Genomic DNA, 212,044 nt, shown 5'->3' with positions numbered 1-212,044 from the left:
GGTCCTACATCAGCCTCATCCACACAACTTGATCAACAACTCATGACACAACTATCGGGACTTCCCCTTGACACATGTCTCGGGACAGCACAGTCCTGTGCGAAACGGAAACTGTCCAAGATCTCCTCTTGCACCCAGCGGCAAGTGACGGTGACCTTGGCGAATACGTCACCGCGGCCTTCGAGGTGATCGGCGCCGCCGGTTTCAGGGGCGTTCGTCGTATCGGGTCCGGGCTTCGAAGACGCGGTCCATGTGCGTCTCGGCCCAGTTCTTGATCGCGATCATGACCGGGAACAGCTCGTGGCCGAGCGGGGTGAGCTCGTAGTCGACGCGGACCGGCACCGAGGCGGTGACCGTGCGCGTGACCAGGCCGTCGCGCTCCAGGGTGCGCAGGGTCTGGGTGAGCATCTTCTGGCTCACACCGGCGATGCGCTGGGCGAGCTCGCCGTGCCGCTGCGGGCCGTTGACGAGCGCTGGGATCACCAGGGCGACCCACTTGTCCGTGAGCCTGCTCAGCAGCTCACGGGTCGGGCACTGTTCCAGGAACGCGTCGTAGTCGCGTTTGGCCTGCTCGCGGCGTTGCGCTGCGGTCGACGTAGCCATTCGTTCCCTCCTTCGGCGCCCTAGGCACTTTGAGGTACCTACTTTCTCACAGTGCCGGGGATTCGTACGGTCGTGGTGATCACGAAGTTCCACGAAGGAGACGGCGATGCGCGCAGTCAGCTATGCAGAGTTCGGTGGGCCGGAGGTCCTGCACGTGGCCGAGGTGCCGGTGCCCGAGCCGGGGCCGGGGCAGGTGCGGGTGCGGGTCGCGGCGTCGGTTGTCCATCCGGTCGATCTGATGGTCCGCTCCGGTCGGTTCCCGGCTCCGTTGCCGAGCGGCCTGCCGTACACGCCCGGTTGGGACGTCGCCGGCAGCGTCGACACGGTCGGCCCCTCGGTTGGGGAGTTCACCATCGGCGACGAGGTCATCGGCTTCTCGCCCTGGCTGCAAACCACTGTCGGCGCCCACGCCGAGTACGTGGTTCTCGACGCCGCCTGGCTGACCTCCGCGCCCGCCGGCGTCCCCGCCACCGAGGCGGCGACCCTGCCGACCAATGGCCTCGCCGCCGCCCAGGCACTCGACCTGCTCGCGCTTCCGACGGGTTCGACAGTGCTCGTCACCGGTGCCGCCGGGCAGGTCGGTGGTTTCGTTTTGGCGCTGGCCCGGGCGGCCGGTCTGCACGCCACGGGACTGGCCGGGGCCGACGACCGCGAGTTCGTCGAGTCGCTGGGCGCGGCGTTCCTGTCGCGCACCGACGAGCCGACGGGGACGTTCGACGCGGTCATCGACCTGGCGGTGATCGGCTCGTCGCTGCTGGACCTCGTTCGGGACGGCGGCGGTTACGTGGCCGCGTCGCCCCCGCTTCGCCCGGAGCCGGTGCGCGGAATCCGGACCGTTGCGCTGGAGGTGCTACCGGACGGAACCCGGCTGGGCGAACTGGTCAAACTCGTCACCAGCGGCGACATCCCGCTCCGGGTCGCTGACGTGTACCCCTTCGCCGACACGGCGGCCGCCCACGAGCGGCTGGCCCAAGGCGGCGTACGCGGCGGCGTGGTGATCGTCCCCTGATCCGCACCTCTTGCATCTCAAGCCGCTTGAGATCGCATAGTGGGCGTCGTGGACAGAAACGAGCTGTACGCCATCGGGGATGTCGCCCGGCGGACCGGCCTGAGCGTCAGCGCCGTCCGGTACTACGCGGACGCCGGTGTCGTCACGCCGGCCACCAGCACCCCGGCCGGCCACCGCCTGTACGACGTGTCGGCCATCGCCCGGCTGGAACTGGTCCGGACGCTACGGGAACTCGACGCCGGCCTGGACGAGATCCGGCGGGTGCTCGCCGGCGAGGCGACGCTGCGCGAGCTGGCCGCCACCCACCTGGCCCTGCTGGCACGTCAGGAGGCACGGCTGCGCAGCCGGCGCGCGGTGCTGTCGGCCGTCCTTCGGCAGAACTCAACGGCCGAGCAGGTCACGCTGATGCACAAACTGGTCGGCATGTCGGACGAGGAACGCGACCGGCTGATCGACGAGTTCTGGACCGAGGTTTCCGCCGGCTGGGAGCCGCCGGAGCGGATGGTCGAGTGGTGGCGGGCGGCCCGACCGGAGCTGCCCGACCATCCCACCGCGGCCCAGTTGGAGGCGTGGATCGAGCTGGCCGAGCTGGTCCGGGACAGCGAGGTCCGGCAGGCCGTACGCCGTGAGCTGCACGAGGCGTGCACCACCGGGGCCGGGCCGCTGATGACCTCTTCGCCGATGCTGGACGCCCTGGAGGAGGGCGCGGCGATCGGCCAGCCGGTGATGGACGCGGCGCGCGAGCAGGTGCCGCCGGACTCGCCCAGGGGCCGGGAGATCGCCGACCAGTGGATCGAGTGGCTGACCGGCATCTTCGCGACACCGGACGGCCCCGGGATCCCGGACACGCCCGAGTTCCGGATCCAGGCTGCCGACCACATGCTGAAGGGCGCGGAGTGGGACCGCACGCCGCCGGAGCAGGAGGGGCCGTTCGACAGGTACATGGAGCTGGTCACCACAGTGAACGACGCACCGCCGGGTGGGTTCCCGTACGAGTGGCTGGCCGACGCACTGCGCGCGTCCGCGCTACCGGCCCGCTGATTGGCGGCACGTACCTCGGCTGGATGGCAAGGTGGACGGCTGGCCGGTGTGCCGAGGCACACCGGCCAGCCTGCTGCACCCGAAGCCGGCAATTGACACCAGGTGATCAAACTTCCGGGCTGATCACGTGTTGCTGGGCGCGGACAGCGGTCAGCCCTTGGGACTGGGGCCGAAACGGTTCGCTCCGGGCGTGCCGTCCTGTACGAAGAACACGATCAGGACGATGGCGCCCACGAGCGGCACCAGGCCGATCAGCACCCACCACCCTGTCCGGTCGGTGTCGTGCAGGCGTCGCACCGCGACAGCCAGCGTCGGCAGCAGCAACGCCAGGGAGACGACAAGGCCGATGAAACCGCTCGACGAACCCTCCACGAAGGTCAATCCCAGCGCGCTGTCCAGGATGGCGGCGGCAATACTGACAAGGACGGTGAACAGGGCGAACCACCAGTACTCAGACCGGCGGGCCCGACCCGAGAAGCCGACGTACTGGCTGAAGACCGACTTGATCGCGGTACCGAAGGACATGACTATCTCCCGTTGTCTGAGGGGTTCTCAAGGTCATCGCGAGGGCAGCCAAGCAGATCGATATCTTGGGGTCAACGGCCGAGCAGCCGAGACTCAGTAGCCGCAACGCCTACCCGCCACGATGCCTTGGCCCGTGCCCGGCTACAGCCAGCCGGCCGAGTAACCCGGAGCGGGTGCCGTGGTCCATATCCTGCTGCTCACAGCACCCCCAGGTTGATGGCCAGTTGGGTGATCGTGGCTGGGGCGGTGGGGTCGCGGGCGACCTGGGCGACCACCTCTCGCGCCGATGGCCGGTGACGGATCTCGGCGGGCGCGACGCTGTCCGCTCGCAACAGGACCCGCGCCGCGTTGGCGGGGTCGTCCGTCAGGAGGTAGGCGCGCGCCGCATCGACCAGGTGCGCGGCGCAGTGCTCGACCGGCAGCCACCGCCACCCGTCCCGCCCGATCGCCTTCTCGTGCCGGGCGACCGCCTGTGGCCCGTCGCCCACATCGACGGCGGCAGCGACCCATGCCAGTTCGACGGCCGTCGGCCCGAACGCCGTCCGGTAATGGTCCTGCCCGTCGCCCACCTGAGCGGCCAGCTCGGCGGCCTCGTCCAACAGCTCACCGACCACCCGATCGTCGCCCGCCCTGGCCGCGATCAGACCGGCCTGCACGAGCAGCGATCCCCGCAACGACATCTCCTCCGGCGTGCCCGGGGCGATCTGGGAAGCGGCGGCGAGCATGACCGGCCCTGCCCGAGCCGATGCCCGCAACACCTGACCAAGCTGCACCGCCGCGCAGGCCAACAAGACCCGGTCACCAGCGGCGGCGGACATCGCCCGATCAGCCGCCAACCAGGCGAGGCTCCCCTCGTCCAGCTTGACCAGGAGCGCCGCCGTCACGCGATACGCCTCCACCACCGCCGCCCGCCCGGCCTGCGGGTCCTGCGCATGGGCGCGATGAACCTCGGTCACCACCGTGGGCAGCAACTCGACCAGACGCGGGTACCGGGCGTGCTGGAAGATCATCCACGCATGCCGCACCTCCCGAGCCAACCGATCGGGCGACATCACCTCCCGGTCCGTCGGGCGACCAAAAGCCATTGGGTACGCCGAAAGCGCCGCCCGAATTTGCGCCACGCCCTCGCGACGCTCGGCCACCCCCGCCGGCTGGACATCACGACCGAGCAAGGCTGCGGCGTCGACCCGCAACACCGCCGCGATCTCCCGGATGGTCGACACCCGTTCCAGGGACCGGACCCCGCGCTCGACCTTGTCCACCCAGCTCTTCGACTTGCCCAACCGATCCGCGAACGACTGCTGCGACAACCTCCGCCGCACCCGCAGGTACGCGACCCGCCGACCGATCGGCACGGGATCACGGCTCACCACGCCACCGCCGATCCGGCACCGCCCGAGTCGTCTCCTGCACCGGTATGCGCTCCGCCTCGGCCTGCGCGAGCAACCGGCGCTTGGCCTCTTCCCGTTCGGCGGCATCGAGCTGCTCGCCCGTGTTGGGCGTACCGGTGTCGTCCTGGCCGCTCATTCCCACCTCCGCTGTCAGGGGCAGGTGTTCTCGCTTTGGCGACCTGTTCGTACTGGCCCCGCCCTCACCCACAGCATCGGGTGAACAGGCGGTAACAGAAAGATAGCGGGTGTCCGCTGGTCCAGCGTGCCGTCCGCTATCGAGTCACGGGCCGGTACGCCTCATACACCTCGCGGAATGCGGCTGCTTCCGCCGTCCCGGTGTGCTCGACCTTTCGGAGCACTTCCCGCGCCCGCCACCAGTTCGAGGACACCACTCGCCCCGAGCGGACCGCATCGGCGGCGACGACGCTGGCCTCGTCCGGCTGGTTGGCCGCCAACAGTGCCATCGCGAGATCCAGGCGGGCGGAAGCGGAGCGCCGTGGCCGCTCACCACCATCGCCGCGCGGATCCAATTCCGCCAAGGCAGTCCGGGCCATCTGCTCGGCGGCCGGGTCACCCACCCACGACAGCGTGGTCGCCGTGTACGCCAACGCCTTCGTCGGGTCGTACCGGTAGTGGTGCTCGGCCCGCTCGGGCACCGGCAGGTTCGCTGTCAACAGTTCCAGACGATCCAGCGCTTCACGCGTCCGCCGCACGTCACCCAAGCGCGCCCACACCCGCGCTTCCTGGGCGGTCGCCTGGATGTACGCCGAACTGCCCTGAGGCGCGACCCGCTGCGCCTGCCGCGAAAGGTCCATCGCCCGCCGGCAGTCACCCCGGGTGAGCCAGTCCCACGCCTGCGTCTCCAGACACCACGCCTGAATCTCCGGATGCTCCGCATGCTCGGCAAGAGCCATGGCCGTGCGCAGATGAGCGCCTGCGGCGGGCTGTTGCAGCAGATCGATGTGCACCGTCGCCCGCAGCACCGTAAGCCAACCACCGGCAATGACGAGCCGCCGGCGCTGCGCCAAAGTGCCACGCCCGTCGAGCAGCCGTTCCACATAAACCAACTGCCGACGCACCCTCGGAAGTAGCTCGACCGGCCGCGAGAGCGCGTACGCGCTCGCCAGGTCGTCTACTCCGGCCTCGATCCCCACGAGCGTCTCGGCGCTGACATCGCTGGCCCGTACCCGAGCCAGCAGCTCACCGGCCTCGGCGTCGTGGTCGACGGGCTGGTCCACCAGACGGACGAGTGCCCCGTCGGCTCGCAACACTTCGTCGAGGTGCCGAGCCGTGTCAGGGGTGGGGGCCTTCGCCCCGGTCTCCAGATCGTGCAGGTGGCTCTTGCCCCGATGAGCGAGCTGACCCAGCGCCCGCAGAGAGAGCCCCTTGCTGCTCCGCAGCGAGCGAAGGTGGGCACCGAAGCGCGGATCGATCTGCGACACGACGACGCCCCCAATCGAGAAGCAGGACAGTCAGACCGGATCGGCGGACCACTGCTACTGACAGTACATCGAGCAACTACGGCTCCCTGCTGATAGGACGCTCTCGTTGCCGCCACCGCAAGGACCATCGTCGGCAAGCTCTGACCAGGCGTGACACCTACGACATACCCAGGGCGACATGGAAATGACACAGCGCTATCGTGGCGTCTATGAACGCCCCAACACCGGCCCTCCGCGCGGTCCGCACGGGGATGCACATGGACCGGGGCGACTTTGCCCGCGCGATCGAAGCCGCCGACCGCCACCTCGGCGCGCCCGATAATCAAGACGGTGGCCACGACCTGACCTCGCCCATGTCCAGCCTGGCCACGCCAACGCCCAAGCCAATCGGGGTCCACGCGTCGTACGAGGGCGTCTGGCTCAGCCGCTACCAGTTCCACTCCAGCGGACGAGAAGGATTCTTCGCCGGCCAGCACTTCGTGGTGGTACTCCAGCACGGCGACCAACTGACAGTGCGCAGCCCGCCCGGCTCGGCGTCATCGTCACTGTCAATGGATCTCACCGTCGACGGCGCCGTGGTCACCGGCACCTGGGTGGAGCAGACCGATCCCGCCGGCTACTACCGAGGTGCCCGGTACCACGGCGCAATCCAGCTACTGGTGGAGCCCACTGGGCGACGGATGGCCGGGAAGTGGGTCGGATTCGGCAAGGACATGGATGTCAACACTGACCCCTGGGAGCTGGCCTTCCGGGACGCTTCCACGTCCAAGGCGACGCTCGACCGGTACAACACGCCGCCCGAATAGGACGCTTCGCCAACTCGTCGCTGGGCGGGTGTGTGGTCGCATCGCGCCATCGGCTGCTGCTCCACCAATCAAAGCGCTACCGCACCGGCACCGCCTGCTGGGCAGGCCGACGCGCGCCCACAAAGCTGGACAGCGATCCTGGACCAAGTCTCAAAGAAGTCGATGAGTGAAGGCCTCATGGATGATCGAATGTGTATCGATTCGATCGCTTTCAGTATCGTGCGGGTGTGCTGCGTAGCGGGTTGAGGTGGGTGCGGCGCCGCTGGTTGGTGCTGCTAGTGCCAACGACGGTCGCGATGGTGGCGGTGTGGGCGCTTGTGGCGGACGACAAGGTGGGGTGGGCGGTAGTCGCGGGCGCAGTCACGGCGGTGGTGGGGGCATTCGCACCGACGCTGGCCGATCGCGGACGTATGGCGCGGGAGCGGCGCGAGCAACGGGGCCGAGTGGTGGCCGGAGCGTTGGTGGCGGAGTTGCCGCAGTCGGTGGCGTGGCTGTTGCATCCGCAGGCGGAGGTAGTTGGGTTTGTCGGCCGCGGGTGGTTGCTGGCTGGGTTGGACAGGTGGTGTGCGGACCAGGATGCAGCAGTGGTGCGTCTGTTGGTGGGTGCGGGGGGAGTGGGCAAGACCCGGCTGGCTCGGCATTTCGCAGGCCGCTTGTCCGGGTGGGTGTGGTGGCCGGTGGCTCCGGGTGGCGAGGCGACAATGGCCGGGGAGCTTGATGCCAGTGAGCGGTCGCGCAAGTTGTTGCTGACTGTGGACTACGCCGAAACCCGCGATCCGGAGGCGCTGGCACATCTGTTGTGTGTGGCGCAGCGGGTCGGCGGAGTACGGGTGTTGTTGTTGGCGCGGTCGGCGGGTTTGTGGTGGTCCTCGCTGTCGGCGGCGTATCCGGCGCAGGCGCATCTGGTGGATGCGTTGACCGTGCCAGGGAATGTGTTGGAGGTGCCCGCCCGAGTCGAGGACCACACGCCGCAGCAGATTGCGACCGAAGCCGCGATCGCGTTCGCCGCGAGGCTGCATCGCCGCCTCCCGGACGAGCTCGCGGTGGGCGAAGTGAGCTCGGATGTTCCGATGCTGCGGTTACACGCGCAGGCGTTGCTAGCGGTACTCGGCGGTCCACGCGGTGATGGCCGGTACGACGTATTGGCCGAGGTGTTGGGACATGAGGCCCGGTACTGGCGGCACCAGGCTCGCCGCGACGGCCTACTTCGCGTGGGCGAACCAGCCGCTGACGGGCTGTTGCGGCAGCTGGTCGGTGTTGCGGCACTCTTGGGTGCCGACGATCGTGGGCAGGCGTCGGATCTCGTCCGCCGGGTGCCGGGCCTGAGCGGTGCGCCGCCCGAGGTGGTGGACGGGTACGTGAGCTGGTTGTATGGCCTGTACCCCGTAGCTGAAGCCGGTAGTGGCTTGGGAATGTTGCAGCCGGACCTGCTCGCCGAGAACCTCGCGGTCGCGGTAATGCATGAACGCGCCCCCGACGACCGAATCACGATTCTGCAAGACTTGGCTCCCAGTCAGGCGGTGCGGGCGCTGACGGTCCTGAGCCGCGCGCGCACCCATCAGCCTGACGCCGCGGAGATGATCGACGTGGCGCTCGCCGCCGACATTCAGGTGATGACCGAGGCGGTGCTCCAGGTCGGCCTCCAGTTTCCCGGAACGCTCGCCCCCCGGATCACATCTCTGCTAACTACGGCCAACCTCGATCCGGACTGGGCCCAGCGGACGGCGCAACGAGTGCCGTACCCCTCGATCGAGTTTGGCCGGATCGCGCTCACGTTAATCACCCGCGCCCTGCGCGCTCCAACTGCGACGGCCACACTAATCGACCGGGCGAGGCTACTGACCAACCACGCGATCCGCTTGGTGGAGGCGGGGCGGCGGGCTGAAGCCCTGATCGCCAGCCAGGAAGCCGTGGATCTCTACCGGGAGCTGGCCGCCATTAATCGCGACGCCCATCTTCCCAACCTCGCCACCTCAGTGAACAACCACGCCAACCAGCTGGCGGAGGCAGGACGGCGGGCTGAAGCCCTGACCACCAGTCAGGAAGCCGTCGACCTGCGCCGAGAGCTGGTAGCCACCAACCGCGACGCCTACCTTCCCAACCTCGCCACCTCAGTGAACAACCATGCCATCCGGTTGGTGGAGGCGGGGCGGCGGGCTGAAGCCCTGACCGCCAGCCAGGAAGCCGTCGACCTGCGCCGAGAGCTGGTAGCCACCAACCGCGACGCCTACCTTCCCAACCTCGCCACCTCAGTGAACAACCACGCCATCCGGTTGGCGGAGGCAGGACGGCGGGCTGAAGCCCTAACCACCAGCCAGGAAGCCGTCGACCTGCGCCGAGAGCTGGTAGCCACCAACCGCGACGCCTACCTTCCCAACCTCGCCACCTCAGTAAGCAACCACGCCATCCGCTTGGCGGAGGCAGGACGGCGGGCTGAAGCCCTGACCACCGGCCAGGAAGCCGTCGACCTGCGCCGAGAGCTGGTAGCCACCAACCGCGACGCCTACCTTCCCGACCTCGCCACGTCGTTGTGGAACCTCGGATTTATAGCGCGCCCTCTCGGAGAATCGTCGAAGCAGATCATGGCAGCTGTCATTGAAGGCGTGCGGTACTTCGACGAACTCGCAGCCAAGGAACCTCAGGCGTTCGCCGAACGCCGCGCGGCAGCAGCATCCACCCTGATCGACCTGCAAAACAGCGCCGTCAGTCAGCACCCCGAGCTGACGCCACCCAGGTCACCCCATGACGATGAGACGGAGGATCGCCTCGGAAGCTAAATAAAAGGGGCTTCCATTCATGTCGCAATGCGCTCTACATCACGTTCCGCCGAGCCGACCCCACTTGCCGCTGAGATGACAAAGATCATCACCGGTCGGCGGTCCGCCCCGCGCAGATCGGACTAACCCTGCACACTTGGCCGCCAACGCGGCCCGAAACAAGGCAAGGGCACAGCTCAACGAACCAGACCTCGCCTCCAACGAGAGGTCCAGAGTATGTGATTGGGCGCTGCCGGAACCGCCCCCGTGGGCTGTCCAGCAGGACCAGAAGGGCCCCCTCCCGACAACGCTGTCGGGAGGGGACCCTTCTGGCCTGCGGTGTGCCTTATGGCTTGACGTGCGCGTTCACGAACGACGGGTAGCCGAAGACGCTGGAGATGAAGATCCCGCCCGCCTTGGACCCGTGCACGTTGTAGGCCACGTCGACGAAGAGCGGCACCACCGGCGCGTGCTCCTTCATGATCCGCTCGTCGAGCTTGGCCCACTCCGGGCCCTGCTCGGCCGCGGGCAGCGCCGAGATGCGGTCCATCTCGGTGTTGATCGCCGGGTCGTTGAAGTAGGCCTGGTTGCTGTTCCCCTCGGCCTTGATGGTGCGGCCGTCGTAGAGCACCGGCAGGATCGAGGCCCCGCTCGGCCAGTCCGCCGCCCAGTTACCGATGTACAGGTCCCAGGGGTTGTCCTTCTTCTTGATCTCGTCGAGCTTTGCGTCGTCGGAGATGTTGCGCAGCGTGATCTTGAAGCCGGCCCGCTCCAGGTTGGCCTTGAGCTGGGCGCCCTGCTGCTGCTCGGTGGAGTTGTCGGCGACGCCGAGAACCAGCTCCGGCGTCTTCCCGCCGAGCAGCTCCTTGGCCTTGTCGAGGTTGCCGTTGGCCCCCGCCGGGTACGCGTCGTACGCCTTGTAGCCGATGGTGGCCGGCGGCATCAGCGTGGTCAGCGGCGCGGCGACGGTCTGCCCGCCCATCGCCTTGATGAAGCCCTCGCGGTCGATGGCGTAGTTGAGCGCCTGACGGACCTTCAGGTCGGTGACCCGCTGGTTGTTGATGACCAACTGGTTGGCGCTCGGCGTCGGGGAGAGGATGCTGCGCGACTTGAGCGTGGCGTCCCCGGCCACCTTGGCGACCAGCGAGGCGGGCACGGTGTTGAAGGCGAGCGCGCTCTGGTCGGCGCCGTTGTCTGCGATCACCCGGTTGTTGGCGGCGTCCGCGGTCGGGCCGAAGCTCCAGACGAACTGGTCCGGGTACTGGTGCCGGACCGGGTCGGTGTTCGGGTCCCAGTTGGGGTTGCGGTCCAGGGTGATCTGCACGCCGACCTGGTTCTTGGCGACCTTGTACGGGCCGGACGAGAACGGCTGCTTGTCCAGGTCGACGCCGGTGTCCTTGTCGGCCGGCAGCGGCGCGGTGGTCGGCAGCGAGACCGCGAACGGCAGGTCACAGCGGGGCTTGGCGAACTCGAAGCGCAGCGTCTTGGCGTCCGGCGTGCTCAGGCCGGGCGGCAGCGACGTCTTGTTCTTCTTGAAGTCCCACTTGGTGTCGAACTGCGGGGTGTCGGCCAGCCACTCCTGGATGTAGGTCGGGCCGCCGGACAGGTCCGGGTCGAAGGACCGGGCAATGCCGTACGCGATCTCCTTGGAGGTGATCGGCCGGCCGTCCTCGAACTTCACCCCGTCCTTGACGGTGAATTCCCAGACCTTGCAGTCGTTGTTGACGTTCTTGCCCGGCGTCTCGGCCAGGTCGCCCACCAGGACCAGGCCGCCCTTGCCGTCGTCCTTCCAGGTGGTCAGGTAGCGGGCGAAGAGCGGGTTGGCCATCAGACCGGCGAACGAGTACGTCCGCTGCGGGTCGAGGTGTGAGATCGGCGACTCCCGGATGATGGTGAAGGTGCCGCCCTTCGCGGCGCCGCTCACCTCGGCCGCTGGCCCCTGCGAGTCCTTGGGGTCGGTCGCGATGACCCCGGTCTGCTGCCGTTCGGTGTCCACAGTGGTGCCCTCGCCCGTGTTCTTCGAGCACGCACCCAATGCCACAACCAGAGCGATCGCGCCGCCTGCGGCAACCGCCACGCGTGGTCGCATGAAGTACCTCCTTCACCCATGTGCCGTGCGATTTCGTCGGGGCGAGAACCGCCGACGTCCCGAGGATCGTAAGGAAGAAAACCTACGAGTTGTGTAACAGTTGTCGATAAATTTCGCCACAGCCCAGCCGTCGGTCACGCGCTGGTCATCGAACAGGTCAGCGCAGCCGCACCCGGGGATCGATGGCCGCGTAGAGCAGGTCCACCAGCACGTTCGCCAACACCACGAAGACCGCGGCGATCAGCACTGTGGCCATGATGGTGGGCAGATCACCCGAGCGCACCGCGTCCACCGCCGTACGCCCCAACCCCTGGATGCCGAACGTCGTCTCGGTGATCACCGTCCCACCCAGCGCCCCGCCCACGTCCAGCCCGGCGATGGTGACCACCGGAGTGATCGCCGCGCGCAGCGCGTGTCGCCCGTACACAGTGGGTTTGGCCAGGCCCTTGGCCCGCGCGGTCCGGACGAAGTCCTCCGACAGCGTCTCCAACATCTGCGCCCGCGACAACCGGGCGTAGATGGCCGAGAAGAGGAAGGCCAGCGCCACCCAGGCCAGCACCAACCCGCTGGCCCACTTCGCCGGGTTGTCGAAGATCGAGGTGTAGCTGGGCACCGGCAACAGCCGCAGGTTGTAGACGAACACCAGCAGCAGCACCGCCCCCACGAAGTACAGCTGCAACGACGCGCCGGTCAGCGAGAAGCCGATGGCCAGCCGGTCCAGCCAGGTGCCCCGACGCAGCGCGGACACCATGCCGAGCCCCACGCCGAGCAGCAACCAGAGGATGGCCGCCGGGATCACGATGCTCAGCGTCACCGGCAGCACCCGGGCGATGGTGTCCGAGACCGCCTCGTTGGTGACGTACGACCAGCCCAGGCAGGGCGCGTCGCACCGGCCGCCCTGGGCGCTGCCCAGGTCCCGACCGGTCACGATGCCCTTCATGTAGCCGGCGTACTGGCTGATCAGCGGGTCGTTCAGGCCCAGGTCGTCGCGGACCCGCTCCAGCCGCTCCGGGTTGCAGTTCTTCGAGCAGATGCTGCTGACCGGGTCGCGCGGCAGGGCGAAGAACATCAGGAAGGTCAACACGCTCACCGCGAAGAGGGTCAGCGTGGCGGAGAAGAGTCGCTTGAGCAGAAATCGCGCCATGATTTTGACCCCTACCGGGACGACTTCGGGTCGAGCGCGTCCCGCAACGCGTCGCCGAAGAGGTTGAAGGCGAACACCAGCGCGAAGATCGTGATGCCCGGGAAGAACACGTACGCCGGGTCGGTCTGGAGGAAGTCCAGACTGCGGTAGATCATTCGGCCGAAGCTCGGCGTCTCGTCGCTGAGGCCGACGCCGATGAACGACAGCGCCGCCTCGCTCGTGATGAACTGCGGCACCGCCAGGGAGAACGACACCAGGATCGGCGCCCAGATGTTCGGCAGCAACTGCCGGAAGAGCATGTGCCCCAGCCCGGCCCCGCTCGCCCGGGCCGCCTCCACGAACTCCCGCTCGCGCAGCGCGATCACCTGCCCGCGCACCAGCCGGGCCGTGCTGGTCCAGCCGAAGATGGCGAAGACGGCGATCAGCACGCCCACCCCGAAGGCGGACGACACCTGCCCCCGCTCACCGTAGAAGCGCAGGGTGATGGTGGGCGTGAGCGCCAACGCGATGATCAGGAAGGGCATGGCCAGGGTCAGGTCGGTAATCCAGTTGATCACCGCGTCGAGCCAGCCGCCGAGGTAGCCGGCGAGCGCGCCCAGCACGATCCCGATCGTCGCGGTGATCAGGGCCGCCGCGAACGCGATGAACAGCGAGGTCCGCAGCCCGTAGATCAGCCGGATGAAGATGTCCCGGCCCAGCCCCGGCTCCAGACCGAACCAGTGCTCGCCGCTGACCCCGCCGGCGTACCCCAGCGGCATGCCGAAGCCGTCCAGCATGTTCTGGAACTGCTCCCGCGGGCCGATCCCGTAGACCATCTCGATCAGCGGGGCGGCCAACCCCAACAGCAGGAAAAAGATCAGGAGTACGCCGCTGACCATCGCGGTCCGCTCGCGGCGCAGCCGCAGCCAGGCGAGCTGACCGGGCGAACGGCCGACGACGCCCTTCGCGGCGGGCCCGCCCGGGTCCGTGCCGGACTCGATCTCGGCCAGCGCCACACCCTCCACCGGGGACAGGCTCACGACGGCACCTCCTCGATGATCGCGTCTGTCGTCCCGGCCTCGACAGCCGCCCCACTTCCTGGGCTCGTGCTGGCCGTATCCCCTTCGGGGAAGTGACACGCGGTGGCCTGGTTGCCGCCGTCGCGCGGGACCAGCGCGGGCTCCTCGGTGGCGCAGATGTCCTGCGCCTTCCAGCACCGGGTACGGAACCGGCAGCCCGACGGCGGGTCCAGCGGGGTGGGCACGTCACCGGTCAGCCGGATCCGACCCGCCGGGCCGAGCTGGGTGACGTCCGGGATCGCCGAGAGCAACGCCCGGGTGTACGGGTGCTGCGGGCGCTCGTAGATGTCCGCCCGGTCGCCGATCTCCACGATCCGCCCCAGGTACATGACCGCGACCCGCTGGCAGAAGTGCCGGACCACGGCCAGGTCGTGCGCGATGAACACGAAGGCCAGGTCAAGCTCGCGTTGCAGGTCGCGCAGCAGGTTGACGACCTGCGCCTGGATCGAGACGTCCAGCGCGCTCACCGGCTCGTCCGCGACGATCAGCTTCGGCCGCAGGGCCAACGCGCGGGCGATCCCGATGCGCTGGCGCTGACCACCGGAGAACTCGTGCGGGTACCGGTTGTAGTGCTCCGGGTTCAGCCCGACCAGCTCCAGCAACTCCTGCACCCGGGCCTTGATCCCACCCGGCGGCTTGATCCCGTTCACCTGTAGCGGCATCGCCACGATCCGGCCCACCGTGTGCCGAGGGTTCAGCGAGGCGTACGGGTCCTGGAAGATGATCTGGAGTTCCTGGCGCAGCGGGCGCAACTCCCGGCGGCCGGCGTGCGTGATGTCCCGCCCGTCGAACTCGATGCTGCCGCTCGTCGGTTCTAGCAGCCGCACCAGCATCCGACCGGTGGTGGTCTTGCCGCAGCCCGACTCCCCCACCAGACCGAGCGTCTCGCCGGGGCGCACGTCGAAGTCGAGCCCGTCCACCGCCCGCACCAGACCGGTGGCGCGCAGCCCCTGGCGTACCGGGAAGTGCTTGCTCAGGCCGCGGACCCGCAGCAGTGGCTCATCGGTCATCTCCACAGTCCTCCGTTCGGGACTGCGGTACTCCGCTGCGCTGCGTTCCTCGCCCTCACACAGCCACCCCCACTCGTGCGATGTCCTCGGCGTAGAACGTGGCCCGCTCCTCGGCGCTGAGGTGACAGGCGACCAGATGGCCATCGGCCCCGGCCGGGCGCAGCTCGGGCACCTCGGTACGGGAGCGGCTGCCGGCGCGGTCCGCGTACCGGCAGCGGGGGTGGAACGCGCAGCCCGTCGGCAGGTTGATCAGGCTGGGCGGGTTGCCGGGGATGGGCACCAGGTCCGCGTCCGCGTCGCCGTGCAGTGACGGCACGCTGGAGAGCAACCCCCAGGTGTACGGATGCTGCGGTGCCCGGAGCACCTGCTCGACGCTGCCCCGCTCGACGGCCCGCCCGCCGTACATGACCAGCACGTCGTCGGCGACCTGGCCGACCACGCCGAGGTCGTGGGTGATCAGGATGATCGCGGAGTGGAACTCGGCCTGGAGGTCGGCGAGCAGGTCCAGGATCTGCGCCTGGACGGTGACGTCCAGCGCGGTGGTCGGCTCGTCGGCGATCAGCAGCGCCGGGTCGTTGACCAGCGACATCGCGATCATCGCCCGTTGGCGCATGCCTCCGGAGAACTCGTGCGGGTACTGGTCGAAGCGGCGCGCCGGCTGCGGGATGCCGACCCGGTCCAACATGTCGACCGCCCGCTGGCGGGCCTCGCGCCGGTTGGCCTTCGGGTGGTGCACCCGGTACGCCTCGGCGATCTGCCGGCCCACCGTGTAGTACGGGTGCAGCGCCGACAGCGGATCCTGGAAGATCATCGCCATGTCCCGGCCGCGCAGCCGGCGTACCTCCTCGTCGGCGAGGCCGACCACCTGCCGGCCACCCACGGAGATCTCACCGGTGATGGTGGTCCGCTTCGGGTCGTGCAGGCCGAGAATCGCCAGCGAGGTGACGCTCTTGCCGGAGCCGGACTCACCCACGATGCCGAGGGTGCGGCCCCGCTCGACGGCGAACGACACCCCGTCGACCGCGCGCACCACGCCGTCCTCGGTGTCGAACCGGACCCGAAGATCTCGCACCCGCAGGTAGGCGTCCTGGTCGGAGCGCTGTGCCGGCACGGCGGGACGGTCGTCCGGGTCCCCGGACGGCGAGGGTTCCGAGCTGTCCACGGCCACCTCCCTCAGTGACGAAGAGAACTTACAGCAAAGTCCCGAGGGTGAAAATAAGCTACAAAGTCGGCACGTGTCAGCGGGCCAGAGCGTAACGAGTCCGCATCGGCCCCGCACCCCCGTCACCTCGCCATCCACGCCCATTCATGGCCGCGCCCCGCGCCCCGCGCCAAGATCTACGCAACTTGCCCGATGTTGCTGCCTCCAACACTCGGGAGACAGCAACATCCCTGAAACTGCGCGGGTCTTGAGGACGAACACTCCGCTCCGCCGATCGCGAGCGGGGTTGGGGCGCCTGCCGCCGTCAAGGTCATGCTCGAACCAGGATGTAGGGGCATCACCGACACGTCGATACCACCACAACAAGGATGTTGCGCGATCTTGCAACCCGCCGAGCGGCACAGATCTACGATCGAGCGCGATCTTGCTGACTCACCCCAGACTGAGTTGCACTGGACGGATGATTCCCGTCGGCATTGTTGGCCATGCGCTGCCGTGGACCGTGTCGGACTACCTCGCCCTCGGCGAGACGACCCAGCGGATCGAACTCCTCGACGGCGGCCTGCTCATCGGAGCATCGCCGCCCGTCCGACACCAGGTGATCCTCGGTGGCCTGGCCACCGCGTTGGAACCAGGCCGCGTAGCGGCGGATTGCACCCTGCTGCCGGTGATCAACCTGCGGCTGAACACCACCCGGATCCTCAACCCCGACCTGGTGGTGACAACCGAGCTGGACCTTACAGCGGCGTGCGTGCCGGCGGACGCTGTCCTGTTGGTCGGCGAGGTCACCGCACCGCATACCGCCGTCATCGATCGAGTGCTGAAGCCGCACCTGTACGCCGAGGCCGGGATCGAGTGGTACCTACTCGTCGAGCAGGAGACCCTGACCATTCATCTTCATCAGCGGCAGGGTGCCCATTACGTTGAGCGCTCGACGACCAGGGCCGGTGAGGTGTTGGAGCTGACGGAGCCGGTGCGGGCCACCATCCGGCCGGAGGCTCTCGTGTCCTGACGGGTGTCGGCCGGTTGGCCTAGGGTCGGTCCATGACCGAGTTCGACGCGGCCAGCGCCGCCGTCCAGGCCGCCCTCGACGCGGGGGCGCGGTACGCCGACGCGCGGGTGATGCACCGCCGCTACGAGTCGATGACCGCGCGCAACGGTGACGTGGAGGAGCTGACCCAGGACGAGAGCATCGGGCTGGGCGTCCGGGCTCTGGTCGGGGCGAGTTGGGGCTTCCACGCCGTACCCGATCTGTCGGACGCCGCCGCCCGCGACGCCGGCCGGCGCGCGACGCTGACCGCCATGGCGAGCGCGCGGGTGCCGGGCCCTCCGGTCGACCTGGTGCCGGTCCAGGCGGTCACCGCGAGCTGGGCCTCCGGTTGCCAGATCGACCCGCTCGGGGTGCCCCTGTCAAACAAGGGCGATCTGCTTGTCGACGCGACCCGCACGATGGCCGAGCACGGCGCGGACCTGGCCGAGGGCCTGTACCAGATCTGGGACACCGCGAAGTGGTTCGTCTCCAGCGAGGGTCACCGGATCGACCAGCGGATCCGCGAGTGCGGTGGTGGCATCTCGGCCACCTCGATCGGTGACGGCGAGACGCAGCGCCGCTCCTGGCCGAGCTACCGCGGCCAGTACGGCACCACCGGGTGGGAGCTGGTCGAGTCGTTGGACCTGGCCGCGCACGCCGCGCAGATCGCCGAGGAGTCCCGGGCGCTGCTCACCGCGCCGCTCTGCCCGGCCGGCGAGACGGATCTGATCCTCGGCGGCGAGCAGTTGGCCCTGCAGATCCACGAGTCGGTCGGGCACGCCATCGAACTGGATCGGATCCTCGGCTGGGAGGCGGCGTTCGCCGGCACGTCCTGGCTGGACCTGGCTCAGCTCGGCTCGCTGCGCTACGGCTCGGAGCTGATGAACATCACCATCGACCCGACGATCCCGGGTGCGCTGGGCAGCTTCGGTTTCGACGACGAGGGCTCCCCGGCGGTCAAGCGGGACGCGGTCCGCGACGGTCGCTGGGTGGGTGTGCTCGCCGGCCGGGATTCCGCCGCAATGGCAAGCCTGGACTACGGCGGCAGCGTACGCGCCGACGGGTGGGCCCGGCTGCCGATGGTCCGGATGACCAACGTCGGCCTGGAGCCCGGCCCACACACGCTGGACGAGATCGTCGCGGCCACCGACGACGGCGTGTTGATGGACCTCAACCGGTCCTGGTCAATCGACGACAAGCGGCTCAACTTCCAGTTCGGCTGTGAGGTCGGCTGGGAGATCAAGAAGGGGCGGCGGGGGCGGATGCTGCGCAACCCCACGTACACCGGAATCGGCCCGCTGTTCTGGCGTTCGATGGACATGCTCTCCAGCGAGACGGTCTCCTGGGGGACGCCCAACTGCGGCAAGGGCCAACCCGGCCAGGTCGGGCACACCGGCCACCCGGCCGCGCCGGCCCGGTTCCGCAACGTCCGGGTGGGGGTCTCGGCATGAGTGGGCAGACGGAGTTGGAGCTGGCGGGGCAGGTCGTGGAGCTGGTTCGGCGTCTTGGCGGGCCGGCCACGCAGGCCGAGGCGGTGGTGACACGGGCGGACCTGGCGTTGACCCGGTTCGCCAACTCGGGCATCCACCAGAACGTCTCCGAGTCCACTGTCGGGGTCCGGCTGCGGGTGCACGTCGACGGTCGGACGGCTGCCGGTGGCGGCAGCGTGGCCACCGCCGACGGGTTGTCCGCCCTGGTGGAGCGCACCCTGGCCGCGGCGCGGCTCTGCCCGCCCGACCCGGGTTGGCCGGGGCTGACCCCGCCCATGCCCACGCCGGACGCCCCGCCCGTCGACGAGGCCACCGCGCACGCCGAGCCGGATCAGCGGGCCGACCGGGTGGGGGCGTTCGTGGCCGCCGCCGGGGGTCTCAGCACCGCCGGTTACTGCCGCACCGCGCACCGCTCGTCGGCGTTCGCCAACTCGGCCGGGCACTCGGCGTACGGCCGCTCGGTGGAGGCGGCGATGGACGGCATTGCCCGCCGCGATGGCGCGGACGGGGTGGCCCGGCGCAGCGCCGATCGGCTGTCCGACCTCGACGGCGCCGAGTTGGGCGCGCAGGCGGCCGCGAAGGCGCAGGCGGCTGCCGACCCGGTCGAGCTTCCGCCGGGGCACTACGAGGTGGTGTTCGAGCCGGCCGCCGTGGCGGACCTGCTGCAGAATCTGTCGTTCTACGGCTTCAACGGCAAGCGCTACGCCGAGCGGCAGTCGTTCGCCGAGCCGGGCGCGGCCCAGTTCGACAGGGCGGTGACACTGGTGGACGACCCGCTGGGCGGGTCCGGGTTGCCGTTCGACGCGGAGGGCACCGGCCGACGGGCGCTGACGCTGGTCGAGGCGGGCACCACCCGGGCGGTGGCGCACGATCGCCGAACCGCCGCCGAGGCGGGCGCGGAGTCCACCGGGCACGCGGTCGCGGGGGGTGCCACCTGGGGCCCGATGCCCCGTAACCTGCGGCTGACCGGCGCGGTGGCGGGTCCGGCGAGTGCGGTGGGCCGGAGCACCACCGGCGCGGCGGCCGGGGCGGTCGTCGACGCGGACACCGCCGCGTTGGTGGCCGACGTACGCCGAGGGCTGCTGGTCACCGACCTCTGGTACACGCGGGTGCTCGACCCGAAGAGCCTCGTCGTCACCGGGTTGACCCGCAACGGCGTCTGGCTGATCGAGAACGGCACTGTCGTCCGGGCGGTCCGTGACCTGCGGTTCACCGAGTCGTACCCGCGGGCACTCGGGCCGGGGGCGGTGCTCGGGCTGGGGGCGCGGGCGGTACGCCAACCGGAGCGGGTGGACGGTGCCTGGTGGGCGGCGCCCTCGCTGCGGCTGGCGTCCTGGCACTTCACCGGAGGCGCCTCCGGCTGACGTTCTCCCCGACGGGCGACAAAACGGCGTGTCGGAGGCATTTCCGCAGGCCAGACACACGGGACACTCCCTTGCGCGGACGGCCCGCAGAGATCGGCGTAACGTGTGTCACTTAGCTGCGTCGGTCGATCCGGCGTGGTCGTTGGTGTGCGCATGACGTGGCAGCGGGTGCGGGTTCGCCGGTCCGCGTGCCGACCGGAGAGAGACCAGCCCGCCCGTACGGGCCCGTCGAGGAGACGACTCGAATGACTTCAACGGCAACGAGGCCGAGGGGGGCGCGGGCGCGCGCCGCCATCGCGGCGAAGACGTTGCGTACCGACCGATGGTGGTTCGCCCCCCTGATCACCGTGATCGGGCTCAGCGCCTGGGTCGCGTACGCGACCGTCCGGGTCTTCCAGCATGACAACTACTGGGTGGACGCGTACCACTACCTGACGCCGTTCTACTCCCCGTGCGTGACCGACCGGTGTGTCGAGGCAGCCTCGCACTTCGGTCGGTTCCTGCCCGGCTGGTGGATCATCCCGGACGCCGCGCTGACCCTGCCGTTCCTGCTGCTGTTCCGGCTCACCTGCTACTACTACCGCAAGGCGTACTACCGGTCGTTCTGGCTGTCGCCGCCGGCCTGCGCTGTCCCGGACGGGCACAAGGAGTACGGCGGTGAGACCCGTTTCCCGCTGCTCGGGCAGAACCTGCACCGCTACTTCTTCTACGCCGCCGCGATCATCTCGCTGATCAACACCTGGGACGCGATCCTCGCCTTCCACTCGCCCAAGGGCTTCGGCTTCGGGCTGGGCAACATCATCCTGGTGCTCAACGTGGTGATGCTCTGGGCGTACACAATCTCCTGCCACTCCTGCCGGCACATCATCGGCGGCCGGCTCAAGCACTTCTCCAAGCACCCGGTGCGGTACAAGGCCTGGACCTTCGTCTCGGCGTTGAACGTCCGGCACATGCAGCTCGCCTGGATCACCCTCGGCACCCTGGCGCTGGCCGACTTCTACATCATGGCGCTCGCGGCTGGCTGGTTCTCCGACCTGCGGTTCATCAACTAAAGGGCCCCTGACATGACCACAACCACTCGCATCGAACGACACCACTACGACGTCGTCGTCATCGGGGCCGGCGGCGCCGGTCTGCGCGCGGCGATCGAGGCCCGGCTGGCCGGCAAGAAGACCGCGATCATCTCCAAGTCGCTGTTCGGCAAGGCGCACACGGTGATGGCCGAGGGCGGCGCGGCCGCCGCGATGGGCAATGTGAACAGCCGGGACAACTGGCAGGTGCACTTCCGGGACACCATGCGCGGCGGCAAGTTCCTCAACAACTTCCGGATGGCCGAGCTGCACGCGAAGGAGTCGCCGCAGCGGATCTGGGAGCTGGAGACGTACGGTGCGCTCTTCGACCGCACCAAGGACGGCAAGATCTCGCAGCGCAACTTCGGTGGCCACGAGTACCCGCGCCTGGCGCACGTGGGCGACCGGACCGGCCTGGAGCTGATCCGCACCCTCCAGCAGAAGATCGTGTCGCTCCAGCAGGAGGACCAGCGGGAGTTCGGCTCGTACGACGCCCGGATCAGGGTGTTCTCCGAGACGACCATCACCGAGCTGCTGCTCGACGGTGACCGGGTGGCCGGCGCGTTCGGCTACTACCGCGAGTCGGGCGAGTTCATCCTCTTCGAGGCGCCGGCGGTCGTGCTGGCCACCGGCGGCGTCGGGCGCTCCTACAAGGTCACCTCGAACTCCTGGGAGTACACCGGGGACGGGCACGCGCTGGCGCTGCGGGCCGGGGCGACGCTGATCAACATGGAGTTCCTCCAGTTCCACCCGACCGGCATGGTCTGGCCGCCCTCGGTGAAGGGCATCCTGGTCACCGAGTCGGTGCGTGGTGACGGCGGCGTCCTGAAGAACTCCGACGGCAAGCGGTTCATGTTCGACTACGTTCCCGACGTCTTCCGCAAGCAGTACGCGGAGACCGAGGAGGAGGCGGACCGCTGGTACACCGACCCGGACAACAACCGGCGTCCACCGGAGCTGCTGCCCCGCGACGAGGTGGCCCGCGCCATCAACAGCGAGGTCAAGGCCGGCCGGGGCTCCCCCGCCGGTGGTGTCTTCCTGGACATCGCGAGCCGCCGTTCGGCCGACGAGATCCGCCGCCGGCTGCCGTCGATGTACCACCAGTTCAAGGAGTTGGCCGACGTCGACATCACGGCCGAGCCGATGGAGGTCGGCCCGACCTGTCACTACGTGATGGGCGGTGTCGAGGTGGACCCGGATTCGGGTGCCGCCTTCGGCCACGTACGCGGGCTGTTCGCCGCCGGTGAGGTCTCCGGTGGCATGCACGGCTCCAACCGACTCGGTGGTAACTCCCTGTCCGACCTGCTGGTCTTCGGCAAGCGGGCGGGCGGGCACGCGGCCAGCTACGCCGACGGGCTGACCGCCCGGCCGAAGGTGGCCGTGCACGAGGTCGAGGCGGCCGTGGAGACCGCCCTCGCGCCGCTGCAACGGGACACCGGCGAGAACCCGTACACCCTTCAGCAGGACCTCCAGGTGGTCATGGGTGACCTGGTGGGCATCATCCGCCGCGAGGGTGAGCTGGCCGACGCGCTGGTCCGGCTCGCCGAGCTGCGTGAGCGGGTGGCCAAGGTGAGCGCGGCCGGCGGCCGACGCTACAACCCGGGCTGGCACCTGGCCCTGGACCTGCGCAACATGCTGGTGGTTTCCGAGTGCACCGCGAAGGCGGCGCTGGAGCGGCAGGAGTCGCGCGGTGGGCACACCCGGGAGGACTACCCGGCGATGGAGCCGAAGTGGCGGCAGGTCAACCTGGTCTGCGCGCTGGACGGTGACATCGTGCAGCTGACCCGCAAGCCGTTGCCGAAGATGCGGCCGGAGCTGATCGGCCTCTTCGACCGGGCCGAGCTGGCCAAGTACCTCACCGACGAGGAGCTCGCCGACTTCGACGCCCTCGTTGCCGACGCTGGAGAGGCGGACAACCGATGAGCGGGAAGCGTCAGTTCCGGATCTGGCGGGGCGACGAGAGCGGCGGTGACCTCCAGGACTACATGGTGGAGGTGAACGAGGGCGAGGTCGTCCTCGATGTCATCCACCGCCTGCAGGCCACCGACGCGCCCGATCTGGCCTGCCGGTGGAACTGCAAGGCCGGCAAGTGCGGCTCCTGCTCCATGGAGATCAACGGCAAGCCGCGGCTGGGTTGCATGACGCGGATGTCGACCTTCGGCGACGACGAGACCGTCACTGTCACCCCGCTGCGCACCTTCCCGGTCATCCGGGACCTGGTCACCGACGTCTCGTTCAACTACGAGAAGGCACGGGAGACCCCGGCGTTCGCCCCTCCGGCGGACGTGGCCCCGGGTGACTACCGGATGCAGCAGGTCGACGTCGAGCGCTCGCAGGAGTTCCGCAAGTGCATCGAGTGCTTCCTGTGCCAGACCGTCTGCCACGTGATCCGCGATCACGAGGAGAACAAGCAGGCGTTCTCCGGCCCGCGGTACTTCATCCGGGCGGCCGAGTTGGACATGCACCCGCTGGACGCCCGGACCGACCGCAAGGAGTACGCGCAGGCCGAACAGGGCCTCGGATTCTGCAACATCACCAAGTGCTGCACCGAGGTCTGCCCCGAGCACATCAAGATCACTGACAACGGGATCATCCCCATGAAGGAACGGGTCGTCGACCGCAGGTACGATCCCCTTGTGTGGCTTGGTAGCAAGATCTTCCGTCGGGGCGAGACGCCCCAGACCAGCGTGACCACCGCCCGTCAGGGCTCGGCGACGCCGGGCTCCGCCCGGGGTGGGGTGCACTCGCACGCGGGTGGCTCCCACGACTCGCGGGCTGAGGCGCAGGCGCAGAGCGGCGTCAACTGGCACCGGGAGGTGCCCCACCCGACCGCTCCGGCGGTCGACGACCGGGGCAAGCTGCCGCTGACCGAGCTCACCTTCGACCGGGCCGCCGCGCCGTCGCCGTTCGGCGACGACGTGACCTTCCCGCTGCCTCCGGAGCACCTCAACTTCGCTCACCCGGAGCAGGACAACAAGCACTGACCACCTGAACAACAACGGGGGTCGTGGCAGTTGCCACGGCCCCCGTCCCACTTCCCACCCCCCACCGCGCGCCCCCACCCCCCCGCCGATCATGAAGTTATTGCCACGACACGCCGTCTGCGGTGGCGATAACTCATGATCAACGCGAACTGAGGAGGAGGGGGCGGAGAGCGGCCACGATGGGGGCGTCGGCGGGGAGCCAGGTGATCGAGTCCAGTTCGTCGGCGGTGAGCCAGCGGAGCGCCTCGTGCTCCAGCGCCTGGGGCTGGTCGCCGCCGAGCAGGCGGGCCGCGTACACCTTGAGCACCGAGCGGCCGTGCGCCATCCGTACGTTGCGGCCGACCCGGGCGCCGATCTCGACGCGTACGGCCAACTCCTCGGCGCACTCCCGGATCAACGCGTCGGTCTCGGCCTCCCCCGGCTCGACCTTTCCGCCCGGAAACTCCCACATGCCCGCTACCTCGGGTGGGGCGGAACGCGCACAGGCGAGCACCCGCCCATCCCGGATGATCGCCGCACCGACGATCACCTTCAGGTCCCGTCGTTCGGCCTGCCCGCCGTCATTCGCCCGTTCGGTCCGCACGGGCGTCCAGGGTGCCAGATCAATCGGCGGTTTGGGTACCGTAGCCGTCCGCTAGGCCAACAAGACACGGAAGTGTGGGCGTGGACACCCCTTCCGAGCAGCGAGAGACTAGGAGACACCGACAAGACACGGGATGGCGACGATTTGGCCACAAGCCGGCAACGGCGCTTGGGGGGTGCGGTGATGCGCGTGCTGTTCAACAGCAGGGCCAAGCACGACTACCTTTCCGACGCGTTGACCTTGCTATCTGGTTGGACGCGCGAGGGCGAGCAGATCCGACGGACGCTCGTGATCGACGATACCCAACACGCCGCACTAACTGAACGGGTCAAGGTCGTCGCGGATGCGCTGCATCTGCGGCCCGAGATCAGCCGCCGGGCCGACAGCACCCAGATCCGGGTCGGGCACGGCAGCGGCGAGCCGCTGACCGAGGGCGAGGTGCTGCTGGCCGCCCGCATCGAGGACGCGTACCGGGCGGTCACCGAGTCCTAAGTGTTCGTTTAATTCTTTGGAGACCTGAGGTTTTCCTGAAAGGCGCTCGGGTACCAGTTCGGTACGAGAGTTGACAAGGCCCTCGGAACGGACCGGACTTCCCAAACAGTGCCTTTCAGGAGCTGAAATGACCACCCCCACGCAGAACCGCGCCAACGACCACGTCGAGCACGCCGGTCAGCACGACGTCCGCCGCGCCAACCGTCGCGGCGACGAGACGAAGCCGTCCTGGAAGACCAGCGAGCTGGCGATCTACGTGCTCGCCGTCATCGGTGTGCTGATCGCCTCGAACGCTGTGGGCGACGGTGCCGCGAACGACGGTGGCGACTACTTCGCCGCCGACAAGGCATGGTGGTTCATCACTCTGCTCACCATCGGCTACCTGGTGAGCCGGGGTCTGGCCAAGGCCGGCAGCCGCAGCACGGACCACGACCCGCGCAGCGACCACTGACGTACCGCCGGAGCCCCGCGACTGCCCACTTTCGATGGGGAGACGCGGGGCTTCCGCATGTCGCCGGACAACTCGGGCTCACCGCTCGGCTTTGGCGTCCTGCGGGTACCAGCGCAGCTCCACCGAGTTGCCGTCCGGGTCCCGTACGTAGATCGAGGTCGCCGAACCGCGGGCGCCGAACCGGCTGACCGGCCCGGTCAGCACCGTGAAGACCCCCGACTCGATCACCTGCGCCCAGTCCAGTGGTGCCACCACCAGGCAGAAGTGGTCCACGTTCGCGCATCTTCGGTGAACGGCACCCCGACTGTCGGGTGGAGGTGCACGAGGCGCAGTTGTCCACCACCCGATCGGGGCTGCTCGACGGCTCGACCGACGTGTTGATCGCCTCGTACCCGTTCGACGGGATGGCCACCGGCCCGGCGCTGCTCTCCGAGGACCGGGTGCTGGCGGTGGCGGCGGGTCACCCGCTCACCCGGGAGCGGTCGGTGTCGTTGGAGGTGCTCGCCGACCACCCGGTGGTGCAGTACCCGACCGTGACCTCGGTGGAGTTCAAGCGCGACCGCACACCGGAGCGCACCCCGTCCGGCCTGGCGGTGCCGAAGGGGCCCGCCGGGAACACCTTTTCCGAGATGCTGTCCCTGGTCGCGCTGGGCCGGGGAGTCCTACCGGTGGGCGAGCACACGCGGCGCTACTACCCGCGCCCCGACGTGGCGTACGTGCCCATCCACGACGCGCCACCGATCGAACGTGGCCCGGTCTGGCTGGCCAGCAACACCACCACCCGGGTACGCGAGTTCGTACGCGCCGCGACCGACGCGAACCCCGATGAGGCACGCGGAGTTCCGCCACCACCGGCTGGTCCAGGTGTACGACGCGGAGTGCGACGGAGTGGTCGACTTCACCCACCACTACCACTTCGACGACGGGGATGGACCGCGTCTACGGGGGCTGGCACGGCGAGCCCGTCGGCCACGGCGACGGCGAGTTCGTGGTCATCGCCCGGGCGGGCACGCTGGCAGCGGTTTTCTAGCCTGGAGCACATGGCGAACATCGCGTACGACCGCAAGGAGCAGGTCCAGCAGATCGAGAGTGGCCTCCTCGAAGGCGAGCAGATCATCGCCGTCTACGACGCCGTCGGCACCGGCACCGGGTTCATCGGGCTGACCGACCGCCGCGTGATCATCCAGGACCGGTCCTTCGTCGGGAAGCGGTTTGCGATCACCAGCATCCCGTACTCGAAGATCACCAGCGTGAGCGTGGTCAGCAACAAGTCGTGGGGTGGTTCGTTCTTCTCCACCGGTGCCATCGCCATCCACGTCGGCACGCACACGTACGAGGTGGAGTTCCGTGGCGCGCAGAAGAGCCACCACGTGCACAACGTGATCCTGCACCACATCTCCTGACCGCACGTCCCGTCGTGGGCCCGGCTGGCGTAATTGCCTTGCCGGGCCCGCGACGTCTCTGGTGTCCTCTGTCGACAGCCGCGCGAAGGGAGCAGCCACAATGCCCAACACAACGAAGTCCGCCGAACCAACCGTCATCCGACCCGAGGAATCGAGACTTCGTGAGCAGGACTGTTCCCCTGGCGCTGCTGGGCGCCACTGACACCAACCCCGGAGGCCGCTGATGTCGGTCTTCGACGATCCCGGCCTCTTCGGCCGGCTCTGGGCCTCCGACTACGACAGCCCAGGCAACCCCGACCCGGCCCCCGCCGTTGACTTCCTGGCGGGGCTGGCCGACGGGGGTCCGGTTCTCGAACTGGCGATCGGCACCGGGCGGGTCGCGCTGCCGCTGGCCGAACGTGGCCTCGCCGTGCACGGCGTCGAGGCGTCCGAGGAGATGCTCGCGCAACTGCGGGCGAAACCCGGCGGCGACCAGATCCCGGTGGTCGTCGCCGACATGGCGGACGTGCCGGTGGCCGGTGAGTTCCGGCTCGCGTACCTGGTCTACAACACCCTGTTCAACCTGGTGGACGCCGAGCGGCAGGCGGACTGCTTCCGCAACGTCGCCCGGGTGCTGTCGCCCGGCGGCGCGTTCGTCATCGAGACGTTCGTGCCCGACCCGCGCAGCTTCGACTCGGACGAGCAGGTGCAGGTACGTGCCGTGACCGAGGACTCCGCGACGATCCGACTGCACCGGTACGACCGGCCGGCGCAGCGGTTCATCCGGCAGACGATCACGTTCGACGCGGACGGTGTGCACCTGAAGCCGTTCGCCATGCGATACGCCTGGCCGCACCAGATCGATGAGATGGCGCAGCAGGCCGGGCTCCGGCTCACCGAGCGGTACGCCGACTGGCACCGGCGACCGTTCCAGGCCGACAGCCCGTCGCACATCTCCGTCTACCGGGCGGAGTAACGGTTTGATCGGCTCGGGTTCCGGAAAGCCAAGGTGTCATCGCCCCGACTAGAAGGAACCCGAGTCGATCTCCCGCCACGCGAAAGTGGGATGCCGCCATGAGTAGACGAGCCATCCATGTAGTCCTGGCGCTGTCGGTCGTCCTGATGGTCAGCGGCATCATCCTCAGGGTGACCGGGGACGGCGGGGCCGACACGGCCGGCACTGTGGCGGTGTCGCTCGCCTCGGTGGGTTCGATCGTGGCGAGCATCGGCTCGTCCTTCGGCGCTGCCCGCGAAAACGACCGCCCGGACCGGTAGTTCGAGCCTTCCGCCCTCGGCTGATTCTGCTGGTGGCAGTAGGTGTTGATCCGCGGGTCCCACGCCGGGTGAGCTGACAGCATGCCGGACGCATTCCGATTCCCGCGCTCCTCGCCGTACTGGCCGGTGGTCAGTCACCCTCAGCTCCGACGGGTCCTACCTGGGCTGGCCGTCTCCGCGTTGGGCGACGGCCTGGCGGTGGTCGCGGTGACCTGGCTCGCCATCCAACTCGCCCCGCACGATCAACGGGGCACCTGGATCGCGCTGGCCATGGCGGCGTACACACTGCCCAGCGCAGCCGGGACTGTCATCTTCGGCCGGCTGCTACGTGGGCGTAGCGGTGCCCAACTCGCCGGGTGGGACGCCATCCTGCGGGCCGGCGCGCTCGCGGCGATCCCCCTCGCGCACCTCACCGGTGTGCTCACCATCTGGCTGTACGTCTTCCTGCTCGCCGCCTCGGCGTTACTGCACTCGTGGGGTGCCGCCGGGCGCTCCACCCTGATCGCCGAGCTGCTGCCGCCACAGCACCACCTGCCGGCGAACGCGCTGCTCACCACCATCGCCGCATTCGCCACCATCGTCGGCCCACCGCTGGCGGGCATCCTGATCGGCTGGGCGAGCCCGGTGTGGGTCATCGCTGTCGACGCCGTCACCTTCGCCGCGCTGGCCCTCACGTACCGCTTCGCCCTTCCCGTCGCCGGCGGCGTCCACCGGTCCGAGCGCGGCGCCTCGCGGACGGCCGGGTTCGCTGTCATCCGCCACGACCCCACCCTGCTGGGCCTGCTGGTGTTGAGCTTCGGGTTCTTCTTCCTCTTCGGACCGGTGTACGTGTCGATGCCCATCCACATCACCGACGACCTGCACGGCTCCGCGACGCTGCTCGGCGTCTACTACACCGCCTTCGGTCTCGGTGGCCTGGTCGGGGGTGTGGTCGCCGGTCACCTTCGCGACTGGCCGCTGCGGGCCACCACCATCGGCATCGTCATCGGGTTCGGGGTGACCATGCTGCCCCTCGGCCTGGGCGCACCGGTCAGCCTGTCGCTGCCGGCCTTCGCGCTCGCGGGCGTGATCTGGGCACCGTACCGGTCCACGTCGATGGCGCTGTTCCAGCGCAGTACGTCGACCGCGCAGCTTCCGACGGTGCTCGCCGCGAACGGCGCCATCCTCGTGCTGGCGGTGCCCCTGGGCACCATGCTGGGCGGGCCGCTGGTGAGCGCCATCGGCGCACGCCCGACGCTGCTGCTCTGTGCGGTGGCGATTGCGGCGCTCGGCCTGGTCGCCGGAGGGTTCGCGCTCGCGCGGCGAAGCGCGGGACCCCCCGGCGATGCACCCGTCACCGAGGTCAGTGCCAGTCGCTGATCCGGACGTCGTCCGGGGCCGGCCGGCCGCGCCCGGTCTCGACCAGCTCCTTGAGGCTCATCAGGAACAGGGCCCACTTGGTGCTGCAGTGGTGCATGAATTCGACCGGCTCGCGCCAGCCCTGGTGCGCGAACTGGACGATCGTGTACTCGCCGCGCTGGTCGAGACGCCAGTCGACCTCGGTGCCGACCCACTCCTCGGGGCCGTCGACGACGCGCCACCGCACCCGCCCGGCGGGGTTCAGCTCCAGGACCTCCATGTCGAAGCCGCCGGCATCGCCGAACCGGAAGGCCAACTGTCCACCGACCTCGCTCTTGCCCACCGTGTCGGTGGTCCACCAGCCTGCGAGCCCTTCTGGAGTTGCCACCGCTCGATAGACGTCGTCGAGCGGAGCGACCACGCCAACCCGGTGCAAGATGTCGACCATTGTCATCCTCCTTCGTTGTTGTGGCGGTTGCGTTCGATCGCCTCGGCGATCCGCTTGATCCGGCGGAGTCGGGCGTCCCAGGTGGAGCCGACCGCCGACAGCTGGGCGACCGCGCGGGCGAGTTGCGCCTCGTCCACCTGGTAATGACGCTCGCGACCGGCCGGCTCGGCGTGAATCAGCCCAACCCGGTCCAGGACCGCCAGGTGCTTCGAGACGGCCTGGCGGGTTACGGGTAGTCGCCTGCTCAGCGAGGTGGCAGTGCCCGGCCCGTCAGAGAGAAGAAGATCGATCATCGTACGCCGAATCGGGTCGCCGATCGCCGACCACAACTCGTCGTCGACCACAGCGTTCACGGTGTCGCGACCAGCCGGGCGACGTACGCGCCCAGGCGGGGCATGTAGTGGTCCCAGCCGTTCTCGTGGTCGCGGTACTGCTCCTCCAGGACGGCGACCTCCCAACCCAGCTCGCGGAAGCCGGTCTCGGTCATCCGGATCAGCGTCCCGGCGCCGCTGGGCAGCAGGTCGAAGGTGACGAACAGTGCCTGCCCGCTCCGGTCCGGCTCGGTGAAGCACCACCGAAAGGAGAACCGCTTCGGCGGGTCGACCTCGACGACGGCGAGCGCGACGGTCTTGGTCTCGCCGGTGTCGGCGTCGCGCCACACCAGCTCGCCGGGCGCGCCGGCGACCGACTCGAACCGCGCGTCGTCGGGCCACCACTCCCGCATGTGCTCGGGTTGGCTGACCACCTCGAAGACGACCTCGGGGGACGCGTTGACGTGGATGTCGCGTTCGATCGTTCCCTGTTCCATGCGCACAACCTTTCGCAACCTTTGGTTGCACTCAACCTACGACAGCCGGCGGCCATTGCGCAACCTTTCGTTGCATGTCGCGATCCCGTCGTACCCCTGGTGCACGATCGGCGTATGTCTGAGACATCGCCACACCGACACCACGCCATCGACTACATCGAGCTCACGGTGACCGACCTCGCCGTGGCCAAGCGCTTCTACGCCGACGCGTTCGGTTGGCAGTTCAACGACTACGGGCCGGAGTACGCCGGCATCCGCAGCCCACACGGCGACCCCGCGCCCGAGGTGGGCGGTCTCCGTCTGGACGGGGAAGTGCGGGCGGGCGGCCCACTCGTGCTGCTCTACTCCACCGACCTGGACCGGTCCGTGCAGGCCGTGAAAGAGGCCGGCGGCCAGGTGGTGAACGGGCCGTACGAGTTTCCCGGTGGCCGGCGGTTCCACTTCACCGACCCCAGTGGCAACGAGCTGGGCGCCTGGGCCGAGCAGTAGGACGCCGAGGTCGCCCGGGCGGGGCTGAACGTCCTCGCCAGCTCCGGCAGAGTGTCGCCATGGCCGGAACAGGACTGGACGTCGAGGGATGGATCGCGCGCGAGGGTGCACTGAGCCGGGTCCCGGCCGCGTTCGCCGGCGTTGTCGACGCGGCCCGCGCCCGGATAGCCGAGTCGTTCGACGGTGGTCGGCTGCACAGCGCCTACATCTACGGCAGCATCCCGCGTGGCACCGCCATCCTCGGCGTCGCCAACCCCGCGCTGCCGGCAGGCATCGGCGGCTTCGCGGGCCCTACCGGGGCTGAGCAGAGTCCGCCGCGAGAACGGGTCGCCCATCTTGCCCGCGCCACCGGAAGAGACTCCCCGCCGTTGCACGTGCCGGCCCACGACCTGGCCACCGTGGGCTTCCACAAGGCTGGCCAGCAGATTGAGCTTGCCTTCGGATTCCTTGTCCTTCGCCGAGAACAGGCCCACCAGCACCACCTCGGCACCTGCCAGCACAGCTTTCAATGCCCCGCCCCGATGTCGGTTCGCCGGCCGTCAGCCTCGCCGGGCGCGCAGCACGCCGGTCAGCATCGGCAGCGTGAACTCACCATGCGCCGTTTCGGGTCGGCTCCCGAGGAAGGCGCGGATCCGGCCGAGGGTGGCCTCTCGCTCCTCTTCCGGCATGACCAGCATCCCGGCCCGCGTCGCGAGCGTCGCGACGAGCGAGTCGGCGGTACGCCGCTGACCGTGCGGGAACTCGATTTGCTCCGCCGACCCGAACCGGGCGACCAGGCCGGTCCTCGGAACGAGCATGTCCGCCGTCGCCGTTCGCCAACTGCTCAGCGTGTCACGCGGGCCGATGGCCGCACTCCCGCTGACACGTTCGAGCCCGGCAACCCAGCCGATCCGGTCGTCCATGATGTTCCACAGACCGGCCAGGACGCCGCTGGGTGCGAGAACCCGGGCGATCTCCGCCCCGGCGACGGCCATGTCGAACCAGTGCAGGGCGTTGCCGGCGAGCACGGCATCGACGGACCCGTCCGGCAACGGGATGGCCTCGGCGCTACCCGGCAGGGCACTGACGGCCGGCAGCGCACGGCGTAGCTCGGCGAGCATCGCCGGATCGGGTTCGACCGCGACGACGTCCGCGCCCAGCGCCGCCAACGTCGAGGACAGCTTGCCGGTGCCGGCACCCAGGTCGAGCACGCGTAGGCCGGGGGCGGGCTCCAGCGCCCACCGCACCGCGGCCTGCGCGTAGTCCGGGCGGTGCTCGGCGTACGCGGTCGCCGCCGCGCCGAACGACGATCGGAGCAGCTGATCCGTCATCCGGTCAACGTACCGCCGCTCGTCGACATCGACTGCGACCATGTCCACCGTGCAGATCCTGCGGAGCTGGTGGCGTGCCCGCTACCCCCTCTACACACTCGGCCTCGCGGTCGGGCTGGTCATGATGTGGCTGCCGTTCAAGACCTTTCAGGACAACGACGCCTGGGGACGTCGGCTGCGGGTCGATGGCGTGCCAGCCCAGGCAGTCGTCGATGAACTCGTGCACAGGCGGCGGAACACGATGCACCTGCGCTACGAGTTCGCCGGCGCTCAGCGGCAGGCCGAGGTTGGTTGTTGGGAGGTCTGCCTGCCGGCCGGCAGCGCGGTGCGGATCTGGGTCAACCCCAACGATCCGGGGGATTTCATCACCGATTTCGACATACTCAGCGGGCATCGGGGCCGGCTGCAAGGGGTGGTCGGAGCGGCAGGCCTGGTTCTGTCCGGGTGGATGGCGCTAGCCGTCATCGCCCGCAGTTATCAGCGACGACGCGACCGCCGGCGGCAGGACTGGCAGCGGCAGCAACGAGACCAGCGCCAACGACAGTTCGTAAACGCCAGGGCCGGGACAAAGCGCAAGCCGAGCAGTCAGCGGAACCAGGACTAGCGCCCACCCCCGCGAAAGAGTCGGACTCAGACGTTGAAGCGGAACTTGGACGGCCACTCCCCATGACCTGCGGCAGCCTGGTCGAATCGGGGTTAGGCGCTGGCGCTCACGTCCGCTGTCGTCCAGGGTGTGCCCTGCCTCGTCCACCCTGCGGGCCGGTGTTGACCCCGGTATCGGGCACGGCGACCGCTTCGGTGTGAACTCTCAGCAAGCAGGTCGCGTCGGGCTTGATGCGAAGTCAGACGACTTTTGGCGCGCCTCTCGGCTCGGTTGGGCTGGCACCGTTGCTGTACTTCGCTGTTGTACTGCTGGCGTCACACGAGGTGCTGGATGCGGACCTTCGGGCGCTCGTTCCTGAGGTGGCCGTGCTTGTGCTGGCGGACCTGTCCGTCCCAGACCTCCTGGTCGTAGTCCGGGTCCGGTGGGATCCACTTGTGAGAGCCGTCGCTGTAGTGGAACTTCTCGTCACCCTGACGCAGGATGCTCATCGGGTCCAGGCGAGGAATCGGTAGTGCAGGTGGCCGGCGGGAACGTGGGCCAAATCCTGGGCTGCATCGACGAGTTGGGCTGCCAGATAGAGGGTGAGTGACACCGGGGCGCGGTCGTACTCGGCTCGCAGCTCTCGGCGCCGGGTCTGGCATGGCCACTCCCCGGCGCAACCGCCGCACGTCCAGGCCGGCTTGATCGGTTGGTGAGTGGTCACTGCGGGCCGTCCTGGTTGGGCCAGTGGCCGCGGTTGATCGGGATGCGGTGGCGGCTTCGGCAGGGCAGATCACCTCCGCAGCGGCAGATGCGCCGCCAGTGCTGCCAAGACCAGACGGGTCGGTGACGGCGAGCGAAAGTCAACGCCACAGCCAGCATGTATTCGTCGTACGAAACTCGCTTCACCGGCTCGCCTCGCCCGCTCGCGCCACGGTCTGCCCTTGTCGAAGGGAGCACTGCCGTCTCCTTGTGCCGGAGCAATCTGGAGGCGTGGATGCCCGAACGCGGGGGACGCGCCGAACATCCACGCCGGCGAGGACGGCCCACAGCGCCAACCGAGGGAATCGACCTCCTCGGCAACCTCCCACAGGTACCGTTGGGTAGTCAAGGGCTGACGTAGGTGGTCTACTCGTGTTGCCAACCGAGGAGAACCACGTGCCACCGCGTTACCGCTACGAGCAGATCGCCGACGACCTCGCCGAACGCATCGCGTCAGGCGAGTTCCAGCCCGGCTCCAAGCTGCCCAGCAGGCGAGAGCTGATCGAGCACTACGGGGTCACCGAGCCGGTGATCGACCGTGCCATGCAGGTACTACGGATCAAAGGGATGACCGAAACGCTCCCCGGCGTTGGCGTCTTCGTCGCCGAGTAGATCCTTCCGCAGAGCCAGCCGCCGCAGCCGCGACCTCACGCCTGCACGTTCTGGGCGCATCGTTCGGGTCAGTCCGCACGTGTCCGTGACCTCGGGCAATGGTCCGCGCTGTCCCACTGAGCCCTCCCCGTCTGGCCCGGTTGCTGTCGACAGCAACCGGGCATGCGTTTCGGCATAGAGGAGGGGCCGGTTAGCCTCCGAGCGTGCGATATCTCAGCAGGTCGTTCCTCCTTGGCGCGCTGCACCGCAAGAAGGAGGCCGAGCAGTTCCTCGGACCCGTCGTGATTGCGGGCGTCGAAGGCATCCGCTGGGTGTCCATCTGGCCCTGGCAAGAGGGCTACAACGTGTCCATCCATGACGTGCAGGACCTGGACGACGAGAACCGCCGGGACCTGTCGGTGTTCCCGTCGCTGGACCCAGAGGGCGAAGACGACCCGGGGCCCGGCCGCGTGATCGGTCACGTTGAAGACCCGGCCGAAGCGTTGGAATTAGCAGAGCGTGCGACCCGGGCGTCGCCGGATCGCTGGGTCAACCACGGGGTTGCCGGGGAGGACTACGCGGACTTCGTGCGAGCCAGGAACTCCTGACTCAGACGTTGAAGCGGAACTCCACCACGTCGCCGTCCTGCATGACGTACTCCTTGCCCTCGATGCGGACCTTGCCCGCAGCCTTGGCCGCCGCCATCGAACCGTGCTCGACCAGGTCGTGGTAGGAGACCACCTCGGCCTTGATGAAGCCGCGCTGGAAGTCGCTGTGGATGACACCCGCGGCCTCCGGCGCGGTGGCGCCGACCGGGACGGTCCAGGCGCGCGCTTCCTTGGGGCCGGCCGTGAGGTACGTCTGGAGGCCGAGGGTGCGGAAACCGACGCGGACGAGCTGGTTGAGGCCGGGCTCGTTCTGCCCGATCGACTCCAGCAGCTCGCGGGCCTCCTCCTCGGGCAGGTCCACCAGCTCAGACTCGATCTTGGCGTCCATGAAGATGGCCTCGGCGGGGGCGACCAGGGCGCGCAACTCGTCGAGGAACGTCTCGTTGGCCAGCTCGGCCTCGTCGACGTTGAAGACGTACAGGAAGGGCTTGGTGGTGAGCAGGTGCAGCTCGCGCAGGTGCTCCAGCTCGATCTTGGCGGCGGCGGCCCCGGAGTAGAGGGTGGTGCCACCGTCGAGCACCTCGATCGCGGCCTTCGCGGCGGCGACGGCGGCGGCCCGGTCCTTGCGGAGCTTGGCCTCCTTCTCCAACCGGGGCAGCGCCTTGTCCAGGGTCTGCAGGTCGGCGAGGATCAGCTCGGTGTTGATCGTCTCGATGTCGTCGGCCGGGGAGATCTTGCCGTCGACGTGCACCACGTTCGGGTCGGAGAAGGCCCGGACGACCTGGCAGATCGCCGAGGCGTCCCGGATGTTGGCCAGGAAGGCGTTACCCCGGCCCTGCCCCTTCGACGCGCCGCGGACCAGGCCGGCGATGTCGACGAACGACACCGGTGCCGGCAGCACCTTCTGCGAGGAGAAGATCTCGGCCAGCTTGCCCAACCGCTCGTCGGGCAGCCCGACCACGCCGACGTTGGGCTCGATGGTGGCGAACGGGTAGTTCGCCGCCAGCACGTCGTTCTTGGTCAACGCGTTGAAAAGCGTGCTCTTGCCGACGTTGGGCAGGCCGACGATGCCGATGGTGAGACTCACGACGGGCCAGCTTACGCCGGTCCCGGCCGGGCCGGTCCAGGCGGCTCCGATTCGGCACCGGGCAGGTGGTCGGTCGTCGCTCCCGCCGGGCCCGATAGACGTTGCTAATCTCCCGGTTCGAGGTTCCGCTGCTGGAGGTGAGATGACCCCGACGTTGCCCGAGCTGTACATCGCCGTCGATGTGGAGGCGGACGGGCCGATCCCCGGGCCGTACAGCATGATCTCGCTGGGCATGGCCGTGGCCGGCCGCCCGGACCTCACCTTCTACACCGAACTGCGTCCCATCTCGGACGAGTTCGTCCCGGCGGCGCTGGCCGTCTCCGGCCTGGACCGGGACCGGCTGCTGCGGGAGGCGCCCACCGCGCAGGAGGCGATGTCCGCCGCGGCGGCCTGGGTCAACGGGCTGCGCCGGGTCGGCCGTCCGGTCTTCCTCGCCGCCCCGGCTGTCTGGGACGGCATGTTCGTGCACTGGTACTTCGTCCGCTTCGTCGGGCACAGCCCGTTCGGTGCCACCGGCTCCGGTGTTGATCTCCGCAGCTACTGGATGGGGTTGACCGGCAGCGAGTGGGTCCAGACCCGCAAGGGCACCATCAAGCACGAGCTGGGCCTGCACGACCTGCCGCACACCCACCACGCCGGGGAGGACGCCGCCGAGCTGGCCCAGGTCTTCGACGCGGTGCTCCGCCGCCGGCAGCGGGACGACGAGGCGTGACGCTCAGCCGAGCCGGCGGGGGGCGATGACCGCCTCCCGGACGCTGCCGTCCGCACCACGGCTGACCTCGTACGCCGAGACGCCCTCGCGGTCCGCGATCGCCTCGACCAGCTGGGTGCCCCGGTAGACCAGGCCGACGCCGTCGTCTGTGCAGTGGCTGGTGGGGAGCCTGCCGTCGCCGACCAGCTCGTGCATCAACGGGCGGCGCTGGCCCTCGCTGTCGTAGTGCACCCCGTTGCCGTACGGCAGCCAGGCCAGGCCGTCGGTGAAGCCGCGCAGCCGGGGGCCGAAGCTGTCGGTGGCACCGCCGACATGCCAGCAGATCGAGCCGGCGGAGACGCCGGCCAGCACCACGCCGGCCTGCCAGCACTCGTGCAGGATCTCGTCGAGCCCGTGCACCCGCCACACGGCGACCAGGTTGGCGACGCTGCCCCCGCCGACCCAGATCACGTCCTGGGCGAGCAGGTGGGCGCGGGCGTCCTCGACGTTCGGCATCGGGAACAGGGCGAGGTGTGACAGCCGGAACCGGGTGTCGGCGAACGCGCCGTAGACGGCGGTCAGCGAGGTGGGCTGGTCGCCGACGGCCTGCCCGAGGTAGCACAGCCGCGGCTGCGGACCCGCCTCGGCCAGCTCGGCCGCCAGCTCGAAGACCGGGCTGGGGCGCAGGTCGTAGGGCCCGCGGTCGCCCCGGAAGAAGCCCATGCTGGTGGCGATGATGGTCGGTTCGCTGGCGGGCATCGAAGCGTCCTTCCGTCGGGGCGGTGCGGCGTCCATCCTGCCGTAGCCGGTCTCGGGTCTGCTCGGTGCGGGGCCCGACCGCCACCCACGGGTGGCGGTCGGGCCCCGACAGCCTCACGATCAACCAGCCTGGTCGGGTCGCCGTTGGCGGGGCACCTCGGCCTCGGGCCAGCGGCCCAGGGCCCGACGGTCGGCTGGCGTCAGTTGCCCGGCGGCGGCGCGGGGCAGGGTGAACCGGTCGGCGGCTGCCGGGCCGGCCGAGACCGACTCGCGCAGCATCCAACGCACCTCGTCGGCCGTCCAGCCCAGCCCCGGCCGCGCGGCGATCTCGCGGATCAACCGCCGGCCGACCCTCGTGTCGTCGTCGTAGAAGCGCATGCACCAGTGGTGCGTCCACATCCCGAGCGCCCGCAGGCCCGCGTCGTCCAGGGAGCCGGCCAACCGGCCGCAGGCCGTGTCGGGGAAGCTCTGCTCGGGGTCGCCGGCCCGGTCCCGTTCGATGGCGCCCACGGCGGCCGGCGCGACGGCCCGCATCCGGCGGTAGAAGGACTGCGCCACCGCGCGGGGCAGCGGCGGGAACGCACCCGGTGTCGACGCCGCCGCCCAACCCGCCACGCTCGTCATCCGCCGCACCCCTTCTTCAGTTGGTGGCCGGACGCTACCCGGCACGACCGACACTTTCGGGCCGAAAACCCCACCGATCGTGGATAGCGACGATGACCTGGGACGTCTGTATCTGTGACAACGAAACGGGGGTGGTGGGTGGACGAGGACGAACGCGCACGGCTGGCCGAGTTCGTCGGCAGCCGGACTCCGGCGCTGATGCGGGTCGCGTACCTGCTGACCGGGGACCGCAACGCCGCCGAGGACCTGTTCCAGTCGGCGTTGGCGCGGACCATCCCGAAATGGGGAACCATTCGGCACGCCGATCCCGAGGGCTACCTGCGCGTGGTGATGTACCGCGAGCAGATCAGCTGGTGGCGGCGACTACGCCGGTGGCGGGAGACACCGCTCAACCCGGCGGACGAACCGGTCGCCGGCGACCCGAGCGGCGGCTCCGACGTGCGGTTGGCGATGCGGGCCGCCCTGCGCCACCTGCCACCGACGCAGCGGGCGGTGGTGGTCCTCCGCTACTACGAGGACCTGCCCGAAGCCCGGGTGGCCGAGTTGCTGGGCTGCTCGGTGGGCACCGTGCGCAGTCGTACCCATCGAGCGGTGAAGCGACTGCGCGACCTGCTGCCGGACGTCGACATGCTGGAGGTACGGCGATGACCGAACCCTTCGAGCACCTCATCCGCTCCACCCTCACCGACCTGGCCGAGGAGGCACCGATCGTGCATGACCAGTTGAGCCGAGCGGAACGGCGGGTGCGCAACAGACGTCGCGCCACGGTGACGGTGGGGGCGGTGAGCGCCCTGGCGGCGATCCTGATCGCCACCCCGATCGCCCTGGCCGCGACCGGCTCGGACGGGCCTCCCCCGGCCGTGCCCAGCCCGGCCGGTCCGGCGGCCGTGCCCAGCCCACCCGTACCCACCCCGTCCGCGCCCACCGCGGTGCCGACGGTCGAGCCGAGCCCCGGGGGCGCGCCCGGGGACCCGTCGATCACGCCGGGCCCGCCCGGCGTGCCGGGCCGGCCGACTGTCACGCCGAGCCCGTCGACTCCGCCGGGCCCGCCCGGTGTGCCGGGCCGGCCGACTGTCTCACCAACCCCGACGACTCCGCCGGGCCCGCCCGGTGTACCGGGCCGGCCGACTGTCACGCCGAGCCCGTCACGGTGAGCATCACCGGTCAGGTCGGTGGTTCCTCCGCCCCGACCTGACCGGTCAACCCAGGAGATTCCGGTCACCTTCGCGCGGCGCTCCCCGTACCGGCGAGCGTCGCGCGCCGCGGCGACCAGCGGGCACCGGTCCATCGAATTTGTCGAGGCCGGCATGCCCGCTCATCCTTGGGCCATGACCGATCCCGGACACCCGAGGCGCCAGCTGCGGGGGCGACGATGAGCACGGCCATGGCCCGGGTGCCCGACTCCCTCCGGGGGCAGATCGTCACCCCCGGCGACCGCCGGTACGCGCACCTGCGCTCGACGTACACCAGGTCGGCGTCTCCGGCCGCCGTCCTGCTGCCGAAGACCACCGCGCAGGTGGTCGACGCGTTGCGCTACGCGCGGGAGCAGCGGCTGCCCATCGCGGTCCGCAGCGGCGGCCACGGCCTCTCCGGAGCCTCGTCCAACAACGGTGGGGTGGTCATCGACCTGTCCATGCTCAACCGGGTGCAGGTGATCGACGAGCGGGCCGGGCTGGTCCGGGTCGAGGCCGGCGCGCGCTGGGCGAACGTGGCGAAGGCGCTGGCCCCGTACGGCCTGGTGATCAGCTCGGGTGACTACGGCGGCGTCGGCGTCGGCGGCCTGGCCACCGGCGGTGGTGTCGGCTGGCTGGTCCGCGCCCACGGCCTCACCATCGACCGGGTCCGCGCCGTCGAGGTGGTGCTGGCGGACGGGACGCTGGTACGCGCCGACGCCGAACACGAGCCGGAGCTGTTCTGGCTGGTCCGCGGGGCCGGGGCCGGGGCGGGGATCGTGGTGGCCTTCGAGATCGAGGCGGCCGAGCAGCGCAACGTCGGTGTCGCGCAGCTGGTCGTCGAGGCGCATCCGGACGGTCGCACCGTCCGGGAGTGGACGAGCTACCTCGCGCAGGCGCCACGGGAGCTGTCCGCGGCCGCCGTGGTGTTCGCGGAGGGTCGGTCGGTGCTCATGTCCATCACCGCCGTGGTGGCTGCCGAGAGCCTGCGCCGGGCCCGACCGGCTGTGGAACCGCTGCTCGCCATCGGCAAGGTGCTCGAACACCGGACCGACCTGCTGCCCTACCCGACGCTGGTACCGACCGCGCACCTCAACCCCAACGTCGGGCAGCAGCGTGGCACGACCACCAACGGTCTGTTCGCCGCGCTGGACGAGGCCGGGGCGCGGGCCGTGACGCGAGCGGTGACCGGACCGGGGCGGGCGGTGATCCAGCTCCGCTCGTTGGGTGGGGCGGTCAACGACGTCGCTTCCGACGCGACCGCGTACCCGCATCGTCACCAGGACACGCTGATCGTGGCCTCGGTGTTTCCGCCGCAGGCCGACGCCGCGTTGAACGCCGCCTGGCGGGCCGCCGGGGCACGCGCCGACGGCGCGTACGTCAACTTCGAGAGCCGGCCGGACCCGGCCGCGTTCGCCCGGATCTACCCGGGCGAGACCGGGGCCCGGGTCCGGCGACTGTGGAAGCGGTACGACCCGGACGGCGTGTTCCGATCGGCCCTGCTGACCGGCCAGGCCAAACGCGCCGGTCAGGGCAACCGGTCCAACGGTGCCGGCCAGGCCGACCGAACCAGTCAGGGCTCCCGGGCCGGCCGGGCCGGTCAGCCGCACCGACGCCGCCGCTGACCGAAAGCTCGACGCGCACACCCAGGTCCGATTCCCGCCAGCCGATGACCGGTCGGGCGAGGCATCATCGGTGACATGGAGATGGACTTCGAGCGGTGTTACCGGGCCGTGGACAGCCGTGACCAGCGGTTCGACGGCTGGTTCTACACCGGTGTGACGTCCACCGGCATCTACTGTCGGCCGTCCTGCCCGGCGATAACACCGAAGCGGCAGAACGTCCGGTTCTTCCCGTCCGCCGCCGCCGCGCAGGGTGCCGGCCTGCGCGCCTGCCGCCGCTGCCGGCCGGACGCCGCGCCCGGCTCCCCGCTCTGGGACGTCCGGGCGGACGTGGTCGGTCGGGCGATGCGGCTGATCGCCGACGGCGTTGTCGACCGGGACGGTGTGCCGGGGCTGGCCTCCCGGCTGGGCTACACCGAGCGGCACCTGCACCGGATGCTGAGCGCCGAGATGGGCGCCGGGCCGCTCGCGCTGGCCCGGGCCCAGCGCGCCCAGACCGCCCGGATCCTGATAGAGACGACCGACCTGGCGATGGCCGAGATCGCGTTCGCCGCCGGCTTCGGCAGCGTGCGGCAGTTCAACGACACGCTTCGCGAGGTGTACGCGAGCGCCCCGTCGGACCTGCGCACGGCCCGTGGCCGCCAGCAGGCGCCGGCCGGGGCGGGGACCATCGCGCTCCGGCTGGCGTACCGCCCGCCGCTGCACGCCCGGGCCCTCCTGGACTTCCTCGCGGTGCGGGCGTTGCCCGGTGTGGAGGCGGTCCGCGACGGGGCGTACCACCGGGGTCTGCGGTTGCCGCACGGCACCGGCCAGGTGGCGCTGACCCCGGCGGACGGGCACGTGACGGCGACGTTGCGGCTCGCTGACCTGCGCGACCTGGCACCGGCGGTGGCCCGCTGCCGCCGGTTGCTCGACCTGGACGCGGACCCGGCGGCCATCGACGTCACGCTGGCCGCCGACCCGGCGCTGGCCCCGGCGGTCACCGCCGAACCCGGCATCCGCGTCCCCCGCGCCGTCGACGGTTTCGAACTTGCCGTCCGCGCCATCATCGGCCAACAGGTATCGGTGACCTCCGCGAGAACAACCCTCACCCGCCTCCTCTCCCACCGAGTTGATCATGAGGTTGACGCGGCCGATGGAGATCAAACCCCAGGTCAACCTCATGATCAACGGGATGAGTCGGGGGGTGAGCTGCGGGGGTTCTTGAGCGCGGAGGAGCTTTTGGCGCTGCCGGACTCGGGGTTTGGGATGCCTGTGGGGCGGCGGGAGGCTCTGCGGGGGTTGGCTCGGGCCGTGCTGGACGGGTCTGTCGACCTCGCCGCTGGGGTGGATCGGGGGGAGGCCGTTCGGCGGCTGCTCGCGCTCCCGGGCATCGGCCCGTGGACCGCCAACTACCTGGCCATGCGCGCCTTCGGCGACCCGGACGTGTTCCTCAGCTCCGACCTCGCGGTCCGGCGCGGCGCCGCCGCACTCGGCCTGCCCGACACCCCACCAACCCTCGACAGGTACGCCGAGCGTTGGCGTCCCTGGCGGTCCTACGCCACGATCAGACTCTGGAGAGCGGCATGAACATCGACAGCACCGTACTGAGCACACCGGCCGGACCACTGAGCATCCTCGCCGGCCCCGACGGTGACGTACGGGCCGCCGGCTTCACCCCGGACCCGGCGGCGCTGCTGCCCCTGGTCCACCCGGCCCTGCGGGGACCGCTACGCGAGCGGGCCGACCTCGGGCCGGTCAACGCGGCCGTCCGCTCCTACCTGGACGGTGACCTCGCCGCCATCGACACCGTGCCGGTGCGTCAACACACCGGTGGAGAGTTCATGGCGCATGCCTGGCAGGTGCTGCGCGAAGTGCCGCCGGGCACCCCGGTCACCTACACCGGGTACGCCGCGCTGGCCGGTCGGCCACCGGCGGTGCGGGCCGCCGCGGCCGCCTGCGCCCGGAACGCGGCAGCCCTCTTCGTGCCCTGCCACCGGGTTCTTCGCACCGACGGCACGCTCGGTGGCTACCGCTGGGGGCTGGACGTGAAGAAGTGGCTTCTCGGTCATGAGCGGCGCTTGACAACAAGCTGACAGCGGCATCGACACTCATTGACGCTACCGTCTGGTAGTGCCTGTGGAGAGCGACGGCGACCCGGCCGCCCGGGCCGCCGCGGGCACCCACCCCGTGCACAACCTCTGGCGGCTTCGCCCCTACCTGCGCCCGTACGCCGCCGAATTCGCCTGGCTGCTCGTCGCGGGGCTGGCCGGCACCGCGGCCGGGATCGCCGTACCGCTGGTCGTGCAGCGGGTCGTGGACGGGCCGGTGGCCCGACACGAACCGGCCGGGCTGCTCCAGCTCGGCGGCCTGGCGCTGCTGCTCGGCGTCGTCGAGGCGGTGCTCATCTTCATCCGTCGGTGGGTGCAGTCGTCCTCGGCGGTGGGCATGGAGGCGGCGCTGCGCGCCGACGTCTACGCCCACCTGCAACGGCTGCCAACGAGCTTCCACGACCGCTGGCAGTCCGGCCAGTTGCTCTCCCGGATCACCAGCGACCTGTCGGTGATCCGCCGGTTCCTCTCGTTCGGCGTGTTCTTCCTGGTGCTCAACGTGACCACGTACGTGGTCGTGGTGGTGCTGCTGATCAACCTTCACCCGGCGCTCGGGGTGCTGGTCGCGGCCAGCGCGGTGCCGCTGCTGCTGATCAGTCGCCGGTTCGGCCGGCACTACCACGCCGCGTCCCGTCGGATGCAGGACCAGCAGGGCGACGTGGCGACGCTGGTCGAGGAGACCGCGCAGGGCCTGCGCACCATGAAGGCGTACGGGCGGGGGCCGGAACTGGCCGCCCGCTTCGCCGGTGCGGCCCGGCGGCTGCACGACACGGGCGTCGGCAAGGGACGGTTGCTGGCCAACACCTCGGCGCTGCTCGACCTGGTCCCCAACGTGACCCTGGGCGTGGTGCTGGCGGCGGGGGCGGTCGCCGCCGCGCAGGGCGCGCTCACCATCGGCGAGCTGGTCGCGTTCGTCAGCCTCCAACTGATGCTCATCTGGCCGGTGCAGTCGCTGGGTTGGATCATCGCCAACGGTCAGGAGGCGGCCACCGCCGCCGATCGGATCCAGGAGGTGCTGGACACTCCACCCCAGATCGTGGACTCCCCCGGCGCTGTCGCGCTGCCGCGCGGCGCGGTGCACGGTCGGCTGCGCTTCGAGCAGGTCGCGTTCAGCTACCCGGGTGCCAGCACGGCGGTGCTGCACGAGATCGACCTGAGCATCGAGCCGGGCGAGACGCTGGCCCTGGTCGGCGCCACCGGCTCCGGCAAGAGCACGCTGCTCTCCCTGGTGCCCCGACTGCACGAGGTGACCGCCGGCCGGATCACCCTGGACGGGCACGACCTGCGCGAGCTGCGGCTCGCCTCGCTGCGCCGACTCGTCGGGGTGGCGTTCGAGGAGCCCACGCTCTTCTCCATGTCGGTACGGGAGAACCTCACCCTGGGCCGCCCGGACGCCGGTGACGACGAGGTCCGCGCGGCGCTCGCGCTGGCCCAGGCCGACTTCGCCTACGACCTGCCCTGGGGATTGGCCACCCGGGTGGGCGAGCAGGGGTTGTCCCTCTCCGGCGGGCAGCGGCAACGGCTCGCGTTGGCGCGGGCCGTGCTCGGCCGACCGGCGGTGCTGGTGCTGGACGACCCGCTCTCCGCCCTCGACGTGCACACCGAGGCCCTGGTCGAAGCGGCGCTGCGGCGGGTTCTGCGCGACAGCACCGCACTGCTCGTGGTGCACCGGCCGTCGACGATCGCGCTGGCCGACCGGGTCGCCCTGCTGGAGGACGGGCGGATCACGGCGACCGGCCGGCACTCCGACCTGCTGGCCACCGTCCCGGCGTACCGGGCGCTGCTCGCCGCCGAGCCGCCTGCCGGGCATCCACCGCCGGCTGGGGCCAGCGGCCCGAGCTCGTCCCCTTCGGACGGGTGGGGGTTGGTGCGTTCGTGAGCGTGCCGGAACAGGCCGACCCACCTCCCGAGGAGGAACCCGAGCTCACCCGCTGGCGGGGCACCGCCACCGACCCGGAGGCCGACCGCAGTCGAGCCGAGGACACCAGCCCCGAGGCGGTGGCCCGGCTGCGCCGGCTCAGCCGCACCCTGCTGGGCGGCCTGCTCCGGCCGCATCGGAGGCGTCTCGCCGCGGCGGTCGCGCTGCTGCTGGCCCAGAACGGCGCCGCGATGGCCGGCCCGTACCTGGTCATGATCGGCATCGACCGGGCCATCCCGCCGTTGCGCTCCGGCGACGCCGGCCCGCTGATCACCGTCGCCGGGGCGTTCGCGGTGGCCTCGGTGACCGAGTACGCGGCCCGCCGCGGCTTCCTCACCCTCTCCGCCCGGATCGGCCAGGCCGTCCTGCTCGACCTGCGGCAGCGGGTGTTCGGGCACTTCCTGCGACTGTCGGTGGGCTTCCACGAGCGGTACACGTCCGGCCGGATGGTCTCCCGGCTCACCAGTGACCTGGACTCGATCGCCGAGCTGGTAGACGGTGGGATCGACAGCCTGGTGCTGGCCGGCCTCTCGATCCTGTCGGTGGCCGCCATCCTGCTCTGGCTGGACCTGCCGCTGGCGGCCGTGACGCTGTCCGCCTTCCCGTTCCTGTTCGGGCTCTCCCGCTGGTTCGCCCGGTCGTCGGCCAGCGCGTACCGGCGGACCCGGGACGCGGTCGCGCTGGTCATCGTGCACTTCGTCGAGTCGATGCGGGGCATCCGGGCGGTGCAGGCGTTCCGCCGGGAGCCCCGCAACCAACGGATCTTCGTGGCGCTCGGCGACGACTACCGACGGACCAGCCTGCACGCGTTCCGGCTGATCGCCACGTACTCGCCCGCGATCAAGCTGATCGGAAACGTCACGGTGGCGGTGGTGCTCTGCTACGGCGGTTGGCGGGTGCTCGGCGGGCAGACCGAGGTCGGCGTGCTCGCCGCGTTCCTGCTCTACCTGCGCCGCTTCTTCGAGCCGATGCAGGAGCTGAGCCAGTTCTACAACTCGTTGCAGTCGGCCACCGCCGCGCTGGAGAAGCTGGCCGGGGTGCTCGACGAACGACCGGCCGTCGCCGAACCGGCCCGGCCCACACCGCTGCCGACCGGTCCCGGCCGTGGTGAGTTGATTTTCCGCTCGGTCGGCTTCGGCTACCGGGCCGACACCCCGATTCTCTGCCGGCTGGAGTTGACAGTGCCGGCCGGGCAGACAGTGGCACTGATCGGCCCCACCGGGGCGGGCAAGTCGACGATCGCCAAGCTGGTCGCCCGGTTCCACGACCCCGACACCGGCACGGTCCGGCTGGACGGGGTCGACCTGCGCGACGTACGCGACGCCGACCTGCGCCGCGCCGTGGTGCTGGTGACGCAGGAGAACCACCTGTTCAGCGGGACCGTCGCGGAGAACATCCGGTTCGGTCGCCCGGGGGCCGACGACGCCGCCGTCCAGGCCGCCGCGCGGGCGATCGGCGCGCACGACTTCATCGCCGCACTACCCGAGGGGTACGCCACTCAGGTGCACCGGCGCGGCGGCCGGCTCTCCGCCGGGCAGCGGCAACTGGTCGCGTTCGCCCGCGCGTTCCTGGCCGACCCGACAGTGCTCATCCTGGACGAGGCGACGTCGTCGCTGGACGTGCCGACGGAACGTCTGGTGCAGCGGGCACTCGGCACCATCCTGCGCGACCGGACCGCACTGGTGATCGCCCATCGACTCTCCACGGTGGAGACCGCTGACCGGGTGCTCGTCCTCGACAGCGGAAGGGTCGTCGAGGACGGCCCACCCGCCGTGCTTGCCGAGGCCGACGGCAGGTACGCCGCCCTGCACCGCCAGTGGCGTGACTCGCTGATCTAGCCGGGCCGGCCCGTCGCGGCCACAACCGCCGGCCGGTGTGTTCGGCCGCAACTACGTCGCCCCGCACCCGGTAGGTGCCTACGATCGCATGATGACCGATACGGCGAGGACGGCCCGCGCCGGCGTTCCCGAGCGTCCCACCCTGGACGGGCTCGAGGAGAGCTGGGCACGCCGCTGGCAGGAGGAAGGCACGTACGCGTTCGACCGCTCGAAGCAGCGGAGCGACGTGTTCTCGATCGACACCCCGCCGCCGACCGTATCGGGCGAGTTGCACATGGGGCACGTCTTCTCGTACACGCACACCGACACCACCGCGCGGTACCAGCGGATGCGCGGCAAGGCCGTCTTCTACCCGATGGGCTGGGACGACAACGGGCTGCCCACCGAGCGTCGGGCGCAGAACGTGTACGGGGTGCGCTGCGATCCGGCACTGCCGTACGACCCGGTGTTGCGGCCACCGGCGGCTCCGGTCGACGAGGCGGCCCGCCGCGACCCCACCCCGATCTCCCGGCGCAACTTCATCGAGCTGTGCGAGCGGTTGACGGTCACCGACGAGCAGGCCTTCGAGGCGCTGTGGCGGCGGCTCGGGCTCTCGGTGGACTGGTCCCTGACGTACACGACGATCGGCCGGATCGCCCGGACCACCAGCCAACGGGCGTTCGTCCGCAACCTGCGCCGCGGCGAGGCGTACCAGTCGGAGGCGCCGACCCTCTGGGACGTCGGCTTCGCCACGGCGGTCGCCCAGGCGGAGTTGGAGGACCGGGAGCGCCCCGGCGCCTACCACCGGCTGCGGTTCGCCGCGGCCCACGGGCGTGAGGTGCTCATCGACACCACCCGGCCCGAACTGTTGCCGGCCTGCGTGGCGCTGGTCTGTCACCCCGACGACGAGCGGTACGCCGACCTGGTGGGCGGCACGGTGCGCAGCCCGCTGTTCGACGTCGAGGTGCCGGTGTACGCCCATCCCCTCGCCGAGCCCGGCAAGGGCACCGGTGTCGCGATGGTCTGCACATTCGGTGACCTGACCGACGTGACCTGGTGGCGTGAGCTGGGGCTGGACACCCGGGTGGTGATCGGCCGGGACGGTCGGCTGCTCCCCGAGCCGCCGGACGGGGTGCCGGCACAGCCGTACGCGGCACTGGCCGGGCAGACCGTCAACGGTGCCCGGCGGGAGATCGTCGGGATGCTCGCCGACGCCGGTGACCTGATCGGCGAGCCGCGCCCGATCACCCACCCGGTCAAGTTCTACGAACGCGGCGACCGGCCACTGGAGATCGTCTCGACTCGACAGTGGTATCTGCGCAACGGCGGCCGGGACGAGGCGCTGCGAGCCACGCTGCTGGCCCGGGGCGAGCAGTTGCACTGGGTGCCGGCGCACATGAAACACCGCTACGACAACTGGGTGGGCGGCCTGAACGGGGACTGGCTGGTCAGCCGCCAACGCTTCTTCGGGGTGCCGGTGCCGGTGTGGTACCGGCTCGACGACAGTGGCGAGCCGGACTGGTCCCACCCTCTCACGCCGGACGAGTCCGCGCTGCCGGTCGATCCATCCAGCGATCCGGCGCCCGGTTACGACGAGTCGCAACGCGGCCGACCGGGCGGCTTCATCGGCGACCCGGACGTGCTGGACACCTGGGCCACGTCCTCGGTGACCCCGCAGATCGTCGGTGGCTGGGAGACCGACCCGGACCTGTTCGCCCGGATCTTCCCGATGGACCTCCGCCCACAGGGGCAGGAGATCATCCGGACCTGGCTCTTCGACAGCGTGGTCCGCTCGCACTTCGAGCACGGGGTGCTGCCCTGGCGGGACACGGTGCTCTCGGGCTGGATCCTCGACCCCGACCACAAGAAGATGGCCAAGTCCAAGGGGAACGTGGTCACCCCGCTGGCCCTGCTGGAGCAGCACGGCTCGGACGCGGTGCGCTACTGGGCGGCCAGCGGCAAGCCCGGCATGGACCTGGCCTTCGACCCGGCGCAGATCAAGGTCGGCCGAAGACTGGCCACCAAACTGCTCAACGCGTCCAGGTTCGCGCTCGGGCTGGGAGCCGCGGACGCGCTGCGCGCCCCGTACGACAACTCCAGCTCGGCGCGTCTGACGCCGCGCCGCGACCTGGAGCTGTCGGCGACCACTCCACTCGACCGGGCCATGCTCGCCGAGCTGGCCACCGTGGTCACCGCCGCGAGCGCCGCCTTCGACTCGTACGACCACACAGCGGCGTTGCAGGTGACCGAGGCGTTCTTCTGGCGGTTCTGCGACGACTACATCGAGCTGGTCAAGGAGCGCGCCTACGGCACCGGCGCGGGCGCCGACTCCGCGCGGGCGGCGTTGGCCTCGGCGCTCTCGGTGCAGCTGCGGTTGTTCGCCCCGGTGCTGCCGTACGTGACCGAGGAGGTCTGGTCGTGGTGGCGGTACGGCTCGGTGCACCAGGCCCCGTGGCCCACCACCTACGAGGTGGCCCGGACGATCGAGGGCTCGGGTGAGCCGGCGCTGCTGCGGCTCGCCGGTGAGGCGTTGAGCCAGGTGCGACGGGCCAAGTCGGAGCGGAAGCTGTCGATGAAGGCGGAGGTGCCGTTGGCCGAGGCGCTTGGCCCGGCGGCGCTGCTGGAGCAGCTCACGCTGGTCGCCGACGACCTACGGGCGGCGGGCCGGATCGGCAAACTCGACCTGCTCCCGGACCGTACCCCGGAGCTGGTCATCGCCTGCGCCTTCTGACCCGGCGGCCCGCCGCCGTCCGCTCGGGCGGCGGCGGGCCGGCGGGTCACCAACCGCGCAGGAAGCGCAGCCCGAGCAGGAACCCGATCACGGCGGGCCCCACCAGCAGGGTGATCGCCTGGAGGCGGTACGGCATCCGGTGCCGGGTCAACTCCCCCGCGTTGCCCAACACGATGGCCCCGGCCAGCATCAGGAACGCGCCCCACCAACCGGTCTCCAGGTGGATCAGCTCCACCCGGATCAGTTGCAGGGTCAGGCCGAGCAGCGCCCCGGTCAGCGCGAGCAGGGCCACCGCCCGGTGCAGGCCGCGGGCCAGCGGGTGTGCCGCCCGCCAGCTGTAGGTGCCGGCGACCGCCAGGCAGGGCAGCACCACCATCAGCGGCCAACCCCGCCCCATAACGCCGAACATCAGCAGCGCGCCCACCGCGAAGACCATCGTGCCGACGCAGGCGAGCATGTACCCGGCGAACGCCCGGCCACCGCGGCGGACCAGCAACGGCCCGCCGCTGGCCGCGATCAACGCGGCCGGGATCAGGATGAACACCGCCCACCAGTGGAACTGGCCGCTGCCCTGAGCCGCCGTGGCGACAGTGGCGCAGGCCAGCCCGGCGACGGCCAGGCTGGTCAGCCACGGCCGGCTGCTCCGGGAGTATGGCTCAGCCAACGACGTTCGCTCCGCTTCGACGCTCACGCCCTTCAGCCTGGCCCGAGGTGGCCCGACCGGTCCATCCGGCCAGCCCTACCGCCGCGCGGGGGCTGGCCGGACCGGCGGCTCGCACCGCTGTCAGCTCGTCTCGCCCGCCACGCTGAACGAGCGCAGGCGGTCGATGGCGAGCACTGTGAAGCCGATGCTGACCAGCGCGGTCATCACCGACGCCACCGGCACCGACACGCTGGTCTCCAGCAGCCCGGTGGGGGCGATCCGGTCGGCGAGGGCGATCACGTACTGCTGGATGGAGAGCACCTTGGTGCCGCTGACGAAGTTGCCCAGCAGCCCCTCCCAGATCAGCACGTAGACCAGCCCGAGCAGCACCGGCCGCCTGGTGACCAGGCTGAGCGCGAGGAACAACGCCGAGTACGCCAGCGCGCCGAGCGCCGCCGCGACCGCCAGCGCCAGTCCCAGGCGTACCGAATTGGCGAGCACGCCCGCGACGTAGAGCGGCACCGCCACGGTGACCGCTGTGATCCCGGCGGCCACCGCGAGCTTCGGCAGCACGATCTGCCAGCGCGGCAGCGGCTTGGTCAGGATGTGCACCACAGTGCCGTCGTCGATCTCGGCGCCCAGCACGCCCGTGCCGATGATCAGTGCAACCACCGGCAGCACCACGGCCAGCCCGAGGCCGACCAGCACCGGCGGCCCCCACTGGCCCGGGTCCACCCCCAGCGACCGGCAGAGCACGGCCAGCCCGAGCAGCACCAACGGCAGCGGTAGCAGCAGCAGGAACCGACGTCGGCCGAACAACCCGCGCGCGGTGATCCAGGTAACTGTCGACATGTCAGGCCTCCACCAGATAGGAGAAGACACTCTCCAGGGACTCGTCGGACGGCACCAGCTGGCGCACCCGGATGCCTTTGTTCAGCGCGATCCGGGGCAGCGCCCGGGTGAACGCGCCGTAGTCACCGGCCCGCACGGTCAAGCCCGTCGGGTCCAGCTCGACCCCACTCACCGACGCCTCGGCGATCAGCGCGACGGCCAGCGCGCGGTCATCGGTGGAGCGCACCGCGAAGACGTGCGGGCGGTTGGTCATCAACCGGCGGATGGTCCGGAAGTCGCCGGAGGCGGCCAACCGGCCGGCCACCATCACCTGCACCGTCCCGGAGACCTGTTCGACCTCCTCCAGGATGTGCGAGCTGAACAGGATCGTCCGGCCGGCGTCACCCAGGGTGTGCAGCAGCTGCATCATGTGCAGCCGCTGGCGCGGGTCCATGCCGTTGAACGGCTCGTCGAGCAGCAGCACCTGCGGGTCGTGCACCAGCGCGGCGGCCACCCGGGCACGCTGGCGCATGCCCTTGGAGTACGTGCCGATCCGGCGGTCCTGCGCCGACTCCAGCTCAACCAGATCAATCGCCCGTCGGGCCGCAGCCGCCGGATGGGGCAGCCGGTGCAGCTTCGCGCTGGCCAGCACGAACTCGTACGCGGTGAGGAAACCCTGCACCGCCTCCCGCTCGCTGACCAGTCCCAGCCGCCGGTAGACGTCGGGATTGCGCCAGGTCGGCTCGTCGTCGAGGGTGACGGTGCCGCGCGACGGGGCGAGGAACCCGGCCATCATGTGCAACAGCGTGGTCTTGCCGGCGCCGTTCGGGCCGAGCAGCCCGGTCACGCCTGGGCCGAGGGCCATGCTGATGTCGTTGACTGCGACCACGTTGCCGTACCACCGGGACACCCCGGTCAGGCTCAGCGTGCTCATCAGGAGGCGACCTTCCGGTAGCGGGCCAGCAGGAGGACTGTCGCGCCGGCGACCAGCAGCACCGCGGCCAGGGCGTAGACCGGGCCGAACCCGCCGATCATCATCTCGCCCGGATCGCCCTCGACCAGCAGGTCACCCAGCGACCAGATGCCCACCCCCTGCACAAGCGTGGAGGGTGAGGCGAGCCCGGCCAGCTCGTTGGCGGCGCGCGACGGCAGGATGCTCAGCACGCCCACGATCGGAGTGGTCATCAGGAAGACCGCGACCACGCCGCCGGCGGCGAAGGCGCGCTTGCCGGTCAGCGACGCGACCAGCAGGCCGACCGAGGCGAAGACCACCGCCCACAGCCCCGCGTAGAGCAGCCCGGGCAGCAGGTCGAGCAGCTCGTTCCACACCCCGCGCATGCCCTGCTTGGTGGTGAACGCGGCACCCAGGAACATCAGTAGCTGCGGCCCGCCGAGCAGCAGCCAGAGCGCGGTGACCAGCGCCAGCAGCTTGGCCAACGCGTAGTCGGTGCGCGGCAGCGGCCGGGAGAAGTACAGCGGCAGCACACCGCTGCGCAGATCCCGGGAGACCAGTTCCGGGGCGACGACCGCGACGAAGAAGATGACCAGCCAGCTCATCGCGTCGGCGAACTGGGCGTACGTGGCGACCGGCTCGCCGATCTGGCTGCGTATCGCGGCCAGGGCCACCGCGACCAGGGCCACGATGCCGACCACCAGCCACGGGAAGATCTTGGCTTTGGCACTGCGCCCGAAACCGAACGCGGTACGCAGACCGTGCAGGTAGAGCGCGCCGAAGACCTGTCGGCGGCCGAGCCTCGGACCCTCGTAGCGTTGGTAGCCGATGTCGTGGATGACGCCGGTCGGCGTGGGGCGCACGGCGGCGGTGGACGGCTCAGGCATGAGTGAGCTCCCTCGTGGCGAAGAGTTCGGCCACCCGGTGCCGGCGCTGGTCCAGTCGGTGCAGTGGCAGGTCCAGTTCGGCGACCGCACCGAGGATCAGGTCGTAGGTGCCGTCGTCGGCGAGCGGCACGAGGAGCAGTCGTCCGTCCCGGGCGACAGGCAGTTTCAGCTCGACGAGTCGGTCGGCGAGTTCCTCGGTGCCCTCGCTGACCTCCACGGCGAGCACGTCGGTGGCCGTGGTCATCGCGGAGATGTTGTCAGCGCGCAGCAACCGACCGCCGTCGATGGCGATCAGCGTGTCGCAGATCCGCTCCACCTCGCCGAGCAGGTGCGAACAGACCAGCACGGAGATGCCGAACTCGGTGCCGATCCGGTGCACCAGGGCCAGCATGGCGTCGCGGCCGGCCGGGTCCAGGCCGTTTGTCGGTTCGTCCAGCAACAGCAGGTCGGGGTCGTGCACCAGCGCCTGGGCCAGCTTGACGCGCTGCTTCATGCCGGTCGAGTAGCCACCGACCGGGCGATAGCGCTCCTCGTAGAGCCCCACGTGCCGCAGTGCCTCCGAGGCCCGCTCGCGAGCCGCGGTGCGGGGAAGGCCGCTCATTCGACCAAGGTGGGTGACCAGTTCGGCGGCGGACAGGTCGGGCGGGAGGCAGTCGTGTTCCGGCATGTAGCCGACCCGGTTGCGGACAGCCGCCGGGTCTGCGGTCGGGTCGATGCCGAGCACCGAGACCTGACCGCTGGATGGTGCGATCAGGCCGAGCAGGATCTTGATCAAGGTGGATTTTCCGGCGCCGTTCGCGCCCACCAGGCCGATGATCCCGGGCTCGACGGCGACGGTGAGGTCGGCCAGCGCGGTGACCCGACCTCCGTACGTCTTGGTGAGCGACTGGGTCGCGATCAGTGTCACGCGCCCAGCGTAGGGAGTCGATGCCCAGCAGGGACACCGGCACGCCCCCGGCACTCCCCTGATCCTTTCCCCGCCGGACCCCTAAGGTCCCCCGCTGAGGCTCCCGCCACGTTTCCGCCGGTCCCGCGTTCGACCCGACCCCGCCTTGGGAAAGACCCGTCCAAGGTGACACCATTCACCTCCCGTTCACCAGGCATCGACCCGCCCGGTGATCGACCGACGACGCGGGAGGGATCCTGATGGCCGAGGTGGGCGTCCCCAAGGTGAGCGTCGTGGTGCCGGCGTACAACTGCGGCCCACACATCGAGAAGCTCGCTGCCTCGTTGCTGCGCCAGTCGCTGCCCGCCGACGAGTTCGAAGCCATCTTCGTCGACGACGGCTCGACCGACGACACCGCGAAGCGGCTGGACCGGCTGGCCGCCGAGCACCCGCACATCAAGGTGCTGCACATCGAGAACTCCGGCTGGCCGTCGCGTCCGCGCAACCTCGGCGTCGACCACGCCCGCGGCGAGTACGTCTTCTTCGCAGACGACGACGACTGGTTCGCCGACGAGGCACTGGAGCGGCTCTACGCCTGCGCGAAGGCGAACGACGCCGACATCGTGGTGGGGAAGATGGCCGGGTACGGACGCCCCGTGCCCCGGGAGCTGTTCCGCAAGAACCGCTTCGACGCCACCCTCGGCAACTCCCCCCTGGTCGACAGCCTGACCTGTCACAAGTTGTTCCGGCGGTCGTTCCTCAACGAGCACGGTCTGCGGTTCCCGGAGGGCGGCAAGCGTCGACTGGAGGACCACTCACTGGTCATCCGGGCCTACTTTCTGTCCCGGCGCACCTCGGTGCTGTCCGACTACGTCTGCTACCACCACGTCCAGCGGGGCGACGCGCGCAACGTCACAGCGAGCGAGCTGGACCCGGCGAGCTACTTCGCCAGCGTGCGGGAGGCGCTGGACGTCGTGGACGCCAACACCGAGCCGGGTCCGCTGCGGGACCGGCTGCACCGGCGCTGGCTGCGCAACGAGATGCTCAGCCGGCTGCGCGGCAAGCGGCTGCTGAACGCCCGCGAGGCGTGGCTGGAGCAGGTCGCGCTGGAGATCCAGAAGATCATCCAGGACCGCTTCGCCCCGGGCGTCGCCGGTGGTCTGCCACCCCTGCTCCGAGCCGTGGCGTACCTGGCGGAACAGGGGCGTGTCGCGGACCTACGCAGGCTTGCCCGCTGGGAGGCGGGCATCGCCGCACACGGCACGGTCGACGAATTCCAACGTGTCGACCACGCCGTCACGGTGACCGTCGCCGCCGAGCTGCGCGCCGCGGACCAGCCGGTCGGGTTCCGTGCCGACGATGGCCGCGACGTGCTGATGCTCCCGATGGAGGAGGTCACCCCCGAGGTCCTCGACGCCACCGCGCAGGTGCGCAAGGCCCGCCTGGACCTGGTGGCCCGCCACCGGGAGACCGGTGCCGAGATCTTTATTCCGAACACCTTCCAGACCGAGCGGATCACCGGTACGACCGGAGCGGACACCGTCCACCTGGTGCACCGGGCCACCGCCACGATCGACTTCGCCGCCCTCAACGGCGGCCGGACCAGGGGCAGCTGGCAGCTCAAGGCCCGGATCACCAACGTGGGCTGGACCGAGGACGCCCGACTGCCGCTGGTGTTCATCTGCCGGGCCGACGGCTCGCGACCCCGGATCCGCGACGAGCGGAAGGTGTGGAACCGGGTGCGGTCGGCGGTAGGCCGGCGGATCAAGCGCTGATCCGCCCGCGGGGGTCTTGGAGTGGCGCCCTCGACCGATGGGCGGTCGGCTGCGAAACTGTGTGCCGGTCAGCGAGTGGGGGGTGTGGATGAGCAACGGCTGGGTGCTGCCCGACGAGGTGCTACGGGACGCACCGGCGTACACGCCACGTCCCGGTGAGCTCGCGGATCTGGAGCTGCTGCTGACCGGCGCGTACGCCCCTCTGACCGGTTTCATGACCCGCGCCGACCTGGTCTCGGTCAGCCGACGCGGCCGGCTGGCCGACGGCACACCGTGGCAGGTCGCTGTCGTTCTCCAGGTGCCGGCCGCCCTGGCGCAGAGCTTCGATCCGCGCGACCCGGCCCGCCGGGCGCTCGTGCTGACCGACGGGGAGGGCGCCCCGGCGGCCGCCCTGGACGTGGCCGACGTCTGGCCGGTCCGCGAGGGCGTGGCGGGAGTGGGCGGCCAGGTTCGGCGGCTGGGCGACGGTGGGCACGGTCCGTTCCAGCGGCTGCGGCGTAACCCGGAGGAGGTCCGTGCGCTGCTGCCCCCGGGCCGGGTGCTCGGGGTGATCGCCGATCGGCCGCTGCATCGTCCACAGCTCGCCCAGATCGCCCACGCCGCCCGCACCCTGGCCGCTCATCTGCTCGTGATGATCCCGGTCGGCGAGGGCGGTGCAGACGGGCTCCCGCCGGAGGCGCTGGTCCGGACGATCTTCGCCGCGCGGGACCGGATGCCACCCGCCACCCTGGTCGCGGTGCCGCTGTCGCACCGACGCGAGGAGATCAGCGACGCGTTGCTGCGCGCCCGCGTCTCGGCCGCGTACGGGGTCACCCACCTGCTCTCCACCGGGGAGATGCTCTCCGGCGCCGGGCTGCGGGTGCTGGTGCCGCGCGAACTCGCCTATGACAACCGGGACGGGCAGTGGCGTTGGCGGGAGGACATCCCACCGCGCAACCGCCGGCTCGCGCTGACCCAGCCGGAGATCGACGACCTGCTGGACCGGGGCTTCCCGCTACCGGAGTGGCACACCCCGCCCGCTGTGGCACGGGAGTTGGCCCGGGCCCGGCCGCCGCGTCGGCAGCGAGGGCTGGTGGTCTTCCTGACCGGGCTCTCCGGCTCCGGCAAGTCGACGATCGCCCGAGGGCTGGCGGACGCGTTACGGGAGAGCGGCGACCGTACGGTGACCCTGCTCGACGGGGACGTGGTACGCCGGGAACTCTCCGCCGGGCTGGGCTTCAGCAAGACCGACCGGGATCTCAACGTCCGGCGGATCGGCTGGGTGGCCGCCGAGATCGCCCGGCACCGTGGGGTGGGCATCTGCTGTCCGATCGCCCCGTACGCGGCGGCCCGAGCCACCGCCCGGGAGATGGCCCTCGCCGCCGGATCGGGTTTTGTGCTGGTGCACGTGGCCACCCCGTTGGAGGTGTGCGAGCGGCGGGACCGCAAGGGCCTGTACGCGCGAGCGCGAGCCGGCCTGCTCACCGGGATGACCGGCATCGACGACCCGTACGAGGAGCCGACCGACGCCGATCTGGTGCTCGACACCACCGACCTGAGCGTGGCGGACGCGGTGCAGGCCGTGCTGCACCATCTGACCGAGACCGGTTGGGTGGAGCTGAAGATCGCCACCGCCTGAGGCGTCGCCGTACCCCGTTCCTTCCACAGCTGAGCGGCACGCGCTAGTGTTCATCTTTGTTGGAACACGTTTGACCGCGTGAGGTACGTGGCGTCGGGGGAGGCACGGCTGATGCTCGCTCAGCAGCGGCAGGCGGCCATCCTGGAGCGGGTCCGCTCCACCGGCGGCGTCCGGGTCAGCGAGTTGGCGGGCGAGTTCGGCGTGTCCGACATGACCATCCGGCGTGACCTGGATGCGCTGCACGAGCGCGGCCTGCTGGCCAAGGTGCACGGCGGTGCCACCACGACCGGGCCGAGCTCGACAGACGAGCCGGGTTTCCACGCCAAGTCGGTCCGCCAACTGCCCGAGAAGGCGGCCATCGCCGACCGGGCGGCCCAGTTGGTCCGGCCGGGAGCGGCGATCGCGCTCTCCGCCGGCACCACCACCGCCGAGCTGGCCCGCCGGCTGGTGGACGTGCCCGAGCTGACCGTTGTCACCAACTCGCTGCCGGTCGCCGAGATCCTGCACGCCGGCGGCCGCCCGGACCAGACGGTGGTGCTCACCGGCGGCGTACGCACACCGTCGGACGCGCTGGTCGGTCCACTCGCGGTCGGGGCCGTCCGGTCACTGCACCTTGATCTGCTCTTCCTGGGCGTCCACGGCATCACCGAGCGGGCCGGCTTCACCACTCCGAACCTGATGGAGGCGGAGACCGATCGGGCGCTCGTGGCCGCGGCGGACCAACTGGTGGTGCTCGCCGACCACACCAAGTGGGGCACTGTGGGCATCTCCTCGATCGTCGCGTTGGCGGCGGCCCACGTACTGGTCAGCGACGACCGGTTGCCTCCACCCGCACGACGGGTACTCGGCGAAGAGGTGGGCGAACTGATCATGGTGAAGGCGAGGGGCGGGCCGCGTGACGCGCACGCCGACAACTGAGGGGACGGCGCCGTGAAGCGCACCGCGATCGACCTGGCCGACGGCCGGGAGCTGATCTACTTCGACGAGCGCGACGACGCGGTCCGCGACCAGCCGGACCGCCGGGACCTGCCGCCGCCTCCCCCCGCGTCGCAGCTGCGCTACGACCCGTTGACCGACGAGTGGGTGGCGGTCGCCGTGCACCGGCAGACCCGCACCTTCCTCCCGCCGGCGAACGAGTGCCCTCTCGACCCGTCGGTGGGCGACCGGCTGACCGAGGTCCCCGCACCCGACTACGACGTGGTGGTCTTCGAGAACCGGTTTCCGTCGCTGAGCGGTCGGGTGGCCGAGGAGCCCGGGGAGATCACCCCGTTCACACCGGTCCGGCCGGGCCTCGGCCGGTGCGAGGTGGTCTGCTTCACGTCGGATCACAACGCCTCCTTCGCCAGCCTGCCGCCGCGCCGGGTCCGCACCGTGCTGGACGCCCTCGCCGACCGCACCGAGGTGCTCGGCGCGCTGCCCGGCGTCGAGCAGATCTTCTGCTTCGAGAACCGGGGCGTTGAGATCGGTGTCACGCTGCACCATCCGCACGGCCAGATCTACGCGTACCCCTTCGTGACGCCGCGCACCCGCGCGCTGCTGGCCGCGGCACGCCGGCACGCCGAGCGGACCGGCGGCGGCAACCTGTACGCGGACGTGCTGGCTGCCGAGCGCGCCGCCGGCGACCGGGTGGTCACGGAGAACGAACACTGGACGGCGTTCGTCCCGGCGGCCGCCCGCTGGCCGTTCGAGGTGCACGTCGCGCCGCACCGCGTGGTGCCGGACATCCCGGCGCTCAGCGACAGCGAGCGGGACGCCTTCGGGCCGCTCTACCTGGATCTGCTGCGCCGCTTCGACGGCCTGTTCGACATGCCGATGCCGTACATCTCGGCCTGGCACCAGGCTCCCGTGCGGGTCGACCGCGAGCTGGGCCACCTGCACCTACAGCTGTTCAGCATCCGGCGGGCCCAGGACAAGCTGAAATACCTGGCCGGCTCCGAGTCCGGGATGGGCGTCTTCATCAACGACATCGCCCCGGAACGCGCCGCCGACCTGCTGCGCGCCGCCTGAGCAGCCCTGCTGTGCGCGGGTCCTGAGATTGCGCGGCATGAGCTTGGCGGGAAACAGGGCGCGGGGGGCCCGGGACAGGGCCCCCCGCAGGGAAGGGACGGCTGGCTGTGCACGGCACAGCCGGGAAGGCTGGCTGATCGGCGCACGGGTGCCGCGGGTCGACCGTGGTCAACCTTCCTTGGACGCGACTGGCATCTCGTCCATCCTGGTCAACGAGGCGCGCCGGCCGCAGTGACGCCGATCGGCGCGGCGGCGCCGGACACGCCGAAGCCCGCCGGCAGGGGTGCCGGCGGGCTTCGTTGACGCGGTACGCCTGGATCAGGCGGCGATCTTGCGGGCCAGGTTCTCGTCGAGCGCGTTCATGAACTCGTCGGTGGTCAGCCACGGGGCGTCGCGCGAAATGAGCAGCGAGAGGTCCTTGGTCATCTGGCCGCCCTCGACGGTGTCGACGATGACCTGCTCCAGGGTGTTGGCGAACTCGGTGACCGCCGGCGTGCCGTCCAGCTTGCCCCGGTGGGCGAGGCCCCGGGTCCAGGCGTAGATCGACGCGATCGGGTTGGTCGAGGTCTTCTCGCCCTTCTGGTACTGCCGGTAGTGCCGGGTGACAGTGCCGTGCGCGGCCTCGGCCTCGACGGTCCGGCCGTCCGGGGAGAGCAGGACAGAGGTCATCAGACCCAGCGAGCCGAAGCCCTGCGCGACGGTGTCGGACTGCACGTCACCGTCGTAGTTCTTGCAGGCCCAGACGTAGCCGCCCTCCCACTTGAGCGCGGCGGCGACCATGTCGTCGATGAGCCGGTGCTCGTAGGTGATGCCGGCGGCGTCGAACTCGGCCTTGAACTCGGCTTCGAACACCTCGGCGAAGAGGTCCTTGAACCGACCGTCGTACGCCTTGAGGATGGTGTTCTTGGTGGACAGATAGACCGGGTAGTTGCGGTCCAGTCCGTACCGGAACGACGCCCGGGCGAAGTCCCGGATCGACTCGTCGTAGTTGTACATGCCCATGGCGATGCCGCCGCCGGGGAAGTTGGCGACCTCCATCTCCATCGGCGCGCCGCCGTCGGCCGGGGTGTAGGTGATGGTCACCGTGCCCGGGCCGGGGACGACGAAGTCGGTGGCCTTGTACTGGTCACCGTGGGCGTGCCGGCCGATGATGATCGGCTTGGTCCAGCCGGGGACCAGCCGCGGCACGTTGGACATGATGATCGGCTCACGGAAGACGACGCCGCCGAGGATGTTACGGATGGTGCCGTTGGGCGACCGCCACATCTTCTTCAGGCCGAACTCCTCGACCCGGGCCTCGTCCGGGGTGATGGTCGCGCACTTGACGCCGACGCCGTGCTCCTTGATGGCGTTGGCGGCGTCGATCGTGACCTGGTCGTCGGTCTCGTCGCGGTGCTGGATCGACAGGTCGTAGTAGTGCAGGTCGACGTCGAGGTAGGGCAGGATCAGCTGCTCCCGGATCTGCTTCCAGATGATCCGGGTCATCTCGTCGCCGTCGAGTTCTACGACCGGGTTGTTTACCTTGATCTTCGCCATCGGCCGGCGCTCCTCTCGGGGGACACGTGCTCAAGCAGTACGAGCGTACTGCAATTGGGCCGGCAGCCCCCAGCCGGCCTCGACCGGCCGGCGGAACCGGGCTGCGCGGAACAGGAATGCCCTGGAATCATCGTCCGATGCCACTGAACCGCACCCTCGGGTCTATCACGGTCACCGCACTCACCGACGGTGAGGGTGCCTTCTTCCAGCCCCGGGCAGAGGCGTTTCCGCAGGCCACAGCGGCACACTGGGCGGAGGCCGACCGGCGCGACCCCGGCTCGGTGACCGCCGACGGGCAGTGGTGGCTGCCGTTCCGCAGCTTCGCGATCCGCGCCGGCGACGGGCCGGTCACGCTGGTCGACGCCGGGATCGGCCCGGCCGACGCACCCGCCGCGAGCTGGGCTCCCGTGCCGGGGCGGCTGCCCGCCGAGTTGGCCGCCGCGGGCATCGACCCCGCCGATGTCGACACTGTCGTCCTGACCCACCTGCACAGCGATCACATCGGCTGGGCGGTCACCGGCACGCCGGGGCAGCCGTACTTCCGGAACGCGAGCTACCTGCTGCAGCGCGCCGAGCTCGACGCGGCGGAGACGCTCAACCCCGGGCTGCCGGCCGGCCTGATCGCGCCGTTGCGCGCCGCCGGCCAGCTCCGGGTGGTCGACGGCGAGACCGCCCTCACCCCAGCGGTACGTCTGCTGCCCACCCCGGGCCACACCCCCGGCCACCAGTCGGTGCTCCTGACCTCGGCCGACGAACGGATGCTGCTCACCGGGGACCTGCTGGTGCACATGGTGCAACTCGTCGACCCCGACCTGGCGTACGCCCACGAGGAGGACCCGGAACTCGCCCGCACCTCCCGGCTGAACGCCCTACGCACCCACTCCCCCACCGTCCTGGCCACCCCCCACCTCCGCACCCCCTTCACCCCCCACCAGCCCACGAGGTCTCGAGACGCAATCTCGATCGAAAATCCGCGCACCCCACCTGGTTGATCACGAGGTTTGCGTCACCGCAGGCGCGATTCCTGACGCAAACCTCTTGATCGAGCGAGTCGGGGCGGGGGCGGGGTGGGGTCGCGCGGCGGGGTGGACGGCAGGTGGAGGGCGGGGTGGACGGCGAAGGGCGCGCCGGGTTTGCCGGCGCGCCCTTCGCTGGTGCTGCGGTTCGGGGGGAACTACATGCTGGAGATGTCACCCTGCTTGGCGCGAACGGCTTCCGCAGCCTCCAGGAGGCTGGCGCGCTCGTCGGCGTCCAGGTCGGTCTCGACGACCCGCTTGACGCCCTCGGCACCGATCTCGGCCTCGACACCCAGGTAGACACCGGAGATGCCGTACTCGCCGTCGACCCAGGCGCAGACCGGCATGACCTCGCCGGAGTCCTCCGCGACGGCCTTCGCCATCCGGGCTGCGGCGGCGGACGGGGCGTAGTAGGCCGAACCGGTCTTGAGCAGCGCGACCACCTCGGCGCCACCGTTGCGGGTCTTGACGACCAGCTCCTCGATCTGCTCGGCCGGCATGGCGTCGCGCAGCGGCTTGCCGTTGACGGTGCTCTTCGAGGGCACCGGGACCATGGTGTCGCCGTGCGAGCCCAGGGTCAGCGTGCGTACCGAGGCCACCGGCACGTTCAGCGCCTCGGCGACGAAGTTGCTGAACCGGGCGGTGTCGAGCATGCCGGCCTGGCCGAGCACCCGGTTCTTCGGGAACTGGGTGGCGAGCTGGGCCAGTGCGGTCATCTCGTCCAGTGGGTTGGAGACCACGATGACGACGGCGTTCGGGGCGTACTTGGCGACGTTCTCGGCGACCTGACGGACGATCTTGGCGTTGGTCTCCAGCAGGTCCATCCGGCTCATGCCGGGCTTGCGCGGCAGACCAGCGGTGATCACGACGACGTCGGAGCCCTCGATGCTCTCGTAGCCCTCACCGTTGGGGCCGGTGGTCACGCCGACCACCTTGGTCTCGAAGCCCTCGATGGCCCGGGACTGGTTGAGGTCGAGCGCGAGACCCGCGGGCTTGCCCTCCACGATGTCGGTGATCACTACGGTGTCGAAGACGTCGTACTCGGCCAGGCGCTGTGCGGTGGTGGAGCCGTAGAAGCCAGCCCCGACGACAGTGACCTTCTTACCCATGGTCGTCCCACTCCCTGATACCAGTCGGTTTTCCGGACCGTATCAGTCATCCTGGCACCGATCAGGCCAGGGGCGGCGGCCATCGCCGGGATGGGGTGAACGTCACCGCCGTCCTGGTTCGACACAACCGAGGTGCGGGTCAGCCGCGCTCGGCACGCTCGACGACGTTGGTGAGCAGCATGGCCCGGGTCATCGGGCCCACGCCGCCGGGCATGGGGACCAGCGCGTCGGCCGTCTCGGCCACCTCCGGGTCCACGTCGCCGGTGTAGCGGCCCTTACCGTCCGCGCCGATCACTCGGGTGATACCGACGTCCACCACCACCGCGCCGGGGTTGATCATGTCGGCGGTGAGCAGACCCGGTACGCCGGCCGCGACGATGACGATGTCCGCGGCCCGGGTGTGCGAGGCGAGGTCGAGGGTGCCGGTGTGGCAGAGGGTGACGGTGGCGTTCTCGCTGCGCCTGGTGAGCAGCAGGCCGAGCGGTCGGCCAACCGTGTTGCCGCGACCGACCACCGCGACGGTGGCCCCGCGCAGCGCCACGTCGTGCCGGCGGAGCAGTTCGACGATGCCGCGCGGGGTGCACGGCAGCGGACCGTCGTAGCCGAGCACGAGCCGACCCAGGTTGACCGGGTGCAGGCCGTCGGCGTCCTTGTCCGGGTCGATCAACTCGAGCACCCGCTGGGTGTCGAGGTGGGCCGGCAGCGGCAGTTGAACGATGTAGCCGTGGCACGCCGGGTCGGCGTTCAGCTCGGCCAGTACGTCGTCGACCTGCTGTTGGGTGGCGTCGGCCGGCAGTTCGCGGCGGATCGAGGCGATGCCCACCTCGGCGCAGTCGCGGTGCTTGCCGTTGACGTACGCCTGGCTGCCCGGGTCCGCACCGACCAGGACCGTACCGAGCCCGGGGGTGATGCCGCGTTCCGCGAGTGCCTTCACCCGGATGCGCAGCTCGTCCTTGATCTCCGCTGCGGTTGCCTTGCCGTCCAGAAGCGTCGCCGTCACGACCAGATCGTCTCACGGCCACCGCCTGCGGATCAGACGACCTCGCTCGGGCCGTCCACCGCCCTGTGCGGTGGGGCGGCCACCGGACGGGCCGGGAACCTGCGACGTGACCGCTACTGGAGTCACCGTGTGTGAGGTGTTGCTAGTCACTTTCGGTGACAATTTGTGGGTTCGATCACGGTCGAACCAGACAGGAAGGGCTAGCTCCACGGAGACCGGACGGCCGCCCCAGGCGGCGTCCAGACGGCCGGGCTAGGGCAAACACGTTGTCAACCATCGCGATTTCCGCAGGCCAATGTCGATAAACCCGATTTGGGGTAGCAGGTTCACTCGCCCCCGACAACTGAGGCAGCCCCGGACCGTTACCCACCCGCAACCGCGTCGTTGTCGAAGGCCCGTCGCCGACCTACCGTTACCGCTTGTTGCGCAGCGTAACCCAGCGTCGGGCCTGACTGCGCAGCGTGAGGAGATGAGGAGGCTCAATGCGAGTTCGTAGACTCGCCGCCTGGACCGCCCTCCCGCTCGCGGTGACGCTGGGCCTCGCGGCCTGCGGCAGCGGCGGAGACGGTGGATCCGGTGGCAGCGACAGTTCGGTGGTCAGCATCCAGATCGCCGAGCCGAAGCACCTGGTTCCCACCAACACCACCGAGACGTCCGGGTCGCAGGTGCTCGCCGGCCTGTTCAGCCCGCTCGTCGACTACGACGCCCAGAACAAGCCGTACGAGGTCGCCGCGCAGTCGATCACCTCGTCCGACAACAAGGTCTGGACGATCAAGCTCAAGGACGGCTTCACCTTCCACAACGGTGAGAAGGTCACGTCCGAGGACTACATCAACGCGTGGAACTACGGCGCGTATGCCCCGAACGGCCAGGACAGCAACTTCTTCTTCGAGAAGATCGCTGGTTACGCCGACCTGCAGGGCAAGGCGCCGAAGGCCAAGGAGATGTCCGGTCTGAAGAAGGTCGACGACCTCACCTTCACCGCGACGCTCTCCGAGCCGTACATCGACTTCAAGACGACGCTGGGCTACAACGCGTTCTACCCGATGCCGGATGCCGCGTTCTCGGCCCCGGGCGTGCTCAAGGACTCCTACGAGCAGGCCCCGATCGGCCAGGGCCCCTTCAAGATGAAGGGCACCTGGCAGCACGACAGCAAGATCGATGTCGAGCGCTACGACGCGTTCCCGGGCGAGAAGCCCAAGGTCAAGAACATTGAGTTCCGGATCTACCAGCAGCTCACCGCGGCCTACGCGGACGTCCTGGCGGACAACCTGGACGTGCTGCCCACGATCCCGACCGAGAGCCTGAGCACCGCGCCGAGCGACCTGGGCGACCGGTACAAGACCAGCCCGATGTCGTCGTTCCAGTTCCTCGCGTTCCCGACGTTCGACAAGGACTACAGCAGCCCGGACGTGCGCAAGGCCATCTCGATGGCGATCGACCGCGACGAGATCACCAAGTCGGTCTTCAAGGGTTCGCAGATGCCGGCTCGTTCCTTCGTCTCGCCGGTCCTGCCGGGCTACCGGGAGAACACCGCGGGCAAGGCCGGCGAGTTCAACCCGACCGAGGCCAAGAAGCTCTACCAGGCTGCCGGCGGTCCGTCGAAGATCGTCATCTCGTACAACGGCGACGGCGGGCACAAGGACTGGGTCGACGCCACGGTCAACCAGCTCAAGGCCAACCTGGGCGTCGACGCGGTCGGCTCGGCCGAGCCGAAGTTCGCCGACCTGCTGACCAAGGTCGAAAAGAAGACGCCGGTGGGTGCGTTCCGGATGGGTTGGGTCATGGACTACCCGACCATGGAGGACTACCTCGGCCCGCTGTACAGCACGAACGGCTCGTCGAACTACTACGGCTACAGCAACCCGGAGTTCGACAAGCTGGTCAAGGAGGGTTCCGCCGCCAAGACGCAGGACGAGGCGATCGCCAAGTACCAGCAGGCGGAGGACATCCTGGCCAAGGACATGCCGGTGATCCCGCTCCGCTTCGGCGAGAACGTGTTCGGCCACTCGTCCAAGGTCAAGAACGTGGAGATGGACCTGTTCCAGCGGGTCAACCTCGTCAAGATCGAAGCAGCCAGCTGAGCTGACCATGGATGCGGGCCACCCGGGCGACGATGCCCGGGTGGCCCCTACCGCGCCACCGGGGCCAGGCCGCAGCAGCGGACCCGGCGTCGGTGGCGCCGGCTCCCCCGGGCCGGACGGCACGTCTCGGATATTTCGGGTACGACCAGAGATGCCGTCCTGCGACCCTTTCGCACATTTCCGGAGAGACTGCTAAGCATGTTCCGCTACATCTTGCGGCGCCTACTGCAGATGGTCCTGGCGTTCTTCGGGACCACCCTGATCGTCTACGCGCTGACATTCGCCGGGCAGGGCGACCCGATCCAGGCGCTCGCCGGTGAGCGGCCGGTGACGCCAGCGCAACGGGCCTACCTGACCGAGAAGTACAACCTGGATCAGACGGGCGTCGGCGGCTTCTTCTACCGCTACTTCGACTACGTGAAGGACCTGCTCCAGGGCAACCTGGGCGAGTCGCTCACCGGTCGGAGCATCGGTGACATCCTCCAGCAGGCCTGGCCGGTAACCGTGCGGCTCGCGCTCATCGCGCTCGCCGTGGCGATCATCTTCGGTGTCACCGCCGGGGTCCTCGCCGGCATCCGCCGGGCCAGCATCTTCGACAACTCGACGCTGGTGCTGACCCTGCTGGTGCTGGGCATCCCGACGATCGTGCTGGCGCCGCTGGCGCAGTACTTCCTGGGCGTCAAGTGGCAGCTCTTCCCACCCACCGCCGGCTCCGACCCGACGTTCTACGCGCTCCTGCTGCCGGGCATCGTGCTCGGCTCGCTGTCGCTGGCCACCGCCCTACGACTCACCCGGGCCTCGGTGGCGGAGAACCTGCGCGCGGACTACGTCCGGACCGCCCGGTCCAAGGGCCTGGTCAAGCGGCGCATCGTCATCGTCCACGTGCTGCGCAACTCACTGATCCCGGTGGTCACCTTCCTCGGTGTGGAACTGGGCAACCTGATGAGCGGCGCGATCATCACCGAGGGCGTCTTCAACATCCCCGGCGTGGGCTTCAACCTCTTCCGCGGCATCCGCACCGAGGACGGCCCCCTGGTGGTGGGCATCGTCAGCGTGCTCGTCGTGGTCTACCTGGTCTCGAACCTGGTGGTGGACGTCCTGTACGCCGTACTCGACCCGAGGATCCGCTATGAGTGAGCGCAGCGACAGTGCCGTTGCCGAGCGCAGCGAGGTGCAGGCATGAGTGACTTTGAGACTGTGGCGGCCACCGAGAACCAGGCCGCACGACGTGGCCCCTCGGGGGAGCCGGGCACGCCCAACCAGGTCGGCGCCGCGAACAAGCCCCGCAGCCTGGCCGGGGACGCCTGGCGCGACCTGCGCCGCAACCCGATCTTCTGGATCTCGCTGGCGCTGGTCGTCATCTTCACCCTGATGGCGCTGCTCCCCGGGGTCTTCACCGCCAACAGCCCGAACGACTGCCTGCTCTCCCGGCAGCACGCCGGGCCGTCCGGCGGGGCCATCTTCGGGTACGACTTCCAGGGCTGCGACACGTACTCCCGGGCGGTCTACGGCACCCGGGCATCGCTGCTGGTCGGTGCGCTCGCCGCGCTCGGCACCGGAATCATCGCGCTGGTGATCGGCATGCTGGCCGGTTACTTCGGCCGCTGGGTCGACGCGGTGCTCTCCCGGGTGATCGACGTGGTGCTCGGCATTCCGCTGCTGCTGGCCGCGATCGTGCTGCTCAAGCGGGTGTCCAGTGACAGCCAGTGGGCTCGGATCGGCGCGGTCGTCTTCGTGTTGGCTCTCCTCGGCTGGACCACCGCCGCCCGCGTGGTCCGGTCCTCGGTGATCACCGCGAAGGAGCAGGACTACGTCGCGGCGGCGCGGATGCTCGGCGCCGGCAACAGCCGGATCATGTGGCGGCACATTCTGCCGAACTCGCTGGCCCCGGCGATCGTCGTGCTGACCATCGCGCTCGGCTCGTTCATCGCGGCCGAGGCAACGCTCTCCTTCCTCGGCATCGGCCTGAAGGCGCCCACCATCTCGTGGGGCCAGGACATCGACACCGGCCGGATCCACATGCGGGAGGCGGCCACCCCGTTGATCGTCCCGTCGACCTTCCTGGCGTTGACCGTGCTGGCGTTCATCATGCTCGGCGACGCGATCCGTGACGCCTTCGACCCGAAGCTGCGGTGAGAACACCATGACCGTCAATCCAACTCCCGCCTCTGCCACACCCGAGGGCGGTCACCTGCTGGAGCTGCGGGACCTGCACGTCGAGTTCCGCACCAACGAGGGCGTCGCCCGGGTGATCAACGGTGTGTCGTACCACCTGGACGCCGGCGAGACCCTTGCCGTGCTCGGCGAATCCGGCTCGGGTAAGTCGGTCACCGCTCAGGCGATCATGGGCATCCTGGACACCCCGCCCGCGTTCGTCCGCTCCGGCCAGATCCTCTACCAGGGTGAGGACCTGCTCACCCGCTCCGAGGAGCAGCGCCGGCAGGTACGCGGCAAGGAGATCGCGATGATCTTCCAGGACGCGCTCTCCGCCCTCAACCCGGTCTTCCCGGTCGGCTGGCAGATCGGTGAGACGCTGCGCCAGCGCGCCGGCATGTCCCGAGCCGACGCTCGCCGTCGTGCCGTCGAACTGATGGATCTGGTCAAGATCCCGGGTGCCGCCAGGCGGATCGGCGACTACCCGCACCAGTTCTCCGGCGGCATGCGGCAGCGCGTCATGATCGCCATGGCGTTGGCGCTGGACCCGAAGGTGCTGATCGCCGACGAGCCCACCACGGCCCTCGACGTGACAGTGCAGGCCCAGATCATGGACCTGCTGGCCGACCTGCGCCGGGAACTCAACATGGCGATGATCCTGATCACCCACGACCTGGGTGTGGTCGCCGGTGTCGCGGACCGGATCGCGGTCATGTACGCCGGCCGGATCGTCGAGCACGCCGACGTCCACTCGCTCTACAAGGCGCCCGCCCACCCGTACACGAAGGGGTTGTTGGAGTCGATCCCGCGCCTGGACGTTCGCGGCCAGGAACTGTCGACGATCAAGGGGTTGCCGCCGAACCTGATGCGCATCCCGTCCGGCTGCCCGTTCCACCCCCGGTGCCCCTACGTCCAGCAGGTCTGCGTGGACGAGGTGCCGCACGACCTGGTCCTCGGCGACGGCCGGACCAGCGCTTGCCACTTCGCGCAGGAGGTCCGTGATGACAGCGTCGCCCGCTAACAACACCAAGGTCCGCGGCGAGACCATCCTCTCCGTCGACAACCTGGTGAAGCACTTCCCGATCACTCAGGGCGTGCTGTTCCAGCGGCAGATCGGGGCGGTGAAGGCCGTCGACGGAGTGAGCTTCGAGCTGCGTCGGGGCGAGACGCTCGGCGTGGTCGGCGAGTCCGGCTGCGGCAAGTCCACCCTCGCCCGGCTGCTGATGCGGTTGGAGACTCCCACCTCCGGACGCGCCACCCTGGAGGGCAAGGACCTGTTCAAGGCCTCCGGGGGCGAGTTGCGCCGGCTGCGCCGCAACATGCAAATGGTGATGCAGGACCCGTACACCTCGCTGAACCCGCGGATGACCGTCGGCGACATCATCGGCGAGCCGTTCGAGATCCACCCGGATGCGGCGCCGAAGGGCAGCAAGGCCAAGCGGGTCCAGGAGTTGTTGGACCTGGTCGGGCTCAACCCGGAGCACATCAACCGATACCCGCACCAGTTCTCCGGCGGTCAGCGTCAGCGCATCGGCATCGCCCGCGCCCTCGCGCTGAAGCCCGAGGTGATCGTCTGCGACGAGCCGGTGTCGGCGCTCGACGTCTCCATCCAGGCCCAGGTGATCAACCTGCTCAAGCAGCTCCAGGGCGAGCTGGGGCTCTCCTACATCTTCATCGCGCACGACCTGTCAGTGGTGCGGCACATCGCCGACCGCGTCGCGGTGATGTACCTCGGTCGCATCGTCGAGATCGGCACCGAGGACGAGATCTACGAGCGGGCCACCCACCCGTACACCCAGGCTCTGCTCTCTGCCGTGCCGGTGCCGGACCCGGAGGCCCGCGACCAGCGCAACATGATCCGGCTGGTCGGCGACGTGCCCAGCCCGGCCGACCCGCCGAGCGGGTGCCACTTCCGGACCCGCTGCTGGAAGGCCCAGGACATCTGCGCCACCGAGGACCCCAAGACGGTCCCGAGGGCAGCGGACCCCCACCCGTCCGCCTGCCACTTCGCCGAACTCCGCCCGGCCCTCCCGGCCTAAGCGGCTTTCCAACCACGGTGATCATGGGGTTGACGGGCCGTTCCGTCCGGCTTGTCGCCCGCCAACCCCATGATCAACCCAGGCTTAGTGGAAGAAGTGGCGGGTTCCCGTCAGGTACATCGTTACGTTGGCCTTCTTTGCCGCTTCGATGACCTCTTCGTCGCGGATGGAGCCGCCGGGCTGGACGATGGCGCGGACGCCGGCGTCGATGAGGATCTGCGGGCCGTCGGCGAACGGGAAGAACGCGTCCGAGGCGGCGACCGAGCCGCGGGCCCGGTCGGCGCCGGCGCGGGTGACAGCGAGCTGCGCCGAGTCGACCCGGTTGACCTGACCCATGCCCACGCCGACGGTGGCGCCGTCCTTGGCGAGCAGGATCGCGTTGCTCTTCACCGCGCGGACCGCCCGCCAGGCGAACGCGAGGTCCCGCAACAACTCCTCGTCGGCGGCCTCGCCGGCCGCCAACTGCCAACTCGCCGGGTCGTCGCCGGGGGCGTTCACCCGGTCGGCGACCTGGGCCAGCACGCCACCGGTCACCGGTCGCAACTCCACCAGCGCCGGCGTCCAGGCCGGTGCCCGCAGCAACCGGACGTTCTTTTTCCCCCGCAACACCTCGACCGCGCCCTCGTCGAAGCCGGGGGCGACCACCACCTCGGTGAAGATCTCGGCGACCTGCCGGGCCAGCTCGACCGAGACCGGCCGGTTGACAGCGATGACACCGCCATACGCCGACACCGGGTCGCAGGCGTGCGCCCTGCGGTGCGCCTCGGCGACGTCCGCGCCGATTGCGATGCCGCACGGGTTGGCGTGCTTGATGATCGCCACGGCGGGCTGGTCGGCGAAGTCGTTCGCGGCCCGCCAGGCGGCGTCGGCGTCGACGTAGTTGTTGTACGACATCTCCTTGCCGTGCAGCTGCTCGGCCTGGGCGAGCCCCGCCGGGGCGTCCGGGTCGGTGTAGAGCGCAGCCGGCTGGTGCGGGTTCTCGCCGTAGCGCAGCGCTGTCGACTTGCGCAGCGCCAGCCCCGCGAACTGCGGCCACCAGTCGTCGGCGGGTGCCAGCTCCCGGGCGCACCACTGGGCCACCGCGACGTCGTACTCGGCGATGTCGGCGAACGCTCGGGCGGCCAGCGCACGACGCTGGGCCAGCGTGAAGCCCCCCTCGCTGAGCGCGCCGAGCAGCGCCGGGTAGGCGGCCGGGTCGGTGAGCACGGCGACCGAGGCGTGGTTCTTGGCGGCGGCCCGCACCATGGCCGGGCCACCGATGTCGATCTGTTCCACGCACTCCTCGACGCCGGCGCCGGAGGCGACGGTCGCCTGGAAGGGGTAGAGGTTGGAGACCAGCAGGTCGAACGCCGCCACGCCCAGCTCGTCGAGCTGCGCCACGTGGGTGTCCTTGCGCAGGTCCGCGAGGAGACCCGCGTGCACCTTCGGGTGCAGGGTCTTCACCCGGCCGTCGAGCACCTCGGGGAACCCGGTCACCGTCTCCACCGGCGTCACCGGCACCCCGGCGGCGGCGATGGTGCCCGCCGTGCTGCCGGTGGACACGATCTCCACACCGGCCGCGTGCAGGGCCTGAGCCAGCTCGACCAGCCCGGTCTTGTCGTAGACGCTGACCAGCGCCCGCCTGATCGGGCGGCGCCCGTCCTGAGTGGGACTCACGGAACCGTGACCTTCCTTCCGGTGATGGTCCAGCCTTCGCGGACCAGCCGACCGACCTGCTCGACGAGCTGGCGTCGCTCGGCTTCCTTGATGCGCTCGGTGAGCGTGTCGACGTCGTCGTCGTCAAGCACCGGCACCGCTACCTGCGCGACGATCGGCCCGGTGTCCATGCCGGCGTCGACGAAGAAGAGGGTGGCTCCGGTGAGCTTCACGCCGTAGGCGAGTGCGTCACGCGGGCCGTGGATGCCGGGAAACGCCGGCAGCAGCGTGTTGTGGGTGTTCAGGTAGCGGTCGCCGAAGGCGGCGAGGAAGTGCGGACCGACCAGCTTGAGGAAGCCGGCGGAGATGACCAGGTCTGGTTGGTGCTTCGCGACGTGCGCGGTGAGCGCGCGGTCCCAGTCCTCCCGGGTGTCGTGGTCGTGGACCCGTTCGACGAAGGTCGGCACCCCCGCCGCGTCGGCCCGGTCCAGGCCCGCGATGCCGTCGCGGTCCGCGCCGACCGCGACGACCTGCGCGCCGTACGCGGGGTCGGCGGCGGCATCCAGCAGCGACTGAAGGTTGCTCCCGGAGCCGGAGATGAGGACGACGATGCGGGCGACAGGCGCGGGCTCGGTCACCGGGCCACCCTATCGGGCAGGTCAGGGACGCACTCCGGCTGGGCGGCGCGCCGATCTTCGACGGTGCCGACGTGCGTCGACCCGGTACGCTGCCGCTCGCTCGGGCCGAACGCCGCGCCGGCCCACACACCGCCCCTGATCCGGCACACGAAGCGGTCGACAAGGGCCCGTTTGCCTGCTTTGGGAGACATGTCTTCCTGTTGCTGTACTGGGCTTTGGGAGGACTGACCGCGATCATGGATGGAAACAAGAGCACCAACTGACGGAACCAGTCCAAGGAGCTTCTCGAATGCAGCCCGGTAACCCCGGTCAGGACCCGTACGGCCAGCAGCCCAACCAGGACCCGACCGCTCCCCAGCCGCCGGCCGCCCCGTACGGTCAGCAGCCCACCTCGGGGCAGCCGTACGGTCAGCAGCCGCCGTACCAGGACCCGTACGCGCAGCAGCAGCCCCCGTACGGCGCCGGCCCGACCTACCCGAACGCCGGGTACCCGCAGGCACAGGGGCAGAACAACACCCTCGGCCTGGTGTCGATGATCCTCGGTATCGCGTCGATCCCGCTGGTCTGCTGCCTGTACCTGGGCATCCCGGTCGGCATCGCGGGCATCGTGACCGGCTACCTCGCCAAGCAGAAGGTGGCCCAGGGCCAGGCCAACAACGCCGGCCAGGCCAAGGCCGGTCTGATCTGCGGCGCGGTCGGCGTCGGGCTGGGCATCCTGCTGCTCATCCTGAGCGTCGTGGCGCAGGTCAACCTGCCCACCCAGCCCTGACCGGCTCGGATTCGACGGGGCGCTCCGGGTTCGCCCGGGGCGCCCCGCACTCGTCTACCGCGCGGGTCGGCAGGTCAGCGCCCGGACGGCTGCGGCTCTACTGCGCGGGACCGCGGGTCAGCGCCCGGGTGGCGGCGGCGCCGACCAGCGCGCCAACCGCTATGACACCGGCCGCCACCGCCCCGACCTGCCAACCCACCGGCCCGACCTGGGACAGCCGACCGGCGCCGAGCGACCCGCCGGAGACCGCCGCGGCCGCACCGAGCACCACTCCGGCCACCGGCCCGGCCAGCACCGCCGGCACCAGCAACTCGGCCCAACGCTGCGCAGCCCGTTCCGGCCCGGCGAGTCGGGCCACCCGCCGGGCGAGCAGCCAACCGGCGACCATCCCCGCCAGCACCGGCACCGCGAGCAGCAGAGCGCCGAAGCCGTCCACCGGGCCGCGCGGCAGGCCGGCGAGCAGCGGCACGGCCGGCAGCGCGCCGACCGAAACCTCGCTGGTACGGACCGCGGTGTCGGTCCCGACCGCGAACCCCGGCCCGAGCAGGTAACTGGTCGACCAGACCGCCGCGTTGGGCGCGTACGCGACGCTGACCAGGGTGATGCCGGCCTGCCCGGCGACCCCGGTCCGGTACGCCCCGATCATGTCGGCAGCATCACCGCCGCCGGTGGCCACCGCCAGGCCGGCCGCACCCGCGCCCGCGCCGAGCAGCAGCAGCCCGGCCACCAGGCCGGTGCGAACGCCGTCGCGCACCGGACCCGGAAGCCGGGTGACGAGCAGCCGGGTCACGGCGGTGATCCGGACCGCGCCGACCAGCGCGGCGAGGGTGCCGACCGCCGCGAACGTGGCGCCCGCCCGGATCAGCGACACATTCGGCCCACCCGTGCCGACCAGCACCGCCGCGAGCGCGCCGAGCAGTGCGTACGCGACACCGACCGCGACCGCGGCGAGCAGTGCCCGGCGCGGTGAGCGGGTGTCGCGAGCACCGATCGCGCGGCTGACGTGCACGCCGGCGCGAGTCAGCCGCCAGAGCGCGAGCACGGTCAGCGCCAGCGGGGCGAGCCCGAGCGGCCCGGTCTCGGTGTGCAACGGCACGCCGTGCCCGAGCAGCCAGCCGGCCAACGCGGTGCGCAGGGTGCCGGTCACTGTGGTGCCATCCGCGCCGAGCTGCACCAGGCCGAGCACGATGGCGACCGGCAGGTACGAGGTGAGGGCGGCCCAGCAGGCGGCCACCCCGGCGGCGACGGGCAACGGCGCCCGCCCGCGCGGCGACCCGCCCGCGCGAGGCGCTGGCACCCGCCGGGCCGGTGCGGCACGGACGACCGGCCGGTCGTCGGCGCTCACACCACCGGGACGGCTGGGACGGTCAGGGGTGACGGGGGACATCCGCTCTACTCTGGCACGTCGCGCGGGCGGTGGCAGTCCGTTAACCCCTCCTAAGGTCGGCGAGTTCACCGAACCGACGTCCTGCCCACCCGGGCCGGTCTAGCCTCGGCCCTGAGGGGGCGCGAGTCGCCGCCACCCGGGACGGGCCCGCCGGTCGCGGTCCGGGCCGGCACGTCGCCCATGACCGCTCGGAGGACGCTGTGACGACGCCATACCCGCCTCCCCCACCACCACCGGCCCAGGGACGCGACCGCACCACCCTCTGGGGCGTGCTGGGCATCGTGCTGGGGCTGATCTGCTGCGGCATCTTCGGCATCGTCTTCGGCTACCTGTCCATCCGCGACGCCCGGCGGTACGGGCAGTCGCCGCTGCTCGGGTACCTCGCCATCGCGTTCGGCGTGATCAACATCATCGGCGGGGCGATCCTGCGCTCGACCGGCAACTACCCGTTCTGGAACAACGACTGACCAGCGCGGAGCGCGCGTACGCCGAAGGGGGTCGACCGTGACCGGTCGACCCCCTTCGTGTTGCCTGAACAGCTCAGCTGCCGGACATGATCTCCCGCATCAGCTTGGCGGTCTCGGTCGGAGTCTTGCCAACCTTGACGCCGACGGCCTCCAGCGCCGCCTGCTTCGCCTCGGCGGTGCCGGCCGAGCCGGAGATGATCGCACCGGCGTGACCCATGGTCTTGCCGGGCGGAGCGGTGAAGCCGGCGATGTAGCCGACCACCGGCTTGGTGACGTTGGCCTTGATGAACTCGGCGGCCCGCTCCTCGGCGTCGCCACCGATCTCACCGATCATGACGATGGCGTCGGTCTCCGGGTCGGCCTCGAACGCCGCGAGGGCGTCGATGTGGGTGGTCCCGATGATCGGGTCACCGCCGATGCCGACGCAGGTGGAGAAACCGATGTCGCGCAGCTCGTACATCATCTGGTAGGTCAGCGTGCCGCTCTTGCTGACCAGGCCGATCCGGCCGGAGCCGGTGATGTCGGCCGGGATGATGCCGGCGTTGGACGCGCCCGGCGAGGCGATGCCCGGGCAGTTCGGCCCGATGATCCGGGTCCGCTCGCCCTGCGCCACGTTGTACGCCCAGAACGACGCGGTGTCGTGCACCGGGACGCCCTCGGTGATCACCACGGCCAGGCCGATCGCGGCGTCGATCGCCTCGATCACGGCGGCCTTGGTGAACTGCGGCGGCACGAAGATGACTGTGACGTCGGCCCCGGTCTCGGCCATCGCGTCCGCGACGGACGCGAAGACCGGCAGCTCGGTGCCGTCGAAGTCGACAGTCTGGCCCGCCTTGCGCGGGTTGACGCCACCCACCACGTTGGTGCCGGCGGCCAGCATCCGCCGGGTGTGCTTGGAACCCTCGGAACCGGTCATCCCCTGGACGATGACCTTCGAGTCCTTGGTCAGCCAGATAGCCATGATCAGACCCCCGCAGCTGCCAGCTCGGCGGCCCGCTCGGCCGCACCGTCCATGGTGTCCACCCGCTGCACGAGCGGGTTGTTCGCGCTGTCCAGGATCGCCCGGCCAGCTTCGGCGTTGTTGCCGTCGAGACGGACGACGAGCGGCTTGGTGACCTGCTCGCCGCGCTGCTCCAGCAGGGCCAGCGCCTGGATGATGCCGTTGGCGACCTCGTCGCAGGCGGTGATGCCGCCGAAGACGTTGACGAAGACGCTCTTCACGGCCGGGTCGGAGAGCACGATCTCCAGCCCGTTCGCCATCACCGCGGCGCTCGCTCCGCCGCCGATGTCGAGGAAGTTGGCCGGCTTGACGTTGCCGTGCCGCTCACCGGCGTACGCGACCACGTCGAGGGTCGACATGACCAGACCCGCGCCGTTGCCGATGATGCCGACCTCGCCGTCGAGCTTGACGTAGTTGAGGTCCTTGGCCTTGGCGGCCTGCTCCAGCGGGTCCACAGCGGCCTGGTCGACCAGCGCCTCGTGGTCCGGGTGCCGGAACGCGGCGTTCTCGTCCAGGCTGATCTTGGCGTCGAGCAGGAGAATCCGGCCGTCGCCGTTCTTGGCGAGCGGGTTGACCTCGACCAGGGTGGCGTCCTCGGCGACGAACGCCTGCCACAGGCCGACGGCGATCTCGACCACCTGGTCGGCGACCTCGGCCGGGAAGCCGGCAGCGGTCACGATCTCGCGGGCCTTGGCCTCGTCCACGCCCTTCACGGCGTCGATCGGGGCCTTCACAACCTTGTCGGGGGTCTCGGCGGCGACCTGCTCGATGTCCATGCCGCCGGCGACGCTGGCGATGCAGAGGAAGGTGCGGTTCGCCCGGTCGAGCAGGTACGAGAAGTAGTACTCCTCGGCCACGTCCGCGGTCACCGTGATCATGACCTTGTGGACGGTGTGACCCTTGATGTCCATGCCGAGGATGTCGGTGGCCCGAGCCACCGCCTCATCCGGGCCCTCGGCCAGCTTGACGCCGCCGGCCTTACCTCGGCCGCCGACCTTTACCTGCGCCTTGACGACCACACGGCCGCCAAGACGTTCGGCGATCGCGCGGGCCTCTTCCGGGGTAGTGGCGACGCCGCCGGCCAGCACGGGCAAGCCGTGCCGCTCGAACAGGTCCCGCCCCTGGTACTCGTACAGGTCCACGATTGCGCGTCCCGTCCCGTCTCCGCGGCGCGCCGTCGCGCCGCCACCAGCGTTCAGAAAACAGTTTGACGCCTGTCATCAGTTGAAACAGGCCATTGGCCGCAGCCTAGCGAGGTCGGCACCACCGGCAACCGAGCGGGTGCACGGTGTGCGGTAATGCACAACCGGACATCAGGTGTTGCCGGTTTCCGGCCATGACTCGGGTGGCATCCACCGTCCGGGCGATGTTGCCCGGCTTGCGTAACCCCGTCGTGGGGGCGTCGTTGAGTCAGATGTCGGAGCGCTGAACAGCGCAAAGACGGGATACGGCCGATGCCCTGTCGGTCGAGGGGTGGCGGCGGGGCATCGTGCATAGAGGGGCCGGACGTGTGAGGGGTGCGTCCGGCCCCTCCCCCGTGCCCAAATTTCGGTGACGCAGCAGATCGACGTGCCTCAGGAAACCGGCTGGGCCACGTTCTGTCGGACCCACTCGACAATCGCCTGGGTGGTGGCGCCCGGCGTGAAGATCTTCGCGACGCCCAGCTTCTCCAACTCGAAAATGTCGCCGTTCGGAATGATGCCGCCGCCGAACACGACGATGTCGCGGGCGTCCCGCTCACTGAGCAGTTCCAGCACCCGTCGGAAGAGCGTCATGTGCGCGCCGGAGAGCACTGACAGGCCGACAGCGCCGGCGTCCTCCTGGATGGCGGTCTCCACGATCTGCTCGGGGGTCTGGTGCAGGCCGGTGTAGACGACCTCCATGCCGGCATCCCGCAGGGCGCGCGCGACGACCTTCGCGCCCCGGTCGTGGCCGTCCAGGCCAGGCTTCGCGACGACGACCCGAATCCGAGAGCTCATCAGCGCACACCTTTCACCGGCTTGACCGCCTTCACCTTAACGAACGGTAACCCGGCGGGCCCGGCCCGGGAAATCCGGGCTCCGTCACCGGCCGTTACCCGGCGTGCCCACCGCGCAACCCGGAGAGGTCCGGCCTGGTGCCGTCCAGGCTTCGCCACGGCCGCGCCGCTGGCAGGACTGTGGACACATCCCGGCGCCGTTCGGAGTCAAGCCGGACGACTCCGCCGAAACGGTCACGCTCGGCGACGAACGGGCAGCGATGGGGGCACCGTTCGGCGTCGCGATGCATGACAATCAGGGACGCAAACGGACAGACCGACACGCCAATTTTTCGGTCCAGCTTGTGACTCGCCTGGCGGTTGGCTAACGTGTCCACGGTTGTCATCAGGTCCATGGACGGGTGACGACGCGGTCAGCGGACGTTCCACTGGAGCTTCAGGGGACGCCCACCGGCCGCTTCGGAACCCCGACAACGGAGGGTGTGCGTGCGCCAGCGCCTGTCGTCTGAGCCCGATCGATATCGCGGTCGCCGCCGCGTACCCACCCCACCCCGCAGCCGTTACGCCGCTGTCGTCACCACCGCGTTCGTCGGTGCCGGCATCGTGGCCCTCGGCGCGAGCGCCCTGCCGGACGCCAAGGACGTCAGCCCGACGGTCCTCGACGAGCTCAAGCAGGCGTCGGTCACCAGCCAGGACGCCGCGGCCCGTGCTGACAACGCCGACCGCGCCTCCCGGGACAGCCGCAGCAAGGACAGTGGCGAGCCCGAGGTCTGGCTGCTGCCGCTGCAGGGCTACGACTTCAACTCCCCGTACGGGATGCGCTGGGGCAAGCTGCACACCGGCGTGGACCTGGTCGCCGGCGAGGGCACTCCCTACGTGGCGATCCACGACGGGTTGGTCACCAAGGCCGGCTGGTTCGGCGGGTACGGCAACGCGGTGATCGTCCAGCACGCCGACGGCAGCGAGGCCATCTACGGCCACTCCTCCGCGGTGAGCGTCAAGGAAGGCCAGCAGGTCAAGGCGGGCGACCAACTCGGCCTCGTGGGTCAGACCGGCCACGCGTACGGCACCCACCTGCACCTGGAGATCCATGTCAAGGGGCAGCCGGAGGACCCGGTGCCGTTCCTTCAGGAGCGCGGAGTGGACATCAAGCTGCAAGTCGAGGCAATCTACACGAGGTAGCCGGCTCCTGACGATGCGTAACGACCGTTGACCGCCCGGATCTGTCGATCCGGGCGGTTCTGCGTTGGGCGGTCCTGGCGGATGTATCCCGGGTCACACAGTCAAATGTGACCGACGGCACTCATCTACATGATCAGTTTTTAGGATGTAGCGCCGCAGAGCGGGTCATATCCGGGCACCCGACCGTCCGCCCTCCGTCCGGGGGTTCGGTCCCCGCGCCTGCCCCACCTCGGCCCGACACCAGTATTTCGAGGTCAAGTGCCCCTCGACTGTGAAGGTCCGCCGTGCAGGAAGACAGCCCCGTCCAGAATGAGAACACCCCCGACACCAGCCAGACCGCGCCGCTGCAGCGCACCGGCCGACGGAACCGCCTCATCGTGCTCGGGGCCGCCGCCCTGGTAGCCCTCGGCCTCGGCGGTGTCGCCGTCGCCACCAGCGGCACCGACCACCCGGCACCCGCCGCCGTCTCCCTCGACGCCCAGGCCCGGGCCGAGGCCGCGAGCCGGGCCGACCGCTCGGTCCGTGAGTCGAGCACCCCGGTCGCCCCCTCGCTGAGCCCGACGCCCAGCCCGTCGGCGGTCAGCGCCAGCCCGGCCCCCACGAAGACGGCCGCCGCGAAGGCCAAGCCGAAGCCGAAGAAGACCACCAGGCCCACACCCGCCTGGGTCGACCCGATGCCGAACGCAGCCGTGACGTCCTGCTACGGACAGCGCTGGGGCACCCTGCACGCCGGCATCGACCTGGCGCTGCCCTCCGGTACGCCGATCCACGCGGCGGCCGCCGGCACCGTGACCCAGGCCGGCGACGCGTCCGACGGGTACGGCAACTCCGTCTTCATCGACCACGGCAACGGCTACCTGACCCACTACGCCCACCAGAGCCGCATCGCTGTCACCGTCGGCCAGAAGGTCAAGGCCGGACAGGTCATCGGCTACGAGGGCGCCACCGGCGACGCCACCGGCCCGCACCTGCACTTCGAGGTGCATCAGGGCATGTGGAACCAGATCGACCCGGCACCGTTCATGCGGGCGCGCGGCGTCGACCTGGGCTGCTGAGGCCGCATCCCCGCGCGGTCCGGGCGCAACAACAACAAGGAAAGAGTGGCCTCAGCGGTACACGAGGCCACTCTTTCCTCGATCTGGCACGATCTTGGTAGCGACGGGTTCAGAGTTTGTCGACCGGGGCGTGCCGGAGCACCAACCACATGGTCTGGTCGCCGAAGTCGATCTGCGCGCGGGCACCCGGACCGTGCCCCTCGACGGCGAGCACCCGCCCCAACCCGTACCGCTGATGGTTGACCCGGTCGCCCGCGGACACCTTCGGCCCCTGCGGCAGCTCGCTGGCCGTGGTCAGCCGGCTGGCGTCCACGCCGAGCCGCTGGGCCAACTGCGCCGCCTTCGGGGTGCCGCCGGTGAAGGTGCCACGGCCGCCGGGCGCGCGGTCCGCACGGCCACCGACGCCGCCGCCCCCGCCAGCCCATGAGGTGTACGACCCTTCGGTGCGCTCCCAGTGCACCAACTCGGTCGGCAACTCCTCCAGGAAGCGTGACGGCGGGTTGTAGGACGGCTGCCCCCAGGCCGAGCGGGTCACCGCCCGGGACAGGTAGAGACGCTGTCGGGCACGGGTGATGCCGACGTACGCCAGTCGGCGCTCCTCCTCCAACTCGCGGGTGTCGCCCAGCGAGCGCAGGTGCGGGAAGACGCCGTCCTCCAGCCCGGTCAGGAAGACCACCGGGAATTCCAGTCCCTTGGCGGTGTGCAGCGTCATCAGGGTGACCACGCCCTGGTGGTCGGGGTCGTCGGAGGGAATCTGGTCGGCGTCGGCGACCAGCGCCACCTGCTCCAGGAAGCCGGCCAGGGTGGCCCGCTCCCCCTCCTCGCCCAGCGCCTCGATCCGCTCGGTGTACTCGCGGGCGACGCTGACCAGCTCCTGGAGGTTGTCCACCCGGCCGGCGTCCTGGGGGTCCAGGCTCTCCTCCAGCTCGGTGAGGTAGCCCGAGCGGGTCAGCAGCGCCTCCAGCACCTCCTCCGGCGTGCCGGTCTCGGCCAGCTCGCGGGCGCCGTCGAGCAGCGCCACGAAGTCCGCGATGCCGTTGGCCGCCCGACTGGAGATGCCCGGCGCCTCCCGGGCTCGGCGCAGCGCCGCGCCGAAGGAGATCCGGTCGCGGCTCGAGAGCGCCTCGACACACGCCTCGGCGCGCTCGCCGATCCCTCGGCGCGGGGTGTTGAGCACTCGCCGCAGGCTCACCGTGTCGTCGTCGTTGACCACCGAACGCAGGTACGCCAGGGCGTCGCGGACCTCCTTGCGCTCGTAGAAGCGCACCCCGCCGACCACCTTGTAGGGCAGGCCGACGCGGATGAACACCTCCTCGAAGACGCGGGACTGCGCGTTGGTGCGGTAGAAGACGGCGACGTCGCCGGGGCGGGTCTCGTCGGCGTCGACCAGCCGGTCGATCTCCCGGGCCACCCAGTCGGCCTCGGCGTGCTCGGTGTCGGCCACGTAGCCGACGATCTGCTCGCCGGCGCCGGCCTCGCTCCACAGTCGCTTCGGTTTGCGGGAGGTGTTGCGGTCGATCACCGCGTTGGCCGCGTTGAGGATGGTCTGGGTGGAGCGGTAGTTCTGCTCCAGCAGGATCGTCCGGGAGTCGGTGAAGTCCCGTTCGAACTCCAGGATGTTGCGAATCGTCGCACCCCGGAACGCGTAGATCGACTGGTCGGCGTCGCCGACCACGCACAGCTCGGCGGGCTCCAGCCCGTCGGTGCCGGAGACCAGCTCCTTGATCAGGACGTACTGGGCGTGGTTGGTGTCCTGGTACTCGTCGACCAGCACGTGCCGGAACCGTCGGCGGTAGCTCTCCGCGACGTGCGGGTGGGACTGGAGCAGGTGCACCGTGGTCATGATCAGGTCGTCGAAGTCCAGGGCGTGTGCCTCACGCAGTCGACGCTGGTAGAGCGTGTACGCCTCGGCCAGCGCCCGCTCGTTGGGCCCGGTGGCCCGCGCCGCGAACTGCTCCGGGTCGACCAGCTCGTTCTTGAGGTTGGAGACCTGGGCGGCAAGCCCACGCGCCGGGTAGCGCTTCGGATCGAGATCCAACTCGCGGGTGACCAACTGCATCAACCGGCGGGAGTCGTCCGCGTCGTAGATCGAGAACGTCGACTTCAGCCCGGCGTGCTCGTGCTCGGCACGCAGGATCCGCACGCAGGCCGAGTGGAACGTCGACACCCACATCAGGCGGGCCCGGGGGCCCACCAGCGCGGCGACGCGCTCTTTCATCTCGCCGGCGGCCTTGTTGGTGAAGGTGATCGCGATGATCTCACCGGGGTGCACGTCCCGAGCGGCGAGCAGGTAGGCGATCCGGTGCGTGAGCACCCGGGTCTTGCCGGACCCGGCACCGGCCACGATCAGCAGCGGCGAGCCGGCATGGCTGACGGCGTCGCGCTGCGGCCCGTTCAGCCCGGCGAGCAGCTGCTGCGGATCGAGACGCGCGGCAGCTGCCCCGGGTCGGTGCGGGCGGGCCGGCGCGGACTCCGGCGCAGGCGGGGACGCGGGGATGTCGAAGAGAGGATGCATCGCCCGACAAGTCTATGCCGCAGGCCGGACACTGCGCCTCTGGCGCTCAGCAGCTCGTGCCCGACGGCGCGCACCAGCACCCGGCACGCCCACCGGCGGCAAAGTGCCCTTCTCGACGCGGATTGCTTGCGCACCCGGCAACGACGTGGGCATACTCGACGGCGTGATCGCTGCGCGCTTCTACTTTTACTATGGCACCGGGAGTCCGGCTGCCGTAGGTCGCGCCTGATCGATTCAGACCTGCTAAAGCCCCGGGCTCCTGGAGTCCGGGGCTTTTTCCGTCCCAGGTTCCGGGCACCGGGCACCACACTGCGAGAGGTACCCGATGATGACAGACGTGATGGAGCAGAGCGGCAGCCCGATCCGACCGGGGCAGCCGGCAGCGCAGGGGGCTGAGCCGGCGGTGGCCACACCACCGACGGGTGCGGACGCCGAGCCGACCGAGCAGCAGACCGGCACCCAGGAGCCGTCCGCCTCGGCGCGGATCGTGCAGATCAGGGAACGGATCGACGAGGTCGACCACGCGTTGATCACGCTCTGGCAGGAGCGGGCCGCGTTGTCCCAGGAGGTCGGGGTGACCCGGATGGCGTCCGGTGGGACCCGCCTGGTGCTCTCCCGGGAACGGGAGATCCTGGAGCGTTTCCGGGTCGCGCTCGGTGCCGACGGCACCCAGCTGGCCCTGCTGCTGCTCCGCGCGGGCCGCGGCCCGCTGTGAGCCGCCCCAGCCCGCGCTGATCCGGACCACGGCTACCTGGGCCGCACCGCCGGTCGTGGGCGACACACGGCCCGCTGACGCCGCGTGGGCTGCCGGGCACCGCGCGGCCGATCCGGGTCACGGACAGACGAAACCGCCTGCCGTCGTCGTGGTGACGGCGGCAGGCGGTTTCGGTGACTCACACCTCGTGGGTGGCGACGATCTCGCGCTTCTCCGCGAAGTGGCAGGCGCTCGGGTGGTCCGAGTCCCGTCGGATCTCCAGCAGCGGGACCTGCTCGGCGCAGACGTCCTGCGCCTTCCAGCAGCGGGTTCGGAACCGGCAGCCCGAGGGCGGGCTGATCGGCGACGGCACGTCACCCGTGAGCCGGATGATCGTCTTGTTGTTCCGCTGGGTCGGGTCCGGCACCGGCACCGCGGAGAGCAGAGCCTGGGTGTACGGGTGGGTCGGTCGCTCGTAGATCTCGTCCTCGGTGCCGATCTCGACGATCTTGCCGAGGTACATCACCGCGACCCGGTCCGACAGGTGGCGGACCACCGACAGGTCGTGCGCGATGAAGACGTACGAGAGGCCGAACTCGCCCTGCAACTGCTCCAGCAGGTTCATGACCTGAGCCTGGATGGAGACGTCCAGCGCCGACACCGGCTCGTCGCAGACGATGATCTCGGGCCGCAGCGCGAGCGCGCGGGCGATGCCGATGCGCTGACGCTGACCGCCGGAGAACTGGTGCGGGTACCTGTTGATGTGCTCCGGGTTGAGCCCGACCAGGTCGAGCAGTTCGCGGACCTTGGCCCGGCGGCTGCCCTTCGGCGCCACCTCCGGGTGGATCTCGAACGGCTCACCGAGCAGGTCGCCGACGGTCATCCGCGGGTTCAGCGAGGTGTACGGGTCCTGCATGACCAGCTGGATCTGCCGGCGCAGACGCCGCAGCGCCCCACCGGAGAGCTTGGAGATGTCCTGGCCCTTGTAGACCACGTTGCCGGCGGTCGGCTTCTCCAGGTTCATCAGCACCCGGGCGAGCGTCGACTTGCCGCAGCCGGACTCGCCGACCACACCGAGGGTCTCTCCGGCGCGTAGACCGAACGAGACCCCGTCGACCGCCTTGACCTGACCGACGGTCTTCTTGAACACCACACCCTGCGTGACGGGGTAGTGCTTGACCAGGTCGTTGACCTCGAGGATGTTCTCAGACACGGTTCACCAGCTCCTCGGCGAAGTGGCAGGCGCTGGCCCGGGCGGGGCCGATCTGCAGCAGCGGCGGGACCTTCTCCCGGCACACCGGCTGAGCCATCGGGCACCGCGGGTTGAACGGGCAGCCCGGCGGGATGTTCATCAGGTTCGGCGGGAGGCCCTTGATCGTCCGGAGCTGCTGCCCCTTCTCGTCGAGGCGCGGGATCGAGTCGATCAGACCCAGCGTGTACGGGTGCGCCGGCTTGGCGTACAGCTCGTACACGTCGGCTTCCTCGACGATCCGGCCCGCGTACATGACCGCGATCCGGTCCGCGACGTCGGCGACCACGCCGAGGTCGTGGGTGATCAGGATCATGCCCATCTGCCGCTCGCGCTGAAGCTCGGCCAGCAGGTCCATGATCTGGGCCTGCACGGTCACGTCGAGGGCGGTGGTCGGCTCGTCCGCGATCAGCACCTCGGGGTCGAGCGCCAGCGACATCGCGATCATCGCGCGCTGCCGCATACCGCCGGAGAACTGGTGCGGGTAGTTGTTGAACCGACCCTTGGCGTTCGGGATCTTGACCTGGTCGAGCATGTCGATCGCGCGCTTCTTGGCCTCCGCGCGGCCCATGCCCCGCCGGACCCGGAACTGCTCGGCGATCTGGAACCCGACGGTGAAGACGGGGTTCAGCGCGGAGAGCGCGTCCTGGAAGATCATCGCGATGCCCTCGCCGCGGATGCGGCGCCGCTCCTCGTCGGACATGCTGAGCATGTCCTTGCCGTGGAAGCGGACCTGCCCACCGGTGACGAACCCGGGCGGCGTGTCGAGGATGCCCATGATGGTCTGCGCGGTGACGCTCTTACCGGAGCCGGACTCGCCGAGCACGGCGAGGGTCTCCCCCGCGTCGACGTGGTACGTGACTCCGTTGATGACCTTTGCGACGCCGTCCCGGGTGCGGAACTCCACCCGCAGGTCGTCGACCTCGAGCAGCCGGCCGGAGGAACGCCCGGACCCGCCGGGTCCCGGCGCGGACTGCTCGGACACGAGAATGTCGGACACTGGATCTCCCCTAGCGGAGTTTCGGATCGAGGGCCTCGCGGACCGACTCACCGAGCATCACGAAGCTCAGCACTGCGGTGACGAGGAACGCGGCGGGGAAGAACACCAGCCCTGGCGCGACCCGGACAAAATTCTGCCCATCACTGATCATGATGCCCCAGGACACCACCGGCGACTTCAGACCGACGCCCAGGAACGACAGGGTGGCCTCGGCGCCGATGAACGAGCCGACCATGATCGTGCCGTAGACCAGCAGCGGGGCCAGGCAGTTCGGCAGCAGGTGCTTGAGGATGATCCGGCCGGTGCCGGCACCCAGTGCGCGGGCCGCCACGATGTAGTCGGCCTCCTTGGTGGCAAGCACCGAGGAGCGCATCAGCCGCATCACGACCGGCCAGCTCAGCACGATCAGTGACGCGGTCACCAGGCCCATGATCTGGGCCTTGCTGTTGCCGGCGCCCGACCCGTTGAACGTGGTCAGGATGACGATCGCGCCGAGCACGAAGGGCAGACCGAAGAAGACGTCGGCGATCCGGCTGAGCAACGCGTCCACCCAGCCACCGCGGTAGCCGGAGATGATGCCCATGGTTCCGCCGATGAGCAGGGTGCCCATGACGGAGAGTACGGCGACCACGATGGAGGCCCGTGCGCCGTAGATGACCCGGGCGTAGACGTCGCGGCCCTGCACGTCGTAGCCGAACCAGCCATTGGCGGACGGTTTGTCGAGGCTGCGGGACAGCGAGCCGTTGACCGCGTCGCCCGGGGCGAACAGCGCCGGGAAGGCCGCCATCAGCAGGAAGATCACGATCAGCGTGGCCGAGATCCAGAACAGCGGCTTGCGCCGCAGGTCACGCCAGGCGTCGCCGAGCAGACCGCGCGGCTTCTCGTTGCTCTGCGGCTGGCCCGCGGTGGCGGGGGCGGCGGAGTCGGTCGGGTGTTCGCCAGGGGTGCTGACGATCGATGCGGTACTGGGGTCACTCATAACGGATCCTCGGGTCCAGGGCGGCGTAGAGCAGGTCAACCAGCAGGTTCATCACGAGATAGACCAGCACCAGGACGACCACGATTCCTACCACCGTGGCGCTTTCCTTGGTGATGATCGCCCGGAAGACCTGACGGCCGATTCCGTTGATGCCGAAGATTCCCTCGGTGACGATCGCGCCACCCATCAGGGCACCGAGGTCGGTGCCGAGCAGGGTCACCACCGGGATGAGCGAGTTACGCAGCAGGTGCACACCGACCACCCGGCGCATGGGCAGGCCCTTGGCGATGGCGGTGCGCACATAGTCCGCGCGACGGTTCTCCGCGATGCTCGTTCGTGCGACCCGGGCGATGTACGCCACTGACGCGCTGCCCAGCACGAAGCCCGGCACGATCAGCTCGGACCACCGCATCTCGGAGGAGACGGTCGGCTTGATGATGCCCCACTGCACACCCAGCAACCACTGCAGCACGAAGCCGACCACGAAGACCGGCAGCGCGATCAGGAAGAGGGTGGAGACCAGGACCAGGTTGTCCAGGAAGCCGTTACGCCGCAAACCGCTCAGCACACCGGCGCCGAGGCCGATGATCGCCTCGATGGCGAGCGCCACGACGGCCAGCTTCAGGGTGTTCGGGTACGAAGTCAGGATGATGTCGCTGATCTCGCGCTGCGAGAACGTCTGACCGAAGTCGCCCTGGAGCAGGTTCTTCATGTAGTTGGCGTACTGCACGAAGACGTTCTGGTCGAGGTGGTACTTCTCGGTCATGAAGGCGATGTACTGGTCCGGGCAGCGACGCTCACCGCACTTGCCGGCGAACGGATCGCCCGGAACGGCCCAGACGAGCCAGTAGATCAGGAACGTCGTACCGATGAAGACCGGCACGAGTTGGAGCAGCCGTCTCAACAGATAACGGCCCATGGGGTGGTCCTCCAGACAGGGGGCGCGTCGGACGGCCGACACGGTGGTGACAACGTGCGAGTGGAGTGTTGTAACACCCAATCGCGGAACGGCCCCGGGTCGGGCTCACCGGATGTGGCGAGCCCGACCCGGGGTCAGACCGTTCGGATCAGAGCTCGACCGAGGTGATGTCGATCTCGCCGACGTTGTTGATCTCGAGCTTCTTGATCTTCTCCGAGTGGCCGGACTGCTGACCGTAGAAGTAGACCGGGATGCTCGGGACGTCCTGGTCGACCTTCTCGACCGCCTTGGCGAACGCCTCGTGCGAGGCCTCCAGGGTCGGCGCGCCGCTGGCCTGCTTGGCAAGGGCGTCGACCTCGGGGTTGCTGTAGAGCCCGTCGTTCGAGGAGCCGTTGGTGACGAACAGCGGGTTGACCCAGTTCTCGACGTCCGGGTAGTCCTGCTGCCAGGCAGCGCGGTACGGGCCGGTCATCTTGTGGGCGTTGATGTTCTGGCGGAACACCGCGAAGGTCGGCACACCCTCGGCCCGAGCGTTGATGTTGAGGTTGGTCTTGACCTGCTGCGCGACGGCGTCCATCCAGTCCTTGTGGGCGGAGTCCGCGTTGTAGTAGAAGACCATCTCACCGGTGAAGCCACCGGCCTCGGCGAGCAGCGTCTTGGCCGTCTCCGGGTCGAACTTGCAGGCGGTGCAGTTGCCCGGCTTGGCGCCCGGGGTCAGCGGGTTCGCCCAGCTGTCGGCCGGCTTGCGGGTGCCGAAGAAGATCTTGTCCGAGATCTCCTGCCGGTTGACCGCCAGCGACACCGCACGACGCAGCTTCGGGTTCTGGAAGCGCTTGTCGTAGATCGGGAACGCGATGAACGCGGTCGACGGCGTGACGGTCGAGCGGCCCCGGTCACCGAGGTCGGTCTTCCACTTGTCACCGGCGAGCGCCGAGGTGGGGACAACCTCCATGAAGTCGAGGTTGTTGGCCAGCAGATCGGCGTAGGCGGCGTTGTCGTCCTGGTACAGCTTGACGTCGACGTCCTTGACCTTCATCTTGTCGCGAAGGTTGTAGTCGTCGAAGCGCGTCAGCTTGATGAGGGCGTTGTCCTCCCAGGACACGAACTTCACCGGGCCGTTGGCGATCGGCTTGCGGCCGAACTCTTCCGGCTTCATGGTGAAGAACACGTCCGGCAGCGGCATGAAGGCGCTGTAGCCGAGCTTGGTCGGGAAGACCGCGGTCGGTGCCGCCAGGGTGACCTCGAAGGTCTGGTCGTCGATGACCTTCAGGCCGGACAGCTTGTCGGCCGTCGGCGTCGGGGCCTTCTTCGGGCCGTCCGCGCCATCCGGGTCCGAGGTGTAGGTCTGGTCGAAGCCCGCGATGTCCGCGAAGAAGGTGCCGTTCTGCGCGCCGTTCGGCGAGTAGGCGGCCCAGTTCCAGGCGTCGACGAAGTTCTTCGCCTTGACCTCGGTACCGTCGTGGAACTTGGTACCGGCCTTGATCTTGATCGTGAAGACCTTGGAGTCCGTGGTGTTGATGGACTCCGCCAGCGCGTTACGCGGGGCCCCACCGTCGTTCGGGTACTCGACCAGGCCGGTCCACATCCAGTCGATGATCTTGCCGCCACCGGTCTCCGTGGTGTTCGACGGGACCAGCGGGTTCTCCGGCTGGACGCCGTGAACAACGATCGAGCCGTCCGCGCTGGCGGCAGTATCGCCGTCGCCGCCGCTCGAGCAACCGCTCGCGACAAGCACGGCAGCCGCGCTGAGCGCGATAGCGCTCGTCGCCCGCTTCGAGACTCTCATTCCGAGGGGCCTCCTCTTTCTAACCAGGTTCCGTCGTGGGTTTCACGCACGTTTGGGGGTGACACCGCCCGACCACCCCGGGGGCGCGGGTCGCCGGGACCACAGGGAAGTTGGGGACACCCCTGATGTTCCGATCCGCCGGGCTCCCCCACCAACGAGGCTTGACACGACGCAATCGACACAGCCACGGGCCGCCGAGATCGGCGGAATCGTGGTCGTGGGGCGTACGGAGTGCCACACACCGATGGTGAGGTGCTGCCACTGTGACACCCACTGGCCTCTTCCGTGAAGGTGCCGTTATCAAGCCGTTAGTTGCCCGCCACGTTGCCGATACTTGAAAAATGATCATAAAACGCCCGACGCGGGCGGCACTGAGCAGGAAATACGTTGCGCCGCCCGAACAACCAGGCTCGGCCCGTGCGCGAGCCCCGAGGTCACCCGAGCCCGGTGGGACGTCTGTCACCACTCACGTTTCGACCCATCCGGATGAGGGCCCCTACGGCTACCCGGACACGATCGCCGGCTGGGTGTACGAGGGCGCGCCGGACGTTTCTCTGATCCTCGCCGGTGCCGACGCGCCGTCACACGAGGCGGCGATCCGCCGCCCAACGGGATAGTTCGTAACGGTTGGACATCTGAAGCTTGCGCAGCACGTTCGACACGTGCGTCTCCACCGTCTTGATGGAGATGAAGAGCTCCTTGGCGATCTCCTTGTACGCGTACCCCCGGGCCAGCAGCCGCAGCACCTCACGCTCACGGTTGGTGAGCTGGTCCAGCTCCGGGTCGGCCACCGGCGCGTCCGGCCGGGCCGCGAAGGCGTCCAGCACGAACCCGGCCAGCCGTGGGCTGAACACCGCGTCCCCGTCGGCCACGCGACGGATCGCGGCAGCCAGCTCGTCCGGGGAGATGGTCTTGGTGACGTACCCGCGGGCACCGGCACGGATCAGCCCGATCACGTCCTCCGCCGCGTCCGAGACGCTCAACGCGAGGAACTTGACCTGTGGGTGCGTACGCCGCATCGCCTCCAGCACCGCGCGACCGCCGCCGTCGGGCATGTGCACGTCGAGCAGCACCACGTCCGGGCCGACGGCCGCGATCCGGGTGACCGCCTCGGCCACCGTGCTCGCCTCGCCCACCACATCGACGTGGGCGCCCAACTCCGCGCGCACCCCAGCTCGGAACATGGCGTGGTCGTCCACCAGGAACACCCGCAGCCGCTTGGGGCGGGCATCCGCCGGGTCGAGGTGCTCGGTCGGCTGCTCGGCCATGGTCATCTGTTCCTCTCCGCTGCGGACGAGTCCCGGGAGATCGGCAGGATCAACCGGACCTCGGTCCCCTCCCCCGGGCCGGACCGTATTTCGGCCCGTCCGCCGTGCCGCTTCATCCGCCCGATGATCGAGCCGCGTACGCCGTGCCGGTGGTCCTCCACGGTATCCGGATCGAAGCCCTTCCCCCGGTCCCGGACGAAGACACTGACCTGATCCGGTTCCACCTCGGCGTAGAGCGAGACGGTCTGCACGCCGGCGTGCCGGGCCGCGTTCACCAACGCCTCCCGCGCGGCCGCGACCAGCGCCCCGACCTTCTCGTCGGTCTCCCGGTCCCCCACCACCACCGTCTCCACGCTGATCGCGAAGGTGTCCTCGACCTCGGCCGCGGCCTGTTCCAGAGCGGCGGCGAAGCGCTCGCTCGGCGAAGCGGTCGGCTTGTAGAGCCAGTTGCGCAGCGAACGCTCCTGCCCCCGGGCCAGCCGCTGCACCGTCTTGACGTCGCCGGCGTTGCGCTGGATCAGTGCCAACGTGTGCAGCACCTGGTCGTGCACCATCGCGGCCAACTCTGCCCGCTCCTGCTCGCGGATGCGCCCCTCGCGCTCCGAGCGGAGCTGACTGTACGTCCGCCAGAGCACCGGCGCGGCGACCACGCCGACGCCCGCCAGCCCGACCAACGCGAAGATCACGCCATTGATCACCGCGTCGAAGTTCTGTGCCGGTGAGTAGACGGCCGCGACGCCGATGATGCCGACCGCGACCAGCACTCCCCCGCCGATGAACCGCAGCACGAAGGCACGCCGGTCGCTCTCCTCGACGACCGCGCCGAGCCAGGGCACCGGCATCGCGTCGCCCCACTGTCGCCGCCGCTCGGGCGCGGACTGGTGCCAGATGACCCCGGCGCCGACCGCGATGATGGCCACCAGCCAACCGGCGGTGCCCGCCGCGCCGACCGAGTCGAAGACCATCACCTGGATCAACAGGACACCGAGCCCGATCCCCACGAACGGCAGGAGTTGGGCGACGTCCCGCCGGGGCGGCACAGCGGTGTCACCGGGACGCAGCGGCACCACCGCCCAGAAGGCCGCGTAGAGCAGCAGGCCCAGCCCGCTCAACCCGAGCAGGACCATGAACGCGACGCGCACCCGCAGCACCGAGATGCCGAGATGGTCGGCGATACCGGCGGCGACGCCGGCGGCCATCCGGTGCTCCGGGGCGCGGTAGAGGCGCGGGGGCGGGGTCACGATGCTGATCGGAGGCTCCCTGGTCACGGTGGCGGACAGGTCGAGGTCGGTGACTCGATCGTCACACGCTGCGGCGTCCGCGACCACGGGGACGCCCCCGACATTCCGGCCGTCGGATCTCAGGGTGGGGTCAGGGTCGGGTCCTGAGGTCGTTCGGGTGGACCGGGCAGCAGGATCGAAGCATGACCGAGGAAGCTGCCCCGCCGCCCCGACCGGGGTCGGCACAGCCGGGCGGTTCAGCACCGCCCCCGCCCACCACCACGCCCACCGAATGGACCGAGCCCAGCACGTTCGGTCCGCACGCTGGCACCGACGCGACCGCCGGCACCGCGCCCGGCGAGCCGGCCGACGGCTACGCGCCGCCCACGGCGGGCTACGGCCCAGGCCCGGGGTTCGCGGCGGGCACCGGCTACGGTCCGGGCGGCACGCCACCCGGGCCGGGTGGTCCCGGTCCGTCCGCGCCGCCACCGCCGCTGGGCGGCACCGGCTTCACCTCGCGGTACGGGCTGGTCCGGCCGCGCGAGGGGCGGTATCTGGCCGGTGTCTGCGCGGCGATCGGGCGCGCCACCAACACCGATCCGGTGCTCTGGCGGGTGCTGCTCGCGGTGCTCGGGTTCTTCGGGGGCATCGGCATCCTGGTGTACGTCGCCGCCTGGCTGATCATCCCGAACGAGGGCGACACCGCGTCCCCCGTCGAGTCGATGCTCGGTCGTGGTCGCTCCAGCATGTCCCCGGTGACGGTGATCGTCCTGGGCATCCTGGTCGCGGCCAGCTTCGCGTACATCGTCACCGACGCCTTCCGCGCGGTGCTGCTCGGCGCGGCCATCCTGGTCGCCGGCGCGCTCCTGCTCAACCGGGACGGCCGCAATCCACGGCCCGGCACCCCGGGTGGTCCGCCGCCCGCCGCACCGTCCGGCAACCCAGCCGGTCCGATCGTCCCACCGGTGACCTGGCCCGCACCGTCGTACGGCGCTGCGCCGTCGACCGGCCCAGCGGCGACGCCGCCGATGTTCAGCACCGGTCCGGGGTACGCCACCGCGACGACGGGGACGACGCCCACCGTCACCATCCCGGCGTACGACGCGCCGCCGACCAGCGCGACGCAACCGGTGTCCGGGGTCGGCCCGGTGTCCGGGCAAACGGCCGGCACGACGGCTGCGCAGCCCGGCTGGCCCAGCACCGCCACGCCCAGCGCCGGCTGGCCGTCGGCACCGGTGAGCAGCACACCCGCTGCCCCGGCCGGCTATCCGACCGCCCCGCCGCCCTCCGGTTACCGCCCCCCGTTCGCGCCGCACGGCCCGTACGCTTCGCCGACCCCGGCCGCGCCTGCTCCGCCCAAGCAACCGAAGCCGCCGAAGCGCCCCAAGGAGCGGTCGCCGCTCGGCGCGGTGACCTTCTCGCTGATCTTCCTGGTGCTCGGTCTGGTCGCCCTGCTCGACCTGCTGGACGTCTTCGCCATCAGCGCCTCGGCGTACTTCGCGGCCGCGCTGGCCACGATCGCGCTGGGCCTGCTGGTCGGCACGTGGTTCGGGCGGGCACGCTGGCTCATCGCGCTCGGTCTGGTGACCGCGGCGGCGCTGGGCACTGCGACCGTCGCCGAGTCCTACGACCGGATCCGCGGGGTCGACGGCGCGGTGACCTGGGCGCCCACCGACTACCGCGACCTGGCGGACCGGTACGAGAACAGCTTCGGTGACGCCGTGCTCGACCTGCGCGGGATCGACTTCGCGAAGCGGGACAGCCAGGTGACAGTGGCCGTCAACTTCGGCCAGGCGACGGTGGTCGTGCCGCCGAACGTGGACGTCACCACAGTGGCCGACGTCAACGCGGGTGACGCCACCGTCTTCGGCAACCGCTCCGGTGGGCTGGACGGCCGCCTGCGGGAATCCACCGACGTCGGCGCGGACGGGCCCGGCGGCGGGACCCTGCGCCTCTACATCCATGTCAATGCCGGCAACCTGGAGGTGACCCGGTGAAGGCTCACCGCACGGATCTGGTGTCGTTCGCCTTCGGGCTCGTGTTCCTGGCGCTGTCCGCCTGGTGGTTGCTCGCCCAACTGCTCGGGCTCGCGCTGCCGCCGGTCGGCTGGTTCCTGGCCGGCGCACTCATCCTGATCGGGGTCTTCGGGCTGGTCGGCGCGCTGCGCTCGGGTCGACCGAACCAGCCGGAGCCGATTGCCGAGGCCGGTGCCGCCGAGGCGGTCGGGCCCGTCTCCGGCACGTCCGTCTCCGGCGCACCCGTCTCCGGTGCCGCCACGTCGACGTCCGGCGCGGTCCTGCCGGTCTGGGAAGCCGAACGGTCCACCTGGGACACTCCCTCCTCGGACCCGACGCTCATCTCGGACCGGACGTTGGAGACGCCGATTACCGAGGTGCGGGCGCAGGACGTACCGGCCACCGATGTGATCCACCCGGCCTGGCTGGCACATTCGCCGTCGGAGCCGCCGACCGAGCCCATCCCCGGCCAACCCGGCAACGGAGACGACGAGCCGACCATCGGGAACCTCGCCCGCCCGGCCTCGTCTGAGGGGGACGAGCCGACCCGGTCCGACCAACCGGTCGAGGCCACCGGCGACCAGCCGGGTGACGAGCGCGAGGGTCCGCGCAGGGAAGCCTGACCTCGGGCGTCCGTCCGCGTCGGTCTACCGCATCCCCACGGCGGTGCGGCCGGCGCGGACGGACGCATATGCTGGCTGGTGGAGATCTCGCCTCCGCCGGCCGGCCCGTCCCGCCCATGGCGGTCCCGCCGCGATTCCCGTCTCTACCCCCGTCAGGAGCCCGCCCGACATGACCCAGTCCCCCGCCGTGCGTACCACCGGCCGGTCCGGTCCGGTCCGCATCGGCGAGCGAGCCGCCCGTACCCTCGTCGCCGAGCTGGCCCGGATCAACGACCCCAAGGCCGCCCTGCTGGTCGGGGTGACCCCGGACTCCGCGGTGCTGGCCGCGGCGGTCGATGCGCTGCTCCCCGGTGACCGGCTCACCGTGGTGCCCGCCGAGCCGTTCGGCGCTGCGGCGCTCCGCGAGCACGTCACAGCCCAGGGCCGCTGGGTCGCCGACCGGGTGAGCGTGGTCGACTCGCTGGCCGAAGCCGAGGCCGCCGGGGTCGTCATCGCCGGTGAGGCGTTCACCGGCACCGCCGAGGCCACCCGCAGCGGTGTCGAGGGGTTGGCTAAGTACCTGACCGACGGGGCGGTGCTGAGCGTGGCGACCGTCGCCACCCCCGGCCGGACCGAGGGTGCCGCGGCGGAGCTGGCCCGACAGGATGCCCTCTACGGCGTCGGCGCCGATCTGGTGCTGCGTAACTCGCCGCCGGTGCGGGTGTACCGACTGCGGTTCACCCCGGCCAGCCCGGCCACGGCCGACACCCTGGCCCCCGCGTACCGGCCGTCGAGCGTGCCGGTCACCCGGGGCATGCACATCGACTCCAACGGTGTGGCGGCGGCGGGCATCGCGCTGGGCCTCGCGGCGCTGGCCCGGGTGACGCGCCCGTCGTCCAAGCTGTGGCTGCTGCCGGCCCTGGCCGCCGGGCCGGTCGCCGCGTTCTTCCGGGATCCCGAACGGGACGTGCCGGAGGACCCGAGCGCCGTGGTCGCCAGCGCGGACGGGAAGGTCCTGTCGGTGCAGCGGCTGCACGACGAGCGCTTCGGCGACGGCGAGTGGCTGCGGATCGCGGTGTTCCTGTCGGTGCTGGACGTGCACGTCAACCGCGCCCCGGTCGCCGGCAAGGTGGTGGACTACTTCGTCGCCGATGGCGGCTTCGTCAACGCGATGAAGCCGGACGCCGAGCACAACGTCGCCGCGTACACCGTGCTGGACACCGCGCGCGGCACGGTGGTGGTCGCGCAGCGGACCGGGCTGATCGCCCGCCGGATCGTGCAGCGCGCGCCGATCGGCGCACTGCTGGCCAAGGGCGAGCGCTTCGGGCTGATCCGGTTCGGCTCCCGGACCGACGTCTACCTACCCGCTGAGGCCGCGGACCCGCTGGTCGGACCGGGCGACAAGGTGGTCGGCGGGTCCACGGTCATCGCCCGCTGGCGCTGACCCGCGAACGCAGAACGGGGCGCCGCTTTCGCGGCGCCCCGTTCTGTCTGCTCAGATCAGGCGGTACGACGTTGCCGCAGCCAGAGAACCGGCCCGCTGACCAGGTAGCCCACCACGATCAGGGCGAACGTGAGCCGGATGTCGACCAGCGCGCCGATCACCGGAGCCAGCCAGAGCCACGGCGGCAGCTTCACCAGGCGGGCGAGCTTGGCGTACGGGAAGCTCGACACCATCGCGAAGGCCAGCAGCGCCACCCCGGCGACCAGTACGGCACCAGGCACCGGCAGGCCGATCGCCACTGTCACGGCGAGCACCGCGGCCGCCATGGTGGTGGGCACCCCGCAGAAGAACCTGCCGTCCTTTGGCGAGACGTTGAAGCGGGCCAGTCGAATCGCGGCACACGCCGCGACCAGGGCGCACGCCACCGCCGCCGCCGCCGTGGAGACGGAGCCGGCGAGCGAGGCGTAGACCACGACCGGCGCGGCGAGACCGAACGAGCACATGTCGGCCAGTGAGTCCATCTGCGCGCCGAACGGGCTGGCCACCCCGAGCCGTCGGGCCAGCGCGCCGTCCAGACCGTCGAAGCCGACGCACGCGATCAGGCAGAGCGCCGCCATCCGCACCTCGCCCTGCATGGCCAGGAAGATGGCCAGCATGCCGAGCATCAGGCTGGCCAGCGTGCAGGCGTTGACCAGGCCGAACTTCATCCGGCGCGCCATGGTGCGCTCGCCGGGGAGCAGTGGGATCGAGTGGGCCTCGTCGGTCTGCGTCATCGGCGGCATCGCCGGGCTGACCGGCATGACCGCGTCGACGTCGGCTCGGTCCAGGCCCAGTGTCGGGTCCACGCCCAGTGTCGGGTCCACGCCCAGTGTCGGCCGGCTGAGCCGGTCGAGGCCGTAGCGACGGCGCTGCCGATCGGCGTACCGGTGCTCGGTCGGGGCCAGGTCGGTCGGGTGCAGGTCGCCGTCGCGGCGACCGACCCGGACCAACAGCACCTGGCGGGCGAACGTGCTGCTGCGGCGCAACCGGCCCGCCCAGCGACGCCCTGCGGGGCGCGGACTGTCAGTAGTACGACGCCGGCGCCATGGGGCTCTCGGCACGTTTCCTCCATCACCGGATCTGCTGACCGCCAAGTGGCGGGTGTCCGGCTGTCTCGTGCCGGACCTTGCATGGCCCGGCAGCCGTTTTGCGGAGTACACCATCGCATAGGGGAACATGGCTTGGCGATAGCTGCCGGCGGTACTTATATCTGGCTAAACCGCTCGAACCGCTCGCTTGTTCCCATCCCGGGCTTCATCGCCCGTTTCCTCCATCATTCTCGCCTTTGACTGTACCGGAGGGTCACCAACTCGGCTCACCGAGCGGGGTGCTATCGGCCACTCTGTCCGATTGCCACGGTGGCGATGTCACTCAACGGCAGGTCAGTCGCCTGGTCGCGGGTGAACCACCCCGCCCGCGCCGTCGACCCTCCAGCGGACTCGGTGACCACCGCGTCGGTGGGTACGTCCACCAGCACCCGATAGATCACCCGTACGCCATGCCAGTCCAGCGGTCGGCCCTCCGGACCCAGCGCGGCGGGATTGTGCAGATTGTTGACGCCGAGAAGCTCCACTACCCGGCCCACCTGCCCGCCCTCCTCGACCAGCTCCCGCAGCAACCCGGTGGCCGGCTGCTCACCGTGATCGGTGCCACCGCCGGGCAGATGCCACAGACCGGCCCCCGGGTAGCCCTCCGCGATCTGGGTGAGCAGGATCCGCCCAGCGGGGTCGGTGACCAGCCCGTACGCCCCGAAGCGCAGTCGGCGGTCAGGGTGCTGCGGCGAAAACAGGTCCCGCGACCGGTGCGCTGCCGGCGGCAGTGGGGTGACCGGCAGGCCGAGCGCCTCGGCGGTGAACGGGGTCAGCGGCAACTGCGCCACCTCCGCCGGCGAAAGCCAGCACACTTGATCAACCAGACCGGCTCCGCCGCTCCGCGATTCGACCCCGGGCCCCGCGCTCTCAGGCCGTGCGCCGCCGAGAAGCGCGCTCTCGTGCGACGCGCCGTGGGGAGTGCTGAGCTCGAACAACAGCCGGTCGGTGTGCAGCGCGGCCTTGCCCTCCGGAAAGGTGGCCACATCGGCGACCACCGCGAGTAGTCGCGTCACCGCGACCGTCAGCCCAGCCTGCTCGGCGACCTCCCGGACCACGGCGTGCTCCGGATCCTCGGCATGCCCGACGGCACCGCCCGGCAACCGCCAGACCCCGGGAAACTCACCCTCCGCCCCGTCCCGAACCACCAAGACCCGGCCCGAGTCCCGCAGAACCCCATAGACCCCGACTCGCCGCGCAAGTTTCACCTCTGCTTGCCCCCGCTTCGCACCCGCAACTGTTGATCATGAAGTTATCGCCGCCCATCTCGCGTTCCGACAATAACTTCATGATCAACGCGAGGCAGTGCACGGGAAACCCGCAGAGCTCGGCGAGCCGGAGGATCCGGGGCAGCCGCAGCGCCCGAACAGCCGGAGCAGCCGGGGTAGCTGGCTCTCGACGACGACCGATTGGCCCCGTAAAGACCCCTTCGGCCTGGTGCGACTCGGTCAGCTTCCTCCACTAGCCCTCATTGTGGAGTCCAATCCCGCCACGGGAGCCGAGATAAGCGGTGATCAACTCGGGTTCACGGAAGGCGCGGTATTCCAGCGCCCGGGATACCGCGCCTTCAAGGAACCCGAGTGGATCACGGGGTGGGCCATGGGCGGCGCGCCGAATGCCTGCCCGCGACGCCCGCGGCACCCTTCAGCGGGGCGACCCGAACTCAAGATCGCGCAATATCCAGGATGTAGTGGCATCGGCGCGTCGGTGAAGCCACTACATCCTGGTTCGAGCACGATCTTGCCGCGAGGCGCGAAGCCCGAGAGCCGACGCGCGAGACGCCGCTGGCCCTCGGGGACTGGTCGGGGATCAGGTGAGCTGGGCGGCTTGGACTGCTTCGGCGGTCACCTCGGTGAGGCGGTCGGTGGGGAGGGCGCCCAACTCCTCGCGGCCGAACCAGCGGGCCTCGCAGGTGGAGCCGCCCACGTCGGCCACGGTCAGGGGGTTGGGCTGGTCGACGACGACCCGGTAGAAGGCGCGTACGCCGTGCCAGTCGATCGGGTAGCCCTCGGGCCCCAGTGAAGCGGCGTCGCGGTGGCTGGCGACGCCGAGCAGCTCGACGAGGCGGCCGGCCTGGCCGGTTTCCTCGATCAGCTCCCGGATGAGTGCCGCGCCGGGCTGTTCGCCGTAGTCGGTGCCGCCGCCGGGTAGGTGCCAGCAGCCGGCGCCGGGGTAGCCGTCGGAGATGCGGGTGAGCAGCACTCGGCCGGCGGGGTCGGTGCAGACCGCGTACGCGGCGAAGCGCTGGGCCCGGTGCAGCCCGTCGGGGCCGGGCACGGCGTAGAAGGAGGGGAACTCGGGTGCCTCGTCGGGCACCACGTCGGCCGAGGAGGCGGGCAGCCCGAGGGCGCGTGCGGTGAACGAGCGCAGCGGCAGCTCGCGCGCTTCGTCGAGGGTGTACCACCGGGCCAGGTCGGTGGGGCGTTCGCCGACCCGGTCGGCGAGGGTGCCGCCGCGCACGGCGACCCGGTAGATCAGCCGGTCGGTGTGGATGGTGATGCCCCGGTCCGGGAGTGCCCGCATGTCGGCGAGCACGTCGACCAGGCCGGAGACGGCGACGGAGAGGCCTGTTTCGGCGGCGGTTTCGCGGACGACAGTGTGGTTCGGGTCCTCGCCGTGGTCTACGGCCCCGCCGGGCAGCGACCACGCCCCGGGGGTGCCGGAGTGCTCCGATGCGCGGACCAGCAAGACTCGGCCGCTTGAATCAGCACAAACTGCGTATGCCGCGATCCTGCGGAGCGGCTTGAGCAAGGTGGTCACGGAAGCAAATTCTCCCCGGGCCGGGTTACCGGAACGGAAAAGAGTCGGATTCCTGACTGTCTGGCCCCGATCAGGGATTGGTCAGGGTAAGGATCCGGGCGGTCACCGAGGGCGGGCCGGGCGCCAGCGCGGACGGTAGGGGTATGACATCGACCACCGCTCCCCGCGCCCCGTACAAGCAGCTTCGGCGACCCACCACCGACCGCATGGTCGCCGGGGTCGCCAGCGGCGTCGGCCGCTACTTCGCCGTCGATCCCACACTGGTCCGGGTGATCTTCGCGGTCACCGGCCTGCTCACCGGCGGGCTCGCGCTGTTCGCGTACCCGATCATGTGGTTCCTGATGCCGGAGGAGCCCACCGGCGCGCCGGCCTGGCCGCACGCCGCGGGCGTCGCGCCGCAGAACGGCCCGCCGCCCACCGCCGGGCCCGCGCCCGGCGGGCCACCCCAGGGGTACGCCCCGACGCCGCCCTACCCGCCGACGACCCCGTTCAGCCCGCCGCCGGCCGCCTGAGCGGCGCTCACTCCCACTCGATGGTGCCCGGCGGCTTGCTGGTGACGTCCAGGACCACCCGGTTGACCTCGGCGACCTCGTTGGTGATCCGGGTGGAGATCCGGGCCACCACGTCGTAGGGCAGCCGGGACCAGTCTGCGGTCATCGCGTCCTCGCTGGAGACCGGGCGCAGCACCACGGGGTGCCCGTAGCTGCGCCCGTCTCCCTGCACACCGACGCTGCGCACGTCGGCGAGGAGCACCACCGGGAACTGCCAGACGCCCCGGTCGAGGCCAGCGGCGGTCAGCTCCTCGCGGGCGATCAGGTCGGCCTGGCGGAGCAGGTCGAGGCGCTCCTGGTCGACCGCGCCGATGATCCGGATGGCCAGGCCGGGGCCGGGGAACGGGTGCCGCCAGACCATCGCCTCGGGCAGGCCCAGCTGGAGGCCGAGTGCTCGGACCTCGTCCTTGAACAGGGTGCGCAGCGGCTCGACAAGCGCGAACTTCAGGTCCTCCGGGAGGCCGCCGACGTTGTGGTGGCTCTTGATGTTGGCGGTGCCGGTGCCGCCGCCGGACTCCACCACGTCGGGGTAGAGGGTGCCCTGGACGAGGAACTCGACGTCGCCGTGTGCGGCGATCTCGCGGGCCGCGGCCTCGAAGACCCGGATGAACTCCCGACCAATGATCTTGCGCTTCTGCTCCGGGTCGGTCACCCCGGCGAGCGCGCCGAGGAACCGGTCGGTGGCGTCGACCACCTTCAGCTTGATGCCGGTGGCGCTGACGTAGTCCTTCTCCACCTGCTCGGCCTCGCCGGCGCGCAGCAGGCCGTGATCGACGAAGACGCAGGTGAGCTGGTCACCGACGGCCTTGTGCACGAGCGCCGCGGCGACCGCCGAGTCCACCCCGCCGGAGAGGCCGCAGATGACCTCCTTGTCGCCGATCTGGGCGCGGATCCGGGCGACCTGCTCGTCGATGATGTTCTCGGGAGTCCAGGTCGGCTCGATGCCGGCGATGTCGTAGAGGAAGCGGGTCAGCATCTCCTGGCCGTGCGCGGTGTGCCCGACCTCCGGGTGGAACTGCACGCCGGCCCGACGCCCGGCCAGGTCCTCGAATGCGGCGACCGGGGCACCCGCCGACTCGGCGGTCACCGTGAAGCCCTCGGGCGCCTCGGTGACGGCGTCGCCGTGGCTCATCCAGACCGGCAGGTCGGCCGGCAGGTCACGCAGCAGAACACCGGGGTCGAGGAGGCGGGGGCGCAGCGGGGTGCCGCCGTACTCACGGTTGCCGGTCTTCGCGACAGTGCCGCCGAGAGCCTGGGCCATCGCCTGGAAGCCGTAGCAGATGCCGAAGACCGGCACGTCGGCGCTGAACACGCCAGCGTCGATCTGCGGCGCGTCCGGGGCGTAGACGCTGGACGGGCCACCGGACAGGATGATCGCGGCGGGGTTCTTCGCCAGCATCTCGGCGATCGGCATCGAGTGCGGCACGATCTCGGAGTAGACCTTCGCCTCACGGACCCGGCGGGCGATGAGCTGGGCGTACTGGGCTCCGAAGTCCACCACGAGGACGGGGCGAGGCAGGCTCATGTGCACGAAGCCTACCGACAGTCACGGCCGCGTCGGGCGCGGGCCGGCCCTTCGGTGTGCCGCCGCGGCGGCTCCGGACGCAGCGCGGTTGGCCGGCGCTGACGGCCACGACCACATGGAGACCGGCGCCAGCATCACGGGGCACGGCTTCTACCACCGGTTGGGCTACCACGACGTCCGTGTCAGTGAGACCGACTTCGGGCTCAACTACATCCTCCGCAAGCCGTTGCCCTAGGGCAACGCGCCCGGGGCGCCCGCCGGCACCGCCGGGTTGTGTGGGGGTACGGGGGCGAGCCGGCGGTACGGGGTGCCGAGCGTCGGGCGGGGGTCCTTGTCGCCCTTGTTGGGCCAGAAGGACATCGCCCGTTCCGCCTGGGCGGTGATGGTCAGGGAGGGGTTCACGCCGAGGTTGGCCGAGACGGCGGCGCCGTCGACCACGTGCAGCCCGGCGTGCCCGTACATCCGGTGCCAGGGGTCGATCACCCCGTCGGCCGGGGTGGCCCCGATGACCGCCCCGCCCAGGATGTGCGCGGTCATCGGGATGTCGAAGGGTTCGGTGAGTGAGCCGCCGGGGGTGCCGCCGATCTCGTCGGCGAGCATCCGGGCGGCGGTGTTGCCGGCCGGGATCCAGGTCGGGCTGGGCGTGCCGTGGCCCGGGCCGGTGACCAACCTGCTGCCGAGCGGGCCACGCCGCCACCGGGTGGTCAGCGAGTTGTCCACTGACTGCATGACCAGGGCGATCACCGTCCGTTCCGACCAGCCGCGCACCGACAGCATCCGCGCGGCCAACCGGGGCTGCCGCACGATGCTGCCCAGCCAGCGGCGTACCCGGTGCGGGCCGCCGTCGACCAGCAGCGACTGGAGCAGCCCCATCGCGTTGGAGCCCCGCCCGTACCGGACCGGCTCGATGTGCGTCTGCGGGTCGGGGTGGAACGAGCTGGTGATGGCCACCCCCTCGGTGTAGTCCAACCGCTCGGACCGGGCCCGTTGGCGTGGCACCGAGGCGCCGAGGATCGCCTCCGAGTTGGTCCGGGTCAGCTCGCCGAGGCGGGGCGAGAGCCCGGGCAGCGCGCCGTCGGCCCGCATCCCGTGCAGCAGCCGCTGGGTGCCGAGCGCCCCGGCGGCGAAGACCACCTGATCGGCGTGGATGACCTGCCGGCCTTTGCGCAGCCAGGCGCCGGTGCGTTCGGTGTGCACCTCGTACCCGCCGCCGTCGGCGGGCCGGACGGCGGTCACCGTGGTCAACTGGCGGACCGTGACCCCGAGCCGTTCGGCGAGCCAGAGGTAGTTCTTGACCAGCGTGTTCTTCGCACCGTGCCGGCAGCCGGTCATGCACGAGCCGCAGTGCAGGCAGCCGGTGCGTTCCGGGCCGGCACCGCCGAAGTACGGGTCGGCGATCCGCTGGCCGGGCTGGCCGATGTGCACGCCCACCGGGGTGGCGTGGAAGGTGTGCCCCACCCCCATCCGCTCGGCCACCGCGCGCATCGCGCGGTCCGCGCCGGTGTGCACCGGGTACGTGGTGACGCCGAGCATTCGCTTCGCCTGGTCGTAGTGGTGGGCCAACTCGTCGCGCCAGTCGGTGATGTCCCGCCACTGCGGGTCGCTGTAGAAGGCCGGCAGCGGTTCGTAGAGGGTGTTCGCGTAGACCAGCGAACCGCCGCCCACGCCGGCGCCGGAGAGCACCAGCACCCCGCCGCCGGATCGTCGGTCGGCCGGGCGGAGCAGGGTGAGCCGTTGGATGCCGTAGCAGCCCAGCTTCGGTGCCCAGAGGAACCGGCGGACCCGCCAGGAGGTCTGCGGGAACTCGTCGTCGGCGAAGCGGCGGCCGGCTTCCAGCACCGCGACCGAGTAGCCCTTCTCGGCCAGTCGGAGCGCGGTGACGCTGCCACCGAAGCCGGACCCGATGACGACCACGTCGTACCGCATGAACGCATCATTACTCGCGAGTAGCGCTCGCGCCAGCGGCACTTTTCGCGCGATCATGCTCCGGCCGACCGACCCGGCGTCTCCCGGCCGCAACCCGGAGCACCCGTCGGAGCGTTGTTCACCAGACGGGTGGAAGGAATCCAGGATGGTTCTCGGGTCGATGGCGCCGCGCCGACGGTGGCTGCTGCTGGGGTTGGCGGCCCTCGCCGTCGTCGCGCTGATCGCGGCCGGCACCGTGGTGATCACCCGGCTGACCGGCGACAACAAGCCGGGCGGCGCTCCGGTGGCCGGCTCACCGACCCCGTCGCCGATCGGCACGCCGACCCCGAGCCCCGGCGGCCCACCGCCGGGCGCGGACATCACCGGCCCGCTCAACCTGCTGCTGGTCGGTGTGGACACCCGGGTCAGCGTGCCCGGGTGGGAGCCGCACGCGGACGCCGTGCTGGTGCTGCACGTACCCAAGGGGTTGGATCGGGCGTACCTCTTCTCGCTCCCCCGCGACCTGCTGGTGGACATCCCGGCGTTCCCGAAGGCCGGCTACAAGGGCGGCAAGACCAAACTCACGCACGCGATGAGCTTCGGCAGCCGGGTGCCGGGCAAACCCAAACAACCCAGCACGGCCCAGGGGTACGAGCTGCTGCGCAGCACGGTCAGCGGTTACACCGGGCTACGCATCGACGCGGGCGCGGTGCTCACCTTCAACGGGTTCGACCGGCTGGTCGACGCCCTGGGTGGGGTTGACATCTACGTGGACCAGCGGGTCGAGTCGCTGCACCGCCGACCGGACGGCAAGTACCGGGAGAGCGCGCCGGGCGGCTACAAGGGGCCGCAGCAGGTCTATGAGAAGGGCGAGCGGCACCTCAACGGCTGGCAGGCGCTGGACTACGCGCGGCAGCGCTACATCACCGGGGGTGACTACGCCCGGCAGCGCCACCAGCAGCAGCTGATCCGGGCGATGACCCGCAAGATCCTGGACGAGGGCCTGGCCCGGCAACCGGAGCGCGTCGACCAGGTGGTCTCCGCGCTCGGGGACACGCTGGTCTACGTGGGCGGGCGCCGGATCGTGGACATCGCGTACGCCCTCAGTGGCCTGCCGGAAAACCGTTTCACGCTGGTCGGGCTGCCCGGTTCCGGCGTCGGCAAGGGCAGCGCGTACCGGGGTGAACAGCTGACCAGCGAGGGCCGCAGGTTCCTCACCGAACTCCGCGCCGGCCGCGCCGACGCCTACCTGGCCGCCCACCCCGCCCTGCTCGTCAAGAACTGACCCCCCCCCACCCCCGCGATCTTGCACTTTCGGTCCCCGTTTCACGCGGCTTTGCCCCTTTTCGCGGCGACAGCAACTGCAAGATCGCGTGGACCTGGGAGGGGTCAGAGCCGCTTGGGCAGGGCCGGCTTCTTGGTGCCGTAGAGCCAGGCGTCGAAGATCGCGTCGAGCTGCTTGCCGGAGATCCGCTCGGCCAGGGCCACGAACTCGGCTGTGGTGGCGATGCCATCGCGCTTCTCCGCCGCCCAGGTCTTGACGATCTCGAAGAACGCCTTGTCGCCGACGGCCACCCGCAGGGCGTGCAGGGTCATCCCGCCGCGCTGGTAGACCGACTCGCTGAACAGCTTCTCCACGCCCGGCTTGCCCGGCGGTGTCTGCCACACCTGCGCGGACATCCTGGCGTACCGGTTGTCGAACGCCTCCTTGGCGGTGTACGCCTTGGTGTGCTCGGCCCAGAGCCACTCCGCGTACGTCGCGAAGCCCTCGTTGAGCCAGATGTCCTCCCACTTGGCCAACGCGACGCTGTCGCCGAACCACTGGTGGGCCAGCTCGTGGGCGACGACCTCGGTGTTCTCGCCCTGCCGGAAGAAGCTCGCCGCGTAGACCGGTCGGCTCTGCGTCTCCAGGGCGTAGGAGATCCGGCTGTCGGAGATCACCACCCCGCCGTACGCGTCGAACGGGTACGGCCCGAACACACTCTCCAGGTAGTCGGCCACCGCGACGGTCTGCGCGATGGACGCGTCAGCGTTGCCCTTGGCCTCGGTGGTGGTGACCGCGTTGTAGACCGGGCGGCCCTTGTGCTCACCGGTGGTGATGCGGAACTTGCCGATCACCAGCGTGCTCAGATAGCTGGCCATCGGCGACTTCTCCGACCACTTCCAGGTGGTCCAACCGCCCGTGCTGGACTTCACGCCGGGAACGCCGTTGCTGATCGCGGTCAGGCCGTCCGGGACGGTGACCTCGAAGTCGTAGGCCGCCTTGTCCGACGGGTGGTCGTTGACCGGGAACCAGGTGCTGGCCGACTCGGGCTGACCCAGCGCGATGGCACCGTCGGCGGTGTGCAGGAAGCCACCGTCACCGAGCGTCTCGTTCCTCAGCGGCTTCGGCTTGCCCGCGTAGGTGATCTCGGCGACGAACCCGTTGCCGTTGATCAGGCCGGAAGCCGGCTTGATCACCAACTCGTTCCGCTTGCGGCTGTGGGTCGCCGGTACGCCGTCCACGGTGACCGCGCTGACGGTCAGACCGGCCAGGTCGAGGTTGAACGTCGACAGGTCCGCCGTGGCGGTGGCCCGCACGGTTGTCGTACCCGTCAACTGGTCCTTGGCCGGGTCGTAGCGCACCTTCACCGTGTACCGCCCGACGTCGTAGCCGCCGTTGCCGTAGGTCGGGAAGTACGCGTCACCGACCCCGTCGGCGCCCGCCGTGAACGTCCGCGACGGTGTGGGAGACGCGCTCGGTGGCAGCGCCGTCTCCGGGCCCGTCGAGTCGCATCCGGACAGTGCGAGCGCACCGGTCACCAGCAGGCCGGCACCCATTCGCAGTCTGTGCCGCGTCCCCCGCATCCCACACCCTTTCCGCACGGTGGCCGGTCACGGCCGCGCGAACGGACGCCTACCCGCCGTTCGCAGGCGGCAGCATATCGACCGGGCGGCGGGGCCGGGTCACGGCAGTGTGGGGGCCGACCCACCCACCAACCAGGCGTCGAAGAGGGGACGCAGTTGCCGCCCGGCGACCCGCTCGGCCAGCGCGACGAGGTCCGCGGTGGTCGCGTTGCCCGCCGCCCGCTCGGTGGTCCAGGTACGCAGGATGCTGAAGAAGAGGTCGTCACCGACGGTCCGGCGCAACGCGTGCACGGCGAGTGCCCCGCGCTTGTAGACGGCCGAGCCGAACATCTGCTCCCGGCCCGGCTCGACCGACGGCTGTGTCCAGTCGGTCGCCGCGTACTGGATCTCGAAGTTGCGCTGAGCGGTCCGGCCGCCGTCGTGCTCCTCCCACAGCCACTCGGCGTAGCTGGCGAAGCCCTCGTTGAGCCAGATGTCGCTCCACCTGGTCAGCGACACGCTGTCGCCGAACCACTGGTGCGCCAGTTCGTGCGCGACGACGCTCGGGTTCGGCCGGTCGTCCGCGAAGAAGCCAGGCCCGTAGACCGGCCGGGACTGGGTCTCCAGCGCGTACCCGATCCGGTCGTCGGCGATCACGATCCCCCCGTACGAGTCGAACGGGTACGGGCCGAAGCGGCTGGCCAGGAAGTCGACGATCGCGCCGGTGCGGGCCAGCGAGGTGGCCGCGCCGCCGGTCGCCGGCAGGCTCGCGGCCACCGCCGTGACCATCGGCCGGCCGGCGTGCGTGCCGGTCACCACCCGGTAGTCACCGATCACGAGCGTGCTCAGGTAGCTGGCCATCGGGGCGCGCTCCGACCAGCGCCAGGTGGTCCAGCCGTCGGCACTGCTCTTCGGCCCGGGTACGCCGTTGCTCAGCGCGGCCAGGCCGTCCGGGACGGTCACGATCAGGTCGTAGGTGGCCTTGTCCGACGGGTGGTCGTTGACCGGGAACCAGGTGGCGGCCGAGTCGGGTTGGCCGAGCGCCACAGCGCCGTCGGCGGTGTGCAGGAAACCGCCGCTGCCCAACGCCCCGTCGTCGACGGCCGTGGGGACGCCCGCGTACTCGACAGTCACGGTGAACTGCCGACCGCGCGGCAGTCCGTCGCGGGGGGTCACCACCAGCTCGCCGTCGCCGCGCCGGTGCTCGGCCGCCGCGTCACCCACGCTGACCGCGCGGACCTCCAGGCCGACCAGGTCCAGGTTGAACCGGGACAGGTCCTGGGTGGCGGTGGCCGTGATGACGGCTCGTCCGGTCAGCCGGTCGGTCGACGGGTCGTAGCGGACGTCGAGGCCGTAGTGCCCGACGTCGTAACCGCCGTTGCCGTGCCCCGGCACGTACGGGTCGCCGGCGTCGGCGGCACCGGGAAGGAAGCCGTCGCGGTCGCCGGTACAACCGGTGGCGGCCAGCCCGATCGCGCAGGTCAGCGCGGCGACGCAGAGTCTCCGTCCGGTCAGGACCATGCCCACCTCTCCTGCGGCACCCGGCCTCCTGCGGCGTTGCGGCCTTCTGCCGCGTTCCGGTCAGGACGAGCGTAGTCAGCATCGCGGGCTGCGCGGCCGGTATCGACGATCATCAGTTACTTTCGTCGAATCAAACAAAAGCTGACGTCGATCGAACCTTTCTTTCGACTTAGACCGACGTTAGTGTCTGTCTCCGACCGCCGTCGCGAAAGGTGGAACCATGCCAGACCACACCGCCCCCGACGCCACCCCCACCGGCCGGCTCAGCCGCCGGTCCCTGCTCGCCGCCTCCGCCGGGGCCGCCGCCGCGATCGGCGCGGCCGGCCTACCCGTCCTCGCCACCGGCACCCCCGCGCTCGCCAACCCCGGCAACGCGAGCAAGCTGCGGGTCGAGCCGCTGATCCCGGCCAGGAACCGCGGCATCATCCTCTACAGCGTCCGCGACCGGATCACCGCCGCGCCCGACGACAGCGGGGTGCCGTACGGCTTCGAGCGCGTCCTCGCCCGACTCGCCGAAATCGGCTACAAGGAGATCGAGTTCGCCGGCTACACCCAGAGCACCGAGATCCTCGGTCGGCAGATCACCCCCGCCGAGATCCGCAAGATCCTCGACGACAACGGTCTGGTGGCCAACGGCACCCACGCCTCGATCCAGCCGGCCACCTTCCAGCAGCAGTTGGATATCGCCGAGGAACTCGGCATGAAGAACATCGGCACCGGCAGCGACCCGACCAGCAGCGCGTACAAGGCCGAGTGGGACGCCGCCGCGGACATCTGGAACGAGCTGGGCCGGCAGGCCCGAGCCCGGGGCATGCGGCTCTACACGCACAACCACGACGCCGCGTACAGCTTCCTGATCGACCGGGGCCCGCGCGACGCCCAGGGCCGGCAGACCCGGTCCTCCGGCATCCGCCGACTGGAGTACTTCTTCGAGATCACCGACCCGCGGTACGTCTTCTTCGAGCTGGACATCTACTGGGCTTACGTGGCCCGCTACAAGCACCAGAAGTACGTCAACCCGGCCGGCGAGGAGGTGACCGACCTGTTCGACCCGATCCTCACCGTGGCCGACCGGACCACCCGGTTCCCGCTCTTCCACGCCAAGGACGGCGACCGGGACGCCAGCGTCCCCAACGGGTACCAGATGACCCCGCTGGGCGACGGCGACCTCAACTTCCAGCAGTTCTTCCAGACCATCGGCGAGCGCAACTTCCACCACGCCAACTGGGAGATGGACACCGCCCCCGGCGGCGCGGACAACAAGGGCCAGTCGCTCGACTTCGCGGCAACCAGCTACCGCAACATGTCCGACCTGACCATCTACGTGGAGAAGTGACTCCCGGCTGAGTGACTCCTGGCTGAACGCGACGAAGGCCGGCTCCGCACCAGGCGGGGCCGGCCTTGCGGCGTCTGACGCATCGGTCAGCGGTCGAGGACCAGACCGACCTTCTGGAACTCCTTCAGGTCGCGGTAGCCGCACTTGGCCATCGCCCGACGCAGCCCACCGAACAGGTTGAGCTGGCCGTCGGCCTCGTCGGCCGGCCCGAAGAGCAGCTGCTCCATCGATCCGAGCGGCTCACCCGAGACCTCGAAGGCACCCCGGGGCAGCGACGGGTGGCTCGCCGCCGAGTGCCACCAGGCACCACCAGCGGGGGCCTCGTCGCAGAGCGACAGCGGCTCACCGAGCATCACCGCGTCCGCGCCGCAGCCGAGCGCCTTGGCGATGTCGCCCGAGGTCTGGATGTCACCGTCGGCGATCAGGTGCACGTACCGGCCGCCGGTCTCGTCCAGGTAGTCCCGGCGGGCCGCGGCGGCGTCGGCGATCGCGGTGGCCATCGGCACCCGGATGCCCAGCACCGACTCGGTGGTCGACCACTCGTCGCCACCGATGCCCACGATCACGCCGGCCGCGCCGGTACGCATCAGGTGCAGCGCCGTCTTGTAGTCCGTGCAGCCACCGACGATCACCGGCAGGTCGAGGTCGGCGATGAACTCCTTGAGGTTCAGCGGCTCATCGGTGGTCGACACGTGCTCGGCCGAGACGATGGTGCCCTGGATGACCAGGATGTCCACCCCGGCGTCCAGGATCACCGGCGCCAGCGCGAGGGTGTGCTGCGGGGAGACCCGCACCGCCACCGTGCTGCCACCGGCGCGCAGCTCGCGGACCCGCTCCGCGATCAGGTCCGGGCGGATCGGCTCGGCGTACACCTCCTGGAGCCGCTTGGTGGCGCGGGCCTCCTCGTCGAGGCCGGCCAGCTCGTCCAGCACCTTGGTCGGGTTCTCGTAGCGGGTCCAGAGCCCCTCCACGTTGAGCACGCCGAGGCCGCCGAGCTGACCGAGCCGCACCGCCGAGGCAGGGCTCATGGTGGCGTCGGAGGGGTGGCCGACGCACGGAATGCCGAACGGGTACGCGTCGAGCTGCCAGGACGTCGAGACGTCGTCGACGTCCCGGGTACGGCGGCTCGGCACGATGGCGATGTCGTCCAGGTGGTAGCCGCGCTGCGCGGTCTTGCCCAGCCCGATCTCGACCACGTCACGCATGGGGGACTCCAGGTGGTTGGGGGTGTTGGGTCAGCGGGTGTGGTAGTTGGGCGCCTCGACGGTCATCTGGATGTCGTGCGGGTGGCTCTCCTTCAGACCAGCCGCGGTGATCCGGATGAGCTGGCCCCGGCGGTGCAGGTCGGGGATGTTCTCCGCACCGGCGTACCCCATGGCCAGCCGCAGCCCGCCGACCAGCTGGTGGGCGACCCGGGACAGCGGCCCCCGGTAGGGCACCTGACCCTCCACGCCCTCGGGGACCAGCTTGTCGTCGCTGAGCACGTCCTGCTGGAAGTAACGGTCCTTGCTGTACGACTTGGCCTGACCCCGGGACTGCATCGCGCCGAGCGACCCCATCCCGCGGTACGTCTTGAACTGCTTGCCGTTGACGAAGATCAACTCGCCGGGGCTCTCCTCGCAGCCGGCCAGCAGGCTGCCGAGCATCACCGTGTCGGCGCCGGCCACCAGGGCCTTGGCGATGTCGCCGGAATATTGGATGCCGCCGTCGCCGATCACCGGCACGCCAGCCGGGCGGGCGGCCCGGGCCGCCTCCATGATCGCGGTCACCTGCGGTACGCCGACCCCGGCGACGATCCGGGTGGTGCAGATCGCGCCCGGCCCCACGCCCACCTTGACTCCGTCGGCGCCGGCGTCGACAAGCGCCTTCGCGCCGGCGTACGTGGCCACGTTGCCGCCCATGACGTCGACCGTCACGTCGGCCTTGAGCCGGCGGACCATGTCCAGCACGGCCCGCTGGTGACCGTGCGCGGTGTCAACGATCAGCACGTCGACGCCCGCGTCGACCAGGGCACGAGCCCGCTTGTACGCGTCCTCGCCCACACCGATGGCGGCGGCGACCCGCAGCCGGCCGGCGTCGTCCTTGCTGGCGTCCGGGTACTGCTCGCTCTTGGTGAAGTCCTTGACGGTGATCAGGCCACGCAGCCGGCCCGAGTCGTCGACGATCGGCAGCTTCTCGACCTTGTGCCGACGCAGCAGCGCCAGGGCGTCGTCCTTGCTCACCCCGACCCGCGCGGTGACCAGCGGGGTGTGGGTCATGATCTCGCGAACCGGAGTGTTCGGCTCGGAGACGAAACGCATGTCCCGGTTGGTGACGATGCCGACCAGCTGGCCGTCGCCGTCCACCACCGGAACGCCGGAGATGCGGTAACGCCCGCACAGCTCGTCGACCTCGCGCAGCGTGTCGTCCGGGCTGGCGGTCACCGGGTTGGTGATCATGCCGGACTCGGAGCGCTTCACCAGGTCGACCTGGAGGGCCTGGTCCTCCAGGGAGAGGTTGCGGTGCAACACGCCGATGCCGCCCTGGCGGGCCATGGCGATCGCCATCCGGGCCTCGGTCACCGTGTCCATCGCGCTGGACAGCAGCGGAATGGACAACTCGATGTTGCGGGTGAGCTTCGTCCGGGTGTTGACCCGGCTGGGCACCACGTCCGACTCGCCCGGCTGGAGCAGCACGTCGTCGAAGGTGAGGCCGAGCGGAACCACCCGGGCAGAGCCGGCCGGCAGCTCGGGCAGGTGGCCGCCCAGGTCGGCGTGCTCGACGCCGGCCGGAAGATCGGTGCTGGGCGAATTTTCCACGATTGCTCCCCTGAGCTGCTCGGATGGGCTTCAGCGAGGTGGCGCGGGCGGGCACCGGAGCGCGCCACAATGCCGGCACGTCGCCTCATCGTACCCAGTGAGCTGGGCGACCCGTCCGTGGCAGGCCGGGCCGGCGCGGAGGCCGGGGGGCGGACGTTCGCGCCGCGTTGGGTCTACGGTGAGGGGGTGCACGACGAGCCCATCGACCCGTTCAATGGCGACCCGGCCGATCCGACTGCGGGTCTGGATGATCCGGGCGATGACGCGACGCCGGATCCGCTGACCGACGTCGAGCGGCAGGACGTGCTGGAAGACCTCGCTGACCTGGAGATCTACCAGGCTCTGCTGGCCCCGATCGGGGTTCGCGGGCTGGTGATCGAATGCGAGGACTGTCGGGAGCCGCACTACTTCGACTGGGACCTGCTCCGCGGCAACCTGCGGCACCTGCTCAACTCGGGCCGGCCCCGGGTGCACGAACCCGCCTACGACCCGGACCCGGATCACTACGTGACCTGGGACTACGCCCGGGGGTACGCGGACGGGGTGCACGACACCCTGTCCGAGGGCACCGACGACGAGCCGGGCGCCCCGACCGCCACCAAGTAACGCCACTGGCGGCGGTGCCCCCGCTGCCGCGCGCCCCGGGCTGCCCTACTGCGGCGCGACGTGCCCTTCTGCGGCGCGACGCGCCCTACTGCCGCGCGGCGCGTAGGTCAGGCGACCAGACCGGCGCGGAAGCCCGCCGCCACCGCGTGGGCCCGGTCCCGGGCGCCAAGCTTGCGGAACAACCGACGGGCGTGCGTCTTGACGGTGTCCTCCGAGACGAACAGCTCCCGGCCGATCTCCGCGTTGCTCTTGCCCTCGGCCATGCCGAGCAGCACCTGAAGCTCACGCTCGGTGAGGCCGATCGACGCCCGACTGGGTCGGGCGTTCGGGGCGGGACGACCCGGGTCGGTCTGCGCCGGCGACTCGCCGGTCCCCGCCTCCGCCTCGTCGTCGCCCCGCTGCACCGGCACCGACGCCACCCCGGCCGGCCCGTCGGCGGCTGTGGCCGCCCAACCGGGCTCACCGGAACCGCGCGGCGACGGCCCGGAGCGGCCGGAACCAACCACCGCCGCCGCGTCGCGGGCCGGATCGGTGATCCGCTGGCGGGAGGCCCGGCCAGGCGCGGTGAGCAGCAGTAGCGCCTTCGCCACCGCGCTGGTCAGGTCATGGTCGACATTCTGGATGAGCCCCCGGGCGCCGGCGCTGATGGTGGCCGCCGCGGCCTCGGACTCCTCGGTGCCGAGCAGCAGCACCGCCGCCTGCGGCGCACGCGCCAACACCCGGCGGACGAAGCCGGCGCTGTCCGGCCGGGTGAGGGCCGTGTCGGCCAGGACCACGTCAGCCGGTCGCTCGGCCAGCCGCAGCATCACCTCGGGATCAGAGACGGCGGTACGAACGATCGCGGACAACCCCAGCCGCGCGGCAGCAGAAGTAAGGTGCTGGGCCGCGAGTGGTGTCCGAACGCACACAAGAACGGTACGCACTGTGGTCTCCTCTCCGCCAACGAGCAGACCATGACGCGGTCCGCTGGGGAGGGGGTTCCCGGCAATCCTTCGAACTTTTCCGACAGATGGGGCAAAAGCCGCAATTTGCCGGACGTTTTCGATCACAGACGTGTGAGTTGGCAACAGCCCGGGTACCGGGAGATCCAGGCCGGGAACGGTGCGCCTGCGCGGCCCGCCGCCCGGATGCCGGCCATATGGATTCTCGCGGAGCCGCGCGGGAGGAGGGGTGCTGATGTCGAACGTACGTAGACTGCCCGGACCCATCGTCGATCTCTGGGACTGGCAGCGACTCGGTGCCTGTCGAGGGCGCGACAGCGCCCAGTTCTTCCACCCCGACGGCGAGCGTGGTTCTTCCCGGCTGCGTCGCGAGTCCGCCGCCAAGTCGGTCTGCCGCGCCTGCCCGGTTCGCGCCGAGTGCGCCGCCCACGCCCTGTCGGTACGAGAGCCGTACGGCGTGTGGGGCGGCTTCAGCGAGTCGGAGCGCCTGCGACTGCTCGCCGTCGGCTGGGAGGACCTGGCAGACCGCCGGCACGCCCGGGTCGACGTCGCACGGCTGGAGGCCCGCCTGGGCCGCCCGCACAAGTCGACCGTCCCGGCCCAACGCAACGTCGCCTGACCCGACACGTCTTCTGCATCCGCGAGCCGCGCCCCCGTCCCGGGGGCGCGGCTTCATGCGGTTCACGTGTTTTGCGCCGTCACGGGTTGGCGCCGTAGCGGCTTGGCGGCTTGGCGGCTTGGCGCCGTCGCGGCTTGGCGGCTTCGCTTGGTCAGGGTGCCCTGCCGCTACCGCGGCCGAGGCCGCCGACGCCCGACGAAGGCCGCCATGATCAACACGGGTTCTTTGATGTCGGGGCATCCCGCCCATCCGGACACCGCGATTTCAATGATGCCGAGTGGATCAAGCCAGGTGGGCGGACGGAGGCGAGCAGAGAACGGGCACCCTGGAAGGTTTGACCGGTCTGGGGCATGAGGCCTGGTGCAGGCCTTAGGCTTCTGCGAGGTATGCGAATTCTGTCCCGTGACCGGGCGCACCCGTGGGCCGGAATCATGGCCAGACCGGGGTCGTTACATACCCTGACGATCGCAGCACCACCGACTGGCCGCCCGAACCCCTGGGGCAGGTCGCGCGGGTTGGAATGCCGGCCCGCGTCCGGTCGTTACGATCCCCACGGACGACCGCCAGGCACCGCCTCGATGAGGGTGCCCGGCAGGTGAGCCACCCGGGAATGACCCCGGCTCCCCGGTCGTTGCAGTCCCCACGACCGACCGCAGGCACCGCCACCAGGGTGCCCGGCAGGTGGGCCACCCCCGGAATGACCCTGGCCCGCGGGTCGTTACACAGGGACCCGGCGCCGCGAGCCCCGGCTCGCCAGGTCGCCGACCCCGACGCCCGACACGGGCGTCACCCCCCAAGACCTTTTTTCCCTTGTTTGTGCAGCGCCGGACGAGGTGCTCACACCCGTCACTGCCGTTCCCCTGATCGGTGTGTGCGGGTGTTCTACCCCCGAAGGAGCTACCCCTGATGAACACGATCTTCCGTAAGAGCATGCTGTCCGTTGCCGGTCTCGCGTTCGCCGGTGGTGTCTTCGCCGGCCCGATCGCCGCCCACGCCGCCACCCCGGCCGTGGACGCCACGCCCGTCGCCGTTGCGGTGCAGTCGGCGGCGCCGAAGCCGCAGGGCGAGCAGTCCCACATCAGCCTCAACGACGAGCAGACGGCCAACGTCAAGGCGATCATCGCCGCCACGAAGAAGGCCGGCCTGCCGGAGCGGGCCGCGGTGATCTCGATCGCGACGAGCCTGCAGGAGTCGAAGCTGGAGAACCTGGGTCACCTCGGCGACGCCAACGACCACGACTCGCTGGGCCTGTTCCAGCAGCGCCCGAGCTCGGGTTGGGGCACGCCGGAGCAGATCACCGACCCCGAATACTCCACCACCGCGTTCCTCAAGGGCCTCAAGCAGGTCGACGGGTGGCAGGACATGCCCCTGACCGAGGCGGCGCAGACCGTGCAGGTCTCGGCCTACCCGGACGCCTACGCCCAGTGGGAGCAGCAGGCCACCGACCTCGTCGCCCAGCACTGGAACAGCTGACCCACACCAGCACCACCACAGAGAACCAGCGCACGCCAAAGCACCACCGCACCTAAGCACCACCGCACGACACCGACCGCTGGCCGGCACCCCCACCCGGGGCGCCGGCCAGCGGCATTCCTGCTGCCACCGATCGCCGGCCGCCATCCGGCGGCCGCTGGCCGCCATTCGCAGCCGCAGGGCGAAGGGTGCCGAACTGGGCCCAACGGAAGCGGATGGCGACGACGACCAACCGGCGCCCGCCTACAGATCTTGGACAGTTTCCGCTAACGGAAACTGTCCAAGATCTGCATGCACGCCGGGTATCACCGGTCAGTCAGTTGGCCCCCGGCCGACCCCAACGACAGTCTTGGGAGCCGGCACGCGGCAGCGGACCCAGCCCGCCGATTCAGGCGCCCACGCAGCCCGGGCGGGCTACGTCGTGCCGTGGATCAACGGACGGTGACGGTGATCGTGTGCCAGCCGGTGGCGCCGTCCGGGACGACGTCCTGCGTACGTTCGGTTTGGGTTTCACCTGTCGCGTCGGTCGCGCGGACCTGGAGCCGGTGCTCGCCCGGTGTGGCGTCCCAGCGCCAGGACCACTGCACCCAGGTGTCCACCGACACGGTCGGAGCCAGCGCGGCTTCCTGCCACGGGCCGTCGTCGACGCGTACCTCGACTCGGCGGATGCCTCGATGCTGCGCCCAGGCCACCCCGGCGACGGTCACCGGGCCGGCGGTCAGCCGGTTACGCCCCCGGGGCGTGTCGATCCGGGACTGGGTCTTGATCGGCCCCTGGGCGGACCAGCCGCGCGGCACCCAGTACGCGTCGAAGTCGGCGAACCGGGTCAGCTCCAGTTCGGTCACCCATTTGCACGCCGACACGTAGCCGTAGAGGCCCGGCACCACCACTCGGACCGGGAAGCCGTGCTCGACCGGCAGCGGCTCGCCGTTCATCCCGACGGCCAGCAGCGCGTCCCGTCCGTCGCGCAGCGCGGCGGTCGGGGTGCCGCAGGTCCAGCCGTCGACCGACCGGCCGACGACCTGGTCGGCGTCGTCGTCCGGCTCGACCTCGTCCAGCAGTTCCCGCAGGGGTACGCCGAGCCATAGGGCATTGCCGATCAGGTCCCCGCCCACCTCGTTGGAGACGCAGGCCAGCGTGACGTACCGCTCGACCAGCGGGCGGGCCAGCAGATCCGCGTAGCTGTAGGTGCGCTCCCTGCCGACCCGTCCGTGGATCCGCAGCCGCCAGGTATCCGGGTCGACCTGGGGCACCACCAGCGCGGTGTCGATCCGGTAGAACCCGAAGTTCGGGGTGACGTACGGCGCGAGCTGCGTCAGTGAGAGGTCCGCGCCCGCCGGTACGGCCGGTGCGGGGGCGACCGGCGCGGGCAGGCGGATCGCGTCGCGGGCTGCGGACACGCCGCGCCGCCCCGCCAGCCACCGCCCGCCGAGACCGGCCACCACAGCCGTGCCGAGCAGCACCCCGCTGCCGGTGAGGAACCGCCGCCGCGACTCCGGGTCCACTTCGGCAGGCCCGACCGGTTCGGCCCCCGTCGTCGGCCCGGCGGGAGTCACCGGCACCGACTCGCCCGGTGGCACCGGACCAGCCGGTAAGGCCGGACCAGCTGACGACACCGGGCCAGCCTGCGACACCGGACCAGCGGACGACACCGGGCCAGCAGGCGGCGTGGGTGGTGACCAGGACCAGGGGTCCAGCTCGAACGGTCCGCCGATGAACAGCCAGAGCACCAGGGCGCCGAGACCGGCGCCGACCAGGGACGGCAGCGCGTCGGCGAGGTCAGCTCCGGGGCGGGTCAATGCGGCGGCCACGCCGATGGCGCCGAACGCGGCAATGCCGGCCAGGCCGAGTGCCAACCGGCGGACCGCCAGTACGCCGAAGAGCGCGGCGAAGCCTCCCAGCAACACGGCCGTGCCGACCAGCAGCGCGATCTTGTCGGCGGTGCCGAAGAGGTCGATGGCGAGTTGCTTCAGCGACTCGGGGACGGCGTCGACGATGACCCCGCCGACCGCGACCAGGGGCGCCGACCGGGGACCGGTCAACACCGCTACCGGTTCGGCGATCCCGATCGCGACGGCGGCGGCGGTGATTCCGGCCAACGCGGCGTACCGCCGTGACGTGGTGCTCATCGGCCCAGTGTGCGCGATCATCTCGGCCGGTCGCCAACAACGTCAGCGTTCGGTAATGACCTGGCAGCCCGCAGGAACGAGCCGGGGCGCACCGCCTTACGGCGGTGCGCCCCGGAACGGGTGTCGCTACCGGATCAGAAGCCCGGGCCGTGCTGGTGGCCGTGACCGTGGCCGTGCCCGCCGGCGGCGGCCGGCTCGGCCTGCTCCGGCTTCTCCACCACGAGGCTCTCCGTGGTGAGCAGCAGCCCGGCGATCGATGCGGCGTTGGTGACCGCGTTGCGGGTCACCTTCACCGGGTCGATGATGCCGGCCTTGACCAGGTCGACGTACTCGCCCTTGGCGGCGTCGAGGCCGTTGCCCCACTCGAGGTCGGCGACCTTCTGGGTCACGACGTAGCCGTCGTGACCGGCGTTCTGGGCGATCCAGCGCAGCGGCTCGACGAGCGCCTTGCGCACGACCGAGACGCCGACCTTCTCGTCACCGGTGAAGCCCAGGTCGTCGTCGAGCACCGAGAGGATCTGCACCAGGGCGGCGCCGCCGCCGGGCACGGTGCCCTCCTCGACCGCAGCCTTGGTCGCCGCGATGGCGTCCTCGATGCGGTGCTTGCGCTCCTTCATCTCGACCTCGGTCGCCGCGCCGGCCTTGATGACGGCGATGCCACCGGAGAGCTTTGCCAGCCGCTCGGCCAGCTTCTCCCGGTCCCAGTCGGAGTCGGAGGCCTCGATCTCCTTGCGGATCTGGGACACCCGGTCGGCGACGTCGGCCTTCTGGCCACCGCCGTCGACGATCGTGGTGTTCTCCTTGTCGACCACGACGCGCCGGGCGGTGCCGAGCACCTCCAGGCCGACCTGGTCGAGCTTGTAGCCCAGCTCCGGGGCGACCAGCTCGGCGCCCGTGGAGATCGCGATGTCCTGGAGCATTGCCTTGCGCCGGTCACCGAAGCCCGGGGCCTTGACCGCGCAGACCTTGAGGGTCTTGCGCAGCGAGTTGACCACCAGGGTGGAGAGCGCCTGGCCGTCCACGTCCTCAGCGATGATCAGCAGGGGCTTGCTGTTCTGCAGGACCTTCTCCAGCAGCGGCAGCAGCTCCTCGATCGCCGAGATCTTCTGGGTGGTGACCAGGATGTACGCGTCCTCAAGGACGGACTCCTGACCCTCCAGGTCGGTGACGAAGTTCGGCGAGATGAAGCCCTTGTCGAACTGGAGACCCTCGGTCACGTCCAGTTCGGTGGTGAGCATCGAGCCTTCCTCGACGGTGATGACACCGTCGCGGCCGACGCGTTCCATCGCCTCGGCGATCAGATCGCCGATCGTGGAGTCCTGCGCGGAGATCGTCGCCACGTTCGCGATCGACTCCTTGCTGGTGACCTCGGCGGCACGGCCGAGCAGCGCCTCGGAGACCTTCATGGCCGCCGCGTCGATGCCCCGCTTGAGGCCGGCCGGGTTGGTCCCGGCGGTCACGTTGCGCAGACCCTCGCGGACCATCGCCTGGGCCAGCACGGTCGCGGTGGTGGTCCCGTCGCCGGCAACGTCGTTGGTCTTGGTCGCCACCTCCTTGACCAGCTGCGCGCCAAGGTTCTCGTACGGGTTGGTGAGCTCGATCTCCTTGGCGATGGTCACACCATCGTTGGTGATCGTCGGCGCACCGAATTTCTTGTCCAGGACGACGTTGCGCCCGCGCGGGCCGAGGGTGACCTTGACCGCGTCCGCGAGGGCGTTGACACCGTGCTCCAGCAGGTGCCGGGCGTCGTCCGAGAAGCTCAGGATCTTCGCCATAAATGTCCCTTCGAAGCGCCATTGCCCCGGCCCGGCGAGCCGGACCGGGGCAATGGCACTGATCGGTTGCTTACTTCTCGATGACCGCGAGGACGTCGCGGGCGGAGAGCACCAGGTACTCCTCGCCGGCGTACTTGACCTCGGTGCCGCCGTACTTCGAGTAGAGGACGGTGTCGCCGACCTGAACGTCAACCGGAACCCGGTTGCCGTTGTCGTCGACGCGCCCCGGGCCCACAGCGAGGACGGTGCCCTCCTGCGGCTTCTCCTTGGCGGTGTCGGGGATCACGATGCCCGACGCAGTGGTGGTCTCAGCCTCGTTCGCCTGGACCACGATGCGGTCCTCGAGCGGCTTGATCGCAACCTTGGTCGCGGTAGTCACGGGCATACCCTCCTGGGGTACTACTGGTTTCGTTGCTGGTCGGCGGGGCCTACCAGCGTCAATCTGCCTCATGCCACCGGGCGGGACCGTCGTCGCGGGTGCCGGTCCGCCTGGCGTGCGCACCCGGGTCGCGAGACCCGGAAGCTGGCACCCTCAGGGTGAGAGTGCTAATCGCAGGTTATTCCGTGGCTAGCACTCCGTCAAGGAGAGTGCCAGCGCGTCGCGCCCCGAAAGCCAGGATTTCCTGGTCGACCGGGACAATGGCCGGGTGGATCTCGATCAGCTGGCGGCGCTGCGTACCCCTGAGGGGTCGGCCGCGCTCACGACGGCGGCCGGGCTGGCCGGCGGTGATCCACTGGCCGCGGCGTCGGCGCTGCGGGCGGCCGGGGTGCCGCCGACGTTGGCCGCGGCGGCGCTCACCCAGGCCGAGCTGCGCCGCCGGGCGGTGGGCAAGTTCGGCTCGGCCGCCGCTGGGATGTTCCTCACCCGCCCCGGCCTGGAGCAGGCCACCCGGCGGGTGGTCGCCGACCGTCGGGCCGCCCGGTTGTACGCGGCCGGCGTGCGCACCCTGGCCGATCTCGGCTGCGGGCTCGGGGCCGATGCGCTGGCCGCCGCCCGTGCCGGCATCCGGGTGTACGGGGTGGAGGCCGACCCGGTGACTGCCGCGATGGCCGCCGCCAACGCCGAGGCGGCCGGGCTGGCCGAGCTGTTCACTGTCGAGTGCGGCGACGCGACCGGGTTCGACGTGTCAGGGGTTGACGGGGTCTTCTGCGATCCGGCCCGCCGCACCACCGGCACCGGGCGGCGGATCTTCGACCCGCGCGCCTACTCGCCACCGTGGGATTTCGTGACCGGGCTGGCCGAGCGGGTGCCGCGCACCGTGGTGAAGGTGGCGCCGGGCCTGGACCATGCGCTCATCCCGGCCGGGGCGGAGGCCGAGTGGGTCGGCGTGGACGGCGACCTGGTCGAGGCGGCGCTCTGGTGCGGCGAACTGGCTGAGGTGCCCCGTCGTGCCAGCCTCTACCGACAGCGGGGCGCGGAGGCGCACCACCACCAGCTCACCGGCTCGGGTGCCACCGAGGCGCCGGTCGGGCCGGTGCGCCGCTACCTGTACGACCCGGACCCGGCCGTGGTCCGCGCGCACCTCGTCGCCGAACTGGCCACCGAACTGGACGCCACCCTGGCGGATCCGAGCATCGCCTACCTCTACGCCGACCAGCCGATCCGCACCCCGTACGCGCGCTGGCTGGAGATCACCGACGTGCTGCCGTTCTCGCTCAAGCGCCTGCGGGCGCTGCTGCGCGACCGCCGGGTGGGCCGGGTGGAGATCCTCAAGCGGGGTTCGGCCCTCACCCCGGAGCAGCTCCGGCGGGACCTGCGGCTGGCCGGGGACGCGGCGGCGAGTCTGGTGCTCACCCGGGTCGACGGCGCACCGACGGTGCTGATCGGCCGGCCGATCGACTAGCGGCGTCTCGACTAGCCTCGTCGCTGTGGCGGGACAGGGCACGCCGGCAACGGCACTGTTGGTCAAGCGCGGCATCGCGCATCGCACCCATCCGTACCGGGTGGCGCCGGACGCCCCGAACTACGGCGCGTTGGTGGCGGTGGCGCTCGGCGTGGCACCGGAACGCGTGTTCAAGTCGCTGGTGACCGCTGTCGACGGCGCCCTCACCGTGGCGGTCGTTCCGGTCACCGGTGAGCTGGATCTCAAGGCGCTCGCGGCGGCGGTCGGCGGCAAGCGGGCGGTGTTGGCCGACCGGGCGGTCGCCGAGCGGGCCACCGGTTACGTGCGCGGTGGGATCAGCCCGCTCGGGCAGCGTCGACGGTTGCCCACCGTGCTGGACGAATCCGCGCTGGATCTCCCGACGATCTACGTCTCGGCTGGTCGACGCGGTCTGCAACTCGAACTGGCCGCGGCGGATCTGGTGGCGTTGACCGACGCCCGCACCGCGCCGTTGCAGACCCACTGACGGCCTTCGTTACGTCGACTCCCCCGTGGGATACCCGGGGAGTAACAGTCGCGTTGCTGAATTGTTATCGCTCCCAACAAACTATGCACCTGCGCGGTCTTGTGGAGCCGGTGTGACGCGAAATACGTTGCCGGACACAACAAAACAACACCTCCCCCACCTCCGAAAGGACCCTGCACATGCGTAAGGGGATCCTCACCATCGCCGCCGTGGGCCTGCTCACGACCGGCGGCTTGACCGCTTGCAGCGACGACTCCGGTGCCGGCTCGACCGACTCCGCCAAGACTCCCAAGATCGGCGTGATCCTCCCGGACAGCAAGTCCTCGGCCCGCTGGGAAACGGCGGACCGCCGGTTCCTGGAGGAGGCGTTCAAGGCCGCCGGCGTCCAGTACGACATCCAGAACGCTCAGAACGACAAGACCGCCTTCCAGACCATCGCCGACCAGATGATCACCGGCGGCGTGACCGCCCTGATGATCGTCAACCTGGACTCCGGCACCGGCAAGGCCGTGCTCGACAAGGCCAAGTCGCAGGGCGTGGCCACCATCGACTACGACCGGCTCACCCTCGGCGGCTCCGCCCAGTACTACGTCAGCTTCGACAACGAGACCGTCGGCAAGCTCCAGGGCGAGGGTCTGTCGAAGTGCCTGACCGAGAAGGGCGCCAAGAACCCCGTCGTGGCGTACCTGAACGGCTCCCCCACCGACAACAACGCCACCCTCTTCAAGGCCGGCTACGACTCGGTGCTCAAGCCGAAGTTCGACTCCAAGGAATACGTCAAGGGCCCTGAGGACGCGGTGCCGGCGTGGGACAACGCGCAGGCCGCGACGATCTTCGAGCAGCAGCTCACCAAGGCCAACGGCAAGATCGACGGCGTGCTGGCCGCGAACGACGGTCTCGGCAACGCCGCCATCTCGATCCTGAAGAAGAACAAGCTCAACGGCAAGGTGCCGGTGACCGGGCAGGACGCCAGCACCGAGGGCCTGCAGAACATCCTCGCCGGTGACCAGTGCATGACCGTCTACAAGGCGGTCCGGGAAGAGGCCAAGGCCGCCTCCGACCTGGCCATCGCCCTCGCCAAGGGCGAGAAGAAGGACACCGGCCAGACGGTCAAGGACGGTGACCGGGACGTCCCCTCGGTGCTGCTCACCCCGAAGGCCATCTACAAGGAGAGCGTCAAGGACGTCATCGCCGACGGCTACGTGACCAAGGAAGAGGTCTGCACCGCGGCGTACACCAAGTTCTGCGCCGAAGCCGGCATCAGCTGACCGACGCCGCAGTACCCGCCGGAACGACCATCGCCGCCCGGCACGGGAGAACCCTCCCGTGCCGGGCGGCGCCCGCCGGACGGGCCCCGACCCTCCCTTAAGAAGGAGACCCCGTGTCCGCGACCCCCCTGCTGGAACTCCGCGGGATCGACAAGAGCTTCGGTCCCGTCCAGGTGCTCCGCGACGTCGCCCTGACCGTCCACCCGGGCGAAGTGACCGCACTGGTCGGCGACAACGGCGCTGGCAAGTCGACCCTGGTGAAGTGCATCAGCGGCATCCACCCCACCGACGCCGGAGAGTTCCTGTTCAACGGTGAACCGGTGCACATCGGCAGCCCCCGCGAGGCCGCCACGCTCGGCATCGAGGTCGTCTACCAGGACCTCGCGCTCTGCGACAACCTGGACATCGTGCAGAACATGTTCCTCGGCCGGGAGAAGCGCAGCGGCATCGTCCTCGACGAGCCGACAATGGAACAGCTCGCCGCCGAAACCCTGGCGGGGCTCTCCATCCGCACCGTCACCTCGCTCCGCCAGCACGTGTCCAGCCTCTCCGGCGGTCAACGCCAGACCGTGGCCATCGCCAAGGCGGTGCTGTGGAACAGCAAGCTCGTCATCCTGGACGAGCCGACCGCGGCGCTCGGCGTGGCACAGACCGCCCAGGTGCTCGAACTGGTCCGCCGCCTCGCCGACAACGGCCTGGCCGTGGTGCTCATCTCGCACAACATGAACGACGTCTTCGCCGTCTCCGACCGGATCGCCGCGCTGTACCTCGGCCAGATGGTCGCCCAGGTGAAGACCACCGACATCACCCACGCCCAGGTGGTCGAGCTGATCACCGCCGGGCGCTCGGGCGGGCTCGGCCTCGCCACCGACCCGGGCAGCAACGGCGACGGCCCGCAGGCGGCCGATTCGATCTCAGGAGGCGTCCGATGACCACCACCGCCGTGCGGAAGGACGGCCCCGCGGCCGTCACACCCCCGCCGACCGTCGGAGGCCACGTCCGCAACTACCTGAGTCGCGTACGCGGTGGCGACGTCGGCGCGCTGCCAGCCGTGCTCGGCCTGATCGTGCTCTGCACCGTCTTCGGGATCATGCGGCCGTCGTCGTTCCTGTCGGCCGGCAACTTCGCCAACCTCTTCACCCAGGGCGCGGCGGTCACGCTGATCGCGATGGGCCTGGTCTTCGTGCTGCTGCTCGGCGAGATCGACCTCTCCGCCGGCTTCGCCAGCGGCGTCTGCGCGGCGGTGCTGGCCAATGTGGTCACAGTGCTCGGCTACCCCTGGTGGGTCGCCGTGCTCGCCGCGGTCGCCACCGGTGTGGTCATCGGCACCACGCTCGGCATGCTCGTCGCGAAGATCGGCATTCCGTCCTTCGTGGTCACCCTCGCCGGCTTCCTCGCCTTCCAGGGCGTCGTTCTGCTGCTGGTCAAGGAGGGCACCAACATCTCCGTGCGCGACGACGTGCTGGTCGCCATCGCCAACCGCAACCTCGCCCCCACGCTGGGCTGGGCGCTGACCGCCCTCGCGGTCGTCGGCTACGGGGCGGTGCAACTGCTGCGCCACCGCACCCGGGTGGCCCGCGGTCTGATCACCGACCCGATCGCGGTGGTGGCACTGCGGATCGGCGGGCTCGCCGTCATCCTCGGCACCGCGGTGTACGTGCTCAACCTGGAGCGCAGCCGCAACGTCCTGATCAGCTCACTCAAGGGTGTGCCGATCGTGGTGCCGATCATCGCGGTGCTGCTGATCATCTGGACCTTCGTCCTCCAACGCACCAGCTACGGCCGGCACATCTACGCCGTGGGCGGTAACCGGGAAGCCGCCCGCCGGGCCGGCATCGGCGTCGACCGGATCCGGATCTCGGTCTTCGTGATCTGCTCGTCCATGGCCGCCATCGGTGGCATCGTGGCGGCCAGCCGGGCCAACTCGGTCGACCCGAACACCGGGGGCAGTAACGTACTGCTCTACGCGGTCGGTGCCGCGGTGATTGGCGGCACCAGCCTCTTCGGTGGCAAGGGCCGCGTCCTCGACGCCGTACTCGGCGGCGCGGTGGTCGCTGTCATCGAAAACGGAATGGGCCTGATGGGGTACGACGCGGGAGTCAAGTACGTGGTCACCGGCGTCGTGCTGCTACTCGCCGCCAGCGTCGACGCGCTCTCCCGCCGCCGCGCGGCAGCCACCGGCACCCGCTGACCGCGCGGGAGGTAGCACCAGCATGCGCCCAGGACCGAGCCAGGATGACGTCCGACGGCAGAACCTCGGGGCCCTGCTGCGGCACGTGCACGTCCACGGGGCGACCACGCGGGCCGAGCTGACCACCACGCTGGGCCTCAACCGCAGCACCATCGGCGCACTCACCGCCGACCTGTCCGCGGTGGGGCTGGTCAGCGAAGGTGCACCGAAGGAGACCGGCCGAGCCGGACGACCGTCACTGGTCGTCCGGCCCGAGTCGGCCCGGGTCTACGCGTACGCGTACTCAGTGGAGGTGGACCGGCTGCGCGCCGCCCGGATCGGGCTGGGTGGCGCGGTCCTGGACCGCCGGGATCTGGACCGGCCACGCGGGCTGCTGGCCGCGGAGGCCGCACCGCTGCTGGCCGGCGCGGTCAAGGAGATGCAGCAACTGGTGCCGGCGGACGCGATCTGCGTCGGTGCCGGCGTCGCGGTCTGCGGGATGGTCCGCCGGGACGACGGCCTGGTGCGGCTCGGCCCCACCACCGGTTGGGTGGACGAGCCGATCGGCGCGGCCCTCGCCGACGAGTTGGGCATCGACGTACCGATCACCGTGGGCAACGTGGCCGACGTCGCCGCGTTCGCCGAGCACGCACGAGGTGTGGCGGCAGGCTGCGACAACGTCCTCTACCTCTACGGCGACGTCGGCGTGGGTGCCGGCATCATCGCCGGTGGGCGCCGACTGACCGGGCACGGTGGCTACGGCGGCGAGGTCGGCCACATGAAGGTGGTCCGCGACGGCAAGCCCTGTGAGTGCGGCTCCCGGGGCTGTTGGGAGACCGAGATCGGCGAGCACGGCCTCCTGCGCGCCGCCGGACGCTCCGACGCCCGGGGCCGCGACGCCCTGCTGGAGGTCTTCGACGCGGCCGACCGCGGGGACGCCCGGGCCCAGACGGCGGTCCGCCAGGCCGGCGACTGGCTCGGCTTCGGGGTGGCCAACCTGGTGAACGTCTTCAACCCCGAGATGGTCATCTTCGGCGGGACCATGCGTGACCTCTACCTCGCGGCGGCGGCCCAGATCCGCAGCCGACTCAACTCCAACGCGCTCGGCGCCTGCCTGGAGCACGTCCGGCTGCGCACGCCGAAGCTGGGTACGGACGCGCCCCTGATCGGTGCCGCCGAGCTGGCCTTCGAACGGCTCCTCGCCGACCCCCTCGACGTGGGCTGATCCGCGTACGCTGTCCGGCGTGGATGTCGAGCTGCGCGCCTCCGACGACGACCGCCACCGGGTGGTCGCCGCGCTGCACCAGCACACCGCGGCGGGCCGGCTGACGCTTGACGAGTTCTCCGATCGGGCCGGTGCGGTGTGGACGGCGCGCACCCTCGGTGACCTGGCCGCGCTGACCCGCGATCTACCGGCCCTGCCCAACCCGGTCGTCGACGCCGGCCCGGTCGGGCGCGGGCGTCAGGAGTTGCTGATGGTCTTCGCCGCCGCGGCGCTCACCCTGCTGCTGCTCGGAGGCCTGCTCGCCGTCACCCGCTGACCCGGGTCGCTCCGCGATGAACTGATCGCGCGATCAGTCCGTACCAGTGGGCGGACGGGCAACCGGCAGGGTACGGCTGCCCGGTCCAGACGCGTTCCGGTCCGGACCGAGGAGGCACCACAGACATGGCACCGCTCAGATCCGCCCATCGCCGACTGGGCACCCGGACCCACCGAGCGGCGATGCTGCTCATCGCGATCATCGCGGGGGTCGGTGTCCTGCCCGGCGTGGCCGTCGCCGCGCCCGCCGGCGGCCAGCAGCTCAACGCCGCCGACATGACACTGCTCAACGGGGTGCGGCTGGCCGGGCTGTGGGAGATGCCAGCCGGCCAGATGGCCGCCGAGAAGGGACAGTCGGCGAAGGTCCGGGAGATCGGCGCCGGCATCGCCAGCGAGCACCAGAGGCTCGACCAGCTCGTGGTCGACGCGGCCAACAAGTTGGGCGCGACGATCCCCAGCGAGCCGACCGCCGAGCAGAAGGGCTGGCTGGCCGAGATGCAGAAGGCGTCCGGCGCTCGGTTCGACCAGATCTTCGTCACCCGGCTCCGGGTCGCCCACGGCAAGATCTTCCCGGTGATCGGCGCGGTCCGCGCCAGCACCCGGGACGCCACCGTCCGCAAGCTCTGCGAGGACGCCAACGGATTCGTCCAGCACCACATGCAGATGCTGGAGAGCACCGGCCTGGTCCGCTGGCCGGAGCTGCCGCCGGCAGCGCTGCCCGCCCCGGGTGAGGACGGGCTCCTGGCCGCCGCCTCCGCCAACTCCGGCCCTCAGGTCGGAGTCAGCAGCACCGTCGTCTGGCTGGTCTTCCTCGCCGCGCTGGGCACGGGCGGAATCGCCACCTACCGGATGTTGCGCCGCAGCTGACCCGTCAGGCAGCGGCCTGGATGGTGGCTCGCGTTACCGGTCTACCTGGGTGAAGTCCCAGGAGTGCGGGGCGCGAGCCACCAGCAGGGCTGGCGGGTCCGGCAGCGGGCGGGGACTGCTCCGCCACTTGGAGATCACCACCACGCGGTGGTCGGTGGAGGAGAAGACCTCGCTGGAGACGTGGAGCGGGTCGTGCTCCAACTCGGGCAGTGCGGTGTCGCACACCCAGGTGATCAGGTCGGCGACTCCGTACGCCTCGGCGCGCGCCTCCCACATCCGCACGATCATGTCCGCCACTCCCGTCACACGCTGACCGTGGTCAAGGGCAGTGCCGAATCGGCTGGCAGGTCCAGTCGGCTCGGAGCGACCCCGGCGGCGACCAGGTGCGAACCGAGCGCGGCCACCATCGCGCCGTTGTCGGTGCACAGCTTCGGCCGGGGTACCCGGACCCGGATGCCGTACTTCTCGGCTCGCTGCTCGGCCATCGACCGCAGCCGCGAGTTCGCCGCCACTCCCCCGCCGATAACCAGGGTCTCGATGCCCTGCGCCCGGCAGGCGGCGAGCGCCTTGCTGGTCAGGACGTCACAGACCGCCTCCTGGAAGGACGCGGCCACGTCGGCTACCGGAACCGGCTCACCGGCACGCTGACGGGCCTCGACCCACCGGGCCACCGCCGTCTTCAGGCCCGAGAACGAGAAGTCGTACCGGTGGGCGGCGAGATCCTTCGCGGCGGTCAGACCGCGGGGGAAGGCGATCGAGGCGGCATCGCCGGCCCGGGCCTCCCGGTCGATGGGCGGACCGCCCGGGAACGGCAACCCGAGCAGCCGGGCGACCTTGTCGAACGCTTCCCCGGCCGCGTCGTCGATGGTGGCGCCCAGCGGGGTGACACCCCGGGCCAGGTCGTCCACGAGCAGGAGGGACGAGTGGCCGCCGGACACCAGGAGCGCGATGGCGGGTTCGGGCAGTGGGCCGTGCTCAAGGGTGTCCACAGCGACGTGGGCGGCGAGATGGTTGACGCCGTAGATGGGTTTCTCGGCGGCGACCGCGTACCCCTTGGCGGCAGCGACGCCGACCAGCAACGCACCGGCCAGCCCCGGCCCGGAGGTGACCGCGATCGCGTCGATGTCGGCCAGCGTGACGCCGGCCTCGGTCAGTGCCCGGTCCATGGTCGGCACGATGGCCTCCAGGTGTGCCCGGCTGGCCACCTCCGGCACCACACCCCCGAACCGGGCGTGTTCCTCGACGCTGGAGGCGAGCGCGTCGGCCAGCAGGGTGTGCCCCCGCACGATGCCGACACCGGTCTCGTCGCAGGATGTCTCGATACCCAGGATCAGTGGTTCGTCAGCCATGGTCGTGTGGTCCGTCCCCGGTCGGCTCGGCGTCGCGCCGCATGACCAGCGCGTCGGTGTTGCTCGGTTGGTAGTAGCCGCGCCGCACCCCGATCGGCTCGAAACCGTACGTCGCGTAGAGCCGCTGAGCTGCGGCGTTGTCCACGGCGACCTCCAGCAGGGTGGTGCGGGCGTCGCGCCGGACCGCCTCGGCGAGCAACTCCTCCAGCAGGGCACGGCCTACGCCGCGCCGCTGGGCGTCCCGGCGGACGGCGATGTTCTGTACCCACACCTCGTCCGGCGGAGCGCCGGCGAGCCCGGCGTAGCCGAGCACCGACCCGTCCGCGTCGACGGCGACCCGGTAGTGGTGCCCGTTGGCGAGCTCGCTCCAGAACATGGCGGGCGACCACTTCTCAGCGCCGAAGAGGTCCGCCTCGATCGGCAGCACGTCGTCGATGTGCCACCAGCGGAACGGTGCGAGCCGTACCGTCATGGCAGGACCGGTTTGCGGCCGGTCGCCGCCACCGCGTCGGGGCGGCGCAGGTAGAGCGGAGTGAGCCGCTCACTGGACGCCCCCGCCCGGATCCGCTCGGCGGCGAGCAACGCCAGTACTGTCGCGTCCGGGTAGCGCGGCTCGACCCGAACGGGCAGGTCCAGGACCTCGGCGTACCGGTGCGCGCCGTCACCGACCGCGATCGTCGCACCCAGTTCGCGGGCGCGGGCGGCGGCGACCGCCGGCGCGGACACCTCGGGCCCGACGATCCGCTGGCCGGCACCGTCGTAGACGGCCCAGTAGAGCTCCTTGCGCCGGGCGTCGCTGGCGGCCAGGACCGGCGTGCCGGACGCCGCCGGGTAACCGATGGCGTCCAGCGAACAGACGCCGTACGTGGGAATGCCGAGCACCTGACCCATCGTCGCGGCGGTGACCAGGCCGACCCGTAGCCCGGTGAACGGACCCGGGCCGAGACCGGCGACGATGGCGCCCAGGTCACGCGGGCGCGCGTCAGCGTCGGCGAGGACCGCATCCACCTGGGGCGCGAGCAGCTCACCGTGCGCGCGGGCGTCGACCGTGCACCGGTGCGCCCGCGACGCCACGCCGGCTGCCGAGACCTCCACCAGCGCCGCGGTGACCGCGGGGGTCGAGCTGTCCACCACGAGTACGAGCACGGTAAGCCAGCCTAGCCGCCCCATCCTCGCGGCCCCGTCACGCCCCGCCCTGCCCCGCCCCGTCACGCCCTGCCCCGCCTCGCCCCGCCTCGCCTCGCGCCGCCTCGTCCCGGCCTTGCCCCACCCGCCCCGCCGCAGGCTGCCCTGCCGCCGTAGCCCTCCGGGCGGCCGGGCCGACCGCCTAGCCTCGGACGAACGCTGGAGCCACATCCGCTGATGAGCGTGATGTCCTGGAGTCATCGTGATGACTCACAGACATCACGCTCATGGGGGTAAGCCCCGCCAGGCCATGCGCTCGGCGATTTCTCGGATGCGGATCGCGCCGCGAGCCGCCGACCTGCCGCAGCGGGATCGCGGGAATCTCGCCCGTGGCCCACCATGCCGGGGTGTCATCGACTCGCCTCGTCACCCTGCTCGGCACTGCCGTGCGACATCAACGACATCTGCGCGACCTGAGCCAGCGTCAGTTGGCCGCCCTGGCCGAGGTCGACCAGGCCGTTGTGGCCCGGTGCGAACGTGGTGAGCGAGCGCCCACAATCCCGGTGCTGGAGCGACTGTTTGCCGCGATGGACGTGCAGCTGGTCATCGGGGTCGAGCCGTTGGACGCGCACCTCGACGCCCGGATCGACGGCTTGGCCGCCCGGCCGATCGCCGAGCGGATCGACGGGCTGGGGCTGGATCGACTGCTGGATCGACTGACGGACTTCCCGCAGGTGATCACCGGTTGCAGCGCAGCGTTGCTACAGGGCGCGCCGGTGCCGGTCGACGCGCTGGAGATCGCCCTGCGCTGGCAGGACTCCAAGCCGTTCACCCGCTGGCTGGAGACGAACTACGGGCAGCGGTGGAACGCCCGTTGGGGTGAGTTCGGCGGGGTGTGGTTGGAGCCCGAGGAGCCGGGCGAACACCTGTGGTCGACCCGGTACGGGGAGATCAGGGCCACCATGTGCGACGAGCTGCCCGAGACGATCGAGGTGTGCCACGGTGGGCGGAGTTACCAGGTGGTGCCGCTCATCGAGCTGGAGCTGAGCGAGCCACGCGCCGCGCAGCTGTTGCGCCGCTACCGGGACCGACAGTTGACCAGCGACAGCTGAGCCAACTGCCGGCCGAACCGAAGGTAGGACGTCGACGAGCGGCTCAGCCGGCGGTGCGCTCCCAATCGATGGTGGGCAGGCCGGCGTCGGCTAGTGCCTTGTTGGCGGCGCTGAACGGGCGGCTACCGAGGAAGCCGCGCGGGTTCATCGGGCTGGGGTGGCCGGCCTCCAGCACCACATGCTGCGGATTGGTGACCAGCGCGGCCTTCTTGCGGGCGTAGCCACCCCAGAGCAGGAAGACCACCCGGTCCGGTGCCGCGTCCAGTGCCCGGATGGTCGCGTCGGTGAACTCTTCCCAGCCGGCGTTGGCGTGCGAGCCCGGGGTGGCCTGCCGGACGGTCAACACCGCGTTGAGCAGCAGCACCCCCTGGGCGGCCCACCCGTCGAGGTTGCCGCTGCGCGGCTTGGGGACGCCCACGTCCTCGCCCAGCTCCTTGAAGACATTCCGCAACGACGGCGGCACCGTCACACCGTCGCGGACGCTGAAGCTCAACCCGTGTGCCTGCCCGGCCCGGTGGTAGGGATCCTGCCCGAGGATGAGCACCCGGGTGCCCTGCGGCGGGCAGAGCCGGTATGCCGAGAACAGATCCTCCAGCGGCGGGAAGACCGTCTGCGTCGCGTATTCCCGGGCGACGAACTCGCCCAGCGCGGCCGTGCGTGCCGGGTCGAGGTGCGTGGTGAGCACGGTGCGCCACTGCTCGGGCAGCAGAGCCAGCAGATCCAGGGCGGGAGCGTCGTCGGGCATGGGGAACCTCTCACAGCGCGGGTCGGTCCCCCGCACTCTAGGCATCGGGTACGACAGCCACCGACCTAGCCCAGGTGGGCGAGCCGCCGGGCCCAGTCGCCGCCGATCGGGTCCAGCTCGACGATGCGGGTGTCGTCGTCGCGGCGGTCGATGCGAACCCGCAGGTGCGCGTCCACCAACTGCTCCACCAGGCCCTCGCCCCACTCCACCACTGTCACCGAGTCGTCCACCGACGCGTCGAGGTCCAGGTCGTCGATCTCGGCGCGCGGGTCGGTGGCGTCACCCAACCGGTACGCGTCGGCGTGCACCAGCGCCACCCGACCGCCCCGGCCCGGATCGGGGCGGTGCACCCGGGCGATCACGAAGGTCGGCGAGGTGATGTCCCCGAGGACACCGAGCCCGGCGCCGATGCCCTGGGTGAGTGCGGTCTTGCCGGCGCCCAACGGGCCGGTCAACAGCACCAGGTCGCCGGCGCGCAGCAGCTCGGCCAGCCGCCGGCCGAAGTCCCGAGTGTCCTCGACGGTCGGCAGCTTGACGACGTGACTCACCGTTCCTCCACGCTCTGCAATGACTCCAGGAACCGCGCCAGGGCGGCGTTGACCTCGTCCGCGTGCTCCAACATCACCACGTGACCGCTGTCCTTGATCTTCACGAACTCGGCGTGCGGCAACCGGCGGACGATCTCCTCGGAGTGGGTCACCGGGGTGATCATGTCCTTGTCGCCGACCACCACCAGCACCGGAGTCGCCGCCAGCGCCGCCAGCGCCGGGAAGCGCGAGTGGGTGGCCAGGGTCCGCAGGTAGCGGGTCACCGTGTCGGCCGACGTCCGGGAGTTCATCGTCTCCACGTAGGACACCAGCGACGGGCTGGGCTTGCGGGTGCCGAAACCGTACTTGCGGGTCAGTAACCAGGCCACGTTCGACGTCGACTTGCGGGCCTTGTCGATCACCGGCCCGCCGTACCGGGTGGCGTTGCTGACCATGTAGAGCACCGGGCCACCGACCCGGCCGAGCAACGCGGGCGCGACCAGCTTGGTCTCCGCGACGAGCCCGCCCGACGTGGCCATCAGAACGGTGCCCACCACCCGGTCACCGAACAGCTCTCCGAACAGCTCGGCGAACGCCATGATCGTCATGCCGCCCATCGAGTGGCCGACCAGCACCAGCGGCCCGTCCGGGGCGGTTCGGTCGATCACCTGGCGCAGCGTCCGGCCGAGCACGGCGAGGTCGTACTCGCCGGTCTCCAGCCGGCCGGACCGGCCGTGACCGGGCTGGTCGTACGCCACGATCCGGTAGTCACCGCGGGCGGCGAGCATCTGGCGCTGGAAGTGGAACGTCCCCATGTCCAGGCAGAAGCCGTGCACCAGCACCACGGTCGGTCGCCCCGGCACCGGCCGGGTCGGCTCGACCACCTCGACGTGGATGTCGGTGCCGTCCGGCAACTCCAGGCGGAACGCCTCGTCGTACCGCTGCTGGTCGAACGTCTCGTGCGCGTAGCGGTCGGCCGGGTCGGCCTTGAGCCGGCGGACCAGGGTCCGCTCGGTCGCAACGCCGGCCGCCAGACCCGCCGCGGCCACCCCCACCGCCGCGCCGACGATCCCCGCGACCCGGCCCGCGGCCGTCCGTGGACGTGGAATGCGGTAACTCATGGTTTCTCGCCGTCGTAGACCCGGGGCACCCGCGTGCCGCCGAACCGGGTGACGATCTCGTAGTTGATAGTGCCGACCGCCTCGGCCCAGTCGTCCGCTGTCGGTTCGCCGTCGGCACCGCTGCCGAAGAGCGTCGCCACGTCGCCGTCGGCCACCGGGTCGTCGCCGCAGTCGAGCACGAACTGGTCCATGCAGACCCGCCCCGAGATGGTCCGGCGTACGCCGCCGAGCTGCACCGGGCCAGTGTTGGACGCGTGCCGGGGAACCCCGTCGGCATACCCGAGCGGCACCACGGCCAGGTTCGCGTCGGCTTCCGTGGTGTAGGCGTGCCCGTAGGAGATACCGGTGCCGGCGGGCACCCGCTTGGTGAGCATCACCCGGGCGCGGGCGGTCATCGCCGGCCGCAACCCGTACGTCTCGCCGGCCACCGGGGACAGCCCGTAGATGGCCAGGCCGGGGCGGACCAGGTCGAAGTGGGTGTCCGGGCGGGTGAGGGTGGCGGCCGAGTTGGCGAGGTGCCGCCAGCGCGGTCGCAGCCCGGCCCGCTCGACCATGGCCAGCCCTTCGTGGAAGACGGCCAGTTGGCGGTCGGTGGTGGGGTGGCCGGGCGAGTCCGCGTACACGAAGTGGCTCCACACGCCGACCACCTCGACCAGGCCATCGGCCTGGGCCTTCGCGGCGGCGTCCAGCAGCGCGGGCCAGTCGGCGACTGTCGCACCGCCCCGGGACAGCCCCGTATCGATCTTGAGGTGCAGGCGGGCGGGACGCCCGGCGAGGCGACTCGCCTCGATCATCTCGTCCAGTTGCGCCAGGCTGGCCGCGCCCAGGTCCACCCCGGCGGTGACCCCCTCGTGCAGCGGCAACCCGGGGGCGAGCAGCCAGGCCAGCACCGGCACTGACACCCCGGCCCGGCGCAGGGTGAGCGCCTCGTCGAGGGTGCAGACACCGAGCCAGTCAGCGCCGGCGTCGAGCGCCGCGCGGGCGGCCGGAAGCATGCCGTGGCCGTACCCGTCGGCCTTCACCACTGCCATCAACTCGGCGGTGGTGCCGGAGCGGAGCCTGCTCACGTTCTCGCGGATGGCGTCAAGATCGACGCGTACCTCGGCCTGCCACATGTACCCAGCCTACTTTCCGCCGTGATCACCGCGGGCGGCGACGCACGCCCCGACGCGGCGATCCGGTCACCGCACCCGGAACCGCGCCGTTCAGCCCAGCCGGGCCAGCACCGGGCGCAGCGCGGTCGCCACGTCGGGCGCGGTCACCGGCCCACCCCGGGCCGCCTCCCGCCCGGCGAGCCCATGCAGGTACGCGGCCGAGGCGGCGGCCCGATCGGCGGGTACCCCGGCCGCCAGCAGCGAGCCGAGCAGCCCGGCCAGCACGTCACCGGTGCCGCCGGTGGCCAGCGCCGGGGTGCCGGTCGGGTTGACGTACGCCCGACCGTCCGGCGTGCCGATCACCGTGCGATCACCCTTGAGCAGCACCACCGCGTTCATCCAGGCGGCCAGCCGCAGCGCGGCGCCGACCCGGTCGGCGCCCGGCTCCTCCCCGCAGAGACGGGTGAACTCCCGGTCGTGCGGGGTGACCACGATGGGCGCGTCCCGACCCCGCAGCCGGTCGGCGAGCGAGCCGTCCACCAGCAGGGTCAGGGCGTCGGCGTCGAGCACCACGGGCACCGGGGCGGCCAGTACGGCGCGCAGCTCGGCCGCCGCGTCGGCACCGGTGCCCAGCCCGGAGCCGCAGACCCAGGCCTGCACCCGGCCCGCGTCGGCGACCCGCCCACTGGCGATCACCGACGGGTGCTGGTGCAGCACCTCGGCCCGGGCGCTGCCGGCGTAGCGCACCATGCCGGTCGGCCCGGCCAGGGCGCCGCCCACGGACAGCACCGCCGCACCGGGGTAGGTCGCCGAGCCCGTCGCCACCCCCACCACGCCCCGGGTGTACTTCTCCGACGCCGGGCCCAGCTGGGGCCACCAGTCGACCAGGTCGGACCACTCGGTGACCCGCAGCGCCGGGGTGCCGCGCAGCCACGGCCGCAGCCCGATGTCGACCAGTTCGACGTGCCCGGCCATCGCGGCGGCCGGCCCGACCACCAGGGCGGGGTTCAGCGCGCCGAAGGCCACCGTGACGTCGGCGCGGACCGCGGTGGGACGGCCGGACGCGGACAGCGGCACGTGGCCGGTGTCGACCGCGACCCCGCTGGGCACGTCGACCGCCAGCACGGTGGCCCGTTCCCCGTCGCGTCCGCGCAGCTCGCCGAGGCCCTGGACCACGTCGTCCGCGTTCGCCCGCAGCCCGCCGGTGCCACCGATGCCGACGATGCCGTCGAGGACCAGGTCGACCGGGCCGGCCGGATCCTGCACGACCCGGCCGCCAGCGGCTCGCAGCGCGGCCAGGCCGGCGGCGTGCGCCCGCCCGGGGGTGAGTAGCAGGGCGGACACCTGGACACCTCGGCGGGCCAACCGCTCCCCCGCGTACAGCGCGTCGCCGCCGTTGTCACCGGAGCCGACCAGCAGCAACACCCGGCCTCCGTAGACCCCGCCCCGCTCGGCGAGCAGGAGCGCGGCGCGGCGGGCCAGGCCGGCGGCGGCCCGCTGCATCAGCGTCCCCTCCGGCAGCGTGCCCATCAACCCCGCTTCGGCCGCCCGTACGTCGGCCACCCGCCACACCGCTCTCATGCCACCGTGTCCCATTCCGTTCGCGGGCGGACCTGACGGCCCTCCCGGCCGACGTCATCGTTCCGCGACCACCATCGCCGACGCGATCCCGCCGTCGTGCGACAACGAGAGATGCCAGTGGTTGACCCCGTGTGCGTCGGCCACCGCCGCGACAGTGCCGGAGACGGCCAGCCAGGGGCGGCCAGCCGGGTCGGGCACGATCTCGCAGTCGTGCCAGCTGAGCCCGGCCGGGGCGCCGAGCGCCTTGGCCACCGCTTCCTTGGCGGCGAACCGGGCGGCGAGCGACTCGGGCGAGCGCGGGCTGCCGGAGCGGGTGTGCCGCTCGGCCTCGGTGAAGAGCCGGTCGGCGAGCAGCGGCGTCCGTGCCAGGGCCCGGGCGAACCGGTCGACCAGGACGACGTCGATGCCTACAGCGACGATCACCACACCACCCTACCGGCGGTCGAGGCCGCAGATTAGCCGTCGGGCTCGCGCTGGGCAACGCCTGTGGACACCCGGGGTACGCCTCGACGTCGGCTGTCCACAAGGCACCACGCGGCCTCCGGTACGTGCCTAGCGTCAGAGCGTCGATGCCGATCGTCCACGGGGGTGTGGTCATGACCGACGAGCCGTTCGCCGTCCAGCCGGAGGAGTTGCGGGCGGTCGCCGTCCTGCTCGACGACGAGGCGCGCCGGTTGGCGTTGGGCCTCGCGGGTTTACCCGGGCTGGTGGTGGCGGCGCCCGGGTGGCGAGCCGGCGCGGCGCTGGCCGGGCTGGAGGCGGCCGGGCACGCCTGGTTCTGCGGGCTGGGCGCCCGGGTCGCGGCGACCTCCGGCGGGGTCCGGTTGGCGGCCGAGGCGTACGAGACGGTGGACGACCGGGCCGCCGGCCGGTTCGCCTCCCTACCCCGGTGAGCAGCGTCGGTTACCGACAGCTGTGGGCTGTCGATCCCGGTGGGTGGCGGGCCGCCGGGGCGGCGTGGGCGGGGTTGGCCGGACCACTCGATCGGCACCTCGGCGAGCTTCGCACGGCCACCGGGCGGTTGCGGGGCGGTTGGTCGGGTGCGGCAGCCACGGCGGCGGGCACTCGGCTCAGCGGTCTGCGTGACGAGCTGACCTCGATCGCCCCCGCGCTGATCGAGGTCGACCAGGTGCTGGCCGAGTTGGCCGGTGGGCTGGCGGTGGCGAAGGCGCGGCTCTCCCAGGCGGTCGCCCAGGCCGATGCGGCCGGCCTGCTGGTGGACCGCTCGGGTGGGGTGCGGGTCGATCCCGCCCGGTCTCGGCCCACCGAGCGGGCCGGGGTCGCCGCGGCTGGGGTGGCCGCGGCCCTGCGGGCCGCGCTCGACGGGGCAGCCGCCGCCGACCGGGCCGCCGCCGGCCGGTTGGATGACCTGGCCAGGGCCGCCGGCACCGGTTGGGCGTCCCCACCCCCGCCGGGCCGACCGGCCCTCGGTGCCACGCCCGCGCTGGTCAGCGCCTGGTGGTCCGGGTTGACTCCGGCGCAGCGACGGTGGCTGATCGCGCGCGAGCCGGCAGTGGTCGGCCGGTTGGACGGGCTGCCGGTGGCCGCCCGCGACCAGGCCAACCGGCTACGGCTCGACGCCTGGCGTGCGGAGCTGCTGGCCGAGCGGCAACGGCTGCTGTCCCGGGTGCCGTCCGGGCCGCTCGCGTTGATCCGTTTGCGCGGCGTGGCCGGACGGCTGGCCGGTCTGGACGCGCTGGTCGGGCGACTGACGGCCGGCGAGGCGCCGCGGGCGTACCTGCTCGGGTTGGATCCGGCGGGTGAGGGCCGGGCGGTGGTGGCGCTCGGCGACCCGGACCACGCCGACCGGGTGCTGACCTACGTGCCGGGGATGACCGCCGGCCTGGACGACGCCTCCGGCGAGCTGGGCAGAGCGGCCCGGGTGCTGGAGCGGTGCGCCGCGCTCGCCCCGGATGAGCGCAGCGCGGCGGTGCTCTGGTTGGACTACGACGCTCCGGATCTGCTGACCGAGGCGGCCTCGACGGGTCAGGCCCGGGACGCCGGCCCGGCGTTGCACCGCTTCCAGGAGGGGCTGCGCGTCAGCCACGACGGGCCGCCGGCCCGGCAGACGGTGCTCGGGCACAGCTACGGGTCGCTGGTGGTGGGGGTGGCCGCCCGGGAGCACGGCCTGGCCGCCGACGCGCTGGTCTTCGTCGGCTCCCCCGGTGTCGGCGCGTCGCACGCCGCCGAGTTGGGCGTGCCACCCGGGGAGGTCTGGGCGAGCAGCGCCCCCGACGACGTGATCCGGGCGGCCCGGTCACCGGAGGAGCTGGGCCGGCGGGCCCTGTTCGGCGCGGCACCACTCGCCGCCGTGCTGGGTTGGCCCGGCCGGGCGGGGCACGAGCTGTGGTTCGGTCATGACCCGGCCGATCCCGGCTTCGGCGGGCGGGTGTTCGCCAGCGGCCGCGGCGGGCACATTGGCTACTGGGAAGCGGGAAACCCTGCGCTGGACGGGATGGCCCGTGTCGTGCTGGGCCGGTGACGACGAAGCCCCGGCCGCCGCGAGGTGCGGCGACCGGGGTTCCGGACGTGGGCGGTGCTTATTCGACGGTGACCGACTTGGCCAGGTTGCGGGGCTGGTCCACGTCGTGCCCCCGCGCCGCGGCGATCTCGGCGGCGAGCACCTGCAACGGCACAGTGGTGACGAGCGGGGCCAGCAGGGTGGGCGTACGCGGCACGTAGATCAGGTGGTCGGCGTACCGGACGACCGCCTCGTCGCCCTCCTCCGCGATCACGATGGTCCGCGCGCCCCGCGCCCGGACCTCCTGGATGTTGGAGACGACCTTGTCGTGCAGCATGCCCCGGCCCACCGGCGAGGGCACCACGCAGATCACCGGGGTGCCCTTGTCGATCAGAGCGATCGGGCCGTGCTTCAGCTCACCGGCGGCGAAGCCCTCGGCGTGCATGTACGCCAACTCCTTGAGCTTCAGCGCGCCCTCCAGGGCCACCGGGTAGCCGACGTGCCGGCCGATGAACAGCACTGTCGGCTCGGACTTCAGGTCCCGGGCCAGCTCGCGGACGGGCTCGATCCGGTGGAGCAGCTCACGCAGCTTGCCGGGAATCTCCTGCAACTGCGCGACCACCGCGCCCACCTCGTCGGCGAACTTGATCCCGCGCACCTGGGCCAGGTGCAGGCCGATCAGGTAGCAGGCGACGACCTGGGTGAGGAACGCCTTGGTGGAGGCGACGGCGATCTCCGGCCCGCCGTGGGTGTAGAGCACCGCGTCCGACTCGCGGGGGATGGTCGAGCCGTTGGTGTTGCAGATCGCCAGCACCCGGGCCTTCTGCTCCTTGGCGTGGCGCAGCGCCATCAGGGTGTCCATCGTCTCGCCGGACTGCGAAATGACAACGATCAGCGTGGACCGGTCGAGCACCGGGTCGCGGTAGCGGAACTCGCTGGCCAGCTCCACCTCGCACGGGATCCGGGTCCAGTGCTCGATGGCGTACTTGGCGACCATGCCGGCGTGGTACGCCGTGCCGCAGGCCACGATGAAGATCTTGTCGACGTCGCGCAGATCCTGGTCGCTGAGGCGGACCTCGTCGAGGGCGATCTCACCGCTCTCGGTGAGCCGGCCCAGCAGCGTGTCGGCGATGGCCTGCGGCTGCTCCTCGATCTCCTTGAGCATGAACCAGTCGTAGCCGCCCTTCTCCGCGGCCGAGGAGTCCCAGTCGATGTGGAAGTCCTTGCCGGCGGCGGGCTGGCCCTCGAAGTCGGTGATCTCGATGCTGTCACCGGTGATCAGCACGATTTGGTCCTGACCCAGTTCGACCGCTTCCCGGGTGTGCTCGATGAACGCGGCCACGTCGCTGGCCAGGTAGTTCTCCCCGTCGCCCCGGCCGACCACCAGCGGCGAGTTGCGCCGGGCGCCGACGACCGCACCGGGCACAGCGGCGTCGACTGCGAGCAGGGTGAATGCGCCCTCCAGTCGCTGGCAGACCACGCGCATGCCGGCGGCGAGCAGTTGCGGGCTGTCCGGCTGGCCGGCGGCGCGCAGATCGGCCAGCGCGGCGGCGAGCAGGTGCGCGGCACACTCGGTGTCGGTGTCGCTGGTGAACTGGACGCCGTCGGCCTCCAGCTCGGCGCGGAGCTTGGCGAAGTTCTCGATGATGCCGTTGTGGATCACCGCGACCCGCCCGTCGGGGGCGACGTGTGGGTGGGCGTTGCGGTCGGTCGGGCCGCCGTGGGTGGCCCACCGGGTGTGCCCGATGCCGGTGGTGCCGTCACCGATGCCGATCGGGCTGGCGGCGCAGGAGCTCGGGTCGTCGGCGGCCCGCTCGGACAGCACCTTCTCCAGGTTGGCCAGCTTGCCGGCCTTCTTCTCCGTCAGCAGCTGATCGGCGCAGACGATCGCGACGCCTGCCGAGTCGTAGCCACGGTATTCCAGCCGCCGCAGCCCGTCGAGGACGATGCCGAGTGCGGGGCGCGCGCCCGCGTATCCCACGATTCCACACATGGCCCGCAGCCTAACCCAGTTTCACTCATGTTGGTTGCTCGAAAGTCGGGTTATCAATCACGGAATCTGAGCGATCAGTGCTTACGCGGCCGCAACGGGACGAGCGTCACAGGCCGCTCGCGCCCCGCTCCGCAGGGCGGGGTTGCGGCACGCCTTCGGGTGCGGAAGTCTCTCGGCGGGTTTGGCGCTCCCGTCCACGGCCCGTTCGTCTCATACCCACTCCCGCCCGGAGCAGCCATGTCCGACGCGCCGTCGCCCGACCCAACCCCCTCATCCGTTCCGGACCCGGCCTCCCCCGCACCCCCGCCGGATCCGACGGCATCGCAGCCCTCGGCTCCGTTCTCGACCCCCGACCCGCTGGCTCCGGGCCAGCCGTGGGCACCGCAGGCCCCCTGGTCACCGCCCCCGCCGGCCGCGCCGTGGGCGCCGCCTCCGCCCGCCACCCAGTGGACGCCACAACCGTCCGCGACACCGTGGACGCCCGACCCACAGACGTCCCCGTGGTCGCCCGACGCCTCAGGCTCACCGTCGGCCGGATCGCCACCGCCAGCGGGATGGCCCATGCCCTCCCAGCAGCCGCCGACCGCCGGCTGGCCGTCGCCCGGCTATCCGCCGCCCGGCACCGGCTGGCCGCCGCCCGGCCCCGGCTGGCCGCCGCCCGGCTATCCGCCGCCGTACGCCTACCCCGGCTATCCGCCGGTCCCCGGCAAGCCGGCCACGAGCAGCGGGCGGATCGTCGGGATCGTTGTCGCGGCCGTCGTGGCACTCGTCCTGCTCGTGTGTGGATGCCTCTGCGTGGGTGGCCTGTGGCTCGACCCGACCAGCTCGGACCCGATCGCTGAGGAGCCGTGGGTCGTCCCCGACGACGACGGCTGGACGGAGCCCACCGCTGGGCCGATCATCCCGGAGCGACCCACCGCGCCGCAGCCGCCCACCGCGTCCCCCACCCCCAGCAAGAAGCCGATCACCCGACCGACCTCAGGGCCGGCACCCGTGACGGTGGTCTACCAGCTCAGCGGGTCGGGTGTCGTCGACCTGGCTTACTTCGACGCCGAGAGTGACCTCATCCACGTCGACGGCCAGAAGCTGCCCTGGCGCACCACCATCCGCACCAACGGCAAGACCAGGGTGATGGTGGAGGCCAGATGGGCCGACGATGAGGGTGAGAGACCATTGGACTGCACCGTCACGGTCACCGGTGCCGGCAAGCCGGTCGTCGACAAGACCCGGGGGTACTGGGCGACCAGTTGCGCGCCCAAGTGAGGCTGGGGTCCGAGCCGGGTATGGCCGTAGGCTGGCGCAGGTGACGACGAGCACCGATGTCGACCCGCTGGTGGCCCGGATGCGGCCGTTCGGCACGACGATCTTCGCCGAGATGTCCGCCCTCGCCGTACGCACCGGCGCGGTCAACCTCGGTCAGGGGTTTCCCGACACCGACGGCCCGCCGGAGATGCTGGTCGCCGCCGCCGAGGCGCTGCGCAACGGGCAGAACCAGTACCCGCCCGGCCCGGGGATCCCCGCCCTGCGCGCGGCCGTCGCGGCGCATCAGCGACGGTTCTACGACCTGGCGTACGACAGCGACAGCGAGATCGTGATCACGGCGGGCGCGACCGAGGCGGTCGCGGCGAGCATCCTCGCGCTGTGCGAACCGGGCGACGAGGTGGTCTGCTTCGAGCCGTACTACGACTCGTACGCCGCCTCGATCGCGTTGGCCGGCGCGGTCCGCCGGCCGGTGACGTTGCGCCCCTCGGCTGACGGCCGGTACGCCTTCGACCCGGCGGCGCTGCGTGCGGCGTTCGGCCCGCGCACCCGACTGGTGCTGCTGAACTCGCCGCACAATCCGACCGGCAAGGTCTTCACCCCGGCCGAGTTGGCGCAGGTCGCCGAGTTGTGTCAGGAGTTCGGCGCGTACGCGGTCACCGACGAGGTGTACGAGCACCTGGTCTTCACCGACGCGTCGAGCCCGCACGTGCCGCTGGCCAGCCTGCCCGGGATGCGGGAGCGGACGCTGCGCATCTCGTCGGCCGGCAAGACGTTCTCCTGCACGGGGTGGAAGGTCGGCTGGGCGAGCGGCCCGGCGGCGCTGGTCTCGGCGCTGCTCCGGGTGAAGCAGTTCCTCACCTATGTCAACGCCGCGCCGCTGCAACCGGCGGTGGCCGTGGCGCTGGCCCTGCCGGACGCCTACTACACCGGCTTCCGGGACGGTCTCCAGCAGCGGCGGGACCAGCTCGTCGGTGGTCTGACCGACGCCGGGTTCGCGGTGCTCGACTCGGAGGGGACGTACTTCGTCACCGTCGACATCACCGCCCTCGGCGGCCGGGACGGGGTGGAATTCTGCCGCTCGTTGCCGGAGCGCTGCGGTGTGGTGGCGGTGCCCACCCAGGTCTTCTACGACGACGTCGACGCGGGCCGGCGGCTGGTCAGGTTCGCCTTCTGCAAGCGCCCGGAGGTGCTGACCGAGGCGGTCAGCCGGCTGCACGGGCTGACCGCGAGCGGCTGACGTCGACTCAGTACTGCCGAGGGCTGTGGAGCTGATGCCGTAAACGGTTCAGCTCCACAGCCTCCAATTGGTGTCAGGCGACCGGGCTCGCGGTGCGGACCAGCTCGGCGATCCGCTCGGCGACCGCACGGGCGGTCGCCTCGGTGGCCGCCTCGACCATCACCCGAACCAGCGGTTCGGTGCCCGACGGGCGCAGCAGCACACGACCGGTCTCGCCCAGCTCCGCCTCGGCCCGTTCGACCTCGGCGCGGACGGCAGGTGCGGCGGCGCCGACGGTCCGGTCGCCGACCGGCACGTTGATCAGCACCTGGGGCAGCTTGGTGACCACCGAGGCCAGCTCGGCGAGGGTCTGGCCGGTGGCCGCCATCCGAGCCATCAGGTGCAGGCCGGTGAGCACCCCGTCGCCGGTGGTGGCGTGCGCGGGCATCACGATGTGGCCGCTCTGCTCACCGCCGAGCGCCAGCCCGGACGCGCGCAGCTCCTCCAGCACGTACCGGTCGCCGACCTTGGTCTCGATCAGCCGGATGCCCTGCGCGGACATGGCCAGGCGCAGGCCGAGGTTGCTCATCACGGTGGCCACCAGGGTGTCCTGGGTGAGCGTGCCGGCGTCCCGCATGGCGAGCGCGAGGATCGCCATGACCTGGTCGCCGTCCACCTCGTCGCCGTCGGCGGTGACCGCCAGGCAGCGGTCGGCATCGCCGTCGTGGGCGATGCCCAGATGGGCGCCGTGCTCGACCACCGCGGCGCGCAGCGCCTCGATGTGGTTGGAGCCACAGTCGTCGTTGATGTTCAGCCCGTCGGGCTCGGCGTGGATGGCGATGACCTCCGCGCCGGCCTCCCGGTAGGCGACGGGGGCAACCTCGGCGGCGGCGCCGTTGGCGCAGTCGACCACGACCTTGATCCCGTCGAGCCGGTGCGGAACGGTGCCCACCAGGTGCTGGACGTAGTGGTCGGCACCGTCGAGCAGGTCGTGCACCCGGCCGACGCCGGCACCGATCGGCCGGTCCCAGGCGGTGGTGGCGTTCGTCTCGACGGCCGCCTCGATCTGCATCTCGATCTCGTCGGGCAACTTGTGGCCGCCGGCGGCGAAGAGCTTGATGCCGTTGTCCGGCATCGGGTTGTGCGACGCGGAGAGCATCACACCCAGGTCGGCCTTGGCCTCCGCGGTGAGGAACGCCACCGCCGGGGTGGGCAGCACGCCGACGCGCACCACGTTGGCGCCGGCACTGGTCAGCCCGGCGACCACGGCGGCCTCAAGCATCTCGCCGCTGGCGCGGGTGTCGCGGCCGACGACGGCGAGCGGCGGATGACTGCGGTCCGTCTCGGCGAGTGTGTGTGCGGCGGCCACCGCGAGCGCCAGCGCCAATTCCGGGGTGAGATCCGCGTTTGCCCGCCCGCGTACGCCGTCCGTGCCGAACAACCGACCCATACCCGCCAACCTCCGAGAGAGCACTGCCAGTGAGGAGAAAGCGGAACGGCCGACCCGCCTCCCCCGAGGAGGGGTAGGCGGACCGGCCGTCCGTCAGAAGTACAACGCGCTGGAGAAGATCAGCGCTTCGAGTACTGGGGAGCCTTACGGGCCTTCTTGAGGCCGTACTTCTTGCTCTCCTTGACCCGGGCGTCACGGGTGAGGAAGCCGGCCTTCTTCAGGGCCGGGCGGTCGTCCGGCTCGTTGATGATCAGCGCACGGGCGATGCCCAGCCGGAGCGCACCGGCCTGGCCCGTGGTGCCGCCGCCGCGCAGGTTGGCGATGACGTCGAACTGCTCGAGCTTCTCGGCGGTGACCAGCGGGTCCTTGATGAGCTGCTGGTGCACCTTGCTCGGGAAGTACGCCTCGAGGTCCTGGCCGTTGCAGGTGATCTTGCCGGTGCCCGGGACGATGCGGACCCGGACGATGGCCTCCTTGCGGCGGCCGACGGTCTGGATCGGCCGGTCACCACGAGGCGCGCGGGCAACGGGCGCCGGCGCCTCGGTGGCCTCGGGGGCTTCCGGGGCGACCTCGGTCTCGATGATGTCGGTCATGCTGCTTCCTTCGCCCGCGCTCACTGCGCGATCTGCTTGATCTCGAACGGCACCGGCTGCTGCGCGAGGTGCGGGTGCTCGGCACCGGCGTAGACCTTCAGCTTCTTGATCAGCTGACGGCCGAGCTTGTTGTGCGGGAGCATCCCCTTCACGGCCAGCTCGATGGCCCGCTCGGGACGCTTGGTCAGCAGCTCGTCGTAGCCGATCTGCTTCAGACCACCCGGGTAACCGGAGTGGCGGTAAGCGACCTTGGTCTGGCGCTTGTTGCCGGTCAACGCAACCTTGCCCGCGTTCACGATGACGACAAAGTCGCCCGTGTCGACGTGCGGCGCGAAAGTCGGCTTGTGCTTACCACGCAGCAACGTGGCGGCGTGGGTGGCCAGGCGGCCCAGCACGACATCAGAGGCGTCGATGACGTGCCACTGACGCTCGATCTCACCCGGCTTCGGGCTGTACGTACGCACAGGTCTACCTTGTCTCGTCGTCGGTCTGGGGTCGCGCGCCGAGGTGACCAGATCTAGCAGGCCGGACCAGCGCGCACGAACGACCAAGCGTACCTGATGGGGCACGCCTCTGGATGTCGTACAACAGCAGGCAACGATACCCGGCGCCCCGTCCGCAGGTCAAAACGGGGGTGCGGTCCCGCGCGGCGACGCGCCGAGGGTGGCTCAGCTCACACGTTGGCGAGCCGACCGGCCCTCGGACGGCGGTAGACCACCCAGGTGACCGCGAAGCACAACCCGTACCAGCCGATGAAGGCCAGGTAGGCGGCGTCGGCGTTGCCCGAGCTGAGGAACGACTGGCGGAACGCGATGTTGACCAGCACTCCACCGAAGGCGCCGATCGCACCCGCAATGCCGATCAACGCGCCGGTCATCCGCCGCGCCCACCGCGCGGCGGCCTCCGGATCACGCTGACCGGTGGCCACCGCGTCCGCCGCCCGGGCCCGGAAGATCGCCGGGATCATCTTGTACGTGGAGCCGTTGCCGACGCCGGAGAAGACGAAGAGGGCGAGGAACCCGGCGAGGTAGAGCCCGAACGAACGCTCCCGCGCCGCGTACAGCACGGTGCTCGCGCCGGCCGCCATCGCCACGAAGTTCCAGAAGGTCACCCGCGCGCCGCCCAACCGGTCGGCGAGGTGCCCGCCCAGCGGCCGGATCAGCGAGCCGACCAGCGGGCCCAGGAACGTCAGCCAGACGGCGTCGACCGGGGTGGGGAACCGCTCGGCGAACTGGATCTGGAGCACCTGACCGAAGGCGAACCCGAAGCCGATGAACGAGCCGAAGGTGCCGATGTAGAGCAGCGACATCACCCAGGTGTGCGGATCGCGGGCCGCCTCCCGCAACGCGCCCGGCTCGTTGCGCGCCCCGGGCACGGTGTCCAACCAGCGGGCCGCCGCCAGCGCGGCCAGCACGATCAGTGGCAGGTAGACCGCCGGCACCAACCGGGGGTACGCGGCGCCCGCGGTGGCGAGGACCGCAAGACCGACCAGCTGCACGGCGGGTACGCCCAGGTTGCCGCCACCGGCGTTGAGCCCGAGCGCCCGTCCCTTGAGCCGCTGTGGGTAGAACAGGTTGATGTTCGCCATCGAGGAGGCGAAGTTGCCGCCGCCGACCCCGGTGAGGCAGGCGAGCACCATCAGGGTGGTGTAGGACACCCCGGGCTCCAGCAGCACCGTCATCGGAACCGCGGGCACCAGCAACAGCAGTGCGCTGATGATCGTCCAGCGTCGTCCGCCGAAGCGGGCCACCGCCAGCGTGTACGGCAGCCGCAGCACCGCGCCCAGGGCGGCCGGCACGGCGGTGAGCAGGAATTTCCCGGCTGGATCGATGCCGTACGCGGGGCCGAGGAGGAGCACTGTGACCGACCAGAGACTCCACACCGAGAAGCCGACGTGCTCCGCGAAGATCGAGACCCAGAGGTTGCGCCGGGCGATCGGCGCGCCGGTGGTTTGCCAGAAGTCCGGGTCCTCGGGGCGCCAGTCGTGCAGCGGTTGCCGGCGACCGGTGACGGCAGGCGGCTCGGCGGTGACTACGGTGCTGGTGAGCGTGCTCACGGCGGCTCCTCCTCGTCGATGTGACGAGGGGAAACGCTAGGAACGCCCGGTTACCTGGCAGTGCCCGTCGCGGGTCGGGCCGGAAACGGGGATCGCACCACGGGCCGGCGGCGATGGTGAGCAGGCCACCGGGGCGCGCAGAGCTGCCTTACGGTCAGAGCTCCTGGAGGATGCGCAGCGCGCGCCCGACCCGGAGCATGGTGTCGGTGTCGGCGACGTCCACGCACGCGGTGAACCACTTCTTCATGGGCGAGGAGATCCGGTCGGGCATCACCACGTACCGGCCCATCGACACGGCGAGCGGCGAGTCCCGCAGGAGCGACTCCTCGACCACCTCGACCACGATCACGATGGGCACGTCCGTGGAGTTGTAGACGTCCGAGCTGATCACGAGGCCGAGGCGTTCCCGGGCGCCCTCGATGCGCCAGATCTCACCCCTACGCAGCACGCGGCCGTCCGCCGGAGAACAGGTCGTTGACCATGCCCACCTCGCGGGCGTCGGCGAGGGCGGCGGACTCCAGATCCAGGCTGGCGCGGCCCACGGCGGCGGCGTGCGCGGTGAAGACCTCGCGCAGCGCCTTCTCCCGGGCGGCCTGATCCATCCACGCGGAGAGCGACAGCCCCTCGCGCTTCGCGAACCGCCGCGCCTCCTCGATCGTCTCGTCCGTGAACGAGAGAGTCACCTTGGCAGTCATGCCGAGCAGATTACCCACCGGTGTGACCAACAGTCATCCCTGCGTTCACCGGCTCGCCCCCGGGCGGCGAAACGCACATTCCGTCGGGCTTACCCGGCCCGGCCGCCGAAGACCGCGAAGCGCCACTCCTTGAAGTAGCAGTCGACGTCGACCAGGCCCGCCTCGGCGAGCCATCGGCACTGGTCGGCCACCGTGGCCGGGCGGTCGTGGCGCATCCGCTCCCGGGAAGCCGCGATCTCGTCGGGGGACGCACCCAGCTCGGTGATCCGCTCCAGCCACACCTCGTCGTAGCGCCGGTCCAGCTCCGGGGTCGGGCCGGCGACCTGCTCGGCGTTGACGAACACCCCGCCCGGTGCCAACGCGGCGGCGGCCCGCCGGTAGAGCGCGCGCTTGCCGGCGTCGTCCAGGTGGTGGATCGCCAGCGCGCTGACCACCGCGTCGTACCGGCCCGGCGGCAACTCGTCGGCCAGGTCGGCGTGGACCGTTTGGTGTGGCACGGACCGCGCGTGCAACTGGTCGGTGGCGCGGGCGAGCATCGCCGGCGCTCCGTCCACCAGGGTCAGCCGGACTCCGGGCACCGCCGCGGCCAGCAGCAGCGAGAGCAGCCCGGTGCCGGCGCCCAGATCCAACACCTCGGGGGTACGTCCGGCGGCGAGCGCGGCGCGCAACGGCGGCGCGGCCACCTGGACGGCGGTGCCGTAGAAGGCGTCGAAGCACGGGATCAACCGCCTGCGCGCCTCGTCGTACGTGCCGGCCAACGCGTCGAAGACGTCCGTCACACTCATCGCGGACTCCCATATTATGAGACAGATATCCCACATTATAAGCTGGCGACGACGCCGATGTCGTCAGCGATTCAGCTCCAAAGGCCGTCCGGCTCGTACCTCCCATCACACGGGGAAGTCACAGCGGATTCCGCCGCAGCGGAGCCGGGACCGTCGCGGACGGTCCATGTGGTCAATCTGGCCGCGCTTGCGCTGCCTGGCGGCGGCTTGGCCGCCGGACACGCGAAAGCCCCCGGCAGTCTCCTTGGGTTCCAGGAGCCGGGGGCCTTTGCCTCAATGCGGGTCAGGCCAGGTCGTGTGCCTTCGCGATACGGACGAACGCCCGCCAGGCCGCTGACCCGAAGACCAACGCCGGCCCTGCCGGGTCCTTCGAGTCCCGCACGCCAACGATGCCAGGCAGGTTGTCCGCAACCTCGACGCAGTCGCCGCCATTGCCGCTGCTGCGGGTGCTCTTACGCCACTGCGCGCCCGTTAGTTCCATGTCTTCGCCATCTCCGTAAGTAGATCGACGGATTGCCAGTGGGACAGCGCCTCGCCGCGCACGTTCTCCCACGCAGCCAGCATCGCCGCTATGTCCTCGGAACCGGTGACGACTTGCCCCTGAAGCTGGTTGTCGAGGTAGCCGGCAATTCGATGCTCAGGCCCTACAGCGATCACGAAGGGACCGTTCAGGCCAGCGTACGCGCCGACGTTAGACGGGACGATGTGCACGCGGACGTGCGGTGCCCCGCACGCGGTGACGAGGGCCTGCACCTGTTCGCGCATGGTGACTCGTCCACCGACTGGCCGCCGCAACACGGCTTCGTCGACAACGGCGGTGAAGTGTGGCGGGTCTTCACGGGTCAGAATGCTTTGCCGGGCGAGCCGTGAGGCCAGGTGTCGCTCGACGTCGCTGCGGGCGATGACGTCGGCTCCAGCGAGCACGGCGCGAGCATATGCCTCGGTCTGGAGCAGGCCGGGGAGGACGGTCGACTGAAACGACCGCAGCGAGATCGCCTCGCGCTCGATCTCTTGCCACGGTCGGAACCAAATTGGCTCGCGGCGTCTTGAAGTGTCCGGCCAGATGACCCCTATGGGCCGTCGCAGCGCACTCGCCGCTGCCTCCCGGTGTCGGGGGTGGGGAATGTGGTCATGATTCAGCCAGCGCGCGACCGTCTTCCGATCGACCCCGACCAACCCTGCCAGGGACTCAATCGAGTGCCCCGTCTCGGCGAGCGCGGCGCGTAGCGCATCGTTCACGACTTCCCCCATCGGATGCGCGGAATGTCTCGCGACCATATCGCTACGGGCTGTTCTTGTCCCATCACTGGCCGCAAGGTGGGATCAGACGGCGCGGCCGATAGGTACCACGGAACCCGGCGGACGTGTTCGTGTCGGGGGCCACCCTTGCCCGCCCAGATCTTGGACAGTTTCCGTTCTCACGTAACGGAAACTGTCCAAGATTTCCACGGGAAAGCACCACGGGGCGGCCCCCTCCCACAGTGACGACCAGGGGAGAGCACCGTGCCGGACGAGCCGCCGGATCGGAGACCCACGCCGAAACCCGCACCGCGCAAGCCGCACACGGGTGAGGTCCTGCACCTGACCCGCGCCGCGAGCGTGCAGTTCCTGCGCCCGATCTTCGTCCGCGTGATTCACGTTCTCGACTGGCCGACGTACGACGGGTGGCTGTGGATCGACTGTTACGAGCTGGCCGCGAATGGTGATGCGGTCGCGCGCCGGTCCCTGTTCGTGATGCCCGCGGGCCTCATCTGGCCGGACCCGCCCGCCTCGACGGCCCGCCGCCCGACCACCCGCACGCCCGTCACGCGCGGTCCGGTGCGGGTCGGATGACCCGCCGCCCTCGCCCGCACCTTCCGATGCGCCCGGCGTGGCTCTGCCGTAACTGCGCCGCTGCCTGGCCGTGCCCGCCGGCTCAGCTACATCTGGCGACCGAGTTTCACGGCCACTCGATCGCCCTGGCGTTCTATCTGGCGGCGAACATGCAGGACGCGGTCGACGACCTGTACTCCCTGGGCCTTCGTCCTGACCCGCGAGCACTGCACGCCCGCTTCCTGGGCTGGCTGTCGGTGACCCGCCGACCACACCGCTCCGAACTGCGGTAACCCTCACCCACCCGTCACACCCGCTGCCCCGGTGCGGTGTGAGCCCCACTTGACAGGACCGAAACAGAAGGGACCCGGACCGGAAACCGCCCGGCGGCACGCTTTCCCGACATGACAGACGGTGCACGGTCGGCGACTCCACCGGGGCTGACACCCCGGGAAGTGGCGACGCACTGCCCGTACTGCGCACTGCAGTGCGGGATGACGCTGCGCGCGGACGACACAGGTGTGACGGTCCACCCGCGCCAGTTCCCCACCAACCGGGGCGGGCTCTGCCAGAAGGGTTGGACCGCCGCTGAACTACTCGACCACCCGGATCGGCTGACCACTCCGCTGGTGCGCGACGCGGCCACCGGCGAACTGCGCCCGGCGAGCTGGGACACCGCGCTCGACCGGGTGGTCGCCGGCATCCGCGCCGTCCAGGACAACGCCGGCCGGGACGCGGTCGCCGTCTTCGGCGGCGGTGGCCTGACCAACGAAAAGGCGTACGCGTTGGGAAAGTTCGCCCGGATCGGGCTGCGCACCAGGCACATCGACTACAACGGACGGTTCTGCATGTCCTCGGCGGCGGCGGCCGGGATGCGCGCCTTCGGCATCGACCGCGGGCTGCCGTTCCCCCTCGCCGACCTGGGCCGGGCTGACACCCTGCTGCTGGTCGGAGCGAACCCGGCGGAGACCATGCCGCCGCTGGTGCGCTGGCTCACCGAGCAGCGCCGCAACGGCGGAAAACTGATCGTCGTCGACCCCCGGGTCACCGCCACCGCCCGCCAGGCCGACCTGCACCTGCAACCGCTGCCCGGCACCGACCTCGCGGTGGCCAACGCGCTGCTGCACATCGCCCTCACCGAAGGTTGGGTCGACCGGGCCTACGTGGCCGACCGCACCACCGGCTTCGACGCGGTCCGCCGAGGCGTCGCCGCCTGGTGGCCGGCCCGCGCGGAACAGCTCTCCGGGGTGCCGGTGGCCGACCTGGAGGCGACCGCCCGCGCGCTGGGCACCGGCGGTCGCGTGATCATCCTGACCGCGCGCGGCGCCGAGCAGCACGCCAAGGGGGTGGACACCGTCACCGCGTACGTCAATCTCGCCCTCGCCCTCGGTCTGCCCGGCCGCGACGGTTCGGGGTACGGCTGCCTCACCGGCCAGGGCAACGGCCAGGGCGGGCGGGAGCACGGGCAGAAGGCCGACCAGCTCCCCGGCTACCGGCGGATCGACGACCCGGCGGCCCGCGAGCACGTGGCCGGGGTCTGGGGCGTGCCGGCCGACGAACTGCCCGGCCCGGGAGTGCCCGCCTACAAACTGCTCGACTCGCTCGGCACCCCTGGTGGCCCGCGCGCGATGTTGGTGTTCGGGTCGAATCCGGTGGTCTCGGCGCCCCGGGCGGCCCGGATCGAGGGCCGGCTGCGCGACCTCGACCTGCTTGTCGTCGCGGACCTCCTGCTCTCCGAGACGGCCGCGCTGGCGGACGTGGTGCTGCCCACCGCGCAGTGGGCCGAGGAGGACGGCACCATGACCAACCTCGAAGGTCGGGTGCTGCGTCGACGCGCGCTACGGCCGCCCCCGTCGGGCGTCCGCACCGACCTCGCCATCATCTCCGACCTGGCGGCGCGGCTGGCGGCCGCCGAGGCGCCCACCGCCCAACCGGCCGGCACCGCAACAGCAAACGCCGCACCAGCGAGCGCCGGACCAGCCGGCGTGGAGCCGGCCGACACGCGACCGGAAGCCGTCGCGGCGGCTCGGTTCCCGGCCGACCCTGCTGTCGTCTTCGCCGAGCTGCGCCGCGCCTCCGCCGGTGGGGCCGCCGACTACGCCGGCATCAGCTGGGACCGGATCGACGCCGACGACGGGGTCTACTGGCCCTGCCCGACCGAGGACGGGCCGGACACGCCCCGACTCTTCGCCGACCGGTTCGCCACCCCCGACGGCCGGGCTCGCTTCCACCCCGTCGACCATCGGCCGGCCGCCGAGGAGGTCTGCGCCACGTACCCACTGCACTTCACCACCGGTCGGGTGCTGGCGCAGTACCAGTCGGGCACCCAGACCCGACGGGTGGCGGCGCTGCGCCGCGCCGCGCCGGAGGCGTTCGTCGAGCTGCACCCCGACCTGGCCACCCGGCTGGGCATCGACGACGGCGACCCGGTGCGGGTCACCTCGCGTCGAGGTGAGTTCCGCGCGCCGGCCCGGCTCAGCGCCGGGATCCGACCCGACACCGTGTTCGCCCCGTTCCACTACGCGGGGGCGGGACGCGCCAACTCGGTGACCAACGACGCGGTGGACCCGATCTCCGGGATGCCCGAGTTCAAGATCTGTGCGGTCCGGGTGGAGAAGGCATGACCGCCCGGGTGGTCATCGTCGGCAACGGGATGGCTGGCGCGCGCCTCGCCGCTGAGTTGCACGCCCGGGAGGGAGACCGGAAGGTCACAGTGCTCGGGGCCGAACCGCACCGCGCGTACAACCGGATCCTGCTCTCCACCCTGCTGGCCGGCCGGATCGACGAGCCGGACGTGGAGCTGACCGAAGCCGCCGGGCACGGCGTCGACCTGCGCAGCGGCGTACCGGTGACAGCCGTCGACCGGTCCGCCCGGGAGGTCCGCACCGACGACGGCGAACGAATCGGATACGACCACCTGGTGCTCGCCACCGGCGCCCGTGCGGTGGTGCCGCCACTGCCCGGCCTCGACCCGGCGAACCTGCCGGAGCGGGTGGTCCCCTTCCGGACCCTGGACGACTGCCGGCGGATCCTCGCCGCGGCGGACGGCGCCCGCAGCGCGCTGGTGCTCGGCGGCGGGTTGCTCGGGCTGGAAGCCGCCCGAGGGCTGGCCACCCGGGGGCTGGCCACCACAGTGGTGCACCCGAGAGAGCACCTGATGGAACGGCAACTGGACCCGACGGCCGGCGCGGTGCTCGCGGGCACGCTCGCCGGTTTCGGCGTCACCGTTCAACTGGGGGTGTCGGCGATCGGCGTGGCCGCGGACGCCAGCGGTGTCCGCCTCGACCTGGCCGACGGCCGGTCGCTCCGCGCCGACCTGCTGGTGCTCTCCTGTGGCGTACGCCCGGACACGGCCCTCGCGCAGGCCGCCGGCCTGACCGTGCGGCGCGGCGTGGTGGTGGACGACCGGCTGCGCACCAGCGACCGGTCCATCTCGGCGATCGGCGACTGCGCCGAGCACGACGGCGTGCTCACCGGGCTGGTCGCGCCCGCCTGGGCCCAGGCCCAGGTGCTCGCGGACGTGCTGACCGGGACGGACCCACTGGCCCGGTACCGGCCCCGGCCGGTGGTGACCCGGCTGAAGGCCGCCGGGATCGACCTGGCGTCGATGGGCGACGCGTCCAGTGGCGGGCCGGGCGAGGAGTTGACCTTCGCCGACCCGACCCGGGGCACCTACGCCCGTTTGCGGATCCGCGACGAGCGGCTGATCGGCGCGATCCTGCTCGGCGACAACCCGGCGGTCGGCACGGTGATCCAACTCTTCGACCGTGGTCAGCCGGTGCCGAGTGACCGACGGGCACTGCTGCTCGGGCGGGCACTCGGTGCGGTCGGCGCGACCCCGGCCGCCTCACCGGCGCTGATGCCGGACGCGGCCACGGTCTGTCAGTGCAACACGGTGAGCAAGGGCGCACTGGTCAGAAGCTGGCGCTCCGGCGCCCGGACTGTCGATGCGGTGGTGGCCGCGACCCGGGCCGGCACCGGATGCGGCGGCTGCCGGGACGCGGTGAGCGGCATCGTCGACTGGCTGAGCCAGGCGGAATCGGTGGAGGTGACGCGATGAGCGGCGGCGAACTGGTCGTCATCGGCAACGGCATGGTCGGGCAGCGTTTCGTGGACGCGCTGCGCGCCCGTGACCCACAGGGCGACTGGCGGGTGACGGTGCTGGCCGAGGAGGGGCGCCCGGCGTACGACCGGGTGCGGCTCTCGGCGTACTTCGACGGGGTCAGCGAGAGCGAACTCAACCTGCACACCCCGCACGACGGGGTGCGGCTGCGCCTCGGCGAGCCGGCCACCGCCGTCGACCGGGACCGACAGGTGGTGACCACCGCCGTCGGCGAATACCGCTACGACGCGCTGGTGCTCGCCACCGGGTCGTACGCGTTCGTGCCGCCGGTGGCCGGCACGGAGCTGCCCGGGGTCTTCGTCTACCGGACCCTTGACGACCTGGCGGCGATCCGGGCGTACGCGCGGGGCCGGCGGGTCGGCGCGGTGATCGGTGGCGGGCTGCTCGGGCTGGAGGCCGCCAATGCCCTGCGACTGCTCGGCCTGAGCACCGACGTGGTCGAGTTCGCGCCCCGGCTGATGCCGGTGCAGGTGGACCAGGCCGGCGGGGCCATGCTCCGCCGCTACGTCGACGAGTTGGGCGTACGGACCCATCTCGGGGTGGCGACCACAGCGATCCGTCCCGGCCCGGACGGCGGCGTCGCGGCCCTGGAACTGTCCGACGGCACCGCCCTCGACGCCGAACTGGTGGTGGTGGCCGCCGGCATCCGGCCCCGGGACCAGTTGGCCCGGGACGCCGGTCTGCCACTGGGCCCACGCGGCGGGGTGCTTGTCGACGCGACCTGTCGCACCGCCGACGAGCGGATCTGGGCTGTCGGAGAGTGCGCGGCGGTCGACGGCACCTGCCACGGCCTGGTCGCGCCGGGCTACGCGACGGCCGAGGTGGTGGCCGATCGGCTGGTCGGCGGCGCGGCGACCTTCCCGGGCGCGGACACCGCCACCAAGCTCAAGCTGCTCGGCGTCGACGTGGCCTCGTTCGGCGACGCCCACGGCACGACCGAGGGCTGCCTGGACGTCACGTTCACCGACCCGGCCACCCGGGTCTACGCGAAGCTGGTCCTCTCCGACGACGCGCACACCCTGCTCGGCGGGGTGCTGGTCGGCGACGCCAGCGCGTACCCGACGCTGCGCGCCAGTGTGGGTGGCCCGCTGCCGGCCGCGCCGCTGGCGCTGCTCGCCCCCGACGGCGGCGGCGCGGACGCCGGGGCCCTGCCCGCCGCCGCGCAGGTCTGCTCCTGCAACGCGGTGACCCGGGGCGACGTGGACGCCGCCATCGCCGACGGTTGCGCGGACGTGCCGGCGTTGAAGGCGTGCACCCGGGCCGGCACCAGTTGCGGCTCCTGCGTGCCGATGCTGAAGCAACTCCTGGACGCGGCCGGGGTGGCACAGTCCAGCGCGCTCTGCGAGCACTTCGACGTCAGCCGGCGGGAGCTGTTCGAGATCGTCCGCGTCCGCGGCATCCGCACCTTCTCCCGGCTGGTCACCGAGCACGGTCGGGGCCGCGGCTGCGACATCTGCAAGCCGGTGGTGGCGTCCATCCTCGCCTCGCTGGGCAGCGGGCACGTGCTGGACGGCGAACAGGCGTCGTTGCAGGACACCAACGACCACTTCCTGGCCAACCTGCAACGCGACGGCAGCTACTCGGTGGTGCCCCGGATCCCGGGTGGCGAAATCACCCCGGAGAAGCTGATCGTGATCGGCGAGGTCGCCCGGGACTTCCAGCTCTACACGAAGATCACCGGTGGGCAGCGGATCGACCTGTTCGGGGCGCGGGTGGAGCAGCTGCCGCAGATCTGGCGGCGACTGGTGGACGCCGGCTTCGAGTCCGGTCACGCGTACGGCAAGGCGCTGCGCACCGTGAAGTCGTGCGTGGGCGAGACCTGGTGCCGGTACGGGGTGCAGGACTCGGTGGGGCTGGCCGTGGCGCTGGAGCTGCGCTATCGCGGGCTGCGTGCTCCGCACAAGCTCAAGTCGGCGGTCTCCGGTTGCGCCCGGGAGTGCGCGGAGGCGCGCAGCAAGGACTTCGGCATCATCGCCACCGAGACCGGCTGGAATCTCTACGTCGGCGGCAACGGTGGTTTCCGGCCCCGGCACGCCGACCTGTTCGCCACCGACCTGTCGACGGACGCGCTGATCACGCTGATCGACAGATTCCTGATTTATTACATCCGCACCGCCGACCGGCTGCAACGCACCGCCGGCTGGATCGAGGCCATGGACGGCGGCCTGGACCACCTGCGCTCGGTGATCGTGGACGACTCGCTCGGACTCTGCGAGGACCTCGACGCGGCGATGGCCCGGCACGTGTCGTCGTACTCCGACGAGTGGCGCGACGTCCTGGAGGACCCGGATCGGCTGCGCCGCTACACCTCCTTCGTCAACGCCCCCGACGTACCGGACCCGTCGATCACCTTCACCCGGGAACGCGGCCAGCCGGTCCCCGTACGCGACCAGTCCCCGACCGGATCCGAGCCGACAAACGGTCACCGTCGGCAACCGGTCACCCTCGGCCTACCGGAGGTACGGCGATGACCCAGACCCTCACACTGACCTGGACCACCGTCTGCCTGCTCGACCGGTTGGAACCGGATCGGGGCGTCGCCGCCCTGGTCGACGGCGTGCAGATCGCCCTCTTCCGGACCGCCGACGAGCTGTTCGCGATCGACAACCGCGATCCGGTCTCCGGGGCGTACGTGCTGTCCCGGGGCATCGTCGGCAGCCGTGGCGGAGCGCCGACTGTCGCCTCACCGCTGCACAAGCAGGTGTACGACCTGCGCAGCGGACACTGCCTCGACCTGCCCGGGGTGGCCGTGGCCCGACACGACGCACGTTGCCGCAACGGGCTGGTCGAGGTGCGGCTGCGACAGGAGGCTTGATGCGGGAAGACCTGGCGGGCTTCACCATCGGGGTGACCGCCGACCGGCGGCGCGACGAGTTGGCCGCGCTGCTCGAACGACGGGGCGCCCGGGTCGTGCTCGCCCCGGCGCTGCGGATCGTGCCGCTGTCCGACGACACCGAGCTGCGCGAGGCGACCCGCGCCTGCCTCGACCAGCCGCCGGACATCCTGATGGCCAACACCGGCATCGGCATGCGCGGCTGGTTGGAGGCGGCCGAGGGCTGGGGGCTGGCCGAGCCGCTGCGCTCCGTGCTGGCCAGCTCGTACGTGGTGGCGCGCGGCCCGAAGGCACGCGGCGCAATCCGGGCTGCCGGGCTGCACGACCAGTGGTCGCCCGCCTCGGAAAGCTGCGACGAGGTGGTCGACCACCTGCGCCGGCGCGGCGTGGCCGGGCAGGTCATCGCCATGCAGCTGCACGGCGAGCGGCAGCCCGAGTGCACGCTCGCGCTGGAGGCGGCGGGCGCCACGGTCATCGAGGTGCCGGTCTACCGCTGGGCGCCGCCGACCGATCCGGCGCCGCTGCACCGGTTGATCGACCTGATCGCCGGCCGGCTGGTGGACGCGGTGACGTTCACCTCGGCGCCGGCGGCCGAGGCGTTGCTGCGGGCCGCCGGTGACCGCACCGACGCGGTGCTGTCCGCGTTGCGCAGCGACGTGCTGGCCAGCTGTGTCGGGGCGGTTACCGCAGAGCCGCTGCTACGGCGCGGGGTGCCGGTGAGCGCGCCCGGTCGGGCCCGGTTGGGCGCACTGGTGCGGACCATCGTCGACGAGCTGCCCCGCCGGACCGTGACGTTCAAGGCCGGCGGGCACCTGCTCACGTTGCGCGGGCACGCCGCGGTGATCGACGGCGAGCTACGGCCACTCGCGCCCGCGCCGATGGCGGTGCTGCGGGCGTTGGCCCAGTCCCCGGGTCGGGTGTTGTCCCGCACGGCGTTGCTGAGGACGCTGCCCCGTGGCGCGGACGAGCACGCCGTGGAGATGGCCGTCGCCCGGCTACGGGCCGGATTGCGCGCGCCCCGCGTGGTGCAGACCGTGGTGAAGCGCGGCTACCGGCTCCGGGTCGACTAGGGCGTGCGGGCGAAGTCCTCGGTCGAACCGACGGCCTCGACACACGCCCTGAACGCGTCACGGCCGGCCGTCGCGAGCCGGCCGTGACGCGACGTTTCAGCCCACCGGCGTCGGGAAGCCCCGCCCGTGCTCGGACTGGAGCCGGAGCATGGCGTGCTCGACCACCGTCACCAGCACCTGCTTGACCGAGTCCCGCTGCCGGGCGTCGGTCATCACCAGCGGCACCTGCGGCGAGATGGCCAGCGCCTCGCGGACCTCCTCGGCCTCGTACTGCGGTGCGCCGTCGAACTTGTTCAGCGCCACCACGTACGGCAGGTTGCGGTTCTCGAAGTAGTCCAGTGGGGCGAAGGCGTCGGTGATCCGGCGGGTGTCCACCAGCACGGCGGCACCCACCGCCCCCCGGATGATCTCGTCCCACATGAACCAGAACCGGGTCTGACCCGGTGTACCGAAGAGGTACAGGATCAGGTCCTGGGCCATGGTGATCCGGCCGAAGTCCATGGCGACCGTTGTGGTCTCCTTGCCCGGCACCTTGGACGGATCGTCGATACCGACACCCGCCGCGGTCATCAACGCCTCGGTGGTCAGCGGTGTGATCTCGGAGATCGCCCCGACCAGTGTTGTCTTACCGACGCCGAAGCCGCCCGCGACGACGATCTTCGCGGAGACGATTCCCCGGCCCGGCCGCCCCCCTGCGGGGTCATAGCCTGCGAAGTCCACTTAGCACCCTTCCAAGCAGTTCCATCCGCTCCTCGAACCCCTCGGCGGGAGCAGCAGTGTGTAACGTCAGCAGGCTCTCGGCCACCATGTCGGCGACCAACACCCGGGCGACGCCCAGCGGCATCCGGGTATACGCGGCGATCTCCGCCAGCGACTGTGCTCGGCCCTCACAGACCGTGGCGATGCGGTGCTTGTCGTGCCCGGCGAAGCGGGACTCGGCGACCTGGGTGGGAGAGGCGGTGAGGACGGCCTCGAGGGCGATGTCCTGCCGGGGCTCGGTACGACCACGGGTGACCGCGTACGGACGCACCAGCGCGCCACGCGGGTCAGCGCGTCGTTGGTCCATTCCCGATCACCTCCTCGTCCCCTGAGAAGCCGGATTGTGCCGCCTCTCGTCCCTGGTCCGGCGCTCGGAACGAGCGCCGCCTTCCGGTGCTAGGAGCGCACCGCGTCGCGCGGCAGCGGCACCAGCGCGGCACCCACCCGCTCGACCAGCAGCGCCATCTCGTAGCCCACCTGGCCCACGTCGCAGCTGCGCGCGGCCAGCACGGCCATCGAGGAGCCGTCGCTGATCGACATCAGGAAGAGATACCCGCTGTCCATCTCGATGACTGTCTGCAACACCCCGCCCGCGCTGAACATCCGGGCCGCGCCCTCGGTCAGGCTCACCACCCCGGAGGTGATCGCGGCGAGCTGGTCCGCCCGGTCCCCCGGCAAATCCCGGGAGGACGCGAGCAGCAGCCCGTCTGCGGACACCGCCACCACGTGGGCGATGCCCGCCACGCTGTCGGCGAAGTTGGTGAGCAGCCAACCCATGTCCTGCATGGCAGCTGGCCTGTTCATCGGCTCTCCTTGGTCGAGGTGCTGTTCAGGTCCGTTCCGGCCGTCCGACCGCGCTGCACACCGCGGTGGTAGGCCGACAGCAGACCACGTACTTCATCAGGGGTCCGCCGGCTGCGGTCCCGGCCGCTCTTCGGCTCGATGCCACCCGGCACGAGCTGTTGCTGCGGCACCCGCTTGGGCAACCCGGAGCGGGTGGTCCCGGCGGGAGCCGGCTCGGCAGCCCGGCTGGCCCGGGACCAGCCCTCGTCCGCCGCCGTACGCCATGCCCCCGGGTCGGGGGCGGGTGCGGGTGCGGCCGGAGCCGTTCGGGCGGCCGGGGGCGGGGCGTACGTCGGCGGCGCCGACGGCCGTGCCCCGAACCCGTCCATGGTCGCGCCGAGGCCGCCGGCGCCCGGGGTGGCCGTCCCGTCGGTGCCGGAGCTGCCCGGGGTACGGGTCGGCAGCTTCGGTCGGGCCGGCGACGCGGCCGGCGCCGACCCGGTGCTCGGCTGGCCGCCGTTGCCGGTGCGCAGGCCGGCATCGGCCGCTGCGGTGGTGGCGGGCGCGGGCGGCTCGTCGAAGTTGGGCCGGGTGAAGATCGCGGTGGCGTCGTCGCCGTGCGACCGGAACCAGACCGCCTCCATCTCCCGGAAGATCGGAGCCTCGGCCGGGAAGTCGGGCCGGGTGCTGACCGGTGCGGCGGGCACCGACGGAACGGCCGGCGGTGCCACCGCGCCCGGCCCGGCGACCGGCCCGACCGGGAGGCCCTGGGCGCCACGCCTATCCGCGGTGTCCGCGGCGTCCGGCGTGGAGCCACGCCGAGGCAGCGGGTCGACGGTCGGGTAGGCCACTGTCGGGCTGCCCAGCGAAGCGCCCGCACCGTTGCTGTAGGCCGGCCGGGCCGGCGGAAGCGGGGCGGCGGGTGCGGGGGCGGCGGGTGCCGGTGGCATGGCCGAGCGCGGGCCGGTGTAGCCACCCGCCTGTACGGCCGGGGTGGTGTCCCGTGAGTCCAGCGGCGACTGCCACTGGGCGGGTGCCGGCGCGCTGGTCCGCCACTGGTCGGGCAGCGTCGCCGCCGTCGTGGCGGCACCGGCGAACTGCTCGGCGTGGCCGGCCGGGGTGAGCGGCGCCTGCTCCACGGCCATCGGTTGACGCGGCCGGGTGAGCACCTGCTCGCGGCCCCGGTTGGTGGGCAGCACCACGGTGGCGGCGGGCAACGTCACCTGGGCGACGGTGCCGCCCTCGACGTTGCGGCGCAACTCCACCCGGATGCCGTAGCGGGAGGCGAGCCGGCTCACCACGGCCAGACCCATCAGTCGGAACGCGGCGACGTCCACGCTCGGCGGTGCGGCCAGACGCCGGTTGAGCGAGTCGAGCTGGTCGTCGGTGAGGCCGAGCCCGCGGTCCTCGATCTGGATCAGCACGTAGTCGCGGATCCGGCGACCGTCGGCGACCACAGTGGTGTTCGGCGGCGAGAATCGGGTGGCGTTGTCGAGCAGCTCGGCGACGAGGCGTACCACGTCGTTGACCGCGTGCGCGGCCACCGAAATGTCGGTGTCCACCGTGCCGAACTCGATGCGGTTGTAGAGCTCCACCTCGGACTGGGCGGCGCGCAGCACGTCCACCACCAGCGCGTCGTCGTGACGCGGTGCGGCGGAGTCGGCGCCGGCCAGGACGAGCAGGTTCTCGTCGTTGCGGCGCATTCGGGTGGCCAGGTGGTCCAGTTCGAAGAGCTGCGCGAGCCGCTTCGGGTCCTCCTCGCCGCGCTCGATCGCGTCCAGCTCGCCGATCATCCGGTCGACCAGGGTCTGACTACGGCGGGCCAGGTTGAGGAACATCGCCGAGACGCTGGTACGCAGTGCCGCCTGCTCGGCGGCGACCCGCACCGCCTCCCGGTGTACGACGTTGAAGGCCAGCGCCACCTGGCCGACCTCGTCGCGGGTGTTGAGCTGGATGGGGTCCCGGACCTGGCGGACGATCTCGTCCACCCCGCCGTCACCCACGCTGCCCATGTTCTGCAGCCGCTGCACGGCGTCGGGCAGGTCGTGGTTGGCCACGGAGAGAGCGCCCTCGCGCAGTCGGCGCAGCGAGTGGTTGAGCGAGCGGGCCAGCACCACGGCCAGCGACACGGCGATGATCAGGGTCAGCAGCACCAGGATCGACTCGACCACGGCCTGCCGGATGACGTCCGAGCGGGCCTGGTCGGCCTGCTGGAGCAGTCGGTCCTGCAGTTGGATCTCGGCCCAGCGCATCAGGTCGTTCACGGCGCCGATCGCCGCGGTGGCGTCCTGCGCGGTGACCAGCGGGCGCTGCCCGACCGAGCGGGTGATGTCGGTGGCCACCCGGTCGGCCAGGCCGACCGCGTCGCCGGAGACGGTGCTGTCGACCAGGGCGCGCTGCACCGGGTCGGCGGCCAGCGAGAAGGCGACCAGGGCCTCCTGCTGACCGGTCAACGTTGCCACGAAGGAGGAGAACTGCTCCGAGTCGAGCTGTCCGGCCGTCAGCGCTGTGAAGGCGACGGCCACTTCCTCGGCGACGGAAGCCTTGGCGCGGGCGAAGGCGGCGACCGCGCGGCGGCTGTCCGCCAGACTCTCGTCGCCGGGCAGCTGGGCCAGGCCGTCACCGTACGAGACCAGGTCGGTGAGGATGACTCCGTAGCGGAGCACCGCCTCGGCGACCGCCATCTGCCGGCGGTCCAGCACCTCCTGACGGGTGCCGTCCAGGGTGGCCAGGTGGTCGTCGATGGCGGCCAGCCGGTCCCGTAGGGCGGCCGGCACGTCGCCGATCCGGCCCCGCTCGGCGCGGTACTCGTCCACCCGCTGCTGCGTCTGGCGGACCCGCAGGTTGTACGCGTCGGCCGGCTGCTGCGGAGCGGCGAGGTAGGCGGCCGCCGCCATCCGTTCGGCCTGGAGGTCCTGGGTGAGGGCGCTGACGTCGACGGAGAGGGCCGTCAGTGACCGGGCCCGGGTGGCGTCGAACGCGCCCTCGCCGACGGAGATCAGGCGGACCGTGGCCAGCGCGATCACCGCCGCCACCGGGACGACCAGAATCAACGCCAACTTGGACCGGATCCGGGCGTCACGCAGTCTCGGCATCCGTCGGCGCGCAGGCCGACCGCTATCGCCGAGCGCGGGCAGGGTCGTCGGTCCGGTGCTCACGACATCGCCTCCGTCGTTTCTTCCCCGCCTGAGCCGCCGAGCCATGCCGTAAGCGGAGGGGACCACGCGCGGCACGGCCGCGATTTCATCAGAGATGATCGTGTTTGGGAAGCCGCAGTGAGGTAGGAAACGGTCGGACGGAGCGCATCCCGTGATCCGGGCAACTGATACCTTCATTTCCGCAAGCCCCTGAACAGGGCATGTAACTCCAGAGTGGTCACGCGTGTATGCAAAGTGAGCTTTTGCAAACATTGCGTTACCCCAGCATGTGGGATGGCCGTCCCGAAAATGCTGCCGGGGTCCGCGCTTGACCACAGCGCCGGCCATTGGCAAGGTTTTGCAGGCTTCGCGCACACCGTACGGCAGAGGAGATCCCGTCCTCCACTGAGGACGGATTAGCGGCGGTGACCGGGCAGCGCCCGCGCCCGCACCTGGAGGACTGAGTTGAGCCCCATCCGCTCCGCGACCATCGCGGCGCTCGCATCGGCCGTAGTGGCCACCACGCTCACCGGCTGCCAGTTTGGCGAGGCGGAGCAAGACACGAGTCCGATCGTGATCGCTGCCGATCTCGAACTCTCCGGCGCCGCAGCCACGGTTGGCCGGACATACCAGCGAGCCCTCAAACTCAAGGTCGATCAGTTGAACGCCTCCGGAGCACTGAACGGCCGGAAGATCGACCTGAAGGTGAAGGACAACCGTTCCGACTCGGCCGAGTCACTTCGCAACATCGTCGACTTCAGCAATGATTCGAAGGTCAGCGCCATCATCATGGGCGGCTGCAACGAATGCGCGGTCGGAGCGGTCGGGACCATCAACGAGAAGCGGATTCCCACCATTGCGCTAGCCGCTTCCGGCGCGATCGCCGCGCCGGCCGCTGAACGGCGCTACGTGTTCAAGCTGGGCCCCAACGCCCCGGACAGCGCCGCCGCACTGACCACCGAACTGCGCCGCAACAACATCCGTAAGGTGGGGATGCTGGTCAGCGACGACGACTACGGCCAGGAGGGCGCGACCGCGCTCAAGAACGAACTGGACAAGGCCAGGATCACGCTCCGACAGCAGCGGATCAAGACCACCGACACCGACGTCAGCCAGCAGGTTCAGCAGCTCGCGTCGGGCAAGCCCGACGCGATGGTCTTCTGGACCCCGCCGGAGCAGGCGACACTGGCCGCGACCAGCGTCCAGCAGACCGTCTTCCGTGGGTCGATCTACTTCGACGCGGCAGCCGCCGGGGACCTCTTCCTCGGCGCGGCGGCCAAGGCGACCGAGAAGGCCACGCTGATCTTCACGCAGACCATGGTGATCGATGACGTGATCGCGACCACCCCGGCCAAGGCGGCGCGGCGGCAGTGGTTCCAGGACTACACGGCCCGCTTCGGCGGCTACAACGGGTCCTCGTCGTTCGCCGCGGACGCCGTCCAGCTGATCGCCGACGCCGAACTGCGCGCCGGTGGTGAGATCGGCAAGGTGGACCGCGACGGCCTCCGGGACGTGCTCGAAACGTCCCAGATGGACGGCCTGTCCGGGCCGATCCGTATGACGCCGGACAACCACAGTGGCCTGATGCCGCAGGCGCTCACCACGCTGGTCGCCCGCAATGGTCGCTGGCGGTTGGCGGGGTAATCGCTGGGGCCTTTCATCTGGCGGGTTTTCCCGGCGCTTCGTCGAGTGCCGGGTGGGGTGTGGCCTACCGTGCCCGGCTCCGGGCGGTCAGGCTTGATCCCTCCGCCGGGCACGGTAGGCCACACCCTTTGCGCCAGCCGCGTCGATGGAAAGGGCCGGCCTCCTGAGAGGGAGGCCGGCCCTGCGCGTTTCTTAGTGTTGATCTTGATCTGTGTCTTGGTGCTGATCTTTGATCTTGCTCTTGGTGGGTCAGCGGCTGCTGGTGGTTTCTCTCACCCAGGGCAGGGCGAACCGCTCGATCAGCAGGAGCGCCGAGTAGAGCAGGATGCTCACCAGCGCCACCAGCATGATCGCCGCCCAGGCGGTGGCGGTGTCGCCGACGCCGGCATACTGCGTGATGACGAAGCCGAGGCCGCTCTCGCCGGCCTGGAACTCACCGATCACCGCGCCGATCGCGGCCAGTGGCATGGCCACCTTGAGCCCGACGAAGATCTGCGGCAGCGCAGCCGGGAAGCGCACCTTACGGAACGCCTGCCAGCGGGAGGCGTTCCAGGAACGCACCAGTTCGGCCAGGTCGGCCGGCGTGGTGGTCAACCCGGTCGCGGTGGAGAGCACGATCGGGAAGAAGCAGAGCAGGAACACCATGGTCAGGATCGGCTTCTGGCCCCAGCCGAGCGCCACCACCAGCAGCGGGCCCAGCGTGATCTTCGGCACCGCGTTCACCGCGACCAGCAGCGGCGTGAACATCCGCTCCACAGTGCGGGAGCTGGCCAGCGAGAGCCCGATCAGCACACCGGCGGCCACCGAGAGGGCGAACCCGGTCAGGATCTCCAGCGTGGTGTCCCAGGTGTGCTCCAGCAGCTGCGCCGGCTTGTCGACGAACGCGGTGAGCACGTCGCCGGGTGGGGGCAGGGCTGCGGGGTGGACCAGCTCCAGCCGGGCGATCAGCCACCACGCCGCCAGCGCGACCAGGATGCCGACCGCGGGCAGCACCGCCTCAGCCCCGGCCCGCAGACCGGCACCTCGACCCGTGCGCCCCACCTCGGGGCCGGCACTCGGGGGCGGGGGTTCCGCCACCGCCGGGTCCGCTGACCGGACGTCGGTCATCTCTGTCCTCCTCGAAATCCCACGGCCCGCCGGATGCCGACGAGCGACGGGGGTACGCCCCACCGGGATCGGCGGGACGTACCCCCTGATGACGACCGGACGATCAGGCCTTCGGCGCGAGGCTGAAGTCGATGATCTGCTCGGGGGTGATGTTCTGCTTCAGCGCGCCGGCGCCCTGCAGGATGGCGATGCTCTTGGCGACCCGACCGCTGTCCAGGGTGCCGATCGCGGTGCCGGTGTTGCCGGAACGGACGTACGCGGCCATCAGCTCCAGCTCGGCGGCGGCGGAGACCGGGTTGGTGGCGTCGACGTTCTTCTTCAGGATGTCGGCGGCCTCCTTGGAGTTCGCCAGGCTGTACTCCAGGCCCTTGAGCAGCGCCGCGGTGAACTTTTTCACCATCTCGGGCTTCTCCTTGGCGATCTTCGAGGAGGTGATCAGCACGTTGCCGTAGAGATCCTGCATCACGTTGCTGTACGGCAGCATGACGGCCTTCTTCTTGGCCACCGCCTCAATGGTCGGCTGACCGACGACGAACTGACCGATGCCGTCCACCGAGCCGGAGGCCAGCGTGCCGATCAGCGCCTGCGCCTCACCGTTGACCCAGGTCACCTTGGTCGCGTCCACACCGGCGAGCCGGGCGTACGTCGGGAACAGGTTGCGGACCACGGAGCCGGGGGTGTCGGCGAGCTTCTTGCCCTCCAGGTCCTTCGGTGAGCTGATGTTCTTGCCCTCGACGGTGGCGATGCCCGCCATGGTGCGCTGCTGGATCGCGGCCACCGCGGTGAAGTCCTTCGCCTGGCCGTTGCCGAGCTGGAGCAGGCCGCCGGTGAGGTCGATCGGGCCGAAGTCGGCCTGGCCGCCGACGACGGTCTGGATCACGCCACCGGTGCCCTGACCAGCCTTGATCTCGACGTCGAAGCCAGCTTCCTTGAAGAAGCCCTTGTCCTTCGCCACCCAGGCGTAGGAGTCACGGCCGAAGTTACCGAACGAGGTGAGGTAGGTCACCTTCTGCAGCGTCTTGCCGTCGCCGCCCTTGGCATCGTCGGCCGAATCCGACCCGCTGCTGCAGGCGGAGACAAGGGCGAGGGCGGTGGCCAGCGCGGCCGTAGCGACCGTACGGGTCAGCCTTCTCATCAGTGCACCATGTCCTTTCCGACCGGGGCCGGCAGGCCACCGGAGGGGGTTGTCGTGACGGGCCGGCGGGAGGGGTGGAAGCCGGACGCCGCCGTCGTGGGGGACTCTTCGCGGGCACAGCGTACGAGAAACCCACAGTTGCGACGCCAGGCGTATCGGGTTGCGGAACGGATACAACCTGACGACCACCCCAGCCGGTGCCATACCTCGACAGGGCGGCTAGCCTTTGTCGGATTCCTGACCGTCCACTCAGCGGAGGTACGCCGGAGATGATCCGACTGTCCGGGGTGTCCCGTACCTTCGAGGGCCGATCCGGCCGGGTGGAGGCGCTGCGCGGCATCAACCTCGACGTCGCCGAGGGCGAGTTCGTCGCCGTGCTCGGCCGCTCCGGCTGCGGCAAGTCCACACTGCTGCGGCTGATCGCCGGGCTGCTCCCGCTGAGCGCCGGTGAGATCACCGTGGCCGGTACGCCGATCACCCGTCCCCGCCAGGACATCGCCATGCTGTTCCAGAAGCCGGCGCTGCTGCCCTGGCGCACCGTGCTGGACAACGTCCTGCTGCCGGTGGAGATCTTCGGCTGGAGCCGCGCCAAGCACCGGGAGCGGGCCCGGCAACTGCTCGACGTGGCCGGGTTGGCCGGCTTCGAGAAGCGGCTGCCGCACGAACTCTCCGGCGGGATGCAGCAGCGGGTGTCGCTGTGCCGGTCGTTGATCGGTGAGCCCCGGGTGATGCTGATGGACGAGCCGTTCTCCGCACTGGACGCGCTCACCCGCGAGGAACTCGCCGGCGAACTCCAGCGGGTGCACATGGAGAACAAGCCGACCATCGTCTTCGTCACCCACTCGATCGACGAGGCGGTGCTGCTCGCCGACCGGGTGGTCGTGCTGAGCCCGCGCCCCGGCCGGATCCGCAAGGTCGTCGACGTGACCATCCCCCGGCCCCGCACCCTGGGCCGCAACGCCCACCTGGCCGACGTCGCCCAGGTCAGCGCCGACCTGCACGAACTGCTGATGGAACGCGAACAGCCGGCCACCGTCGGCGCGGAAGGACACTGACCATGCGGGTGTCGGTCTTCACCGAGCCGAACCGTGGCGCCAGCTACGACACCCAGCTCCGGTTCGCCCGGCTGGTCGAGGCCTGCGGCTACGAAGGTTTCCTCCGCGCCGACCACTACCAGTCGATGGGCGCCGACCCGGGCCTGCCCGGCCCCACCGACGCCTGGCTGACCCTCGCCGCGCTGGCCCGGGAAACCGAGCGGATCCGACTCGGCACCCTGGTGACGTCGGCCACGTTCCGCCTGCCCGGCCCCCTCGCGGTGATGGTCGCGCAGGTCGACCAGATGAGCGGTGGCCGGGTCGACCTCGGCATCGGCGCCGGCTGGTACGAGCGCGAGCACACCTCCTACGGCATCCCGTTCCCGGCGGTCGGCGAGCGCTTCGACCGGCTGGCCGAGCAGCTTGAGGTGATCACCGGGCTGTGGGGAACCCCACCCGGCGAGACCTACAGCTTCACCGGCGACCACTACCGACTGGTGGACGCTCCCGCCCTGCCCAAGCCGGTGCAGGTGCCCGGCCCTCCGATCATCGTGGGCGGGCGTGGCCCCAAGCGCACACCCGAACTGGCCGCCCGGTACGCCGACGAGTTCAACATGCCGTTCAAATCCGTGGCCGCCACCGCCGAGGCGTACGACCGGGTGCGCGAGACGTGTGAGCGCACCGGACGGACGGGGTCCGGGCGCGCCCCGTTGGTGCTGTCCGCCGGGATCGTCGTCGCCATCGGCCGGACCGACGCGGAGGCCCAGCGTCGGGCCGCGCCCCTGCACGAGAAGAGCGCGCTGCCACCGGAGGACCCGGTGGTCGGCTCCCCCGCGCAGCTCGCCCAGCGCCTCGGCGAGTTCGCCGCGATCGGCACCACCCGGGTCCACCTGCGCCTGATCGATTTCGATGATCTCGACCACCTCGAGCTGATCGCCGCCGAGGTGCTGCCCCAACTGGACGGAGCACGATGACCGACGTGATCGACGGAACCGAACTCGGACCGGTGGGTCAGGAGATCGTGTTCGAGAACGACCGGGTCCGGGTCTGGCACATCCGCCTCGAGCCGGGCGAGCGGCAACCGCTGCACCGGCACGACCACCCCTACCTGGTGGTGGCGATCGAGGGCGCCAAGAACGTCGTACAGACCATCGACGGCACCCGGATCGACGCCGACGAGCCCACCGGTGGAGTCGTCTACCGGGACCCGGGCGCGGTGCACATGCTGACCAATGTCGGGGATACGACTTACCTGGCCCGGCTGGTCGAACTCAAGTAGACCCGCCGATGGCCACCGGCGTGCCGCGCGGCGCGCCGTTGGCGATCGGGTGTACCAGGTGCGTAACGTGCCGGACATGGCCTTTCGGACCTGGGGCAGACTGCTGCTCACGGCGCTCGGGGTGAGCGTGCTGGCCGGAGCCGGCCAGCTCGGCGTCGCGTACGGTTTCGGCATCGTCCGCCTGACCGGCGCATTCACCGGCACGACCGTCAACCAGTGGCCGGCCCAGCTCGTCTGGGTGGGCTGGTTCGCCGCGAACGCAGCCGTCGCCGGCGCCGTCCTGACCGGACGCCTCGCTCGCCGCGACGCCCCGACGGCCAGCACCGGCCGGCAGTTGGCTGTCGCCGGCGCTGCGGCGCTCGGCGCCACCGTCATCGCCCCGCTCTGCATGCAGCCCGCCCGCGCCGCGGAGCTGATCTCCGTCGACCCGGTCTGGGCGGTGGGCATCTGCGCCATGGTCGGTGCGGTGATCGGTGCGGGCGCGGCGATCGCCGTCCTGTTCCGGCCCGAGCTGGGATGGAACATGGCGGCCGTGGCCGGCGCGGTCTGGCTGCTGGCGCTGATCTCCGTCCTACCGTCGCTCGGCACGGCCGGCCCACTGCCGACCGTCCGGCTCGGCGTACTGGAGCCGAGTTGGCTCGACGACGCCGCCGCACAGCGGCTGGCACTGCTCCTGCTGCCCATCGTGGCACTGCTGGCCGGCGCGGCGACCGCCGGGCTGGCTCGCTGGCGGGGTCAGGCTCCACTGGTCAGCGGGGCCACCGGGGTGGCCGGTCCGGTGCTGGTGGCGTTCGCCTACCTGACCGCCGGTCCGGGCGACGCGGTGGATCGCTACCAGAGCGCCCCCTACTACGGCTCGTTGATCGCGATCCTCGCCGGAGCGCTCGGCGCGGCCGCCGCCGCGCTGCTGCGCTGGCCGACGGGCACCCGCACCGCTGATCCGCAGGCGATCGAGCCCACCGACATCCTGCGCCCGCTGCCCGCCGGTCCGGCGCTGCCCGGCGCGGCGAACGACCGGGACAGCGCGGCGAACGACCAGGGCAGCGCCGAGCACACCGACACGGAGACGACCAGCGCCGAGTTGACCACCGGCACGAAGCCTGGCGGTGTCGTTGCGGGTTCGTGGGCGACGGGCGACCCCGATGCCGTACGCACCGTCCCGGCCCACTGGGACTGGCCGGAGACCACAGCGAGCGGACAGCACGGTCCGGCTCCCGCCACTGCGGCTCCCGCCCCGACTCCCGCCGCCCCGGCTCAGCCCGCGGCCTGGGTGACCGCGCCGACCGGTGAGTTCACCGCCGCAGGGCAGACGCCCCCGCGCCATGATGACGTCCTGGCCACGACCGAGCCCTCGGCCGACACCGACGTCAGCAACGTCACCGACGCCACCGCGACCGCCACCACGGCCGGACGCGCCGACGTCGCGACCCCGACGGGCGGCCGAGCGGTCGACGAGCCGACCGGCAGCACGGCGACGGACACGAGCAGCAGCACGGCGACCAGTGGCGGGCCGGCCGGTGGACCCAACACCCGCAAGTCCGCCGCCATCCCGGGCGGCACGGCTGCACCGGGTTCCGGCACGACCAGCGCGGCCGCGACCAGCGCTCCGACCACCTCGGACGCGCCCATCCCCGCGACCGGCAGCACGGCCCGGACCAGCGCAGCCGCGACCAGCGCAGCCGCGACCAGCACGGCCCCGACCAGCACGGGCAGCGGCACCGGGGCGACCAGCACAGCACCGACTGTCACGGCCGCTCCCAGTCCCGCCGCCACGGCCTCGACGGAAACGGGCACGGGGTCAGGCACGAGCACGGAGGCGAGCAGCGCGGGCACGGCCGACCACGGCACGCCCGAGGCACCGCTGACGATCAAGCCGCGACGCGGCCGTAAGTCGAAAGCCAAACCGGACACCACCGCCTCTGGCGCGACTGACGACACGTCCCGTGCCGGTTCGGCAACCGCCGAGGTCACCTCGGCTGCGGCCTCCGACACGGCAGCAGCCCGGACCACCGCTACCGGCGCGAAGCGAGCACCTGCCACCCCCGCCACCGGCTCGAAGCGGGCACCGGCCGCCTCGACGACCGCCGAAACGGGCGCGACGCAGGTGCCCGCCAACCCGGAGTCCTCGACCACGGCAACCGACGACGCACAGAGCCCGACCACCGGGACCGGGGAGACACCAGCACCGACCACCGGGACGGGGGAGACACCAGCACCGACCACCGCAACCGGCGCGACGCGAGCAGCGGCGGCGCCGACCACCACGGCCGGCCAGGTTGGCGCGGAAGCCATCCCGCGCGCTCCGAAGGCCGGCACGGGCAGCAAGGCAGCACCGGCCGACGCGACCAGCGATTCCGCAATCGCCGGAGCTCGTGGCACCGACAGCGCGCAGCCCGCCGCCGAGGACGTTCCCACCGACGGGTCGTTCGGGGCCACCGCCGCCAGTGACCCGGACACGTTCCAGTGGACGCCCGCGCCGTCGGCCTGGCCGGTCACCTCGACCTGGACGGTGCCGCCGCAGACCTCCGAGCCGGAGGCAACGGCATCGGAGCGGCCGAGCAGGTCCGACGAGCCGACCGGACCGACGCCCAGGCCCCGGCATCGGGCACCGTTGCCGGACCTGAGCCGGGCCGGCACCTGGAATGCGTTCGACACCTCTCGGCGCCGCGGATCGGCGGGCTCGCAGGACAGCTCGACGGCACAGACAGAGCCGACCGAAGCCGGCGAGACGCCCGCTCCGGCCGAGCGCCCGAGCCGGCCGGAGTTCCCGGGCACGGTGGGCGCTCCCTCCGGCGCCAGCGCCACCAGCGCCACCACCGGCACCACCGGCACCGGCACCGGCACCGGCACCGGCACCGGCGATGTGGCGCCTACCGACACCACGTCGGCAAAACCGACGCAGCCGAAGGTGGCAGAGCAGCCCTCCCGGCGAGGCCGGCTCGGCGGGCTGTTCCGCCGTAACCGGTCCCGCGCCGACGAGGAGAGCCCGAAGACGTCGGATGAAGCGGAGCCGCTGGCGTCCCAGGACGAGGAATTCGTCGACTGGGTCGCCGGTCTGAGCAAGCCGGTGTCGGACAACGAGCCGGAACAGGAGAACGGCCGCCGGTCGTTGCGCTCCACCGGTCGACACCACCGCGACTGACTCCACCACGCAGCGCATCGACGCACCGACCGGTCGCTTGATCGACTCGGGTTCACTGATACCGGGCCATCCCGAGGCGGCCCCGACATCAATGAACCCGAGTCGATCACCCTGCGGGTGGGTCAGGCGAGCGGTAGGTAGACCCGGCTCCCGCCGGAGACGAACTCCTCCGACTTGTCCCTCATGCCGCGCGCCGCGTACTCCTTGAGCTCTTGGGTGATCTTCATGGAGCAGAACTTCGGGCCACACATCGAGCAGAAGTGCGCGGTCTTCGCCGGCTCCGCGGGCAGGGTCGCGTCGTGGTACGAGCGCGCCGTCTCCGGGTCCAGCGAGAGGTTGAACTGATCCTCCCAGCGGAACTCGAACCGCGCCTTCGACAGGGCGTCGTCCCAGGCCTGCGCGCCGGGGTGCCCCTTGGCCAGGTCCGCTGCGTGTGCCGCGATCTTGTACGCGATCACGCCCGCCTTCACGTCGTCCCGGTCCGGCAGGCCGAGGTGCTCCTTCGGCGTGACGTAGCAGAGCATCGCGGTGCCGAACATGCCGATCATCGCGGCGCCGATCGCCGAGGTGATGTGGTCGTACGCGGGCGCGATGTCGGTGGTCAGCGGACCGAGCGTGTAGAAGGGTGCCTCGTGGCACCACTCCTGCTGAAGGTCCACGTTCTCCTTGATCTTGTGCATCGGTACGTGACCGGGGCCCTCGATCATCACCTGGACGTCGTACGCCCAGGCGATCTTCGTCAGCTCACCGAGGGTGCGCAGCTCGGCGAACTGCGCCTCGTCGTTGGCGTCGGCGATCGACCCGGGGCGCAGCCCGTCGCCGAGGGAGAACGTCACGTCGTAGCGCGCGAGCAGCGCGCACAACTCCTCGAAGTTGGTGTAGAGGAAGTTCTCCTCGTGGTGCGCCAGGCACCACGCCGCCATGATCGAACCGCCTCGGGACACGATCCCGGTCACCCGGTCCACTGCCAGCGGCACGTACGGCAGGAGCACACCGGCGTGCACCGTCATGTAGTCCACGCCCTGCTCGGCCTGCTCGATCACGGTCTCCCGGAACACCTCCCAGCTCAACTTCACCGGGTCGCCGCCGACCTTCTCCAGCGCCTGGTAGATCGGCACCGTTCCGATCGGCACCGGCGAGTTGCGCACGATCGCCTCACGGGTCTCGTGGATCCGCTTACCCGTGGACAGGTCCATCACGGTGTCCGCGCCCCAGCGGGTGGCCCAGGTCAGCTTCTCCACCTCCTCCGCGACCGACGAGCTGACCGCCGAGGTGCCGATGTTGGCGTTCACCTTGACCAGGAACGCCTTGCCGATGATCGCCGGCTCGCACTCCGGGTGGTTGACGTTGAGCGGGAGCACCGCCCGACCGGCGGCGATCTCGGCCCGCACGAGTTCCGGTTCGACGTTCTCCCGGATCGCCACGAACTCCATCTCCGGCGTCACCACACCGGCCCGCGCGTACGCGAGCTGGGTGGGCCGACGACCGTCCACCCCGGCGAGTGGCGTGCCCGCACCCCGCACCGGGGCCACGTCACCCCGCTCGGCGATCCACTGCCCGCGCAGCGGCGGCAGCCCCACCTCCGGGTCCGAGCCAGGGCCGGACGTGTCGTAGAGCCGTACCGGCGGCAGGTCCCCGGTCAGCCCCACCTCCGCGAACGGCACCCGGACATCCGGCCGAGAACCCTCGACGTACACCTTGCCTCGTGCGTGCATGACAGCCTCCCTGGTGATCAAGCGGACCAGCCGAAGTGGTTCAGCGGCCCGCGCCCCGCGCCCAGCTCCCAACCCCGCGCGCCGGTCAGCGCACGGAGCACGTACTCCTTGGCGGCCCCCACGGCGGCCGGCACCGGATCGCCCAGACCGAGCCGCACCGCGATCGCCGCCGAGAACGAGCACCCGGTGCCGTGGGTGTGCCGGGTGGTCACCCGGGGTGCGCGCAACACTGTGGTGACGCCGCCGCCGTGCAGCACGTCGACCGCCTCGCCCCCGTCCAGGTCACCGCCGGTGACCACCACGTACTCCGGGCCGCCGGCCACCAGGGCCTCGGCGGCCACGACCATCGCGGCCACGTCGTCGACCGGGCGTCCGGTGATCGCCGCGGCCTCCGCGCAGTTCGGGGTCGCCACAGTGGCGTACGGCAACAGCCGCTCCACCGCGCCCACCACGCCGAGCCGGTGACCGCTCGTGGCGACAAGCACCGGGTCGACGACGAGTTGAGGCAGCCGGCCGTCCCGGGCGGCCTCGGCCACCACGTCCGCGATCGCCGGGGTGCCGAGCATCCCCGTCTTCACCGCGCAGACGGTGAAATCGGTGAGCACGCTGTCCAACTGCTCGGTGACAGTGCGCGGGGGCAGCGGCAACACCGCGTCGACACCCCGGGTGTTCTGCGCGGTGACCGCCGTGAGGACGCTGGTGCCGTACGCGCCCAGCGCGGCGAAGACCTTGAGGTCGGCCTGGATGCCTGCGCCGCCGCCGGAGTCCGAGCCGGCGATGGTGAGGATGGTTCGCGGGGTCATTGTTTTTCCCTGGTTGCGGTTTGGGGCTGCGGCCGACCGTGCCCACTCCGGGCGGTCAGGCTTGATCCCTGCGTGGGCACGGTCGGCCGCAGCCCCCGTCGTGGGGACCTGGCTGACTCCGCGCCGGGTTTTGAGAGCTCGGGGGTGACCGCCTCGACATAGGCGCTGGTCAGACTCGCCGCTGTCTCGGTGGGATCCGTGGCCCGCATAATCGCGCCGAGCACCGCCACCCCGACGGCTCCCGCCTGGACGCAGGCGGTTACCTGTTCCGGGGTCTCGACTCCGCCCAGGGCCAGCAGGGGTACCGGGCTGGCACGCACCAGGCTGCCCAGCCCCGCAATGTCCAGGGGTGGGCCGTAACCCGGTTTTGTCTTTGTGGGCCAGACCGGGGAGATGGTGGCGTAGTGCTCGGTGGTCAGGCGGTCCAGCTCGATTTGGTGATGGCAGGAACGGCCGACCACGGCGTGGGCCGGCGGCGGGTACGGGCCGGCGGCGGGCAGGTGCACTGCGTCGCCGCCGAGCGGGTCGGGGCCGGCCACGATGAGGGTTCCGCCGACGTCGGCGAGGATCGCGCGCAGGTCGGCGGCGAGGGCGGCGCGTTCGGCGCGCGGCAGGTCCTTCTCCCGCAGCACCACCCAGCGCACTCCCCCGGCCACGGCTCCCGCCACCACCCGGTCGAGCCCGCCCCGCGCGACGAGCCGGCCGGTCAACACGACAACCCCGGACGGCGGGGTCACAGCTCGGGTCTTCCCTCGTCGGGGGTGGAGGCGAGCGCGTGGAAGCGGCGCTCGATCCGGCCGGCCTGGGCTGCCAGTCGGCCCGCCTCGACCGCGTACCGCATCGCGGTGGCCATCGCCACCGGGTCGGCCGCCCGGGTGACAGCGCTCGCCAGCAGCACCCCGTCACAGCCCAGCTCCATGGCCAGCGCCGCGTCGGACGCGGTGCCGATGCCGGCGTCGAGGATCACCGGCACGTCCACACCCTGCCGGATGAGTCGAATGTGGTGCGGGTTGCCGATGCCGAGCCCCGAACCGATCGGGGAGCCGGCCGGCATCACCGCGGCGCAGCCCACATCGGCGAGGCGGCGGGCGAGCACGGGGTCGTCGCTGGTGTACGGCAGCACTGTGAAGCCGTCGGAGACCAACTCCTCGGCGGCGCGGAGCAGCTCCACCCCGTCGGGCAGCAGCGTCCGCTCGTCGCCGATCACCTCCAGCTTGACCCAGTCGGTGTCGAACGCGTCCCGGGCCAACCGGGCCACCTTCACCGCCTCGGTGGCGGTGTGGCAGCCGGCGGTGTTCGGCAGCAGGCGTACGCCGCACCGGTCCAGCAGCTCCAGCAGCCCACCCGTGGAGCCGGGTGCCGTGCCCACCCGGCGCAACGCCACTGTGACCAGTTCGGTGCCGGACGCCCGGATCGCCTGCTCCAGGACGTGCAGGTTCGCGGCACCGCCGGTGCCGAGGATCAGCCGTGAGGTGAAGGTCTCCCCACCCAGCTCGAAGGGCACGCCGCTCACCCGCCCTGCGCCGCGGTGAGCACCTCGACCCGGTCACCGTCGCGCAGTGCCCGCGCCGGCCAGCCGGTCCGGGGCACCACCTCGCCGTTGACCGCGACCGCCACCCCACGCGGCTGCGCCACGATGTCGCGGACCAGGTCCGCCACGGACGCGCCGGCGGCGACGCTGCGCCCGGCCCCGTTCACCGTCAACTCCACAGGTCCCCCTCCAACGTCGGTTCAGGTCCGCCCGACGCGGCCACCGCGGCGGCACCGCCGAAGCGGTCGGCACGGAAGGGCGCGAGCAGCGGGTCGGGTACGCCGCCGAGCACCAGGTCGGCGATCAGGTCGGCGGTGATCGGGGTGAGCACGATGCCGTGCCGGTGGTGCCCGGTGGCGGCCAGGACGTCCGGTCGGTCGGGCAGCGGCCCGAGGATCGGCGCGTTGTCCGGGGTGCCCGGGCGCAGCCCGGCGACCGCCTCGACCAGGTCGTACTCGGCCAGCTCGGGCAGCAGGTCGACCCCGGCGCGCAGCAGCCGTTGCACAGCACCGGCGGTGACGGTGGTGTCCGAGCGCTCCTCGACCGTCGCACCGAGCACGACCTCACCGTCGGTGCGGGGCACCAGGTAGACGTGCTCGCCGTCGGCGTACCCCCGGATCACGTGCCGGAAGCCCGGCGCGACGCCGTCGGGCGCGCGGAGCCGGAGGATCTGGCCCTTCACCGGCCGCACCGGCAGGCCGGTGAGCGCGGCGGCCCCGCAGCCGGCGGCGACCACGGTGACCGGTGCGTCCACCTCGGACAAAAACCGGACCGGCTTCGGCACGAGCACCGCGCCGGCCCGCTGCGCGGCCGCGCGCAGCGCCGGCACCAGCAGCCGGGGGTCGACCTGATGATCGGTGGGCGCGAGCGCGCCGCCGCGCACCCGTGGGGCGAGCGCCGGTTCGCGATCGCGCATCTCGCTGGGGCGCAGCGGCGTCACGGGCAGACCCAACCCCTGCTGGTACGCCCACAGCCGGCGCGCCTCGGCCAGGTCGTCGCCGGTGAGCCCGACCATCAGGGTGCCCTCGGTCCGGTAGCCGATATCGACTCCGGTCGTCTCGGTCAGCTCGGCGGCGAACGCCGGCCAGCGGGCGGCGGACGCCAGCAGCAACCCGGTCAGCTGCCGCTCACCGAAGTACGCCTCGGCGACCGGGGACAGCATGCCGGCGGCCACCGCCGACGCGCCCGAGCCGGGTGCCGGATCGTGCACCACCACCCGCAGCCCACGCGCGGCGCAACGCCAGGCGATCGCCAACCCGATCGGCCCCGCCCCCACCACTGCCACGTCCGGCCGGACCCGGTCGCTCGACGACGGTGACGGGGACCGGCCGGTCAGCACGTCAGGGCCTCGATCAGCTCGGCGGTTGCCCGTGCCGGGTCGGCGGCGGCGGAGACGGCACCGACCACCGCCACCCCGTACGCCCCGGCGGCCCGCAGCGCCGGCACTCGGGCGGCGGTCACTCCGCCGATCGCGATGACCGGAACGTCGACGGCGTCGACGACGGCGCGTACCCCGGCGGGCCCGATGGGGTCCGGCAGGCCGGTCTTTGTGCTGGTGGTGTGGCACGGCCCGACGCCCAGGTAGCTGGCGCCCGCCGCGACGGCCTCGCTCGCCGGGCCCGGCGAGCGAGCGGTGGCGCCCAGCACACCGGTGGGGCCGAGCACCCGGCGGGCGGCGGCGACCGGCAGGTCGTCGGCACCGACGTGCCCACCGGCGGCGCCCACCGCCAGCGCCACGTGCAACCGGTCGTTGACCAGGCAGGTCGCCCGGTACGACGCGCAGAGCGCGAGCACCCGCCGGGTCAGGTCGTACGCCTCCCGGTCGGTGGCGGAATCCTCGACCCGGACCTGCACCACCAGGTCGGCGTGGGCCACGGTGAGGGCGGCGCGAACCACGGCGAGTGGGTCGCGACCCGGTCGGGTGTCGGTGATGAGATGCAATCGCCCCAGGGACGGCACGGCAACGCTCCTCCCTGCGCCGGCATTACCCGGATCAGGTTCGACGGTCGGGGGCTGTCAGCCCCCCTCTCAGCCCGGTACACCGGGCTCCCGTGGGTTACTTGCGTGTCACCGTACGACAGATCCGTCGGCCTGCCAAGGCGCGGGGTCGGCGGTGGCCGGCAGGGCGGGCCGCGTCAAAACGAGCGAGATCCAATGGGGCACTTCATACGGTCCTGTTCGGAATGTCGCCCTCCGTTGCAGAACCGTTACCCGTCCGCATCTTGCCCGACATCGAGCGAGCCGAATTAATTTGTTCAGCGATTCGACAAAATGTCGGTGGGGGCACCCTGGCACGGTGTGACCACCGGCTCCATCAGGGAGGGCCTTCGGCGAGCCGACTCCCGCGAGCTCTGTCACTACGACACAGGAGGCGGCGTGTCCCGTTCTCGTCGTGCCCGCTTACCCATCACCGCAACCCTGATCTCCCTGGCCATGGCCTCGACCACCCTGTTCGGCGCGCCCGCGCAGGCGGCCGCCCAGGTTCCCCCACGGGATGCGAAAGCCGCAGCCCCGGTCAGCCAGGTGGCGCCGAAGGCGCCAAAGGCCGCGGCCGATCCCTTCTCCGTCCTCGTCTTCTCCAAGACCGCCGGCTTCCGGCACGACTCCATCCCCACCGGCATCGCCGCCATCCAGCAGCTCGGCGTCGACAACGGATTCACAGTGGACAACTCCGAGGACGGCGCCGCATTCAACGACGCCAACCTGGCGAAGTACAAGGCGGTGATCTGGCTCTCCACCACCGGTGACGTGCTCAACGCCGACCAGCAGGCGGCGTTCGAGCGCTACGTGAAGGCCGGCGGCGGCTACGTCGGCATCCACGCCGCGTCGGACACCGAGTACAGCTGGGCCTGGTACGGCGACCTGGTCGGCGCGTACTTCGCCAACCACCCGCAGAACCAGCAGGCCACTGTCAAGGTGGAGGACCACGCCCACCCGTCCACCGCCGGGTTGCCGGACCGGTGGTCCCGGTTCGACGAGTGGTACAACTACCAGACCAACCCCCGGCCGGACGTGCACGTGCTGGCCAGCCTGGACGAGAAGAGCTACACCGCCGGTGCCGGCGCGATGGGTGCGGACCACCCGATCGCCTGGTGTCAGGACTACGACGGTGGCCGCTCCTGGTACACCGGCGGCGGGCACACCCGGGAGTCGTACGCCGAGCCCGAGTTCCTCTCCCACCTGCTCGGCGGCATCCGCACCGCAGCCGGCGTCGAGAACGCCGACTGCGGCGCCTCGAAGACCTCGAACTTCGAGAAGGTCACGCTGGACAGCAACACCAGCAACCCGATGGAGCTGGACGTCGCCCCCGACGGGCGGGTCTTCTACATCGAGCGCGACGGTCGCGTGCAGATCGTGAAGCCGGACACCGGCAACACCGTCACCGCCGTCGACCTGGACGTCTTCACCGGTAACGAGGACGGCCTCATCGGCATCCGGCTCGACCCGGACTTCGCCACCAACAAGTGGGTGTACCTGTACTACGCCCCGAACGACGGGGTCACCCGCAACCTGCTGTCCCGTTTCACGGTCAACGGCGACACCATCGACCTGGCCAGCGAAAAGCAGGTGCTACGGGTCGACACCCAGCGCAACACCTGCTGCCACGCCGGCGGCAGCATGGCCTTCGACGGCGACGGCAACCTCTACCTGGCCACCGGTGACAACACCAACCCGTTCGAGTCGAACTCGTACTCGCCGCTCGACGAGCGGTCGGGCCGCCAGGACTACGACGCGCAGCGCACCTCCGCCAACACCAACGACCTGCGCGGCAAGGTGATCCGGATCCACCCGGAGGACGACGGGACGTACACCGTTCCGGCGGGCAACCTCTTCGCGCCGGGCACCGAGAAGACCCGTCCCGAGATCTACGCGATGGGCTTCCGCAACCCGTTCCGGATCGGCACCGACCCGAAGACCAACACGCTGTACGTCGCGGACTACGGACCGGACGCCAACGCGGACAACCCGAACCGGGGCCCCCGCGGTCTGGTCGAGTGGAACGTCGTCACCCCGGGCAACTACGGCTGGCCGTACTGCACGGGCACGAACGAGGCGTACAACGACTACACGTTCCCGTCCGGCCCGAGCGGTCCGAAGTTCGACTGCGCCGCCCCGGTGAACAACTCGCCCAACAACACCGGCCTGACCAACCTCCCGCCGGTGGTCCCGGCGACCGTCGACTACGGGTACGCCGGTGACGCGCGTTACCCGGAGATCGGCGGCGGCGGCGCCCCGATGGGCGGCCCGGTCTACCGCTACGACGCCGACCTGAACTCGAACCGCAAGTGGCCGGCGTACTACGACGGCAAGGCTCTGCTCGGCGAGTGGAACCAGAACAAGATGTACACCATGCAGCTGACCCCCGACGGCAAGTCGTTGGTGGACATCAACCAGCTGCTCACCGGCATGAGCATGGTCCGGCCGATGGACTTCGAGTTCGGCCCGGACGGGGCGCTGTACCTGATCGAGTGGGGCAGCGGCTTCGGCGGCAACAACGACAACTCGGGCGTCTACCGGATCGACTACACCGCCGGTGACCGCGCCCCGATCGCCGCGGCGTCCGCCAACCCGACCTCGGGTCCGGCGCCGTTGACGGTGACCTTTTCCAGCGCCGGCTCCCGGGACCCGGACGGTGGCGCGCTCACCTACGCCTGGACGTTCGGCGACGGGCAGACCTCGACCGAGGCCAACCCGACCCACACGTACGCCACGGCGGGCAACTACACCGCCCAGCTCACCGTCACCAACCCCAAGGGCCGGACCGCGGTGGCCAACGTGCCGGTCACAGTGGGCAACACCGCGCCGACGGTCTCCATCGAGTTCCCACCGGACGGCGGTTTCTTCAACTGGGGTGACCAGGTCCGCTACTCGATCAAGGTGACCGACCCCGAGGACGGGCAGATCGACTGTGACCGGGTGCAGCTTCAGGTGCTGCTGGGTCACGACGAGCACGCCCACCCGCTGGAGCAGCACACCGGCTGCACCGGCACCGTCCAGACGTCGCTCGCCTCCGGGCACGGCGCCGAGGCGAACGTCTTCGCGGTCTTCGAGGCGACCTACACCGACGAGGGTGGTGCCGGCGGCGCCGGTGCGCTGACCGGCCGGCAGATCGAGGTTCTCCAGCCGAAGCAGAAGCAGGCCGAGTACTTCACCGCCACCGGGCGTGCCCCGGTGAGCACCGGCGGTGGCGACCCCGGCGTGCAGCGGGAGGCCGGCGCCGACACCGCCGGTGGCGGCCAGAGCATCGCGTTCATCGAGGACGGTGACTGGTGGTCGGTCGCTCCGGCGGACCTGACCAACATCACCGAGATCCGCTTCCGGGCCGCCTCCGCCGCCGCTGGCGGTCGGATCGAGGTTCGCGCGGGTGCTGTCGACGGACCGGTGGTCGCCACTGCCGTCGTACCGTCGACGGGCGCGTGGCAGACGTACACGGACGTGAGTGCACCGGTCACCGGTGCCGCGAGCGGCTCGCTGTACTTCCTGGCCCGTGATCCGAACGGCGGAACGGGTTCGCTGTTCAACGTCAACTGGATGGACTTCGTCGGCCGCGGTGTCACCGAGAACGGGCCGCCGGTGGTCAGCGCCACGGCCACCCCCGCCACCGGCACCGCACCGGTCACCGTCGCCTTCGACGGCACTGCCACCGACGCCGAGGGCGACACCCCGTTGACGTACGCCTGGGACTTCGGTGACGGAGGCTCGGCGACCACACTGGATGCCAGCCACACCTACACCAGCCCGGGCACCTTCACGGCCACCCTCACGGTGACCGACAGCAAGGGCGCCAAGTCGTACGCCACGGTGCCGGTGCGGGTCGACGCGCCGGACACGTCCTGCTTCGGGGCGCGTTCGGACGACTTCAACGGCAACACCCTGGACAAGGGCCGCTGGACCAGCGTCATCCGGGAGAACCAGCTCTACTCCCTCAGCGGCGGCGCGCTGAAGCTGCCCACCTCGGTGGGTGACCTCTACGGGGCCCGCAACGACGCCACCAACCTGGTGCTCCAGGCGGCCCCGACCGGCGCGTGGGAGATGACCACCAAGGTCACCCTGCCGGTGACTGCCAACTACCAGCAGGCCGGCCTGCTGGTGTACGGCGACGACGACAACTACGCCAAGCTGGACCTGCTGTACAACGGCAGCCGGCGGGTGGAGTTCATCCGGGAGACGGCGGCCACGCCTCGCAACGAGGCCGCCGACGCCACCGCCGCACCTGCCGGTGACACCGTGTACCTGCGGATCACCAGCGACGGGACGAACCTGACCGCGTCCGCCTCGGGCGACGGGCAGACCTTCACCCCGGTCGGCCGTTCGGCAGCGCTCGCCGGCATCACCAACCCGCGGATCGGGGTCTTCGCGCTCAACGGAGGCACCGAGGCGCCGGTTGTCGACGCCGCGTTCGACTCGTTCCAGGTCACGCCGGACGCTCCGGCCGGCCCGGTCGACCCGTCGGACGAGTTCACCGGCAGCACGCTGGACAAGTGCCGGTGGGACGCCGTGACGCGGGAGGACCCGAGCGGTTACCGGGTCACCGATGGCGCGCTGCGGATCGACGTGCCCAACGGTGACATCTACGGCACCGCCAACACCGGGCCGAAGAACTTCATCCTCCAGACCGCGCCTTCCGGCGACTGGACCCTGGAGACGAAGGTCGACGGCAGCCTGCTGAACGAGCAGTACCAGCAGGCCGGTCTGCTCGTGCAGGCGGACGACGACAACTACCTGAAGCTCGACTTCATCGCGGACAACCAGGCCGGCTCGGCGGTGACGCGGCGGATCGAGTTCCGCAGCGAGATCGCCGGGGTGGTCCAGAACCCGCAGCCCGAGGCTGGCAACCTGACCGATGCGGTGTGGCACCTGCGGCTGGCCCGCACGGGCGACACGTTCACCGCGTCGTACTCGGCCGACGGGACGACCTGGACCGCGTTGACGGCGCTGACCAACAGCGCTGTCGGGGCCACCCCGAAGGTCGGGCTGTTCACCCTCGGCGCCAACCAGACGGCGTCGAAGACCGCCTCGTTCGACTACTTCCGGCTCAGCACGGAGGTGGCCGACGAGACGGCGCCGGTGACCACCGCGGCGGTTTCCGGCACCCCGACCGACGGGTGGCACACCGGGCCGGTGACGATCACGCTCACCGGTGCCGACGAGGCCGGCGGTAGCGGGCTCGCCGGTACGGAGTACCAGCTGGACGGTGCCACCACCTGGACGGCGTACACCGCTCCGGTGGCGGTCAGCGGGGACGGCGAGCACGAGCTCCGGTTCCGCTCGACGGACAAGGCCGGCAACGTGGAGGCGACCAAGACCGTCTCGGTCAAGATCGACGCCACCGCGCCGGTGACCTCGGCGACGTTCGCTCCGGCGAACGACGCCGGTTGGCACAACGGGACCATCCCGGTCGTGCTGGCCGCTACCGACGCCGGTTCCGGCGTCAAGACGGTGGAGTGGTCGCTGGACGGTGGTGCGTGGGCGCCGTACTCGACGCCGATCGAGGTGATCGGTGACGGGCAGCACGAGCTGCTGTTCCGTTCGGCGGACAAGGCAGGCAACGTCGAGACGCTGAAGTCGGCGGTGCTGCGCATCGACGGCACCAAGCCGACGCTGCTGGTGTCCGGGCTGGCCGACGGCCAGCTCTACGGCGACAGCCAGGACGTCCGGGTGGCCTGGCAGGCCGTCGACCCGACCTCGGGCATCGCGAGCGTGGTCGGTCAGCTCGACGGCCAGGCGTACGCCAGCGGCACTCTGCAGGCCATGTACGACCTGTCGCTCGGCCTGCACGAGCTGACCGTTACCGCGACCGACAAGGCGGGCAACAAGACCACCTCGACGGTCCGGTTCTTCGTCACCACCTCGTTCCGGGACATGCAGAGTCTGCTGGACCGGTTCAAGGCGACGGGGCGGCTCTCGACCAAGGCGCACAAGCAGCTGTCGAACAAGCTCGACGCTGTTCGCGCGTCCGAGGCGGCCGGCGACGACAAGGCTGCCGTCCGGCAGCTGACCGCGTTCCGGACGCTCGCCAGCGACGCCACGCTGGTGCCCGAGGCGGAGGTCCGGGACGTCCTGATCCGGGACGCCGACGCCATGATCGTTCGGCTCGGCGGCGCGGCCAGCAAGGCCGGGGTCAAGGCGAACGACGGCGATTCGGTCAAGGGCACCGGGCGGCTCGGTGGCGATGCCACCCGGCTGGCACCCGGTCGCCAGCTCTGATCCGACGAGGCCCCTTCCCGGCGCTGCGGCGTCGGGGAGGGGCCTCCCTCATCGGTAGGGAGGAGATGTCCGTGACGGGTATCCGCAAGGTGCTGGCCGCCGTGTTCGTCGGACTGGCCCTGACCCTGTCCGCCGCCGCCCCGGCAGCGGCGCAGGCAGCGCAGGCAGCGCAGGCCGCCCCGGCGGCTCAGGCCGACAAGCTCAAGCTCACTGTGGCCGGCGACGGGGCTCAGGGCGTCACCATCCAGGCCACCTACGCCGATGGCCGCCGGCTGGAGCAGGTGGTGCGGTTGGTCCTCACCGCCACCGGCCCGGACGGGCAGCGGGTCGGGCCGGTGCAACTCGAACCCCAGCCCGAGGGGCAGGGTTTCTACAGCAGTGGCCCGGTGCTCTCCACCGGCACGTGGAAGGTGTCGGTGAACTCCCCCGCTCCGCTTCAGAGCAAGGCCACCGCCACGGTGCAGGCGAAGGCGGCGCAGTCACCGCCGGCACCCGCGCCGGTCGCGGTGACCAAACCAGCGGACGGCGGGGCGGGCACCGGTTGGTGGCCGTTCGCGGCGGCCGGTCTCGTGCTCGTCGCCGCGGCGATGGGGGTGGCCATGCTCTTCGGCCGCCGCCGCACCGACTGACCACACAGCATTCAACGACACCGGGCCCGGCCGCGATCAGCGGCCGGGCCCGGCGTCGTCTGATCGACTGTGATCGACTCGGCATCCTTGAAGTCGGGGCTTCCCGGACCGCAGGTCACCCCGACTTCAAGGAACGCGAGTGGATCAGGCCCCTCAGAGGACGGCGCGCAGCGCCGCCAGATCGTCGTCGCTGGGCTCCCAGACGCCGGCGGCGGCGTTGGCACGTACCTGCTCGGGCGTGGTGGCACCGGCGATCACCGAGGTCACCGCCGGTTGAGCGGCCAGCCCGCCGATCGCCACCTGGAGCATCGTCAGACCCCGCTCGGCCGCGTACGCCTCGATCGCCTCGATGGTGTCCCAGTCGGCTGCGGCGAGCCGCTCCGCGTACCGGCCACCGCCGGAGAGCCGGCTGCCGGCTGGCGGCTGGGCCTCGCGCTTGTACTTGCCGGTGAGCAGACCGTTGGCGAGCGGGAAGAACGGCAGCATGCCGAGGCCGAACCGCTCACACGCCGGGATCACCTCGGCCTCCACCGAGCGCTCCACCAGGCTGTAGTGGTTCTGCGCGCTGATGAAACGGGACCGGCCGTTGGACGAGGCGACCCAGTCCGCGTCGGCGATCTGCCAGCCGGCGAAGTTGGAGTTGCCCAGGTAACGCACCTTGCCGTCGCGGACCAGGTCGTCCAGGGCGGCGAGGGTCTCGTCGATCGGGGTGCCCGGGTCGGGCTCGTGCATCTGGTACAGGTCGATGTGGTCGGTGCCGAGCCGGCGCAGCGACGCCTCCACAGCGCGGGCGATGTAGCGCCGCGCACCACGAGCGCCGTAGTCCGGCCCGTTGAGGCCGTTCATGTCCATGCCGAACTTGGTGGCCACCACCACGTCGTCCCGGCGGCCCTTGAGCGCCTGCCCGAGCAGCTCCTCGGAGCCACCCTGCGGCTCGCCGTAGATGTCGGCGGTGTCGAACAGGGTGATCCCGGCGTCCAGGGCCGCGTCCACCACCGCCCGGGTGCCGTCGAGGTCGAGCTTACGGCCGAAGTTGTTGCAGCCGATGCCGACCACTGACACCACGAGCCCGGAGTCGCCCAGCCGGCGATAGGTCATCTCAGTCACGAGATCCACCCTATGCCGGCCCGGTACGGGCCACCTCGGCGGCGGTTCAGCCGAGCACTTCCGTGACCAGCTCACGGGCGGCGTCGATGGTCGCGGCCAGCTCGGCGGGGCCACGGCCGACGGCACCGAGCAGTGCCTGCGTCCGCTGCGCGAAGTGCGGCGGGGCCCCGGGCAGCCGCCCCGCGGCGGCGATCATCCCCTTCTCGTTGATCAGCCACCGGCCCGCTCGGGCGTGCAGCACCTGAGCGAGCACCCCGACCACCCGGAACAGGCAGCCGGCGACGTACGCGCTGTCCCCGGCGACACTGGCCTTGGCGGCGCCGCTCAGCAGGAACCCGGCCTCCCAGCCGCCGGCCACCAGCGCGTCGGCGAGCGCGGGCGGATAGTCCCGGGTCTGCTCCCGCAACCGAATCAGCTGGCCGGTCGGGTCCGCCAGCACCTGGCACAGGGCCACCTCGCCCACGTAGGCGGACGAGTAGAACCCGAGCGGGTGCCCGGCCTGCACCCCGACCTCGTACCGGCCGGTCCGACAGTCCGCCCAGACGCGGCGTACCCGGTCGAGGTCCCGGTAGATCCAGTCCACGGCGACCCCGCCGATCCGCAGCCAACCACCCCCGTCGACCCAGCGGCCCCAACCACCGGGGGCGGTGAGAGCGATGTCGGTGTCGTCGGCGACCGTCGCGGCGACCGCACGCAGCGCCGGCACGTCCAGCTCACCCCGGTAGTAGAGACCCAGGTCCCAGTCGGAGTCCGGGCGCTGCTCGCCGCGGGCTCGACTACCGCCGAGCGCCACGGCGACCACCCCCTCGACGCCGCAGAGCCGGTCGGGCAGGTCGGCGGGGATCACCCGACGTCCCAGACCGGCTCCGGGGTCTCCACCACCTCGCTGTCGCCTCGGAACAGCACGAACCGGTCGAACGAGCGGGTGAACCAACGATCGTGGGTGACCGCGATCACCGTTCCCTCGAAGGCGGTCAGGCCCGCTTCGAGCGCTTCCGCGCTGGCCAGGTCGAGGTTGTCGGTGGGCTCGTCGAGCAGCAGCAGGGTCGCCCCGGACAGCTCCAGCAGCAGCACCAGGAACCGGGCCTGCTGCCCGCCGGAGAGCGTGCCGAAGCGCTGGTCGCCCTGCGCGGCCAGCTCGTAGCGACTGAGCACACCCATCGCCGCGTGCCGGTCCATGCCGGTGCGGTGCTCGTCACCCCGCCAGAGGATCTCGACGAGCGTCTTCGACATCAGCTCCGGCCGGTCGTGGGTCTGGGAGAAGTGCCCGGGGCGCACCCGGGCGCCCAGCCGGGCCACGCCGTCGTGCGCCACCGGAGCGAGCGCGCCCGCGCCGTCGACCGGCCCGTTCGCCGGGTCCGGGTCGGTGCCGCCGCGGGCCAGCAGCCGCAGGAAGTGCGACTTGCCGGTGCCGTTGGCACCGAGCACCGCCACCCGGTCGCCGTACCAGATCTCCAGGTCGAAGGGGAATGTCAGGCCGTCGAGCTCCAGCTGCTCGCAGACGACCGCGCGCTTGCCGGTCCGCCCGCCGCTGAGCCGCATCCGGATGTCCTGGTCCTTCGGCGGTACGGGCGGCGGCCCGGCCTCCTCGAACTTGCGCAACCGGGTCTGCGCGGCCTGGTAACGCGAGGCCAACCCGTCGTTGTACGCGGCCTTCTGCTTGTACATCAGCATCAGCTCGCGCAGCTTCTGGTGCTCCTCGTCCCAACGCCGGCGCAGCTCGTCGAGGCGGGCGTGCCGAGCCACCCGAGCCTCGTGCCAGCTGGCGAAGCCGCCTGGGTGCACCCAGGCGCTGCCACCCTCGACGGCGACCACCCGGTCGGCACTCTGGGCCAGCAGCTCGCGGTCGTGCGAGACGTAGAGCACCGACTTCGTCGACTCGCGCAGTCGCGCCTCCAGCCAACGTTTGCCGGGCACGTCGAGGAAGTTGTCCGGTTCGTCGAGCAGCAGCACCTCGTCCGGGCCGCGCAGCAGCAACTCCAGGGCGAAGCGCTTCTGCTGGCCGCCAGAGAGGGTACGCACCGGACGGTCCCGTACGGCCTCCCACGGCTGGCCGAGCACGATGGTCGCGACGGTGTCGAAGAGCACCTCGGCGTCGTACCCGCCGGCCTCGCCCCAGGCGCCGAGCGCATCGGCGTACGCCAACTGGGCCTTGCCCGCGGCGTTGCTGAACTTGCCATGGGCCTCGGCCGCCCGCATGGCCACCTCGGTCTCGCCGAGCCGCCGGCCGGCATCGCGAAGCGCCGGCGGGGCCAGCGACAACGCCAGGTCGGCGACTGTCGACTCGTCACCGATCATGCCGATGAACTGGCGCATCACACCCAGCCCGCCGGCGCGCGCGACGACGCCGCTGCGCACCGGCAGGTCGCCGGCGACCATCCTCAGCAGCGTCGTCTTTCCCGCGCCGTTTGGCCCGACCAGGGCGACCTTGCTGCCCTCCCCGACCCGGAACGACACGTCGGCGAAGAGTTCCCGACCGTCGGGCAGGATGTGCCCGACCGCTGCCACGTCCACGTATCCCACGCCGGGATCCTGCCCCAGTGAGGGTCGGGGGGTACATCCAATTACCGGGTGACGCGCAGCACCCGGAAGCCCTTTTGGCTGGCGTACCGCTCGACCTGCCAGCTCTGCTCGGTGAGCCAGCGTTGCAGCGAGTCGCCGCCGAGGTGCCGGGCGACGACCAACCAGCCGACCCCGTCCGGGGCGAGTCGGGGCAGCCAGCGCAGCAACAGGTCGTGCAGCCCGTCCTTGCCGATCCGGATGGGCGGGTTCGACCAGATCTGGGCGAAGCGGACGCCGTCCGGAACGTCGTCCGGCGCGCTGACCCGGACCCGGTCGGCGGCGCCGACCCGAGCTGCGTTGGCGGCGGTCAGCTCGCGGGCCCGGGCGTTGACGTCGACGGCCCAGATGGTGCTGGTGGGCGCGAGGTCGGCCAGCACGCAGCTGATCGGCCCGAATCCGCAGCCGAGGTCGAGCAGGTCGCCGGTGGTGTCGGCGGCGGGCAGTTCGGCCTTGCGCAGCAGCACCGCGGTGCCCGGGTCGAGCCGGCTGGCGGAGAACACCCCGCCGGCCGAGGAGAGCCGGTAGTCGCGGTCGGCGACGGAGAACTCGACCTCGCGCGCCGGGGCGTCGCTGGTGGGCTGAGCGGTGAAGTAGTGGTCGCCGGTCACCCGGCAATTCTCGCACCGGTCCGGGCCGGACCTGACACGGCCCACACGCACATTTCCCCGATATTACCCCCTAAAGGGACAATGCCTCCTACTCTGGGCGACATGGTGTATCGGTACCAGTCCGATGAGGACGCTTTCGAGGAGTACCCGGAGCCCGGGTCCGACCTGTCGGTGCTCGGCGCCGGTCCGCCCCCGGCGGCCGGACCCTCTCCGTCGCGCTTCCCCACGCCGTCGCTGCCCCGGCCGAACCAGCTCTCGCTGCCCTCGTCGCAGCCGGCGCCGGCTCGTGCCAATGTGCCGCAGCCCGGTCCGGCCGCCCGCGCCGATGCGCTACAGCCACTGCCGACACGCGCCGAGATCCCGCCCGCCCCGCCGCGCAGCCAGATCTACACCTCGGCGACGTCGGCGGAGCCGCCCATCCGGCGCGGTGGCGGCCGACTGTGGCAGGTACTGATCGGCGGCGCAGCCGTCCTGGTGCTGCTCGCCCTCTGCGGCCTCGGCGCCGCCGCGCTGCTCATCGACCGCGGCGAGCAGCCCCAGAGCAACCCGACCTACCAGCCCAACGCCGCCCCGACGTCGGCACCGGCGGAACGGCTGGCCCTCGACTCCCGGGACACCGACCAGGCCCCGCTCACCGCCAAGGAACTCTTCCCCGGCAAGGAGCTGAAGCTCACCGACGGCCAGCCGAGCTACCAGGTGCTCAAGACGCAGTCCAGCGGCAGTTGCGCCGTCGCCGCCACCGACGAGGTGGCCGATCTGCTGGTCCGGCTCGGCTGCAACCAGGTCGTCCGGGCCACGCTGAGTACGCCCGACGACAGCCACCTGGTCACCGCCGGCCTGTTCAACCTCACCGACAAGGTCAGCGCGGAACGAGCCCGAGACCGGCTCCGGCAACTGCTCGATGATCGGCAGGGCCGCTTCCGTGGCCTCACCGCCGACGACGCCGACGGGACCGATGTCCTGGCCAGCGCTCCGGCACGCGTCGGCTGGCAGGTCCGTGGCCACTACCTGGCGTACGCGCTGGTGGTCCGCAAGGACGGGGCGGCGGTCAAGGCGGGTGACGCCAAGGTCCGCGAGATCCTGTTCGACATGATCGAGCTGCACCTCAGCCGGGGCGTGCTGCAGAGCCGGGCCGACGGTGGCACCGCCGCCCAACCGACGACGGCACCTACCGGCAGCAACGCCAACCAGGGCGATCTGCCGGGCGACTGACAGTGCGGGCGGTCAACCCTCGATCGGGACCCGCAGCCGGCGCGTGAGGGTCGCGCGGTGGGCGTACTCGGCCGGATCCGCCGGGTAGCCGACGGCGACCAGGGTCAGGCCGCGTGCGGGGGCCACTGTCACCTCGCTGGACCGCTCCCGCTGGGTGAGCAGGGTGCCCGGCCACTCGACCGGGCGGCGGCCGTCCCCGGCCACCAGCATGGCACCCACCAGGCTGCGCACCATCGCCTGACAGAACGCGTCGGCCTGCACGGTGGCGACCAGGATGCCGTCCGGGTCGCGACGCCAGTCCAGCCGGGTCACCTCGCGCAGCGTGGTCGCGTGCTCCTTGCGCCGGCAGTACGCGGCGAAGTCGTGCTCCCCCACCAGCCCGGTCGCGGCGGCGTTCAGCGCGGCCAGGTCCAACGGCTTCGGCCAGGCCAGCACCTCGTGGCGGCGCAACGGCTCGGCGCCGAAGGGCGCATCGGTGACCCGGTACTCGTAGCGCCGGAAGGTGGCCGAGAACCGGGCGTCGAAGTCGGCCGGCACCTCGGTCATCGCCCGTACCCGCACGTCGGTGGGGAGCAGCCGGGCCAGGCGACGCAGCAGCCGTCCCTCGTGCTGCCGCCACACGTCCACGGGCAGGTCCACGTGGCACACCTGCCCCGTGGCGTGCACTCCCGCGTCGGTCCGCCCGGCCACCGTCAGCCCGGTGGCCGTACCGGCACCCAGGACCAGGTCCAGGGTCTCGACGAGCACCCCCGCGACGGTGCGCCTGGTCGGCTGGGCTGCCCAGCCGGAAAAGTCGGTGCCGTCGTACGAGACGTCCAGCCGCAGCCGGATCCGCTCGTCCACCTTGTACCTCCTGTTACGGGTCGGGCCCGACACCCCGATGGGGTGCCGGGCCCGAACGATGCCTGGATCAGGCCTTGTTCTCCTCGGTGGCGAGGTCGCTGTCCTCGCGCGCCGCAGCGGTGTCGCCGGACGCCGAGACCGGCGCCTCCGCGTCCTGGTCGGCGGTCTCCGAGCGCGGAGCATCCTCGGCCGGGGCGAGCGCCTCGACCTTGTCCTGCTGCGCGGCCTTGCGGGCGGCGGTCTTCTTGTTCGCCTTCGGCTCGGCGACCTGAAGCTCCTCCACCAGCTCGATGATGGCCATCGGCGCGTTGTCACCCTTGCGCGGACCGGTCTTCACGATCCGGGTGTAACCGCCGGGGCGGTTGGAGTACCGGGGCGCGATCTGGTCGAACAGGGCGTAGACCACGTCCTTGTCCTTGACCACACCCAGCACCCGACGCCGCGAGGCGAGGTCACCGCGCTTGGCCTTCGTGATGAGCTGCTCGGCCAGCGGGCGCAGCCGCCGGGCCTTCGTCTCGGTGGTCTGGATCTTTCCGTGCTGGAACAGCGCGGTCGCCAGGTTGGCCAGCATCAGCCGCTCGTGCGAGGGGCTGCCGCCGAGGCGGGGGCCCTTGGTGGGCGTGGGCATTTTTGGTGCTCCTCAGTTGTGGCGGCAGCGCGGACTAGAGCTGCTCGGTCTCGCGGTAGTCGTCGGTGTCGTAGTCGGCCTCGCCGAAGGTGTCCACGACGTGCGCCGGGTCGAAGTTCGGAGCCGAGTCCTTCAGCCCGAGACCCATCCCGGCGAGCTTCATCTTGACCTCGTCGATCGACTTCTGACCGAAGTTGCGAATGTCGAGGAGGTCGGCCTCGGTACGCCCGATGAGCTCACCAACGGAGTTGATGCCCTCGCGCTTGAGGCAGTTGTAGGAGCGGACGGTGAGGTCCAGCTCCTCGATCGGCAGAGCGAGGTCCGCCGCCAGCTGGGCGTCCTGCGGGGACGGCCCGATGTCGATGCCCTCGGCGGTCTCGTCCAGCTCCCGGGCGAGCCCGAACAGCTCCACCAGCGTCGAACCGGCGGAGGCCAGCGCGGTACGCGGACCCATCGACGGCTTGGTCTCGACGTCGATGATCAGCCGGTCGAAGTCGGTGCGCTGCTCGACACGGGTCGCCTCGACGCGGTAGGTCACCTTCAGCACCGGCGAGTAGATCGAGTCGACCGGGATACGGCCGATCTCGGCGCCGGACTGCTTGTTCTGCGCCGCCGTCACGTAGCCCCGGCCCCGCTCGACGGTCAGCTCCATGTCGAGCCGGCCCTTGCCGTTCAGGGTGGCGAGCTTGAGATCCGGGTTGTGCACCGAGACGCCGGCCGGGGGCTGGATGTCGCCCGCGGTCACGTCGCCCGGGCCCTGCTTGCGCAGGTACATGCTGACCGGCTCGTCGTGCTCGGAGCTGACGCACAGCTCCTTGATGTTCATGACGAGCTCGACCACGTCCTCCTTGACACCGGGGATCGTGGTGAACTCGTGCAGCACACCGTCGATCTTGATCGAGGTGACGGCCGCGCCCGGGATCGACGACAGCAGCGTACGCCGCAGCGAGTTACCCAGGGTGTAGCCGAAGCCCGGCTCCAGCGGCTCGATGGCGAACCGGGAACGGGTCTCGTTGATCGACTCCTCGGAGAGGGAGGGTCGCTGGCTGATGAGCATCTTTTCTCTTCTCTTCCGGGGCGCCCGCTATTTGACGCCCACGACACAAACTGTTCCGGTGGCCCGCCCCGGAGGGCGGGCCACCGAACGAGCTCGGACTACTTGGAGTAGAGCTCGACGATCAACTGCTCCTGGACCTGCGTGTCGATAACCTGCCGGGCCGGGAGGGAGTGCACGAGCACCTTCATCTGGCTCGGGATGGCCTCAAGCCACGCCGGAACCGCCCGCGAGCCGGCCTGAGCCTGCGCGACGATGAACGGGGTGAGCTCCTTGCTCTTGCCCCGAACCTCGATGATGTCGTGCTCCTTGACGCGGTACGACGGGATGTCGACCTTCTTGCCGTTCACCGTGAAGTGACCGTGCTTGACCAGCTGGCGGGCCATGTCCCGCGAGTGGGCGTAGCCGGCCCGGTAAACGACGTTGTCCAGCCGCGACTCGAGGATCTGCAGGAGGACCTCACCGGTCTTGGCCTGCTTGCCAACAGCTTCCTCGTAGTAACCGCGGAACTGCTTCTCCAGCACGCCGTAAACCCGACGGGCCTTCTGCTTCTCACGGAGCTGGAGCAGGTACTCCGTCTCCTTGGTGCGGCCGCGGCCGTGCTGCCCGGGCGGGAACGGCCGGGACTCGAACGGGCACTTCGGACCATCGCACTTGCTGCCCTTGAGGAACAGCTTCATCTTCTCCCGCCGGCAACGGCGGCAGTCTGCACCGGTGTAACGAGCCATCTCTCTCTACCTCTCAGACCCGGCGACGCTTCGGCGGACGGCATCCGTTGTGCGGCTGCGGGGTGACGTCGGCGATCTGCCCGACCTCGAGGCCCACGGCCTGCAGCGAACGGATGGCGGTTTCCCGGCCGGAGCCGGGGCCCTTGACGAACACGTCGACCTTGCGCATGCCGTGCTCCATGGCGCGACGCGCGGCAGCCTCGGCGGCCAGCTGCGCAGCGAACGGAGTCGACTTGCGGGAGCCCTTGAAGCCGACCTGGCCAGCGGAGGCCCAGGAGATGACCGCACCGGTCGGGTCCGTGATGGACACGATGGTGTTGTTGAACGTGCTCTTGATGTGCGCCTGCCCGTGGGCGACGTTCTTGCGTTCCTTGCGCCGGACCTTCTTTACAGCGGCTCCGGCACGAGCCTTCGGTGGCATAAGTCTGTGCGCTCCTAGTTGACTTTCCGGATTGGGTTGCGGCCTGACCCACCTCGGCGGCGGCCGACCCCGTCATCCGGTTAAGAACTACTTCTTGCCGGGCTTCTTCTTGCCGGCGACGGTCCGCTTCGGGCCCTTGCGGGTCCGGGCGTTGGTCTTGGTCCGCTGGCCACGCACGGGCAGGCCCCGGCGGTGCCGGATGCCGGCGTAGCAGCCGATCTCAACCTTGCGGCGGATGTCAGCGGCGACCTCGCGGCGCAGGTCGCCTTCAACCTTGTAGTTGCCCTCGATGTGGTCGCGGAGCTGCACGAGCTCCTCGTCCGTGAGGTCCCGAGCGCGCTTGTCCGGCGAGATGCCGGTGGCGGCGAGTGTCTCCAGGGCGCGGGTGCGACCGACCCCGAAGATGTAGGTGAGCGCGATCTCCAACCGCTTTTCGCGGGGGAGATCCACGCCGACTAGACGTGCCATGTGCGGGCGTACTCCTCGTGATGTGTGGCGGAGGTGTGGACCCGTCCCACCCCGCTACCGGCCGTCCCGTCTTTCCGACGCGGTGAGCGCCGGCGACCGGGATCGGTCGCTGCCCGAGCGGGCCCCGGCCTCCGACCGGGGGTCAGCCACGCAGAGGTACGTCTCGCGTACCGCTCGCGGCTGGGACGAGCATGTGTGATGTGTTTGTCGCTGGGGATCTGCCTGGACCAACGCCACCCGGCCGTGCTCCGGCCGGACGGGCTGAGTCAGCCCTGGCGCTGCTTGTGGCGCGGGTCGCTGCAGATGACCATGACCCGGCCGTGCCGGCGGATAACCCGGCACTTGTTGCAGATCCTCTTGACGCTCGGCTTGACCTTCACGGTTGCCTTACTTCCCATCTGGCCCGGCTACGCGCTCTGCGCGACGCCGGACGTCGAAGACGGACACGGGACTTCCCGGCCGTCGTCAGGACGGACTACTTGTAGCGGTAGACGATGCGCCCGCGGGTCAGGTCGTACGGCGAAAGTTCGACGACGACCCGGTCCTCCGGAAGGATGCGGATGTAGTGCTGCCGCATCTTGCCGCTGATGTGAGCCAACACCTTGTGGCCGTTCGCGAGCTCCACCCGGAACATGGCGTTCGGCAGGGGCTCGATGACCCGACCCTCGATCTCAATGGCTCCGTCTTTTTTAGGCATGTCCTCCGCTGTCCTGACGTCGATTGCTCCGGGCGGCCCACAACGTCTTACACGGAAATCTGATCAGAATCAGAAGCCCGCGCCAGCCGCGGCTCCAGCTCCCACCGAAGCGCAGGGTGGGCATGCCGGAGTGGACGCTGTGCGCCGATCTGAAAGTGTACGCCGGCCCGCGGTCCCCCGCCAAACCGACCACCCACCCCACGGTGCGGCAGCCCAAACGGCCCCGCCCCCGGCCGTGTTGATCATGCAGTTGTTGTCGCGACACGTCGGGATTGGCGGCAACAACTTCATGATCAACAGAGCGTCAGGGGGTGCGGTGGGGTCAGGGGGTTGTTGGGGGGTCGTCCGTTTCGAGGGCGCGCTTTGCCTGCTTGCGCTCTCGGCGGCGTTGGCGCTTGACCGCCTGGCGTTGGGGCTCCTTGGCAGCCAGCCCGCTGACCGTGCGGACCACCAGCACCGCGCCCCACGGCCCCGCCACCCAGGCCGGCCAGAAGTAGAGCAGGTCCTGGGTGAGCACCGACGCCACCGCCCAGATGGTCATCACGATGGCGATCACCCGCAGGTACGGGAACCACACCTCGGCCAACCAGCGTGCGGTGACGGCCCTGCTGGGGCCCGGATCGAGCTGGTCACCCAGCAGGCTCACCGTCGGCCCGGCAACCGGCGCCAGGCCCGACCGCTGCGCCGGCGTCACCGGCGGCAGGTCGGTGAGTAGGGCCTCAAGGTCGGCGTACGTGCGTGCCGCGTAGGCCCGCTGCAACCGCTCGTCGTACTCGTGCAGATCCAGTCGGCCCTCGTCGAGGGCGACCCGCAACCGGTCGGCCACCGCCGCACGGTCCGAGTCCGCGGCTCGCATCCCGTCGCGCCCGTCCATGCCGGCAAGCATGCCACCGGCGCGCCACTCCCGTCCGCCCCCGGGACACCGGTGGATCATGAAACTGTTGCTCGCCTCAGCGGCGTGTCGGAGCTACAACTTCATGATCAATGGCGGGAAGCCAGGCCGGTGTTAGGGGGTCTTTGTGGCCGCGGGTTGGCGGGCGGTTACCAGGTCGCCCAGGCGCGCCCGGCCACCGTCGAACGCGGTGAGCACCCAGACGCCGTCCGGCAGCAGCGCCATCGAGTGTTCGACGTGCGCGGCCACCGAGCCGTCCCGGGTGACGACCGTCCATCCGTCTGCCAACTCGGCGGTACGCGGGGACGCCATGGTGATCATCGGCTCGATGGCCAGGGCCATACCGGGGACCAGACGCGGGCCCTTGCCCGGCCGACCGTGGTTGAGCACGTGGGGGTCCTGGTGCATCTCGGTGCCGATGCCGTGCCCGCCGTAGCCGTCGACGATGCCGTACCGGCCGCCCTTGCGGACAGCGGTCTCCACGGCGTGCGAGATGTCGGTGAGCCGGCCCTTGCCGCTGGCCGCACCACGCGCGGCGGCGGCGATGCCGGCCCACATCGCGTCCTCGGCGACCTCGGCCATCTTCAGCAGTGCCGGGTCGACGTCACCGACCCCGACCGTGATCGCGGAGTCGCCGTGCCACCCGTCCAGCACCGCGCCGCAGTCGATGGAGATCAGGTCGCCGGCCTGGAGCACCTGCTTCGGCGACGGGATGGCGTGCACGATCTGCTCGTTGACCGAGGAGCAGATCGACGCCGGAAAACCGTGGTAGCCCTTGAACGACGGAACGCCGCCCGCCTCGCGGATGGTCGCCTCGGCGATGGCGTCCAGATCGGCGGTGCTCACACCGGGGGCCACAGCCTCCCGCATCCGGCGCAGTGCCTCGGCCACCACCAGCCCGGCGGCCCGCATCTTCTCGATCTGGTCAGGGGTCTTCAGCTGGATGTCCAGCTGGGGACGACGCATGGAGCGGTTACCTTTCGTTGCCGAACAGCGGGGCACATAACGCGTACCCCGCTGTTCGCACTCTATCCGCCGTGGCCCGGCCGGACCTCAGCCGCCGTACGACCGCAACGCGTCGATGGCCCGGGTGGTGACGTCCTCCACCGGCCCGGTGGCGTCGATCCCGACCAGCTTGCCCTGAGCGCCGTAGTAGTCGACCAGCGGTGCGGTCTTCTCGCTGTACTCACGAAGCCGCGTGGCGATCGTTTCCGGCTTGTCGTCGTCGCGCTGGAACAGCTCGGCGCCGCATCGGTCACAGATGCCGGGCCGGGTGGTGGCGTCGAACTCGACGTGCCAGATCTTGCCGCAGCCCCGGCAGGTACGCCTGCCGGAAAGCCGCCGGATCACCTCGTCGTCGTCGACGACCAGCTCCAGGACCAGATCCAGGGCGGTGCCCAGATCGGCCAGGAGCTTGTCCAGAGCGGCCGCCTGCGGAGTCGTCCGCGGGAAGCCGTCGAGCAGGAAACCCTCGCTGGCGTCGGGCTCGGCCAGCCGGTCCCGGACCATGTTGATGGTGACCTCGTCCGGAACCAGCTCGCCCGCGTCCATGTACCGCTTCGCCTCGACACCGAGCGGCGTGCCCTGGGTGACGTTCGACCGGAAGATGTCTCCGGTCGAAATCTTCGGCACCGAGAGGTGCGCGGCGATGAACTCGGCCTGCGTGCCCTTGCCCGCGCCCGGCGGGCCAACCAGAACGAGTCTCATCTACCGCAGGAACCCTTCGTAGTTCCGCTGCATGAGTTGGCTCTCGATCTGCTTCACGGTCTCCAGACCGACGCCGACCATGATGAGCACAGCGGTGCCGCCGAACGGGAAGTTCTGGTACTGCTGGTTGTCCAGCCAGATGAAGAAGAAGTTCGGCAGGATCGAGATGACGCCGAGGTAGAGCGCGCCCGGCAGGGTGATCCGGCTGAGGATGAAGTCCAGGTAGTCGGCGGTCGGCTTGCCCGGGCGGATGCCCGGCACGAACCCGCCGTACTTCTTCATGTTGTCCGCGACCTCGGTCGGGTTGAACGTGATCGAGACGTAGAAGTACGTGAAGAAGATGATCAGCAGGAAGTAGACCGAGATGTAGATCGGGCTGCTCGGGTTGACCAGGTTGTTCTGGATCCACGACTGGGTCTTGCCCGGGTCGGTCTGGTCGAAGAACTGCAGCGCCAACTGCGGCAGGTAGAGCAGCGACGAGCCGAAGATGACCGGGATCACACCCGCCTGGTTGACCTTGAGCGGGATGTAGGTCGAGGTGCCGCCGTACATCCGCCGGCCGATCATCCGCTTGGCGTACTGCACCGGGATCCGGCGCTGCGCCTGCTCGATGAAGGTGACAGCGGTGATGACCACCAGGACCAGCGCGATGACCAGGGCGAACATGTCCCAGCCCTTGCTGGTCTTGATCTGCCAGCCCTCGCTGGGCAGCCGCGCCGCGATCGAGGTGAAGATCAGGACGGACATGCCGTTGCCGACGCCGCGGTCGGTGATCAGCTCACCGAGCCACATGACCATGCCGGTGCCGGCGGTCATCGTCATCACCAGGATGGTCAGGGTCAGCCAGTCCGGGATGCCGGTGCCGGTCGGGATGATCGGGAACTGGTCGCAGCGGTTCTGGAACAGCTGGCCCGAGCGAGCCAGGGCCACGAACGCCGAGGCCTGCAGCACGCCGAGACCGAGGGTCAGGTAACGGGTGTACTGGGTGATCTTCGCCTGACCGGCCTGGCCCTCCTTGCGGAGCTGCTCAAGGCGGGGGATCACGACGGTCAGCAGCTGCAGGATGATCGACGCGGTGATGTAGGGCATGATGCCCAGCGCGAAGACCGAGAGCTGTAGCAGCGCTCCGCCGGAGAAGAGGTTGAGAAGGTTCACCACCCCTGTGGTGTCACCCTGGATGGTGTCGAGGCACTTCTGCACGTTGCCGTACGAGACGCCCGGGCTGGGGAGCGTTGCACCCAGCCGGTAGACCGCGATGATGCCTACTGTGAACAGCAGCTTCTTGCGCAGGTCAGGCGTACGGAACGCACTGAGAAAGGCGGACAGCAACTTCTTCCTCCTGCGCGAGGCGGGCCGCCGGTGATCCCTGGCGGGTCGGGGTGGATCACGGGCGAGTGCCCGCAATCCATGGCTGGGATGGGACTCTAACAGCCTCACCCCGGTCCGGGCAGATGCGCCCGACTACATAAATCGATTCCGATGTTACCGGGCGCTCAGGCCCCAGGCAGACCATGGCGCCCGCCAGTTGCTCTCAACTGGACGGGCGCCATGGTCGTACGCCTTACAGCTCGGTGGCGGAGCCACCGGCAGCAGCGATCTTCTCCTTGGCCGACGCACTGAACGCGTGCGCGGACACCTGGAGCGCCACACCGCCGAGGTCCCCGGTGCCGAGGACCTTGACCGGGTGACCCTTGCGGACCGCGCCGGACTCGACGAGCTCCAGCGGGCCGACCTGACCACCATTCGGGAACAGCTCAGCGAGTCGGTCCAGGTTGACCACCTGGAAGACCACCTTGAACTTGTTCTTGAAGCCCTTCATCTTCGGCAGGCGCATGTGGATGGGCATCTGCCCACCCTCGAACGCCGCCGAGATGTTCTTGCGGGCCTTGGAACCCTTGGTACCGCGACCAGCGGTCTTGCCCTTGGAACCCTCACCGCGACCCACACGGGTCTTCGCGGTCTTGGAACCGGGCGCCGGGCGCAGGTGATGCACCTTGATCGTCATTACTCGACCTCCTCGACCTTCACGAGGTGGCTCACAGTGAAGATCATGCCGCGGATCTCGGGCCGGTCCTCCTTGACCACCACGTCGTTGATCCGCTTGAGACCGAGCGAACGCAGCGACTCACGCTGGTTGTGCTTGGTCCCGATACCGGACCGGAGCTGGGTGACCTTCAGGCGTGCCATCAGTGCGCCACCCCCGCACGCGACGCCAGCATGGCGGCCGGCGCGACGTCCTCCACCGGCAGACCACGACGCGCCGCGACCTGCTCGGGGGACTCAAGCCCCTTCAGGGCCGCCACGGTGGCGTGCACGATGTTGATCGGGTTCGACGAACCGAGGCTCTTGGAGAGCACGTCGTGGATCCCAGCGCACTCCAGCACGGCACGCACCGGTCCACCGGCGATGACACCCGTACCGGCCGAGGCCGGCTTGAGCAGCACCACACCAGCGGCGTCCTCACCCGTCACCGGGTGTGGGATCGACTGACCGATCCGCGGGACCTTGAAGAAGTGCTTCTTGGCCTCCTCGACACCCTTGGCGATGGCCGCGGGCACCTCCTTGGCCTTTCCGTAGCCCACGCCGACCGTGCCGTCGCCGTCGCCCACGATCACCAGGGCGGTGAAGCTGAAGCGACGACCACCCTTCACGACCTTGGCGACGCGGTTGATCGCGACGACCCGCTCAAGGTGCGGGGTCTTCTCGACGGGCGCGTTTCCGCGGCCGCCCTCACGGCGGTTGTCGCGGCGACCACCCTCGTTGCCACCGGACCCGCCGCCACGGCGCTGTTGACCTGGCATCAGCAGCCTTCCTTCTCTCTCGTGACGGGGTTGTTAGAACTCGAGCCCGGCTTCGCGGGCGGCGTCGGCAAGCGCGGCGACTCGCCCCGCGTACCGGTTGCCGCCGCGGTCGAAGACGACCTTGGAGACGCCGGCGGCCTTGGCCCGCTCGGCGAGCAACGCGCCCACCTTGCCAGCCAGGGCGCTCTTGTCGCCCTCCGCACCGCGCAGCGAGGCGTCCAGGGTCGACGCCGACGCCAGGGTGTGACCCTTGGTGTCGTCGACGATCTGGGCGACCATGTGCCGCAGCGAGCGGGTGACGACCAGGCGCGGACGCTCGGCCGTACCGCTGACGTTCTTGCGGACGCGGAAGTGTCGACGCGCACGCCCAACGGCGCGCTTGGCGGCGACACCGCGGCGGCGCTTGAGCAGCGTGGCGCTCACTTCTTACCTGCCTTTCCAGCCTTGCGGCGGATGACCTCGCCCTGGTACTTGACGCCCTTGCCCTTGTAGGGCTCCGGCGGGCGGATCTTCCGGATGTTGGCGGCGACCTCACCGACCTGCTGCTTGTCGATGCCAGCCACGTGGAACAGGGTCGGCCGCTCCACCGTGAAGGTGATGCCCGCCGGGGCGGGGACGACCACCGGGTGCGAGAACCCGAGCGCGAACTCGAGGTCCGAACCCTTGGCGGTGACCCGGTAACCGGTGCCGGCGATCTCCAGGCTCTTGCGGTAGCCCTCGGTGACCCCGACGATCATGTTGGCAACCAGCGTACGGCTCAGGCCGTGGAGTTCCTTGGCCTTGCGCTCGTCGTTCGGCCGGTTGACGCTCAGCTCGCCATCCTCGGCCCGCTCGATCGTGATCGGCTCGGCGAGGGTGTGCTCAAGCTGGCCCTTGGGGCCCTTGACCTTGACGGTCTGCCCGTCGATCGTGATATCGACGCCGGCTGGTACCGGGATCGACTTACGTCCAATTCGCGACATTTCTACCTGTCTCCCGTTACCAGACGAAGGCGAGGACTTCCCCGCCAACACTCCGCTTGCGGGCCTGCCGGTCGGTCAGCAGCCCCTGGGACGTCGAAATGATCGCCACGCCCAGCCCACCGAGCACCCGCGGGAGCCCGTCCGACTTGGCGTACACCCGGAGACCGGGCTTGGACACGCGCTTGATGCCGGCCAGGCTCCGCTCGCGGTTCTGGCCGTACTTCAGCTCGACGACCAGTCGCTTGCCGACGGCGCCCTCCTCGGGCTCCTCGACCGACCAGGTGGCGATGTAACCCTCGGCCTTCAGGACCTCGGCGATGTTCGCCTTGATCTTGGAGTAGGGCATCTTCACCTGATCGTGGTACGCCTGGTTGGCGTTACGCAGACGCGTGAGCATGTCTGCGATCGGGTCGGTCATCGTCATGGATTTCGTCAGCCTTTCTCGCCGGGGTTCCCGGGGCATCAGCCCCGGGCCTACGGCGAAGAGCAATACCTAATCGGTGCAGGAGTTCCCGGCCGACGGCCGGGACGCGGTCGCCCTTACCAGGAAGCCTTGGACACGCCCGGCAGCTCACCGCGGTGAGCCATCTCCCGGATGCAGACGCGGCAGAGCCCGAACTTGCGGTAGACCGCCTTCGGACGCCCGCACCGCTGGCAGCGGGTGTACGCGCGAACCGAGAACTTCGGCTTCGCGGCCGCCTTGATGATCAGCGCCTTCTTGGCCATCTCAGTTCTCCTTGAACGGGAAGCCCAGGAGCTTGAGCAGCGCCCGGCCCTCGTCGTCGGTCGTGGCGGTCGTGACCACCGTGATGTCCATGCCCCGCTGGCGATCGATCCGGTCCTGGTCGATCTCGTGGAACACCGACTGCTCGGTCAGACCGAACGTGTAGTTGCCGTGCCCGTCCAGCTTGCGCCCGTCCAAGCCGCGGAAGTCGCGGATACGCGGCAGCGCGATGGAGAGCAGCCGGTCCATGAACTCCCACATCCGGTCGCCGCGAAGGGTGACCTTCGCGCCGATCGGCATGCCCTCGCGGAGCTTGAACTGCGCGATGGACTTGGTCGCCCGCCGCACCTGCGGCTTCTGGCCGGTGATCGTGGCGAGGTCGCGGACCGCGCCGTCGATCAGCTTGGCGTCGCGAGCAGCCTCGCCGACACCCATGTTGACGACGATCTTGACCAGCCGCGGCACCTGCATGGGGTTGCCGTAGCTGCGCTGCTCACGCAGCTGGGCCACGATCTCGTTGCGGTACCGCTCCTTGAGGCGCGGCAGGGTCTTTTCGGTAGCCGTGGTCATCACAGGTCCTTACCGGTGCTACGCGCGATGCGGACCTTCTGGCCGTTGTCGTCGATCCGGTAACCGACGCGGGTCGGCTTGCCGTCGGAGTCCAGGACCTGCACGTTCGAGACGTGGATCGGGGCCTCCTGAGTGACGATGCCGCCGGTCTTGGCGCCACGCTGGGTGGTGCTGATGCGGGTGTGCTTCTTGACCCGGTTCACGCCCTCGACCAGGACCTTGTCCTGCCGCGGGTAGGCCTGAATGACCTTGCCCTTGGCACCCTTGTCCTTGCCGGCGATGATGACGACCGTGTCGCCCTTCTTGACCTTCACGGTCACAACACCTCCGGCGCGAGGGAAATAATCTTCATGAACCGCTTGTCCCGCAGCTCCCGGCCCACCGGGCCGAAGATACGGGTTCCACGCGGGTCCCCGCCGTCCTTGATGATGACGGCGGCGTTCTCGTCGAAGCGGATGTACGAGCCGTCCGGACGCCGCCTCTCCTTGGCGGTGCGAACGACGACAGCCTTGACGACGTCGCCCTTCTTCACACCGGCACCCGGGATCGCGTCCTTGACCGTGGCCACGATGACGTCGCCGATGCTCGCGTAGCGCCGACCCGAGCCGCCGAGAACCCGGATGCACAGGATCTCCCGAGCACCCGTGTTGTCGGCGACGCGCAGTCGCGACTCCTGCTGAATCACGTCTATCTCCTATGTCTGCCGGTTCTCCGGCCGCCGTAGCGGCCGGAGCCTGGCGGAACCTACGCCCGACGCAACGCCGGGCGAGCTCGAGCCTTCGCTACTTGGCCTTTTCCAGGATCTCCACGATCCGCCAACGCTTGGTGGCGCTCAGCGGCCGGGTCTCCATGATGAGAACCCGGTCACCGGTGCCAGCGGCGTTCTGCTCGTCGTGCACCTTCAGCTTGGCCGTACGGCGCATGATCTTGCCGTACAGCGCGTGCCGAACCCGGTCCTCGACCTCGACAACGACGGTCTTGTCCATCTTGTCGCTGATCACCAGGCCCTCGCGGACCTTGCGGCGCGACCGCGCGGCGGCGGTGGCGGTCTCTTCGGTCATGATGCAGTCACCTCAGTCGGCGCGGCCGAGAGCCCCAGCTCACGCTCACGCATGATCGTGTAGATCCGGGCGATCTCCCGACGGATGACCTGCAACCGCCGGTTGTTGTCCAGCTGCCCGGTTGCGGCCTGCACGCGGAGGTTGAACAGCTCCGCCTTGGCCTCCCGCAGCTTCGTGACCAGCTCCTCTTCGGAGAGCTCACGCAGCTCGGTCGCCTTAACGCCCGCTGCCATCAGGATTCACCCACTTCGCGCGTAACAATGCGGCACTTCATCGGGAGCTTGTGGATCGCGCGACGCATGGCCTCTCGCGCGGTCTGCTCGTTGGGGAAGGACATCTCGAAGAGAACCCGCCCCGGCTTGACGTTGGCAACCCACCACTCGGGCGAACCCTTACCGGAACCCATCCGGGTCTCGGCAGGCTTCTTGGTGAGGGCCTGGTCCGGGAAGATCGTGATCCAGACCTTGCCACCACGCTTGATGTGGCGAGTCATCGCGATACGTGCCGACTCGATCTGCCGGTTCGTCACGTACGCCGGCTCGAGAGCCTGGATCCCGAACTCGCCGAACACCACCCGGTTACCACCCTTGGACGCGCCACTGCGGTCCGGGTGGTGCGGCTTGCGGAAGCCCTTCGGGGGCTTGCGCGGCATCAGCATCTGTCAGCCCTCCTGCTGCGTTTCTGCCGGAGCAGCAGCGGCGGCGACAGCTGCGCTGTCGACCGGCTCGCCGCTCGGCGTCTCGGCCTGCTGCGCGATGGTGGTCGCAGCAGCCCGACCGGCCTCGGTGCCACCAGCCGTGGTGCCGGACGAACCCGACCGGCCACGGCGCGGACGCTCGGGACGGTCGCCGCGCTCACCACGACGCGGGCGGGACGGACCGGCCTCGGCCGGAGCTTCCCGGCCCGGGACGGCGTCGCCCTTGTAGATCCAGACCTTCACACCGATCCGACCGAACGTGGTACGGGCCTCGAAGAAGCCGTACTCGATGTTGGCCCGCAGCGTGTGCAGCGGAACCCGGCCCTCACGGTAGAACTCGGTCCGGCTCATCTCGGCGCCGCCGAGGCGACCCGAGACCTGAACCCGGATGCCCTTGCAGACCGGGTTCTTCATCGCCGACTGCATGGCCTTGCGCATCGCCCGACGGAAGCTGACCCGGCTGGACAGCTGCTCGGCCACGCCCTGCGCGACCAGCTGAGCGTCCGACTCGGGGTTCTTCACCTCGATGATGTTCAGCTGAACCTGCTTGCCGGTGAGCTTCTCAAGCTCGCCGCGGATCCGGTCGGCCTCCGCACCCTTACGGCCGATGACAATGCCCGGCCGGGCGGTGTGGATGTCGACCCGGACCCGGTCGCGGGTGCGCTCGATGTCGACCTTGGAAATCCCGGCACGCTCGAGGCCCTTGGACATCATGCGGCGGATCTTGACATCCTCGCCGATGTAGTCCTTGTAGAGCTTGTCCGCGAACCAGCGGGACTTCCAGTCGGTCGAGATGCCGAGCCGGAACCCAGTGGGGTGAACCTTCTGACCCATTACTCGGCGTCCTCCGTCTTGCTCTGCGCTTCGGCCGGTGCGGCCTCCGTGGCCGGGGCGGCCTTCTTCGCCGCGGCCTTCCTCGGCGCTGCCGGCGCGACCGCTTCGACCGCCACAGTGATGTGGCAGGTGCGCTTGCGGATTCGGTACGCCCGACCCTGCGCCCGCGGCTGGAACCGCTTCATCGTCGGGCCCTCGTCCACGAAGGCCTCGCTGACGAGCAGCGCGTCGGGGTCCAGCCGCTCGTTGTTCTCCGCGTTGGCGATCGCGCTAGCGAGCACCTTGTACACCTGCTCGCTCGCAGCCTGCGGCGCGAACTGCAGCACCGTGAGCGCCTCCTTCGCGGGCAGGCCGCGGACGAGGTTGACCACCCGGCGCGCCTTCATCGGCGAGATGCGCACGTGCCGCGCAACCGCCCGCGCGCCCGGAAGCACCGGAGCGTCGCCCTTTCCTGGCATCGCTGTAACCCCTTGTTCCCTCTATCCGTATGCCCGCGGCGTCAGCGCCGACGGCTCTTCCGGTCGTCCTTCTCGTGACCCTTGAACGTGCGGGTCAGCGCGAACTCGCCGAGCTTGTGCCCGACCATCGCCTCGGTCACGAACACCGGGACGTGCTTGCGTCCGTCATGCACGGCGATCGTGTGCCCCAGCATCTCGGGGATGATCGTCGAGCGCCGCGACCAGGTCTTGATCACGTTCTTGGAGCCCTTGTCGTTCTGAACTTCCACCTTCTTGAGCAGGTGGTCGTCTACGAACGGGCCCTTCTTCAGGCTGCGAGGCATGTCTTATCTCCCTCAGCCGCGCTTACGCGTGGCGTAGCGGCGGCGGACGATCAGCCGGTCACTCGGCTGGCCCTTACGGCGGGTGCGGCCCTCGGGCTTACCCTGCGGGTTGACCGGGTGGCGACCACCGGAGGTCTTACCCTCACCACCACCGTGCGGGTGGTCGACCGGGTTCATGGCGACACCACGGACGGTCGGGCGCTTGCCCTTCCACCGCATCCGGCCGGCCTTACCCCAGTTGATGTTCGACTGGTCGGCGTTGCCGATCTCGCCGACGCTGGCGCGGCAGCGCACGTCCACCCGCCGGATCTCGCCGGACGGCATACGCAGGGTCGCGTACGCGCCCTCGCGGCCGAGCAGCTGGATGCCGACGCCGGCGGAACGGGCCAGCTTGGCCCCGCCACCCGGACGCAGCTCCACGTTGTGGATCGTGGTACCGACCGGGATGTTGCGCAGCGGCAGGTTGTTACCCGGCTTGATGTCGGCGCCCGGGCCGGATTCGACGCGGTCGCCCTGCTTCATGTCCTTCGGCGCGATGATGTACCGCTTCTCGCCGTCGGCGTAGTGCAGCAGCGCGATGCGCGCCGTGCGGTTCGGGTCGTACTCGATGTGAGCGACCTTCGCCGGCACGCCGTCCTTGTCGACCCGCTTGAAGTCGATCAGACGGTACTGACGCTTGTGACCGCCACCGTGGTGCCGCGTGGTGATCCGGCCGTGGGCGTTACGCCCGCCCTTCTTCGGCAACGGAGCCAACAGCGACTTTTCCGGCGTGGACCGGGTGATCTCGGCGAAGTCAGCGACACTCGAGCCACGTCGGCCCGGCGTCGTCGGCTTGTACTTACGGATAGCCATTGTCTACACCCCTCAGCTGACCGGGCCGCCGAAGGCCTCGATGCGGTCACCGTCAGCCAGCTTCACGATCGCCCGCTTGGTCGCCTTGCGCTGACCGAAGCCGGTCTTGGTGCGCTTGCGCTTACCCTGGCGGTTGAGCGTGTTGACCGTCAGGACGCGGACGTTGAAGATCTGCTGGATAGCGATCTTGATCTCGGTCTTGTTCGCGTCCGGGTGCACCAGGAAGGTGTACCAGTTCCGGTTCAGCTCGCTGTAGCTCTTCTCCGAGACGACCGGCGCCACGATGATGTCGCGCGGGTCGGCGATCGTGCTCACTTGCCACCCTCCTCGGTGGTCTCGGCGGGCACGCCCAGGAACTCGTCCAGGGCGTCCTTGGTGAAGACCACGTCGTCGGCCACCAGCACGTCGTACGTGTTCAGCTGGCCGGACTCGATCAGGTGCACCCGCGGCTCGTTGCGCAGCGACACCCAGTTCAGCTCGTCGGTGCTGCTCAGCACGACCAGGACCCGACGGGCCTCGGTGAGCTTGGTCAGCGTGGCCAGGGCGGCCTTGGTCGACGGCTTCTCGCCCGAGACGAACGCCTCGACGACGTGCACCTGCCCGGCGCGGGCCCGGTCGGAGAGGGCACCCCGCAGAGCGGCGGCCTTCATCTTCTTCGGGGTCCGCTGGCTGTAGTCGCGCGGCACGGGACCGTGCACGACGCCACCGCCGGCGAACTGCGGCGCGCGGATCGAGCCCTGCCGGGCGCGACCGGTGCCCTTCTGCTTGTACGGCTTCTTGCCGCCACCGGCGACCTCGCCGCGGGTCTTGGCCTTGTGCGTGCCCTGTCGGGCCGCCGCGAGCTGGGCCACCACGACCTGGTGCATCAGCGCGACGTTGGCCTGCACGTCGAAGATGTCCTCCGGCAGCTCCACGGAGCCGCTGGTGGTGCCTTCGACGGTGCGCACGTCAACGGTGGTCACTTGGCCGCACCGCCCTTCTTCACCTTGCTCTTGGCCGCGGTACGGACCAGAACGAGCGCGCCCTTGGGACCAGGAATGGCACCCCGGACGAGCAGCAGGTTGTTCTCGGTGTCGACCGCCTGGACGGTGAGGTTCTGCACGGTGTACCGCACGCCACCCATACGACCGGCCATCCGGGTGCCCTTGAAGACACGACCCGGAGTGGCGCAGGCGCCGATGGAGCCGGGCGAGCGGTGCTTGCGCTCGACGCCGTGCCCGGCGCCCAGGCCGTGGAAGCCGTGCCGCTTCATCGGGCCGGCGTAGCCCTTGCCCTTGGTCTTGCCGGTGACGTCGATGGTGACGCCGGCCGGGAACTCCTCGACAGTGACTTCCTGGCCGAGCGAGTATTCCCCAGCGTCCGTGGTGCGCAGCTCGACGATGTGCCGGCGCGGCGCCACGTCCGCCTTGGCGTAGTGCCCGCTGATCGGCTTCTTGACCTTGCGCGGGTCGATGGTGCCGTACGCGAGCTGGACCGCTGAGTAACCGTCCTTCTCGGCGCTACGAACCTGGCTGATGACGCACGGGCCGGCCTCGACCACGGTCACGGGAACAACACGGTTGTTCTCCCAGACCTGGGTCATGCCGAGCTTGGCGCCCAGGATCCCCTTGACTTGCCTGTCCATTTGTCCGGTCCCTACAGCTTGATCTCGATGTCGACGCCAGCCGGCAGGTCGAGGCGCATGAGCGAGTCGACCGTCTTCGGGGTCGGGTCGATGATGTCGATCAGCCGCTTGTGCGTGCGCATCTCGAAGTGCTCGCGCGAGTCCTTGTACTTGTGCGGCGAGCGGATAACGCAGAAACGGTTGATCTCCGTGGGCAGCGGCACCGGGCCCGCGACCTGCGCCCCGGTGCGCGTCACCGTCTCGACGATCTTCCGAGCCGAGGAGTCGACGACCTCGTGGTCATAGGCCTTGAGCCGGATGCGGATCTTCTGTCCCGCCATGGTGGCTTCTGTTCCTTCTCTCGATGCCGCTGTGTTGCGGGCGCCTGTACCGGCTGGCACAGGCCCACTTCGCCGACCCCCGCGGTCGGGCGTGTCGCGCCCTCGGGCCGAGCTCCGCCCCTAGGTACCGGAGTGGTGCTGACCGCACGGGGGGTCAAGGCGCCGATCGCATTACCGCGACCTGAACGCCGTGCGAGGGTGGTTGGCGACTGGGCCGCCAACCACCCTACGCTCGACTGCCTCGCCACCCGGAGGTTCAGCGAAAGCCGAACACAGGCGACGAACTGTCGTTACGCAACCTGACTAGTATGCCGCACGACCGGCGGCGGGTCTAATCGGGGTTACCTAGTTCACTTGTTAATCTTGGTGACGAACCCGGCGCCGACGGTGCGGCCACCCTCGCGGATCGCGAACTTGAGGTTCTCCTCCATGGCGATGGGCTGGATCAGCTTCACCGACATGGACGTGTTGTCACCCGGCATGACCATCTCGGTGCCCTCGGGGAGGGTGACGACACCGGTGACGTCAGTGGTCCGGAAGTAGAACTGCGGACGGTAGTTCTGGAAGAACGGGGTGTGACGGCCACCCTCCTCCTTGGAGAGGATGTAGACCGTCGCCTCGAACTCCGTGTGCGGGGTGTTCGAGCCCGGCTTCACGACGACCATGCCGCGCTCGACCTCGTCGCGCTTGGTACCACGCAGCAGCAGGCCGACGTTCTCGCCTGCGCGGGCGTCGTCCAGGGTCTTCCGGAACATCTCGATCGCGGTGACCTTGGTCTTGAAGCTCTTCTCCTTGATACCGACGAGCTCAACATCCTCGTTCGGCAGGAGAACGCCGCGCTCCACGCGACCGGTGACGACGGTGCCACGACCGGTGATCGTGAAGACGTCCTCAACCGGCATCAGGAACGGCTTGTCAACCTCGCGCTCCGGCTGCGGGATCGAGGTGTCGACCGCGGTCATCAGGTCCAGCAGCTTGCCGGTCCACTCGGGGTCACCCTCGAGGGCCTTCAGCGCCGAAACCCGAACGACCGGCAGGTCGTCACCCGGGTACTCCTGCGAGGAGAGCAGCTCACGGACCTCGAGCTCGACGAGCTCCAGGAGCTCCTCGTCATCGACCATGTCGCTCTTGTTGAGCGCCACGACGATGTACGGCACACCGACCTGACGGGCCAGCAGCACGTGCTCGCGGGTCTGCGGCATCGGGCCGTCGGTCGCCGCGACCACCAGGATCGCGCCGTCCATCTGCGCGGCACCGGTGATCATGTTCTTGATGTAGTCGGCGTGCCCAGGGCAGTCGACGTGCGCGTAGTGCCGCGACTCGGTCTGGTACTCGACGTGCGCGATCGAGATCGTGATGCCGCGGGCCTTCTCCTCCGGCGCCTTGTCGATCTCGTCGAACGGCGTGTAGGGGTTCAGGTCCGGGTACTGGTCGTGCAGGACCTTGGTGATGGCCGCCGTCAGCGTCGTCTTACCGTGGTCGATGTGACCAATGGTGCCGATGTTGACGTGCGGCTTAGTCCGCTCGAACTTAGCCTTCGCCACTGGTGTCCTCCTGTGGACTTCTTGGTTCGTACGCCCGGCGCGCCGGTCGGCGCTTAGGACTCTGTCGACAGCCTTTCCGGCCTGACGGCCGGAGAGCCTTTGTGGGTTCTGCGGCGATGAAGCCTACAGGCCCGGTCTCACGCGATTCGATCGTGGTGGCCGCGGGCGGGTGAACCCTCCCGCGACCAACCACGAATCACCTGCTCAGGGCGTTACTCGCCCGTTGCCTTGGCGATGATCTCCTTCGCGACGCTCTGCGGAACCTCGGCGTAGGAGTCGAACTGCATGCTGTAGCTAGCCCGGCCCTGGGTCTTCGACCGCAGGTCGCCGACGTAGCCGAACATCTCCGACAACGGCACCAGGGCCCGGACGATGCGGGCGCCGCTGCGCTCCTCCATCGCCTGGAT

General features: G+C 70.6%; 209 protein-coding genes, 2 pseudogenes and 1 riboswitch (1 of these 212 running past the window's edge). Of the genes and pseudogenes, 83 read left to right on the top strand and 128 right to left on the bottom strand.

Going from position 1 to position 212,044, the window contains the following annotated elements; translation table 11 throughout:
• Positions 1 to 204: 204 nt before the first annotated feature.
• Positions 205 to 603 (bottom strand): winged helix-turn-helix transcriptional regulator, encoded by a 399-nt coding sequence (locus tag ACIA47_RS14935; protein ID WP_396708204.1) that lies wholly within the window; start codon positions 601 to 603, stop codon positions 205 to 207.
• 106 nt (positions 604 to 709) lie between these two features.
• On the opposite strand from ACIA47_RS14935, the gene ACIA47_RS14930 reads away from it, so the two are divergent.
• Together ACIA47_RS14930 and ACIA47_RS14925 are read left to right on the top strand one after the other, a co-directional pair.
• Positions 710 to 1,612 carry an NADP-dependent oxidoreductase gene (locus ACIA47_RS14930; RefSeq protein WP_396708202.1) on the top strand — a complete coding sequence of 301 codons (903 nt, stop codon included), beginning with the start codon at positions 710 to 712 and terminating at the stop codon, positions 1,610 to 1,612.
• Between the two features lie 48 nt (positions 1,613 to 1,660).
• Positions 1,661 to 2,653, top strand: a complete 993-nt coding sequence (locus tag ACIA47_RS14925; RefSeq protein WP_396708200.1) for a MerR family transcriptional regulator — start codon at positions 1,661 to 1,663, stop codon at positions 2,651 to 2,653.
• Between the two features lie 150 nt (positions 2,654 to 2,803).
• Here the strand turns inward: ACIA47_RS14925 and ACIA47_RS14920 are convergent, their stop codons facing one another.
• The 4 genes from ACIA47_RS14920 to ACIA47_RS14905 all read right to left on the bottom strand — a co-directional run bounded on the left by ACIA47_RS14920 (position 2,804) and on the right by ACIA47_RS14905 (position 6,011).
• The gene (locus tag ACIA47_RS14920) at positions 2,804 to 3,178 is read right to left on the bottom strand and encodes a DUF805 domain-containing protein (protein ID WP_396708198.1); all 375 of its coding nucleotides are present in this window, start codon (positions 3,176 to 3,178) and stop codon (positions 2,804 to 2,806) included.
• Positions 3,179 to 3,375: 197 nt separating this feature from the next.
• Positions 3,376 to 4,548 carry a helix-turn-helix domain-containing protein gene (locus ACIA47_RS14915; RefSeq protein ID WP_396708196.1) on the bottom strand — a complete coding sequence of 391 codons (1,173 nt, stop codon included), beginning with the start codon at positions 4,546 to 4,548 and terminating at the stop codon, positions 3,376 to 3,378.
• Positions 4,538 to 4,705, bottom strand: a complete 168-nt coding sequence (locus ACIA47_RS14910; RefSeq protein ID WP_203121286.1) for a hypothetical protein — start codon at positions 4,703 to 4,705, stop codon at positions 4,538 to 4,540. Before ACIA47_RS14910 ends, ACIA47_RS14915 begins: the two co-directional genes overlap by 11 nt.
• A 136-nt stretch (positions 4,706 to 4,841) precedes the next feature.
• Positions 4,842 to 6,011: a helix-turn-helix domain-containing protein gene (locus tag ACIA47_RS14905; protein ID WP_396708194.1), complete on the bottom strand. Its 1,170-nt coding sequence runs from the start codon at positions 6,009 to 6,011 to the stop codon at positions 4,842 to 4,844.
• Positions 6,012 to 6,211: 200 nt separating this feature from the next.
• Here ACIA47_RS14905 and ACIA47_RS14900 point away from each other — a divergent pair, with 200 nt between their 5' ends.
• Together ACIA47_RS14900 and ACIA47_RS14895 are read left to right on the top strand one after the other, a co-directional pair.
• Positions 6,212 to 6,817 (top strand): XRE family transcriptional regulator, encoded by a 606-nt coding sequence (locus tag ACIA47_RS14900; RefSeq protein ID WP_396708192.1) that lies wholly within the window; start codon positions 6,212 to 6,214, stop codon positions 6,815 to 6,817.
• A gap of 278 nt (positions 6,818 to 7,095) precedes the next feature.
• Positions 7,096 to 9,594, top strand: a complete 2,499-nt coding sequence (locus ACIA47_RS14895; protein ID WP_396708190.1) for a hypothetical protein — start codon at positions 7,096 to 7,098, stop codon at positions 9,592 to 9,594.
• A gap of 325 nt (positions 9,595 to 9,919) precedes the next feature.
• Here the strand turns inward: ACIA47_RS14895 and ACIA47_RS14890 are convergent, their stop codons facing one another.
• The 5 genes from ACIA47_RS14890 to ACIA47_RS14870 form a co-directional block, all read right to left on the bottom strand.
• Entirely contained in the window at positions 9,920 to 11,662 is a 1,743-nt protein-coding gene (locus tag ACIA47_RS14890; protein ID WP_396708188.1) for an ABC transporter substrate-binding protein, read from the bottom strand.
• 157 nt (positions 11,663 to 11,819) lie between these two features.
• Positions 11,820 to 12,806, bottom strand: coding sequence for an ABC transporter permease (locus tag ACIA47_RS14885; RefSeq protein WP_112604983.1), 987 nt, complete (start codon positions 12,804 to 12,806; stop codon positions 11,820 to 11,822).
• A gap of 11 nt (positions 12,807 to 12,817) precedes the next feature.
• Positions 12,818 to 13,825 carry an ABC transporter permease gene (locus tag ACIA47_RS14880; protein ID WP_396708185.1) on the bottom strand — a complete coding sequence of 336 codons (1,008 nt, stop codon included), beginning with the start codon at positions 13,823 to 13,825 and terminating at the stop codon, positions 12,818 to 12,820.
• A complete protein-coding gene (locus tag ACIA47_RS14875; RefSeq protein ID WP_203121282.1) occupies positions 13,822 to 14,874 on the bottom strand; it encodes a dipeptide ABC transporter ATP-binding protein in 1,053 nt (350 codons plus the stop codon). The genes ACIA47_RS14880 and ACIA47_RS14875 overlap by 4 nt, the downstream gene beginning before the upstream one ends.
• 55 nt (positions 14,875 to 14,929) lie before the next feature.
• Complete coding sequence (locus ACIA47_RS14870; RefSeq protein WP_396708247.1) at positions 14,930 to 15,985, bottom strand: ABC transporter ATP-binding protein; 1,056 nt, start codon at positions 15,983 to 15,985, stop codon at positions 14,930 to 14,932.
• Positions 15,986 to 16,496: 511 nt separating this feature from the next.
• Here ACIA47_RS14870 and ACIA47_RS14865 point away from each other — a divergent pair.
• The 6 genes from ACIA47_RS14865 (at position 16,497) to ACIA47_RS14840 (ending at position 23,974) form a co-directional block, all read left to right on the top strand.
• Entirely contained in the window at positions 16,497 to 17,048 is a 552-nt protein-coding gene (locus ACIA47_RS14865) for a Uma2 family endonuclease (RefSeq protein ID WP_396708183.1), read from the top strand.
• A gap of 32 nt (positions 17,049 to 17,080) precedes the next feature.
• A complete protein-coding gene (locus ACIA47_RS14860; protein ID WP_396708181.1) occupies positions 17,081 to 18,517 on the top strand; it encodes a TldD/PmbA family protein in 1,437 nt (478 codons plus the stop codon).
• Entirely contained in the window at positions 18,514 to 19,920 is a 1,407-nt protein-coding gene (locus ACIA47_RS14855) for a TldD/PmbA family protein (RefSeq protein ID WP_396708179.1), read from the top strand. Before ACIA47_RS14860 ends, ACIA47_RS14855 begins: the two co-directional genes overlap by 4 nt.
• A gap of 245 nt (positions 19,921 to 20,165) precedes the next feature.
• Positions 20,166 to 20,972, top strand: coding sequence for a hypothetical protein (locus tag ACIA47_RS14850; RefSeq protein ID WP_091406234.1), 807 nt, complete (start codon positions 20,166 to 20,168; stop codon positions 20,970 to 20,972).
• 12 nt (positions 20,973 to 20,984) lie between these two features.
• Positions 20,985 to 22,913, top strand: coding sequence for a fumarate reductase/succinate dehydrogenase flavoprotein subunit (locus tag ACIA47_RS14845; protein WP_396708176.1), 1,929 nt, complete (start codon positions 20,985 to 20,987; stop codon positions 22,911 to 22,913).
• Positions 22,910 to 23,974, top strand: a complete 1,065-nt coding sequence (locus ACIA47_RS14840) for a succinate dehydrogenase/fumarate reductase iron-sulfur subunit (RefSeq protein WP_196919680.1) — start codon at positions 22,910 to 22,912, stop codon at positions 23,972 to 23,974. Before ACIA47_RS14845 ends, ACIA47_RS14840 begins: the two co-directional genes overlap by 4 nt.
• A gap of 139 nt (positions 23,975 to 24,113) precedes the next feature.
• Here the strand turns inward: ACIA47_RS14840 and ACIA47_RS14835 are convergent, their stop codons facing one another.
• Positions 24,114 to 24,557, bottom strand: coding sequence for a (deoxy)nucleoside triphosphate pyrophosphohydrolase (locus ACIA47_RS14835; RefSeq protein ID WP_396708174.1), 444 nt, complete (start codon positions 24,555 to 24,557; stop codon positions 24,114 to 24,116).
• 183 nt (positions 24,558 to 24,740) lie between these two features.
• On the opposite strand from ACIA47_RS14835, the gene ACIA47_RS14830 reads away from it, so the two are divergent.
• Both ACIA47_RS14830 and ACIA47_RS14825 read left to right on the top strand, forming a co-directional pair.
• Complete coding sequence (locus ACIA47_RS14830) at positions 24,741 to 25,049, top strand: 4a-hydroxytetrahydrobiopterin dehydratase (RefSeq protein WP_112675736.1); 309 nt, start codon at positions 24,741 to 24,743, stop codon at positions 25,047 to 25,049.
• A 127-nt stretch (positions 25,050 to 25,176) separates the two neighbouring features.
• Complete coding sequence (locus ACIA47_RS14825) at positions 25,177 to 25,500, top strand: hypothetical protein (RefSeq protein WP_203123941.1); 324 nt, start codon at positions 25,177 to 25,179, stop codon at positions 25,498 to 25,500.
• Between the two features lie 78 nt (positions 25,501 to 25,578).
• On the opposite strand, the gene ACIA47_RS14820 is transcribed toward ACIA47_RS14825, so the two are convergent.
• Positions 25,579 to 25,773 (bottom strand): hypothetical protein, encoded by a 195-nt coding sequence (locus ACIA47_RS14820; RefSeq protein WP_396708171.1) that lies wholly within the window; start codon positions 25,771 to 25,773, stop codon positions 25,579 to 25,581.
• Between ACIA47_RS14820 and ACIA47_RS14815 the strand changes: the two are divergent.
• The 5 genes and pseudogenes from ACIA47_RS14815 to ACIA47_RS14795 form a co-directional block, all read left to right on the top strand.
• A pseudogene (locus ACIA47_RS14815) lies at positions 25,743 to 26,255 on the top strand (LysR substrate-binding domain-containing protein); the annotation flags it as partial. The gene ACIA47_RS14820 and the pseudogene ACIA47_RS14815 sit on opposite strands and share 31 nt — an antisense overlap.
• A gap of 285 nt (positions 26,256 to 26,540) precedes the next feature.
• Positions 26,541 to 26,903 (top strand): PH domain-containing protein, encoded by a 363-nt coding sequence (locus ACIA47_RS14810; protein ID WP_030337500.1) that lies wholly within the window; start codon positions 26,541 to 26,543, stop codon positions 26,901 to 26,903.
• Positions 26,904 to 27,126: 223 nt separating this feature from the next.
• Complete coding sequence (locus ACIA47_RS14805; RefSeq protein ID WP_203123933.1) at positions 27,127 to 27,858, top strand: class I SAM-dependent methyltransferase; 732 nt, start codon at positions 27,127 to 27,129, stop codon at positions 27,856 to 27,858.
• A gap of 98 nt (positions 27,859 to 27,956) precedes the next feature.
• Entirely contained in the window at positions 27,957 to 28,157 is a 201-nt protein-coding gene (locus tag ACIA47_RS14800) for a hypothetical protein (protein ID WP_396708169.1), read from the top strand.
• 81 nt (positions 28,158 to 28,238) lie between these two features.
• Positions 28,239 to 29,516, top strand: a complete 1,278-nt coding sequence (locus ACIA47_RS14795) for an MFS transporter (RefSeq protein WP_396708167.1) — start codon at positions 28,239 to 28,241, stop codon at positions 29,514 to 29,516.
• Here ACIA47_RS14795 and ACIA47_RS14790 read toward each other — a convergent pair.
• From ACIA47_RS14790 to ACIA47_RS14780, 3 genes are read right to left on the bottom strand one after another with little or no spacing between them, the layout of a single operon-like run.
• Positions 29,500 to 29,943, bottom strand: coding sequence for an SRPBCC domain-containing protein (locus tag ACIA47_RS14790; RefSeq protein ID WP_396708165.1), 444 nt, complete (start codon positions 29,941 to 29,943; stop codon positions 29,500 to 29,502). The genes ACIA47_RS14795 and ACIA47_RS14790 overlap by 17 nt on opposite strands.
• A 2-nt stretch (positions 29,944 to 29,945) precedes the next feature.
• Positions 29,946 to 30,296, bottom strand: a complete 351-nt coding sequence (locus tag ACIA47_RS14785) for an ArsR/SmtB family transcription factor (protein WP_396708163.1) — start codon at positions 30,294 to 30,296, stop codon at positions 29,946 to 29,948.
• Complete coding sequence (locus ACIA47_RS14780; RefSeq protein ID WP_203123916.1) at positions 30,293 to 30,751, bottom strand: SRPBCC domain-containing protein; 459 nt, start codon at positions 30,749 to 30,751, stop codon at positions 30,293 to 30,295. The genes ACIA47_RS14785 and ACIA47_RS14780 overlap by 4 nt, the downstream gene beginning before the upstream one ends.
• A gap of 114 nt (positions 30,752 to 30,865) precedes the next feature.
• On the opposite strand from ACIA47_RS14780, the gene ACIA47_RS14775 reads away from it, so the two are divergent.
• Complete coding sequence (locus ACIA47_RS14775; RefSeq protein ID WP_396708161.1) at positions 30,866 to 31,240, top strand: VOC family protein; 375 nt, start codon at positions 30,866 to 30,868, stop codon at positions 31,238 to 31,240.
• Between the two features lie 539 nt (positions 31,241 to 31,779).
• Here ACIA47_RS14775 and ACIA47_RS14770 read toward each other — a convergent pair.
• Positions 31,780 to 32,550 (bottom strand): class I SAM-dependent methyltransferase, encoded by a 771-nt coding sequence (locus tag ACIA47_RS14770; RefSeq protein ID WP_396708159.1) that lies wholly within the window; start codon positions 32,548 to 32,550, stop codon positions 31,780 to 31,782.
• 40 nt (positions 32,551 to 32,590) lie between these two features.
• Here ACIA47_RS14770 and ACIA47_RS14765 point away from each other — a divergent pair, with 40 nt between their 5' ends.
• A complete protein-coding gene (locus tag ACIA47_RS14765) occupies positions 32,591 to 33,154 on the top strand; it encodes a DUF3592 domain-containing protein (RefSeq protein ID WP_396708157.1) in 564 nt (187 codons plus the stop codon).
• A 314-nt stretch (positions 33,155 to 33,468) separates the two neighbouring features.
• On the opposite strand, the gene ACIA47_RS14760 is transcribed toward ACIA47_RS14765, so the two are convergent.
• Together ACIA47_RS14760 and ACIA47_RS14755 are read right to left on the bottom strand one after the other, a co-directional pair.
• On the bottom strand, positions 33,469 to 33,642 hold the full coding sequence (locus ACIA47_RS14760) for a hypothetical protein (RefSeq protein WP_396708155.1): 174 nt from the start codon (positions 33,640 to 33,642) through the stop codon (positions 33,469 to 33,471).
• The gene (locus ACIA47_RS14755; RefSeq protein WP_396708153.1) at positions 33,639 to 33,857 is read right to left on the bottom strand and encodes a flavin reductase; all 219 of its coding nucleotides are present in this window, start codon (positions 33,855 to 33,857) and stop codon (positions 33,639 to 33,641) included. Before ACIA47_RS14755 ends, ACIA47_RS14760 begins: the two co-directional genes overlap by 4 nt.
• 434 nt (positions 33,858 to 34,291) lie before the next feature.
• Here ACIA47_RS14755 and ACIA47_RS14750 point away from each other — a divergent pair, with 434 nt between their 5' ends.
• Positions 34,292 to 34,507 (top strand): GntR family transcriptional regulator, encoded by a 216-nt coding sequence (locus ACIA47_RS14750; protein ID WP_233578732.1) that lies wholly within the window; start codon positions 34,292 to 34,294, stop codon positions 34,505 to 34,507.
• A 203-nt stretch (positions 34,508 to 34,710) separates the two neighbouring features.
• A complete protein-coding gene (locus ACIA47_RS14745; RefSeq protein WP_396708151.1) occupies positions 34,711 to 35,094 on the top strand; it encodes a hypothetical protein in 384 nt (127 codons plus the stop codon).
• 1 nt (position 35,095) lies between these two features.
• Here the strand turns inward: ACIA47_RS14745 and ychF are convergent, their stop codons facing one another.
• Positions 35,096 to 36,181, bottom strand: a complete 1,086-nt coding sequence (ychF, locus tag ACIA47_RS14740) for a redox-regulated ATPase YchF (protein ID WP_091406282.1) — start codon at positions 36,179 to 36,181, stop codon at positions 35,096 to 35,098.
• A gap of 142 nt (positions 36,182 to 36,323) precedes the next feature.
• Between ychF and ACIA47_RS14735 the strand changes: the two genes are divergently transcribed.
• Positions 36,324 to 36,893, top strand: coding sequence for an exonuclease (locus ACIA47_RS14735; protein ID WP_396708148.1), 570 nt, complete (start codon positions 36,324 to 36,326; stop codon positions 36,891 to 36,893).
• A gap of 3 nt (positions 36,894 to 36,896) precedes the next feature.
• Here ACIA47_RS14735 and ACIA47_RS14730 read toward each other — a convergent pair whose 3' ends face one another.
• Together ACIA47_RS14730 and ACIA47_RS14725 are read right to left on the bottom strand one after the other, a co-directional pair.
• The gene (locus ACIA47_RS14730) at positions 36,897 to 37,631 is read right to left on the bottom strand and encodes a Type 1 glutamine amidotransferase-like domain-containing protein (protein WP_396708146.1); all 735 of its coding nucleotides are present in this window, start codon (positions 37,629 to 37,631) and stop codon (positions 36,897 to 36,899) included.
• A 120-nt stretch (positions 37,632 to 37,751) separates the two neighbouring features.
• Positions 37,752 to 38,255: a hypothetical protein gene (locus ACIA47_RS14725; protein ID WP_396708144.1), complete on the bottom strand. Its 504-nt coding sequence runs from the start codon at positions 38,253 to 38,255 to the stop codon at positions 37,752 to 37,754.
• A 138-nt stretch (positions 38,256 to 38,393) separates the two neighbouring features.
• On the opposite strand from ACIA47_RS14725, the gene ACIA47_RS14720 reads away from it, so the two are divergent.
• From ACIA47_RS14720 to valS, 8 genes are all read left to right on the top strand, one after another.
• The gene (locus tag ACIA47_RS14720; protein WP_203123886.1) at positions 38,394 to 38,903 is read left to right on the top strand and encodes a SigE family RNA polymerase sigma factor; all 510 of its coding nucleotides are present in this window, start codon (positions 38,394 to 38,396) and stop codon (positions 38,901 to 38,903) included.
• A complete protein-coding gene (locus ACIA47_RS14715) occupies positions 38,900 to 39,409 on the top strand; it encodes a hypothetical protein (protein ID WP_396708142.1) in 510 nt (169 codons plus the stop codon). Before ACIA47_RS14720 ends, ACIA47_RS14715 begins: the two co-directional genes overlap by 4 nt.
• A 218-nt stretch (positions 39,410 to 39,627) precedes the next feature.
• The gene (locus tag ACIA47_RS14710; RefSeq protein ID WP_396708140.1) at positions 39,628 to 41,052 is read left to right on the top strand and encodes an FAD-binding oxidoreductase; all 1,425 of its coding nucleotides are present in this window, start codon (positions 39,628 to 39,630) and stop codon (positions 41,050 to 41,052) included.
• A 75-nt stretch (positions 41,053 to 41,127) separates the two neighbouring features.
• A complete protein-coding gene (locus ACIA47_RS14705; protein ID WP_396708138.1) occupies positions 41,128 to 42,618 on the top strand; it encodes a DNA-3-methyladenine glycosylase 2 family protein in 1,491 nt (496 codons plus the stop codon).
• Complete coding sequence (locus ACIA47_RS14700; RefSeq protein WP_203122187.1) at positions 42,615 to 43,124, top strand: methylated-DNA--[protein]-cysteine S-methyltransferase; 510 nt, start codon at positions 42,615 to 42,617, stop codon at positions 43,122 to 43,124. Before ACIA47_RS14705 ends, ACIA47_RS14700 begins: the two co-directional genes overlap by 4 nt.
• Before the next feature lie 37 nt (positions 43,125 to 43,161).
• Positions 43,162 to 45,018, top strand: a complete 1,857-nt coding sequence (locus tag ACIA47_RS14695) for an ABC transporter ATP-binding protein (protein ID WP_396708135.1) — start codon at positions 43,162 to 43,164, stop codon at positions 45,016 to 45,018.
• On the top strand, positions 45,015 to 46,895 hold the full coding sequence (locus ACIA47_RS14690) for an ABC transporter ATP-binding protein (RefSeq protein ID WP_396708133.1): 1,881 nt from the start codon (positions 45,015 to 45,017) through the stop codon (positions 46,893 to 46,895). Before ACIA47_RS14695 ends, ACIA47_RS14690 begins: the two co-directional genes overlap by 4 nt.
• 91 nt (positions 46,896 to 46,986) lie before the next feature.
• Positions 46,987 to 49,605: a valine--tRNA ligase gene (gene valS, locus ACIA47_RS14685; RefSeq protein ID WP_396708131.1), complete on the top strand. Its 2,619-nt coding sequence runs from the start codon at positions 46,987 to 46,989 to the stop codon at positions 49,603 to 49,605.
• Positions 49,606 to 49,651: 46 nt separating this feature from the next.
• Here the strand turns inward: valS and ACIA47_RS14680 are convergent, their stop codons facing one another.
• The 5 genes from ACIA47_RS14680 to ACIA47_RS14660 form a co-directional block, all read right to left on the bottom strand.
• Positions 49,652 to 50,296 carry a hypothetical protein gene (locus ACIA47_RS14680; RefSeq protein WP_396708129.1) on the bottom strand — a complete coding sequence of 215 codons (645 nt, stop codon included), beginning with the start codon at positions 50,294 to 50,296 and terminating at the stop codon, positions 49,652 to 49,654.
• A gap of 93 nt (positions 50,297 to 50,389) precedes the next feature.
• On the bottom strand, positions 50,390 to 51,100 hold the full coding sequence (locus ACIA47_RS14675; RefSeq protein ID WP_396708127.1) for an ABC transporter permease subunit: 711 nt from the start codon (positions 51,098 to 51,100) through the stop codon (positions 50,390 to 50,392).
• Between the two features lies 1 nt (position 51,101).
• Positions 51,102 to 52,013: an ABC transporter ATP-binding protein gene (locus ACIA47_RS14670; RefSeq protein WP_203122181.1), complete on the bottom strand. Its 912-nt coding sequence runs from the start codon at positions 52,011 to 52,013 to the stop codon at positions 51,102 to 51,104.
• A complete protein-coding gene (locus ACIA47_RS14665) occupies positions 52,013 to 52,918 on the bottom strand; it encodes an ABC transporter permease (protein ID WP_203122180.1) in 906 nt (301 codons plus the stop codon). The genes ACIA47_RS14670 and ACIA47_RS14665 overlap by 1 nt, the downstream gene beginning before the upstream one ends.
• The gene (locus tag ACIA47_RS14660) at positions 52,911 to 53,825 is read right to left on the bottom strand and encodes an ABC transporter ATP-binding protein (protein WP_396708125.1); all 915 of its coding nucleotides are present in this window, start codon (positions 53,823 to 53,825) and stop codon (positions 52,911 to 52,913) included. Before ACIA47_RS14660 ends, ACIA47_RS14665 begins: the two co-directional genes overlap by 8 nt.
• A 239-nt stretch (positions 53,826 to 54,064) precedes the next feature.
• Between ACIA47_RS14660 and ACIA47_RS14655 the strand changes: the two genes are divergently transcribed.
• The 4 genes from ACIA47_RS14655 (at position 54,065) to galT (ending at position 59,204) form a co-directional block, all read left to right on the top strand.
• On the top strand, positions 54,065 to 55,579 hold the full coding sequence (locus tag ACIA47_RS14655) for a glycosyltransferase family 2 protein (protein ID WP_112726730.1): 1,515 nt from the start codon (positions 54,065 to 54,067) through the stop codon (positions 55,577 to 55,579).
• A gap of 88 nt (positions 55,580 to 55,667) precedes the next feature.
• Positions 55,668 to 57,197, top strand: a complete 1,530-nt coding sequence (gene cysC / locus ACIA47_RS14650) for an adenylyl-sulfate kinase (protein ID WP_203122191.1) — start codon at positions 55,668 to 55,670, stop codon at positions 57,195 to 57,197.
• Between the two features lie 111 nt (positions 57,198 to 57,308).
• Entirely contained in the window at positions 57,309 to 58,115 is an 807-nt protein-coding gene (locus ACIA47_RS14645) for a DeoR/GlpR family DNA-binding transcription regulator (RefSeq protein ID WP_203122190.1), read from the top strand.
• Between the two features lie 12 nt (positions 58,116 to 58,127).
• A complete protein-coding gene (gene galT / locus ACIA47_RS14640; protein ID WP_396708122.1) occupies positions 58,128 to 59,204 on the top strand; it encodes a galactose-1-phosphate uridylyltransferase in 1,077 nt (358 codons plus the stop codon).
• 318 nt (positions 59,205 to 59,522) lie between these two features.
• On the opposite strand, the gene ACIA47_RS14635 is transcribed toward galT, so the two are convergent.
• Positions 59,523 to 60,740, bottom strand: a complete 1,218-nt coding sequence (locus ACIA47_RS14635; protein ID WP_091406326.1) for an NADP-dependent isocitrate dehydrogenase — start codon at positions 60,738 to 60,740, stop codon at positions 59,523 to 59,525.
• Positions 60,741 to 60,877: 137 nt separating this feature from the next.
• Between ACIA47_RS14635 and ACIA47_RS14630 the strand changes: the two genes are divergently transcribed.
• Entirely contained in the window at positions 60,878 to 61,732 is an 855-nt protein-coding gene (locus ACIA47_RS14630) for an MBL fold metallo-hydrolase (protein WP_396708120.1), read from the top strand.
• Between the two features lie 182 nt (positions 61,733 to 61,914).
• Here the strand turns inward: ACIA47_RS14630 and ACIA47_RS14625 are convergent, their stop codons facing one another.
• Positions 61,915 to 62,865 (bottom strand): malate dehydrogenase, encoded by a 951-nt coding sequence (locus ACIA47_RS14625; RefSeq protein WP_112583765.1) that lies wholly within the window; start codon positions 62,863 to 62,865, stop codon positions 61,915 to 61,917.
• A 139-nt stretch (positions 62,866 to 63,004) separates the two neighbouring features.
• Complete coding sequence (locus ACIA47_RS14620) at positions 63,005 to 63,865, bottom strand: bifunctional methylenetetrahydrofolate dehydrogenase/methenyltetrahydrofolate cyclohydrolase (protein WP_396708118.1); 861 nt, start codon at positions 63,863 to 63,865, stop codon at positions 63,005 to 63,007.
• 482 nt (positions 63,866 to 64,347) lie between these two features.
• Between ACIA47_RS14620 and ACIA47_RS14615 the strand changes: the two genes are divergently transcribed.
• The 5 genes from ACIA47_RS14615 (at position 64,348) to ACIA47_RS14595 (ending at position 70,142) form a co-directional block, all read left to right on the top strand.
• Entirely contained in the window at positions 64,348 to 65,949 is a 1,602-nt protein-coding gene (locus tag ACIA47_RS14615) for an ABC transporter substrate-binding protein (RefSeq protein ID WP_396708116.1), read from the top strand.
• A 198-nt stretch (positions 65,950 to 66,147) separates the two neighbouring features.
• Positions 66,148 to 67,086, top strand: coding sequence for an ABC transporter permease (locus ACIA47_RS14610; protein ID WP_112583767.1), 939 nt, complete (start codon positions 66,148 to 66,150; stop codon positions 67,084 to 67,086).
• Positions 67,087 to 67,128: 42 nt separating this feature from the next.
• Entirely contained in the window at positions 67,129 to 68,085 is a 957-nt protein-coding gene (locus ACIA47_RS14605; protein WP_396708113.1) for an ABC transporter permease, read from the top strand.
• A 7-nt stretch (positions 68,086 to 68,092) separates the two neighbouring features.
• Positions 68,093 to 69,124 (top strand): ABC transporter ATP-binding protein, encoded by a 1,032-nt coding sequence (locus ACIA47_RS14600; RefSeq protein ID WP_203125861.1) that lies wholly within the window; start codon positions 68,093 to 68,095, stop codon positions 69,122 to 69,124.
• The gene (locus ACIA47_RS14595) at positions 69,105 to 70,142 is read left to right on the top strand and encodes an ABC transporter ATP-binding protein (RefSeq protein ID WP_396708111.1); all 1,038 of its coding nucleotides are present in this window, start codon (positions 69,105 to 69,107) and stop codon (positions 70,140 to 70,142) included. Before ACIA47_RS14600 ends, ACIA47_RS14595 begins: the two co-directional genes overlap by 20 nt.
• Positions 70,143 to 70,226: 84 nt before the next feature.
• Here ACIA47_RS14595 and purH read toward each other — a convergent pair whose 3' ends face one another.
• Both purH and purN read right to left on the bottom strand, forming a co-directional pair.
• Complete coding sequence (purH, locus tag ACIA47_RS14590; protein ID WP_396708109.1) at positions 70,227 to 71,798, bottom strand: bifunctional phosphoribosylaminoimidazolecarboxamide formyltransferase/IMP cyclohydrolase; 1,572 nt, start codon at positions 71,796 to 71,798, stop codon at positions 70,227 to 70,229.
• A complete protein-coding gene (gene purN, locus ACIA47_RS14585) occupies positions 71,795 to 72,415 on the bottom strand; it encodes a phosphoribosylglycinamide formyltransferase (protein WP_396708107.1) in 621 nt (206 codons plus the stop codon). The genes purH and purN overlap by 4 nt, the downstream gene beginning before the upstream one ends.
• Before the next feature lie 289 nt (positions 72,416 to 72,704).
• Between purN and ACIA47_RS14580 the strand changes: the two genes are divergently transcribed.
• Positions 72,705 to 73,184 (top strand): DUF4190 domain-containing protein, encoded by a 480-nt coding sequence (locus tag ACIA47_RS14580; RefSeq protein WP_396708105.1) that lies wholly within the window; start codon positions 72,705 to 72,707, stop codon positions 73,182 to 73,184.
• Positions 73,185 to 73,281: 97 nt separating this feature from the next.
• Here ACIA47_RS14580 and ACIA47_RS14575 read toward each other — a convergent pair whose 3' ends face one another.
• Positions 73,282 to 74,571, bottom strand: a complete 1,290-nt coding sequence (locus tag ACIA47_RS14575; RefSeq protein WP_396708103.1) for a DUF6350 family protein — start codon at positions 74,569 to 74,571, stop codon at positions 73,282 to 73,284.
• A gap of 200 nt (positions 74,572 to 74,771) precedes the next feature.
• On the opposite strand from ACIA47_RS14575, the gene ACIA47_RS14570 reads away from it, so the two are divergent.
• On the top strand, positions 74,772 to 75,038 hold the full coding sequence (locus ACIA47_RS14570; RefSeq protein WP_091406354.1) for a hypothetical protein: 267 nt from the start codon (positions 74,772 to 74,774) through the stop codon (positions 75,036 to 75,038).
• Between the two features lie 73 nt (positions 75,039 to 75,111).
• Here the strand turns inward: ACIA47_RS14570 and sucD are convergent, their stop codons facing one another.
• The 3 genes from sucD to ACIA47_RS14555 all read right to left on the bottom strand — a co-directional run bounded on the left by sucD (position 75,112) and on the right by ACIA47_RS14555 (position 78,017).
• Positions 75,112 to 75,999, bottom strand: a complete 888-nt coding sequence (gene sucD, locus ACIA47_RS14565; RefSeq protein ID WP_203122470.1) for a succinate--CoA ligase subunit alpha — start codon at positions 75,997 to 75,999, stop codon at positions 75,112 to 75,114.
• Positions 76,000 to 76,001: 2 nt separating this feature from the next.
• Positions 76,002 to 77,180 (bottom strand): ADP-forming succinate--CoA ligase subunit beta, encoded by a 1,179-nt coding sequence (gene sucC, locus ACIA47_RS14560; protein WP_203122471.1) that lies wholly within the window; start codon positions 77,178 to 77,180, stop codon positions 76,002 to 76,004.
• A 432-nt stretch (positions 77,181 to 77,612) separates the two neighbouring features.
• Positions 77,613 to 78,017, bottom strand: a complete 405-nt coding sequence (locus ACIA47_RS14555; protein WP_396708100.1) for a cobalamin B12-binding domain-containing protein — start codon at positions 78,015 to 78,017, stop codon at positions 77,613 to 77,615.
• A 485-nt stretch (positions 78,018 to 78,502) separates the two neighbouring features.
• On the opposite strand from ACIA47_RS14555, the gene ACIA47_RS14550 reads away from it, so the two are divergent.
• Together ACIA47_RS14550 and ACIA47_RS14545 are read left to right on the top strand one after the other, a co-directional pair.
• On the top strand, positions 78,503 to 79,198 hold the full coding sequence (locus ACIA47_RS14550; RefSeq protein WP_203122472.1) for a M23 family metallopeptidase: 696 nt from the start codon (positions 78,503 to 78,505) through the stop codon (positions 79,196 to 79,198).
• Positions 79,199 to 79,482: 284 nt separating this feature from the next.
• A complete protein-coding gene (locus tag ACIA47_RS14545; RefSeq protein ID WP_396708098.1) occupies positions 79,483 to 80,253 on the top strand; it encodes a M23 family metallopeptidase in 771 nt (256 codons plus the stop codon).
• Positions 80,254 to 80,362: 109 nt separating this feature from the next.
• On the opposite strand, the gene pcrA is transcribed toward ACIA47_RS14545, so the two are convergent.
• Positions 80,363 to 82,768 carry a DNA helicase PcrA gene (gene pcrA, locus ACIA47_RS14540; protein WP_396708096.1) on the bottom strand — a complete coding sequence of 802 codons (2,406 nt, stop codon included), beginning with the start codon at positions 82,766 to 82,768 and terminating at the stop codon, positions 80,363 to 80,365.
• A gap of 325 nt (positions 82,769 to 83,093) precedes the next feature.
• On the opposite strand from pcrA, the gene ACIA47_RS14535 reads away from it, so the two are divergent.
• On the top strand, positions 83,094 to 83,483 hold the full coding sequence (locus ACIA47_RS14535; RefSeq protein WP_396708094.1) for a chorismate mutase: 390 nt from the start codon (positions 83,094 to 83,096) through the stop codon (positions 83,481 to 83,483).
• Between the two features lie 178 nt (positions 83,484 to 83,661).
• On the opposite strand, the gene ACIA47_RS14530 is transcribed toward ACIA47_RS14535, so the two are convergent.
• The 7 genes from ACIA47_RS14530 to ACIA47_RS14500 form a co-directional block, all read right to left on the bottom strand.
• Complete coding sequence (locus ACIA47_RS14530; protein ID WP_124822695.1) at positions 83,662 to 84,675, bottom strand: ABC transporter ATP-binding protein; 1,014 nt, start codon at positions 84,673 to 84,675, stop codon at positions 83,662 to 83,664.
• Entirely contained in the window at positions 84,668 to 85,696 is a 1,029-nt protein-coding gene (locus ACIA47_RS14525; RefSeq protein WP_203122485.1) for an ABC transporter ATP-binding protein, read from the bottom strand. Before ACIA47_RS14525 ends, ACIA47_RS14530 begins: the two co-directional genes overlap by 8 nt.
• 25 nt (positions 85,697 to 85,721) lie before the next feature.
• Positions 85,722 to 86,690, bottom strand: a complete 969-nt coding sequence (locus ACIA47_RS14520; protein ID WP_203122481.1) for an ABC transporter permease — start codon at positions 86,688 to 86,690, stop codon at positions 85,722 to 85,724.
• Positions 86,683 to 87,609, bottom strand: coding sequence for an ABC transporter permease (locus ACIA47_RS14515; protein ID WP_112681467.1), 927 nt, complete (start codon positions 87,607 to 87,609; stop codon positions 86,683 to 86,685). The genes ACIA47_RS14520 and ACIA47_RS14515 overlap by 8 nt, the downstream gene beginning before the upstream one ends.
• A gap of 148 nt (positions 87,610 to 87,757) precedes the next feature.
• The gene (locus tag ACIA47_RS14510) at positions 87,758 to 89,395 is read right to left on the bottom strand and encodes an ABC transporter substrate-binding protein (RefSeq protein ID WP_396708091.1); all 1,638 of its coding nucleotides are present in this window, start codon (positions 89,393 to 89,395) and stop codon (positions 87,758 to 87,760) included.
• A 581-nt stretch (positions 89,396 to 89,976) separates the two neighbouring features.
• Positions 89,977 to 90,663, bottom strand: a complete 687-nt coding sequence (locus ACIA47_RS14505; RefSeq protein WP_203122487.1) for a response regulator transcription factor — start codon at positions 90,661 to 90,663, stop codon at positions 89,977 to 89,979.
• Between the two features lie 2 nt (positions 90,664 to 90,665).
• Positions 90,666 to 91,931, bottom strand: a complete 1,266-nt coding sequence (locus ACIA47_RS14500) for an ATP-binding protein (RefSeq protein WP_112584545.1) — start codon at positions 91,929 to 91,931, stop codon at positions 90,666 to 90,668.
• A gap of 155 nt (positions 91,932 to 92,086) precedes the next feature.
• Between ACIA47_RS14500 and ACIA47_RS14495 the strand changes: the two genes are divergently transcribed.
• The 3 genes and pseudogenes from ACIA47_RS14495 to ACIA47_RS14485 all read left to right on the top strand — a co-directional run bounded on the left by ACIA47_RS14495 (position 92,087) and on the right by ACIA47_RS14485 (position 95,944).
• A complete protein-coding gene (locus ACIA47_RS14495; protein WP_396708089.1) occupies positions 92,087 to 93,880 on the top strand; it encodes a PspC domain-containing protein in 1,794 nt (597 codons plus the stop codon).
• Positions 93,877 to 94,125, top strand: a pseudogene (locus ACIA47_RS14490) (hypothetical protein); the annotation flags it as partial. The gene ACIA47_RS14495 and the pseudogene ACIA47_RS14490, both read left to right, overlap by 4 nt.
• Positions 94,126 to 94,690: 565 nt before the next feature.
• Complete coding sequence (locus tag ACIA47_RS14485; RefSeq protein WP_396708087.1) at positions 94,691 to 95,944, top strand: phosphatidylserine decarboxylase; 1,254 nt, start codon at positions 94,691 to 94,693, stop codon at positions 95,942 to 95,944.
• A 56-nt stretch (positions 95,945 to 96,000) separates the two neighbouring features.
• Here the strand turns inward: ACIA47_RS14485 and ACIA47_RS14480 are convergent, their stop codons facing one another.
• The 3 genes from ACIA47_RS14480 to ACIA47_RS14470 all read right to left on the bottom strand — a co-directional run bounded on the left by ACIA47_RS14480 (position 96,001) and on the right by ACIA47_RS14470 (position 99,831).
• Positions 96,001 to 96,969 carry a CDP-alcohol phosphatidyltransferase family protein gene (locus ACIA47_RS14480; RefSeq protein WP_396708085.1) on the bottom strand — a complete coding sequence of 323 codons (969 nt, stop codon included), beginning with the start codon at positions 96,967 to 96,969 and terminating at the stop codon, positions 96,001 to 96,003.
• A 344-nt stretch (positions 96,970 to 97,313) separates the two neighbouring features.
• On the bottom strand, positions 97,314 to 98,279 hold the full coding sequence (locus ACIA47_RS14475; protein WP_396708083.1) for an NUDIX hydrolase: 966 nt from the start codon (positions 98,277 to 98,279) through the stop codon (positions 97,314 to 97,316).
• A 601-nt stretch (positions 98,280 to 98,880) separates the two neighbouring features.
• Positions 98,881 to 99,831 carry an NUDIX hydrolase gene (locus tag ACIA47_RS14470; protein WP_396708081.1) on the bottom strand — a complete coding sequence of 317 codons (951 nt, stop codon included), beginning with the start codon at positions 99,829 to 99,831 and terminating at the stop codon, positions 98,881 to 98,883.
• Between the two features lie 143 nt (positions 99,832 to 99,974).
• On the opposite strand from ACIA47_RS14470, the gene ACIA47_RS14465 reads away from it, so the two are divergent.
• Positions 99,975 to 100,343, top strand: coding sequence for a PspC domain-containing protein (locus tag ACIA47_RS14465; RefSeq protein ID WP_396708079.1), 369 nt, complete (start codon positions 99,975 to 99,977; stop codon positions 100,341 to 100,343).
• A gap of 7 nt (positions 100,344 to 100,350) precedes the next feature.
• Here the strand turns inward: ACIA47_RS14465 and guaA are convergent, their stop codons facing one another.
• Complete coding sequence (gene guaA, locus ACIA47_RS14460; protein WP_396708077.1) at positions 100,351 to 101,907, bottom strand: glutamine-hydrolyzing GMP synthase; 1,557 nt, start codon at positions 101,905 to 101,907, stop codon at positions 100,351 to 100,353.
• Between the two features lie 88 nt (positions 101,908 to 101,995).
• Between guaA and ACIA47_RS14455 the strand changes: the two genes are divergently transcribed.
• Positions 101,996 to 102,142 carry a hypothetical protein gene (locus ACIA47_RS14455; protein ID WP_396708075.1) on the top strand — a complete coding sequence of 49 codons (147 nt, stop codon included), beginning with the start codon at positions 101,996 to 101,998 and terminating at the stop codon, positions 102,140 to 102,142.
• On the opposite strand, the gene ACIA47_RS14450 is transcribed toward ACIA47_RS14455, so the two are convergent.
• A complete protein-coding gene (locus ACIA47_RS14450) occupies positions 102,139 to 103,833 on the bottom strand; it encodes an FAD-dependent oxidoreductase (protein WP_396708073.1) in 1,695 nt (564 codons plus the stop codon). The genes ACIA47_RS14455 and ACIA47_RS14450 overlap by 4 nt on opposite strands.
• Positions 103,834 to 103,978: 145 nt before the next feature.
• On the opposite strand from ACIA47_RS14450, the gene ACIA47_RS14445 reads away from it, so the two are divergent.
• Positions 103,979 to 105,097: an LCP family protein gene (locus ACIA47_RS14445; protein ID WP_396708071.1), complete on the top strand. Its 1,119-nt coding sequence runs from the start codon at positions 103,979 to 103,981 to the stop codon at positions 105,095 to 105,097.
• A 104-nt stretch (positions 105,098 to 105,201) separates the two neighbouring features.
• On the opposite strand, the gene ACIA47_RS14440 is transcribed toward ACIA47_RS14445, so the two are convergent.
• Both ACIA47_RS14440 and ACIA47_RS14435 read right to left on the bottom strand, forming a co-directional pair.
• Positions 105,202 to 106,659, bottom strand: coding sequence for a M1 family metallopeptidase (locus ACIA47_RS14440; protein WP_396708069.1), 1,458 nt, complete (start codon positions 106,657 to 106,659; stop codon positions 105,202 to 105,204).
• 99 nt (positions 106,660 to 106,758) lie between these two features.
• Positions 106,759 to 108,159: a M1 family metallopeptidase gene (locus ACIA47_RS14435; protein WP_396708067.1), complete on the bottom strand. Its 1,401-nt coding sequence runs from the start codon at positions 108,157 to 108,159 to the stop codon at positions 106,759 to 106,761.
• Positions 108,160 to 108,379: 220 nt separating this feature from the next.
• Here ACIA47_RS14435 and ACIA47_RS14430 point away from each other — a divergent pair, with 220 nt between their 5' ends.
• Positions 108,380 to 109,495, top strand: coding sequence for a sugar phosphate isomerase/epimerase family protein (locus ACIA47_RS14430; RefSeq protein ID WP_396708065.1), 1,116 nt, complete (start codon positions 108,380 to 108,382; stop codon positions 109,493 to 109,495).
• Between the two features lie 86 nt (positions 109,496 to 109,581).
• Here ACIA47_RS14430 and ACIA47_RS14425 read toward each other — a convergent pair whose 3' ends face one another.
• Complete coding sequence (locus tag ACIA47_RS14425; protein ID WP_112589254.1) at positions 109,582 to 110,700, bottom strand: GuaB3 family IMP dehydrogenase-related protein; 1,119 nt, start codon at positions 110,698 to 110,700, stop codon at positions 109,582 to 109,584.
• Between the two features lie 30 nt (positions 110,701 to 110,730).
• Positions 110,731 to 112,293 (bottom strand): IMP dehydrogenase, encoded by a 1,563-nt coding sequence (gene guaB, locus ACIA47_RS14420; RefSeq protein WP_203126184.1) that lies wholly within the window; start codon positions 112,291 to 112,293, stop codon positions 110,731 to 110,733.
• 186 nt (positions 112,294 to 112,479) lie between these two features.
• Here guaB and ACIA47_RS14415 point away from each other — a divergent pair, with 186 nt between their 5' ends.
• Positions 112,480 to 112,899, top strand: a complete 420-nt coding sequence (locus ACIA47_RS14415) for a DUF5319 domain-containing protein (RefSeq protein WP_203126192.1) — start codon at positions 112,480 to 112,482, stop codon at positions 112,897 to 112,899.
• Between the two features lie 107 nt (positions 112,900 to 113,006).
• Here the strand turns inward: ACIA47_RS14415 and ACIA47_RS14410 are convergent, their stop codons facing one another.
• Positions 113,007 to 113,822, bottom strand: coding sequence for a response regulator transcription factor (locus ACIA47_RS14410; protein WP_203126177.1), 816 nt, complete (start codon positions 113,820 to 113,822; stop codon positions 113,007 to 113,009).
• A 253-nt stretch (positions 113,823 to 114,075) separates the two neighbouring features.
• On the opposite strand from ACIA47_RS14410, the gene ACIA47_RS14405 reads away from it, so the two are divergent.
• Both ACIA47_RS14405 and ACIA47_RS14400 read left to right on the top strand, forming a co-directional pair.
• Positions 114,076 to 114,459 (top strand): WhiB family transcriptional regulator, encoded by a 384-nt coding sequence (locus ACIA47_RS14405; RefSeq protein ID WP_091406539.1) that lies wholly within the window; start codon positions 114,076 to 114,078, stop codon positions 114,457 to 114,459.
• A 906-nt stretch (positions 114,460 to 115,365) separates the two neighbouring features.
• Positions 115,366 to 115,932: a hypothetical protein gene (locus tag ACIA47_RS14400; RefSeq protein WP_396708061.1), complete on the top strand. Its 567-nt coding sequence runs from the start codon at positions 115,366 to 115,368 to the stop codon at positions 115,930 to 115,932.
• A gap of 431 nt (positions 115,933 to 116,363) precedes the next feature.
• Here ACIA47_RS14400 and ACIA47_RS14395 read toward each other — a convergent pair whose 3' ends face one another.
• The 3 genes from ACIA47_RS14395 to groES form a co-directional block, all read right to left on the bottom strand.
• Positions 116,364 to 118,061, bottom strand: a complete 1,698-nt coding sequence (locus ACIA47_RS14395) for a molybdopterin-dependent oxidoreductase (protein ID WP_396708059.1) — start codon at positions 118,059 to 118,061, stop codon at positions 116,364 to 116,366.
• A gap of 134 nt (positions 118,062 to 118,195) precedes the next feature.
• Complete coding sequence (gene groL / locus ACIA47_RS14390) at positions 118,196 to 119,836, bottom strand: chaperonin GroEL (RefSeq protein WP_396708057.1); 1,641 nt, start codon at positions 119,834 to 119,836, stop codon at positions 118,196 to 118,198.
• A 70-nt stretch (positions 119,837 to 119,906) separates the two neighbouring features.
• Entirely contained in the window at positions 119,907 to 120,221 is a 315-nt protein-coding gene (gene groES / locus ACIA47_RS14385) for a co-chaperone GroES (protein ID WP_030330046.1), read from the bottom strand.
• Positions 120,222 to 120,483: 262 nt separating this feature from the next.
• Between groES and ACIA47_RS14380 the strand changes: the two genes are divergently transcribed.
• The 8 genes from ACIA47_RS14380 to ACIA47_RS14345 all read left to right on the top strand — a co-directional run bounded on the left by ACIA47_RS14380 (position 120,484) and on the right by ACIA47_RS14345 (position 128,030).
• Complete coding sequence (locus tag ACIA47_RS14380; protein WP_396708055.1) at positions 120,484 to 121,680, top strand: methyltransferase domain-containing protein; 1,197 nt, start codon at positions 120,484 to 120,486, stop codon at positions 121,678 to 121,680.
• A gap of 25 nt (positions 121,681 to 121,705) precedes the next feature.
• Positions 121,706 to 122,185, top strand: coding sequence for a Cys-tRNA(Pro) deacylase (gene ybaK / locus ACIA47_RS14375; RefSeq protein WP_396708053.1), 480 nt, complete (start codon positions 121,706 to 121,708; stop codon positions 122,183 to 122,185).
• 179 nt (positions 122,186 to 122,364) lie between these two features.
• Positions 122,365 to 123,453, top strand: coding sequence for a substrate-binding domain-containing protein (locus ACIA47_RS14370; RefSeq protein WP_203125684.1), 1,089 nt, complete (start codon positions 122,365 to 122,367; stop codon positions 123,451 to 123,453).
• A 113-nt stretch (positions 123,454 to 123,566) separates the two neighbouring features.
• Positions 123,567 to 124,385, top strand: a complete 819-nt coding sequence (locus ACIA47_RS14365) for an ATP-binding cassette domain-containing protein (RefSeq protein ID WP_203125686.1) — start codon at positions 123,567 to 123,569, stop codon at positions 124,383 to 124,385.
• Entirely contained in the window at positions 124,382 to 125,644 is a 1,263-nt protein-coding gene (locus tag ACIA47_RS14360; protein WP_203125688.1) for an ABC transporter permease, read from the top strand. The genes ACIA47_RS14365 and ACIA47_RS14360 overlap by 4 nt, the downstream gene beginning before the upstream one ends.
• A gap of 22 nt (positions 125,645 to 125,666) precedes the next feature.
• Positions 125,667 to 126,848 (top strand): ROK family protein, encoded by a 1,182-nt coding sequence (locus ACIA47_RS14355; RefSeq protein WP_112676899.1) that lies wholly within the window; start codon positions 125,667 to 125,669, stop codon positions 126,846 to 126,848.
• A gap of 19 nt (positions 126,849 to 126,867) precedes the next feature.
• Complete coding sequence (locus tag ACIA47_RS14350) at positions 126,868 to 127,164, top strand: DUF1707 domain-containing protein (RefSeq protein WP_203125692.1); 297 nt, start codon at positions 126,868 to 126,870, stop codon at positions 127,162 to 127,164.
• A gap of 125 nt (positions 127,165 to 127,289) precedes the next feature.
• Positions 127,290 to 128,030, top strand: a complete 741-nt coding sequence (locus ACIA47_RS14345; RefSeq protein ID WP_203125694.1) for a DUF4142 domain-containing protein — start codon at positions 127,290 to 127,292, stop codon at positions 128,028 to 128,030.
• Between the two features lie 33 nt (positions 128,031 to 128,063).
• On the opposite strand, the gene ACIA47_RS14340 is transcribed toward ACIA47_RS14345, so the two are convergent.
• Genes ACIA47_RS14340 through tsaB form a run of 4 tightly spaced genes read right to left on the bottom strand, consistent with a single transcriptional unit; the run spans position 128,064 to position 130,525 of the window.
• Positions 128,064 to 128,318 (bottom strand): hypothetical protein, encoded by a 255-nt coding sequence (locus tag ACIA47_RS14340; protein ID WP_039906914.1) that lies wholly within the window; start codon positions 128,316 to 128,318, stop codon positions 128,064 to 128,066.
• A 14-nt stretch (positions 128,319 to 128,332) separates the two neighbouring features.
• Positions 128,333 to 129,379: a tRNA (adenosine(37)-N6)-threonylcarbamoyltransferase complex transferase subunit TsaD gene (tsaD, locus tag ACIA47_RS14335; RefSeq protein ID WP_203125706.1), complete on the bottom strand. Its 1,047-nt coding sequence runs from the start codon at positions 129,377 to 129,379 to the stop codon at positions 128,333 to 128,335.
• Positions 129,372 to 129,851, bottom strand: coding sequence for a ribosomal protein S18-alanine N-acetyltransferase (gene rimI / locus ACIA47_RS14330; RefSeq protein WP_203125707.1), 480 nt, complete (start codon positions 129,849 to 129,851; stop codon positions 129,372 to 129,374). Before rimI ends, tsaD begins: the two co-directional genes overlap by 8 nt.
• Positions 129,848 to 130,525 (bottom strand): tRNA (adenosine(37)-N6)-threonylcarbamoyltransferase complex dimerization subunit type 1 TsaB, encoded by a 678-nt coding sequence (gene tsaB, locus ACIA47_RS14325; RefSeq protein WP_396708048.1) that lies wholly within the window; start codon positions 130,523 to 130,525, stop codon positions 129,848 to 129,850. Before tsaB ends, rimI begins: the two co-directional genes overlap by 4 nt.
• Positions 130,526 to 130,911: 386 nt before the next feature.
• Here tsaB and ACIA47_RS14320 point away from each other — a divergent pair, with 386 nt between their 5' ends.
• On the top strand, positions 130,912 to 131,616 hold the full coding sequence (locus ACIA47_RS14320) for a helix-turn-helix domain-containing protein (protein WP_396708046.1): 705 nt from the start codon (positions 130,912 to 130,914) through the stop codon (positions 131,614 to 131,616).
• A gap of 43 nt (positions 131,617 to 131,659) precedes the next feature.
• Here ACIA47_RS14320 and ung read toward each other — a convergent pair whose 3' ends face one another.
• The 6 genes from ung to ACIA47_RS14290 all read right to left on the bottom strand — a co-directional run bounded on the left by ung (position 131,660) and on the right by ACIA47_RS14290 (position 137,107).
• Positions 131,660 to 132,361, bottom strand: a complete 702-nt coding sequence (ung, locus tag ACIA47_RS14315) for a uracil-DNA glycosylase (RefSeq protein WP_396708044.1) — start codon at positions 132,359 to 132,361, stop codon at positions 131,660 to 131,662.
• Positions 132,362 to 132,426: 65 nt separating this feature from the next.
• Positions 132,427 to 132,909 (bottom strand): tRNA (adenosine(37)-N6)-threonylcarbamoyltransferase complex ATPase subunit type 1 TsaE, encoded by a 483-nt coding sequence (tsaE, locus tag ACIA47_RS14310; protein ID WP_396708042.1) that lies wholly within the window; start codon positions 132,907 to 132,909, stop codon positions 132,427 to 132,429.
• Positions 132,906 to 134,009 carry an alpha/beta fold hydrolase gene (locus tag ACIA47_RS14305; protein ID WP_396708040.1) on the bottom strand — a complete coding sequence of 368 codons (1,104 nt, stop codon included), beginning with the start codon at positions 134,007 to 134,009 and terminating at the stop codon, positions 132,906 to 132,908. The genes tsaE and ACIA47_RS14305 overlap by 4 nt, the downstream gene beginning before the upstream one ends.
• Positions 134,006 to 135,124 carry an alanine racemase gene (gene alr, locus ACIA47_RS14300; protein WP_396708038.1) on the bottom strand — a complete coding sequence of 373 codons (1,119 nt, stop codon included), beginning with the start codon at positions 135,122 to 135,124 and terminating at the stop codon, positions 134,006 to 134,008. The genes ACIA47_RS14305 and alr overlap by 4 nt, the downstream gene beginning before the upstream one ends.
• A gap of 90 nt (positions 135,125 to 135,214) precedes the next feature.
• Positions 135,215 to 136,684: an NAD(P)H-hydrate dehydratase gene (locus tag ACIA47_RS14295; RefSeq protein ID WP_396708036.1), complete on the bottom strand. Its 1,470-nt coding sequence runs from the start codon at positions 136,682 to 136,684 to the stop codon at positions 135,215 to 135,217.
• A 54-nt stretch (positions 136,685 to 136,738) separates the two neighbouring features.
• The gene (locus ACIA47_RS14290) at positions 136,739 to 137,107 is read right to left on the bottom strand and encodes a holo-ACP synthase (protein WP_396708034.1); all 369 of its coding nucleotides are present in this window, start codon (positions 137,105 to 137,107) and stop codon (positions 136,739 to 136,741) included.
• Between the two features lie 173 nt (positions 137,108 to 137,280).
• On the opposite strand from ACIA47_RS14290, the gene ACIA47_RS14285 reads away from it, so the two are divergent.
• Together ACIA47_RS14285 and ACIA47_RS14280 are read left to right on the top strand one after the other, a co-directional pair.
• Positions 137,281 to 137,577 carry a hypothetical protein gene (locus ACIA47_RS14285; RefSeq protein WP_396708032.1) on the top strand — a complete coding sequence of 99 codons (297 nt, stop codon included), beginning with the start codon at positions 137,281 to 137,283 and terminating at the stop codon, positions 137,575 to 137,577.
• Positions 137,574 to 139,166, top strand: coding sequence for an alpha/beta hydrolase (locus ACIA47_RS14280; RefSeq protein WP_396708030.1), 1,593 nt, complete (start codon positions 137,574 to 137,576; stop codon positions 139,164 to 139,166). The genes ACIA47_RS14285 and ACIA47_RS14280 overlap by 4 nt, the downstream gene beginning before the upstream one ends.
• Positions 139,167 to 139,224: 58 nt before the next feature.
• Here the strand turns inward: ACIA47_RS14280 and glmS are convergent, their stop codons facing one another.
• Positions 139,225 to 141,138: a glutamine--fructose-6-phosphate transaminase (isomerizing) gene (gene glmS / locus ACIA47_RS14275; protein ID WP_396708028.1), complete on the bottom strand. Its 1,914-nt coding sequence runs from the start codon at positions 141,136 to 141,138 to the stop codon at positions 139,225 to 139,227.
• 561 nt (positions 141,139 to 141,699) lie between these two features.
• On the opposite strand from glmS, the gene ACIA47_RS14270 reads away from it, so the two are divergent.
• Both ACIA47_RS14270 and ACIA47_RS14265 read left to right on the top strand, forming a co-directional pair.
• Positions 141,700 to 142,401: an MmpS family transport accessory protein gene (locus ACIA47_RS14270; protein WP_396708026.1), complete on the top strand. Its 702-nt coding sequence runs from the start codon at positions 141,700 to 141,702 to the stop codon at positions 142,399 to 142,401.
• A gap of 40 nt (positions 142,402 to 142,441) precedes the next feature.
• Positions 142,442 to 143,638: a pyridoxal phosphate-dependent aminotransferase gene (locus tag ACIA47_RS14265; protein ID WP_396708024.1), complete on the top strand. Its 1,197-nt coding sequence runs from the start codon at positions 142,442 to 142,444 to the stop codon at positions 143,636 to 143,638.
• A 73-nt stretch (positions 143,639 to 143,711) separates the two neighbouring features.
• On the opposite strand, the gene glmM is transcribed toward ACIA47_RS14265, so the two are convergent.
• The 9 genes from glmM to ACIA47_RS14220 all read right to left on the bottom strand — a co-directional run bounded on the left by glmM (position 143,712) and on the right by ACIA47_RS14220 (position 150,435).
• Positions 143,712 to 145,067 carry a phosphoglucosamine mutase gene (gene glmM, locus ACIA47_RS14260; RefSeq protein WP_396708022.1) on the bottom strand — a complete coding sequence of 452 codons (1,356 nt, stop codon included), beginning with the start codon at positions 145,065 to 145,067 and terminating at the stop codon, positions 143,712 to 143,714.
• Between the two features lie 119 nt (positions 145,068 to 145,186).
• The gene (rpsI, locus tag ACIA47_RS14255) at positions 145,187 to 145,660 is read right to left on the bottom strand and encodes a 30S ribosomal protein S9 (protein ID WP_112626216.1); all 474 of its coding nucleotides are present in this window, start codon (positions 145,658 to 145,660) and stop codon (positions 145,187 to 145,189) included.
• A gap of 20 nt (positions 145,661 to 145,680) precedes the next feature.
• Positions 145,681 to 146,124 carry a 50S ribosomal protein L13 gene (rplM, locus tag ACIA47_RS14250; protein ID WP_053653864.1) on the bottom strand — a complete coding sequence of 148 codons (444 nt, stop codon included), beginning with the start codon at positions 146,122 to 146,124 and terminating at the stop codon, positions 145,681 to 145,683.
• Positions 146,125 to 146,333: 209 nt separating this feature from the next.
• Positions 146,334 to 147,716: an MFS transporter gene (locus tag ACIA47_RS14245; RefSeq protein ID WP_396708019.1), complete on the bottom strand. Its 1,383-nt coding sequence runs from the start codon at positions 147,714 to 147,716 to the stop codon at positions 146,334 to 146,336.
• A gap of 154 nt (positions 147,717 to 147,870) precedes the next feature.
• On the bottom strand, positions 147,871 to 148,164 hold the full coding sequence (locus ACIA47_RS14240) for a hypothetical protein (protein WP_203126133.1): 294 nt from the start codon (positions 148,162 to 148,164) through the stop codon (positions 147,871 to 147,873).
• Complete coding sequence (locus ACIA47_RS14235; RefSeq protein WP_091403518.1) at positions 148,154 to 148,411, bottom strand: DUF6364 family protein; 258 nt, start codon at positions 148,409 to 148,411, stop codon at positions 148,154 to 148,156. Before ACIA47_RS14235 ends, ACIA47_RS14240 begins: the two co-directional genes overlap by 11 nt.
• An 89-nt stretch (positions 148,412 to 148,500) precedes the next feature.
• The gene (locus ACIA47_RS14230; protein WP_396708016.1) at positions 148,501 to 149,196 is read right to left on the bottom strand and encodes a class I SAM-dependent methyltransferase; all 696 of its coding nucleotides are present in this window, start codon (positions 149,194 to 149,196) and stop codon (positions 148,501 to 148,503) included.
• Positions 149,197 to 149,479: 283 nt separating this feature from the next.
• Positions 149,480 to 149,677 carry a DUF397 domain-containing protein gene (locus tag ACIA47_RS14225; protein WP_203126131.1) on the bottom strand — a complete coding sequence of 66 codons (198 nt, stop codon included), beginning with the start codon at positions 149,675 to 149,677 and terminating at the stop codon, positions 149,480 to 149,482.
• The gene (locus ACIA47_RS14220; RefSeq protein ID WP_396708014.1) at positions 149,668 to 150,435 is read right to left on the bottom strand and encodes a helix-turn-helix domain-containing protein; all 768 of its coding nucleotides are present in this window, start codon (positions 150,433 to 150,435) and stop codon (positions 149,668 to 149,670) included. Before ACIA47_RS14220 ends, ACIA47_RS14225 begins: the two co-directional genes overlap by 10 nt.
• Before the next feature lie 264 nt (positions 150,436 to 150,699).
• Here ACIA47_RS14220 and ACIA47_RS14215 point away from each other — a divergent pair, with 264 nt between their 5' ends.
• From ACIA47_RS14215 to ACIA47_RS14185, 7 genes are all read left to right on the top strand, one after another.
• A complete protein-coding gene (locus tag ACIA47_RS14215; RefSeq protein WP_396708012.1) occupies positions 150,700 to 151,029 on the top strand; it encodes a hypothetical protein in 330 nt (109 codons plus the stop codon).
• Positions 151,026 to 151,301: a hypothetical protein gene (locus ACIA47_RS14210; protein ID WP_396708010.1), complete on the top strand. Its 276-nt coding sequence runs from the start codon at positions 151,026 to 151,028 to the stop codon at positions 151,299 to 151,301. Before ACIA47_RS14215 ends, ACIA47_RS14210 begins: the two co-directional genes overlap by 4 nt.
• 111 nt (positions 151,302 to 151,412) lie before the next feature.
• Complete coding sequence (locus tag ACIA47_RS14205; RefSeq protein WP_396708008.1) at positions 151,413 to 153,632, top strand: molybdopterin oxidoreductase family protein; 2,220 nt, start codon at positions 151,413 to 151,415, stop codon at positions 153,630 to 153,632.
• On the top strand, positions 153,629 to 155,068 hold the full coding sequence (locus ACIA47_RS14200) for an FAD-dependent oxidoreductase (RefSeq protein ID WP_396708006.1): 1,440 nt from the start codon (positions 153,629 to 153,631) through the stop codon (positions 155,066 to 155,068). Before ACIA47_RS14205 ends, ACIA47_RS14200 begins: the two co-directional genes overlap by 4 nt.
• Positions 155,065 to 157,602 carry a nitrite reductase large subunit NirB gene (gene nirB, locus ACIA47_RS14195; RefSeq protein ID WP_396708004.1) on the top strand — a complete coding sequence of 846 codons (2,538 nt, stop codon included), beginning with the start codon at positions 155,065 to 155,067 and terminating at the stop codon, positions 157,600 to 157,602. Before ACIA47_RS14200 ends, nirB begins: the two co-directional genes overlap by 4 nt.
• Positions 157,599 to 157,946, top strand: a complete 348-nt coding sequence (gene nirD / locus ACIA47_RS14190; protein WP_396708002.1) for a nitrite reductase small subunit NirD — start codon at positions 157,599 to 157,601, stop codon at positions 157,944 to 157,946. The genes nirB and nirD overlap by 4 nt, the downstream gene beginning before the upstream one ends.
• On the top strand, positions 157,946 to 159,034 hold the full coding sequence (locus ACIA47_RS14185; protein WP_396708000.1) for a uroporphyrinogen-III synthase: 1,089 nt from the start codon (positions 157,946 to 157,948) through the stop codon (positions 159,032 to 159,034). Before nirD ends, ACIA47_RS14185 begins: the two co-directional genes overlap by 1 nt.
• Positions 159,035 to 159,130: 96 nt before the next feature.
• Here ACIA47_RS14185 and ACIA47_RS14180 read toward each other — a convergent pair whose 3' ends face one another.
• From ACIA47_RS14180 to ACIA47_RS14165, 4 genes are all read right to left on the bottom strand, one after another.
• Positions 159,131 to 159,754: an ATP/GTP-binding protein gene (locus tag ACIA47_RS14180; RefSeq protein WP_030329978.1), complete on the bottom strand. Its 624-nt coding sequence runs from the start codon at positions 159,752 to 159,754 to the stop codon at positions 159,131 to 159,133.
• The gene (locus ACIA47_RS14175; protein ID WP_007465174.1) at positions 159,735 to 160,100 is read right to left on the bottom strand and encodes a DUF742 domain-containing protein; all 366 of its coding nucleotides are present in this window, start codon (positions 160,098 to 160,100) and stop codon (positions 159,735 to 159,737) included. The genes ACIA47_RS14180 and ACIA47_RS14175 overlap by 20 nt, the downstream gene beginning before the upstream one ends.
• Before the next feature lie 89 nt (positions 160,101 to 160,189).
• Complete coding sequence (locus ACIA47_RS14170) at positions 160,190 to 160,597, bottom strand: roadblock/LC7 domain-containing protein (protein WP_007465177.1); 408 nt, start codon at positions 160,595 to 160,597, stop codon at positions 160,190 to 160,192.
• The gene (locus ACIA47_RS14165; protein WP_396707998.1) at positions 160,594 to 163,734 is read right to left on the bottom strand and encodes a nitrate- and nitrite sensing domain-containing protein; all 3,141 of its coding nucleotides are present in this window, start codon (positions 163,732 to 163,734) and stop codon (positions 160,594 to 160,596) included. Before ACIA47_RS14165 ends, ACIA47_RS14170 begins: the two co-directional genes overlap by 4 nt.
• Before the next feature lie 453 nt (positions 163,735 to 164,187).
• Between ACIA47_RS14165 and ACIA47_RS14160 the strand changes: the two genes are divergently transcribed.
• Positions 164,188 to 165,357 carry an ABC transporter substrate-binding protein gene (locus tag ACIA47_RS14160; protein WP_396708243.1) on the top strand — a complete coding sequence of 390 codons (1,170 nt, stop codon included), beginning with the start codon at positions 164,188 to 164,190 and terminating at the stop codon, positions 165,355 to 165,357.
• Positions 165,358 to 165,606: 249 nt separating this feature from the next.
• On the opposite strand, the gene ACIA47_RS14155 is transcribed toward ACIA47_RS14160, so the two are convergent.
• Together ACIA47_RS14155 and ACIA47_RS14150 are read right to left on the bottom strand one after the other, a co-directional pair.
• Positions 165,607 to 166,464, bottom strand: coding sequence for an ABC transporter permease (locus tag ACIA47_RS14155; RefSeq protein ID WP_396707996.1), 858 nt, complete (start codon positions 166,462 to 166,464; stop codon positions 165,607 to 165,609).
• 103 nt (positions 166,465 to 166,567) lie between these two features.
• Positions 166,568 to 167,599 (bottom strand): ABC transporter substrate-binding protein, encoded by a 1,032-nt coding sequence (locus tag ACIA47_RS14150; RefSeq protein ID WP_396707994.1) that lies wholly within the window; start codon positions 167,597 to 167,599, stop codon positions 166,568 to 166,570.
• A 269-nt stretch (positions 167,600 to 167,868) separates the two neighbouring features.
• Here ACIA47_RS14150 and ACIA47_RS14145 point away from each other — a divergent pair, with 269 nt between their 5' ends.
• The 4 genes from ACIA47_RS14145 to ACIA47_RS14130 all read left to right on the top strand — a co-directional run bounded on the left by ACIA47_RS14145 (position 167,869) and on the right by ACIA47_RS14130 (position 173,054).
• Complete coding sequence (locus ACIA47_RS14145; RefSeq protein ID WP_396707992.1) at positions 167,869 to 168,654, top strand: ABC transporter ATP-binding protein; 786 nt, start codon at positions 167,869 to 167,871, stop codon at positions 168,652 to 168,654.
• A gap of 2 nt (positions 168,655 to 168,656) precedes the next feature.
• On the top strand, positions 168,657 to 169,607 hold the full coding sequence (locus ACIA47_RS14140; RefSeq protein ID WP_396707990.1) for an LLM class F420-dependent oxidoreductase: 951 nt from the start codon (positions 168,657 to 168,659) through the stop codon (positions 169,605 to 169,607).
• The gene (locus tag ACIA47_RS14135; RefSeq protein WP_088987605.1) at positions 169,604 to 169,912 is read left to right on the top strand and encodes a cupin; all 309 of its coding nucleotides are present in this window, start codon (positions 169,604 to 169,606) and stop codon (positions 169,910 to 169,912) included. The genes ACIA47_RS14140 and ACIA47_RS14135 overlap by 4 nt, the downstream gene beginning before the upstream one ends.
• A gap of 76 nt (positions 169,913 to 169,988) precedes the next feature.
• Entirely contained in the window at positions 169,989 to 173,054 is a 3,066-nt protein-coding gene (locus ACIA47_RS14130; RefSeq protein ID WP_396707988.1) for a hypothetical protein, read from the top strand.
• 122 nt (positions 173,055 to 173,176) lie between these two features.
• Here the strand turns inward: ACIA47_RS14130 and thiC are convergent, their stop codons facing one another.
• The 7 genes from thiC to thiE form a co-directional block, all read right to left on the bottom strand.
• Entirely contained in the window at positions 173,177 to 174,769 is a 1,593-nt protein-coding gene (thiC, locus tag ACIA47_RS14125) for a phosphomethylpyrimidine synthase ThiC (protein WP_396707986.1), read from the bottom strand.
• 17 nt (positions 174,770 to 174,786) lie between these two features.
• Positions 174,787 to 175,572 carry a bifunctional hydroxymethylpyrimidine kinase/phosphomethylpyrimidine kinase gene (gene thiD / locus ACIA47_RS14120; RefSeq protein WP_091402354.1) on the bottom strand — a complete coding sequence of 262 codons (786 nt, stop codon included), beginning with the start codon at positions 175,570 to 175,572 and terminating at the stop codon, positions 174,787 to 174,789.
• Positions 175,569 to 176,309 (bottom strand): thiamine phosphate synthase, encoded by a 741-nt coding sequence (locus ACIA47_RS14115; protein WP_396707983.1) that lies wholly within the window; start codon positions 176,307 to 176,309, stop codon positions 175,569 to 175,571. The genes thiD and ACIA47_RS14115 overlap by 4 nt, the downstream gene beginning before the upstream one ends.
• Positions 176,306 to 177,085 carry a thiazole synthase gene (locus tag ACIA47_RS14110; protein WP_203120229.1) on the bottom strand — a complete coding sequence of 260 codons (780 nt, stop codon included), beginning with the start codon at positions 177,083 to 177,085 and terminating at the stop codon, positions 176,306 to 176,308. The genes ACIA47_RS14115 and ACIA47_RS14110 overlap by 4 nt, the downstream gene beginning before the upstream one ends.
• The gene (gene thiS, locus ACIA47_RS14105) at positions 177,082 to 177,282 is read right to left on the bottom strand and encodes a sulfur carrier protein ThiS (RefSeq protein ID WP_112584840.1); all 201 of its coding nucleotides are present in this window, start codon (positions 177,280 to 177,282) and stop codon (positions 177,082 to 177,084) included. Before thiS ends, ACIA47_RS14110 begins: the two co-directional genes overlap by 4 nt.
• Entirely contained in the window at positions 177,273 to 178,442 is a 1,170-nt protein-coding gene (thiO, locus tag ACIA47_RS14100) for a glycine oxidase ThiO (protein WP_203120230.1), read from the bottom strand. The genes thiS and thiO overlap by 10 nt, the downstream gene beginning before the upstream one ends.
• Positions 178,436 to 179,062 (bottom strand): thiamine phosphate synthase, encoded by a 627-nt coding sequence (gene thiE / locus ACIA47_RS14095; RefSeq protein ID WP_203120231.1) that lies wholly within the window; start codon positions 179,060 to 179,062, stop codon positions 178,436 to 178,438. The genes thiO and thiE overlap by 7 nt, the downstream gene beginning before the upstream one ends.
• Positions 179,057 to 179,166: riboswitch (TPP riboswitch) on the bottom strand. Its footprint overlaps the gene before it by 6 nt.
• 313 nt (positions 179,167 to 179,479) lie before the next feature.
• Here thiE and ACIA47_RS14090 point away from each other — a divergent pair.
• The gene (locus ACIA47_RS14090; protein WP_396707980.1) at positions 179,480 to 185,311 is read left to right on the top strand and encodes a ThuA domain-containing protein; all 5,832 of its coding nucleotides are present in this window, start codon (positions 179,480 to 179,482) and stop codon (positions 185,309 to 185,311) included.
• A 71-nt stretch (positions 185,312 to 185,382) separates the two neighbouring features.
• On the top strand, positions 185,383 to 185,940 hold the full coding sequence (locus ACIA47_RS14085; protein ID WP_203120232.1) for a hypothetical protein: 558 nt from the start codon (positions 185,383 to 185,385) through the stop codon (positions 185,938 to 185,940).
• A gap of 153 nt (positions 185,941 to 186,093) precedes the next feature.
• Here ACIA47_RS14085 and ACIA47_RS14080 read toward each other — a convergent pair whose 3' ends face one another.
• From ACIA47_RS14080 to ACIA47_RS14065, 4 genes are read right to left on the bottom strand one after another with little or no spacing between them, the layout of a single operon-like run.
• Positions 186,094 to 187,056, bottom strand: coding sequence for an aldo/keto reductase (locus ACIA47_RS14080; protein WP_203120233.1), 963 nt, complete (start codon positions 187,054 to 187,056; stop codon positions 186,094 to 186,096).
• Positions 187,057 to 187,093: 37 nt separating this feature from the next.
• A complete protein-coding gene (locus tag ACIA47_RS14075; RefSeq protein ID WP_396707977.1) occupies positions 187,094 to 187,894 on the bottom strand; it encodes a nucleotidyltransferase domain-containing protein in 801 nt (266 codons plus the stop codon).
• Positions 187,891 to 189,570, bottom strand: coding sequence for an ABC-F family ATP-binding cassette domain-containing protein (locus ACIA47_RS14070; protein ID WP_396707976.1), 1,680 nt, complete (start codon positions 189,568 to 189,570; stop codon positions 187,891 to 187,893). Before ACIA47_RS14070 ends, ACIA47_RS14075 begins: the two co-directional genes overlap by 4 nt.
• 41 nt (positions 189,571 to 189,611) lie before the next feature.
• Positions 189,612 to 190,217: a methyltransferase gene (locus tag ACIA47_RS14065; protein WP_203120235.1), complete on the bottom strand. Its 606-nt coding sequence runs from the start codon at positions 190,215 to 190,217 to the stop codon at positions 189,612 to 189,614.
• 102 nt (positions 190,218 to 190,319) lie between these two features.
• Between ACIA47_RS14065 and ACIA47_RS14060 the strand changes: the two genes are divergently transcribed.
• Positions 190,320 to 191,429, top strand: a complete 1,110-nt coding sequence (locus ACIA47_RS14060) for a hypothetical protein (RefSeq protein WP_396707974.1) — start codon at positions 190,320 to 190,322, stop codon at positions 191,427 to 191,429.
• 12 nt (positions 191,430 to 191,441) lie between these two features.
• On the opposite strand, the gene truA is transcribed toward ACIA47_RS14060, so the two are convergent.
• The 35 genes from truA to fusA form a co-directional block, all read right to left on the bottom strand.
• Entirely contained in the window at positions 191,442 to 192,272 is an 831-nt protein-coding gene (truA, locus tag ACIA47_RS14055; RefSeq protein ID WP_112601259.1) for a tRNA pseudouridine(38-40) synthase TruA, read from the bottom strand.
• A 67-nt stretch (positions 192,273 to 192,339) separates the two neighbouring features.
• The gene (gene rplQ, locus ACIA47_RS14050; RefSeq protein WP_203120236.1) at positions 192,340 to 192,900 is read right to left on the bottom strand and encodes a 50S ribosomal protein L17; all 561 of its coding nucleotides are present in this window, start codon (positions 192,898 to 192,900) and stop codon (positions 192,340 to 192,342) included.
• 34 nt (positions 192,901 to 192,934) lie between these two features.
• Positions 192,935 to 193,957 carry a DNA-directed RNA polymerase subunit alpha gene (locus ACIA47_RS14045; protein WP_007465227.1) on the bottom strand — a complete coding sequence of 341 codons (1,023 nt, stop codon included), beginning with the start codon at positions 193,955 to 193,957 and terminating at the stop codon, positions 192,935 to 192,937.
• Positions 193,958 to 194,055: 98 nt separating this feature from the next.
• Positions 194,056 to 194,682 (bottom strand): 30S ribosomal protein S4, encoded by a 627-nt coding sequence (rpsD, locus tag ACIA47_RS14040; protein WP_112584822.1) that lies wholly within the window; start codon positions 194,680 to 194,682, stop codon positions 194,056 to 194,058.
• 13 nt (positions 194,683 to 194,695) lie between these two features.
• Complete coding sequence (gene rpsK, locus ACIA47_RS14035) at positions 194,696 to 195,103, bottom strand: 30S ribosomal protein S11 (protein WP_030329919.1); 408 nt, start codon at positions 195,101 to 195,103, stop codon at positions 194,696 to 194,698.
• 87 nt (positions 195,104 to 195,190) lie between these two features.
• Positions 195,191 to 195,571, bottom strand: a complete 381-nt coding sequence (rpsM, locus tag ACIA47_RS14030; RefSeq protein WP_030329917.1) for a 30S ribosomal protein S13 — start codon at positions 195,569 to 195,571, stop codon at positions 195,191 to 195,193.
• Between the two features lie 266 nt (positions 195,572 to 195,837).
• Positions 195,838 to 195,951, bottom strand: coding sequence for a 50S ribosomal protein L36 (gene rpmJ, locus ACIA47_RS14025; RefSeq protein WP_043965539.1), 114 nt, complete (start codon positions 195,949 to 195,951; stop codon positions 195,838 to 195,840).
• A 95-nt stretch (positions 195,952 to 196,046) separates the two neighbouring features.
• A complete protein-coding gene (gene infA / locus ACIA47_RS14020) occupies positions 196,047 to 196,268 on the bottom strand; it encodes a translation initiation factor IF-1 (protein WP_007073013.1) in 222 nt (73 codons plus the stop codon).
• Positions 196,269 to 196,590: 322 nt separating this feature from the next.
• Complete coding sequence (locus tag ACIA47_RS14015) at positions 196,591 to 197,142, bottom strand: DUF1707 domain-containing protein (protein WP_396707970.1); 552 nt, start codon at positions 197,140 to 197,142, stop codon at positions 196,591 to 196,593.
• A gap of 132 nt (positions 197,143 to 197,274) precedes the next feature.
• The gene (map, locus tag ACIA47_RS14010; RefSeq protein WP_091402377.1) at positions 197,275 to 198,126 is read right to left on the bottom strand and encodes a type I methionyl aminopeptidase; all 852 of its coding nucleotides are present in this window, start codon (positions 198,124 to 198,126) and stop codon (positions 197,275 to 197,277) included.
• 87 nt (positions 198,127 to 198,213) lie between these two features.
• Complete coding sequence (locus ACIA47_RS14005) at positions 198,214 to 198,867, bottom strand: adenylate kinase (protein ID WP_088950228.1); 654 nt, start codon at positions 198,865 to 198,867, stop codon at positions 198,214 to 198,216.
• Positions 198,868 to 200,196, bottom strand: coding sequence for a preprotein translocase subunit SecY (secY, locus tag ACIA47_RS14000; protein ID WP_112726476.1), 1,329 nt, complete (start codon positions 200,194 to 200,196; stop codon positions 198,868 to 198,870).
• Between the two features lie 232 nt (positions 200,197 to 200,428).
• Positions 200,429 to 200,872 carry a 50S ribosomal protein L15 gene (rplO, locus tag ACIA47_RS13995; RefSeq protein ID WP_088950230.1) on the bottom strand — a complete coding sequence of 148 codons (444 nt, stop codon included), beginning with the start codon at positions 200,870 to 200,872 and terminating at the stop codon, positions 200,429 to 200,431.
• Positions 200,872 to 201,054, bottom strand: a complete 183-nt coding sequence (rpmD, locus tag ACIA47_RS13990) for a 50S ribosomal protein L30 (RefSeq protein ID WP_007465262.1) — start codon at positions 201,052 to 201,054, stop codon at positions 200,872 to 200,874. Before rpmD ends, rplO begins: the two co-directional genes overlap by 1 nt.
• On the bottom strand, positions 201,054 to 201,668 hold the full coding sequence (gene rpsE, locus ACIA47_RS13985; RefSeq protein ID WP_074314587.1) for a 30S ribosomal protein S5: 615 nt from the start codon (positions 201,666 to 201,668) through the stop codon (positions 201,054 to 201,056). Before rpsE ends, rpmD begins: the two co-directional genes overlap by 1 nt.
• A gap of 33 nt (positions 201,669 to 201,701) precedes the next feature.
• Entirely contained in the window at positions 201,702 to 202,091 is a 390-nt protein-coding gene (gene rplR / locus ACIA47_RS13980; RefSeq protein ID WP_030329901.1) for a 50S ribosomal protein L18, read from the bottom strand.
• Positions 202,088 to 202,630, bottom strand: a complete 543-nt coding sequence (gene rplF / locus ACIA47_RS13975) for a 50S ribosomal protein L6 (protein ID WP_124776992.1) — start codon at positions 202,628 to 202,630, stop codon at positions 202,088 to 202,090. The genes rplR and rplF overlap by 4 nt, the downstream gene beginning before the upstream one ends.
• A 16-nt stretch (positions 202,631 to 202,646) precedes the next feature.
• Positions 202,647 to 203,054, bottom strand: coding sequence for a 30S ribosomal protein S8 (gene rpsH / locus ACIA47_RS13970; RefSeq protein WP_007465270.1), 408 nt, complete (start codon positions 203,052 to 203,054; stop codon positions 202,647 to 202,649).
• Positions 203,055 to 203,170: 116 nt separating this feature from the next.
• Positions 203,171 to 203,356 (bottom strand): type Z 30S ribosomal protein S14, encoded by a 186-nt coding sequence (locus tag ACIA47_RS13965; protein WP_007465272.1) that lies wholly within the window; start codon positions 203,354 to 203,356, stop codon positions 203,171 to 203,173.
• Between the two features lies 1 nt (position 203,357).
• Positions 203,358 to 203,924, bottom strand: a complete 567-nt coding sequence (gene rplE, locus ACIA47_RS13960) for a 50S ribosomal protein L5 (protein ID WP_091402385.1) — start codon at positions 203,922 to 203,924, stop codon at positions 203,358 to 203,360.
• A complete protein-coding gene (rplX, locus tag ACIA47_RS13955; RefSeq protein WP_203120238.1) occupies positions 203,924 to 204,244 on the bottom strand; it encodes a 50S ribosomal protein L24 in 321 nt (106 codons plus the stop codon). Before rplX ends, rplE begins: the two co-directional genes overlap by 1 nt.
• Positions 204,241 to 204,609 (bottom strand): 50S ribosomal protein L14, encoded by a 369-nt coding sequence (gene rplN, locus ACIA47_RS13950; RefSeq protein ID WP_007465279.1) that lies wholly within the window; start codon positions 204,607 to 204,609, stop codon positions 204,241 to 204,243. The genes rplX and rplN overlap by 4 nt, the downstream gene beginning before the upstream one ends.
• Positions 204,610 to 204,706: 97 nt before the next feature.
• The gene (gene rpsQ, locus ACIA47_RS13945) at positions 204,707 to 204,985 is read right to left on the bottom strand and encodes a 30S ribosomal protein S17 (RefSeq protein WP_030489590.1); all 279 of its coding nucleotides are present in this window, start codon (positions 204,983 to 204,985) and stop codon (positions 204,707 to 204,709) included.
• The gene (gene rpmC, locus ACIA47_RS13940; protein WP_007465283.1) at positions 204,982 to 205,218 is read right to left on the bottom strand and encodes a 50S ribosomal protein L29; all 237 of its coding nucleotides are present in this window, start codon (positions 205,216 to 205,218) and stop codon (positions 204,982 to 204,984) included. The genes rpsQ and rpmC overlap by 4 nt, the downstream gene beginning before the upstream one ends.
• Complete coding sequence (gene rplP, locus ACIA47_RS13935; protein WP_053653940.1) at positions 205,218 to 205,643, bottom strand: 50S ribosomal protein L16; 426 nt, start codon at positions 205,641 to 205,643, stop codon at positions 205,218 to 205,220. Before rplP ends, rpmC begins: the two co-directional genes overlap by 1 nt.
• A gap of 3 nt (positions 205,644 to 205,646) precedes the next feature.
• Positions 205,647 to 206,516 (bottom strand): 30S ribosomal protein S3, encoded by an 870-nt coding sequence (gene rpsC, locus ACIA47_RS13930; RefSeq protein WP_007465294.1) that lies wholly within the window; start codon positions 206,514 to 206,516, stop codon positions 205,647 to 205,649.
• On the bottom strand, positions 206,516 to 206,974 hold the full coding sequence (gene rplV, locus ACIA47_RS13925; RefSeq protein ID WP_007465297.1) for a 50S ribosomal protein L22: 459 nt from the start codon (positions 206,972 to 206,974) through the stop codon (positions 206,516 to 206,518). The genes rpsC and rplV overlap by 1 nt, the downstream gene beginning before the upstream one ends.
• A 41-nt stretch (positions 206,975 to 207,015) precedes the next feature.
• Positions 207,016 to 207,297, bottom strand: a complete 282-nt coding sequence (rpsS, locus tag ACIA47_RS13920) for a 30S ribosomal protein S19 (protein WP_007465299.1) — start codon at positions 207,295 to 207,297, stop codon at positions 207,016 to 207,018.
• Between the two features lie 12 nt (positions 207,298 to 207,309).
• Entirely contained in the window at positions 207,310 to 208,149 is an 840-nt protein-coding gene (rplB, locus tag ACIA47_RS13915; RefSeq protein ID WP_088950237.1) for a 50S ribosomal protein L2, read from the bottom strand.
• Between the two features lie 12 nt (positions 208,150 to 208,161).
• Positions 208,162 to 208,464, bottom strand: a complete 303-nt coding sequence (rplW, locus tag ACIA47_RS13910; RefSeq protein WP_007465304.1) for a 50S ribosomal protein L23 — start codon at positions 208,462 to 208,464, stop codon at positions 208,162 to 208,164.
• Complete coding sequence (gene rplD / locus ACIA47_RS13905) at positions 208,461 to 209,111, bottom strand: 50S ribosomal protein L4 (protein WP_030489587.1); 651 nt, start codon at positions 209,109 to 209,111, stop codon at positions 208,461 to 208,463. Before rplD ends, rplW begins: the two co-directional genes overlap by 4 nt.
• Complete coding sequence (gene rplC, locus ACIA47_RS13900; protein WP_091402403.1) at positions 209,108 to 209,773, bottom strand: 50S ribosomal protein L3; 666 nt, start codon at positions 209,771 to 209,773, stop codon at positions 209,108 to 209,110. The genes rplD and rplC overlap by 4 nt, the downstream gene beginning before the upstream one ends.
• Positions 209,774 to 209,784: 11 nt before the next feature.
• Positions 209,785 to 210,093, bottom strand: coding sequence for a 30S ribosomal protein S10 (gene rpsJ / locus ACIA47_RS13895; protein ID WP_007073037.1), 309 nt, complete (start codon positions 210,091 to 210,093; stop codon positions 209,785 to 209,787).
• 350 nt (positions 210,094 to 210,443) lie between these two features.
• Positions 210,444 to 211,637, bottom strand: a complete 1,194-nt coding sequence (gene tuf, locus ACIA47_RS13890; RefSeq protein WP_030489585.1) for an elongation factor Tu — start codon at positions 211,635 to 211,637, stop codon at positions 210,444 to 210,446.
• A gap of 212 nt (positions 211,638 to 211,849) precedes the next feature.
• On the bottom strand, positions 211,850 to 212,044 hold the final stretch of the coding sequence (fusA, locus tag ACIA47_RS13885) for an elongation factor G (protein WP_396707963.1). Its footprint extends 1,902 nt past the window's final position; 195 of the gene's 2,097 nt are visible here — the last part of the coding sequence; its start codon lies off the right edge, out of view — the gene reads right to left on this strand; it ends in the stop codon at positions 211,850 to 211,852.

Source organism: Micromonospora sp. NPDC051227 (assembly GCF_044455385.1).
In the GTDB taxonomy this organism is placed as follows: domain Bacteria; phylum Actinomycetota; class Actinomycetes; order Mycobacteriales; family Micromonosporaceae; genus Micromonospora.
Note: the sequence above shows the minus strand (reverse complement) of the source record. Positions and strands in the feature narration are given on the sequence as shown.

What these genes read in the sequence shown, in the direction of transcription:
- ACIA47_RS14015 (WP_396707970.1), bottom strand. Translation starts at nt 197,142, where the DNA reads ATGGACGGGCGCGACGGGATGCGAGCCGCGGACTCGGACCGTGCGGCG.
- rpsD (WP_112584822.1), bottom strand. Translation starts at nt 194,682, where the DNA reads ATGGCTCGTTACACCGGTGCAGACTGCCGCCGTTGCCGGCGGGAGAAG.
- ACIA47_RS14435 (WP_396708067.1), bottom strand. Translation starts at nt 108,159, where the DNA reads ATGGTCCTGACCGGACGGAGACTCTGCGTCGCCGCGCTGACCTGCGCG.
- ACIA47_RS14795 (WP_396708167.1), top strand. Translation starts at nt 28,239, where the DNA reads ATGCCGGACGCATTCCGATTCCCGCGCTCCTCGCCGTACTGGCCGGTG.
- ACIA47_RS14425 (WP_112589254.1), bottom strand. Translation starts at nt 110,700, where the DNA reads ATGCGTGACGTGGTCGAGATCGGGCTGGGCAAGACCGCGCAGCGCGGC.
- rplQ (WP_203120236.1), bottom strand. Translation starts at nt 192,900, where the DNA reads ATGCCCACGCCCACCAAGGGCCCCCGCCTCGGCGGCAGCCCCTCGCAC.
- ACIA47_RS14625 (WP_112583765.1), bottom strand. Translation starts at nt 62,865, where the DNA reads ATGGGTAAGAAGGTCACTGTCGTCGGGGCTGGCTTCTACGGCTCCACC.
- ACIA47_RS14200 (WP_396708006.1), top strand. Translation starts at nt 153,629, where the DNA reads ATGACCGCCCGGGTGGTCATCGTCGGCAACGGGATGGCTGGCGCGCGC.
- ACIA47_RS14730 (WP_396708146.1), bottom strand. Translation starts at nt 37,631, where the DNA reads ATGCCCGCCAGCGAACCGACCATCATCGCCACCAGCATGGGCTTCTTC.
- rplB (WP_088950237.1), bottom strand. Translation starts at nt 208,149, where the DNA reads ATGGCTATCCGTAAGTACAAGCCGACGACGCCGGGCCGACGTGGCTCG.
- ACIA47_RS14370 (WP_203125684.1), top strand. Translation starts at nt 122,365, where the DNA reads ATGCGTAAGGGGATCCTCACCATCGCCGCCGTGGGCCTGCTCACGACC.
- rimI (WP_203125707.1), bottom strand. Translation starts at nt 129,851, where the DNA reads ATGACGGTACGGCTCGCACCGTTCCGCTGGTGGCACATCGACGACGTG.
- alr (WP_396708038.1), bottom strand. Translation starts at nt 135,124, where the DNA reads ATGTGGCAGGCCGAGGTACGCGTCGATCTTGACGCCATCCGCGAGAAC.
- ACIA47_RS14790 (WP_396708165.1), bottom strand. Translation starts at nt 29,943, where the DNA reads ATGGTCGACATCTTGCACCGGGTTGGCGTGGTCGCTCCGCTCGACGAC.
- nirD (WP_396708002.1), top strand. Translation starts at nt 157,599, where the DNA reads ATGACCCAGACCCTCACACTGACCTGGACCACCGTCTGCCTGCTCGAC.
- ACIA47_RS14395 (WP_396708059.1), bottom strand. Translation starts at nt 118,061, where the DNA reads ATGAGCACCACGTCACGGCGGTACGCCGCGTTGGCCGGAATCACCGCC.
- ACIA47_RS14360 (WP_203125688.1), top strand. Translation starts at nt 124,382, where the DNA reads ATGACCACCACCGCCGTGCGGAAGGACGGCCCCGCGGCCGTCACACCC.
- rpsC (WP_007465294.1), bottom strand. Translation starts at nt 206,516, where the DNA reads ATGGGTCAGAAGGTTCACCCCACTGGGTTCCGGCTCGGCATCTCGACC.
- ACIA47_RS14170 (WP_007465177.1), bottom strand. Translation starts at nt 160,597, where the DNA reads ATGAACAGGCCAGCTGCCATGCAGGACATGGGTTGGCTGCTCACCAAC.
- groL (WP_396708057.1), bottom strand. Translation starts at nt 119,836, where the DNA reads ATGGCGAAGATCCTGAGCTTCTCGGACGACGCCCGGCACCTGCTGGAG.
- thiD (WP_091402354.1), bottom strand. Translation starts at nt 175,572, where the DNA reads ATGACCCCGCGAACCATCCTCACCATCGCCGGCTCGGACTCCGGCGGC.
- ACIA47_RS14600 (WP_203125861.1), top strand. Translation starts at nt 68,093, where the DNA reads ATGACCGTCAATCCAACTCCCGCCTCTGCCACACCCGAGGGCGGTCAC.
- ACIA47_RS14865 (WP_396708183.1), top strand. Translation starts at nt 16,497, where the DNA reads ATGATTCCCGTCGGCATTGTTGGCCATGCGCTGCCGTGGACCGTGTCG.
- ACIA47_RS13965 (WP_007465272.1), bottom strand. Translation starts at nt 203,356, where the DNA reads ATGGCCAAGAAGGCGCTGATCATCAAGGCGGCCGCGAAGCCGAAGTTC.
- ACIA47_RS14060 (WP_396707974.1), top strand. Translation starts at nt 190,320, where the DNA reads ATGGTGTATCGGTACCAGTCCGATGAGGACGCTTTCGAGGAGTACCCG.
- ACIA47_RS14775 (WP_396708161.1), top strand. Translation starts at nt 30,866, where the DNA reads ATGTCTGAGACATCGCCACACCGACACCACGCCATCGACTACATCGAG.
- tsaD (WP_203125706.1), bottom strand. Translation starts at nt 129,379, where the DNA reads ATGGCTGACGAACCACTGATCCTGGGTATCGAGACATCCTGCGACGAG.
- rplF (WP_124776992.1), bottom strand. Translation starts at nt 202,630, where the DNA reads ATGTCGCGAATTGGACGTAAGTCGATCCCGGTACCAGCCGGCGTCGAT.
- ACIA47_RS14495 (WP_396708089.1), top strand. Translation starts at nt 92,087, where the DNA reads ATGACCGAGGAAGCTGCCCCGCCGCCCCGACCGGGGTCGGCACAGCCG.
- thiC (WP_396707986.1), bottom strand. Translation starts at nt 174,769, where the DNA reads ATGCACGCACGAGGCAAGGTGTACGTCGAGGGTTCTCGGCCGGATGTC.
- ACIA47_RS14725 (WP_396708144.1), bottom strand. Translation starts at nt 38,255, where the DNA reads ATGACGAGCGTGGCGGGTTGGGCGGCGGCGTCGACACCGGGTGCGTTC.
- guaA (WP_396708077.1), bottom strand. Translation starts at nt 101,907, where the DNA reads ATGAGCCTGCCTCGCCCCGTCCTCGTGGTGGACTTCGGAGCCCAGTAC.
- ACIA47_RS14270 (WP_396708026.1), top strand. Translation starts at nt 141,700, where the DNA reads ATGCCCTCCCAGCAGCCGCCGACCGCCGGCTGGCCGTCGCCCGGCTAT.
- ACIA47_RS14405 (WP_091406539.1), top strand. Translation starts at nt 114,076, where the DNA reads ATGTCGAACGTACGTAGACTGCCCGGACCCATCGTCGATCTCTGGGAC.
- ACIA47_RS14155 (WP_396707996.1), bottom strand. Translation starts at nt 166,464, where the DNA reads ATGACCGACGTCCGGTCAGCGGACCCGGCGGTGGCGGAACCCCCGCCC.
- ACIA47_RS14930 (WP_396708202.1), top strand. Translation starts at nt 710, where the DNA reads ATGCGCGCAGTCAGCTATGCAGAGTTCGGTGGGCCGGAGGTCCTGCAC.
- ACIA47_RS14235 (WP_091403518.1), bottom strand. Translation starts at nt 148,411, where the DNA reads ATGACTGCCAAGGTGACTCTCTCGTTCACGGACGAGACGATCGAGGAG.
- rpmC (WP_007465283.1), bottom strand. Translation starts at nt 205,218, where the DNA reads ATGGCAGCGGGCGTTAAGGCGACCGAGCTGCGTGAGCTCTCCGAAGAG.
- ACIA47_RS14465 (WP_396708079.1), top strand. Translation starts at nt 99,975, where the DNA reads ATGACATCGACCACCGCTCCCCGCGCCCCGTACAAGCAGCTTCGGCGA.
- ACIA47_RS14430 (WP_396708065.1), top strand. Translation starts at nt 108,380, where the DNA reads ATGCCAGACCACACCGCCCCCGACGCCACCCCCACCGGCCGGCTCAGC.
- ACIA47_RS14770 (WP_396708159.1), bottom strand. Translation starts at nt 32,550, where the DNA reads ATGACGGATCAGCTGCTCCGATCGTCGTTCGGCGCGGCGGCGACCGCG.
- ACIA47_RS14295 (WP_396708036.1), bottom strand. Translation starts at nt 136,684, where the DNA reads ATGAGAGCGGTGTGGCGGGTGGCCGACGTACGGGCGGCCGAAGCGGGG.
- ACIA47_RS14485 (WP_396708087.1), top strand. Translation starts at nt 94,691, where the DNA reads ATGACCCAGTCCCCCGCCGTGCGTACCACCGGCCGGTCCGGTCCGGTC.
- ACIA47_RS14450 (WP_396708073.1), bottom strand. Translation starts at nt 103,833, where the DNA reads ATGCGGTACGACGTGGTCGTCATCGGGTCCGGCTTCGGTGGCAGCGTC.
- ACIA47_RS14700 (WP_203122187.1), top strand. Translation starts at nt 42,615, where the DNA reads ATGAACATCGACAGCACCGTACTGAGCACACCGGCCGGACCACTGAGC.
- ACIA47_RS14305 (WP_396708040.1), bottom strand. Translation starts at nt 134,009, where the DNA reads ATGAGTTACCGCATTCCACGTCCACGGACGGCCGCGGGCCGGGTCGCG.
- ACIA47_RS14510 (WP_396708091.1), bottom strand. Translation starts at nt 89,395, where the DNA reads ATGAGAGTCTCGAAGCGGGCGACGAGCGCTATCGCGCTCAGCGCGGCT.
- ACIA47_RS14760 (WP_396708155.1), bottom strand. Translation starts at nt 33,642, where the DNA reads ATGAGCATCCTGCGTCAGGGTGACGAGAAGTTCCACTACAGCGACGGC.
- rpsH (WP_007465270.1), bottom strand. Translation starts at nt 203,054, where the DNA reads ATGACGATGACCGACCCGATCGCAGACATGCTCACGCGTCTGCGTAAC.
- ACIA47_RS14855 (WP_396708179.1), top strand. Translation starts at nt 18,514, where the DNA reads ATGAGTGGGCAGACGGAGTTGGAGCTGGCGGGGCAGGTCGTGGAGCTG.
- ACIA47_RS14205 (WP_396708008.1), top strand. Translation starts at nt 151,413, where the DNA reads ATGACAGACGGTGCACGGTCGGCGACTCCACCGGGGCTGACACCCCGG.
- ACIA47_RS14535 (WP_396708094.1), top strand. Translation starts at nt 83,094, where the DNA reads ATGATGACAGACGTGATGGAGCAGAGCGGCAGCCCGATCCGACCGGGG.
- rpsI (WP_112626216.1), bottom strand. Translation starts at nt 145,660, where the DNA reads ATGACCGACATCATCGAGACCGAGGTCGCCCCGGAAGCCCCCGAGGCC.
- ACIA47_RS14830 (WP_112675736.1), top strand. Translation starts at nt 24,741, where the DNA reads ATGCGCGTGCTGTTCAACAGCAGGGCCAAGCACGACTACCTTTCCGAC.
- rpsS (WP_007465299.1), bottom strand. Translation starts at nt 207,297, where the DNA reads ATGCCTCGCAGCCTGAAGAAGGGCCCGTTCGTAGACGACCACCTGCTC.
- ACIA47_RS14705 (WP_396708138.1), top strand. Translation starts at nt 41,128, where the DNA reads ATGGAGATGGACTTCGAGCGGTGTTACCGGGCCGTGGACAGCCGTGAC.
- ACIA47_RS14710 (WP_396708140.1), top strand. Translation starts at nt 39,628, where the DNA reads ATGAGCACGGCCATGGCCCGGGTGCCCGACTCCCTCCGGGGGCAGATC.
- ACIA47_RS14735 (WP_396708148.1), top strand. Translation starts at nt 36,324, where the DNA reads ATGACCCCGACGTTGCCCGAGCTGTACATCGCCGTCGATGTGGAGGCG.
- ACIA47_RS14875 (WP_203121282.1), bottom strand. Translation starts at nt 14,874, where the DNA reads ATGACCGATGAGCCACTGCTGCGGGTCCGCGGCCTGAGCAAGCACTTC.
- ACIA47_RS14520 (WP_203122481.1), bottom strand. Translation starts at nt 86,690, where the DNA reads ATGAGTGACCCCAGTACCGCATCGATCGTCAGCACCCCTGGCGAACAC.
- ACIA47_RS14850 (WP_091406234.1), top strand. Translation starts at nt 20,166, where the DNA reads ATGACTTCAACGGCAACGAGGCCGAGGGGGGCGCGGGCGCGCGCCGCC.
- ACIA47_RS14860 (WP_396708181.1), top strand. Translation starts at nt 17,081, where the DNA reads ATGACCGAGTTCGACGCGGCCAGCGCCGCCGTCCAGGCCGCCCTCGAC.
- ACIA47_RS14145 (WP_396707992.1), top strand. Translation starts at nt 167,869, where the DNA reads ATGATCCGACTGTCCGGGGTGTCCCGTACCTTCGAGGGCCGATCCGGC.
- ACIA47_RS14805 (WP_203123933.1), top strand. Translation starts at nt 27,127, where the DNA reads ATGTCGGTCTTCGACGATCCCGGCCTCTTCGGCCGGCTCTGGGCCTCC.
- infA (WP_007073013.1), bottom strand. Translation starts at nt 196,268, where the DNA reads ATGCCTAAAAAAGACGGAGCCATTGAGATCGAGGGTCGGGTCATCGAG.
- ACIA47_RS14845 (WP_396708176.1), top strand. Translation starts at nt 20,985, where the DNA reads ATGACCACAACCACTCGCATCGAACGACACCACTACGACGTCGTCGTC.
- ACIA47_RS14615 (WP_396708116.1), top strand. Translation starts at nt 64,348, where the DNA reads ATGCGAGTTCGTAGACTCGCCGCCTGGACCGCCCTCCCGCTCGCGGTG.
- ACIA47_RS14610 (WP_112583767.1), top strand. Translation starts at nt 66,148, where the DNA reads ATGTTCCGCTACATCTTGCGGCGCCTACTGCAGATGGTCCTGGCGTTC.
- ACIA47_RS14715 (WP_396708142.1), top strand. Translation starts at nt 38,900, where the DNA reads ATGACCGAACCCTTCGAGCACCTCATCCGCTCCACCCTCACCGACCTG.
- ACIA47_RS14935 (WP_396708204.1), bottom strand. Translation starts at nt 603, where the DNA reads ATGGCTACGTCGACCGCAGCGCAACGCCGCGAGCAGGCCAAACGCGAC.
- valS (WP_396708131.1), top strand. Translation starts at nt 46,987, where the DNA reads ATGACCGATACGGCGAGGACGGCCCGCGCCGGCGTTCCCGAGCGTCCC.
- ACIA47_RS14340 (WP_039906914.1), bottom strand. Translation starts at nt 128,318, where the DNA reads ATGATCGTGCGGATGTGGGAGGCGCGCGCCGAGGCGTACGGAGTCGCC.
- ACIA47_RS14130 (WP_396707988.1), top strand. Translation starts at nt 169,989, where the DNA reads ATGGCCTTTCGGACCTGGGGCAGACTGCTGCTCACGGCGCTCGGGGTG.
- ACIA47_RS14150 (WP_396707994.1), bottom strand. Translation starts at nt 167,599, where the DNA reads ATGAGAAGGCTGACCCGTACGGTCGCTACGGCCGCGCTGGCCACCGCC.
- ACIA47_RS14135 (WP_088987605.1), top strand. Translation starts at nt 169,604, where the DNA reads ATGACCGACGTGATCGACGGAACCGAACTCGGACCGGTGGGTCAGGAG.
- ACIA47_RS14400 (WP_396708061.1), top strand. Translation starts at nt 115,366, where the DNA reads ATGAACACGATCTTCCGTAAGAGCATGCTGTCCGTTGCCGGTCTCGCG.
- ACIA47_RS14230 (WP_396708016.1), bottom strand. Translation starts at nt 149,196, where the DNA reads ATGAGTGTGACGGACGTCTTCGACGCGTTGGCCGGCACGTACGACGAG.
- ACIA47_RS14285 (WP_396708032.1), top strand. Translation starts at nt 137,281, where the DNA reads ATGACCGACGAGCCGTTCGCCGTCCAGCCGGAGGAGTTGCGGGCGGTC.
- ACIA47_RS14555 (WP_396708100.1), bottom strand. Translation starts at nt 78,017, where the DNA reads ATGAGCTCTCGGATTCGGGTCGTCGTCGCGAAGCCTGGCCTGGACGGC.
- rplC (WP_091402403.1), bottom strand. Translation starts at nt 209,773, where the DNA reads ATGGACAGGCAAGTCAAGGGGATCCTGGGCGCCAAGCTCGGCATGACC.
- rpsK (WP_030329919.1), bottom strand. Translation starts at nt 195,103, where the DNA reads ATGCCACCGAAGGCTCGTGCCGGAGCCGCTGTAAAGAAGGTCCGGCGC.
- ACIA47_RS14445 (WP_396708071.1), top strand. Translation starts at nt 103,979, where the DNA reads ATGGTTCTCGGGTCGATGGCGCCGCGCCGACGGTGGCTGCTGCTGGGG.
- ACIA47_RS14630 (WP_396708120.1), top strand. Translation starts at nt 60,878, where the DNA reads ATGCCACTGAACCGCACCCTCGGGTCTATCACGGTCACCGCACTCACC.
- ACIA47_RS14225 (WP_203126131.1), bottom strand. Translation starts at nt 149,677, where the DNA reads ATGGAACTAACGGGCGCGCAGTGGCGTAAGAGCACCCGCAGCAGCGGC.
- rpsJ (WP_007073037.1), bottom strand. Translation starts at nt 210,093, where the DNA reads ATGGCGGGACAGAAGATCCGCATCCGGCTCAAGGCCTATGACCACGAG.
- ACIA47_RS14670 (WP_203122181.1), bottom strand. Translation starts at nt 52,013, where the DNA reads ATGAGCACGCTGAGCCTGACCGGGGTGTCCCGGTGGTACGGCAACGTG.
- map (WP_091402377.1), bottom strand. Translation starts at nt 198,126, where the DNA reads ATGCGTCGTCCCCAGCTGGACATCCAGCTGAAGACCCCTGACCAGATC.
- ACIA47_RS14440 (WP_396708069.1), bottom strand. Translation starts at nt 106,659, where the DNA reads ATGCGGGGGACGCGGCACAGACTGCGAATGGGTGCCGGCCTGCTGGTG.
- ACIA47_RS14645 (WP_203122190.1), top strand. Translation starts at nt 57,309, where the DNA reads ATGCTCGCTCAGCAGCGGCAGGCGGCCATCCTGGAGCGGGTCCGCTCC.
- nirB (WP_396708004.1), top strand. Translation starts at nt 155,065, where the DNA reads ATGAGCGGCGGCGAACTGGTCGTCATCGGCAACGGCATGGTCGGGCAG.
- ACIA47_RS14635 (WP_091406326.1), bottom strand. Translation starts at nt 60,740, where the DNA reads ATGGCGAAGATCAAGGTAAACAACCCGGTCGTAGAACTCGACGGCGAC.
- ung (WP_396708044.1), bottom strand. Translation starts at nt 132,361, where the DNA reads ATGCCCGACGACGCTCCCGCCCTGGATCTGCTGGCTCTGCTGCCCGAG.
- ACIA47_RS14515 (WP_112681467.1), bottom strand. Translation starts at nt 87,609, where the DNA reads ATGGGCCGTTATCTGTTGAGACGGCTGCTCCAACTCGTGCCGGTCTTC.
- ACIA47_RS14885 (WP_112604983.1), bottom strand. Translation starts at nt 12,806, where the DNA reads ATGGCGCGATTTCTGCTCAAGCGACTCTTCTCCGCCACGCTGACCCTC.
- groES (WP_030330046.1), bottom strand. Translation starts at nt 120,221, where the DNA reads ATGCCCGTGACTACCGCGACCAAGGTTGCGATCAAGCCGCTCGAGGAC.
- rpsM (WP_030329917.1), bottom strand. Translation starts at nt 195,571, where the DNA reads ATGGCACGTCTAGTCGGCGTGGATCTCCCCCGCGAAAAGCGGTTGGAG.
- rpmD (WP_007465262.1), bottom strand. Translation starts at nt 201,054, where the DNA reads ATGGCACGCCTGAAGGTCACCCAGCTCCGGTCCGGTATCGGGACCAAG.
- ACIA47_RS14595 (WP_396708111.1), top strand. Translation starts at nt 69,105, where the DNA reads ATGACAGCGTCGCCCGCTAACAACACCAAGGTCCGCGGCGAGACCATC.
- ACIA47_RS14345 (WP_203125694.1), top strand. Translation starts at nt 127,290, where the DNA reads ATGGCACCGCTCAGATCCGCCCATCGCCGACTGGGCACCCGGACCCAC.
- ACIA47_RS14045 (WP_007465227.1), bottom strand. Translation starts at nt 193,957, where the DNA reads ATGCTCATCAGCCAGCGACCCTCCCTCTCCGAGGAGTCGATCAACGAG.
- ACIA47_RS14655 (WP_112726730.1), top strand. Translation starts at nt 54,065, where the DNA reads ATGGCCGAGGTGGGCGTCCCCAAGGTGAGCGTCGTGGTGCCGGCGTAC.
- pcrA (WP_396708096.1), bottom strand. Translation starts at nt 82,768, where the DNA reads ATGCATCCTCTCTTCGACATCCCCGCGTCCCCGCCTGCGCCGGAGTCC.
- rpsQ (WP_030489590.1), bottom strand. Translation starts at nt 204,985, where the DNA reads ATGACCGAAGAGACCGCCACCGCCGCCGCGCGGTCGCGCCGCAAGGTC.
- cysC (WP_203122191.1), top strand. Translation starts at nt 55,668, where the DNA reads ATGAGCAACGGCTGGGTGCTGCCCGACGAGGTGCTACGGGACGCACCG.
- sucD (WP_203122470.1), bottom strand. Translation starts at nt 75,999, where the DNA reads ATGGCTATCTGGCTGACCAAGGACTCGAAGGTCATCGTCCAGGGGATG.
- ACIA47_RS14665 (WP_203122180.1), bottom strand. Translation starts at nt 52,918, where the DNA reads ATGCCTGAGCCGTCCACCGCCGCCGTGCGCCCCACGCCGACCGGCGTC.
- ACIA47_RS14140 (WP_396707990.1), top strand. Translation starts at nt 168,657, where the DNA reads ATGCGGGTGTCGGTCTTCACCGAGCCGAACCGTGGCGCCAGCTACGAC.
- rplE (WP_091402385.1), bottom strand. Translation starts at nt 203,924, where the DNA reads ATGACCACGGCTACCGAAAAGACCCTGCCGCGCCTCAAGGAGCGGTAC.
- ACIA47_RS14355 (WP_112676899.1), top strand. Translation starts at nt 125,667, where the DNA reads ATGCGCCCAGGACCGAGCCAGGATGACGTCCGACGGCAGAACCTCGGG.
- glmS (WP_396708028.1), bottom strand. Translation starts at nt 141,138, where the DNA reads ATGTGTGGAATCGTGGGATACGCGGGCGCGCGCCCCGCACTCGGCATC.
- ACIA47_RS14810 (WP_030337500.1), top strand. Translation starts at nt 26,541, where the DNA reads ATGGCGAACATCGCGTACGACCGCAAGGAGCAGGTCCAGCAGATCGAG.
- ACIA47_RS14825 (WP_203123941.1), top strand. Translation starts at nt 25,177, where the DNA reads ATGACCACCCCCACGCAGAACCGCGCCAACGACCACGTCGAGCACGCC.
- ACIA47_RS14920 (WP_396708198.1), bottom strand. Translation starts at nt 3,178, where the DNA reads ATGTCCTTCGGTACCGCGATCAAGTCGGTCTTCAGCCAGTACGTCGGC.
- ACIA47_RS14910 (WP_203121286.1), bottom strand. Translation starts at nt 4,705, where the DNA reads ATGAGCGGCCAGGACGACACCGGTACGCCCAACACGGGCGAGCAGCTC.
- ACIA47_RS14210 (WP_396708010.1), top strand. Translation starts at nt 151,026, where the DNA reads ATGACCCGCCGCCCTCGCCCGCACCTTCCGATGCGCCCGGCGTGGCTC.
- rpsE (WP_074314587.1), bottom strand. Translation starts at nt 201,668, where the DNA reads ATGCCAGGTCAACAGCGCCGTGGCGGCGGGTCCGGTGGCAACGAGGGT.
- rplP (WP_053653940.1), bottom strand. Translation starts at nt 205,643, where the DNA reads ATGCTGATGCCGCGCAAGCCCCCGAAGGGCTTCCGCAAGCCGCACCAC.
- ACIA47_RS14840 (WP_196919680.1), top strand. Translation starts at nt 22,910, where the DNA reads ATGAGCGGGAAGCGTCAGTTCCGGATCTGGCGGGGCGACGAGAGCGGC.
- ACIA47_RS14605 (WP_396708113.1), top strand. Translation starts at nt 67,129, where the DNA reads ATGAGTGACTTTGAGACTGTGGCGGCCACCGAGAACCAGGCCGCACGA.
- ACIA47_RS14890 (WP_396708188.1), bottom strand. Translation starts at nt 11,662, where the DNA reads ATGCGACCACGCGTGGCGGTTGCCGCAGGCGGCGCGATCGCTCTGGTT.
- glmM (WP_396708022.1), bottom strand. Translation starts at nt 145,067, where the DNA reads ATGGGTCGGTTGTTCGGCACGGACGGCGTACGCGGGCGGGCAAACGCG.
- ACIA47_RS14505 (WP_203122487.1), bottom strand. Translation starts at nt 90,663, where the DNA reads ATGGCCGAGCAGCCGACCGAGCACCTCGACCCGGCGGATGCCCGCCCC.
- ACIA47_RS14005 (WP_088950228.1), bottom strand. Translation starts at nt 198,867, where the DNA reads ATGAGACTCGTTCTGGTTGGCCCGCCGGGCGCGGGCAAGGGCACGCAG.
- rplV (WP_007465297.1), bottom strand. Translation starts at nt 206,974, where the DNA reads ATGCCAGGAAAGGGCGACGCTCCGGTGCTTCCGGGCGCGCGGGCGGTT.
- ACIA47_RS14580 (WP_396708105.1), top strand. Translation starts at nt 72,705, where the DNA reads ATGCAGCCCGGTAACCCCGGTCAGGACCCGTACGGCCAGCAGCCCAAC.
- ACIA47_RS14185 (WP_396708000.1), top strand. Translation starts at nt 157,946, where the DNA reads ATGCGGGAAGACCTGGCGGGCTTCACCATCGGGGTGACCGCCGACCGG.
- rplO (WP_088950230.1), bottom strand. Translation starts at nt 200,872, where the DNA reads ATGACGATCAAGGTGCATCACCTGCGCCCGGCGCCCGGTTCCAAGACC.
- ACIA47_RS14175 (WP_007465174.1), bottom strand. Translation starts at nt 160,100, where the DNA reads ATGGACCAACGACGCGCTGACCCGCGTGGCGCGCTGGTGCGTCCGTAC.
- ACIA47_RS14675 (WP_396708127.1), bottom strand. Translation starts at nt 51,100, where the DNA reads ATGTCGACAGTTACCTGGATCACCGCGCGCGGGTTGTTCGGCCGACGT.
- ACIA47_RS14780 (WP_203123916.1), bottom strand. Translation starts at nt 30,751, where the DNA reads ATGGAACAGGGAACGATCGAACGCGACATCCACGTCAACGCGTCCCCC.
- ACIA47_RS14575 (WP_396708103.1), bottom strand. Translation starts at nt 74,571, where the DNA reads ATGTCCCCCGTCACCCCTGACCGTCCCAGCCGTCCCGGTGGTGTGAGC.
- ACIA47_RS14765 (WP_396708157.1), top strand. Translation starts at nt 32,591, where the DNA reads ATGTCCACCGTGCAGATCCTGCGGAGCTGGTGGCGTGCCCGCTACCCC.
- ACIA47_RS14800 (WP_396708169.1), top strand. Translation starts at nt 27,957, where the DNA reads ATGAGTAGACGAGCCATCCATGTAGTCCTGGCGCTGTCGGTCGTCCTG.